Here is a 229,466-nt window from a genome sequence, read left to right as displayed (position 1 = left end):
ATCGACCTGATGAAGGACACCAACGTCGTGAACGTCTCGGCCGACGACGTCTATGTCAGCGTCACCATCGAGGAGAAGCAGGCGCTGGTCGGCACCAGCCGGCTGCTCCTGATGTTCGGCGCCAAGGACGGTCAACTCAAGCAGTGGACCGTCACCGATCCGCAGGGCTACGACACCACGATCGCGGTCTACAATCTGGATTCGAGCAAGAAGCTCGACCCCAGCATGTTCAAGATCGATTTCACCAACTACGGCCCGTCGCCGGGCTGACGGTGCGCAGGTGGCAAAGGCGCGTTTGCGCCGTGCCCACCACCTTTTCTCCTCACGCCGGCACGTGGGCACGCTTCGCTTTGCCCACCCTACGATTCCGCGCCTGTGGACAAGCGTTTCGTCCGCAACAATCCATGCTAAGACGCATTCCCCATGCGTCTTTCCCTGACAACCTGGAACATCAATTCGGTGCGGCTGCGCATCGACCTGGTCGCGAAATTCCTCAAGAGCGCGCGGCCGGAGGTGCTGTGCCTGCAGGAGACCAAGTGCATCGACGACGCCTTTCCGATGAAGCGCTTCAAGCGGCTTGGGTACGAGCACGTCGCGCTGAACGGTCAGAAGGGCTATCACGGCGTCGCCATAGTCTCGAAGATTCCGTTCGAGTCGAAGGATATCCGCACCTTCTGCGACAAGGTAGACTCGCGCCACATCTCGGTCTCGTTCGGCGAGAAGGCGGGCATCGCAAGGCCGCTGGTGCTGCATAATTTCTACGTGCCCGCGGGCGGCGACATTCCCGATCCGGTAGTGAACGAGAAGTTCGATCACAAGCTGCGCTTCCTCGACGAGATGACGGCGTGCGAGCCGCTGCATCCGCGCGGTGAGGACCGCCACGTCCTGGTCGGCGATCTCAACGTCGCCCCGCACGAGAACGACGTCTGGTCGCACAAGCAGCTTCTGAAAGTCGTCTCGCATACGCCCGTCGAAACCGAGAAGCTGAAGGCGGCACTCGCCGCCGGCGAATGGGTCGACGTCGCGCGCGAGCGCATCCCGATGTCGGAGAAGGTCTATACGTGGTGGAGCTACCGCTCCGCCGACTGGACCGTCGGCGACCGCGGCCGCAGGCTCGATCACATCTGGGTCTCGCGCGCGCTGAAGGACGCGGTCAGCGATTTCAAGATTCTGCGCGACGCCCGCAGCTGGGAGCGTCCGTCGGACCACGTGCCTGTCACGGTGACGCTAGAGGTGTGAGGTCCCGCGGTCATTCCGGGCTCGCGACTTCGTCGCGCCCCGGAACGACGAGCGGGGAGAGCTACGACGTCAGCTTCGCGCCCGCCATCAGGATATCGCTGGCGATCTGGCTGGAACGCACCGCGAATTCGTCGCGCAGGCGCACGGCGGCGGCGGGATCGCTTTCGAGCACGCGCTGGAACAGGCTGCGTGCGACGCGGATGACGGAGGAATGCTCCAGCGCGATCGCGCTCGACGGCCGCTTCATCGGCACCACCAGCGCGAGCTCGCCGATCAGCGCGCCGGGACCTGCGATCATCTCGGCACCGGCGCCGTCCTCGACCCGGAAGGCGCCGCGCTGGACCACGAAGCCGGCATCGGCTTCATCGCCGAGATTGAACAGGACGTCGCCGCAGACGAAGTCACGCTGCTCGGAGCCGATCGCCAGCATGCGCAACGAGGCGTCTCCCAACAGGCGCAGTGTCGGGACACGCTCGAGAAGCGCTACGTCGTCGTCGATTGACATTCAGGTCCGAGGCTCGAGGGCACGCCATCTAAAACGATTCGCGCGCCCCTGAAGCGTATCACGGCACCAGCTTGTAGCCACCGGCTTCCGTGACCAGGATTTCCGGGTTCGCCGCATCCTTCTCGATCTTCTGGCGAAGGCGATAGATGTGGGTTTCCAGCGTGTGGGTGGTGACGCCGGAATTATAGCCCCAGACCTCCTGGAGCAGGGTCTCGCGCGACACTGGCATCTGGCCGGCGCGGTAGAGGAAGCGGAGGATGGCGGTTTCCTTCTCGGTGAGGCGGACCTTGCGCGCATTGGCGGCGGTCAGCATCTTCGAGCCTGGGCGGAAGGAGTAGGGGCCGACCGAGAACACCGCATCCTCGCTGGCCTCGTGCTGGCGAAGCTGGGCGCGGATGCGGGCCAGCAGAACGGCGAACCGGAACGGCTTTGCCACATAGTCGTTGGCGCCGGATTCCAGGCCCAAGATCGTGTCGGAATCGGTGTCATGCCCGGTCAGCATGATGATCGGCGCCTTGAAGCCGCCCTTCCGCAAGGAGCGGACGACCTCGCGGCCGTCAGTGTCGGGCAGGCCGACATCCATCAGGACCAGATCGGGGGAATTGGCTTTTGCGGCGCTCGCGCCCTTGGCGCCGGTATCGACGGCCGAGGCCTCGAATTCTTCGTGTAGCGATAATTGCTCCACCAACGTATCGCGCAGATCGGTATCGTCATCCACGATCAGGATCTTGCGGGCATTGGCCATGGGGGGTCATCCTTTTAGGGTCCGGCTCGGCGCGCATCCATGCCGCACCCAGCCGCGAGGGAAAGTTTAGGGTCGCCGTTATTATTGTTGTTCGTGTTGAAGTAGTGGGCTGTTACCGATTCACAAGCCAGAAGCACTCTAACTCAGAATAACAGGGCGTTTTGATGAATGTCCTGTAATGAATCCGACATTGCACGTTCACATGAAAAATAAAGCAGCTTCAGTTGGTTACGCCAGGAATCGAAGCGCCAGGCCGCTCTCCGCGATCCGCGTTAGGCCTGCTGCCGGTAATCCGCGCCGGGGTTGGCTGACGGCCGGAGCACTGACCATCCCGGTGGCGCTGGGGCGGGGCGGCATTCTGGCCAACAAGCGCGAGGGCGACGGCGGCACCCCCAGGGGCAGCTTCCGCCCCAGGCGGTTGTGGTGGCGGGGTGACCGGCACAGCCGCCCCCAGACGTTCTTGCCGACCCGTATGATCACCGGCGTGGACGCCTGGTGCGAGGATCCACGGGATCGTCATTACAACCAGAGCATCCGGCTCGGCGAGGGGCAGGGCGGTGACCGGCTCAAGCGGGCAGACCATCTCTACGACTTCATCATCGAGATCGACCACAACACGCGACCACGCATCGCTGGCCGCGGCAGCGCGGTGTTCCTGCACCTCGCCCGCGACAATTTCGGCCCGACCGCGGGCTGCGTCTCCATGACGAAATCCGCGATGCTGCAATTGCTGCGGCGCTTGGGCCCGCGGACAAAAATCATCATCGGGTGAGGGGGCATGCTCAACAAGGATCAGATCGCCGCCGCTTCGCAGGTCCTGGTGAAGCACTGGCGAGACGGCACCAAGCTGGACGCACTGGAGGCACGGCTGCGGCCACAGAGTCGCGCCGAGGGCTACGCCATCCAGGCCGCACTCGAACGACAATCGAGCGCGACATTGTTCGGCTGGAAGATCGCGGCCACGAGCGAGGCCGGGCAGAAGCACATCAATGTCGAAGGCCCCATGGCCGGCCGCGTCATGAGCGACACCGTGATCGCTGACGGGGGCACCGCGTCGATGAAGGGCAACAAGATGCGCGTCGGCGAACCGGAATTCGCCTTCCGCATGGGCCGCGATCTGCCGCCGCGCGCGACGCCGTACACCGTCGAGGAGGTCCTCGCCGCGGTCGGGACCCTGCATCCCGCGATCGAGATTCCCGATTCGCGCTTTGTCGATTTCGCCGGCGCGGGCGAGGCGCAGCTGATCGCCGACAATGCCTGCGCGCATCTGTTCGTGCTGGGCGCGTCGACGTCGGCGGATTGGCGCGCGATCGATCTCGTCGCGGAACGGCCGCAGATCACGCTGCGCGGCGAGCGCTACATCGGCCACGGCAGGAACGTGCTCGGCGATCCCCGCGCAGCGCTCGCCTGGCTTGCCAACGAGCTGCGCGAGCTCGGCATCACCTTGCGGGCAGGGGAGGTCGTGACCACAGGCACATGCCATCCGCCGCTGCCGATCCAGGCCGGTGATCATTTGGCAGTGGATTTTGGCGTGCTGGGGAAGGTGTCGGTGGGGTTCGCGTAGGTGCCGCCCGCTCCGCTGTCATTGCGAGCGCAGCGAAGCAAATCCAGACTGCCGCTGCGGAGAGACTCTGGATTGCTTCGCTGCGCTCGCAATGACGAACTTGAAGGCTATTGTCGGAGCGTGAGCTTCGCCGACGGCTCTCACCGATGCCCGAAAATCGCACTCCCCACGCGCACATGCGTGGCACCGAGCATGATCGCCGTGGCGAAATCGGCGCTCATGCCCATCGAGAGATTCCTCAAGCCGTTGCGCGCGGCGATCTTTGCGGTCAGCGCAAAATGCGCCGCCGGCGGCTCGTCGACCGGCGGGATGCACATCAGTCCGGAGATCGTCAGCCCGTAAGTGTCGCGGCAGCTCGCAAGGAACGCATCGGCCTCGCCGGGCGCGACGCCGGCCTTCTGTGGCTCCTCGCCGGTGTTGATCTGGACGAAGAGCTGCGGGTGCTTGTTCTGGGATTCGATTTCCTTGGCTAACGCTTGGCAAATGCTCGGGCGATCGACCGAATGGATGGCATCGAACAGCGCGACGGCCTCTTTCGCCTTGTTGGATTGCAGCGGCCCGATCAGGTGCAGCGCGATATCGGGGTAAACAGAAGTTAACGCCGGCCACTTGCCTTTGGCCTCCTGCACCCGATTCTCGCCGAATACGCGCTGTCCGGCGGCGATAACCGGGGTAATTGCATCCGCCGCGAAAGTCTTGGACACCGCGATCAGCGTCACGGAGGCGCGATCACGCCGCGCGTCCTTGCAGGCGCGTGCAATTTCGGCTTCGACCGCGGCAAGCGCGTTTGGTGAATGGCCGGTTACCGGCGCGGCGTTTGCTTCTGTCATGACGTCTCTTGGCTGTGATCGTAGCCCGAGTTAAGTCCAATTTTACCGAGTTCAAGAAACAGTTTTTTGAACCCTTCGCTCTACCTTGGCCCACGGGGTGGTAGCGAAGATGGCAAGCGTCAGTCTCAACCGCAAACGAGCGAAACTCAAGCAGGTTCTCGGAATCCGGGCGCGGCTCGCGTTGCTAGCGGTAATTCTGGTTGCGCCGTTGATGCTCGAGCGCATCCGTTCACTCGAAGACACGCGCGCGCGGCAGATCGCGCAAGCTGCGGCTGAATTCACCACGGTGGCGAGGCACAGCGCCGATGCGCAGCGTGAGGTGATCTCGTCGGTCGAGACTATTCTGAAATCGGAAGCCTTCATCCGCGCCGCCGCCGGCGGCATCAGCAAGAGCTGCGACGTGCTGCGCGCAAGTCTGCCGTCGAACCTTCCTTGGATCCGCACGCTTCTAATCGCCGGCGAGGACGGGCGCATCCAATGCGCCACCAACAACATGTATGTCGGCCTCGATCTCAGTGATCGGCCGTACTTCCAGCAGGCACAGGAAACCGGGCGCTTCATACTGAGCGATTTCATCATGTCGCGGCCGGTGCCGTCGCCGACGGTAATGGCGGTTTATCCGGTCTCCGCCTTCAGCGGGGTACCCGATGCCGTCGTGCTCGCCACCGTCAATCTCGACTGGATGTCGAAGGTCATGAGCAATCTGGGCGGTCGCGCCGGCATCACCGCGGTGCTGGTCGACAGCGCGGGCACCGTGCTGGCGGCCCCGGCCGATCAGCACAGCGCAGTCGGTCGTCCGCTCGACAACATGCCGCTGATGTCCGCGATCGCCGACAAGGCGCTGCGGTCCGATCAGGATGAGGGTTCACTGTCTTTCCTCGCCGCCGACGGCTCCCGCCGTGCGGTCAGCTATATCCGCATCGCCGGCACCAATGCCCGCCTGATCGCCAGCATCGACGAAGACAAGGTGTCCGCAGCGGTCAGCCGCGACATCCGCACCGCGTATCTGCAGCTCGCTTTCGTCGTCATGTTCGTCCTGCTCGGCGCGCTGATCGCCGCCGAGAAACTGGTGATCAAGCCGATCGAGATGCTCGCCGACATGGCCAAGCGTCTCGGCGAGGGCGACCTGTCGGCCCGCGCGGCACGTGGTCGGCTGCCGGCCGAGTTCGTGCCTCTGGCCCGCGCGTTCAACGCGATGGCTGCGCAGCTGAGTCAGCGCGAGCGCGAGCTGATCGCAAGCAACGACCGCCTGACGGTGATGGCTTCAATCGACATGCTGTCCGGTCTCGCCAATCGTCGCGGCTTCCAGAGCCGGCTCGATTTCGAGTGGATGCGCGCGCAGCAATATGGCAGCGACCTCGCGCTTCTGATGATCGACGTCGACCATTTCAAGCTGTTCAACGACACCTATGGCCATCTCGAAGGCGATTCCTGCCTGACGCGACTCGGCGAATCGCTGTCCGGCATCGCCGCCGACACAATGGGCTTTGCGGCGCGCTATGGCGGCGAGGAATTCTGTCTGCTGCTGCCGAACACCGATGTGACGCGTGCCGTTGAAATCGGCGAGCAGGTGCGCGCGGCCGTGCTGAAGCTCTGCCTACCGCACATCACCTCGAACCACATGATCGTGACGGTCTCGATCGGCGTCGCCGCGACAAAGCCGAATGAGACCCTGCGTCCCGGCGACCTGATCGAAGCCGCCGACGCCGCGCTCTACACCGCCAAGCATCGCGGCCGCAACAATGTCGTCGAGCACGGTGTGCAGGCGATCGAGATCGGCGCGGCTGGGATGATGATGGCGGCCAACGCCTAACCCGCAGCTCCGGCCCGCTCGAGCTCGATCTCCGTCACCACGCGATTGCGGCCGCCGCCCTTGGCGAGATAGAGCGCGCGGTCGCAACGCTCGATCAGATCGGTGATCGCCTCGCCCGTCCGGTACTGCGCCACGCCGATCGACACGCTGATGTTGGGCAGGATCTCGCCGGTCGAGCGGCGCGTGATCGTACATTCGGCGATCGCGCGCCTGATGCGTTCGGCGATCTCGGTGCAAGTGGCGAGATCGGCGTTCGGCAGCACCGCGATCAGCTCCTCTCCGCCATAGCGGGCCGGCAGATCTTGCGCGCGAACCTTTTCGCGCAGCACCTTGGCCATCAGGCGCAACACCTGGTCGCCGACACCGTGGCCGAAATTGTCGTTGAAGGATTTGAAGTGGTCGATGTCGAGCAAGAGCACGCTGAGCGGCTCGCCCCATTCCGCAGTCGCCTGCGCCTTGCGCAGGAACTCATCGAGCGCCCGCCGGTTCGCCAGCCCCGTCAGCATGTCGGTCCGGGCGCGCTGCTCGGATCTCGACAGCGAATCGCGGATCACGTCGAGCTCGCGGGTCTTTTCCGCAAAGCCTGCCTCCAGCCGTGTCGCCCTTGTGGCGGCCCGCGCCAGCTCGTTCATGAGCTGGGCGACCAGCAGCTTTGGATCGACGCCGGCCCTGCCCTGGTCGGCCACCTCGCTGATGACCTGCATCTGCGAGTGATTATCGGCGATCGCAGTCGCCAGAAACTCCTTCGCCGCGCCCATGAGCGCCTGCAGCCGCTCGGAGGTGTCGACCACGATGGCACTCACCTGAGGCGCGACATAGGTCTCAAACAGATCCTGATTGGTGCGGGCGTCGAAGGTACGATTGTGGTCGATCAGAAGATCGATCGCGTTGCGCAGATCGTCGTGGCTGCCGGCGAAATACTGGAACCAAACGGCAAAGTTAGCTGGGGTCGGTGCAATCTGCTGTTCGGCCATGCTCCGCATGGCCCGTCCGGCGATGGACGCGGCATAGTCGTAATCGGGATCGTCGAAGCTGGAATCCATCGCGCTCATGGGTCTTGTCGGGCCGCAAATTGGCATTGACCTCTTAATCACACCCCAACGGCCGTCTCGGTATTTCTGCGGAGCAGCTCAAAAGGTTCCCAAGCTGCGGCAACCCATTGACCCCTTGCGGACTTCTATGGCCTAGTCCGCCGTCTTTAGCCGGCCGAACCCAAGAAAACCCAACGATTCCATGACCTCCGAACGCTATAACGCCCGCGACGCCGAACCGCGCTGGCAACGCCTCTGGGACGAGCAGGCGATCTTCGTCTCCAAGAACGACGATCCGCGGCCGAAATACTATGTGCTCGAGATGTTCCCCTACCCGTCCGGGCGCATCCATATCGGCCATGTTCGGAACTACACGCTCGGCGACGTGCTGGCCCGCTTCATGCGCGCCAAGGGGTTCAACGTGCTGCATCCGATGGGTTGGGATGCCTTCGGTCTGCCGGCCGAGAACGCCGCGATCGAGCGCAAGGTCGCGCCCAAGGCCTGGACCTACGACAACATCGCCGCGATGAAGAAGCAGCTCCGCTCAATCGGGCTGTCGCTGGACTGGTCCAGGGAGATCGCGACCTGCGATCCCAGCTATTACAAGCACCAGCAAAAGATGTTTCTGGACTTCCTGCGCGCAGGCCTCGCCGAACGCGAGAAGCGCAAGGTGAACTGGGACCCCGTCGACATGACCGTGCTCGCCAACGAGCAGGTGATCGACGGCCGCGGCTGGCGTTCGGGTGCCGTGGTCGAACAGCGCGAGATGAACCAGTGGGTCTTCAAGATCACGAAGTACTCGCAGGAGCTGCTGAGCGCGCTGGACGGGCTGGACCGCTGGCCCGACAAGGTGCGGCTGATGCAGCGCAATTGGATCGGCCGCTCCGAAGGTCTCTTGATCCGCTTCGCGCTGGATGCGGCGACGACGCCGGCCGGCGAGAGCGAGCTGAAGATTTTCACCACGCGCCCGGACACGCTGTTCGGTGCGAAGTTCATGGCGATCTCGGCGGACCATCCGCTGGCGCAGGCAGCCGCCGCGAAGAACCCAAAACTTGCGGAGTTCATCGCCGAGATCAAGAAGATCGGCACCGCGCAGGAGATCATCGACACCGCGGAGAAGCAGGGTTTTGACACCGGCATCCGCGCGGTGCACCCGTTCGATTCAACCTGGAAGCTGCCGGTCTATGTCGCGAACTTCGTGCTGATGGAATACGGCACCGGCGCGATCTTCGGCTGCCCCGCGCACGATCAGCGCGACCTCGACTTCGTCAACAAGTACAATCTCGGCAACACGCCGGTGGTTTGCCCCGAAGGCCAGGATCCGAAGACGTTCGTCATCACCGACACCGCCTATGACGGTGACGGCCGCATGATCAATTCGCGCTTCCTCGACGGCATGACCATCGAGCAGGCCAAGGAAGAGGTGGCGAAGCGCCTCGAGACGGAGCTGCGTGGCAATGCGCCGGTCGGCGAGCGCCAAATCAATTTCCGCCTGCGCGACTGGGGCATCTCGCGCCAGCGCTATTGGGGCTGTCCGATCCCTGTCATCCATTGCCCGACATGCGATGTGGTGCCGGTGCCGGATGGCGATCTGCCAGTGAAGCTGCCCGACGATGCGACCTTCGACAGGCCGGGCAACGCGCTCGATCATCATCCGACCTGGAAGCACGTCACCTGCCCCAAATGCGGAGGCAAGGCTCAGCGCGAAACCGACACCATGGACACCTTCGTGGATTCGTCCTGGTATTTCGCGCGCTTCACCGATCCCTGGAATAAGGCCGCGCCGACGACACCTGCGGTCGCGAACCGGATGCTGCCGGTCGACCAATATATCGGCGGCGTCGAGCACGCGATTCTGCACCTGCTCTACAGCCGCTTCTTCACCCGCGCGATGAAGGCGACCGGGCACATTGCGCTGGACGAGCCGTTCGCCGGCATGTTCACGCAAGGCATGGTGGTGCACGAGACCTACCAGAAGGCCGACGGCACCTATGTACAGCCGGCCGAGGTCAAGGTCGAGGTCGGCGGCAATGGCCGCCGCGCCACGCTGCTTGCGACTGGCGAAGACATCACGATCGGCCCGATCGAGAAGATGTCGAAGTCGAAGAAGAACACGGTCGACCCCGACGACATCATCGAGACCTACGGCGCCGACGTCGCGCGCTGGTTCATGCTGTCGGACTCCCCGCCCGACCGCGACGTGATCTGGAGCGACGAGCGCGTCCAGGGTGCCTCGCGCTTCGTGCAGCGGCTGTGGCGGCTGGTCAACGATTCCGTCGAACTCGGCAAGGGTGCGCCGGCGGACCGGCCCGCCAGCTTCGGCCCTGACGCCACCGCTCTGCGCAAGGCCGCCCACGGCGCGCTGGACAAGGTCACCACCGGCATCGAGCGGCTGCACTTCAATGTCTGCCTCGCCCATATCCGCGAATTCACCAATGCGTTCTCGGAGGTGCTCCAGCGCCCCGGCCAGCCCCCGGCCGATCTCGCCTGGGCGATCCGGGAAGCCAGCCAGATCCTGGTCCAGCTGTTCTCGCCGATGATGCCGCATCTGGCCGAGGAGTGCTGGCAGGTTCTGGGGCACAAGGGACTGGTTTCGGAGGCCAACTGGCCCCAAATCGAACGCGATTTGCTGGTTGAAGACAGCGTGACCCTGGTGGTCCAGGTCAACGGCAAGAAGCGGGGTGAGGTCACAGTTGCAACAGCGGCCCAGAATCCGGAAATCGAGGCTGCCGTTTTGACCCTCGATGCGGTAAAGCTGGCCCTGGACGGCAAGCCCGTCCGCAAGGTGATCATCGTTCCCAAGAGGATCGTAAATGTTGTCGGCTAGGATCCGTATCGCAGCCCGCTTGCTGGCAGTGGCCGCGCTGGCGGCGCTGACGGCCGGCTGCTTCCAGCCGATGTATGCCGAACGCACCGACGGCACCCCGGGCCTGCGCGAGAAGCTGATGGGGGTCGAGCTGCCCCCGATCAACAAGCCCAATGCATCCCGCGAGGCCCGCGTCGGCGTCGAAATCCGCAATGCGCTGGCCTTCAAGCTTTACGGCACGGCGACGGGCATGCCGCCGACCCACCGGCTGGACATCCGCTTCACCACCAGCCGCTCCTCACTGATCGTCAGCGCCGCGACGGGACTGCCGACCAGCGAAAATCTCGGCATCGACGCCCAGTACAATCTGATCGAGGTCGCGACCGGCAAGTCGGTCATGACCGGCTCGACCTTCTCGCGCGTGTCCTATGACATGCCGGGATCCTATCAGCGCTTCTCGCGCACCCGCGCCGTGCGCGATGCTGAGGATCGCGCCGCCAACGAGATCGCCGAGAACATCAGCACCCGGCTCGCCTCGTTCTTCACCGCGGGCACGTAGTTCATTTCCGTCATTCCGGGGCGCCCGAAGGGCGAACCCGGCATCCAGAGATTGTTGATCGAGATTCCGGGTTCGCGCTTCGCGCCCCCCGGTGACAGTTGGGCCCGATGGTCGCGCTCCGCGGAAAAGAGATCGACGCTTTCCTCGCCCGCCCCGATGCGGGCCGCCCGATCATCCTGCTCTATGGTCCCGATGCCGGCCTCGTGCGCGAGCGCGCCGATGCGTTGATCGCCTCCGCTGTCGACGATCCCAATGATCCGTTCTCGCTGGTCAAGCTCGACGGCGACGAACTTTCCGCCGAGCCTTCGCGTCTCGTCGACGAAGCCATGACCGTGCCGCTGTTCGGCGGCCGCCGCGCCATCCGCGTTCGTGCCGGCTCGCGCAGCTTTGCTGGCGGAATCGACACGCTGGCCGAGATGAGCGTGAAGGATTGCCGCATCGTGATCGAGGCCGGCGAGCTGCGTCCGGAATCGCCGCTGCGCAAGGCTTGCGAGCGCGCCAAGACGGCGGTCGCGATCGGCTGTTATCCCGACACCGAGCGCGACCTTGCCAAGCTGATGGAGGACGAGCTCCGCATCGCGAATCTGCGCATTGCGCAGGACGCCCGTGCGGCGCTGATGTCGTTCCTCGGCGGCGACCGCCAGGCTTCGCGCAACGAGCTGCGCAAGCTGACGCTCTACGCCCACGGCAAAGGCGAGGTCACGCTGGATGACGTGATGGCCGTGGTTGCGGACGCGTCGGAGCTGAAACTCGACCCGATCGTCGATGGCGCCTTTGCCGGTCGGCCTGACATCGTCGAGACCGAATTCGCCAAGGCTATGATCGCCGGCACCTACCCCGGCGTGATCATCTCCGCCGCGCAGCGGCAGGCTGCGTGGCTGCACAAGTCCGCGCTGGCAATCGCGGACGGCCAGCCTGCATCAGCCGTGCTCGATGGTGGCTATCCGCGCCTGCATTTTTCGCGAAAGCCCGCGGTCGAAACCGCGCTGCGCAATTTCAGCCCGGCGCGGCTTGCCGCCATCATCGAGCAGCTCGCGACCGCCGCGCTCGACACCCGCAAGCAATCGACGCTAGCCGCCGCCATCGCCCAGCGTACGCTGATGGCGATCGCGGCAAATGCGAAGCGGCGGAGTTAGGCCTCCGCTCCATCCACATCATTGCGAGCGCAGCTCTCACCACCGTCATTGCGAGGAGCACTTGCGACGAAGCAATCCAGAATCCCTCCGTGGAAAGATTCTGGATCGCCTCCGCCTTCGCCAAGGCTTCGGCGGACAAGTCGCTACGCTCGCAATGACGTGTGGAAGCAGACGCGCCGAAACTCTCGACCTCAGGACTCCGAATGGAGCGAAGCCGGAATGAGACCGTCGCGCCTACAGCGCGCCCTTCGCCAGCCGTTTCATCACCTCGTCGAGCTGGTCGAGGTTGCGGTAGCTGATCTGCACGGAGCCGCCGGGATCGCGGTGATTGACGGTGACCTTGAGACCGAGCGCGTCGCTGACACGCTTTTCGAGATCGATCGTATCGGGGTCTTTTTCCTTGCCCCCGGTGGCGCGCGCCTTCTGCGGCTTGCGTTTCGGCACGCCTTCCTCGTGCGCGAGCGCCTCGGCCTGACGGACGTTGAGGCCTTCCTCGACGATGCGCTTGGCGGCGGCGAGCGGATCGGGCACGCCGATCAGCGCGCGGGCGTGGCCGGCCGTCAATTCGCCGGTTGCGATGAAGGCCTGCACCTCGGCCGGCAGCTTCGTCAGCCGCATCATGTTGGCGACATGGCTGCGGCTCTTGCCGACGGCCTTTGCGATCTCGTCCTGGCTGCGTTTGAATTCGTTGGCGAGCGCGTGATAGCCCTGCGCCTCCTCCATCGGGTTGAGATCTTCGCGCTGCACGTTCTCGACGATGGCGAACTCCAGCGCGTCGCTGTCGCTGATGTCGACCGGCACGATCGGCACTTCGTGCAGGCCGGCCATCTGCGAGGCGCGCCAGCGCCGTTCGCCGGCGATGATCTCGTAGCGGTCCTGCGCGCCCTTCACCGGACGCACCACGATCGGCTGGATCACGCCATGCTGCTTGATGGAGTCAGAGAGCTCCTTCAGCTCCGCGTCGGAAAAGGTGCGGCGTGGATTGCGCGGATTGGCCTTGATGAATTCGATCGGCACCTTGCGCTGCGCGCGCGGACGATCGACCTGCTGCGCCTCGCCGCCGACGTCACCGATCAGACTTGCAAGACCCCGGCCCAGTCGCGAACGCGCTTCGTCGGCCATCGCCAGCTCCCTTGGATTCACGGTGCAGCACTCCAGAACTGAATTTCACACTCTCGATCGTAGGGTGGGCAAAGGCGCGTCTTCGCGCCGTGCCCACCATCTTTCAATCGAATGATTTGGTGGGCACGCTTCGCTTTGCCCACCCAACGGAATCCTCAATGCGTCGTGCGCAGCTCGCGCTCGCGCTGGATCACTTCGGTGGCGAGACGCAAGTACGCTTCGCTGCCGACGCATTTGAGATCGTAGACCAGCACCGGCTTGCCGTAGGACGGCGCCTCGGAGATGCGCACGTTGCGCGGGATCATGGTCTTGTAGACCTTCTCGCCCATGAACTGGCGGACGTCGGCGACGACCTGGTTTGAGAGATTGTTGCGCGAGTCGAACATGGTCAGCACGATGCCGTGAATCGACAGGTTCGGATTGAGCGTCGAGCGCACCTGCTCCACCGTCTGCAAGAGTTGCGACAGACCTTCGAGCGCGAAGAACTCACATTGCAGCGGCACCAGGATCGCGTCCGACGCCGCCATCGCATTCACCGTCAGCAGGTTGAGCGAGGGCGGGCAGTCGATCAGCACATAGGTGTAGTCGGCGTCCGGCGAGACGTTGTTATTGAGTGCGGCGATGGCATCGCGCAGCTTGAAGGCGCGGCCGGACGTGGTGCCGAGCTCGAGCTCGAGGCCGGAGAGGTCCATAGTCGACGGCGCGATGTGCAGCCGCGGCACCGCGGTCGAGACCACCGCTTCGCGCAAGGCCGCTTCGCCGACCAGCACATCATAGGTCGAGCAGGAGCGGTTGCGGCGGTCGATGCCGAGGCCGGTCGAAGCGTTGCCCTGCGGATCGAGATCGACGATCAGGACGCGCTCGCCGATCGCCGCGAGCGCCGTGCCGAGGTTGATCGCTGTGGTTGTTTTTCCCACGCCGCCCTTTTGGTTCGCCAGCGCTAGGATGCGCGGGTGGCCATGCGGCACCTCCGCAGGCTGCTCTTGGGAAGTCCCTTCTTGCTGCGGCTCGTCAGTCACGCTCATCGAAATTCCCCACTCACCCCAGAACGCCTCACCCGCGCCGTTCGGCGGAAGTCAGCTCGACGATCCAACCGTCCCCTGTACGGCTTGGGTGGAGTCGGGGCTGAATATTCCAATATTTAGCGGCTTCGGTCAATTCACCCTCTACATCTTGACCCTTAAGAAATAACGCCTTTGCGCCTTGGCGCATCAGCGGCTCCGCAAAGCCGATGAGTTGATGTAGCGGAGCCAGTGCACGCGCGGTGACGCAATCGACGGGGCCGGTGATTCTATCCACATTATCCCCGATCTCAGCGAGATGTACGACTCCGGGCGATGTGGTGACGCGAATCGCTTCGCGCAGGAACGCGGCCTTCTTGGCGATTCGCTCGACGAGGTGGACGCTCGCGTCCGGCGTCCCCGCCATGACGCAGGCCAACACGACGCCGGGAAACCCGCCGCCGCTGCCGAGATCGGCCCAGCGTTTTGCCGCCGGTGCGAGATCGACGAGCTGAAGCGAATCGGCGATGTGCCGGGTCCAAAGGTGCGGCAGCGTGGAGGGCGCGACGAGATTGGTCTTGGCCTGCCACTGCCGGAGCAAGGCGATGTAGCGATCAAGCCGAACTTCCGTTTCATGTGAAACGGGCGCGAGCTTGAGGGCCGCGATCTTGTCGGCGGCGATGACAGCGTCGAGTGATTGATCGCTGGCGCTGGCCTTGTCGATCTTCGGTTTACCCAGTACCGGTTCGGATCGCCGGCCCGCGCCCTCACCCGCTCGGGGTCGTCGCGATAGCGGTCTGTCATCGCCCGGTCCGCGCTGTTTCACGTGAAACGCCTATGCGATTGCCTTGGAGTTCTTCCGGGCCTCGCGCCGCAGATAGGCCGCGAGGATGCCGAGCGCCGCCGGTGTCATGCCGTCGATCCGGCCGGCTTGGCCGACGGTGAACGGCCGGGCCTTCTCCAGCTTGGCCCGGACCTCGTTGGAGAGACCAGGGACCTGCTGGTAGTCGACCTCCGACAGCACCATCCCCTCGTCTCGCCTGAAGGCTTCAACGTCGGCACTCTGGCGCTCCAGATAGACGTCGTACTTCGCGTCGGTCTCAAGATGGGTGGCGATGACGGGATCGATGGCGGACAGCTCCGGCCAGATCGCGCGGATCTGGCTCCAGCCGATGTCCGGATAGGCCATCAGCTCGAAGGCCGACCGCCGCTGGCCATCCCGGTTCAGCGAAAGTCCGTGCTTGATCGCCTCGTTCGGGGTGATGGTCAGCGACTTCGAGAGCGTCCGGGCCGCGCTCAGGGCGCTCATCTTAGTGCGATGATGCCGGGTCCGGGCACTGCCGACACATCCGAGCGCGATGCCCTTCTCGGTCAGACGCTGATCGGCATTGTCCGCCCGCAGCGTCAGCCGGTATTCGGCCCTGGAGGTGAACATCCGATAGGGCTCGCTGATGCCGCGGGTGACGAGGTCGTCGATCATCACGCCGAGGTAGCCGTCGGCACGGTCGAATACCGTCAGTGCGGCACCGCTGGCGGAGAGCGCGGCGTTGAGGCCGGCTACGATGCCCTGCCCGGCGGCCTCTTCGTATCCGGTGGTGCCGTTGATCTGCCCGGCCAGGAACAAGCCACGCAGACGCTTGGTCTGCAGGGTCGGGTCAAGCTCGCGCGGATCGATGTGGTCGTATTCGATGGCGTAGCCCGGCCTTACCATCCTCACCCGCTCCAAGCCCGGAATGCTGGCGAGGATGGCGAGCTGGACCTCCTCCGGCAGCGAGGTCGAGATGCCGTTGGGATAGACGGTCGTATCGTCGAGCCCTTCCGGCTCCAGGAAGATCTGGTGGCCGTCGCGGTCGCCAAAGCGGACGATCTTGTCCTCGATGGAGGGGCAATAGCGCGGTCCGGAGCTCTTGATCTGGCCGGAATACATCGGGGAGCGATGCACATTGGCCCGGATCACCTCATGAGTCGCGGCCGTGGTCCGGGTGATCCCGCACTGGATCTGCGGTGTCGTGATCCGCTCCGTCATGACCGAGAACGGCTCCGGCGGCTCGTCGCCAGGCTGCATCTCAACCGCGGACCAGTCGATCGTGGTGCCGTCCAGGCGCGGCGGAGTCCCGGTCTTGAGGCGTCCGAGGGTGAATCCGGCGCGCTCGAAGGAGCTGGAAAGGCCCATCGCAGGCGCCTCGCCGACGCGACCGGCGGGCCAATTCTTCTCGCCGAGATGGATCAGACCACGCAAGAAGGTCCCGGTGGTGACGACGACCGCCCCTGCCCGCAGCTCCCGACCGTCCGCTAGGCGGAGCCCGGTCACCCGTCCCTCGACCACGATGAGCTCATCGGCCTCGCCTTCGATGACGGAGAGGCCCGCAGTGTCCCGGATCGCGGCCTGCATGGCGGCCGCATAGAGCTTTCGGTCCGCCTGGGCCCGAGGTCCCCGGACGGCGGGTCCCTTGCGGCGATTGAGGAGGCGAAATTGGATGCCTCCGGCATCCGCCACCCGGCCCATCAGACCATCAAGAGCGTCGACTTCGCGAACCAGATGACCTTTGCCAAGTCCGCCGATGGCCGGATTGCAGGACATCGCGCCGATGGTGGAGAAACGATGCGTCACCAGCCCCGTCGCCGCCCCCATCCGCGCAGCAGCAGCCGCGGCCTCACAGCCGGCGTGGCCGCCGCCAATCACGATGACGTCGAAACTCTCTCGCTCTGTTCGCATGGGCGGACTTCTATCCCAGAGCGGAAAAAGCCGGAAGTGGAAACTCGAAGAGGTGGTGTTCCACGTGAAACAACAGGGCTTGCGTTAAAGCGAATTCGCGAAAACAACCCCATGCACAGTAGGGAGCGTCTTGTCTCGGCTCCGTGTTTCACGTGAAACGAAATCGCAGACTTCCGGCCGACAAGGACGGTTGAATGCGTCTCACTAAGCCCACCGGAGGAGCCGATCAGATGCGAAACGGTCGCGTCGCACTCCTTTCATTGCGAGCGAAGCGAGGCAAATCCAGAATCCCTCCCCAGAGACAGTCTGGACTTGCTTCGCCGCAAGGGCTCCTCGCAATGACGAGATTGGAGCCGGCCAGCGACCCCTAATGCTCACTCCTCGTGAAGCGATATTTGGATCACGGAACCGGCCGATGATACTAGCGGAGCAATGGGGCTGCTGTTTCACGTGAAACAACCGGCCACAGGCGGCACGTTAGTCGGCAGGAACTCCAACTGTTTCACGTGAGACACAAGGAGGCGGAACAAGTGCTAGTTCTATAATGAAGAACTAGCACTACTTTCCGATACAGAATTTCTGAAAAATGGCCCCAAGGACGTCCTCGACGTCGACCCGACCCAACAGCCGACCCAGGGCGAAGGCGGCGGCACGCAGCTCTTCGGCCGCGAGCTCCTCGCCCTCTTCTACAAGCTCCAGACTCCGGCGCAAGCTGTCCGACGCTTGGCGCAGCAGATCGCGCTGGCGAGCCCGCGTCACCAAAGCACCCTCGCCCGTTCCGAAGAAGTCAGTGGCGAATTTCACGAGGGCATCGACCAGTTCCGGAATGCCGTCGCCGCGGCTTGCCGAGATCCCGAACTCACCTTGTGGCCTGACAGTCCCGTCCCGGCCCAGATCAATCTTGTTGCGGATGATCCAGACCGAACCGCCAGACCAAGCAACACCGTCGCCGGATTTCCAGAGCGACCGCATCGCCTCCGGGTCGACAGCCTGCCCGCCCTCGACCAGCCACAACACCAGGTCAGCGTCCTCGGCTCGCGCCCGCGCCCGGCGTACGCCTTCCTGCTCGACGGGATCATCGGTCTCACGGATGCCGGCGGTGTCGATGACAGTCACGGGATAACCGTCGAGATCGAGCTGCACCTCGATGACGTCGCGCGTGGTGCCGGCATGCGGCGAGACGATCGCGACCTCGCGGCGTGCGAGTTGATTCATCAGCGTCGATTTACCGACGTTGGGCTCTCCTGCAATCGCAACCACCAGGCCGTCGCGCAGGCGTTCAGAATGTCCCTGCGCCGCAAGTACTTTTGCGATTTCGTCGCGCAGCGCTTTGATCGCTTTCACCGCCTGCGCCCTCAGCTCCGCCGGCACATCGCCTTCATCGGAAAAATCGATGCCGGCCTCGATCAGCGCCGAGGCCTCGATGATGCGCTCACGCCAGTCGCGCGCGCGATCACCCAACAGGCCCCGCAACTGGCGCAGCGCCTGACGTCGCTGCCGGTCGGTGTCGGCGTGAATGAGATCGTCGAGGCCTTCGGCCTCGGTGAGGTCGAGCTTGCCATTCTCAAAAGCGCGCTGGGTGAACTCTCCGGGCTCGGCGACTCGAATATTCGGAATTACAGAAATAGCCAAGAAGAGCGCCGCCAGCACGGCTCGGCCGCCATGGACGTGAAATTCGGCGATGTCCTCGCCGGTCGCACTGGCTGGTCCCGGAAACCAGAGCACAACCGCGTCGTCGATCGGCTGGCCGGCGCCATCCCGGAGCAGCCGGCGGCTCGCCTGTCGCGGCGCCGGCAGCCTGCCCGCGAGCGTCGTCAGCACCAGTCCGGCTTGCGATCCAGACACCCGCACCACGGCGATCGCGCTCGGCGCCCGGCCGGACGACAACGCAAAAATGGTCTGGTCTTGCGGGTGCATGGCCTATTTGTCCGGCTCCCGACGAAAACGCAAACATCCGTTTCGGCCGCTTAGCGGCAGGATTTTGCTGTACCAAATCTCGCAGCAACGATCATATTGCATCGCAATATAGCCGCAGCGCCTTTTGTTGCAGAAGTGGCACCTCGCACGAAGGCTAGACCGAGCAAAATTCAAGTATTATTTGGAAATATCAATATATTAGAGGAAATCGAAGCGGGGCGGCTGCCGCCCCCCTTATGCTGCACCTTCGCCGCAGCAAAGCCGCACAACGAAAGGGCGCCCGAAGGCGCCCTGAATTATTATTGCAGTGCACTCAGGTATTCATGGACTCGAAGAACTCCGAATTGCTCTTGGTCGAGCGCAGCTTGTCGAGCAGGAAGTCGATTGCGTCCATCGTACCCATCGGATTGAGGATGCGGCGGAGCACATACATCTTCTTGAGCACCTGCGGATCGGTGATGAGTTCCTCCTTGCGGGTGCCGGAGCGAGAGATGTCGATCGCCGGGAAGGTGCGCTTGTCCGAGACCTTGCGGTCCAGGATCAGCTCCGAGTTACCGGTACCCTTGAACTCTTCGAAAATGACTTCGTCCATGCGGCTGCCGGTATCGACCAGCGCGGTCGCGATGATCGTCAGCGAGCCGCCCTCCTCGATGTTGCGGGCGGCGCCGAAGAAGCGTTTTGGCCGCTGGAGAGCGTTGGCGTCGACACCGCCGGTCAGCACCTTGCCGGATGACGGCACGACGGTGTTGTAGGCGCGGCCGAGGCGGGTGATCGAATCGAGCAGGATCACGACATCGCGGCCATGCTCGACCAGGCGCTTGGCTTTTTCGATCACCATCTCGGCGACCTGGACGTGGCGCACCGCCGGCTCGTCGAAGGTCGAGGAGACGACCTCGCCCTTCACCGAGCGCTGCATGTCCGTGACTTCTTCCGGACGCTCGTCGATCAGAAGCACGATCAGATAGCATTCGGGATGATTGTGCGTGATCGAATGCGCGATGTTCTGCATCAGCACGGTTTTACCGGTGCGCGGCGGCGCCACGATCAAGGCGCGCTGGCCCTTGCCGATGGGAGCAACGATGTCGATCACGCGCGCAGACAGGTCTTTCCGCGTCGGATCGTCGATTTCCATACGGAAGCGCTGGTTCGGAAACAGCGGCGTGAGGTTGTCGAAATTGACCTTGTGCTTGGCCTTTTCCGGGTCCTCGAAATTGAGCGTGTTGACCTTCAACAGCGCAAAATAGCGCTCGCCCTCTTTCGGGCTACGAATGTGGCCTTCGATGGTGTCACCGGTGCGCAGGCCGAAACGGCGGATCTGCGAGGGCGAAACGTAGATGTCGTCCGGGCCCGGCAGATAGTTCGCATCGGGCGAGCGGAGGAAGCCGAAGCCGTCGGAGAGCACTTCGACAACGCCCTCGCCGACGATGTCGGTCTCGGCGAGCGAGAGCTGCTTGAGGATGGCGAACAACAGCTCCTGCTTGCGCATGGTGCTGGCGTTCTCGACCCCGTTTTCTTCCGCGAACGAGACGAGCTCGGCCGGGGTTTTCGACTTGAGGTCCTGGAGTTTGATTTCCCGCATTGGGGTGGTCCTGTGGGGTAACCTGAAAAAGAGGGGGTGCGAGGAGGCTCTGAAATGCGGACGCGAGCAGGTGCAGGTAAGGTCCGCAGGTCTAGCAAGGTGAGTGCCGGTGAGGCTTCAAACCTGATGCGGTGTCCGGCCTCTGGAAAGCTCGGACACAACCACATCCGCCTGCGTTGGGTGGGATATCGATAATATAGAAAATCGGCCCCCGCTCCGCAAGCTGAAGCGCTGAGCTAATCGTCGTGTGGTTAGCCTAGAACGGCTTCATGATCACCATGATGACGATGAAAATCATCAGGACGGTCGGCACCTCATTGATAATCCGATAGAATTTCTGGCTACGGGGGCGCCGGTCGGCTGCGAAATCCTTGTACCAGCGGGAAAAAAATCCGTGGACCGCGGACAGCACCAGGACCAGTGCCAGTTTTACGTGCAGCCAGCCGAACGTGAACCAATGGCCGAACCAGGCGAGATAGAGCCCGGCGAGCCAAGTGACCATCATGGCGGGGTTGATGATCGCCTTGAGCAGCCGACGCTCCATGACCTTGAACGTCTCCGACTGCTTCGAGCCGATTTCGGCCTCGCAATGATAGACGAACAGCCGTGGCAAATAGAGCATGCCGGCCATCCAGGAGATGACCGCGATTACGTGCAGCGCCTTGATCCAGAGATAGACGTCTTCGAACATTTCGCGGTCCGGATTCCTGCCAGCTGAGAACGCTGGGGATAGTAAGAACTCGTTAAGGTCTTACCCCGCACACATATCCGTCCGTAGCGCCTTCCTCAAATCTAGAATCTTAGATTCTTAAGGTTTGAGTCTTTGTGACCGTGGATTGGACTCACGCAATTCCGTCCGCGAGTTCACGCGCGCTTGTTCACAGCCATCCACATATCCCGGATGGCCACTGACGATTTCCGATAAGTCAGTCGGCTTCAAAGGCTTGCGCGCGTCTATCGGCAGCTTATCAAGGGGGTTGTCCGCGCAATCCCGTTTCCGTCTCGGCGGGGTGCCGGACTTGTTCTGATGGGCAGCGGTGTGAAGAAAATCGGCACTTGTCCCGCCCCTGGTGTCGCACATCCCTTTCCGAGAGGTTAAGCTCCACAGAAATCCACAAACCGCCCCACCGAAATTCAAAGAGTTTTTGTGCCGACCTCGAACAATTATTTCCATCTGCACCTGGTCTCGGACTCCACGGGTGAGACGCTCATCACGGTGGCGCGCGCGGTCGCGGCCCAATACGCCAACGTGACGCCGGTCGAGCACGTCTATCCGCTGGTGCGCAGCCAGAAGCAGCTCGACCGCGTGCTCGACGAGATCGAGGAAGCGCCGGGAATCGTGCTGTTCACGCTGCTCGAGAAGGATCTGGTCGCGAGACTCGAAGACAAGTGCAAGGAGATCAACGTTCCGAGCCTGTCGATCATCGGTCCGGTGATGCAGCTGTTCGAAGCCTATCTTGGCGCTGCGACCACAGGCCGCGTCGGCGCTCAGCACGTCCTCAACGCGGAATATTTCAAGCGCATCGACGCCTTGAACTACACGATGATCCACGACGACGGCCAGCATGTCGAAGGTCTCGACGAGGCCGACGTGGTCCTGGTCGGCGTGTCCCGCACCTCGAAGACGCCGACATCGATCTATCTCGCCAATCGCGGCATCCGCACGGCCAACGTGCCGCTGGTTCCGGGCATTCCGGTGCCCTCGCAATTGGAGAAGCTGACGCGGCCGCTGGTTGTCAGCCTGCACGCGACGCCGGAACGCCTGATCCAGATCCGCCAGAACCGCCTGCTCTCCATGGGCGCCGAGTCTGGCAGCGACACCTATACCGACAAGCAGTCGGTCACCGAGGAGGTCGCGTTTGCGCGCAAGCTGAGCGCCAAGCATGACTGGCCGCTGCTGGACGTCACGCGCCGCTCGATCGAGGAAACCGCGGCGGCGATCATGAAGCTCTATAGTGATCGCCAGCGCAACCGGCCCTCGGAGTAGTTTCCGCCATGGCTCTGTGGCGCGGCACATCCCCCTTGATCCTGGCCTCGCAAAGCAGCGCGCGCAAAATGCTGCTGGCCAATGCCGGGCTCGAATTCGAGGCCGTGACGGCCGATATCGACGAGCGCGGCATCCAGGCGAGTTCCAATCTCAGCAATCCGCGCGAGATCGCTCTGCTCCTGGCCCGCGAAAAGGCCAAGGCGGTCTCTGCCGATCGTTCCGGAAGTCATGTGATCGGCGCCGACCAGACGCTGGCCCTCGGCAGCCGTCTCTTCAACAAGCCGGCCGGCCGCGCACAGGCTCTGGCGCAACTGCGCGATCTCTCCGGCAAGACGCACGAGCTGAATTCCGCGGTGGCCGTAGCGCGGGACGGCAAGATCGTTTTCGAGGATGTCTCGGTCGCCCGCATGACCATGCGGCCAATGAGCGAGGCTGAACTCTCGACTTATCTCGACGCTGCCGGCGATGCCGTCACGACCAGCGTCGGCGCCTATCAGCTCGAGGGCCTTGGTATCCACCTGTTCGAGCGCATCGAGGGCGACCATTTCACCATTCTCGGCCTGCCGTTGCTGCCGCTGCTTGCGTTCCTGCGGAGCGAACAGCTAATTGCGGTGTAGATGCTAGAGAAGGCTGGGCGTTGATGCGGATCCTCGGACTGACCGGCTCGATCGGGATGGGCAAATCCACCACTGCGAAGCTGTTCGCGGAGGCCGGTGTTCCCGTCTACGATGCCGACGCTGCCGTGCATCAGCTCTATGAGGGTGAAGCAGCCCCGGCGATCGAGGCGGCTTTCCCCGGCACCACCGTGAACGGCAAGGTCGACCGGCAAAAACTGTCGGCGCGCGTCGTGCACGATCCTGCCGCGATCAAGCAGCTCGAGCAGATCGTTCATCCGATGCTCGGCGCCTCCCGGCAGAAATTCTTTGCTGACGCCGAGGCCGTCAAGGCGCCGGTGGTCGTGCTGGACATTCCGCTGCTGTTCGAGACCGGCGGCGAGAAGCGGGTCGACGCCGTCGTCGTGGTCTCGACCTCACCCGAACTTCAGCGCCAGCGGGTGCTGGAGCGCGGCACGATGGACGAGGCCAAGCTCGACGCCATCATCGCCAAGCAGACGCCAGATGCCGAGAAGCGCAAGCGAGCCGATTTCGTGGTGGATACCTCACACGGACTTGACCCGGTGCGCGCCCAAATCAAGCACATCCTGGCCGAGGTCGTTAAGATGCCGCAGCGGCGAGCCTGATTCGCCCGTCTCACACGGCTTCTTGAAGACATGCGCGAAATCGTCCTCGACACCGAAACCACCGGCCTCGATCCGCTCCGCGGCGACCGACTGGTCGAAATCGGCTGCGTCGAAATCTTCAACCGCATGCCGACGGGACAGAGCTTTCACGTCTACATCAACCCCGAACGGGACATGCCGGCGGAAGCGTTCGCCGTGCACGGACTGTCGTCCGAATTCCTGGCGACGAAGCCATTGTTCCACGAGATCGCCGACGAGTTTCTGGCTTTCATCGGCGACGCGCCGCTGGTGATCCACAACGCCTCATTCGACATCGGCTTCATCAATGCCGAGCTCGACCGCATCAAGCGCGCTGCGATCCCGCGCGAGCGGCTGGTGGATACGCTGCTGCTGGCGCGTCGCAAGCATCCCGGCGTGTCCAACCGGCTCGACGATCTCTGCTCGCGTTACGCGATCGACAATTCACACCGCACCAAGCACGGCGCGCTGCTGGACGCCGAGCTGCTGGCTGAGGTCTATGTCGATTTGGTCGGGGCGCGGCAGTCGCAGCTGCTGCTGGCTTCGGACGCCCAGGAGATTCGCGTCAGTGTGGCCGGCGATGCGCCGCGGCGGCAGCGCTTGGAGCCGCTTGCGCCGCGGATTTCGGAGGCCGAGCGCGAGGCCCATCGGGCCTTCATCGCAACGATGGGCGACAAGGCGATCTGGAACGAGTACTTGCCCGCTCCAGCCGCCGTGGCGGCCGCTCAGGCCTGACCGGCTTGCCCCTGAGCGGCCATTTGCCGCTCCATGTTCTGGCGATAGAGACCGACGAAGTCGACCGGATCCAGCATCAGCGGCGGGAACCCACCGTCGCGCACGGCCGTTGCGATGATCTCGCGGGCGAACGGGAACAGCAAACGCGGGCACTCGATCATGACCAGCGGATGCAGGTTCTCCTTGGGCACATTGGCGATGCGGAACACGCCGGCATAGGCGAGCTCGAACGAGAACATCACCTTGCTCGCGGCCTCGGCCTTGCCCTCGACCGACAACGTCACCTCGAATTCCTGTTCGCTGAGGTTGTTGGCGCTGACGTTGATCTGGATGTTGATCTGCGGCGGCTGGCTCTGCTGCTGCAGCGAGCTCGGCGCGTTCGGATTTTCGAACGAGAGGTCCTTGGTATATTGCGCCAGCACGTTAAGCTGGGGAGCCTGGGCCGCCTCGGGAGGGGTGCCGTTACCGTTGGTCATGAAAGTCTCTCCTTACCCGATTTGGGCTGAATTTCGCGGCGGTTGGCTAACATAGGGCCGCCTCGTTCCACAAGGACGAACGGTCCCGGATCGGGAATTCGGGCCGCGCCCGGAGCTTTGACATTCATCCTGCCTTTTCCGCGAAATTGCGCCTTAAACGATTGAAGATGCGCGATTTCCGGGCAGGATCGGGTTTCCCCTTAAGCATAAAACGCGCTACACTTGGTGCTGTGCCAAAAGGCGCCATTGGCCGGGCAAGATTTCGTGCCTACATCCCGAGGACCTGATGTGGATCCAAAATGGTGATGTAGACTTGCCGTTTCCGCAAGGAACGGTCTACTGGCCGGATTGATTTTCCCGGCAACGACCCCTGAAAAGACCAGAAAGCGAATACGACGTGGACATCTACACCATCATATTCCTGGCGCTGGCAGTCTTCATCTTCCTGAGACTGCGTAGCGTGCTGGGGCAGCGCACGGGCAACGAGCGGCCGCCGTTCGATCGCACCGCCGCCCGCAATGCGCTGGGGGGTGCTCAGGACAACAACGTCGTGACCATGCCGGGCAAGGTGATCGACCAGGCCCCGCTGGCGCCGACGGCCGAGCCGACCGCGCCCTCCGATCGCTGGAAGGAGCTGGCAGAACCGGGCACTGCGCTGGCGCAGGGCCTCGACGCTATCGTCGAGAAGGATTCTAGCTTCGACCCGCGGCATTTCCTCTCGGGCGCCCGCGGCGCCTACGAGATGATCGTGCTGGCCTTCGCCAATGGCGACCGCCGCGCGCTGCGCGACCTGTTGTCGTCGGAGGTCTATGAGAGCTTCGACGCCGCGATCAGGGAACGCGAGAAGAACGAGCAGAAGACCGAGACGCGGTTCGTCTCGATCGACAAGGCCGAGCTCGTCGGCGCCGAGCTGCGCGACCGCACTGCCCAGCTCACCGTGCGCTTCGTTTCGCAGATGATCTCGGCCACCCGCGACAAGGCCGGCAACATCGTCGACGGCAGCGCCGACACGGTCGCCGACATTACCGATATCTGGACTTTCGCCCGCGACATCTCCTCTCGCGATCCGAACTGGAAGCTGGTTGGCACCGGAAGCGCGAATTAAGACTTTCCTGAAGATCGGCGCGACGGCGCTTTGCGCAGGTGCCGTCGTGCTGTCGTCGTTTTCGCTCGGCGCCGAGGCGGCGCGGCGCCACCATCGCAACCATCACCGTCATCTGCCGCAAGTGCCTGCCGCTCCGCCGCGGGCCTTGCCCTATCCGCAGCTCTCGCTGCCGCTCGAAATTCCCGGCGCGCAATATCTGCCGCTGGCCTGGGCGGACGTAAAGGGTTGGGGCGACGACAATCATCTCGCCGCCTACAAGACCTTCCGCGCCAGCTGCCGGTCGATCAATGCGCAGAACGGCGCGGCCGAACCCAAGGCTTTGGGTGCCTCGCTGGGCGAGCCTTGCCGGGCTGCCAAAACGCTCGATCTCACCGACGATGCCAAAGCGAAGACTTTCTTCGAGGAGAATTTCGCGCCGCTGCGGATCTCGCGCCTCGGCGAGCCCGACGGTTTTGTCACCGGCTATTACGAGCCGGTGCTGGAGGGATCGCGCACGCAGACCGACGTCTACAACGTGCCGGTCTATCGCCGTCCCTCGAACCTGTTCGTGCGCGGCTACAAGCAGGATTCGATCAGCCTGCCCAACAAGGGCCCGGTATATCGCAAGATCGGCCGCCGCAAGCTGGTGCCCTATTACGACCGCGGCGAGATCGAGGACGGCAAGATCGCCGGCCGCGGGCTGGAGATCGCCTGGCTGAAGGACCCGACCGATCTGTTGTTCGCCCAGATCCAGGGCTCGGCGCGGATCAAGTTCGAGGACGGCAGCACGGTTCGGCTCAATTACGACGCCTATAACGGCTACCCCTACACGGCCGTCGGTCGCATCCTGATCGAGCGCGGCATCATCCCGAAAGAGGAGATGTCGATGCAGAAGATCAGGGAGTGGATGGCGCAGAACCCCGACGGCGCCAAGGAGCTGCGCCGCCAGAATCGCGCCTACATCTTCTTCCGCGAGGTCAACCTCTCCGACAAGGATGAGGCGGTGGGCGCGCAGGGCATTCCGCTGACCGCGGGACGCTCGATCGCGGTCGACAAATCGCTGCATGTCTACGGCACGCCGTTCTTCATCGAGGGCGAGCTGCCGATCGAATCCGAACGCGCCAAGACGCCGTTCCATCGGCTGATGATTGCGCAGGACACCGGTTCGGCCATCATCGGGCCCGCGCGCGCCGATCTGTTTTTCGGCGCGGGCCAGGAGGCAGGCCGTATCTCCGGGCGGCTGCGCCACCCCATGCATTTCGTGATGCTGGTGCCGAAGAGCCTCGATCCCGCCCCACGCGCCGCGAAGCTGCCGATACCGGACCCCAGGCCCTCGGAGAAGATCGCAAAACTGTTTCCGCAAACCGACCCGGCGAAGACGGGCACGCCTTCCGCCGCCGCGGCGCAAGGCAAGAACGAAACGGTTGCCATCGCCGGCCCCGTTCCGCTACCGGTGCCGCGTCCCGCGATCGAGCCTGCCTCTGAACCGCGTCGACCGGTGAAGAATCGTCCTCATCGACAGCAATGAAACGATCGTCCCGTCCGCCCGTGCTGGAGTCCCGCCCCTCGCCGCGCCGCCGCGCGCTGAGCGAGGAGGAGCGCGAGCTGTGGGATATGGTCTCAAGACAGGTCAAGCCGCTGCTCAAGCATCGCGTGCCAAAGGCGCATATCGCGCCGCGCGCTGAGTCGACACCCGCGGGTCCTGCCATGCGATCCGCGTCATCGCCGCGGCCCGTTCCCGCTGCGACGTCGCCGCGCGTGACGAAGCCGACCGTTCCGCCCCTGGCGCCGCTCGGCAAGCGCGAGCGGACAAAGCTCTCGCGCGGCCGCAGCGAGATCGAGGCGCGGCTCGATCTGCACGGCATGACCCAGACGCGCGCCCATCGCGCGCTGGCCGGTTTCCTGCACCGCGCCCACCAGGACGGCCTGACCTTCGTGCTCATCATCACCGGCAAGGGCCGCAGCGGTGGCGAGAGCGGCGTGCTCCGCCGCCAGGTGCCGGAATGGCTGAGCCTGCCCGAATTCCGTGCCTTCGTCGTCGGATTCGAGACCGCGCATATCGGCCACGGCGGCGAGGGCGCGCTGTATGTGCGGATCAGGCGAGCGAGAGGTTAGCAGTCTCGACGCATGCGGCTTCTCTTGCCTCTCCCGCTTGCGGGAGAGGGTTCTCTCCTCTTGGGGGTTCTCGATCGCAGAGAAAGCCCTCTCCCCAGCCCTCCCCCGCAAGCGGGGGAGGGAGCGCACCTCCGATGCGGCCCAGGCAGTGCTCTAAAACGGCCGGATAATTCCGACGCGCGGGATCAGTGTGAGGACTAGTCCGAAGATACTCGTCTTCCGATCCTCCGCCGGGATCAGCGCAGCGTCGTGCTTAGCCGGCAGCATCTTCACCGCATGCAGGATCAGGAACATGCACACCGCCCAGTTCGAGATCCAGCGCGAATAGTCGAACACCATCGCGAACATCACGAGATAAGCGAGGCTGATGCCGATCAGCGCCGCGACCATGAGGCGGCGGTGCATCTCGCTCGCGAGAGCGCCGATCAGGTTCGCAAGATAGCGCCACAGCGGCGTATGCAGCCAGATCAAGAGTGCGAACACGGGCACGCCGAGGATGTTGTGTGGCAGGCGGCCCCAGGTGTCGGCAACCTCCTTCGCCAGCGGCTGGTACCAGATGTAGGCGAATTGCAAGAGGTCAGTGCGCGATGGATCGGCCATCCGGCTCTTCAGATACCCGACGAAATCCGCTTCGGGGATCGGCATCGTTCCCAGAAATTGCGCCGCAAAGAACAATGCGGAGACGGCGGCGAGGGCGACGCTACCGAAAGCAATGTTGGTGCGATTGTAGCCATGGGTCAGGTAGTGCCTGATCACGACGATGGTGATGATCGTCGGTACATACATTAAGAGATGAATGTGATGGATCAGCACGAGAATGATCGAGAACAGCGCGGCCGTGGCAACGAACAGCAACGAACCCGCCGGCATCAGCAAGAGGACGATCGCCAGCGCGCAGCCATAAATGTCGAAATGGCCGAGCGTGTGCATGAAGTTCTTCAGGAAGAACGGCGAGCCTGCGGTGAAGACGAACAGCGGCAGCGTCTTCGCGTTGAAACCGAACGTCTTCTGGAACAGTTTTGCGTACAGCCCCAGCGTCGCCAGCCACGTCACGCCGCCGAGCGCGAACACCAGCCATACCGGTACCTTGTTCGTGAACAGCGCGACAATCGCCCCGATCAGCGCGCGCTTGATGAAGCCGAAGTGGTAGTCGACGAGGAGATGGATATAGGGAACGTAAGGCGGCAGCTGGATCTTGTGGATGAAGACGCCGGCGATGATCGCGGCGTTGATCGCGAGCAGGAGCCGCCAGGGATTTTGCAGGATGCGTACGGTCACGCCGCATCAATAGCGTGACCGCCCCAAATTACAAAATGAACCGGCTCAGATCCGCGTTCTTGGCGAGGTCGCCGATGTGCTTTTGCACGTAATCCGCGTCGAGCCGGATGGTCTCGCCGTTGCGATCCGGGGCGGTGAAGGAGATCTCGTCCAGCACCCGCTCCATCACGGTCTGCAGCCGCCGCGCGCCGATGTTCTCGACGGTGGAATTGACGGCCACCGCAATGTCGGCCAGCGCATCGATGGCGCTGTCGGTGACGTCGAGCGTCACGCCCTCGGTCTGCATCAGGGCGACATATTGCTTGATCAGCGAGGCCTCGGGCTCGGTCAGGATGCGGCGCATGTCGTCGCGGGTCAGGGCCTGCAATTCGACGCGGATCGGCAGGCGGCCCTGCAATTCCGGCAACAGGTCGGACGGCTTGGCGACGTGGAAGGCTCCGGAGGCGATGAACAGGATGTGGTCGGTCTTCACTGCGCCGTGCTTGGTCGAGACCGTGGTGCCTTCGATCAGCGGCAGGAGATCGCGCTGCACGCCCTCGCGCGAGACGTCGCCGCCGACGCGGCCTTCGCGGGCGCAGATCTTGTCGATCTCGTCCAGGAACACGATGCCGTTGTTCTCGACCGCGCTGATCGCTTCCAGCGTCAGCTGCTCGGTGTCCAAGAGCTTGTCGGATTCCTCGTTGACGAGGATCTCGTGCGAGCCTTCCACCGTCAGCCGCCGCGTCTTGCTGCGGCCCCCGAGCTTGCCGAAAATGTCGCCGATCGAGATCGCGCCCATCTGCGCGCCCGGCATGCCCGGGATCTCGAACATTGGCAGGCCGCCGCCGGACGACTGCGTCTCGATCTCGATTTCCTTGTCGTTGAGCTCGCCGGCGCGCAGCTTCTTGCGGAACGATTCCCGCGTCGCCGAACTGGAATTGGCGCCGACCAGTGCGTCGAGCACGCGCTCCTCGGCGGCGAGCTGGGCGCGCGCCTGCACGTCCTTGCGCTTCCTCTCGCGCACCTGCGCGATCGCAACCTCGACGAGATCGCGCACGATCTGCTCGACGTCGCGGCCGACATAGCCGACTTCGGTGAACTTTGTGGCTTCCACCTTCAGGAACGGCGCATTGGCAAGCTTGGCGAGCCGCCGCGCGATTTCAGTCTTGCCGACGCCGGTGGGGCCGATCATCAAGATGTTCTTCGGCAGCACCTCTTCGCGCAAGGAGCCTTCGAGCTGTTGCCGGCGCCAGCGGTTGCGCAGCGCGATCGAGACGGCGCGCTTGGCGTCGCCCTGGCCGACGATGAAACGGTCGAGTTCGGAAACGATTTCGCGGGGGGAGAAGTCTGTCATGTCTGCTTAGCTAGGGCGGGAGGCGGCCAAGGACAAGCCGCATTTTAGGTCAGATGATCGGCGGGCCAGATTGCCATTGTTTCACGGCCTCGAGCGGACGGATCAGCATCAGGATATTGAGCGTCAGATTGTCGCGAATGTGGAGCGCCAGCATGATTTCGAAGGCAAGCCCGAGCAGCACGGTCGCGGTGACAGGTAGCATGCGAGCGGCAAGGAACCCCAGGATCATGGCCAGATTGTCCGAGACCGAATTGACGACGCTATCGCCGTAGTAATCCAGCGAGATCGTGCCCGCGCGGTAGCGCTCGATGATGAAGGGCGAGTTCTCGACGATCTCCCAGGCGCCTTCGATCAGCATGGCGATGATCAGCCGCGCCGGCCAGGACAAAGGCAGGAGCGGCAGCTGTGCGAACAGCAGCCAGGTCAAGCCGTAGAACAGGAAGCCGTGCAGCACGTGCGAAAAGCTGTACCAGTCGGCGATCTGCTGCGAATTCTCCGAGCTGTTCACCACGCCGTGCCAGAGCTTGATGGTGCCGCAGGTGCAGATCGGGACCCGCCCCATCGCAAGCAGGATCGAAGCCTGCAGCGCCAGCAGCAACAGCGCGAGGCCGACCCAGGCGAGCGGTGCGACCGCGACCTTGCTCTCGCTCGTCTGCACCAGCGTCACGGTTCGCGAACCATCAGCAGCGCCGGACCGTCCGGCGTCTCGACCATGCGGTCGCGGATGAATCCTGCCCTCTCGTAAGCGCGTATCGCGCGCAGGTTCAGCGGGTCCGGATCGGTGACTATGCGCGGCAGACCATGTCGAAAACGTTCATCAACGAATTGGCGGATGAACGCCGAGCCGTGGCCGCGCGCGATCATGTCCCCGTCGCCGATGAACTGGTCGATGCCACGCGTGCCCTCCGGTTGCGGCCCGAAGCCCGTATTCCAGGCGGTCAGGCGGTAGCACTGAAGATAGCCGAATGGCTTGTCGCCGGCCAACACGATGAACTGGTCCATCGCGGGCTCATCGAGATCGCCGCTGACCAGTGCAAACTGCTCATCCGGATCGCCCCACCATTCCCGCACATGGGTTTCGCCCAGCCAGCACCGGATCAGCGGCAAATCGGCCGCGCTCATCGGGCAGAAGGTGTAAGCGGTTGCCATCTGTGTCGGTTCTGGCCGTGCTGCGCTCCCTCTCCCGCAAGCGGGAGAGGTGCACCGAGCGTGCGGATAGTTCGAGTCCGCCAAAAGAATTTCCTTGCCCTAGCCGCTCGCCAGGCTCTCGATGGTCACATTCCGGTTGGTGTAGACGCAGATGTCGGCGGCAATGTCGAGGGAGCGGCGGACGATGGTCTCGGCGTCCTTGTCGGTGTCGAGCAGGGCCCGCGCCGCCGCCAGCGCGTAATTGCCGCCGGAGCCGATCGCCATCACCCCGGCCTCGGGCTCGAGCACGTCGCCGGTGCCTGTCAGCACCAGGGAGACGTCCTTGTCGGCCACGATCATCATGGCCTCCAGGCGCCGCAGATAGCGGTCAGTGCGCCAGTCCTTGGCGAGCTCCACGGCCGCTCGGGTCAGCTGCCCCGGATATTGCTCGAGCTTGGATTCCAGCCGCTCGAACAGCGTGAAGGCGTCGGCGGTGGCGCCAGCGAAGCCGCCGATCACGTCGCCCTTGCCGAGCTTGCGGACCTTCTTGGCGTTCGACTTGATCACGGTCTGGCCGATCGAGACCTGGCCGTCACCGCCGACCACCACCTTGCCGCCCTTACGGACTGTCAAAATCGTGGTGCCGTGCCAGTGAGGTGAGCTGTTCGGGGAGTCCTGCATGAAATACCTCGTTGTTCGGGCTGATTTAGGCGGTCAGAGCTGAGGGCACAACGGGGCCGCTCCGGGCCCAATTTCGCTCACCATAGGCAGAAGTAGAGCCCCGGCCGGCCGTTCCCGCAGTAGCGAAGGCGTCATTTGGCTGTTAAAAGACCGCCGTTTTCGGCCTGAACCCTAGCGAAAGCTTTCAATGCGCACCGCGACGATCAAGCGCAAGACCAAGGAAACCGACATCGAGGTCTCCGTGAACCTCGATGGCACCGGCGTGGCCAATATCGCGACCGGCATCGGCTTTTTCGACCATATGCTCGATCTCCTCGCCCGCCATTCCCGCATCGACCTCACGGTCAAGGCGGTGGGCGATCTGCACATTGATTATCACCATACCACCGAAGACACCGGCATTGCGCTTGGCCAGGCGGTCAAGCAGGCGCTCGGCAACATGGCGGGCATCACCCGCTATGCCGGCGTGCACATGCCCATGGACGAGACGCTGACACGCGTGGTCATCGACATCTCGGGCCGCCCGTTCCTGGTGTTCAAGGCCGATTTCCCGCGCGACAAGATCGGTGAGTTCGACACCGAGCTGGTGCGCGAGTGGTTCCAGGCCTTCGCCATCAACGCCGGCGTGACTCTCCACGTCGAGACCCTATATGGCGATAACAGCCATCATATCGCCGAGTCCTGCTTCAAGGGTCTGGCGCGGGCGCTGCGCACCGCCGTTGCGATCGATCCGAAGGCCGCGGGTGAAATCCCGTCCACCAAGGGCTCGCTCGGCGGCTGACATCTCCGTCTCGCGGCCAACGCCGCCGGCGGCATCACTGAATTTAGCGAACGGGGCATCACCATGCCTGTCTACACAGTTCACGCTCCCTCCCCCGGCGGAGCCGATCTGCGCGCGATCGACAAGGTCGTCTTCGTGCGCGACGGCTTCCATTTCTGGGCGATGATCTTCGGCCCGTTCTGGCTGCTGTGGAATCGGCTGTGGCTGGTGCTGATCGGCTGGCTGATCTTCATGGCGGCATTCCATGCCGGCCTCTCCAGCCTGAGTCTCGGCCGCAGCTCGATCTTCTTTGCCGATATCATTATCGCGCTGCTGACGGGCCTCGAGGCCTCCAGCCTGCGGCGCTGGACGCTGTCGCGCGGCAAGTGGCGGCAGCTCGACATCGTCGTCGCCGACGACCGGGACACGGCTGAGCGTCGTTTCTTCGAGCGCTGGAGCCAGAAGCTGCACGGCATCGTCAACGATCAATGGGCCGTCGATCGCGGTGGCCCGCCGCCGACCCGGGGCGTGCCGGGTCAGCAATTCTCGAACCCGCCGCCGCTTCCGGCCGGCGGCATCATTGGATTGTTTCCAGAACCGGGAGGGTCAAGATGAGCGTCGCCATCATCGATTACGGTTCCGGCAATCTGCATTCCGCCGCCAAGGCGTTCGAACGCGCCGCGCGCAGCCTCGAGGATCCGCAAAAGGTCTTCGTCACCAGCGATCCCGACCAGGCCTATAGCGCCGACCGCCTGGTGCTCCCGGGCGTCGGCGCCTTCGCCGATTGCCGGCGCGGGCTCGACGCCGTCAACGGCATGGTCGAGGCGATCACCGAATCCGTCCGCGTCAAGGCGCGGCCGTTCTTCGGCATCTGCGTCGGCATGCAATTGATGGCGAGCCGCGGCAAGGAGCACGTCATCACCGAAGGTCTGAACTGGATCGGCGGCGACGTCGAGAAGATCACGCCGCGCGATGAAAGTCTGAAGATCCCGCACATGGGCTGGAATACGCTCGAGGTGCTCAGGGAGCATCCGGTGCTGAGCAAGCTGCCGCTCGGCCCCAAAGGCCAGCACGCTTATTTTGTGCACTCCTACCACCTCAACGCCGCCAATGAGGCGGACGTGCTCGCGCGCGCTGATTACGGCGGGCCTGTCACCGCGATCGTCGCGAAGGACACCGCCATCGGTACGCAGTTTCACCCCGAGAAGAGCCAGCGTTTTGGTTTGGCCCTGATCTCGAACTTTTTGCGATGGAAGCCGTGATCCTCTTTCCTGCCATCGACCTCAAGAACGGCCAATGCGTGCGCCTCGAGCAAGGCGACATGGCGCGCGCGACCGTTTTCAATCTCAATCCCGCAGCCCAGGCGCAGAGCTTTGCCGAGCAGGGCTTTGAGTATCTCCACGTCGTCGACCTCGACGGTGCCTTCGCCGGCAAGCCGGTGAACGCGCAAGCCGTCGAGGCGATGCTGAAGACGATCAAGATCCCGGTGCAGCTCGGCGGCGGCATCCGCGATCTCGCCACCGTCGAGGCTTGGCTCGACAAGGGCATCAGCCGCGTCATCATCGGCACCGCCGCGGTGCGCGATCCCGAGCTGGTGAAATCTGCTGCGAAGAAATTCCCCGGCCGCGTGGCCGTCGGGCTCGATGCCCGCGACGGCAAGGTCGCGGTCGAAGGCTGGGCCGAGACCTCGCAGGTGACCGTGCTCGACATCGCCAAGCGTTTCGAGGATGCCGGGGTCGCCGCCATCATCTTCACCGACATCGCGCGTGACGGCTTGCTCAAGGGCCTGAACCTCGACGCGACCGTCGCGCTGGCCGATGCCATCTCGATCCCCGTGATCGCCTCCGGTGGTCTCGCCTCGATCGAGGACGTCAGAGCGATGCTGACGCCGCGCGCCAGGAAGCTCGCCGGCGCGATCGCCGGCCGTGCGCTCTATGACGGCCGGCTCGATCCCGCCGCCGCCCTCACCTTGATCCGCAACGCGCGCGCATAGGAGCTGACCCATGTTCAAGGTGCGCGTGATCCCCTGCCTCGACGTCAAGGACGGCCGCGTCGTCAAGGGCGTCAACTTCGTCGATCTGCGCGATGCCGGTGATCCCGTCGAGGCCGCGATCGCCTATGACGCGGCCGGCGCCGACGAGCTCACCTTCCTCGACATCACCGCGACCCATGAGAACCGCGGCATCATGCTGGACGTGGTCCGGCGCACGGCGGAGGCCTGCTTCATGCCTGTCACCGTCGGTGGCGGCGTGCGCGAGGTCAACGACATCAAGACGCTGCTGCGCGCTGGCGCCGACAAGGTCTCGATCAACAGCGCCGCGGTGGCGCGGCGGGAGTTCGTCAAGGAAGCCGCCGAAAAATTCGGCGAACAGTGCGTGGTGGTTGCGATTGATGCCAAGCGCGTCAAGCGCCCAGGTGGCGACCGCTGGGAGATCTTCACTCATGGCGGCCGCAACTCCACCGGCATCGATGCCATCGAATATGCCCAGGAAGTGGTCGCGCTCGGCGCCGGTGAAATCCTGCTCACCTCGATGGACCGCGACGGCACCAGGCAAGGTTTCGACATTCCGCTGACCCGCGCGATCGCCGACAGCGTTCCCGTTCCCGTGATCGCCTCGGGCGGCGTCGGCAATCTCGACCATCTCGTCGACGGTATCCGCGACGGGCACGCCACCGCCGTGCTGGCTGCCTCGATCTTCCATTTCGGGGAATTCACCATTCGCGAAGCCAAGGAGCACATGGCGCGGCGCGGGCTGCCGATGCGCCTGGATGCCTGACGACTCCGGTTCATAACAATGCTACATTGGCGGACGGGAATGGCCGTCCGCGGCCAAACGTATTGCCAAGCGTGTTTCTGAGTAAGTCCGATGCCGCGTTTCACGATCCATGATCTGGCCGAGACCATCGACGCCCGCGCGGCTTCGGGCGGCGAAGCGTCCTATACCCGCAAGCTCCTCGACAAGGGCGCCGAGCATTGCGCCAAGAAGTTCGGCGAGGAAGCAGTCGAAACCGTAATCGCTGCAGTCGAAAACGATCGCGCGCATCTGATCGCCGAGAGTGCCGACCTGCTCTATCATTTCCTTGTCTTGCTCAAGGCCCGCGGCGTAAAGCTGGAGGAGGTCGAAGCCGCGCTGGACAAGCGGACGAACATGTCAGGATTGGAAGAGAAGGCGTCGCGCAAGGGCGGCTAGGCAAGGGCGAATAGATCGCAACGGGAAGACGACGTCATGGACATCCGCGCACCCGAGCAGCAGTATAATCCGTACCGCGTCTATACGCGCGAGCAGTGGGCGCGCCTGCGCGACGATACGCCGATGACGCTGGAGCCGGGCGAGTTCGACCGGCTGCGCTCGCTGCACGATCGCCTCGACCTGCAGGAGGTCGAGGACATTTATCTTCCGCTGTCGCGCCTGTTGTCGATCTACGTCGATGCGACGCAGCGGCTGTATTACGCGGAACGCCAGTTCCTCAACATCCGCGATCGCAAGGTGCCCTATATCATCGGCGTTGCCGGCTCGGTGGCGGTCGGGAAATCCACCACGGCACGTGTGCTCCAGGCGCTGCTGGCGCGCTGGTCGCCGCGGCCGAAGGTCGAGCTGATCACCACTGACGGATTTCTCTACCCGAAGGCCCTGCTCGAACAACAGGGCATCCTGCAGAAGAAGGGTTTTCCGGAGAGCTACGATCTGCCGCTGCTGCTGAGCTTCCTCTCCGATATCAAGTCCGGCCGCCGCCATGTGCGTTCGCCTGTCTATTCGCATCTGACCTATGACATCGTGCCGAATGAATGGGCCGAGATCGATCAGCCCGATATCCTGATCGTCGAGGGTGTCAACGTGCTGCAAACCGGCAAGCTGCCGCGCGACGGCAAGGCGGTCCCGGTGGTTTCCGACTTCTTCGATTTCTCGGTCTATATCGACGCCGACGAAGCGGCGCTGCGGCAATGGTACATCAAGCGCTTCCTGGCGCTGCGCGACACCGCATTCACCGATCCAAAGTCCTATTTCCACCGCTACGCGCTGTTGTCGGACGAGGAAGCCACGGCTACTGCCACTGCGATCTGGGAGCGCACCAACCTCGCCAATCTCGAAGACAACATTTTGCCGACGCGACCCCGTGCGACGCTCATCCTGAAGAAGGGTGCCGATCATGCGGTGGAGAGTGTGGCGCTCAGGCGGCTGTAAGCGCGCCGGTGGTCGTGGCCTTAGGCGAATTTTCACGCTGAGGGTCTTTTGTTGCAGACCAACGAGGGGTATTCGGTTATGGCCTTCGAAAACGCGAGGGGCCATGGTTGATCGTCTCAGAAGCGCCGCGGAGCAGCTGGAAGCACCGATCTGCCCGGACTGCCATATCGAGATGAAGTGGTTCCGCTCGGAACTGCTCGCAGAGGAGCCGACCCCGATCATCGCGCATCTCTTCGTGTGCCCGCATTGCAAGCGCGCGGCAAAGACGGAAACCATATTCAAGAGCACTTCGGGGCCGCCGGATAAGCTCTCCGCGCCGCGCTTTGTTGCTCACGCTGCCTAGACCATGACGCCGTTGGGTTCGGCGAACCGAGCCCTGCGCAGGCATCGATTCAAGCAAAGCTCATTCCGCCTAGTCAGGCGGGGCCGCCGGCTCGATCTGAATGCCGGCGGCGCGCGGCTCACTTGCCAGGCTTGGCGGTCCAATCCGCAGGCCTGATGCGCCCCGCGAAAGATCAGGTTCCCGTGAAATGCGAGACTGCCAGATGCCGCGCGGTCGCCAGCCCAGCCAGCGCCTCTTCCAGTTTTTCGCGGTCGAGCGGTTTGATGAGAAACCCGTTCATGCCCGCCTCGAAGCAGGCATAGCGATCCTCCACCAGCGTGTTGGCGGTGAGCGCCAGGATCGGCGTGTGGTGCCTGCCCGTGGCGGCCTCTTGCGCGCGGATGCGCTTCGTCGCCTCGATGCCGTCGAGCTGCGGCATCTGGATGTCCATCAGCACGAGATCGTAGGGCGTGCCGGCGGATGAGGCGGCAAGCCAGGATTCCAGCGCGGCCTCGCCATGGCCGGCGATGACGACGCGATGGCCGAGTTTTGTTAGCAGCGAGCGCATCAATAGTGCGTTAATCTCATTGTCTTCGGCGACGAGGATCGACAGGCCTTTTGCCGGTGCTGTGCCGGTGGATGCAGCCGCCGGCTCCGGCGCGAGATCGGGGGAAGCGACCTCCGGCGTCAGGGCCAGGCGCGCGGCGAGCGAGGCCGCGCGCAGAGGCTTCACCAGAAAGCCCGTGAAGGCCGGCGACAGCTTCTCGTGCCGCGAGCTCGACGTCAGCAGCACGAGACGCTGCAATGCATGCGCGCGGGCGGCATCACCCAGATGGTCGGCAACGGCAGGACCCATGGCACGATCGATCAGCACTGCGTGCCATGAGCGTTCCGGCAGCAATGCTTCGGCGACGGCCGCGTCCGCAACCATGCAGATCTGGCCGCCCCAGCGCTCGAGGCGCCGCGCGATCAGCGAGGCCTCGATGCCGTCGGCGACAAGGAGCATCGACTTGCCGGTGAGATCGGGACTCGGAAATTGCGTCTGTCCGGCGCCGGCTTGCGACGGCGGAAGCGGCACCGCGACCTCGAAAGTTGAGCCCTTGCCCGGCTCGCTCGTGAGCGTGATCCGGCCGCCCATGCGCTTGACGATGCGTTCGCTGATGGCAAGGCCGAGCCCGGTGCCGCCATAGGTGCGGGCGACCCGCTCGTCGGCCTGCTCGAACTCGCGGAAGATGCGCTGCTGTGCTTCGGCTGCAATGCCGATGCCGGTATCGCGGACCAGGAAGCTGATCTCGTTCGGCCAGATGCCGGGCTCCACGATCAGCGCGACGCCGCCGTTGCTTGTGAACTTGATGGCGTTGCCGGCGAGGTTGAGCAGCACCTGGCGCAGCCGCGCGGCGTCGCCGACCACTTCGAGCGGCAGGCGCTCGTCGACATAGGCGGCGATCTCGAGCGCCTTCGCCTGCGCGCGCGGCGCGAGCAGCTCGGTGATCTCCTCGATCAGGGTGGAGAGCGCGAAGGGACGCTGATCGAGGTCGAGCTTGCCGGCCTCGATCTTGGAATAGTCGAGCAGTTCCTCGATCAGCGCCATCAAGGCTTCGCCCGAGGTTTTCACCGCCCTGGCATAGGTTGCCTGCTCCGGCGTCAGCGTGGTGTCGAGCAACAGGCCGCCCATGCCGATGATGCCGTTCAGCGGCGTGCGGATCTCGTGCGAGGCCATCGCGAGGAAGCGCGATTTGGCGCGGTTGGCGGCATCGGCCTGATCGCGCGCGTCGGAGAGGGCGCGTTCGGTCTCGGTGCGATCGGTGACGTCGCGGCCCACGCTCTGCAATTCGGCGGGCTGTCCGGCATCGACGCGGACATAGCCTTCGCGCCAGGCGATCCAGCGCGCGCCGAGCGGGGTTGCGATCCTCTGGTCGTGGATGCGCGTGCCGTTGCTCTCGCGGGCGCTGTCGCCTTGCTCCAGCACGTCGAAGTCGAAGCGCGTGCCGACCAGCGCGCTGCGCGTCTGTCCTGCGAGTGCGCAATAGGCCTCGTTGGCAAAGGTGATGCGGCCGCTTGTGTCGCGCAGCACGATGAGGTCGCCCTGCTGCTCGAATAGGCTGCGGGCGCGTTCTTCCGCTTCCTTCAGCTCCCAATTGCGGTCGATCAGCGCTTCGTTGTGGGCGGCGAGCGTCCGCAGCCGCTTGTTGACGAAACGCAGGCGCATGCTCAGCGTCGCAAGGCCGAGGCAGGCGAGCGCGAACAGGAAGCTCGCGCCGATCGCAAAGGCATGCGGATCATAGCCGGAATTCTCGGCCCGGCTGCCGGTCACGAAACCATAGGCGCCACCGAAGGTCGCCGAGAAGATCATGAAAGAGCGGATCGCGAAGGCTACCCTGGGATGCTGCCGCCTGAAGCGGCGCATGCGCACCTTGATCCGGAACGTCCGACCCATCGCCACCGACCCTTGCCTGAAACCCCGCTGCCGCGTGCGACGATGGCCCGCCGACCTTGCGAACAGCTTGAGGCTTTGGCGCTCCCTCCAAACAGGGTTGACGGAATCTTAACGGTTCAGAGCGAGGCAGCCTGGAGAGGGCGCTGGCCGCCGCGGGCACCGACGATCAGCGCCGCCGCCTCGCGCTGCGAGAACGTCTTTGAGCGCACATAGATGCGGTAATCCACCGGTCCTTCGCTGGAGAGATAGATCACCTGGCCGCCATCGACCGGCTGCGCCGCAATCGAGACAAGGCGCGTCGCCGGATTGGCCTGGCAGGAATCCGGCTCGGAGCCGAGGCCATCGTCGACCACGGCGAAGTCCGCAGCGCCCGCATCGTCGATGATCTGGACCCGCACCGTGGCCCGCGCGGGATCGTCGGTGAAGGCGACATGCACGCCGGCGGTCCAGAACAGGGAGGTGAGCTCGACCGATGTTTCGCCCAGCGCGATGCAGGGATGCGAAACCGATCCGATCTCGGCGCGGGCGAACACCGCAGCCGCCAAAACGGGAACAACCGAGGCCAGGACCTTGAAACGCAACATGACGCTCTACTCGCCAAGCCCGTGGGAGAACTCGTTGGGCCTTATGGTTTGCAGAGCGTAAAGGAAACTCGTTACCGCGGGGTTGATGCGCGACGCGCTTAAGCTATCTGGCGCACATCCTCCGCGAGTGCGCGGTAGGACAGCGCTTCGGCGAGATGCAGCCGGCCGATCTTGTCGGCATGATCGAGGTCGGCCAGCGTGCGCGCCACCCGCAGCACGCGGTGGTAGCCGCGCGCGGACAGCCGCATGGTCTCGGCGGCATCGCGCAGCAGCTTGGCGCCTTGCGCGTCAGGCTTTGCGATCTCCTCCAATACGGAAGCGGGCGCCTCTGCATTGGTGCGAATGTGGAGCAAGCCTGCATCCGCATAGCGCGCGAGCTGGATGTCGCGCGCTGCCGCAACGCGCGCGGCGACCTCGGCCGAGCCCTCCGCCGGCGGTGGCAGGATCAGATCGGCGGCGGTCACCGCCGGCACCTCGATGCGCAGATCGATGCGGTCCATCAGGGGACCGGAGATGCGCGCCTGGTAATCGCCGGTGCAGCGGTCGATGCGGCCGCGCTTGCAGGCATAGCCGGGCTCGAACGCGTTGCCGCAGCGGCAGGGATTCATCGCGGCGACCAGCATGAAGCGGGCAGGGTAGGTGACGCGGTGATTGGCGCGCGACACCGCGACCTCGCCGTTCTCCAGCGGCTGACGCAGCGAATCCAGCACGCGCGGATCGAACTCCGGCAGCTCGTCGAGGAACAGCACGCCCTGATGCGGCGAGCGGAACGGTCGCCGCGCCGTCAGCGCGCCGCCTTCGATCTCGCCGGCGACGGAGGCGATCATCGAGACCTCGAGCAGCTCGCTTGGCGAGAGCGGCGGCAGGATCGAGGGCAGGCGCGCGGCCAACATCGATTTGCCGGCGCCGGGCGCGCCGATCATGAGCAGATGATGCCCGCCGGCGGCCGCGATCTCCAGCGCGCGCTTGGCGCTCTCCTGGCCCTTGATGTCGCGCAGGTCGAGCGTCGAGGCGGCGGCTTCGTGCACTTTCGGCGAGGGCCGCGACAGCACTTGCGTGCCCTTGAAATGGTTGGCGATCTGGATCAGCGAGCTTGCGGCGATGATCTGGATGTCCGGGCTCGCCCACGCCGCTTCGGAGCCGCAAGACGCCGGACAGATCAGCCCTTCCTCGCGCATATTGGCGCCGATCGCGGCGGGAAGAACGCCGGCCACCGGCGCGATCGAGCCGTCGAGGCCGAGCTCGCCGAGCACGGTGAAGCCGGCGAGCGCATCCGGCGGGATCGCCCCGATCGCGGCCATCAGCCCGAGCGCGATCGGCAGGTCGTAATGGCTGCCTTCCTTCGGGACGTCGGCCGGTGCCAGATTGACGGTGATCCGCCGCGCCGGCAGCGCCAGCCCCGAGGCGAGCAGCGCCGAACGCACCCGCTCGCGCGCCTCCGACACCGCCTTGTCGGGCAGGCCGACGATGGCGAAGGCCGGCAGGCCGGGCGCCACCTGCACCTGCACGTCGACCGCGCGGGCCTCGATCCCCTCGAAGGCGACGGTAGAAACCCGTTGAACCATGCTCGAACCAGCCTGCCCTTTTCCACAATTACGGGTAGCAGAGCGCGGCGGTTTTCGCAAGAACAATACGGGAACAATGCTCTGGGCCCGTGCAAGTCCTAACCAGTCGTAAACGCGACGCAAAGACTACGTCTCGAATGCAAGTCGCTCTCCTCAGCACATCCCAACGAATGTCCGCTACTCCTGGGCCTGCGGGATGGACCGTGGTCTAACGGGTGAAAAGTAAATGCTTGCAAATCGCCGGAGAAGCGAACGTCGGGTGTGCAGCCGTCTCGCCAAGATCCATTTTGGCGCGGGCTCGCTGCCGCGGGATTGCACGATCACGGATATTTCGGATGGCGGCGTGAAAGTGGTGGCGGAATTTTTGGAAGTGCCACCGCAATTCACCATCATCTTTGCGCCCGACTATTCCCGCCAATGCCGCCTGCGCTGGCGCATCGGCTGCGAGTTCGGCGCCGAATTCGTCGATTAGGCTGCTGCGGGGCGCCTCCTTAACGGGACTTTAGCGTTAATCGGTCAGCATCCCTGATCAGTCGCCGAGTGATCAGAGTATGTCCAAGCGTCCGTCCCCCGCCCTGCCTCCGGCGAAATTCCTGCTTCCCGCGTTCATGGTGCTGGTCCTCGGCGGCTGCCAGACCAATGGCATCGAGGATGTGACCGGCGCGCTCGGCGTCAAATCTGAAGCCCCGGTCACGGCCGACGCCAAGCCCGACATGGACGCGTTGCGCGAGCGCTATCGCGCCAAGCCAAGCGATCCCTCCGTTGCACTCGCCTACGGCAAGGCGCTGCGCGAGACCGGCCAGCGCGCGCAGGCGGTCGCGGTGCTGGAGCAGGCCGTGCTCGGCCATCCCAGCAACAAGGCGCTGCTCGCCGGCTATGGCCGCGCGCTCGCCGACAACGGCAATTTCCAGCAGGCCTTCGATGTCCTGAGCCGCGCCCATACACCGGAAGATCCAGATTGGCGCATCCTGTCGGCGCAGGGCGCGGCGCTGGATCAGCTCGGCCGCAATGAGGAGGCGCAGCAATATTACGCGAGCGCCTTGAAGATCGTGCCCGACGAGCCGCAGGTGCTGTCCAATCTCGGCCTGTCCTACATGCTCCAGAACAATCTGCCGCGGGCCGAGGAAACGATGCGGCGCGCGCATGAGCGCAATCCCGGAGATCCCCGCGTACGCGCCAATCTCGCGCTCGTGCTGGGGCTGGAAGGAAAGCAGGCCGAAGCCGAATCCATCGTAAGGGCCGATCTGCCGCCCGACCAGGCGGCGGCCAAAGTCACCGCGCTGCGGCAGCTGCTGGCGAAGAAGCAGCAACGGGCGGACAGATAGCCCGCACTTTCCTGCGGCCCGACGAAGCGAGCACCGCTATCCTACGAAGCCTTGCGATGCGGGGCCGAGCCGCGCCCTGACCTGCCCTTCAGCTTCTTCAAGAGCGGCTCGAGCAGCGAGCGCTTCGGCTTTTTCACCTCGCCGCGGCCGGCGAGGCGGTTCGCCATGTTCTGGAACAGGAGGGTGGTGCGGTGGGTCTTGGAGACCTCCGCGATCATCTGACCGTTGTTGGCCGCGGTCGAGAACAATTTCGAATCGAACGGGATCACCGCGATCGGCTGGCTCTCCATGGTCTTGGCGAAGGCCTTGACCTCGATCTCTGCGCGCTTGTGCATGCCGACCTGGTTGAGGCAGTACAGCGGCGGCCGGTCGTTCGGCCGCGCTGTCTTCAGCACGCTCAGCATGTTCTTGGTGTTGCGCAAGTTGGCGAGATCGGGCTCGGCCACGATGACGATATCGTCGGCGTTCACCAGCGCGCGTCGCGTCCAGCCCGACCATTGATGGGGAACGTCGAGCACGATGCAGGGCGTGGTCATGCGCAGCGTGTCGAACACCGCGTCAAAGGCTTCGGCACCGAAATCGTAGACGCGGTCGAGCGTGGCGGGCGCCGCCAGCAGACTGAGGCGATCGGTGCATTTGGCGAGCAGGCGCTCCATCAGCGCCGTGTCCGGCCGGTCCTGCGACAGCACCGCATTGGCGATGCCCTGCACCGGGTCCTGGTTGTAGTCGAGGCCCGCCGTGCCGAAGGCGAGGTCGAGATCGATCACGACGGAATCGAGCGCAAGGTCTCGCGCGATGGTCCAGGCCAGATTATGTGCGACGGTGGACGCGCCGACGCCGCCCTTGGCGCCGACCACCGCGATGACGCGGCCGGTGATGATGGCCTCGGACGCCGAGAACAGGCTGCAGATCGAGCGGACCACGTCGAGGGTTTCGACCGGTCCGACCACATAGTCGTTGACGCCGCGGCGCACCAGCTCCCGATAGGGCGCGGTGTCATTGGGGCTGCCGATCACGACCACGCGGGTGCCGGGATCGCAGACGCCGGCGAGGTCGTCGAGCCCCTCCAGGATGTCGCGCGTGCCATCGGACTCGATGACGATCACGTTCGGTGTCGGCCTCGATTCATAGGCTTCGATCGCTGCGGCGAGGCCACCGTCCTTGGCGGTGAGGTGGGCCTTGGCGAGCCGGCGATCCTGGCCCGCCGCGGTCACCGCCTGGAGCGTCTGCTCGGTCTCGCAAAAGGCTTGCACCGAAATGCGAGGAACCGGCGCGATATGTTCGTCGGGGTGCAGCGGATCGTCTGCGTCCGCGTCTTCGTCGTGAAGCCGTGTCATTTGCCGGTATCGCTGAGTTTGGCCTTGTCGGAATCGGGGGAGGGCGTCGCGATCGGCGTGCCCTTGCGGTAACGGTCGAAGGCGATGTCGCGCCGGGCGGTATAGGCGGGCGTCTCGGCACGCGGCTGCTCGAGGTCGGCCGGGTTGTCGATCATCGCCGCGAGATTGCGCTGGCTGGCGCAGCCCAGATTGAAATAGGGCCGGTTCTCGTTATAGCCGGGGTCGAGGATAGAGGGGCCGACGTCTTCCGGCCACAGCCCGCACGGCCCGGCGATGGCCGCGATCTTCGAATAACTCAGGCGGATGGTCGGCAGCAGCCCGGGATCCTCAGGACGATAGGGATGCTGGACGATGGCACGCGACGGCACGCCGCCGGACGTGAGCACGGAGCGGATCTCCTGATAGGTCGCAGCAGCCGCGCGCGAATTGGCGGTGTCGACAGGCACGTCGACGACGACGGAGCCGGTGCCTTCGCGCACCCAGTCCCGCGCGATGCCCGCGACGTCGGATTGCTGCGCGTCCGAGAGGCCGCCGCGCGCCTTGCCGACGAAGATCACGATCGACTTCTTGCCTTCCTGCACCGCGATCGGGTGGCGCTGGCGATAATCGGTCGGCACCGTCTGGGTGACGATGTCGCCGGTGGTGTTGCAGGCGCCGAGCATGACGGAGAGCCCCGTCAGCGCCAGCGCGATACTTAAGCCGCGACGTCGATCGGCTGTCCTGTTCGTCATCGCTTGATCCCCTCTTGCCCCGTTCCCCAAGCCGTGCGGTCGCCTCAGTCGATGATGAAGCCGAAATCGCCGGGCGTGCCGTTGACCGGGTCGACGCGCCGCGCGATGCCGTAAAGCCGGTTCATGCGGCCGAGCAGAGCCGTCTGCGCGTCCGAGGCCGGCGCGAAGCCGTCGTCCGGCCGCGACAATTCCTTCTGGGCGACCGCGCGCACCACATAGGGCGTCACGATCACCATCAGCTCGGTCTCGTTGTTGACGAAATCCTGGCTGCGGAACAGCGCGCCGATGATCGGCACCTGGTCGACACCGGGCAGGCCGTTGATCGCCTGCTTGGTCTGCTGCTGGATCAGGCCGGCCATTGCCATCGAGCCGCCCGAGGGAATTTCCAGCGTGGTCTCGGCGCGGCGGGTCTGGATCGACGGGATGGTGATCGAACTGGTCTGGCCCGCGGACACCGCCTGCGTCACGGAGATGGCGTTCTGATTCGACAGCTCCGAGACTTCGGTCATCACGCGCAGGCTGATACGTCCCTCGCTGAGCACGACCGGCGTGAAGTTCAGGGAGATGCCGAACTTCTTGTAGGTGATCTGGGTGGTACAGACGTGGGTGACCGGATCGCAGGAATAGCCCGCAGGGATCGGGAATTCGCCGCCGGCGATGAAAGTGGCGGACTCGCCGGAGATCGCCGTTAGGCTCGGTTCGGCCAGCGTCCGCATCACGCCAGCGCTTTCCATCGCGCGCATCGTGGCGTTGACCGTGGCCACGCCTTTTGCGAGTCCGGTGACACCGAGCCCGTTGCTGGTGACGAGCGGGCCGCCGGAGACCGAGAACGGGTTGGAGTTGTTGAAATTCACGACCGCGGTGCCGGCGTTCAGGCTGGCGCTGAGATCGACGCCGAGCTGCTTGACGATGTCGCGGCGCACTTCGCCGACGACGACCTTGAGCATGACCTGGTCGCGGCCGCGCACGACGATGTTGTTGACCACCTTGTCCGAGCCGCCGACGAGCTTTGCGGCGACATCGCCGGCCTGCTGGGCTTCGACCGGGCTCGACACCGAGCCCGTCAGCATCACGCTGTCGCCGACGCCTTCGATCTGCACGCCGGGCAGCGACTGGCGCAGGGCGGCGCGCATGCCGTTGAGGTCGCGCTTCACCGCGATGTCGTAGGAGGCGACCTGCTGGCCGTCGGCGGCGAAGAACACGACGTTGGTCTGGCCGACCTGACCGCCGATGATATAGGCGCGCTGGGCCGAGCGGATCACCGCATTGGCGATCTTGGGGTCGGCCACCAGCACGTCCTTGACCTCGCGCGGCAGGTCGATGACGACAGATTTGCCCACGCCAAGCGAGAGAAAACGCGTTCTCGCCGGTGCTATCGTCGCGACCGGCGACACGCCAAGATCGGACGCTTGCATCGGCGCCTGGTCGCCGACCGGTGCATCCGCAGCGCTGACGACGCCGGGGGCCGCGAGCAGCCCCAGCATCAGCATCGTCCCCGCCAAGAACGAGCGCGCGCGCTTCCCCCGAATGCGCAGGCCCGTCCGATCACCCCCGTAGTTCATGCTGTCCCCATCACCTCTGTGACGTCAGTTGCCGTGCCGGCACGCCGTAACGGATCACGTTCACGCCGCCCGGGCGCTTGATCGCCTGGTCCTCGGGCGTGCCGTCGACTGCGTTGGCATCGACGATGCTGCGCAACGCGAGCGTCAGGGTGCCGCCCTGGCGTGCGGCCGAGAGCGTGGCGACCTGGTCGGGCCGGAGCTCGAGCGTGACGGTCTTGCCGATCACGGCGTTCTGGCCGTCCTTCTCCTTCGGCGCCTGGTCGATCGCGAGCACGCGGATGTTGGTGAGAATGACCTCGGACAGGACGAGGTCGTTGCCGCCGGTCGGACCGTTGGTGTTGCCGCCGTCGGGATTCTTCAGGCGGCGGGTCAGGACGATGTCGACGCGGTCATTCGGAAGGATGAAGCCGCCGGCCCCGGTTTCGGCTGAAATCTCGGTGGAGACGGCGCGCATTCCAGAGGGCAGGATCGCGGCCATGAAGCCGGAGCCTTCGGCCTTGACCAGCTTCTGCTCACGGATCGGCTCGCCCTGCATCAACGGCACGCGCGCGATCGAGCCGGCGATCTGGGTCTGCGCCTCGGGCCTGCTGTCGCGGCGGATGAAGGCGCTGCTCGCGGTCGCCGCCGGCCAGGCCTGCCATTGCAGGTCCTCGGGCTTGACGGCTTGGCCGAGTTGGATGTCGTTCTTCGCGACAAGGACCTCGACCGTCGGCAGCTTCTCGGCGGCCGGCAGGACAGGTGCGGGTGCATTCTGATAGCCGCTCGCCAGATACGCAGCGACGCCGCCGGCGCCGAGAGCGATGACGAGAACGACGATGCGTGCGGTATTCATACGCTTCTACTCTTACGCGGGGCACTCGAACCGCACCTGGCGTGTTCCCCCGCGTCGATGAGTAGGGAGTAAAAGTATAAGGGGTGTTGCGAGGCAGAACGCGATCGCCGGCCAGCGATGCTGGTTTTCGGCAGATGGTGAACGTCGCGTTATCCGGTCGGCCAGCGCCCCCGTAGATTCACGTAATGCGAAGGGCGTACGCGAGGGGGCCGGGGCGTGATGGTGAATGGATGGTTAGTGACGGGAGAGGCTCGAAGTCGCACTGCTATCGCAGTGTGCGCCGCGATGCGCTAGCGATCCGTCGTCCTTCGAGGCCCGTCCTGCTATGCAGGACGAGCGCCTCAGGATGACGGTGATAAATTGAGGCCTGCGCAGCCCGAAGCTATTTCTTCCGCTTCTGCTCGATCACGTCCCAGATCTTCGCTGCGACATCAGGGCCGCCGAGCCGCGAGATGGCGCGGATGCCGGTGGGCGAGGTGACGTTGATCTCGGTGAGGTTGCCGTTGATCACGTCGATGCCGACGAACAAAAGGCCGCGCTCGCGCAGCGCCGGGCCGACGGTGGCGCAGATCTCGCGCTCGCGCGGGGTGAGCTCGGTCTCCTGCGCCGCGCCGCCGCGCACCATGTTGGAGCGCAGGTCATCGGTGGCCGGCACGCGGTTCACCGCACCGGCGAACTCGCCGTTGACGAGAATGATGCGCTTGTCGCCGTGCTTCACCTCGGGGATGAACTGCTGGATCACCCAAGGCTCCTTGAAAGTGACCGAGAACATGTCGAACAGCGAGCCGAAATTCATGTCCTGCGGCATCACGCGGAACACCGCCGCGCCGCCATGGCCATGCAGCGGCTTCATGACGACGGCGCCGTGCTTGTCGCGAAACGCGTTGATCTCATCCAGGTCGCGCGAGATCAGCGTCGGCGGCATCAGCTGCGGAAAATTCATCACGAACAGCTTTTCCGGCGCGTTGCGCACGGAGGCGGGATCGTTGACGACCAGCGTCTTCGGATGGATGCGCTCCAGGAAATGCGTCGAGGTGATGTAGGCGAGATCGAACGGCGGATCCTGGCGCAGCAGCACCACGTCGAAGCCGTTCAGCGCCTCGCGCTTGGGCTCGCCCAAGGTGAAGTGGTTGCCGGGCTCGTCGCGCACGGTCAGGAGCTGAACCGGCGCGATCAGCTCTTCGCCGACCATCGAGAGCTTGTCGGGCGTGTAGTAGGATAGGCCATGGCCGCGCCTCTGCGCCTCCAGCAGCAGCGCAAAGGTGGAATCGCCATTGATGTTGATGCGGGCGATGGGATCCATCTGGACGGCGACGTTCAGTTTCATGGTCTGCCTTTCAGGTCGAGGCGTCGAATGCCGCCAACACATGGCGCGGAAGCGAGCGCGGCGCAATCAGCATGGCGTCGAATCGCAATTCGAATTCGGCATGCTCGGGATGCGCTACGAGCCAGCCTTGCGCCGCATCGATGATGCGCTGCTGCTGGCGCGGCGTCACGGCGAAAGCAGCATCATCCAGGCTCGCCCGCGCCTTGACCTCGACGAAAGCGATCAAATTGCGGCGGCGCGCCACGATGTCGATCTCGCCATGCGGGGTGCGGTAGCGTTTGGCAAGGATGCGATAGCCCTTGGCCATGAGGTATGCCGCGGCGCGGCTCTCCGCGGAGATGCCGGTGCGGAACGCGGCGACGCGCTCGGGCGAGGCGACTTTCGGTTCCGCCGAGGGGTCAGTCTTCGCCATCGCCGCCTCGCAAGTCCTTGGCGAGCTCGAGCGCGCGGGCATAGACCTCGCGGCGCGGCCGACCCGACAGTGCGACCGCATGCGCCACGGCGTCCTTCACGCTGTTGGCGGCAAGCTGCTCGCGCAAGAGATCGTCGAGCGCATCCGATGCCAGCACGTCGGCGTCGGCTGCAGGCGGACCAATCACCAGAACGAATTCGCCGCGCGTCTCCGGCGCGTCGGCTTGCCGCGCGAACTCGGCGAGGGGCGCACGCCTGACCTCCTCGTGCAACTTGGTCAGCTCGCGGCAGACCGCGGCCTCTCTTTCACCCATGATCTCGGCGAGATCGGTCAATGTGGCCTGCATGCGATTGCCCGATTCGAACATCACCAGCGTCGCGTCGATGCGTGCAAGCTCGGCCAGACGTGCGCGGCGCGCTGCCGATTTCGCTGGCAAAAAACCCTCGAAGAAGAAGCGGTCGGTCGGCAATGCAGCGACCGACAGAGCTGCCAGCACCGAGGACGGGCCGGGCAGCGCATACACCGGATGGCCCGCAGCGCAGACTTCGCGCACCAGCTTGAAGCCGGGGTCGGAGATCAATGGCGTGCCGGCATCCGACACCAGTGCGACCGAGCCGCCTTGCGCCAGCACTTCCAGAATCTTCGGGCGCGCCGCTTCCGCATTGTGCTCGTGATAGGGCTTGAGCTGCGCCGCAATCGCATAGCGTTCGGTCAGGCGGCGTGTGATGCGGGTGTCCTCGCAGGCGATGACATCGACGCCGGCGAGCGTCTGCAGCGCCCGAAGGGTGATGTCGCCGAGATTGCCAATCGGTGTCGCCACCAGATACAGGCCCGGCGCGGCCTTCGGCGCCGCGAGCCGATGGGCATCGATGGAGAAGCCGCGCACGGCGGCGCCTTGAGCTTCAGGCGTATTTATCGGGGCCGGCTTTGCGCGCATAATGAGATCAACTTAGGCACGATCCGCAGGGCTGGGAACCGGCTGGTCGAAAAAGATCGTGCCGAGGTGAGGCGCGAGGAACGGACGGGAATGTGATCGATCCAGGATCACGTCGAGAGGAAATGAGGGCGCTTGCGCCATATTCACGACGGAAACGCCGCCTTGATGCTGAATGAGTGACGGCGAACAGCTGCCGGGACGGGGAGGCGACTGCGTTAAGATGTTGTTATCCTTTTGTTTCGGTTAACTATTTGCCGACAATATGCCTGAATCCGCGGGTTTGTGCCGCGGAAGGAATGTCATGACCGGCCGGCGACGGCCGATCAGAAGAGAAGCTGCCATGGTGGGCCCGCGTCATTCAAAGTCTCCCGTTCCGGGGTCCCGATCGTCCGGGGCGACCCGCCGGAGTGCGCTCGGCCTGTTGCTCGGTGCGCCCGTGCTGTCGGCCTGCGCCGGCGTGCAGCAAAGTCTCAGCCAATTCTCCAACCCGTTCTCGAGCTCCACACCGCCGGCCCAGCCGGCAGGTCCCCAGCAACAGGCGACGACCGCCGGCACCGGCGGCGTGAAAGTCGGACTGATTTTGCCGCTCTCGGCCGCCGGCAATGCGGGCCTCGCCGCGCAATCCATGCGCAACGCCGCCGAGATGGCGCTGGCCGAGTTCCAGAACCCGAACATCCAGCTTCTCATCAAGGACGACAATGGCAGCCCGCAAGGCGCGCAAGCCGGCGCGCAGCAGGCGGTCGATGAGGGCGCCGAGATCATCCTTGGACCGCTATTCGCGCAATCGGTGCCGGCGGTGGCGCAGGTCGCGCGCACGCGCGGCATTTCGGTCATCGCGTTCTCGACCGATTCCAGCATCGCCGGACGCGGCGTCTATCTGCTCTCGTTCCTGCCGGAGTCCGACGTCAACCGCATCGTCGAATATTCCGCCAGCATCGGAAAGCGCTCCGTTGCCGTGCTGGTGCCCGACAATGCCTATGGCAATGTCGTCGAGGCCGCGGTGAAGGCGGCCGTGCCGCGGCGTGGCGGGCGCATCGTTGCGTTCGAGAAATACGGCGCCGATCGCGCCACGCCGGCGCGCACCGTGGCGCAGCAGCTCGGCAGCGCGGATGCGCTGTTCATTGCCGATGACGGCGATGCCGTCGTGTCGGTGGCAGATGCCATGACCGCCGCGGGCGCGAACCTGCGCAACATCCAGCTGCTCGGCACCGGTCTGTGGGACAATCCGCGCGTCTATGCCAGCTCGAACTTGCAAGGCGGTCTCTACGCCGCGCCCGACCCGGCCGGCTTTCGCGCCTTCTCGGGCCGCTACCGCACCAAATATGGCGGCGAGCCGGTGCGAACCGCCACGCTCGCCTATGATGCGGTCGCCCTCGTCGCCGCGCTCGCGCGCACCCAAGGCACCACGCGCTTCTCCTCTGATGTGCTCACGAATCCCTCTGGCTTCGCCGGCATCGACGGCCTGTTCCGCTTCCGCCCCGACGGCACGAATGAACGTGGGCTTGCCGTGATGAAGGTGACGACCGGCGGCGGCGTTGCGGTCGCGGGCTCGCCGAAGAGTTTTGGGGCGTAGCTCTTCACCTCTCCCGCTTAAGGGGAAGGTCGGCGCGTAGCGCTGGGTGAGGGTTCTTTCCTCTTGGGGACTGTCTCGTTGCGGAGACACCCTCTCCCCAAACCCTCTCTCCCGCAAGCGAGCGAGGGAGCGCCCCGCCAATTTGGCTGAGACTTACGCTGCGAGATCCGCGACCACCGCATCCAGCACCGGAAATCCGCTGCTGGTCACGCGCAGCCGTCCCGTCGCATCGACCGTGATGGCGCCTTCCTCGCGGAGAAGCGCGATGCGGCGGGGATCGAGCGGGCGGCCCGAGATGGCCTTGTAACGCTCGGGGTCGATGCCTTCGGCGAGACGCAATCCCATCAGCAGGAATTCGTCGGCGCGCTCCTCGCTGTTGAGGAGCTCGTCGGTGACTACGCCGTCGCCGTTGGTCTCGACCCGCAGCAGCCAGGCCTCGGGGCGCTTCTCGGTGGCGGTAGCGTGCCTGATACCGTCGATGTCGAGGCGGCCATGTGCGCCGGGGCCGATGCCGGCATATTCCTCGCCGCGCCAGTACACCAGATTGTGCCGGCACTCGGCGCCGCGCCGCGCGTGATTGGAGATCTCGTAGGCGGGCAGGCCGAGCTTGTCACAGGTCTCCTGCGTGACGTCGTAGAGCGCGCGTGCGACGGCTTCATCCGGCGTCTTCAATTTGCCGGCCTGGTGCAGGCCAAAGAACGGCGTGCCTTCCTCGATCGTCAATTGATAGAGCGACAGATGCTCAGCCGCTTCATCAATGGCGTGCCGCAGCTCGTCGGCCCACATCGCCGGCGTCTGATCGGGGCGGGCGTAGATCAGGTCGAACGAATAGCGGTCGAACGAGCGGCGTGCGATGGCGACGGCATCGAGCGCCTCCCGCGCGCTGTGCATGCGGCCGAGCGCCTTCAGCGAAGCGTCATCGAGCGCCTGCACGCCGAGCGAGACGCGGTTGACGCCGGCGCTGCGATAGCCGGCAAAGCGCGTGGCTTCGACGCTGGTCGGATTCGCTTCCAGCGTCACTTCGACATCGCCGGCGACGGCCCAGTGCTTGCCGATCGAATCGAGCACCGCGCCGACGGTTGCAGGCTGCATCAGGGATGGCGTGCCGCCGCCCAGGAAAATCGAGGTGACCTCGCGGCCCGGCGCACGCTGTGCGGTCGTTTCGATCTCACGCGCGAAGGCGGAGGCGAAGCGCGCCTCGTCGATCGCGGCGTGGCGGACATGGCTGTTGAAGTCACAATAGGGACACTTCGACAGGCAGAATGGCCAGTGCACGTAGACGCCAAAGGCTTCCTTAGCGCGGCTCAAGGCAGATCTCCGCCAGTTTCACGAAGGCGCGGGCGCGGTGCGACAGGCCGAGCCCAATCGGCGGCAGACCATGTTTCTCGATGCTGGTCATCTCGCCAAAGGTGCGCCTGTGTCCGTCAGGCAAAAACATGGGATCGTAACCGAAGCCGGCATTCCCGCGCGGTGGCCACACCAGCGTGCCGTCGACGCGCGCCTCGACCTGTTCGAGATGACCGTCGGGCCAGGCAACGCAGAGCGCGGAGACGAAATGCGCTGTTCGGCGATCGGGCGTGGTGGCGCCGCGTTCCTGCAACAGCCGCTCGATCTGCGCCATCGCCGCGTTGAAATCCTTGGTCGGACCAGCCCAGCGCGCGCTGTAGATGCCCGGTGCGCCGTCGAGTGCGTCGACCACGATCCCGGAATCGTCGGCGAAGGACGGAAGCTTGGTCGCCTTCGCCGCCGCGGTCGCCTTGATCGCGGCATTGCTGCGGAAGTCGTTTCCCGTTTCCTCGGGTTCGTCCAGGCCGAGCTCACCGGCCGACACCGCCTCGATCCCGTACGGCGCAAGCAGCTCCCGCATCTCGGCGAGCTTGCCGGGATTATGGGTGGCGATGACGAGCTTGTCCGTGATTCGGCGGTGCATGGCCTAATTGACTACGCCACAGCCAGTTTCTGCAAGTCCACCAGACGCGCGACGCCCTTGCGGGCCAGCGCCATCAACGCCAGGAACTCGGCTTCCGTGAACGGCTCGCGTTCCGCGGTGCCCTGGACCTCGATGAGGCGGCCATCGCCGGTCATGACGAAATTGGCGTCGGTCTCGGCCTCGGAATCCTCGGCATAGTCGAGATCGAGCACCGGCGTACCGTTGTAGATGCCGCAGGAGATCGCAGCGACGTTGTCGCGCAGCACGTTGGCTTTCACCATGTTGCGCGCCTTCATCCAATTGACGCAATCGGCGAGCGCGACCCAGGCGCCGGTGATCGAGGCCGTGCGCGTGCCGCCGTCGGCCTGGAGCACGTCGCAATCGACCGTGATCTGGCGTTCACCGAGCGCTTCGAGATTGATGATGGTGCGAAGCGAGCGGCCGATCAGGCGCTGGATCTCGACGGTGCGGCCGCTCTGCTTTCCGGCCGAGGCCTCGCGGCGGGTGCGTTCGGAGGTTGCGCGCGGCAGCATGCCGTATTCGGCGGTGACCCAGCCGCGGCCCTGGCCCTTCAGCCACGGCGGCAGGCGGTCTTCCAGCGTGGCGGTGACCAGCACATGGGTGTCGCCGAATTTCACCAGGCAGGAGCCTTCCGCATATTTGACCACGCCACGCTCCAGCGTCACGGGGCGCAATTCGTCGGGCGCACGGCGGCTTGGCCGCATGGGAAATCCTCCAAAACTCACGGGAAAAGGCTGTTCGCGGTGCTTGTAGGTGGGGCAGGGGTGGGGGGCAAGGTTTTTTCACCCCTCGATTTCGAGGCCGCAAGCGCCCCGCTTGTCAGAACCGCCCTGGATGGACAAATTATGAGCATCTGAGAGGAGTTACCGTCTGTGGCCCATCACGATCCGATCCATCTGATCGCGCCGCGCGCAGGCCTTGCACAGCTCAACGAGCGTTCCCGCGACATCTTTCGTCAAATTGTCGAAAGCTATCTCGCGACCGGTGAGCCGGTGGGCTCGCGCAATATCTCGCGCCTGATCGCGATGCCGCTGTCGCCGGCTTCGGTCCGCAACGTCATGGCCGATCTGGAACAGCTCGGCCTGATCTATGCCCCGCATACCTCGGCGGGCCGGCTGCCGACGGAACTAGGCTTACGCTTCTTCGTCGATGCCCTGATGCAGGTCGGCGACCTCAACGAGGCCGAACGGCAGTCGATCCAGAGCCAGCTCTCCTCCGTCGGCGAGGCGCAGTCGGTCGAGGCGGCGCTGGACCAGGCCCTGATGCGGCTCTCCGGCCTGACCCGCGCCGCCGCGGTCGTGTTGACACCAAAATCCAATGCGCGGCTCAAGCACATCGAATTCGTCCGCTTGGAACCGGAGAAGGCTCTGGTGATCCTGGTCGGCGAGGACGGCCAGGTCGAGAACCGCGTGCTGACGCTGCCGCCTGGAGTTCCATCCTCGGCGCTCACCGAAGCTGGCAATTTCCTCAACGCGCGCATTCGCGGCCGCACGCTGGCCGAGGCGCGGCTCGAGCTTGAGACGGCGCTCGCCGAGGCCCGTGCCGAGCTCGATCAGCTCACGCAAAAGGTGATCTCGGCCGGCATCGCCAGCTGGTCCGGCGGCGAGCACGAGGACCGCCAGCTCATCGTTCGCGGCCATGCCAATCTACTCGAAGATCTGCATGCGCTGGAGGATCTGGAGCGGGTGCGCCTGCTGTTTGACGATCTCGAGACCAAGCGCGGCGTGATCGACCTGCTCGGCCGGGCCGAGACCGCCGAGGGCGTGCGCATCTTCATCGGCAGTGAAAACAAGCTGTTTTCGTTGTCGGGGTCCTCCACCATCATCTCGCCCTATCGGGATGCCGCCGGCCACATCGTCGGCGTTCTCGGCGTGATTGGCCCGACGCGGCTGAATTATGCCCGCGTGATCCCGACCGTGGACTATGCCGCCCGCATCGTCAGCCGCCTGCTGGGGGGCTGACCGGCGTTTCCGCAGATCACGGGCGCTTGATTTTCGTGGGCTCAGGCACGATATCCGGGCCAACAATCCCTGGAACCGAGTTCGAGAAATAGAGCCGATGACCGAGCAAGACCGGCAACCCGAAGACACGACTGCAGCGACCGGCGAGCCGGTGGTGTCAAAACCCTACATCATGCCCGACGATCCCGAGCCCGGCACGGTCGAGACGTTGCAGAAGGAAGCCGCCGAAGCGCGCGACCGCATGCTGCGGACGCTGGCCGAGATGGAGAATCTGCGCAAGCGGACCACCAAGGAGGTCGCTGACTCCCGCCTCTACGGCATCACCGGCTTCGCCCGCGACGTGCTCGACATCGCCGACAATCTCCAGCGCGCGCTCGATGCCGTTCCGGCCGAAGCCCGTGCCGCGGCCGATCCCGGCCTGATCTCGCTGATCGAGGGCGTCGAGCTGACCGAGCGCTCGCTGCTCAACGCGCTGGAAAAGCATGGCGTGAAGAAGTTTGATCCGCAGGGCCAGAAGTTCGACCCGAACTTCCAGCAGGCGATGTTCGAAGTGCCCGATGCGTCGGTGCCGTCGGGCACCGTGGTGCAGGTCGTGCAGGCCGGCTACACCATCGGCGAGCGCGTGCTGCGTCCGGCGCTGGTCGGTGTCGCCAAGGGCGGCGCGAAGGCGGCGTCGGCAGCGAACAACAATGAGTCGAGCGGCGCGGCGAACTAAGTCGATCCTTATGGTGAGGAGGCGCGTCAGCGCCGTCTCGAACCATGCAGGCCCGGCCGTTGCAGCTCGGCCTTCATCCGTCGAGACGCGCGCGAAGAAGCGCGCTCCTCAGGATGAGGGTCCGGCAGATCTTCGCGCCTACGCGCTCACCGCGATATCTGCAGACTGAATCCGCTTCACGCCGGCCTTGGCCATGTCGGCCCAGGCTTTCGCCAGCGAGCCCTGGGTGTCGATGCCGCGGCAGGCGTCTTCCACCACGTAAGTTTCGAAGCCCGCCTTGCGCGCGTCGAGCGCGGTCCAGGCGACGCAGAAATCCGTCGCGAGCCCTGCAACGAAGACGCGCTTGATCTTGCGTCCCTTCAGGTAGCCGGCAAGCCCCGTCGAGGTCTTGCCGTCGGCTTCGAGGAAGGCCGAGTAGCTGTCGACATCCTTGTGAAAACCCTTGCGGATGATGAGCTCGGCATGCGGGATCGCAAGATCCTTCGACAGCGAAGCGCCATCGGTGCCCTGCACGCAATGGTCGGGCCACAGCACCTGCTTGCCATAGGGCAGGTCGATGGTCTCGAACGGCTTCTTGCCGGAGTGGACCGACGCAAACGAAATGTGGCCGGGCGTGTGCCAGTCCTGCGTCATCACCACGTTGGAAAACGCCTTCGCGATTCTGTTGATGACGGGCACCACCTGCTCGCCTTCCTTCACGGCGAGGCTGCCGCCGGGCAGGAAGCAGTTCTGCACGTCGATCACGAGCAGGGCTGATGCATCGTCCGGCTTGATCGATGCGGCCGCGAACAGCGCGGTTGGCGCGAGAGTCGCCAGCGCCGTCGTTCCAAGCATTGCCAAGAGGTGTCGCCGATCCAGCATCGTTCGCCTCCCCTTAGGATGATCCAACGGAGGGGAGCCTAGTTCCGTTCGTATACGAACAGAAGCCCGAAAATGCAGCCGGGTTTGATGAGTAATCGAGCTTGAGCCGCGGGCGCTCTTAACCTCTCCCGCCAGCGGGAGGCGCGAAGCGCCGGGTGAGGGCTTTCTCCTCTGGGGGAGTCTTCGTCGCTGACGCACCCTTCCCCAACCCTCCCCCGCAAGCGGGGAGGGAGCGCATCTCGCGCGTGGATCAGCTACCCCTTCGGCTGAATCCCGTCGCGCACCGCGCGGAAGCGGGTGAAGGCGGCTTGCCATTTGTCGCGCGGGGCGCTGGCGATGATGCGCAATGATGCGCCGCCAGTCGAGAAGCGGATCCACTGCACCACGGTCACCGGGACCTTGTCCTTGCCGCTGACGCCGTCGATCCGGGTCTCGAAACCCTGCTGGCCGTTGATGCGGATCGGCTCGGACATGGTGATGCGCGACTCGCGCACGCCGGGAATCTGGAGTGCCGCCTCCTGGGCGAAGCGGGCGCGGTCGTCGGCCTGCTGCGGGGTGGCGCCGATCAGGCCCAGGATCATGAACGGCCGCGACTCGTAGCCCGTGCTCTCATCGCCGTCGGCCAGGATGATGCTCGAGCCCGGCGCCAGCGTGCGGATGTCCTTGAAGTCGGCGAGATCGGTGATCTTGAACGGCATCAGCGCGATCTGCTCTTCGGCCGAGACCTGCCTGCGGGTGGTGGCGCTCGCAAACATCTGCCGCACGGCTTCATCGGTGTAGATTTTGGTCGCATTCTCCGGGATCTGCACCGCGACATAGCCGGAGAAGCCGGCACCGGGCACGATCATCGAATAGCGCTTCACCGGGGTATCGCCTGCCTTGCCGCTTTCGGTGGTGAAATAGGCAAGGCCCGCCGGGGTCTCGATCTTGTCCTGCTTGACGCCATTGGCGCCGGCGGGATTGGAATTGAATGCGCTCACGACCTCACCATAGGCCGCCGGCGGCAGCTCGGTGATCAGTACCTTGACGCTGCCGTCCTCGCTCTCGAAGCCCGGAAAGGTTTTCGCCGTGCTGAGGCCGACCAGCGGCACCATGCCGAGGCGCAAGCCAGGTGGGAAAACGGCGTCGGCGGCGAAGGCCGGAAACGCGGAGGCGGCGAGGAGGGCGAGCGCGGCGAGGGGGCGGATCAGCATCATGGGCACTCTGATTGGTTCACATTGAGGCCGTTCGATGGTCGGCCACCGGGCGCTTTGTCGCGCGAAGCAGCTGCGCCGGCTGTCCGGCCGGTCCGCCTTTTAGCGGGTTTGGCCTTGCCGCAACAGGGCGGGGTCGACTGCGGTAGCGGGGCTTGCCGAAGGGCGGACCTGTTAATAATTCCTCACCCGCATGGGCGGTGAAGCCCGGACATGATCTTCCAAAACCCAATGTTTTCGCGGCAGAAACGTAGCTTCGGTCCTTGCGGGCCCCTCCCCCCCTCCTATATGAGCCTCAATCATCGCAATATCGCGGATGTTTGATCTTAGGGGGTTCGGTTCGGGTGCCTTCTGGGCCCAGCCAACCTGCCGCAAAAAGAAGGATATCAGGACCATGGGAAAGGTCATTGGGATCGACCTCGGCACCACGAACTCGTGCGTCGCCGTGATGGATGGCAAAAACGCCAAAGTCATCGAGAATTCCGAAGGCATGCGCACGACGCCTTCGATCGTCGCCCTTACGGACGACGGTGAGCGCCTCGTCGGCCAGCCGGCCAAGCGCCAGGCCGTCACCAATCCCGAGCGTACCTTCTTCGCAGTGAAGCGCCTCATCGGCCGCCGCTACGACGACCCGATGGTCGAGAAGGACAAGAAGCTCGTCCCGTACAAGATCGTGAAGGCCTCCAACGGCGACGCCTGGGTCGAGGCCGACGGTCAGACCTACTCGCCCTCGCAGGTCTCGGCGTTCATCTTGCAGAAGATGAAGGAGACCGCAGAAGCCCATCTCGGCCAGAAGGTCGACCAGGCCGTCATCACCGTTCCCGCCTACTTCAATGACGCCCAGCGCCAGGCGACTAAGGATGCCGGCAAGATCGCGGGCCTCGAAGTGCTGCGCATCATCAACGAGCCGACCGCGGCCGCGCTCGCCTATGGCCTCGACAAGACCAAGGCCGGCACCATCGCGGTGTACGATCTCGGCGGCGGCACCTTCGATATCTCCATTCTCGAGATCGGTGACGGCGTATTCGAGGTGAAGTCGACCAATGGCGACACCTTCCTCGGCGGCGAAGACTTCGACATGCGCCTGGTCGGCTATCTCGCCGACGAGTTCCAGAAGGAGCAGGGCATTAACCTGCGCAACGACAAGCTCGCTTTGCAGCGCCTGAAGGAAGCCGCTGAAAAGGCCAAGATCGAGCTTTCCTCGACGACGCAGACCGAGATCAACCTACCCTTCATCACCGCGGACCAGACCGGCCCGAAGCATCTGACCATGAAGCTCACCCGCGCCAAGTTCGAGGCGCTGGTCGATGACCTCGTGCAGAAGACCATCGAGCCCTGTCGCAAGGCGCTGAAGGATGCCGGCGTCACCGCCGGTGAGATCGGCGAAGTGGTGCTGGTTGGCGGCATGACCCGCATGCCGAAGGTCCAGGAGGTGGTGAAGCAGCTGTTCGGCAAGGAGCCGCACAAGGGCGTCAACCCGGACGAAGTCGTGGCGATCGGCGCTGCGATCCAGGCCGGCGTGCTCCAGGGCGACGTCAAGGACGTGCTGCTGCTCGACGTGACCCCGCTGTCGCTGGGCATCGAGACGCTGGGCGGCGTGTTCACCCGCATCATCGACCGCAACACCACGATCCCGACCAAGAAGAGCCAGGTGTTCTCGACGGCTGAAGACAATCAGAATGCCGTCACCATCCGCGTCTTCCAGGGCGAGCGTGAAATGGCGGCCGACAACAAGATGCTCGGCCAGTTCGACCTGATGGGCATTCCGCCGGCTCCGCGCGGCATGCCGCAGATCGAGGTGACCTTCGACATCGACGCCAACGGCATCGTCAACGTCTCGGCCAAGGACAAGGCGACCGGTAAGGAGCAGCAGATCCGCATCCAGGCCTCGGGCGGCCTGTCGGAAGCCGACATCCAGAAGATGGTCAAGGACGCCGAGGCCAATGCCGAGGCGGACAAGAAGCGCCGCGAGGCCGTGACCGCCAAGAACGAGGCCGATGGCCTGGTGCATTCGACCGAGAAGGCCCTGGCCGAGCACGGTTCGAAGGTTTCCGATAGCGAGCGCCGTGCCATCGAGGATGCCGTCAGCGACCTCAAGGAAGCGCTGAAGGGCGACGATGCCGAGGCGATCAAGGCCAAGACCCAGACGCTGGCCCAGGCTTCGATGAAGCTCGGCGAGGCCATGTACAAGCAGCAGGCCGAGGCCGACGCCAAGAAGGATGCGGCCAAGGACGACGTCGTCGACGCGGAATTCACCGAGGTCGACGACGACAAGAACAACAAGAAGTCCGCATAAGCCCGAGAGGGTGACGATGCGGACGGCTTGCACCCCACACGCGCTACCGGCCTCCTCCCTCGCGGGGGAGGCCGTCGTGTCGGGCAGAACGGGCAAGGCGCCCGTTACCATCGATCAATTCCCAGCCGATATTCTCAGCGCTGCCAGGCTGCCCTCTGCCGCGAGGCGGAAGGGCGCTTATATTGCTGCGTGGCAAGCTGTTTCGCCCCCACTTGAATCGCGATTGGATAGACCGAGCTGAACATGTCCACGTCCACCAAGCGCTGCTACTACGAGACCCTCGAAGTCGATCGCGACGCCGACGAATCCAAGCTGAAATCGTCGTTCCGCAAACTGGCGATGAAATTCCATCCCGACCGCAATCCCGGGGACCAGACCAGCGAAGTCAAATTCAAAGAGATCAACGAGGCCTATGAGGTCCTGAAGGACAAGGACAAGCGCGCCGCGTATGACCGCTACGGCCACGCCGCGTTCGAGCAGGGCGGCGGCTTTGGCGGCGGCGCCGGTTTCGGCGCGGGCTTCGCCTCCTCTTTCTCCGACATTTTCGAAGACCTGTTCGGCATGGCCGGACAGCGCGGCCGCGGCGGCCGCGAGCGGGGCGCCGATCTGCGCTACAACATGGAGATCACGCTCGAGGAAGCCTTTGGCGGCAAGACTGCGCAGATCGAGATCCCGGTCTCGGTCACCTGCGAGGCTTGCTCGGGCATCGGCGCCAAGGCCGGTACCAAGCCGAAGACCTGCTCGACCTGCGGCGGCGCCGGCCGTGTGCGGCAGTCGCAGGGCTTCTTCACGCTCGAGCGCACCTGTCCCGGCTGCCAGGGCCGCGGGCAGATGATCGAGGACGCCTGTCCGTCCTGCGCGGGCCAGGGCCGCGTCACGCGCGAGCGCACGCTGTCGGTCAACATTCCGCAAGGCGTCGAGGATGGCACACGGATCAGGCTCGCCGGCGAGGGCGAGGCCGGGGTCCGCGGTGGCCCGCCCGGCGACCTCTACATCTTCCTGTCGCTGGCCCAGCACCAGTTCTTCCAGCGCGATGGCGCCGATCTGCACTGCCGCGTGCCGATCTCGATGGTGACGGCTGCGCTCGGTGGCGAATTCGAGGTGCCGACCATCGACAAGGCCAAGACCAAGGTGAAGGTGCCGGCCGGAACCCAGTCCGGCCGCCGATTCCGCATTGCATCAAAGGGCATGCCGGTGCTGCGGTCGCGTCAGATGGGTGACATGTATGTCCAGGTCGTAGTCGAGACCCCACAGAACCTCACCAAGAAGCAGCAGGAATTGCTGGCCGAGTTCGACAAGCTTTCCTCCGGCAACACCCAGCCGGAATCGGAGGGTTTCTTCGCCAAGGTCAAGGACTTCTTCGGTAATCGGGCGAATTGACTCGTCTTGACCGTGCCGTCTTCGGCCTATACGTCTTTATGACCATTTTCTGACACGCCGCGGTCCCGCGGTCCCGTCCGGTCCCGACATGCCATTGCCATCGTCCGCGCGTGCGTTGAAGAAGCCTCGTCTCGACGACGAGGTGCGCTTTCTCAGGTCGTGGATCGAGAAGCCGCTGCATATGGGCGCGGTGATGCCGTCGGGCAAGCTCTTGGCCCGGACCATGGCTCATTATGTCGATCCCGATTCCGATGCACCGGTGGTGGAGCTCGGGCCCGGTACCGGCGCGATCACTTCCGCGCTGATCGAGCGCGGTGTCGACCAGAAGCGTCTCGTGCTCGTCGAATACAATCCCGGATTCTGCGCGCTGCTGCGCGACCGCTACCCGCAAGCCAAGGTGGTGCAGGGCGATGCCTATCGCCTGCGCGACACGCTCTGGAACGCCCTGAGCGCGCCGGCTGGCGCCGTCGTCTCGGGCCTGCCGCTGGTGACGAAACCGATGCTAACGCGGCTGCGGCTCATTCGCGATGTCTTCACAGCGCTCGCGCCCGGCGCCCCCTTCATCCAGTTCACCTATGCGGTGGTGCCGCCGATCCCGAAATCGCTGCCCGGCGTGTCCACAGAGGCTTCGGAACGGATCTGGATGAACCTTCCGCCGGCCCGCGTCTGGGTGTATCGCAAGGACTAATTCCGCCGGCTCTTCCTTTTGCGCGGCGGGCTCGTTTCGCCGAACGCATGGGATTGGATGTCAGCTCCCAAGATCCTGATCATTCCCGGCTCGCTGCGCACCGGCTCCCACAATGTGAAGCTGGCGGCGCTGGCGGCCTATGAATTCGCTCAGGCCGGCGTGGACGTCACCCGCATCTCGCTCGCCGATTTTCCGCTGCCGATCTACGACGGCGATCTCCAGGCCAAGTCCGGCGTGCCCAAGCACGCCATCAATCTCAAGCGCATGATCGGCGCCCATCACGGCGTCCTGATCGTCTCGCCCGAATACAACGCCTCGGTGCCGCCGCTTCTCAAGAACGCGATCGACTGGGTCAGCCGCGTGCATGAGCTGCACGAGGCGCGCGGCGAGGTGTTCCGCAACCGCGTCTTCGCGCTCGCCGGCGCCTCGCAGAGCCGGCTTGGTGCCGCCCGCGCGCTCCAGGCCTTGCGGCTGATCCTCTCCTCCTGCCACGCCAATGTGATTGCCAGCCAGCTCACGCTCGCCTTTGCCGACCAGGCCTATGACGATATGGACAGGCTGAAGCACGAGGGCGATATCGCCGCGTTGAAAGAGCTGGTAGCGCAGTTGATCGACGTTTCCCAACGCATGATGTGAGGTGACATGACGCCAGCCGAGATCGCCCCGAAAGACCGCCTGATCGTTGCGCTCGATCTGCCGGGCGTTGATGCCGCGGAGGCGATGATCGCGAAACTCGGCGACAGCGTCTCGTTCTACAAGATCGGCTACCAGCTCGCTTATGCCGGCGGCCTGCCGTTGATCGGAAAGCTCGCCGACAGGGGCAAAAAGGTCTTTGCCGATCTGAAGATGCACGACATCGGCAATACGGTGACGCGTGGTGTGGAGAGCGTCGCCAAGCTGGGTGCGACGTTCGTCACCGTCCACGCCTATCCGCAGACCATGAAGGGCGCCGTCGAAGGCCGCGGCAGTGCCGGCCTGAAGATCCTCGCCGTCACGGTGCTGACTTCCTACGATGACGACGATTTGCATGCGGCTGGCTATCGGCTCAGCGTGTCGGAATTAGTTGAGGCACGCGCGCAGCAGGCGCAGGTGATCGGCGTCGACGGCCTGGTGTCCTCGCCGGAGGAAGTCGGTGCGTTGCGCAAGATCGTCGGCCACCAGATGAGCCTGGTCACCCCCGGCATTCGTCCGGCGGGCGCCGCCAGCGGTGACCAGAAGCGCATCATGACGCCGGGCCGTGCGATTACCGCGGGCGCGGATTATCTCGTTGTCGGGCGCCCGGTGGTGGAAGCCGCCGATCCGAAGGCTGTCGCCGACGCTATCCACGCTGAGATCGCGCAAGCGCTCGGCTAACCACCAACAATAGGGAGAACAAGAATGGCAAAAGGCTACTGGATCGGGCGTGTCGACGTGAGCAATGACGAGGGCTACAAGCCCTACGCCGTCGCCAACGGTCCGATCTTCAAGAAATGGGGCGGCCGTTTCGTCGTCCGCGCCGGCAAGTTCACCACCGTGGAAGGCGCCAGCCGCAACCGCAACGTCGTGATCGAATTCCCGGACTACGAAACCGCGCTCGCCTGCTACAACTCACCGGAATATCAGGCCAACATCAAGGTGCGCCAGCCGCACTCGATCGCCGATCTCATCATCATCGAGGGCTATGACGGCCCACAGCCGCAGGACGGCTGAGGCGCACCGTCACTCCGGGGCGATGCGCCGCATCGAACTATGGTGCGCAATTGCGCCCCTGAGAATCTCGAGATTCCGGGTCTGGTCCTTCGGACCATCCCGGAATGACGGCCTATGATCCCATCGGTTGCCGGAACTGCATCCCCCCGCTACAACGGCTCCGAAGAGGATCACACCATGTCCGACATGCGCTTGATTGTAGCTGGGGCCGGCGGCCGGATGGGCCGCGCGCTGGTACGGGCGATTGCCGAGAGCAAAGGCGCGGTGCTGGCGGGCGCGCTGGAGGCGCCGGGCTCCGATCTGCTCGGCAAGGATGCCGGCGTGCTCGCAGGCCTGCCGGCCAACGGCATCACGCTCTCTGCCGATCTCTGGGCGATGTCGAAGGATGCCGATGGCATCCTCGATTTCACCGTGCCGGCGGCGACCATCGCCAATGTCGCGATCGCCGCCCAGCGCGGCATCGTCCATGTCATCGGCACCACCGGCTTGTCCGGCTCCGACAATGCCGTGATCAAGAGCGTCACCAATCGCGCGGTGGTGGTGCAGTCAGGCAATATGAGCCTGGGCGTCAATCTGCTCGCCGCCGTGGTCAAGCGCGTCGCCAAGGCGCTCGACCAGACCTTTGACATCGAGATCGTCGAAACCCATCACCGCATGAAGGTCGATGCGCCATCCGGCACTGCTCTGATGCTGGGCCAGGCCGCGGCGAGCGGTCGCGGCGTCACTCTCGATGACCATTCCGAGCGTGGACGTGACGGCATCACCGGCGCACGCCGGCCCGGCAATATCGGTTTCGCCTCGTTGCGCGGCGGCACCGTGGCCGGCGACCACAGCGTGACCTTCCTCGGCCCGTTCGAGCGCTTGACGCTGTCGCATCAGGCCGAGGACCGCATGCTGTTCGCCCATGGTGCGCTCAAGGCGGCGCTGTGGGCGCATGGCAAGGCGCCGGGCCACTACTCCATGGCCGACGTGCTCGGGCTTGCCGATCTCTGATGATCGCTCGTGGTAACCGCAAGCTCCCTTCACCTCTCCCCAACGGGGAGAGGTCGATTTGCGTAGCAAATCGGGTGAGGGGCTCAGGTCTCTCGAGGGACCGCTCCCCTCACCCGGCGCTACGCGCCGACCTCTCCCTATGGGAGAGGTTTGGCACCGCCGATGCCGAAATCTCAGTTCAGTATGGAAAGTAAAATGAGCGAACGTCTTCTCGTGCTCGTGCGCCACGGCCAGAGCGAATGGAATCTGAAGAACCTGTTCACGGGCTGGAAGGATCCTGACCTCACCGAGCTTGGCGTGACGGAGGCCAGGGAAGCCGGCCGCAAGCTGAAGGCACAGGGTCTCGTATTCGACGTCGCCTTTACCTCGGTCCTGAAGCGCGCGCAGCACACGCTCGATCTCATCCTCGGCGAGCTTGACCAGAAGGGCTTGCCGACGTCGAAGAACCTCGCACTCAACGAGCGCGACTACGGCGATCTCTCCGGCCTCAACAAGGACGATGCGCGCAAGAAATGGGGCGAGGAGCAGGTGCATGTCTGGCGCCGCTCCTATGACGTGTCGCCGCCCGGCGGCGAAAGCCTGAAGGACACGCTGGCGCGTGCACTGCCGTATTACGTGCAGGAGATCCTGCCCGGCGTGCTCAATGGCAAGCGCACGCTGGTTGCCGCTCACGGCAACTCGCTGCGCGCGCTGATAATGGTGCTGGAGAAGCTCTCGCCCGAAGGCATCCTGAAGCGCGAGCTCGCCACTGGCGTGCCGATCATCTACCGGCTCAATGCGGATTCGACAGTGGCCTCGAAGCTGGACCTGGCGGGATAGTGCGGTCCCTTAGGGTGGGCAAAGGGCGTAGCGCCGTGCCCACCATTCTTCCGCAGTCACTGATGCATGGTGGGGACGCTTCGCTTTGCTCACCCTACGGCATCTCGCCTACTGCGTCCCCAGCTGCCCGGCTTCCCAGCCCAGCATCGCCTGTTTGCGGGTGATGCCCCAATGATAGCCGGTGAGCGTGCCGCTCTTGCCGAGCGCGCGGTGGCACGGCACGACGAAGGAGACCGGGTTCTTGCCGACCGCAGCACCGACGGCGCGTGAGGCCTTCGGATTGTTGATGTTGCAGGCGATGTCGGAATAGGACACCGCGCGTCCCATCGGAATCTTCAGCAGCGTCTCCCACACCCGCACCTCGAAATCGGTGCCGATCAGGACCACGCGCAGCGGCTGATCCGGCCGCCACAGCTTTGGGTCGAAGATGCGCGCTGCGAGCGGCGCGGTGCCTTCGTGATCTTCCACATAAGTGGCGTTCGGCCAGCGCCGCGTCATGTCGGCGAGTGCGATCTTCTCCTCGCCGTGATCGGCGAAGGCAAGTCCGGACAAGCCGCGATCGGTGGCGATCACGATCGCGGTGCCGAACGGGGAGGGATGGAAGCCGTAGCGCAGGGTGAGGCCGGCACCGCCATTCTTCCACTCGCCCGGCGACATCGCTTCGTGGGTGACGAAGAGATCGTGCAGCCGGCCCGGCCCCGACAGGCCGGAGTCGAGCGCGGCATCGAGGATGCTCGCGGAGTCCCGCAGCAGATTCTTGGCATGGTCTAGAGTTAGCGCCTGCATAAAGGCCTTCGGCGTGATCGAGGCCCAGCGGCGGAACAAATGGTGCAACTCATCGGGCGTGACGCCGGCGGCATCCGCCATCGCCTCGATGGTCGGCTGCGCGCGCCAGTTCGCCGAGATGAAGGCGATCGCCCGCCGCACCGAATCATAGTCGCGCAACGCGGCGTTCTGGGTGCCCGGCTTGGCCAGGCGCTGGTCATGTATCGCGAGGGTCATCATGACCGGAAATGTAGGAGAGGGGCGGGTCTGAAACCACCCGATTTCCGACTGGAATCAGCTGGTCGGATTGTAGGTCGGTCCACGCCTGGCGGCGTTCAGTGCCTCAACCAAGCCTTTGTAAAAACTTGCCTTTTCCTCAGGGCCTAAAAACCTCGCGATCTGGATCTGATGGCCGCGCGAGATCAGATAGAGATGCTCGATGCCGAAGTCCTCGTCGACTTCCATGTCGAGGCGGACCCAGAGCGGATTGAAGGTCCATTCGGCGACCTGGCCGCGATGGCTGATGCGCCTCACGCGCAGTTCGGAGGTCGTGACGGTGATCTCCTCGCGCGCCTGGGCGGTGCCGAAATTGACTTTGAAGGCCCACCAGACCACGAGCACGTCGAGACCAAAGAAGCCGAACACCGGCCAGGCGCCCATCATCAGGAAAGCCAGGCCCGTGACGAAGCTGACAACGCTCAGGAACAGCATCACGGCGAGGAAGCCGGTGCGGTTCAGGGAGCGGTGCGGCGTCAGCAGCGCGGAGAAGATCTGCACCTCGCTCTCGCGCTCAATTTCGTTGCCTGTGCTCATCGTCCCTCAGTATATCCCGATCATGGCGAAAATCACCCGCAAGCCGGTCCCCCGCAAAGCGGCCGTGCCGAAGAAAAAGGCAAAGCCGGTTGCGGCCAAACCGAAATCCTCCGCGAAAAAACTCAAGGCCACGAAACCCTGGACGCCGGCCGAGATCCGCGAGGTCTTCAGCCGTTTCCGCAAGGCCAATCCGGAGCCGAAAGGCGAGCTCGAGCACGTCAATCCGTTCACGCTGCTGGTCGCCGTGGTGCTGTCGGCGCAGGCGACCGATGCCGGCGTCAACAAGGCGACGCGCGCATTGTTCGAGGTCGCGGACACCCCGCAGAAGATGCTCGATCTCGGCGAGGAGTCCTTGCGCGAGTACATCAAGACGATCGGACTCTACCGCACCAAGGCCAAGAACGTGATCGCGCTGTCGGCCAAGCTGCTCAGCGAATTCGGCGGCCAGGTGCCGCGCACGCGCGCCGAGATCGAGTCGTTGCCCGGCGCCGGGCGCAAGACTGCCAATGTCGTGCTCAACATGGCCTTCGGCGAGCATACCATGGCGGTCGATACGCATGTCTTCCGCGTCGGCAACCGCACCGGACTTGCGCCGGGCAAGACGCCGCTGGAGGTCGAGCTCGGTCTCGAAAAGGTGATCCCGGCCGAGTTCATGCTGCATGCCCATCATTGGTTGATCCTGCACGGCCGCTATACTTGCCTCGCCCGCAAGCCGCGCTGCGAGGTCTGCCTGATCAACGATCTCTGCCGGTGGCCGGAGAAGACGGTGTGAGATAGGAGCTCAGTCATTCCGGGGCGCCTCGAAGAGGCGAACCCGGAATCTCAAGATTCCGGGTCTGGTCCTGCGGACCATCCCGGAATGACTGCGGTTAGATTCGCGTTCGAACAAGTAGGTTTGGGGTCATCGGTGAGTCAACAAGAACGAGTTCCGTCGTCGCCGGCCCCCGCGGCGACTGCCCCATCACCGAAGCCAACACAGCGGCCGGCCACACCGCTGTGGAGCCGGCTCGCGATCCCGCTGTTCGCGGTCATCGTCGCGCTCGCGTTCGTCGCGCTGGCGACGCTGCGCTTCGACGAATGGGTCGGCAATGCGGTGATCCAGACCACCAATGACGCCTATGTGCGCGCGGAGCTGACGCGGCTTTCGAGCCGCGTCTCGGGCGAAGTGCTCGCCGTAGGCGTCGCCGATTTCCAGCGCGTCAAGGCCGGCGACCTCCTGATCCAGATCGATCCCGCCGACTACGAGGCGCAGGTCGCACAGGCCGAAGCCAATGTCGCCGCTGCGCAGGCCACCCTCGACAATCTCGCCAATCAGATCGAGCTGCAATATGCCACGATTGCCCAGGCGCAGGCCGCGCGGCTGTCCGCGGAGGCCATGGAGGTGGAGGCGCGGCAGGAGCAGGAGCGCCAGCAGTCGCTGTCGCAGACCGATGCCGGCACGCGCCAGCGGCTCGAGCAGGCGGTGGCCGCTTACGCCAAGGCGCAGGCCGACGTGCGTGCGAGCCGCGCCGTGATCGCAGCCCAGCAGCACCAGCTCGAGGTCCTGCAAGGCACCAGGAAGCAGCGCGCCGCCGATGTCGAGGCGGCCAAGGCGACGCTGGCGGGTGCGAAGCTCAAGCTGGGTTACACGAAGATCACGGCGCCGTTTGACGGCGTTGTCGGCGAGCGCCAGGTGCAGCCCGGCGATTACGTCAATATCGGTACCAACCTCATCAATATGGTGCCGTTGCCAAAAGTGTACGTGATCGCGAACTACAAGGAGACCCAGCTCACGCACGTGGCACCGGGCCAGCCGGTCGAGATCACCGTCGACAGTTTCCCGCGTGAGAGGCTGCACGGCAAGGTCGAGCGCATTGCTCCGGCGACAGGTGCACAGGTGGCGCTGCTGCCGCCCGACAACGCAACGGGCAACTTCACAAAGGTGGTTCAGCGCATTCCCGTGCGCATTCAGTTCGATGACAACCAACCGCTGCTGGCGCGGCTGGTGCCGGGCATGTCGGTGGTCACCAGCATCAATACTGCAGCTGCCAATGGCCGAAAATGACACTGCCAGTCGCGAGCCGGTCTCGCGCGGCGGCGTCGCGCCGCAGCCGCTGTTCGCCGTCGCGGCGGTGCTGCTCGGCTCGTTCCTCGCCAATTTCGACAGCCGGCTGACCACGGTCAGCCTGCCCGATCTTCGCGGCGCGTTCTCACTCGGCTTCGACGAGGGCGCCTGGCTCTCCACCGCGGGCATCGGCTCGCAGATCTTCATCGCGCCTGCGGTGGCCTGGCTTGCCACGGTGTTCGGCCTGCGCCGCGTGCTCGGCATCCCCAGCATTATCTATGCGGCCGTCTCATTCATCATTCCGTTCGTACACGACTATCCGACATTGCTTGCGCTCAGCGTCGTGCATGGCCTGTTGCTCGGCACCTTCGTGCCGGCGACGCTGATGATCGTGTTCCGCAATCTGCCGATCCGCTGGTGGCTGCCGGCGATCTCGATCTATGCGATCCGCGTCGGCTTCGCCTTGGACACTTCGACCTCGCTGGTCGGCTTCTATGTCGATCATCTCGGCTGGCAATGGCTGTATTGGCAGGGCGTGGTGATCGCGCCTTTGATGGGCCTGATGGTCTATTTGGGCACGCCGAACGAGCCCGTGAACCGTGCGCTCCTGCGCGACGCCGATTGGGGCGGCATGCTGCTGCTCGGCGCCTCAGTCTCGATGATCTATGCCGGGCTCGACCAGGGCAACCGGCTGGACTGGCTTGGCTCCGGCACGGTGATGGCGCTGCTCGCCAGTGGCGCTGTGCTGTTTCTGGCCTTCCTCGTCAACGAGTCGCTGGTGCGGCAGCCCTGGGCACATGTGAATGTGCTGTTCTCGCGCAACATCGGTTTAGGGCTGGTCCTGATCCTGCTCTACACACTGACGAGCCTGTCCAACGCGTCGCTGGTGCCGAATTTCCTCGCCGCCATCGCGCTGCTCAGGCCCGAGCAGAGCGGCCTTTTGCTGCTCACCTATGGCGCGTTGCCGATGTTCGTGCTGGTGCCGGTCTCGATCTGGCTGCTCAGGCATTTCGATACGCGGACGGTGGTGGTCGTGGGCTTTGCCTGCTTCGCCGCGGCGAATCTCTGGGGCACGCAGCTCACCCATGTCTGGGCGCGCGAGGATTTCATCGGCATCGTGCTGTTGCAGGCGATCGGGCAGTCGCTGACCCTGCTGCCGCTGATCATCACGCTGCTCTCCAACTCCGATCCGAGCCGCGCCACCTCCTTTGCCGCCTATATCCAGATCATGCGGCTCGGCGGCGCCGAGATCGGCGTGGCGTTGATGGGCACCTGGCTGCGCGTCCGCGAGCAGGTCCATTCGTTCTATCTCGGCCAGAACCTTGCGGTCGGCGATGTCGATGTGGTGCAGAGACTGAAGCAGCTCGCCGATCATTTCGCCGCCCATGGCACGGGATCGGCGCAGGCGCGCGCGGTCGGCACGCTCGCGGGCATCGTGCAGCGCGAGGCCAACGTGCTCGCCTATATCGACGGCTTCTGGCTGTGCTTCTGGCTCGCGATGGCCGCACTCGGCGTCGTCGCGCTGGTCACCCGCGCGCCGACGGGACCATTCACGCCGGCGCCGTTTGGTTTCGCCAAGACGGTGCTGCGCAAGTGCGGGGTGCAGGTGACGTGAATGCGATAGAGATTGGCTCGTTCGATCGCGCCGCGGAGTCGGTCACCTCTCCCGCTTGCGGGAGAGGTCGGCGCGAAGCGCCGGGTGAGGGCTCTGCCCCCTAGGGGATTGTCCCATTGCGGAGGCAACCCTCACCCCGACCCTCTCCCGCAAGCGGGAGAGGGAGCGCACCATGTTCACGGCTCGTGACCAAATCCGATCATATCCGCCGACGTTCACCGCACCTGCCGGGCCGACTCGATCAGCTCGGGCCGCGGGCCTGACAGGCGCTTGTGCATGTGGACCATGAACGCCATGCCGAAGATCGGCGTCGCCAGGTTAACGATCGGGATCGAGACGAAGGCGGCGATGAACAGGCCGGCGGTGAAGACGGTCGCGGCATTGTCGCGCCGCATCGCCTTGGCTTCCTCCGGCGGGCGGAAGCGCATCGCCGCGAGCTCGAAATACTCACGGCCCAGCAGCCAGGCGGCGGCGAGGAAGAAGATCAGGAAACCGGCGCCGGCGAACAGCACCAGCGGTAGCGCGGCGAGATAAACCACGATGGCCAGCAGCGCGGTCTTGATGCCCTCGAACATCGCCTGGCTGAACGGCAGCGCCACCCCGGGCCGCTCGGCGGGGTAATGCTCACGCTCGACGATGTCGGCGACGTCGTCGACGAACAGGCTCGCAACCAGCGAGGTGATCGCAGGCATCAGGAAAATGCCGCCGAACACGACACCGAGGCCCGCCGCGATCGAGACGATCCAGGACAGGATTTCGAGCGATGAATGCCAGCCCGGTCCGAGCAGGCCTTCCAGCCACACCTCGCCAGAGGTCGCAAACCAGCTGAGGAGCCGCTGCAAGCCAACCGCCAGCACGGTGATCAGCACCAACGCCAGCCCGATCGACCGCCACAGGATCGAGCGCATCGGCGGCGAGATCATTTGCGACAGCGCCTTGATGGCGGCATCCAGCATGGGGCACCCTTTCACGAGACAACCCGCGAGAGGTAGAGATGCAGGGCCGCTTCGGCAAGGGAGGCTGGCCTGTTGTGGCCCGCGGCTTAACGGTCTCGTGTCCCGGACGCAGCGCGGCATGCAATGACGTGCTGCTGAGCCGGGACCCAGGAGCTTGCACTTGCGGTGAGATGGGCCCCGGCTCTGCAGCGCACCGCCGAAGAAGCGCTGCGCTGCGTCGGGGGCACGCAAGCCGCCGGCCTACTCATGCCGATGGCCGTGCCCATGCTTCCTTGCCCTCGTCTGCTTCCCTTCCCCGGTCGGGATCATCACCACGCGGCCGTAGCGCACGCCGCGTTCGGCGATGATGTGGTCGGCGAAATGCCTGACCTCGGAGGCCGCGCCGCGCAGCGCCGTCATCTCCATGCAATTGTTGTCGTCGAGATGGACGTGCAGCGTCGCCAGGGCAAGATCATGGTGACCATGGAATTCCTGCACCAGCCGCTTTGACAGATCGCGCGCGGCGTGGTCGTAGACATAGACAAGGCCGGCAACGCATTGGCCGGTTTGGGCGGTATCCTCCGTGCTCTGCTGCAGGCCGGCGCGGGCGAGATCGCGGATGATCTCGGAGCGGTTCTGGTAGCCGCGCGCTTCCGCTGCGGCATCGATCTCCGCCAGGAGGTCGTCCTCGATCGTGATCGTTATCCGCTGCATGAGATCCTCTCCGTGCGTCTCGTTCGATACGGGCTCCGCAATTAACTCGCTTCGCTCACAGCCGCGTTGCACGGAGCCGCAGCGCATTGCCGACCACGCTCACCGAGGACAGCGCCATTGCCGCTGCCGCGATGATCGGGGAGAGCAACAGACCGAACGCCGGATAGAGGATGCCGGCTGCGATCGGAATGCCGGCGGCATTGTAGATGAAGGCGAAGAACAGGTTCTGGCGGATGTTGCTCATCGTCGCTTGCGACAGTTTTCGGGCGCGCACGATACCGACGAGGTCACCCTTGAGCAGGGTGACGCCGGCACTCTCCATCGCCACATCGGTGCCGGTGCCCATGGCGATGCCGACTTCGGCCGCGGCCAGCGCCGGGGCGTCGTTGACGCCGTCGCCGGCCATCGCGACGCTGCGGCCGGCCTTTTGCAGCTTTGTCACCACCGCGCTCTTCTGGTCCGGCAGCACCTCGGCCTCGACCTCGGCGATGCCGAGCCGGCGCGCCACGGCCTCTGCCGTCGTGCGGTTGTCGCCGGTCAGCATGATCACCTTGATGCCTTCCTCGGCTAGCGCCTTCAGTGCCTCCGGCGTCGAGGCCTTAACCGGATCGGCGATCGCGAACAGGCCGGCCAGCCGGCCATCAACGGCCATGTTGATCACGGTCGCGCCGTCGCCGCGCAGCCGTTCGGCCTCAGTGTCGAGCGTTGTGGTGTCGATGCCGATCGACGTCAGATATCTGGCATTGCCGAGCACGACGGTCTTGCCGTCGACCTCACCGGTCGCGCCCTTGCCGGTCGGCGAGTCGAACTGCTCGACCTGGCCGAGGGCGAGCTGCTTCTCCTTGGCGGCGCGCACAATGGCGTCGGCCAAAGGATGCTCGCTGGCACGTTCGACGCTGGCTGCCAGCCGGAGGATGTCGGCCTCCGCTAAGCCGGACGCCGGCACGATCGCGACCACCTTGGGCTTACCCTCGGTCAGCGTGCCGGTTTTGTCGACCACCAGCGTGTCGATCTTCTCCATCCGCTCCAGCGCCTCGGCGTTCTTGATCAGCACGCCGCCTTGCGCACCGCGGCCGACGCCGACCATGATCGACATCGGGGTTGCCAGGCCCAGCGCACAGGGGCAGGCGATGATCAGCACGCTGACGGCGGCGACGAGGCCGAAGGCGAGCCGTGGCTCCGGTCCGAACCACGCCCAGGCGGCAAAGGCGGCGACGGCGACGACGATCACGGCGGGCACGAACCAGCCTGCGACCTGGTCGGCCAGGCGCTGGATCGGTGCGCGCGAGCGCTGCGCGTCCGCGACCATCTGCACGATCTGCGACAGCAGCGTCTCGCGCCCGACCTTGTCGGCACGCATGACGAAGCTGCCGGACTGATTCAACGTGCCGGCAATGACCTTGGCGCCGGTTTCCTTGGTGACCGGCATCGATTCGCCAGTGACGAGGGACTCATCGAGCGAGGAGCGCCCCTCCAGGATGATGCCGTCCACCGGCACCTTCTCGCCGGGACGAACGCGCAAGCGGTCGCCGGCATGGAGCGTGTCGATCTCGACCTCATGCTCGCTGCCATCGGCGTCGACGCGTCGCGCGGTCTTGGGCGCAAGCTGGAGCAGCGCCTTGATCGCGCCCGACGTCGCATCGCGGGCGCGCAGCTCCAGTACCTGGCCGAGCAGCACCAGCACGGTGATGACGGCGGCGGCCTCGAAATAGACTGCGACCGCGCCCTCATGGCCGCGGAAGGTAGCGGGGAAGATCTGCGGCGTGACGGTGCCAAGGATGCTGTAGACATAGGCAACGCCGGTGCCCATTGCAATCAGCGTGAACATGTTGAGGTTGCGCGTCAGCAGTGATTGCCAGCCGCGAACGAAGAACGGCCAGCCCGCCCACAGCACCACGGGTGTGGCGAAGACGAGCTGGATCCAATTCGACAGCGTCGGATCGATCCAGTTGTGCGGGCCTGCGAGATGGCCGCCCATCTCCAGCACCACCGCCGGCAGCGACAGCACGCCGCCGATCCAGAACCGACGCGTCATGTCGGCGAGCTCCGGATTGGGGCCGGTCTCCAGGCTTGCGACCTCCGGCTCCAGCGCCATGCCGCAGATCGGGCACGTGCCCGGGCCGACCTGACGGATTTCCGGGTGCATCGGACAGGTGTAGATCGTGCCTGCTGGCATCTCGGGCTCGGGCGCCCTCTCCTTTGCAAGATACTTGGCGGGATCGGCGGCGAATTTTGTGCGACAGCCGGCGGAGCAGAAATGGAAGGTCTCGCCGTGATGCTCGAAGCGATGCTTCGAGGTCGCAGGATCTACCGTCATTCCGCAGACGGGATCTTTCAGCTTGGTCGCGGCATCACCGTGATGATGGGCATGGCCGGCATGATCGTCGTGGCCGCCACAGCAAGAGGAGGCTCCGGCCTTGGCCGCCGGCGGCGCAGCCTTCGTGGAACAGCCGCATCCGGAATGCGTTTCCGCGTCGTGACGATGCCCGTGTTCGTTGTTGTTCATTGCCATGCTCCGGCCTTGTGCCCGGTCTTGTACTTGGTCTTGCAACCAATACCCGGTAGGGGTATATAGACCTCATGCGCAAAGACATCAAGACATCCGTCGGAAAACGTCTCGGCCGGATCGAGGGCCAGGTTCGTGGCCTCTCGAAAATGGTAGAGGAAGACCGCTACTGCATCGATATCGTCACGCAAATCTCGGCCGTGCGTGCCGCGCTGCGCCGGGTCGAGGAAGAGATCCTGAAGGATCATGTCGCCCATTGCGTCGAGCACGCCATTGCGAGCGGCGACAAGGCCGATCAGCGCGAGAAGATCGCGGAGCTGATGGCGGTGATCGGACGGGCGGAGCGGTAGGTCTCTACTTCCGTCATTGCGAGGAGCTCTTGCGACGAAGCAATCCAAACTGCCGCGGCGGAGATAGTCTGGATTGCTTCGGTGCGCTCGCAATGACAGTGGAGAGGCGAGCTCGCGCTACATTTACGGCTGTCCTCTGCTTTCGCAGGGACGACAGCGGGGCTTATGCCGCTCTCTCGCGTGCGCGACCTCACCGCCGCGGGCTGTACATCGCGAGCCTCAGCAATGGGACCTGGTCGGAGATGGCTGTATTTGCGGACACATCGACCACGGTCACTTCTTCAGCCGAAATCTCAGCCGGCGTCTCTTCGTCAATCGCTTCAGGAGCAAGCGGCGGCGCACGGAGCGTTTCTGGAAACACACTGAACGTGCCCGCTACCTCCTCGAGCGGCTTCTGCTTGTCGGCCCAGTGCAGGGCGGTGTAGTCGAACCCGTGCACGATGGTGGGTTTGACGACTTCGAAATAGGGCGAGATGTCGAAGTCGCGGGGCATGTAGAGCGAGGAATCGCGGATGTGCAGGATCTCGCGGCGGGCGGCGCGGCTGCCGGCCTTGGTGATCTTCGGCAGGATTGGATAGCGCACGGCGTCGAAGGCCTGCGCGATCAGCGCCGAGCAGATGATCTTGGTCGGATCGCCCGAGCCGATCGCGATCATGCGCCGGCGCCAACGCTGCGGTATCGGCAGCGGGAACAGGTAGCGCATGAGGTCAACGATGTTCTTGGTGTCGTAGCCGAAGCCGATGCGGTTGATGGCATAGCGGCAGACCGTGGTGCGGTCCTCATAGGACAGCCCGACCGGGCGGCAGACGCGGGTGTGATAGGGGAAATATTTCGACAGCGGCGCGGAGGTGACGCCTTCGCCGATATTGGCCTCGATCAGCACATGCGGCTCGCCGTTGGGCTCCGCTGCCCCCTCGATCGGGCCGACATAGAGCGCGGCATGCGACCAGGTCGACTGCGTCAGATATTTGATGATGCCGGAGATGCGGTTGTTGCCCTCGACAAGCAGCACGTCGCCGGGCTCGATGACGCCGCGCAGATGCTCCGGATCGCTCGGCGTGAACGGCTCATAGCCCGGCACCTCCTTCGAGAGGTACGCGGCAATCAGCTTGCCGACTGAATCCAGGACCGTCCCCATGCCGAACTCCCCCACGGCCTTTTCCGGCCGTCTTTTTCCCTTCTCTATCATGATCGAAACGTGTTGCAATTCGGTTCATCACTCTGTGAGCTCAAGCACGATTGATTCACCATGATGGTTGCCGTGCAACATCAGATACGGCAAGGTTCGCAGGCTGTTCCCGTTCGTCGCAAGTCCCCGGAAACCATGACATGACAATCACGCGCCGCGGTTTCCTTTCGGCGTCGGCGGCTTTCGCGGCGATGCCGGTCCTGCGCGCAACCGCCGCACCCCTGCCACGCGAGGTCGACATCGTCGTGATCGGTGCGGGGGCTGCGGGAATTGCCGCGGCGCGGCGCATCATCGCGATGGGCCGTAAGGTCGTCGTGGTGGAAGCGGCAACGCAAGTCGGCGGCCGCTGCATCACGGATAGCACGACCTTCGACATGCCGTTCGACCGCGGCGCGCGCTGGATGCACAATCCCGACACCAACCCGATGATCCGGCTGGCGCGCAGCGTCGGGCTCGACGTGCTGCCGGCGCCATCGGGACAGAAGATGCGTATCGGCCGCCGCAATGCGCGCGCGGGCGAGACCGAGCAGTTCCTGGCGGCGCTGGTGCGCGCCAACCGCGCCATCGACGAGGCCGCGCGCGGCAAGCTGGATACATCCTGCGCGTCCGTGCTGCCCAAGGATCTCGGCGATTGGGCCGGCGCGGCCGAGTTCGTGCTGGGCGCAAGCTTCGCGGGCAAGGACCTGAAGGAGCTGTCCGCGATTGACAAGGGACGCGCGCAGGACCGCAACGCGGCGATCGCCTGCCGCCAGGGCCTCGGCACGCTGATCACCAAACTCGCCGAGCAGGCGCCGGTGGCGCTGTCGACGCCGGCGAGCCGCATCGCCTGGAGCAACCGCGACGTCAGTGTGGAGACGCAAGCCGGCAAGATCGCCGCGCGCGCCGCCATCGTCACGGTCTCGACCAATGTGCTGACATCGGGCGCGATCAAGTTCGCACCCGATATCCCCAAGCGGACGTTGGACGCGGCATCCAAGCTTAGCCTCGGAAGCTACGATCGCATCGTGCTGCAATTGCCGGGCAATCCGCTCGGCCTGTCGCGCGACGACATCCTGATCGAGCAGAGCGATTCGACGCGCACGGCGCTGATGTACGCCAATATCGGCGGCTCGTCGCTGTGCTCGATCGATGTCGGTGGCTCGTTCGGCCGCGATCTCACAGAGCGGGGCGAGAAGGCCATGGTCGCCTTCGCCAAGGAGTGGATCACAAAACTGTTCGGCAGCGAGGCCGCTGCCGCCGTGCAGAAGACCAGCGCGACGCGCTGGAACGCCTCGCCCTTTGTGCTGGGCGCGATGTCGGCGGCTTCGCCGGGCGGTCAGCTCTCGCGAAAAATCCTGAGCGAGCCGATCGGCAACATGTTCCTGGCCGGCGAAGCCACGCACGACACGCTGTGGGGCACCGTCGACGGCGCCTGGGAAAGCGGCGAGCGCGCGGCAGACGCAGCCTTGCGCAAGATCGGCGCGCTGAAGGACGAGCCCGCCGACGTGCCGACGCAGTCGACGAGGAAGCGCAGGGCGCCGCGGCAGTAGGGCAATCAAGCGGCGACACATTCCGCTGTCGTCCCGGACAAGCGCGCCCTAAGGCGCGCAGATCCGGGACCCATAACCACAGGGCTGGTTTGGCGAAGACACGGATTTACCACCTTGCCCGATAACTTCTCCCTGGAGTTATGGGTCCCCGCGTTCGCGGGAACGACCCGTGGAGAGTGTTACCGCAATACCCCGTCCAGCGCTGGCAGCCCCGCAATCACCGCCAGCGCGATCAGCGCATAGCAGATTCCGCGAAATACCTTTTCGCTTGCGCGCCCGAACAGCGAAGCACCGAACGCGACCCCGAGCGCGTAGACGGGGCCGACGATCAGCGAGAGCACCAGCGATTCGCGACTGATCAAACCCGTTGTCGCATAGCTGACCATCGAGAAGAAATCGGACGCGCCGAAGAACAGTACGATGTTGGCGCGCGCGACGATCGGGGCGATCGGACGGCCGAGCCAGTAGCCGATGATCGGCGGGCCGCCGGTCTGCGCGAGGCCGCTGCAGAAGCCGGAGAGGCCGCCGATGCCGACCGAAAGCCAGGCGTGGTCCTTGCCGCGATAGCGCCAGCCCGACAGCAGCAGAAGCAACAGCGCTGCGACGAAGCAGGAGATGATCCAGCGCGTGGTGACGGGCTCGAGCACACTGAGGAAGTATGTGCCGGCGGGCACGCCGATCAGGGCGCCCAGCACGATCACGGCCGTGGCCTTACGGTCCGCCTTGCGCCATGCGTCAGGCAGCAGCGGCGCGGCCGCGACGAAATCGATCACGAGCAGCAAGGCGGCAACGAGCCGCGGCGCCGCGATGCTGCTCGCCAGCGGCATGAAGATCAGCGCCGAGCCGAAGCCGGAGAAGCCGCGGGCAGTGCCCGAAACGAAAGCGACGGCGCAGAGCGCCATCGCAATGGTGAGGCTGACGTCCTTCGGGAGAAAGTCGGCGAGACTCATCCCCGCAAGGTGCCGCCGGTCTTCTTCGTGACCTCGGCCACGATCTTGGCGCCGACGGCCTCGATCTCCTGGTCCGTCAGCGTCTTCTCACGCGGCTGGAGCGTCACCGCGATCGCGATCGACTTCTTGCCGTCATCGATGCCCTTGCCCTCGTAGACGTCGAAGACGTTGACACCGGTGATCAGCTTCTTGTCGACGCCTTGCGCGGCACGGACGATGTCGCCGGCCTTCACCGTGCGCTCAACGATGAAGGCGAAGTCGCGCGTAACAGGCTGGAACGCCGAGAGCTCGATCAGTGGCTTGGCGCGGGTCGGCTTCTTCTTCGCCTCCGGGATGCGGTCGAGGATCACCTCGAACACCATCAACGGACCGTCGGCGCCGAGCGCCTCGAGCGCACGGGGATGTACCTCGCCGAAATAGCCGAGCACGTTCTGCGGCCCGATCTGGATTGTGCCGGAGCGCCCCGGATGCAGCCAGCCGGGACTGCCGGAAACGATCTGCAGCGCCTGCATCGGCGCGCCGGCCGCAGCCAGCACCGCCAGCGCATCGGCCTTGGCGTCGAACACGTCAGCCTGCGCCGAACCGGACCAGTGCCGTCCGAGACCTTCGGACGAGGCAAAGCCGCGGCGCACGCCGCTCGCCGCCATGAATTGATCCTGCGGGCGATCACCCTTGAACACCTGACCGACCTCGAACAGTGCGACATCGCCGAAGCCGCGATCGGCATTGGCCTGCGCGGCCGCGATCAGGCCCGCGAGCAGGGTCGGGCGCATGTCGGAGAGATCAGAGGCGATCGGGTTGGCGACTTCGAGCTCGCGCTGTCCGCCGCCGAACAATGTTGCCGCGGGTTTTGCGATGAACGACCACGTCACGGCCTCGACCATGCCGCGGCTCGCCAGCGCACGCCGGGCGCGGCGGGTGCGCAGCTGCAGCGGGGTCAACACGGACTTGCGCGCGTCCTCGCCGCGCTCGAATGGCGTCTCCGGCACCTTGTCCACGCCGAAGATGCGCACGATCTCCTCGACGATATCGGCCTTGCCGTGCACGTCGGTGCGCCAGGAGGGGACTGCGACCTTCACCACCGGACCCGGGCCGGCCATCATGAAGCCAAGATGGGTCAGGATGCGCTTCATCTCCGGCTGCGGCACCTCGATGCCGGAGAGCCGCTTGACCTCGGTGACCGGGAATTCGATCACGCGATCGTCGCCGAAGGATTTGCCGACCACGACGGTTTCGGACGGCGTGCCGCCGCAGATCTCCATCACCAGCTTGGTCGCGAGCTCGAGGCCGGGCACCATGAAGGCAGGATCGACGCCGCGCTCGAAGCGGTAGCGCGCATCGGAATTGATGCCGAGCTTGCGGCCGGTCTGGGCGATGTTGATCTCGTTCCACAGCGCCGATTCGATCAGCACGTCGGTGGTGTTCTCGTCGCAGCCCGAAGCCTCGCCGCCCATGATGCCGGCGAGCGATTCGACGCCGTGCTCGTCCGCGATCACGCAGATATTGGGATCGAGATTGTAGGTGCGGCCGTCGAGCGCCAGCAGGCTCTCGCCGTCGCGGGCGCGGCGCACGACGAGATTGCCCCTCACCTTCTTGGCGTCGAACACGTGCAGCGGCCGCGCGCGGTCGAAGGTCATGAAGTTGGTGATGTCGACCAGCGCGTTGATCGGGCGCAGCCCGATCGCGGTCAGCCGCTTCTGCAGCCATTCCGGCGAAGGCCCGTTCTTGACGCCGCGCACGAGGCGCAGTGCGAAGCCTGGACACAGCGTGGAATCCTCGACAGTGACCTTCACCGGGCACGGGAATTCGCCCTTGATCGGCTTGATCGTCGGGTCCTTGAACTTGCCCATGTCGGCGGCGGCGAGATCGCGCGCGATGCCGTGCACGCCGGTGCAGTCCTGGCGGTTCGGCGTCAAATTGATCTCGACCACGGGATCGCCGAGGCCGGCCCATTCGGCGTAAGCCGCGCCGATCGGTGCATCCGCCGGCAATTCCATGATGCCGTCATGGTCGTTGGAGATCTGCAGCTCAGCCGCCGAGCACAGCATCCCGCGGCTCTCGACGCCGCGGATGGTGCCGACGCCGAGCGTGATGTCCTTGCCGGGAATGTAGGTGCCGGGCGGCGAGAACACGCTGACGAGCCCAGCCCGCGCATTCGGCGCGCCGCACACGACCTGCACCGGCGCACCACCGTCGCCGGTGTCGACCATGCAGACCCGCAGGCGATCCGCATTCGGATGCTGCTCGGCCGAGATCACCTTTGCAATGGTGAACGGCTTGAGCGCCTTCGCCTTGTCCTTGATGTTCTCGACCTCGAGCCCGATCATGGTGAGCTTGTCGGCGAGCTTTTCGAGCGGCTCGTCGGTGTCGAGATGGTCCTTCAGCCAGGAGAGGGTGAATTTCACGAGCTCAGCCCTCCGGCAAGCGTTGGCACTTCGAGCGGCTTGAAGCCGTAATGGGACAGCCAGCGGACGTCGCTGTCGAACAGCTGGCGCAGGTCGGCGATGCCGTATTTCAGCATGGCGATGCGGTCGATGCCCATGCCCCAGGCAAAACCCTGGTACTCGTCGGGATCGATGCCGCAGGCGCGCAACACGTTCGGATGCACCATGCCGCAGCCGAGGATCTCGAGCCAGTCCTCGCCCTCGCCGAAGCGGATCTCGCCCTTGTCGCGGCGGCACTGGATATCGACTTCCAGCGACGGCTCGGTGAACGGGAAGAACGACGGGCGGAAGCGCATGTTGATGTGGTCGACCTCGAAGAACGCCTTGCAGAACTCGTGCAGGATCCATTTGAGGTGGCCGAGATGCGAGGTCTTGTCGATGACGAGGCCTTCGACCTGGTGGAATTGCGGCGTGTGGGTCGCGTCCGAATCGATGCGATAGGTGCGGCCCGGGCAGATCACCCGGATCGGCGGCTTTTGGCTCAGCATGGTGCGCACCTGCACCGGTGAGGTGTGAGTTCTGAGCAGCATGCGCGAGCCGTCCTCCTTCGGATGGAAGAAGAACGTGTCGTGCATCTCGCGCGCCGGATGGCCTTCCGGGAAATTCAGTTTTGTGAAGTTGTAATCATCGGTCTCGATGTCAGGGCCTTCGGCCACCGAGAATCCCATGTCGGCGAAGATGGTGGTCAGCTCGTCCCAGACCTGGCTCAGCGGATGGATGCGGCCGGCCTCCGCTGCGGCGTCGCGCAGCGGCAGCGTGACATCGACGGTCTCGGAGGCGAGCCGGGCCTCGAGCGCCGCCGACTTCAGCACGTCGCGTCGCGCGGCAAGCGCCTGGCCGACTTCGTCCTTGGCCTGGTTGATCGCGGCGCCTTGCGTCTTGCGCTCGTCCGGCGACATCTTGCCGAGGGTGGCGAGGAGCGCCGAGATCGAGCCCTTCTTGCCGAGGGCTGCAACACGCACGGCTTCCAACGCGGCCTCGTCTGAGGCGGCGGCGATGTCGGCGATGATCTGGGCTTGGAGCTGGACAAGATCGGTCATGGCAATCCCTTTTGGCCAGGATGCTGAGCCGATGATCCTAGCCCGTCACGCCCGGCATTGTGCCGGACATCCACGTCGGAGAAGTGTATTGGCGCGACAGGTGACGGCCGGGGCCGTAAAGCGCGAGACGCGCCCCTGCCCGGGCCATCACAAGCTGAATGCTGCGCAGAGCACAGTGGAAGACGGCTTACGCCGCCAGCGCGGCCTTGGCCTTCTCGGCGATCGCCTGGAACGCGGCGGGCTCGCGGATCGCGAGATCCGACAGCACCTTGCGGTCCACGGTGATGCCCGACTTGGCAAGGCCGTCGATAAATCGGCTGTAGGTCAGGCCGAACGGACGGACGGCAGCGTTGAGGCGCTGGATCCAGAGCGCGCGGAAAGTGCGCTTGCGACGCTTGCGGTCGCGGAAGGCGTATTGCTGGGCCTTCTCCACGGCCGGCTTGGCGGCGCGGATGGTGTTCTTGCGGCGGCCGTAGAAACCCTTGGCGGCCTTGTAGACCTTCTTGTGCTTGGCGTGGGCGGTCACACCGCGTTTGACGCGAGACATGACGAAATCCTTCAGAGATGACTTTGGTTATCGGATTGCCGCGGGATGCGCGGCGCGGCTGGCAGTGATCGTGGACGCGATCAAGCGTTCGGCAAGAAGTACTTCTTGACGTTGTCGCCGTCGGTCTTGAACAGCACGCGGGTGCCGCGGAGCTGACGGATCTGTTTCTTCGTCCGCTTGATCATGCCGTGGCGCTTGCCGCGCTGGGCGTGCATCACTTTGCCGGTGGCAGTCACCTTGAAGCGCTTTTTAGCGCCCGATTTGGTCTTCAGCTTGGGCATTTGGCTCTCCTAATGGCCATAGAGATCCGCCCGCGAAGGCGGCTGGCCGTCAAAAATGCTCGTTAGAGCGTTGATTGTGCTCAGGTTTTACGAACAAGCGCGAAACCCGCACGAAACACCGCCACGGCAGCCCTTAATCAGCCGGGCGATGAAGGCTGGGCTTATGACAGAGGACAAGCCAATTGGCAACGATGAACCACCGAAACCTGCCCGCCGACTATTGGAGGTTGCCACCCCTCGTGTCCAAGCCTTGTGCCTGAAGCAGGACCAAAATGGCCCATTTCCCGCAATTTCTCTCTTCGCTGGTGAATTTCGCCCGCCCGCGCCATCTGGCGCTGTTCGCCGTGCTCGCCACGGCTGCGCTGCCACAGACCGCCGACGCCCGCGCTGGCGGCTATGACGGCATCTGGAACGTCACCTTCGCCACCACCCGCGGCAATTGCAGCTCGGGCTACAGCGTTCCCTTCACCGTGACCGGCAACCGCGTCTCGTCCGCCGGCGGCGGCCGGGTCTCGGGCCGGGTCAACCGCTCCGGCGCGGTTGCGGTCCAGGTTTCGGTCGGTGCCTCCCATGCCAGCGGCGGCGGCCGGCTCGCCGGCCTGAACGGCGCCGGTTCATGGAAGGGCATCATCTCCGGCGACCAGTGCAGCGGCACCTGGCAGGCGACGCGGACCTGACACACAAACGGCCCGCCGGAGATCCGGACGGGCCGTTGAATTCTCAGTCCCAAAGCGCTTCGCGTCAGCGCGGCGCCAGCACCATGACGACTTGGCGACCTTCGAACCGCGCGTCCTGCTCGACCTTGGCGAGCTCGGCGACGTCGGTCTTGATCTTGTCCAAAAGCTTGGTGCCGATCTCCTGGTGCGCCATTTCGCGGCCACGATAGCGCAGCGTGATCTTGACCTTGTCGCCCTCTTCGAAGAACCGCTGCATTGCGCGCATCTTCACGTCGTAATCGTGGTCGTCGATCATCGGGCGGAGCTTGATCTCCTTGATCTCGACGGTCTTCTGCCGCTTACGGGCTTCCGCGGCTTTCTTCTGCGCGGAATACTTGTACTTCCCGTAGTCCATGATCTTGCAGACGGGAGGGCTGGTGTTCGGCGAAATCTCGACCAGATCCATGCCGACTTCCTGAGCCATCCGGATGGCGACGACGGTCTCGACCGTGCCTTTGTTCTCACCGGTTTGGTCGATCAGCTGGATCTGCGCATTGCGGATATCATCATTGATGCGTGGCCCGTCTTTGCTGGCAGCGGGCGGAGCTTTATTAGGACGGCGAATGGGTGGTTCTCCAAAGTTGTGAAGGAAGCGGCTATTTTGAAGGAAGATGCGTTTGCCGGCAAGCAAGTCGCTCGTGCGAAACGCGAAAAACCCTCAAATGCGAGGCATTTTGGTCACGCCTGGGCACGCTGACGACATAGACACCTTGCTTCTGTTCCGCAAGCGTCCCAAAGGGCCAATGCCGCCACCGAATTGAGCTGCGGGACGCGTCCAAACAGCTCAAACCGCACAGCCAGAGTAAACGTTCCATGACCGATATAATTCCTGATGCCATGCTCGACTTCATCGATGTGGGCGAGGGCCTGTCCGCACGCAGCATCGCGGTCCGCAGTCGGCGTGGACAGGGACCCGGACTGGTCTGGCTCGGCGGATTCAAATCGGACATGCAGGGCAGCAAGGCCTTGGCGCTGGACGCCTGGGCGCGGGATCACGGCCGCGCAATGGTCCGGTTCGACTATTCCGGCCACGGCGAATCCGGCGGCGACTTCGCCGACGGAACCATCGGACGGTGGCTGGATGAAAGCGTCGCGGTGTTCGAGCGGTTTTGCGACGGCCCGCAAGTTCTGATCGGCTCGTCCATGGGCGGCTGGATGGCGCTGCTGCTCGCGCGCGAGATCAAGAAGCGTCCTGGCAAGGCGTCGCTGGCCGGGCTCGTGCTGATCGCGCCCGCGCCCGACTTCACCGAGGAGCTGATGTGGAAGAATTTCTCGCCCGCGGTGAAGAAGGAGATCGAGACCAAAGGCGTCTGGCTTCGACCATCCGAGTATGGCGACGGCTCACCCTATCCGATCACGCGGAACCTGATCGAGGAGGGGCGCAATCACCTCGTGCTCGGCAGCGCCATCGATCTCGGATGCCCCGTCCGCATTCTGCAAGGCGCGCAGGATCCTGACGTGCCGTGGCAGCACGCGTTTGCGCTGACGCATCGCCTTCCGGCCGACGACGTCGTGCTTACCATGATCCAGGACGGCGATCATCGCTTGTCGCGCCCGCAGGACATCGCGCGCATTCTTGCCGCGGTCGCCGAGATCGGGTGAGATTGTTCTTCTTCCTTCTCCCCTTGTGGGCCTGTTGCGTAATTCGCCAGTTGTGATTCCCTAGGGCAGAGCCTTGGGGGAAATGAAATGGCGGTTAAACGGACGGGGCAGCCGAGCTTTGTGGATGCGCTGATGCCGAAGGGGCCGGCGCCAATGCGGCGCTGGATCGGCTGGCTGGCCTCGTCAAATGGTACCGGTTCGAGAAGCTGATCGGCCATTTGCGGGATGAAGGGGGGCCCGGTCGTCCAGGCTATCCGGTGCTCGTACTGTTTCGCGCGGTGCTGTTGCAGTCGCTCTATGGTCTTTCGGAACGCGAACTCGAGGAAGCGCTGGCCGACCGGTTGTCGTTCAAGCGCTTTGTCGGTTTGAGCCTTGAGGATGCGACGCCCGATCATACGGTCCTGAACCGCTTCCGGAACCAGCTCGTTGAACAAGGCTTGTTGGAGAAGCTGTTTGGCGAACTGGATCGCCAGCTTGAGAATGCTGGCGTCATCCTCAAGCGCGGCACGATGCTGGATGCGACCTTGATCCAGGCGGTGTCAGCCCCTCCGAAGGAGGATCGTCCCTCAAACGATCCTGACGCCCGCTTCACCAAGCGGCAGGGCAAGAGCGGCTCGACCTTCGGGTACAAGGCGCACATGGGCGTCGATGAAGGCTCCGGCCTGATCCGCACGGTGCTGACCACGCCTGCCAACGTCAACGACACGACACCGGCAGACACCTTGATCCGCGGCGATGAAGCCGCGGTGTGGGCCGATGCGGCCTATGACACCCATGCCCGACGGGCCCGGTTGAAGGCGGAGGGCAAGAAGCCCCGCATCGCCCGTCGTCCTAACAGGCATCATCCGGAACTGCCGCCTCGGCTCAAACGCTACAACCTCCTCATCGCGCGCCGACGAGCCCAGGTCGAGACCACCTTCGCCACTCTCAAGCGCCGCATGCGACTGACCTGCATCCGCTACGTCGGCCTGATGAAGGCAAGCGGGCAGATCCTGCTCGCCTCGATCGCCTTCAACATGAGGCGGTGGGCCACGATCGCGGCCTGAGCCGCCCGCCGAGGCGACAACGACAGATTTGGCCGGCAATTGCCGTGACCGCAGCGTCTCTCCTGACGTCCTCAGCCTCGAAAGCCGATAACGCAACAGGCCCCTTGTGGGAGAAGGTGGGAAGCGCCGGATGAGGGGTTCTCTCCTTGCGTCCGAATGAGAGTTGGACTCGCGGAAGCAACCCCGCACCCGTGTGAACGCGTGTCCACGAGCGGAGCTGCCCTCTGCCACGAGGGAGAGGGCACAACATCCGGAGGCAACTCCAATGACCACCACCGCCATGCTGCGCGCCTTCTGCGACGCGGTCGAGCAGCGCAACGGCCGCACCTTCGCCGAGCTGTTCACCGAGGACGGTGTTTATCACGACGTGTTCTACGGCGCCTTTGCCGGTCGCGAGAACATCGCTGCGATGATCGACGACTGGTTCTATCGCACGGCGACCGATTTCCGCTGGGACATGCACGACCCCGTCACCGACGGCACCACGCTCTATGCGCGCTACACCTTCAGCTACAAATCAACCCTGCCGGAAGCGAACGGCGCGCGGGCGATGTTCGAGGGCGTTGCCATCATGACGCTGCGTGACGGCAAGATCGCGAGCTATCACGAGGTTGCCAATACTGCGCCGGCGTTCGTCGATTTGAAGTTCGCACCGGAAAGAATTGCGAAGATCGTCGCCAAACAGGGCGCCGAGCTGAAGGCGCGGCCGGAGATGCGGCGGCATCTGGCGTAGAACTACCGCTTCGACGGATTCACCATCGGCTTGCGCTGCGCCAGCGCCGCGACTGTCGCGGTGCCGATCGGGCCCTGCTCGTCATAGAGCCAGCATTCGCCGATCGCGACGCCGTCGGTGGCCTGGTGGTTCACCACCTCGAAGCCGATCCACTGCGTCACCGGCAGGCGGTGCAGATAGATCGTGACGTCGCTGTTGATGTAGCCGAGCCCTTTGTCGCCCGCGTTGGCAAACGGGCTGGCGAAATCGGCCCCAACGGCGACATGGACGAACGGCGTCATCGTAACGCCCGCGACGAGCTCGCGCACCTCGCTCATCCACAGCCGGCGCGGACCGAGCGAGCCCATATGGCCGACAATGGGGCGCGTGGTCCATTTGCCGTTCATGCCGAGCCGGGGATCGGTCGGTTTCGGAATGTCTGATGGCTTCGGCACGTCCCAGTTCGGCGGCGACCAGACATTGCCATCCGGATTCTGCGTCTTGCGCAGCAACTGGCACGAGGCGCGCGCCATGCTGACGCTGCCGGAAAAGAACTCCGCTTCGACCACGCGGATGCGCATTCCGTCGCGCACGAGCCGCGTCGTCACCTCGATCGGCTTGTCGATGGTCGGCAGCCGAAACATGTCGACGGTGAGCCGCGCCGGCACGAAGTCGGGGCCGGAATGGCGCTCCTCGATGGCGAAGCCGAGCAGGCCGACGATGACACGACCGTGCAGCGATGTCGGATCCCATGGACCATTGGCCACTTCCGTCGGATGGAATGTATCGCCGTCGCGCGTGAAGAAAGGCATGTTTGTCATGACGGGCGAGATTGAAGAAACTCGTGGGGAAATCAAGATGCCCGATACTCATGCTGATGAGGTGCGTTGGTCAGGGGCGGAGTACGTATCTCCACACTCCGCATCGCCCGACTTAAATCGGACGATCCAGTATTCCAGAGGCCGCCGTGCTCGAGCCGAGAAGCCGCGGCGTACTGGATGCCCCGGTCAAGCCGGGGGCATGACAGCGGTAGGTTAGGAGGCGAGCTGCCACTCCTCACGCACGCTCTCGTCGTGTTCGTGCGCGATCGCGCTCGTTCTGATCGCGTCAAACTCCTCCCGCGACACCAACTGCGCCAGCGCCCACACCGCAGCTCCGCGCACCAGCGGGTTTGCATCATCCAGCAATCGCCGCGCCTCTTCCGCCAGGACCATCTCGCCCGAGTTGCCAATCGCAATCAGCACGTTGCGCAGGAACCGGTCGCGACCGATGCGCTTGACCGGTGATTTCGTGAACAGCGCACGGAATGCGGCATCGTCGAGCCGCGCGAGTTCGGCGAGCCCAGGCGCGCGCAATTCGTCGCGCGCGGCGAGCTTTGCCTCACGCCCCTCCTGCGCAAACTTGTTCCACGGACAGGCCGCGAGGCAATCATCGCAGCCATAGATGCGATTACCGATCGCCTTGCGGAATTCCTGCGGGATCGGCCCCTTGTTCTCGATGGTGAGATAGGAGATGCAGCGCCGCGCATCGAGCTTGTAGGGCGCGGGGAACGCCGCCGTCGGACAGATGTCGAGACAGGCCCGGCACGAGCCGCAATGATCGATCTCCGCATCGTCGCGCGGGAGCTCAAGCGTGGTGTAGATCGCGCCGAGAAACAGCCACGAGCCGAACTCGCGCGAGACCAGATTGGTGTGCTTGCCCTGCCAGCCGAGATGCGCGGCCTGCGCCAGCGGCTTTTCCATCACCGCCGCGGTGTCGACGAACACCTTCACCTCGCTCGGGGCGGTCGCGACCAGCCAGCGTGCCAGCGCCTTCAGCCGCTTCTTGATGAGATCGTGATAGTCGTCGCCCTGCGCATAGACCGAGATCGCCGCGCGCGTGCGCTGCTTCAGGATCGCCAGCGGATCCTGGTCGGGGCCGTAATTGACGCCGAGCATGATCACGCTGCGAACGTCCTGCCACAGCCCGCGCGGATCGACTCGGCGCTCAGGGCTTGCGGCGAGCCAGTCCATGTCGCCATGGCCGCCTGAGGCGATGAATTCGAGGAAGTGTTTCCCGGCGCTCTCGATCGTGCCCGGCGCGGTGATGCCGATGCAGTCGAAGCCGAGCGCGCGCGCCTCGCGTTCGAGCGCCGCCTTCAGTTCAGTCGGATCGGAGTTCAGAAATCCAGGTCCACGTAGGTCCGCGACGCCGGCACGCCGGCCAGCCATTCGCTCAGCAGCGGACGGAACGACGGGCGGGATTTCACCCGCGCGTACCACGCCTTTGCTGCGTCGTCCTCGCTCCATGGCACGTCGCCCAGATAGTCGATCGCCGAAAGATGCGCCGCGGCGGCGAGATCCGCGTAAGTGAGCCGGTCGCCGGCGAGGAAATTGCGCGTCTGCGCCAGCCAGCCGATATAGGCCAGATGATAGCGCACATTGGCTTTCGCTGCGCGCATCACGTCGGCCGAAGGCGGGCCGCCGCCGTTCTCCTCGCTCATGAAACGCTTGTAGATGCGTTCGGTGACGAGAGGGTGCGAGACCTCCTCGAAGAACTTCTCGTTGAACCAAGCCATCAGCCGGCGCACCTCGACGCGCTCGAAGGTCGTCTCCGGCATCAGCCGCTTGGGTCCCATCCCGGCGCCATAGGCCTCGTCGACATATTCGGCGATGATGGCCGCGCCCGGGATCGGCGGCTGCTCCTCGTCCACCAGAACGGGCGTCGTGCCCGCCGCATTGAGCAGCAGAAACGCCTCGCGCCGTTCCCAGCTGCGCTCTTCGACCAGCTTGAGGTCGAGCCCGTATTCGCCCGCGATCAGGCGGATGAAGCGCGAATGCGGACAGAACGGATGATGAAACAGCGTAAACATGAAGCCTGACTATTTGATGGTGCTTAAGAATCCATCAATGTTTGTGCGGCGCCACACTAGTCCTTCAAAACCGCGAAGCAAGGGCGTGATGTCGCATTTTGCGATTGCAGCATTGGGGGGAATAGGCGAGAAGAGCCCCGCTTTTCCAGCCGAAATGGACCGTAAATATGTCAGACGCAATACGGGCAGTGATCCTCGGCATCATCGAGGGTGTGACCGAGTTCCTTCCCGTATCCTCGACCGGCCACCTCTTGCTCGCCGAGCGCTTCTTCCATCTCGGCGAAGGCGCGTTCTGGGATTCGTTTACGGTTCTGATCCAGCTGGGTGCGATCCTCGCGATCGTCGGGCTGTATTTCAGAAAGCTCTGGGACGTCGCGATCGGGATGTTCACGGGCGATGCCTATGCGCGCCGTTTCGTGATCGGCGTGCTGGTGGCGTTCCTCCCGGCCGTGATCGTCGGCCTGGTCGCCGGCAAGTACATCAAGAGCCTGCTGTTCAATCCCTGGGTCGTCTGCTTCACGCTGATCGTCGGCGGCGCCATCCTGCTCTGGGTCGACAGGCTCGAGCTCAAGCCGCGCGAGTATGACGCCACCAAATTTCCGCTGCTGATGTATCTCTATATCGGCATCGCGCAGTGCGTGGCGATGATCCCGGGCGTGTCGCGCTCCGGCGCCAGCATCGTCGCTGCGATGCTCCTGGGGGCCGACAAGCGCGCGGCGGCGGAGTTCTCGTTCTTTCTCGCCATCCCCACCATGATCGGCGCGTTCGCCTACGACTTCTACAAAAACCGCGCCGAGATGACGATGGACCACATGAACATCGTCGCGATCGGCTTCGTGGTCTCGTTCATCACCGCGGTCATCGTGGTGAAGACGTTTTTGACATACGTCACCCGCCACGGCTTCACGCTGTTCGCCTGGTGGCGCGTCATCGTCGGCACGCTCGGTCTGATCGCGCTGGCGCTTGGCCGTTAAGTTTTAGGGCCCTGGCCTTCAACGCAATATAAGCTTTTGGCCGTTACTCAGTTTCCGATGCCGGACGGCGCGCGTCCGGCACAGGAGCTGAACCATGACCCTCGTCAGCGGCTGGGGGCGCTTCCCGGTCGTCGATACCGAGATGCTGCGGCCGCGCTCGTTCGCGACGGTTGCTGATGCCATCGTGTCCGGCACCGTGGCGCGCGGCAATGGCCGCGCCTATGGCGATGCCGCGATCGGTGCCGTCAGGACCGTGACGATGACGGGGTTCGACCGGGTCAGGTCGTTCGATCCGGCGACCGGGCGCATCCGTCTCGAGGCCGGCATGCTGCTCTCGGACTTGATCGATACATTCGGACCGCGCGGCTTCCTGCCCTTCGTCGTGCCCGGCACGCGTTTCGTTTCGATCGGCGGCGCCATCGCGGCCGACGTGCACGGCAAGAACCATCATTGCGAAGGCGGCTTCGGCCGCTATGTCGACAGCATCCTGCTGCGCACGGGCCGGGGCGAGACCATTGAGGTCTCGCGCGCGCAGAATTCCGATGCGTTCTTTGCGACCGTCGGCGGCATGGGCCTGACCGGGGTAATCCTCGAAGCGACCTTGCGGCTGCGCAAGGTCGAAACAGGGTGGATCCGCGAGCGCGTGATCTCGGCATCCGATCTCGACGCCGCGATGCGCGCGCTCGATGCGGGCGATGCCGCGACCTATTCGGTGGCGTGGATCGATTGTATCGCGCGCGGCAAGGATCTCGGCCGTTCGCTGATCTATCTCGGCGAGCACGCACGCAGAGACGAACTCGCCGGCGGCGCCGCTGCATTTCCGGCCGGCAAGGATCCCGGCCTCCGCGTACCCATCGATCTGCCCTCGATGACGCTGAACCGCTTCAGCATCCGCGCCTTCAACGAGCTGTACTACCGCATGGGCGCGCGCCGCGCCGGCGGCAGTCATGTGGTCTCGCTCTATCCCTATTTCTTTCCGCTCGACAGCCTCGCGGATTGGAATCGCATCTATGGCAAGCGCGGTTTCCTGCAGCACCAATGCGTGATCCCGGAAAACGGTGCGCGCGACGTGCTCGGCGACATCCTCGATCGCGTCGCAAAGCGTGGCGATGCCTCCTTCCTCGCGGTGCTCAAGAAGCTCGGGCAGGGCGACGGCCTCCTGTCGTTTCCGCTGCCAGGTTACACGCTGGCGCTGGATTTCCCCGTGAAGGGCGACATCCTGAGCTTCCTCGACGAGATCGACCGTCTGGTCGTCGCTGCCGGCGGCCGGCTTTATCTTGCCAAGGACGCGCGCCAGTCGCGCGCAACGTTCGAGGCGGGTTATCCTGCTCTGTCGCGCTTCAACGCGATCCGCAAATCGCTCGATCCTGCAGGCAACATCCGCTCGAAGCTTTCACAACGTCTGTTTGATGAGGTCTAGGCCGTGACGTCGCGCAAGACAGTTTTGGTGCTGGGTGGCTCCTCCGATATCGGCCGCGCCGCCGCGCGTGCCTTTGCCAAGGCCGGATACGATGTCGGCCTCGCCGGCCGGGACCTTGGCGTGCTCGAGCCTGATGCCGCCGATCTGCGCGCGCGCTACAATGTCGAGGTCGGTCTCCATAAATTCGACGTGCTCGACACCGGCTCGTTCGATGGCTTCGTCGCCAGCCTTGCCACGCTGCCCGACGTCGTCATCTCGATCGTCGGCCTGCTCGGTGTGCAGCAAAATGCCGAGAGCGATCTCGCCCACGCCACCGCGATCATGCGCTCCAACTACGAGGGACCGTCACTGATCCTCGGCCTGTTCGCGGAAAAGTTTCTAGACCGCGGCAGCGGCACGCTCGTCGGCGTGTCGTCGGTTGCCGGCGATCGCGGCCGTGCCTCGAACTATGTCTACGGCTCAGCCAAGGCCGGCTTCTCCGCCTTCCTGTCGGGCTTGCGCGCTCGCGCCAGCAGCAGTGGCGTTCACGTCGTCACGGTGAAGCCCGGCTTTGTCCGCACCAAGATGACGGAAGGCATGAAGCTCATCGGCCCGCTCACCGTCGAGGCGAGCGTGGTGGGCGACGCGATCTTTCAGGCGGTCGAGAGGAGCACCGATGTCGTCTATGTCAGCGGCAAATGGCGCCTCGTGATGCTCATCATCAAGACGCTGCCGGAAGCGGTGTTCAAGAAGCTGAAGTTTTGACGCCGTTGCCGCACGTTCGGTGCGCTCCCTCTCCCGCAAGCGGGAGTGGTGAGAACCTCACACGCTCATGCGCTGGAACTGTCCTGCGGCGCGGAAGCGCCAAAGATATTGCGGGGCGATCGCTTCCAGCGAATCGGGCGTGATGCCGAGGCCTTCCAGTGTCAGCCCGGCTGCCTTCGCCGCCTCCGACACGACATTGTCGCGCTCGAGCAGCGTGACCTGGTCCGGCGTCAGCTTGAACGCGCCCGGCGCGAATTGCAGGAAGTTGGCCTGGAAGCGGGCGAGGCCGAACGGCAGCGGCACCAGCATCCGCTTGCGGTCGGTGATGGCGAGGATGGTCTCGATGATCTCGCGCATGCTCAGCACTTCCGGCCCGCCGAGCTCGTAAATCGCGCCCGCCTTGGCCTTGCCGTCGGCCGCATCCGCGATCGCGCTGGCGACATCGCCGACATAGACCGGCTGCATCTTCGTCTCGCCGCCGATCAGGGGCAGCACCGGCGACATCCGGGCCAGTGCGGCAAAGCGGTTGGTGAACTGGTCCTCGGGGCCGAACATCACGGAGGGGCGGAAGATCGTGGCGGAGGGAACCGCGGCCAGGACCGCGGCTTCGCCGGCCGCCTTGGCCCTGGCATAGCGCGAGGGCGACTGCGCATCAGCCCCGATCGCCGAGACATGCACCAGCTGGGCCCCGGCGGAAGCTGCTGCCTTGGCGACGGTCTCGGCGCCCTTGGTCTGGACGGCGTCAAACGTCTGCGCGCCGCTCTCAGTGAGCACGCCGACGAGGTTGATCACGACATGCGAATCACGCAGCGCCGCCTCGACCGAGGCCGGATAGCGCAGATTCGCCTGCACGGTGTGGACCTGCCCGACCCGGCCGAGCGGCTGGAGGTATCCGGCGAGTTCCGGCCGCCGCACCGCGACGCGGACCCGGTAATCCCGCTTGCACAGGGCGCGGACGACGCTGCGGCCCAAAAACCCCGATCCGCCGAAAACCGTGACGAGCGTGTCCAGATTATTCGATGCCATGGGAGCCGTTCCTGCGGAAAAGGGTGCGTCGTGTCAGGCTTGTATCGGGCCGGTTTGCGATGCGCAATCGGCATCCCGAGCCCGACCTCACGCATGAATTGACAACGGCGTCACCGAACCGTAGTAACCGCCTCCGTGCCCCAAACGGCATGCCCAGGTGGTGGAATTGGTAGACGCGCTGGCTTCAGGTGCCAGTGGCTTAACGGCCGTGAAGGTTCGAGTCCTTTCCTGGGCACCATCGCTCCGCGATGTGGTTGATTTCGCTGAAGTCCCTGATACTGAAGGGTGATCGACCGTCTCAACTGGTACACAGAGACGGTACACATGCTTCTGCGAATGGCCTCTCCTATCCGCCGCGACGGCTCCTCCGTTCATTACCTCCGAAAGCGCGTTCCCGCTGACCTGACCGATAAGGCAGTGGGCTTGGTGCTGCGCGTCCCGGTGGGGGATGAAACGGCGACGGTGAAGGTCGGTGGTACCGGAACGATCAAGGTGTCGCTGCGCACCCTGATCCTCGGGAGGCCAAGGCACGGCAGGCCAAGGCACTTGCCTACCTTGATGATGTCTGGCGCTCGATGCGCGAGGCCCCTCGCCGCCTTACTCACCGAGAGGTCATTGCGCTGGCGGGCGAAGGCTACCGCCATGCCAAGAAGATTTGGGAGAACGATCCCGGTCGGGCAACGCTCTGGAACATGCTCCACCAAGCCGCCCTCAAGTGGGATGCTGACACGGCGCGACGTGAGATGGCTCCCTATGTTGCCGAGTTGCTCCAGCGGAAGGCCCTGCAGATCGACGATGACAGTTGGGCCCGGTTGGCCGTCGCCCTGCACGAGGCATTCAAGGACGCAACGGCACTGTTGGAGCGCAGGGGCAGAGGCGACTACGGACCAGATCTCGTCGAGGCGCGATTCCCAGAATGGAAGCCAGTCGAACCTCTTGGTAACGTCCCGCTGACTGTCGGCATCATCGCTCTCTGGGCAGACTGGGCTAAGGAAGCGCGACTAGACAGAGCCAAAGAGGCCGGAAGGCCTATCGTTATAATCACAGACGACGTGAAAGAAGATTGGTGGCAGGAATTTAGAGGCGAGAAAATTGGGCCTAGGCCGGAACTCGTAGAAGAAATGAAGCAATACGCCAATCAGCAATTTTACTTGTACACTTTAAGTCAGTTCCTCGACTATGCCGAAACGTTCCTGAATCGAAAAATCGACGCTGCAGCAATCGACGAGATCAAGTCTGACGAAAAACAACTGAGGGAAGTTGCTCGCCGTACCGTCGTGAGACAGAGTTCAGAAAACAAGGAATTGAGAAATTATCTGTGGCGGCCCAGGACCGCAAAAGTACGAGAGCTACTAAGCAAGAAAAACGTGCTTCAAGCCCATGCCTCAATCCTCGAAGGGGATCTTGATACCATTTTATCGAGGGATGGTTGGGACGGGGAAGATGCAGGGACGGTGCGCCAACTCCTGAAGCAGAAGCGCGAGGTGTCGACTGCTATCGCGGAGATAAACGAGGCGATCCGATCGGAACGAGCTAGCGACTCCGCACGGGTTGTGATCGTATCGCCTGATCAGAAAAGGGGAAGTTTTTACTTTCGCTCGGCGCTTAAGGACGTGAGCTCCGAGAACGAGGAAAAAGACGACGGGGATAAATTGGAAGACGACGAATGATTCTATCCGACCAATGACACTGACGCAGTGCGGGGATTCTGCCGGTCGGTTCTGTGAGCTTATCTTCCTTAGGCCTACCTGACATCCGGGGAGGGGGAAAATTGAGATTCTGCCACGACAGGTGACCTCTCACATTTATACCCCTCAACAGATTATAGACCGGTCCAAGAGGTCGGGAGGGGCCTAAGGTCCCCTTCTTCGTTTTCTGCGGCCAGTGCAACAACCCTGTGTAACAACGCCTCGACAAGAATCAAAAAACGCTATAATTGTCAAAGTGATAGGAATTGGGCCAACGAATCCTTTCCTGGGCACCATCGCTCTGCTCAAGCGTTTGAAATCGCGCGGTCCACGATACCGAAGCACAGCGCTCGTGGCGCGCCGAATGGCCGTCGTCGCCACGTCGGAAGATGCCGGCAAGGCCGGTGACCCCGAGCCCCCCTAGGAGGCCTCAGTGCTCGTTGACCGCAGCGCCGAGCTTGATCAGGCTCAGTGAGCGGTTCGCGGTCTCGCGCAGGCGGCAGTAGCTCGCGCCGCCCCGGTACATGCCGGGGTCGACGTTGTCGAAGACCGCGCAGAGGCGATCACGCGACGCGGCGAAAATTTTCTGCGAGTCATTGACCGCCTTGATCGCGTCGCCGAACCCGCCGGCCTGAACCTTCTTCAGAGCCTCACTGGTTTTCTGCGTCCAGACGGCGAGTTCGCGCGCCGCGCAGGCCTTCCATCTGGCGACATCGTCATTCGCGCCCTCTGCCGCCTTGATGCAGGGGTCGGCGACGAGCCCGACGCAGGCGCCGCCGAAACCGCCGGTTTTCTCCACTTTTTTAGGCAGGCATCGATCACGGCAAGGTCGGCTGGCGCGGTGCTTTGGGTGGTGTCTTGGGCGAAAGCCATCGATGCCAGCGGGAGGCCTGCGGCGAGGATCGCGGCGGCAAGTTTGAATTTCACTGGAGATCTCCGTTCGGCGCATCGATGCAACCTTGGTCACCGAAGGCCCGGCGTGGGTTCACCCGATTTGGAGCAGGAGCCGCTCCCTCACGCCACCCTCTTCCCCGCCCGCTCCGCCACCGCCTCCTGCACGAAATACATCATCACCAGCGTGACGATCGTCGTGGCCACGACGACGTAGCCGATCCGGTCGAAATGCAGCAGCGCGCCATCGGGTGCTTGCGCGATGATCGCGCCGGCGAGCACCGAGCCGAGCCCGCCGGAGAGCTGCTGCAGCGAGGCGCTGACCGCGCTGAATGAGCCGCGCTGATCGGGAGCGGGAATCGCCGACATCAGCGCCTGCGACGGGATCATCCGCGAGAAGATGCCGACGAACATCAGCACGTTGACGAGGATCGCGGTCGCGAGCGAGACGTGGCCGAGATTTGTGTAGATCAGCACCATGAGCACGGTCATCGCGCAGCCGAACACGAAGGTCGGATACTTGCCGAACGCGTCGCTCGCCCTGCCGACCAGCGGCCCCGTGACGATGCTGAACAGGCCGGAGACGAGATAGATCGTTGGCAGATGCGTGATGTCGATGCCGAGATTGTGCACGGTGTAGGCGCTGGAGAACGGCATCAGCATGTAACCGCCGGTCGCCAGCAGCGTCGTGACGGCGAAGGCGAGCGTATAACGCGGCTCTGCGAGCGTCGCGACCAGATGATGGAACGGGTTTCTGTCCTGCTTCAGCTTCAGATGTGCGTCGACCGGCTCCATGGCGAAGGCGATGATCGCGATTGCCGCGATCGACAGGATGACGATCGCGACGAAGCAGACATGCCAGTTCCAGTGATTGGCGAGGAACAGCCCGGCGGGAATGCCGAGCACCTGGCTCGCGGCGAACGCGGTCTGAATGAAGCCCATCACGCGGCCGCGCATCTGCAGCGGAAACAGGTCGGTGATGATGGCGAGCACGACCGAGCCGATCACGCCGCCGAACAATCCGGTCACGATCCGGCCGAGCAGCAGGACGTGATAATCCCGCGCGGCGGCGCAGAGCAGGGTGCCGAGCGTGAAGCCGACATAGAAGAACAGCAGCAGGCGCTTGCGATCGAAGCGATCGGCAAAGCCGGCGGCGAGGATGCCCGACACGCCCGCACTGAATGCGTAGGCCGACACCGCGATGCCGAACTGCCCCGCCGTGATGTTGAGCGAGGGCATCAGGATGGCGCCGAGCGGCGACATGATGATGAAGTCGAGGATGATCGTGAACTGCGTGAATGCGAGCAGCGCGATGAGGAGCGCCTGGTAGCGCGAGAAGCCGCGCTGGCGTTCCCGTTGGTCGTCGATCGGCGCAGCGAGCGTCTGTTCGGTCATTGGCACCTGATTCAGGCTGGGCCCCGCGGGGAGGGAAACTGGCAGATAGGGTGGGCCGGGACGATGTCCATGGCGCGCAAGGCAAACTTCTGCCGGAACAGGAAGCTCGCGCTGGGTTGTGGGATCCGGGCAACAGCGCCTCGAGCGCGAGCCGTCCGCGCCTTTCCAGGCGAATTAAGCCGCCTTTAGCGAATGCTCGCATAGGGTCGGCCATCCATTTCCCTGCTCCCCGGTCCTTGGGGCCCTCAACTCGCGGCAAGTAAGAGCGTTTTCGGATGGAGCAGCCTGCCTGGCAGCATGATCCTGGCCTGTCCGAGCCGTCGGCAACCCCGGCGGCGGCGCGGACGCTTGTGATCGATCTCGAAGGCGCGCTGTTGCGCTCCGAGCTGCTGATGGAGGCGCTGTTCTCCAGCCCCGGCCGCATGCTGGCCCGCTTCGGCGCGGGCGGACATGCGGGCATGGCGGCGCTCACGGAGATCCTGGCGCGAGCCGCAATCGACTACGCCCATCTGCCCTATGATTCCGACGTGATGACCCGGGCGCTGGCGGCGCGGGCGCGGGGTGAGAAGATCTATCTCGTCGCGGGGCGCTTCGCCGATCATGCTACTGCCATCGCGGCGCATCTCGGCTTCGATGGCGTCGTCACACCGGCCGACATCGCTGCGGGCAGCCTGCCGTTCGATCGTGCCTCGATCGAGCGCATCAAAAATCGCGACGTCCGCAGGGCCAGTCTCAAGACCTGGGCCAAGGCGCTGCGCGTCTACCAATACGCCAAGAACACGCTGGTGTTCGTGCCTGTGATCACTGCGCATCAGCTGAACCTTCCGACGCTGAGCTATGCGCTGCTCGCGTTTCTGGCGTTCTCGGCCTGCGCGTCGGGCGCCTATCTGATGAACGATCTGCTCGATCTTGCCGCGGACCGGCAGCATCCGACCAAGCGTCACCGCGCGCTCGCGGCCGGCGATTTGCCGATCTCGTCGGCGCTATCGGCGATCCCGGTGTTGTGGTTGTTCGCGGTCGCGGCCAGCCTCTGCATCTCGCCCCTGTTCCTCGGCGTGCTCGGCGTCTATCTCGCCACCACGATCGCCTATTCTCTCGTGCTCAAGCGCAAGATGCTGGTCGACATCGTCACGCTCGCCGGCCTCTACACGCTTCGCATCGTCGCCGGCGCGGCTGGTGTCGGCGTGGTGCTGTCGGAATGGCTGTTGATCTTCTCGCTGTTCGTGTTCACCTCGCTGGCGCTGATCAAGCGCTTCAGCGAACTCAGCATGCGCGAGAGCGCAGGGCTCGCCGATCCCTCCAACCGCGACTACAGGATCACCGACCTGCACGTCATCGCCGCGATGGCGGCGGCAAGCGCGATGAACGCGGTGACCGTATTCTCGCTCTACGTCTCTTCCTCGGCGGTGACGCCGCTCTACAGCCGTCCCTGGATGCTGTGGCTGCTCACTCCGCTGCTGCTGTACTGGTTCGGCCGCGCGTTGATGATGGCGCATCGCCGCGAGATGCCGGACGATCCGATTCTGTACGCTTTCCGCGACGGCCCCAGCCGTATCACGGTCGCGGCGATGATCTGCATCATGCTTGCCGCGATCTGACCGGCCCGTAAGGTCACGGCCGCCGCTTGCGTGAGCTGTCGCCAGTGGCTACATCGCGATCCATCCAATTAGCCTATGATATCGACGCACCGATTCGACCCGAGGTTTTGACCCGCCATGACCGTACGCCTGCACCGCGGCGACCTGCCCGACCTGTCCCGCTACACCGGAGCGGTGGCGATCGATACCGAGACCATGGGGCTGAACCCGCACCGCGATCGGCTCTGCGTGGTGCAGCTCTCGCCCGGCGATGGCAGCGCCGACGTGGTGCAGATCCCCAAGGGGCACACCGACGCGCCGAACCTGAAGGCGCTTCTGGCCAATCCGGCGGTCACGAAAATCTTCCACTTCGCGCGGTTCGATATCGCGGTGCTGTACCAGACCTTCGGCGTCATGACCGGGCCGATTTATTGCACCAAGATTGCCTCCCGCTTGACCCGCACCTACACCGATCGCCACGGCCTGAAGGACCTCGTGCGCGAGGTGCTCAACATCGATCTCTCCAAGCAGCAGCAGTCCAGCGACTGGGGTTCCGACAGCCTCAGCGAGCCGCAGCTCGCCTACGCCGCCTCCGACGTGCTGCATCTGCATGCCTTGCGCGAGCGGCTCGACGCCATGCTGGTGCGTGAAGGCCGCAGCCAGCTGGCGCAGGCCTGTTTCGATTTCCTGCCGACTCGCGCTCTTCTCGACCTCCAGGGCTGGGCGGAAGAGGACATTTTCGCGCATTCCTAAAGGCTCTGCGCGGCGATTAGCCAGAGGTTGCCGCCCCGTTTCGGACACTTTCGTAACGGCCTGTCGCCGGCTGCATATTTGGGCGGCGCCGGATAGAATGGGGCCGCCCCTCAGCCGGACCAGGCGAGCGATAGTTCAGGAGCGCAAGGTAAGTAGGAGCCCAGGTGAATTCGGCCCAGAATCCCACCTACGACGCCGCACTTGCGGCGAAGTTCGCCAGCGCGGCGCGCCACAGCCGCCTGGTGCGGATTCTGCGCATTGCGGTGCCAGGTGCGGTGCTGCTGTCCATGGCCGCCATCGTCGGCGTCTCGATCTTCAATCCGTTCCGCATGCTGATGCCGAAGCTGCCGCTCGATTCCGGAAATATGGTGGTGTCCGGCACCAGGATCACGATGGAGACGCCGCACCTCGCCGGTTACACGCCGGACCAGCGGCCTTACGAGCTCTGGGCCAAGACCGCGACGCAGGACATCACCGACCCCGATCATGTCGATCTGTCGGATTTGCGCGCGAAGGTGCTGATGGAGGATCAATCGACGCTGTTCCTCGACGCTCGCACCGGCCGCTTCGACAACAAGCAGCAGCAGCTCGATCTGCACAAGGACATCTTCCTGCGCACCTCGACCGGCTATGAGGCGCGGCTGAACTCGGCCTTCGTCGACATGGGCAAGGGCACGGTCACCTCGGACGAGCGCGTCGACGTCAAGCTGACCAACGGCACGCTGAGCGCGGATCGCCTGCGAATTACCGAAGGCGGTGACGTCATCCGCTTCGAGGGCAATGTGGTGATGCATCTGGACAAGCTGGACGAGCCCGCCGCCAACCAGCCCGCACCACCCGAGCCCGCGCCGCCAGCGAAGACACGCACGCCTCAGAACAAGTCTGCCAATTCAAAGTGATTTTCATGATGAACTGTTTTTCGCGCAACGCTGTTGTCGGCAACGCCGCGCTCGCCGTCGGCCTCGCGCTGCTCGTCACGGGTGCCGCCGTCGCGCAGGGCGCGATGCAAGGCGTGCCCAACGCGATGCAGGGCTTTACGCAGAACCGCGATCAGCCGATCCAGATCGAGGCTGCGTCGCTCGAGATGCGCGACAAGAAAAAGGAGGCGACCTTCGCCGGCAATGTAAAGGTCGTGCAGGGCGACACCATCATGACTTCGAAGACGCTGGTGGTGTTTTACGAATCGGGCGGCGACAAGCCGGCCACGCCGCAGCCCGCGCCTGCGAAGGGTACGAAATCGGCGCCGATGCAGTCGGCGACGCCAGGGCCGAGCGGCAGCTCCTCGATCAAGCGGCTGGAGGCGCGCGGCAATGTCGTGGTCACCCAGAAGGACCAGGTGGTAACAGGCGAGACCGCTATCTTCGACACCCGGACCAATCTCATCACCATGCTCGGCGGCTCGGGCCAGGTGGTCCTGACGCAGTGCAAGAACGTCATGCGCGGCGACCGCCTCACCGTCGATATGACCACCGGCGTGTCGCGCGTGGAATCCGACAGCGGCCGGGGAGTCCAGGTCCTGATGCCGCAGGGCGGCAGCAATGATTGCGGTCAGGGCGGCAAACCCGGCGCGGCGCCGCCCTTGCAGCTGCCCGGCGCAAGTAAACAAAAGTAAATTCAATCGCTTGTCTCGGGTACTCCCGATCCGAGGTTGAAGCCTGCGCGGCGAGACTGTATCTAGCGCGCAGGGCTTTCGAAGCGGGGTTCGCCGCTTTTCGGGCGTGTTTCACTGGGCATGAGACATCCCTTCACTCATGCTGCGTCAGCGAATCGGTCTGGCTGGCGCGGCAGATCGCGCGAATTTTCGCGCAAGAAACGCGCAAGGCTAGAAGACGGGGATGGTCGATCTCTTCAGCATGTTCCGTCGGCGCCCCGCCAAACGTGGCCGGCCTGGATTTGCGCGTCAGGACATCACCGCGCTCGGTGACAGCGTCGGAGGCCTCGTGGCCAGTCCTGTCAGAGACGCGCCGCCGATCACCCGGGAGCAGCCGCTGCGTGCGCCCGACCAGTTCCAAGGGAACTATCAGCCTGACTACCAGGCCGACTATCAAGTCGAGCCGCCGCGTCCGCAGCCGGTCCACCCGGTCAGGGCCGCCGGCAAATCCAACGGCGCGGGCGGGCCGCAGCTGCTGAAGCGGCCCGGCTTCCTGGCTGTGCATAATGTGGAAAAAGCCTTCGGCAGCCGCCAGGTGGTGCGCGGCGTCAGCATTTATGTGCGCCGCGGCGAAGCGGTTGGCCTGCTCGGCCCGAACGGCGCCGGCAAGACCACCGTGTTCTACATGATCACCGGCCTGATCAAGGCCGACCGCGGCGCGATCGAGCTCGATGGCCATGATGTGACGAAGCTGCCGATGTATCAGCGCGCGCGGCTCGGCATCGGCTACCTACCGCAGGAAGCCTCGATCTTCCGCGGCCTCACCGTCGAGCAGAACATCCGCGCCGTGCTCGAGGTGGTCGAGCCCTCGCGCAAGAAGCGCGAGCAGCAGCTCGATTCGTTGCTCGACGAGTTCAACATCACGCGCCTGCGCAAATCGCCGTCGATCGCGCTATCGGGCGGCGAGCGCCGCCGCGTCGAGATCGCGCGCGCGCTGGCGACGCGGCCGAACTACATGCTGCTCGACGAGCCCTTCGCCGGCATCGACCCGATCGCGGTCGGCGACATCCAGGATCTCGTCCGCCATCTCACCAATCGCGGCATCGGCGTGCTCATCACCGACCACAATGTGCGCGAGACGCTCGGTCTCACCGATCGCGCCTACATCGTCTATGCCGGGGAAATCTTGACCGAGGGAACCCCGGATGAGATCGTTGCTGATCCGGACGTGCGCCGCCTTTACCTTGGCGAGGAGTTCCGCCTCTAGCCCTTTTTTCCAATCCGTCAAGGCGTGTACATCGGGCTCGGACTAGGATAAGCAAAAATCGGACCAAATTTTGGGAACGGTTCTTGCTTCATGGCGCTCACGCAGAGATTAGAGTTCCGGCAATCGCAGTCGCTGGTCATGACGCCGCAGCTGATGCAGGCGATCAAGCTGCTGCAATTGTCCAATCTCGATCTCACCACCTTCGTGGAAGAGGAGCTTGAGCGTAACCCCCTCCTGGAGCGGGCCAATGACGAGGCCCCCGCGGGCGAGGCCGGCCAGTACGGCGATGGCGACGAGTCCGGTGGTCAAGGCGACAGTCTTGGCGACGACGGCTTCGGCGGCAGCGGCGAGGCCTTCGAGCCGGGCCAGGAAGAATGGATGAGCAAGGATCTCGGCACCCGCGCCGAGATCGAGCAGACCCTGGACACCGGCCTCGACAACGTCTTCTCCGAGGAGCCGGCCGAGGCCGCGGCGCGCAACGCCCAGGATGCCGTGCCGACCACCTATACCGAATGGGGCGGCGGCGCCTCGGGTGACGAAGACTACAATCTCGAAGCTTTCGTCGCGGCCGAGACAACGTTGTCGGATCATCTCGCCGAGCAGCTCTCGGTCGCCTTCACCGCACCCGCCCAGCGCATGATCGGCCAGTACCTGATCGATCTCGTCGACGAGGCCGGCTATCTGCCGCCCGATCTCGGCCAGGCCGCCGAGCGTCTTGGCGCATCGCAGCGGGAGGTCGAGGACGTCCTTGCCGTGCTGCAAAAATTCGACCCGCCCGGCGTCTGCGCGCGGTCCCTGAGTGAATGCCTGGCGATCCAGCTGCGCGAGCTCGACCGCTACGACCCCGCGATGCAGGCCCTGGTCGAGCATCTCGATCTGCTGGCCAAGCGCGACATCGTTGCCTTGCGCAAGATCTGCGGCGTCGACGACGAGGACATCGCCGACATGATCGGCGAGATCCGCCGCCTCAATCCCAAGCCGGGCATGAAGTTCGGCTCGGCGCGCCTGCAGACCATGGTGCCTGATGTCTATGTCCGTCCGGGCCCCGACGGCGGCTGGCATGTCGAGCTCAATAGCGACACCTTGCCGCGCGTGCTGGTCAATCAGACCTACTATTCCGAGCTGTCGAAGAAGATCGGCAAAGACGGCGACAAATCGTATTTCACCGACGCGCTGCAGAACGCGACCTGGCTCGTGCGCGCGCTCGACCAGCGCGCCCGCACCATCCTGAAGGTTGCAACCGAGATCGTGCGCCAGCAGGACGGCTTCTTCACCCATGGCGTCGCGCACCTGCGGCCGCTCAATCTGAAGGCCGTCGCCGATGCCATCCAGATGCATGAATCCACGGTGTCGCGCGTCACCGCCAACAAATATATGGCGACCAACCGCGGCACGTTCGAGCTGAAATATTTCTTCACGGCCTCGATCGCCTCGGCCGACGGCGGCGAGGCGCATTCGGCGGAAGCCGTGCGTCACCACATCAAGCAGCTGATCGATTCGGAGGAGCCCTCCGCGATCCTGTCGGATGACACCATCGTGGAACGCTTGCGCGCCTCGGGCATTGATATTGCCCGCCGCACGGTCGCGAAGTACCGCGAAGCCATGCGCATACCCTCCTCGGTGCAACGCCGCCGCGACAAGCAGAGTGCTCTTGGTAACGTCCTCTCCACCGCCTTGTCCGATCGCTCCCGCAACCCCGAGCCGGCCTGATTGCGCTGGAGCGAAATCGCGCTACTCTCGATTTCCCATCGAGACCGATCCAAGCTGGGCACCAACCAAGCGAGGCATCACATGACTCTCAGAATCTCGGGAAAGAGCATCAGCGTGGGCGAGGCCCTGCGCGGTCGCGTTGCCGACCGCACCGACGAGGTGCTGCGCAAGTATTTCGACGGCAACTATTCCGGCCATATCACGCTGAGCAAGGACGGCTTCGGCTTTCGCACCGATTGCGCCCTGCATCTCGATTCGGGAATTACGCTGGAGGCCGATTCGAACGCGCCGGATGCCTATGCCAGCGCCGACCAGGCACTGCTGATGATCGAGAAGCGGCTGCGTCGCTATAAAAACCGGCTCAAGGACCGCTCCGCCCGCAAGGCCCATGCCGCCACCGAGGCGATGGCCGCGCTCAATGCCACGAGCTATGTGCTCGAGGCGCCCGAGGGCGAGGACGAGGTCTCCGGCTACAGCCCCGTCATCATCGCGGAGCAAACCACCTCGCTCAAGTCGCTGTCGGTCAGCGAGGCCGTCATGGAACTCGACCTGAGCGGGGCGCCTTGCCTGGTCTTCCAGCACGGCTCCTCGGGCCGGGTGAACATCATTTACCGCCGGGCGGACGGCAATGTGGGCTGGATTGACCCGCCGGGGGCGAATGTGGACGGCCAGTCGGACGGTTAGGTCCGGGACCCGGGCCCGTACCATCCCGGCCCTTAACAATGACGGGGGCAAAGCCGCATGCGGGAGTTGGCACCGGGATTGCGTTGGAGTAGAAGCCCCCCACATCTGGACCGGGGCTAAGTCCGCCTCCTGCTTCATGTTATTGACGCCGGCTCAGCTTGGTCTATCAAGCTGGCCAATTCGGAACCTGACGGTTTAATTCACCTCGGAAACCCTCCATGCCGATTACCGATCTGGTCGCACCCGAGGCGATTCTCCCGGCATTGAAGGTCAACAGCAAGAAGCAGGCCCTGCAGGAGCTGGCGGCCAAGGCCGCCGAGCTGACCGGGCAGAACGAGCGCTCGGTGTTCGAGGTGCTGCTGCAGCGGGAGAAGCTCGGCACCACCGCGGTCGGCTATGGCGTCGCCATTCCCCACGGCAAGCTGCCCAAGCTGGAAAAGATCTTTGGCCTGTTCGCGCGGCTCGATCGCCCGATCGATTTCGAGGCGATGGACGGCCAGCCGGTCGATCTCGTCTTCCTGCTGCTCGCGCCCGAAGGCGCCGGCGCCGATCACCTCAAGGCGCTCGCCCGCATCGCCCGCCTGTTGCGCGATCAGGACATCGCCAAGAAGCTTCGCGCCTCGCGCGATGCGCAGGCGATCTATTCGGTGCTGGCGCTGCCGCCCGCGACTGCGGCCTAGAGCCAATCGTCGATATTGCTCGGTGACTGCACCTTTGCTCGAAGTGATTCACGAGCAAAGCTAATGCCTGCGAGCCGCGGCTCGCGAGATTTGCATCGATAAGACCTCCAGCCCCGGGAACGCGGACTGCGCGAAGGCAGTCGCGATGCAACCTAAGGGAAATATTAACCGTGCTTTCGGAAGGTCGGCTCATGGCCAGCCTGCACACCGTAGCGGATTCCGAGGTATACGACAGCGCGATCTGGAAAGCGCCCGGCATCGGCGTGGAAACGCTTGCCAAAAACGTGATCCGCATCTCGATCACCGTCAACGTGATCGCGTCGATGGGCGTTTTCCACCCCGCGTTGCTCCCCGCAGAGTGGAGCTATGTGCAGCAGGCCATCGCGCTCTTGATGTGGATCATCCTGATCTACGCCAGTGCCTTCGTACGTCCGCGCGTGAGAGTGCAGCCCAATCCCGATCTCATCGCGCTGGTCGCATTCTATGCTCTCGCCGCCGTTTCCGTTCTCTGGACCAGCCTCGCCACCGCTGCGATCATGAAGAGCGCGGCACTTGTGGTGACGACCTTCGGTGCATACTGCCTCATCACGCGTATCGGCATCGACGAGATCGTCGGATCGACCGCGCTGGGGCTCTTCATACTGGTCGCCGCCTCGGCCCTGTGTGCGGTCTTCGTGCCCGAGATCGGCGTAGACCAGAGCTGGATGCACAATGGCCAGTGGCAAGGAATATATGAATCGAAGCAGACGCTCGGCTTCATCAGCGCATATCTGATGTTCTTTGCCTGCTATCAGAAGATGACGGGCCAGGGGTGGATCGCTTTTCTCTCGACCTTTCTCCTGGCATCGATCTGCGTCATCGCCTCGGGATCTCGTGGTGCCGGTGCCGTTGCGCTTGCCGCGGGCGGACTGCTCGTGACCTCGATTTGGTCGGTCCGCTGCATGAGAGTCTACGCGGTGCTGCCGTTCATCATGTGCATCCTGGCCGCCCTGCTGATGCTGTATTTCTATGTGACGGGGTACGATTCCATCCATATCGGCGAATCGACCATCGATTTCACCGAGCGGACCTTCATTTGGCAGTACGCCATCAGCCACTTCAACGATGCGCCGCTGCTGGGCTTTGGCATCAACGGATTCTGGACGCGGCCTTCGATTTACGACTATTTCAACCAGAACCATGGCTGGGTGCTCGACAATTATCATAGTGGTTACGTCGCGGTGGCGATTGAAGCCGGATTTCTGGGATACGTGCTGTTCGTTGCGAGCGTCTATCTGTTCTCGGAGAAGGTCCTGTATTTGATCGCCACTCGCTCGATCAATCGTTGCCACTGCGCGCTCATCATCGGATTCGTCGTCCTGAGCTTTCAATCGAATTTCACGGAGACGATGTTCCTTCGCTCGACGATGTTCACGTCGGTGCTGCTCGTCGCATTCTTCTTCGCGGTATGCAGGCCGGTACCCCAGCAACCCCTGCAGCAATGATGGGCAGGCAAGGATGAATGCCATCTGCGCCCGCTGGTTGGTAACTCTAGGTCTCGCCTTGGCAATATCCGTGCTCGGGATCTGCTGCCACGCCGGGGCAGCCGGGCAAGGCACCGCGCCCGCTCCGCCAAAATTGGGGCGCGGCATCAACATCCTTGGCTATGACGGCATCTGGGAGGGCGGCCGGAACGCGCCATTTCGTCTCGACAACCTCACCGCGATCGGGCGCGCCGGGTTCTCGCACGTGCGGATCAATTTCTTCGGCTTCAAGTTCATGAACTCGGGGAATTCGCTGGACGAAGTCGTCTTGAGGCGGCTTGATGCCGTGATCGAGGAGGTGCTCGCCCGAAATCTCATCCCCATCCTGGACGAGCACGACACCCATGTTTGTCAGCGCGACGTCTCCGAGTGCGCCGAGAAGCTGAAAGCGTTCTGGACGCAAATCGCCGAGCGCTATGCCGGAAAATATCCGAGGCTTGTCTTCGAGGTCCTCAATGAGCCGGGCGGGCAGATGACGTCCACCATCTGGAACGCGCTTCTGAACGAGTGTCTCGGCATCATTCGCACCACCAACCCGCGGCGGACGGTCATTGCTGCCTTTCTCAACGTCGATGACATGCCGATCGAGGCACTCGCCCTGCCATCAGATGACAGAAACCTCATCGTGACGTTTCACTATTACGCGCCGATCCGTTTCACCCATCAGGGGGCGCCGTGGTCCCAAACGTTTTCGCGAGTAGGGCCACTTGATTGGGGCAGCCCGGAGGACGAACGGAAGGCTTTCGCCGATTTCGAGAAGGTGCGTATTTGGTCCGAGCGGGAAAAGCGCCCGATCTATCTCGGCGAGTTCGGAGTGTACGAGCGTGCTCCAGCCGAAGCTCGGACGAGATATCTATCGTTCGTAGCGCGAAGTGCGGAGCGGCTTGGCTGGGCATGGGCCTACTGGCAGTTCGACCATGATTTCGCTGCCTTCGACAGCGCGCGCCAAACCTGGAAGCCAGACATCATGCGGGCGCTGATCCCGGCGGTGCGTTGAAGCGGGGGTGCGACCTGAACTCTGCGGCGCCGGCGTGAAGCCCATCCGACGACGGATCGGAGAGCAGGTTAAGCTCGCGGACGATGCGATCGTGCCCCGGACGCAGCGCAGCGCCCCCGGCGATGCGAAGCATCGTCCGGTGCGGTGCGCTGCAGAGCCGGGGCCCATGCCGCAGCACGTGTCGTGGCTTCCTGGGTCCCGGCTCTGCGCCGCAACGCCAAGAGCGTTGCAGCGCGTCCGGGACATGGGAGAGACGCGCGCCATCGTCACGCACGCCGTCATTGCAATGACGATAGGAAGCTTCTTCGTTCCGAATGAAAACAGGCACGCCTTCATGTGAAGGCATGCCCGTTTGAAACTCTATTCGAATGCGCGTGCTCAGTGCACGCTCACCGCTTGCAGCTCGTTGCTCCAGGCGTTGGCGATTGCGGCTTCGCGGCTGTCGGTCAACATGATCGGCGTGCCGTCGGCGGCGTGGAGCGCGAACAGCTTGAGGCCCGGTGCAATCTTGGGTGCCTCGGGGAACAGGTCCGGCACGTCCTCGGAGCGGATCTGCTTCACATAGGCGATATGGCCTTCGCCCAGGGTCGCCAGCGTCTCCGGAGAGACGTTCTTGGCTTCGTATTCGAACGCAACGTGACCTTCACTCATGGTCTCGACTCCTCTGGAACACTAAGCGGTCGAGTCCGCTACTCGCTCCATTATTCGTGCTCATTGATAGCGATTGTCTTAACGATCCTCTCCGGTTCAGGCCGGGCCAGATCGATCGACAACAGCCCGTTCTTCAGATCCGCCCCCAGCACCAGCATCCCCTCCGCCAGCACGAAGGTGCGCTGGAAGTGGCGCGCGGCGATGCCGCGATGGATGTATTGCCGGGTCTTGTCGTCCTGCTGCCGCCCGCGGATCACGAGCTGGTTTTCCTCAATGGTTACATCGAGTTGGTCGCGCGTGAATCCGGCAACCGCCAGCGTGATGCGCAAACGCTCGGGCTGGCCGTCCGCGCGGTCGCACCTCTCGATATTGTAGGGAGGGTAACCGTCGGCGCCTTTGACGACGCGGTCGAGCACGCGCTCGATCTCGTCGAAGCCCAGCAGGAAGGGACTGGAGAGCGTTGGAACACGAGACATAGTTTACAAAGTCCTCGCAGAAGCGACTTTGGTGTTTCAGGGCCCGTCAAGGCACCCCTTGGTCAGCAATATGGGCATATCCCCGTGTGGGTTCAAGGACGTAGCCGGGGCTGTGGATAGGGCATTGCACTGCCAGATGGTTTCTGGATCGTCATGCCCGGCTTGTCCCGGCCATGACGAAGTTGCGGGCAAATTAGCCTAACGAAAACAAAGCCCCTTCTACTGTGCATGGGGTTGTTTTCGCACTTTTTGATCGAGCGCCTCCCGGAACCCGTCAGGCCTCGATCCGCTTCCGCCCGTCACCGCTGAACAAATGCAGCTTAGCCCGCGCCGCCGCGACGCGGATTTTCGCGCCGATAACGGGGGCTTCGGTGCCGGGAATGCGGACGATGACCTCGCCGGGTGGCAGCTCGCCGGGCGTGGCGGCGACGCGTTGGTCCTCCTGAGCCCGCGAGCCGTAGACGAAGGTTTCGGCGCCGACCCGCTCGATCGCCTCCACGGTGAGCGGCAGCGAGACGCCGCCGGCCGGCGTCTGATCGGTGATGACGAAGTCTTCCGGGCGGATGCCGAGAATGCCGGCGTCTGCCGCCGCGCTGCCGGCGAGCTGCGACCGGATCTCCTCTGGCCGTGTCGACATCAGATTCATCGGCGGCGCGCCGATGAAGGAGGCGACGAAGGTCGTCGCCGGCTTTTCGTAGATCGCCAGCGGATTGCCGACCTGCTCGACCTGGCCGCCATTCATCACGACGAGAATGTCGGCCAGCGTCATCGCTTCGAGCTGGTCGTGGGTGACGTAGATCGAGGTGACATTGAGCCGGCGCTGCAATTTGCGGATCTCGACGCGCATCGCGATGCGCAGCTTGGCATCGAGATTGGAGAGCGGCTCGTCGAACAGAAACACTTTCGGCTGGCGCACGATGGCGCGGCCCATGGCGACGCGCTGGCGCTGGCCGCCGGAGAGCTGGCGCGGCTTGCGCTCCAGCATGGCGGAGAGCTCGAGCACGCGCGCGGCTTCCTCGACGCGGGTCTTGATCTCGGCCTCCGCCATGCCGCGATTGCGCAGGCCATAGGCCATGTTGTTGTAGACGCTCATATGCGGATAGAGCGCGTAGTTCTGGAACACCATCGCGATGTCGCGATCGGCGGGCTCGATCTGGTTGACGACGCGGCCACCGATGTCGATCTCGCCGCCGGTGACCGTTTCGAGTCCCGCGACCATGCGCAGCAGCGTGGACTTGCCGCAGCCGGAAGGACCGACCAGCACGCAGAACTGCCCGTCGGCGACATCGACGTCGACGCCTTTGATGGCCTCGAAGCCGCCGGTGTAGGTCTTGCGGACATTACGCAGGGTGACGTTAGCCATGAAAACTCACTTCTTACTTTTCCGTCTCGACCAGTCCGCGCACGAACAATTTCTGCATCACGACGACAACAAAGACCGGCGGTAACATGGCCAGCACGGCGGTTGCCATCACGAGCGGCCATTCGGTCAGTGCGTCGCTGGTGGTGATCATCTTGCGGATGCCGATCTGGATCGTCTGCATGTCATCGCGCGTGGTGATCAGCAGCGGCCAGAGATATTGATTCCAGCCGAGGATGAACAGGATCACGAACAGCGCCGCCATGTTGGTGCGCGACAGCGGCAGCAGCGTATCCCAGAAGAAGCGGAAGGGACCGGCGCCGTCGATGCGTGACGCCTCCAGCAGTTCGTCCGGCACGGTCATGAAGAACTGTCGGAACAAGAGCGTCGCGGTGGCGGATGCGATCAGCGGCAGCGACAGGCCGGCATAGCTGTCCAGCATGTGCAGATCGGCGACGATCTTGTAGGTCGGATAGATGCGCACCTCGACCGGCAGCATCAGCGTGATGAAGATGAGCCAGAAGATCGGCATCCGGAACGGAAAGCGGAAATATACGATCGCATAGGCCGAGATGATCGAGATCGCGATCTTGCCGACGGCGATCAGCAGCGCCGTTATCAGCGAGTTCAGCATCATGTTGCCGACCGGCTCGCGGGTCGATCCGCTCGTGCCGACGAAGATGGTCTGATAGTAAGTCTCGAAGAAGTGGCCGCCGGGCAGCAGCGACATCTGCCCGTTCGCGATCAGCGCGTTGTCCTGGGTCGAGGCGACGATCGCGATGTAGACGGGGAAGGCGACGATCGCGATCCCGATCCAGAGGATGATGTGCGCGACGTACCGCCGAAAGCCTTCTTCCTCGACCATCAGTAGGTCACCTTGCGTTCGACGAAGCGGAACTGAATCCCCGTCAGCACGATCACCATGATCATCAGGATCACCGATTGCGCCGCCGAGCTGCCGAGATTGCCGCCGAGCAGGCCGTCGGAATAGACCTTGTAGACCAGCGTTTCCGTCGACTTGCCCGGACCGCCGCGGGTCATGGTGTCGATGATGCCGAAGGTGTCGAAGAAGGCGTAGACGATGTTGACGACCAGGAGGAAGAAGATGGTCGGCGACAGCAGCGGGAAGGTCACGGTCCAGAATCGGCGCATCGGGCGCGCGCCGTCGATCGCGGCTGCCTCGAGCACGCTTTTCGGGATGCTCTGCAGGCCGGCGAGGAAGAACAGGAAGTTGTAGGAGATCTGCTTCCAGGCGGCGGCGAGGATGATCAGCATTGCGGCCTGGTCGCCGTCGAGCAGCGGATTCCAGTCGACGCCGAGGGCGCGCAAGTACCGCGAGAGCACGCCGAGCGAGGGATGCAGCATGAAGATCCAGAGCACGCCGACGACCGGCGGCGCCACCGCATAGGGCCAGATCAGCAGCGTGCGGTAGAGCATCGAGCCGCGCAGCGGCTTGTCCGCCATCACGGCGAGCAGCAGCGCAAACGACAGCGACGATATTGCGATCGCGAACGAGAAGAAGAAGGTGCGCAGGATCGCCTCGAAATAGGCGCGTTCCTTGAACAGCTCGAGATAGTTGTCGAACCAGACGAAGCTGATCGACAGGCCGAAGGCGTCCTGGAGCAGGAAGGACTGGATCACCGCCTGCAAGGCCGGCCAGTAGAAGAAAATCAGGACGATCGCGAGCTGCGGTGCAACCAGCGCGTACGGCAATAGCTTCGACTGGAAAATGGCTTGCTTTTGCATGATGCCCGCGGGGGCGGCAGGCCGGTTGACCGGCCCGCCGCTCGTCGCCTTACTTCACCGCGGTCTTTTCGAACTGGCGCAGCATGGTGTTGCCGCGCTCGACGGCCGCGTCCAACGCCTGCTTGGCGGTCTTCTTGCCGGCCAGCGCCTGCTCGATCTCCTCCGCCCAGACGTCACGGAGCTGCACCATGTTGCCGAGGCGCAGGCCGCGCGAATTCTCGGTCGGCTCCTTGTTGGTCAGCTCGAGCAGCGGCGTCTCCAGATACGGCTGGTCCTTGTAGAAGCCTTCTGCCTTGGCCTTCTCATACGCCGCCTTGGTGATCGGCAGATAGCCGGAGGCCTTGTGGATATAGACCTGGCGATCGGTGTCCGAGAGGAAGGTCAGGAATTTTGCGACGCCCTTGTATTCGTCGGCCGACTTGCCGCCCATCACCCAGAGCGAGGCACCGCCGATGATCGAGTTCTGCGGTGCGCCCTTGACGTCCGGATAATAAGGCATCGGCACCGCGGTGAAGGCGAACTTGGCCTGCGCCTTGACGTTGCCGAAGAACGCCGACGAGGTCAGGTAGAGCGGGCATTCGCCCGACGTGAAGCGACCTTCGCCGGTGTTGGTGCGGCCGGCATAGTCGTAGGTCTTGTCCTTCTGGAGCTCGATGAGGTTTTCGAGATGCTTGACCTGGAGCGGTCCGTTGAACGAGAGCACGGTGTCGAAGCCGTCGAGGCCGTTGGCCTTCGTCGACAGCGGCACGTTGTGCCAGGCGGAGAGCTGCTCGAGATTGACCCAGGTGACCCAGGAGTTGGAAAATCCGCAGGTGGCGTGGCCCGCCGCCTTCAGCTTCTTGGCGGCGTCGAACACCTCAGGCCAGGTCTTCGGGATATCGACATTGGCCTTCTTCAGCTCGTCGAGGTTGACCCACATCACGGTCGACGACGAGTTGAAGGGGAAGGACAGCATCTCGCCCTTCGAGGTCGAATAGTAGCCGGTGATTGCGGGCAGGTAGGCCTTCGGATCGAACTTCTCGCCGGTCTCGGCCATCAGCTTGTAAACCGGCTTCACCGCGCCGGTCGCGGCCATCATGGTGGCGGTGCCGACCTCGAACACCTGCATGATGTGCGGCGCGTTGCCGGCGCGGAACGCGGCGATGCCGGCGTTCATCGTGTCGGCGTAGTTGCCCTTGTAGGTCGGGATCACCTTGTAGTCGCTCTGCGCGGCGTTGAAATCGTTGGCGAGCTTGACGATGACGTCGTTGTTGGCGCCCGTCATCGCGTGCCACCACTGGATTTCGGTCACCGCGAGCGCCGGCGAGGCGCCGAGACCAATCGTGAGTGCAACAGCAGCAGCCGCGCCAAAATGTCGAAGAGCCATCAAGAAAACCTCCCTTGCCCGTCACTAAAGAAGCGCTTGCGCTAGCAGCGCCCTATGACGTTCACATGACTGTGTAAGCGGCCGAAACGAAAGCGGCAAGCGCTGGAAAAGGAAAGCCGGAAAATAGGCGAAGACGTGCGCGGACAGCCAAATCCGCTCGCGCTGCACATGCGCGCGCGCGCCGCAGTGCGGCAATTAGTTGGGTGAGGAGGTCGGGCCTTTAGCGTTTCCGCTCGGGACCGCAGACGGTGCCCTTCTCGACCATCGCGTCGATCTCGGCCTTGGAGTAGCCGAACTCACCCAGCACCTCCGCGGCGTGCTGGCTGAATTTCGGCGGCACGCGCCGCAGGCTCGGCTTGCTGCGATCGAGCCGGATCGGCGAGGCCACGCCCTTGTACCAGTCCTTCTCGATAATATCGCCGCGGTAGATCGTGTGCGGGTTCGTCAACGCCTGGTCGATCTTCTGCACCGGACCTGCGGGCAGGCCGGCGGCGAGCAGGCGATTGCACAGCGGTTCAGCCTCGTGCTGGCTGAACACCCCGGCAAGCTCGGCGCGCAGCGCCTCGCGATTGGCGATGCGGTCCTTGTTGCGGGCAAAGCGCGGGTCGGTGCCGAGCTCGGGTTTGCCGATCTCTTTCGCCAGCTTGCGGAAGGTGCCGTCATTGCCGACGCCGATGAAGATGTTGTCGGTCTTGGTCGGGAAGATCGCGTAAGGCACGAGATTGGGATGCTCGTTGCCGGTGAGGCCCGGCGGCTTGCCATGCATGAAATAATTCGCGGTGTGCGGATGCATGATGGCAAGGCCCGTCTCGTACAGCGTCGTCTCCAGGAACTGGCCCTTGCCGGAGCGCTGCCGCTCCGACAGCGCCATCAGGATGCCGATCGCCGCATAAAGGCCGGTGGTGATGTCGACCAGCGGCACGCCGATCCGCATCGGTCCGCTCTCGGGCGATCCGGTCGCTGCGATCATGCCGGTCATGGCCTGGATGATGGCGTCATAGCCGGGATTGCCGCCACGCGGGCCGTCGGCGCCGAAGCCGCAGATCCTGCAATGCACGAGGAGCGGGAATCTCTTGCTAAGGACTTCGTTTCCGATGCCCCATTTCTCCAGCGTGCCCGGCTTGAAATTCTCGATCAGGACGTCGGCCGTCTCCAGCATCTTCAGCAGCACGACGCGGCCGCCCTCGGAGGCGAGGTCGAGGCCGATCGAGCGCTTGTTGCGGTTGATGCCGACGAAATAGGCCGCGTCCTCCTCGTGGAAGGGAGGCCCCCATTCGCGCACCTCGTCGCCAGCGGGCGGCTCGACCTTGATCACGTCGGCGCCATGGTCGGCGAGGATCTGGGTGCAGTAGGGACCGCCGAGCACGCGCGTGAGATCGATGACGCGCAGTCCGCTCATGGCCCCCAGAACGGCTTCAGAACCCGCGGCTTCAGAACTCATGCCTTCGCTTCTCCTGTGTCGAGATTTGATCACAGGCCTAGCGAGGTTTTTTTGCGCCAGCAATGGCGCCGCACGTAGGGCCGCATGCGCCGCCGCCGCGCAATCCCGCGATGTGGGAAATCAACGGAAGCGGCCGGCCCGAGGGGGATCCCGGGCCAGCCCATCCGCCCTTTCGATCAGACGACCGTCAGGCGAACGTCGACATTGCCGCGCGTGGCATTGGAGTACGGGCACACCTGGTGCGCCTTCGCGACCAGCGCCTCGGCCTCCGCGCGGGCAAGGCCCGGCAGTGAGACGGCGAGATCGATGTCGAGGCCGAAGCCGCCTTCGGAACGCGGGCCGATGCCGACGGTCGAGGTGACTGAGGCCTCGGCCGGAACCTTGGGGCCGCCCTGCGAGGCCACGAACTTCATCGCGCCGATGAAGCAGGCGGCATAGCCGGCCGCGAAGAGTTGCTCGGGATTGTTGCCGGCGCCGCCGCCACCGCCGAGCTCCTTCGGCGTGGTGAGCTTGACGTCGAGTGCGCCGTCGAGGGTCGCGGCATGGCCGTCGCGGCCGCCGGTGGCCTTGGCGCTGGTCTTGTAGAGGACGTTCACAGACATTGTGGTCTCCTGGGTCAGGGGGTGGGGCGCGATCTTTATTGCAGGCAATTAGATAGTGCGCAATCGAAATTGCGGGGTCTCACATTTAATTGTTCGCAATTGAATGTCGGGTCGCGCGGTCCCACAATGGGGCAAACCTTGTGAGATTCCCCATGGCCCGGAAACCATCGGCAGCGGATGCGCCGCTGCGGCTCGACAACCAGATCTGCTTCGCGGTCTATTCCGCCGCGCACGCCTTCAACCGCGTCTACAAGCCGCTGCTCGACCGGCTCGGCCTGACCTATCCGCAATATCTGGTGATGCTGGTGCTGTGGGAGCGCGACGACGTGCCGGTCAAGGAGATCGGCGAGAAGCTGTTCCTGGATTCGGGCACGCTGACGCCGCTGCTCAAGCGGCTCGAGGCCGCCCATCTCGTCAAGCGCACCCGCTCGAGCGAGGACGAGCGTCAGGTGCTGATCGCACTGACGCCGCAGGGCCATGCGCTGAAGGACAAGGCACGCAGCGTGCCGCAATCGATCCTGGCGGCGACGGACTGCTCGGTGTCGGAGCTGATCGCCATGAAAGACGAGATCGTCGCACTGCGCGATCGGCTGAATGCGGTGATTGGGGAGTAGGGAAGTTCGTCCAAGCCCGGCTTTGCCCTTCGGGCTACGCCGCGGCAGCCTTCGCTACGAAAGGGCTTGCCGAGCCGAAGCTGGCGAAGCCAGCGAAGGCTGGTGGAGCCAGGCGGGATCGAACCGCCGACCTCTTGCATGCCATGCAAGCGCTCTCCCAGCTGAGCTATGGCCCCTTAGTCCTTAACCGGGTGAACCTGGTTGATCACCCGGACCGGCGAGTCCTTGGCGACTCGCGCGGTGCACCCTTTTTCACAGATCAGGGCTGATCTCAAGTCTCTTCATCACCTCCCACATCACCAATGATGTCGGTCACGTCCTCATCGCCCTCTTCCTCGTCGGCAATGAAGGTCGAATCATCGTCATCGTCGTCGTCGAGGGTCTCGTCGACCTCGATATCGTCCTCGGATTCGGGCACGACGGCCTTGACCTTGCCGGTGTTCTCTTCGGCATCGGCCTCCTCGAGCGACACCAACTCTTCGGCCTCCGCCGGCTCCGGCGCGGTGTCCTCGGCCATGTTGCGGGCCTCGGCGGCCCGGCCGCGCGCGGGCGCGATGGGAGCGATCGGCACCACCTCGCCGGTATAGGGCGAGATCACCGGATTCTTGTTGAGGTCATAGAATTTCTTGCCCGTGGTCGGGCAAATACGTTTGGTTCCGAGTTCGGACTTGGCCACGGCAGGAATCCTGGGAATGTCTGAAAAGCGGTGCTTCACTTGGCTAGTTGGCGGCCCGCTGTCAATAGCGCATTACGAGAGAAAGACATGCCCGTGACGGGGCGCGGACCATGTGGTACGTGCGCCCAGCCCACAGGGCCTATCCAAGGACACAATCTTGACCCATTCCGACCAACCGAGGCCGCTCCAGTCTCGCGCCAGCGGTGCCCTGACCGGGAAAGTACGGGTGCCCGGGGACAAGTCGATCTCCCACCGCGCTCTGATCCTGGGCGCCCTTGCGGTCGGCGAGACCAGGATTTCGGGCCTGCTGGAGGGCGAGGACGTCCTCAACACCGCCAAATCCATGCAGGCGCTCGGCGCCAGGGTCGAGCGGATCGGTGATTTCGCCTGGAAGGTGCAGGGGGTGGGGGTCGGAGGCTTTGCCCAGCCCAGGGCGCCGCTGGATTTCGGCAACTCCGGCACTGGCTGCCGTCTCGTCATGGGAGCCGTTGCCGGCTGCCCGATCTCGGCGGTGTTCGACGGCGACGCCTCGCTGCGCAGCCGCCCCATGCGCCGGATCCTCGATCCGCTCGAAAGGATGGGCGCGAAGGTCATCTCCGGCAGCGAGGGCGGGCGTCTGCCGCTGACCCTCCAGGGCGCGCGCGATCCGCTTCCGATCACCTACAAGACCCCGGTCGCGTCGGCCCAGATCAAATCGGCCGTGTTGCTCGCCGGTCTTGCCGCGCCGGGCACCACGACGGTGATCGAGACCGAGGCCAGCCGCGACCACACCGAGCTGATGCTGAAGCATTTTGGCGCCGACATTACTTCGGTGCAGGAAGGTCAGCACGGCCGCCGCATCACACTGGTGGGCCAGCCCGAGTTGCATGGCGCCAATGTTGTGGTGCCCGCTGATCCATCCTCGGCGGCCTTCCCGGTCGTCGCGGCGCTGATCGCCGAGGGTTCCGACGTCATCCTATCGGATGTCATGACCAATCCGCTGCGCACCGGTCTGTTTACGACGCTGCGCGAAATGGGCGCTTCGATCGAGGAGAGCGAAGTGCGGGGCGATGCCGGCGAGCCGATGGCCCAGCTTCGCGTGCGCGCGTCAAAGCTGCGCGGCGTCGAGGTGCCGCCGGAGCGCGCGCCGTCGATGATCGACGAATATCTGGTGCTGGCGGTGGCGGCGTCCTTCGCCGAAGGCACCACCATCATGCGTGGCCTGCAGGAGCTGCGCGTCAAGGAATCCGACCGGCTTGAAGCCACCGCCGCCATGCTCCGCGTCAATGGCGTCAAGGTCGAGGTATCCGGCGACGATCTCATCGTCGAGGGCCGCGGCCATGTCCCCGGCGGCGGCACTGTCGCCACCCACATGGACCATCGCATCGCGATGTCCGCGCTGGTGATGGGCTGTGCCTCCGACCAGTCCGTGACCGTCGACGACACCGCCTTTATCGCCACCAGTTTCCCGGACTTCATTCCGATGATGCGTTCGCTAGGGGCCGAGTTTTCATGATCATCGCCATCGACGGGCCCGCCGCCTCGGGCAAGGGGACGCTCGGCAAGCGCCTCGCCCACCATTACGGCTATCGTCATCTCGATACCGGGGTCATCTATCGCGCTGTGGCTTACGAGCTGATGCAGTCCGGTCACGATCTTCGCGATGAAACGGCGGCGGTGGCGGCAGCGCTGGAGCTCGATCCCGAAAAGTTCGGCAATCCCGTCCTGAAGACCCAGAAGGTCGGCGAGGGCGCCTCCATCGTCTCGGCGATCTCGCGGGTCCGCGAGGTCCTGGTCAATTTCCAGCGGCAATTTGCCGCCGATCCGCCGGGCGCCGTGCTCGACGGCCGGGATATTGGAACCGTGATCTGCCCCCATGCCGATGTCAAAATCTTCGTCGTCGCGGACCCCAAGGTCCGTGCGCATCGCCGGACCATCGAGGCCAGGGCGAGGGGAGAAGAGGCTGACGAGGCGGCCGTGCTCGCCGACATCATCCAGCGCGACGAACGCGACAAGAACCGGCCGGTTGCGCCTTTAAAACCGGCCCCGGATGCTTACTTGCTAGATAACTCCCAACTCGATATAGAAGGCGGCGTCCGGGCCGCCATCGACATTATCGAGGCCGTCCGAGCGGGCCGGTCGCGGGGTTAAGCCGCAGCCGTCATTGGAGGAAGCGCCCGCTCCCGCCTCTTTGATGTCGACATCTTCGGTCCCCTCGTTTCGGGGCCGGTGCGATCCAGGCTCCGGACATCAGATTTCCACGTATCGAACGCGCGGGCCTCTGCCGGCCCGCTTCCGCTGTTCTGCTGCAAAGCCGGAGCAGCGAGCGGTCGCTCGAAGGTTTTGCGGACCTTCCGACACTGCGTGTGCGATGCGCCCATGAACCCAACGGCCGGCAAGACATCCGCAACTGGAGAACAAATGGCTTCGACATCTGCTGATACCTATAGCCCCTCGCGCGACGATTTCGCCGCGATGCTCGACGAGTCCTTCGCAGGCGGCAACCTGCAGGAAAGCTCCGTCGTCAAGGGCAAGGTGGTTGCAATTGAAAAGGACATGGCCGTCATCGACGTCGGCCTGAAGACCGAGGGCCGCGTTGCCCTTCGCGAATTTTCCGGCCCCGGTCGTGAGAGCGACCTCAAGGTCGGCGACGAGGTGGAAGTGTTCCTCGATCGCATCGAGAACGCCCTCGGCGAAGCCGTGCTGTCGCGCGACAAGGCGCGCCGCGAAGAGAGCTGGGGCAAGCTGGAGAAGGCGTTCCAGAACAACGAGAAGGTCAACGGCGTCATCTTCAACCAGGTCAAGGGCGGCTTCACCGTCGACCTCGACGGTGCCGTGGCGTTCCTGCCGCGCTCGCAGGTCGACATCCGTCCGATCCGCGACGTTGCGCCGCTGATGAACAACTCGCAGCCGTTCCAGATCCTCAAGATGGACCGCCGCCGCGGCAACATCGTCGTGTCCCGCCGCACGGTGCTGGAAGAGACCCGCGCCGAGCAGCGCCAGGAGCTGGTGCAGAACCTCGAAGAGGGTCAGGTCATCGACGGCGTGGTCAAGAACATCACCGATTACGGTGCGTTCGTTGACCTCGGCGGTATCGACGGCCTGCTGCACGTCACCGACATCGCGTGGCGCCGCGTCAATCACCCGACCGAGGTGCTCTCGATCGGCCAGACCGTGAAGGTCAAGATCATCAAGATCAACCACGAGACGCACCGCATCTCGCTGGGCATGAAGCAGCTGCTGGACGATCCGTGGCAGGGCATCGAAGCCAAGTACCCGCTGGGTGCCCGCTTCACCGGCCGCGTCACCAACATCACCGACTACGGTGCGTTCGTCGAGCTTGAGCCGGGCATCGAAGGCCTGATCCACGTCTCCGAGATGTCGTGGACCAAGAAGAATATGCACCCCGGCAAGATCGTGTCGACTTCGCAGGAAGTCGACGTGCAGGTGCTGGAAGTCGATTCCGTCAAGCGCCGCATCTCGCTCGGCCTCAAGCAGACCATGCGCAACCCCTGGGAGGTCTTCGTCGAAGGTCACCCGACCGGTTCGGTGGTCGAGGGCGAGGTCAAGAACAAGACCGAGTTCGGCCTGTTCCTGGGCCTTGAGGGCGACGTCGACGGCATGGTCCACCTCTCCGACCTCGACTGGAAGCTTCCGGGCGAACAGGTGATCGACAACTACAAGAAGGGCGACATGGTGAAGGCCGTGGTGCTCGATGTGGACGTCGAGAAGGAGCGCATCTCGCTCGGCATCAAGCAGCTCGAAGGCGACCCCTTCGCCGAGCCGGGCGATGTCAAGAAGGGCGCGGTCGTGACCTGCGAAGTGCTCGAAGTGAAGGAGAGCGGTATCGAGGTGAAGATCGCCGGTACCGACTTCACCACCTTCATCAAGCGCTCGGAGCTCGCCCGTGACCGCAACGACCAGCGCGCCGAACGCTTTGCCGTCGGCGAGAAGGTCGATGCCCGCGTGATCCAGTTCGACAAGAAGGCCCGCAAGGTCCAGGTGTCGATCAAGGCGCTCGAAGTCGCCGAAGAAAAGGAAGCCATCGCGCAGTACGGCTCCTCAGATTCGGGTGCGACGCTCGGCGACATCCTGGGCACCGCGCTCAAGAACCGCGACAACAAGTAAGCGAAACGTTCGTTTCGCTGCATCGAAGCCCCGGCGCGAGCCGGGGCTTTTTTGTGTGTGCCGAGTATGAACGACAGCTTGGAGGTGGAAGTCCTCTATCCAGCCTGATGACGGCGAAGGATTAGCGAAGCGCAAGGGCGTCATCGCGAGATGGGGTCTGAAGACAGCGCGGGGCAAAGCCGCGACCCGATGGACAAGAACCGGATAATGAGGCCTACCCGGCCGGACGAGCAAGCACATGATTGCGAAGTCCATGGTCATCAAAGGTCGGGGTGGTAAATCCGGCGGGCGTGCGGTGAAGGCGGTCGGTCTTACCTCGGGAGGTCTGCGCTGTGTCCCGGTAACGGGACTGAGGCGGCCGTAAGGCGGCCTGACCGCAGCGCAGAAGTCAGCCGAGGGCATAGTAGGCGGCGGCGCGCCGCCGAAGGCCCGAACGGTGGAAGTGGTTAGTAGAGCAGTCCATCTCGCGCGAGCCATGCGACAGAAAAGTCAGGTCGAACTGAACTCGGGCACCGGCGCGGAGGGTGAAGCCCAAAGCGCCGCCGCCCGAGAGATCGAAGCAAGCGCGGCGAAGACCAGTCTTGAACGCCCGGCGGTCGCAGGGCCGACGATGGAAGCAGTGGTCGAGCGTGAGAATCTGAAGAATGCGTTGGCGCAAGTGACGCGCAACAAGGGGACGGCGGGCGTCGACGGGATGACTGTCGGCGAGTTGCCGGCCCACCTGAAGGAGCACTGGCTCGCGATCCGCGCCCAGTTGCTTGACGGGACCTACAAGCCACAACCGGTGCGGCGGGTGGAGATACCGAAGGCGTCGGGTGGCCTGCGGCCGCTCGGCATCCCGACGGTGCTCGACCGCTTCATCCAGCAAGCGGTGCTGCAGGTGCTGCAGGCGGATTGGGACGGGACGTTCTCCGAGGCGAGCTTCGGCTTCCGGCCGAGCCGCTCGGCACATCAGGCGGTGGAACGGGCGCAGGCGTATATCGCGTCCGGGCACGCCGTTGTCGTGGACATCGATCTGGAGAAGTTCTTCGACCGGGTCAACCACGACATCCTGATGGGGCTGGTCGCGAAGCGGGTCACTGACAAGCGCCTCCTGAAGCTCATCCGCGCGTTCCTGAATGCGGGTGTGATGGAAGGAGGGCTGGTCAGTTCGACGGACGAGGGCACGCCGCAGGGCGGCCCGCTCTCGCCGCTATTGTCGAATCTGATGCTGGATGTACTGGACAAGGAACTGGAGAAGCGCGGCCATCGCTTCGGACGCTACGCCGACGACTGCAACATCTATGTGCGCAGTCAGAAGGCGGGCGAGCGGGTGTTGGCGGGCATCGAGAAGTTCCTGGAAAAGCGCCTCAAGCTCAAGATCAACAAGGCCAAGAGCGCGGTTGCCAAACCGAGCGTTCGCAAGTTCCTGGGCTTCAGCTTCACCGGCGGGACAGAGCCGCGGCGGCGCATCGCGCCCCAGGCACTCACCCGCTTCAAAGCGAAAGTCCGGGAGCTGACGCGGCGCACGTGCGGCCGAAGCCTCGCGCAGATCGTCAAAGAGCTGTCGGTCTATCTCAAGGGATGGCGCGGCTACTTTGGCTTCTGCCAAACGCCGTCGGTGTTGCAGGCACTTGATGAGTGGACTAGGCGGCGGTTGCGCGCCATCGCCTGGAAGCAATGGAAGCGTGGGAGCACCCGCTTCGCCGAGTTGCGACGTCGCGGCGTCGGCCGGAATCTGGCGGCACAAACCGTCGGCAACCCACATGGCCCCTGGCGGCTCGCGAACAGCCCCGCGCTCACCATCGCCATGCCAATCGCGTTCTTCAGGGCACTCGGCTTGGCTTCCGTCGCGGCACAGCAACCAGCATAATCTACCGAACCGCCGGATACGGACCCGTATGTCCGGTGGTGTGGGAGGGGAGAAGCCGCGAGGCTTCCCCCTATCCCGCTTGCGGCCTCATTCGGCTGTCGTCCCTGACAAGCGCAGCTCTAAACAACGCGCAGCGTCGTCTAGGGCTGCGCGCAGATCAGGGGACCCATAACCACAGGCAGTGGTTTGGCGAAAACTCGGAGTTACCAGTCTCTGCGACAACTTTTCCTTGTGGTTATGGGGCCCCGCGTTCGCGGGGACGACACCGAATGTGTGGCGCCTCTTGCCCGGCCCAGCCTTGTTTTCTTCAAATTACGCCGCAATTGATGTATCCAGATAGGCCGATGGTCACGCTGTGACGGCACAACGCGCCAGCCTTTCATTTGGAGATATTCCGATGTCGCTCGATTCAGACATCATCGTCGATCGCCGCAGGATCCGCCGCAAGCTGACGTTCTGGCGCGTGATGGCCGCATTGATAGCGATCGCGGCGATTGCGAGCGTTGCGCTGATTGCGACACCCGGAGCGCGCGGCACCTTCGCATCCGCCGGTTCGATCGCGCGCGTTCATATCGAGGGATTGATCCGCAGCGATTCCGATCGCACGCAGGCGCTGGAGCGGCTTGAGAATTCGCAGGCGGCTGCCGTCGTCGTTCATATCAACTCACCGGGCGGCACCACCGCCGGCTCCGAGCAGCTCTATGACTCGCTCGTGCGGCTGAAGGCGAAGAAGCCGCTTGTCGTCGTGGTCGAGGGCCTCGCCGCCTCCGGGGGCTACATCACGGCGATCGCGAGCGATCATATCGTCGCCCAGCAGAGCTCGCTGATCGGCTCGATCGGCGTGCTGTTCCAGTATCCGAACGTCACCGAGCTGTTGAAGACCATCGGCGTCAAGGTCGAGGAGGTGAAGTCGTCGCCGCTCAAGGCCGCGCCGAATGGTTTCGAGCCGACAAGTCCCGAAGCACGCGCGGCGCTCGATGCGCTGGTGAAGGACTCCTACGCCTGGTTCAAGGGCCTCGTGAAGGAGCGGCGTGGCATGGATGACACGCAGCTCGAAAAAGTCGCCGATGGCCGCGTCTTCACCGGCCGCCAGGCGATCGATCTCAAGCTGATCGACCAGATCGGCGACGAGAAGACGGCCGTGACCTGGCTGGTCGAGCACAAGGGCGTCAAGAAGGGGCTTCCCGTGCGCGATTACAAGCTCCAGCCGCGCTTTGGCGATCTGTCGTTCCTCAAGTCAGCTGCCGCCGTGACGCTGGAAGCGCTCGGTTTGGGCTCGATTGCGCATCAGATCGGGCAAACCGGCGTCGCGCAGGCGGTCGATCGCCTCGGAATGGATGGAATGCTGGCGTTGTGGCAGCCGGCGGCGTCAAACTGACCGGAGACAGGCGAGTTCCGAAAGCTTTTCCCGTCTGGCGCGTGCCGGCGCAGCCTGCTTTTTCGGCATTTGTCACGCTTTTTCACGACGCTCAGCCTTGATTTAGCGTCTTGACAGATCACGGTATTTTCACGGAAATGGTCATCCGCACGCTTCCGGGTCCTATCTCTCGATGATCAAATCCGAACTTGTTCAGCGTATCGCCGAGCACAACCCGCATCTGTACCAGCGGGATGTCGAGAACATTGTGAATGCGATTCTCGAAGAGATCGTAGCGGCGCTTGCACGCGGCGATCGCGTCGAGCTGCGCGGCTTCGGTGCCTTCTCGGTCAAGCATCGCCCTGCGCGCGCAGGGCGCAATCCACGCACCGGCGCCCATGTGCCCGTCGATCAGAAGAGCGTTCCGTTCTTCAAGACCGGCAAGGAAATGCGCGAGCGGTTGAACCGCGACCATCCGGATCCCGGCGCGGCAGACTAAGGCCGGCGCTAGGGTTTGCCGCGGTCGCGAGCAATGCGGCCGGAAGCTTGATTCAGGCGAGCGAAGCGAGATGCGAAAGTTCCTGACCGCGCTGATCGTGATTCCGCTGGGCCTGATCCTGGTGACCTTCGCGGTGGCCAACCGGCATTTCGTCACCGTCTCCTTCGATCCCTTCATCTCCGAAGACCCCTCATTCTCGGCCACGATGCCGCTGTTCCTCCTCCTGATCCTGGTGGCTGCCCTGGGTGTCGTGGCGGGTGGCTGCGCGGTCTGGTTCGGCCAGCGGCGCTGGCGGCGGGCCGCGCGCCGGCACGAGGCCGACGCCAGGGCTGCGAGGGGCGAATTGACCGATCTGCGGGCCCATGTGGCCGCAGCAAGGCCCGAGACGCAGCGCCTCCCCGTTGCCTCGGGGGTAGGCCTTTACGGGCCCATCGGGCGAGACAAGCAGCGCGCGACGTTGTAGAAGCGGCCCCGACCGAAAACCCCGTTTTCCGGCCGCACCTTTGTGGCCGCTACCCGCTTTGAGACCATGTCCCTGCTCGTCAAGATCTGCGGCCTGTCCACGCGCGAGACGCTTCAAGCAGCGCTCGATGCCGGCGCCGACATGGTGGGGTTCGTGTTCTTTCCGCCGTCGCCGCGGCATCTCTCGCTGGAGCTCGGCCGGGACCTTGGCCGCCAGGTGAAGCAGCGCGCGCTGAAAGTGGCGCTCACGGTCGACGCCGACGACGCCACGCTCGACAACATCATGGATGCGCTGTCGCCGGACATTTTCCAGCTCCACGGCAAGGAGAGCGTCGCCCGGCTGCGCGACATCAAGCAGAAGTTCGGCCGTCCCGTGATGAAGGCGGTGCCGGTCGCGACAGCGGCCGATCTCGCCGTTCTGCCCGGCTACGCCGCGGTCGCCGACCGCATCCTGTTCGATGCACGTGCGCCGAAGGACGCGACGCGGCCCGGTGGCCTGGGCGCGCCGTTCGACTGGCACCTGCTGGAAAATCTCGATCTGAAGCGGCCCTACATGGTCTCGGGCGGGCTGCACGCCGATAACCTGGCCGAAGCCCTCCGTGTCACCCGCGCCGGCGGCGTCGATGTGTCCTCGGGTGTCGAGAGCGCCCCCGGCGTCAAGGATCCCGAGATGATCCAGGCCTTCATTCGCGCCGCGCGCGCCAGCCAAGAGTTGAGTGTTCGATGAACATCGCCAAACCCAATTCCTACCGCAGCGGCCCCGACGAGCGCGGCCATTTCGGCATTTTCGGCGGCCGCTTCGTCGCCGAAACCCTGATGCCGCTGATCCTCGATCTGGAGAAGGCCTACACCGCCGCCAAGGCCGACCCGGCGTTCCAGGCCGAGATGAACGGCTATCTCAAGAACTATGTCGGCCGGCCTTCGCCGCTGTATTTCGCCGAACGTCTCACCGAGCATCTCGGCGGCGCGAAGATTTACCTGAAGCGCGAAGAGCTCAACCACACCGGCTCGCATAAGGTGAACAACGTGCTCGGCCAGATCATGCTGGCACGGCGCATGGGCAAGAAGCGCATCATCGCTGAGACCGGCGCGGGCCAGCACGGCGTTGCCACCGCGACGCTGTGCGCGCGCTTTGGCCTGGAATGCGTGGTCTATATGGGTGCCGTCGACGTCGAGCGGCAGCAGCCCAACGTGATCCGCATGGAGATGCTGGGCGCAAAAGTGTTTCCGGTGCAGTCGGGCACGCGCACGCTGAAGGACGCCATGAACGAGGCGCTGCGCGACTGGGTCACCAACGTGCACAACACGTTCTACTGCATCGGCACGGTGGCGGGTCCGCATCCCTATCCGACCTTGGTGCGCGACTTCCAGTCGGTCATCGGCAACGAGACCAAGGCGCAGATGCAGGAGATCGAAGGCCGCCTGCCGGATTCGCTGGTCGCCTGCATCGGCGGCGGCTCGAACGCGATGGGCCTGTTCCACCCGTTCCTCGATGATCCCTCCGTCGAGATCTTCGGCGTCGAAGCCGCCGGCCATGGCCTCACGCAGCTGCATGCGGCCTCGATCGCGGGCGGCCGTCCCGGCGTGCTGCACGGCAACCGCACCTATCTGCTGATGGATGCGGACGGTCAGATCCAGGACGCGCATTCGATCTCGGCCGGCCTCGATTATCCCGGCATCGGCCCCGAGCATTCCTGGCTGCACGAGGTCGGGCGCGTAAACTATCTCTCCGCGACCGACGATGAGGCGCTCGCCGCGTTCCAGCTGCTGTCAAAGCTCGAAGGCATCATCCCCGCGCTCGAGCCGGCGCACGCCATCGCCAAGGTGATGGAGCTCGCGCCGAAACGGCCGAAAGACCACTTGATGGTCGTCAATCTCTCCGGCCGCGGCGACAAGGACGTCCCGCAGGTCGGCGACATCCTGAGGGGCAAGAAGTGACCACGCGTATCGACACCCGTTTTGCCGAGCTTGCGAAGCAGGGCCGCTCGGCCTTCGTCACCTTCCTGATGGCCGGCGACCCCGATCCGGCGACGTCGCTCGAGATCATCAAGGCGTTGCCGAGGTCCGGCGCCGACGTGATCGAGATCGGCATGCCTTTCACCGATCCGATGGCCGACGGGCCCTCGATCCAGGCCGCAGGGCTTCGCGCGCTCAAGGCCGGCATGACGCTGAAGAAGACGCTGGAGCTGGTGCGCGGCTTCCGCAAGAATGACGACGCGACGCCGATCGTGCTGATGGGCTATTACAATCCGATCTACATCTACGGCGTCGACAAGTTTCTCGCGGACGCGAAGAGCGTCGGCGTCGACGGCCTCATCATTGTCGACCTGCCGCCGGAGGAAGACGACGAGCTCTGCCTGCCCGCGATGAAGGCCGGCCTCAACTTCATCCGCCTAGCGACGCCGACGACCGACGACAAGCGTCTGCCGGCCGTGCTCGCCAATACCTCGGGCTTCGTCTATTACGTCTCGATCACCGGCATCACCGGTGCAGCCGCCGCGGACTCCACGGCCGTGAGCGAGGCGGTCACCCGCATCAAGCGGCATACAAAACTGCCGGTCTGCGTCGGCTTCGGCATCCGCACGCCCGAGACGGCGCGCGCCATTGCCTCGCATGCCAATGGTGCGGTCGTCGGCACGGCGCTGGTGGATGCGCTCAAGAACAGCCTCGATGCCGAGGGGCGGGCGACCGCCCAAACCGTCAACGCCGTCGCCGAATTGACGGCGGCCCTGGCCCAGGGCGTCAAGGGCGCACAGCAGGCGGCGGAATAGGCCATAATTCCGCTTCCGGGGCGGGCGACACGGCGGCTTGCCGGGGCAAGGTCCGGCGGCCATATATCCTTTCAGGCGATCCCCAGCGGGATCGCACATCGGAGCAAACCATGAACTGGCTTACCAATGTGGTCCGGCCGAAGATCCGTAACATGCTGCGGCGGGAGACGCCGGAGAATCTTTGGATCAAGTGCCCGGATTCGGGACAGCTCGTGTTCTACAAGGACGTCGAGGCCAACCAGTTCGTCATCCCCGGCTCGAACTACCACATGCGCATGGGCGCGGTGGCCCGGTTGAAGTCGATCTTCGACAACGAGACCTGGTTTGATGTCGCCTTGCCCGAGGTCACGCCCGACCCGCTCAAGTTCCGCGATGAAAAGAAATACGTCGACCGCGTCAAGGATGCCCGTGCGCGGACTAATCTGAATGACGCGGTCAAGGTCGGCTACGGCAAGCTCGAAGGCGCCGCCGTCGTGGTTGCCGTGCAGGATTTCGACTTCATGGGTGGCTCGCTCGGCATGGCCGCAGGCGAAGCCATCGTGCGCGGAATGGAGCTCGCGGTCGAGAAGAAGTCGCCGTTCATCGTGTTCGCGGCATCAGGCGGTGCCCGCATGCAGGAAGGCATCCTGTCGCTGATGCAGATGCCGCGCACCACCGTGGCGGTGCAGATGCTGCGCGAGGCAAAGCTGCCTTACATCGTCGTGCTGACCAACCCGACCACCGGTGGCGTCACCGCCTCCTATGCGATGCTCGGCGACGTGCAGATCGCCGAGCCCGGCGCGTTGATCGGCTTTGCCGGCGCGCGCGTGATCGAGCAGACCATCCGCGAGAAGCTGCCCGAGGGTTTCCAGCGCGCCGAGTACCTCAAGGAACACGGCATGGTCGACATGGTCGTGCACCGCCACGAGCTGCGCCCGACGCTCGCCCGGCTCTGCCGCCTGCTGACCAAGGCGCCGGCGCAGGAAGGCGCTTCGAAGCCGGCGCAGCCGGTGACGAGTCCGGCGCAGATCGTATCGGCCGCCGAGACGGCGCCGGCCGCGCCGCACGCGTGAACGCCTCCCCTGACACTGCAAAGACACCGCTCGGTGAATTGATCGGGCGGCTGTCGGCCCTGCATCAGAAGCGCATCGATCTCGGGCTGGAGCGGATGCACCGCCTGCTCGAACGGCTCGGTCATCCTGAACGCAAGCTGCCGCCGGTGATCCACATCGCCGGCACCAACGGCAAGGGCTCGACGCTCGCTTATCTGCGCGCGACGCTGGAAGCTGCGGGCTTGCGGGTTCACGCCTATACTTCGCCCTATCTCGTCCGCATCAACGAATGCTTCCGGCTCGGCCGCGTGGGTGGCGGCGTGCTCGTCGGTGACGACGAGCTGCGTGCCGCGCTTGAAGAGGTCGAGCGCGTCAATGCTGGCGAGGCCGCGACATTGTTCGAGCTGAAGACCGCCGCCGGTTTCCTGCTGTTCGCGCAGAACCCGGCCGATGTCGTACTGCTCGAAGTCGGCCTCGGCGGCCGGCTCGATTCGACCAACGTGATCGATGCGCCGGCGGCCTGCGTGATCACGCCGGTCAGCATGGATCACATGGATTTTCTTGGGTCGACCCTCGCCTCGATCGCCGGCGAGAAGGCCGCAATCATCAAGCGCGGCGTGCCCGTGATTTGCGCCGAGCAAATGCCGGAGGCGATGGCCGTGATCGAGGCGCAGGCGAGGCGCATCCGTGCGCCGCTGTTTGCCGCGAACGAGAGCTGGCACGTCAATGTCGAGCGCGGCCGCCTGGTCTATTCCGACGATCGCGGCTTGATGGATCTGCCGGCGCCGCGTCTGTTTGGCCGCCACCAATTCGCCAACGCCGGGCTCGCGATCGCGGCGCTGCGCGCGATTCCAACCATGAAGGTCAATCACGCCGCGTTCGAGGCTGGCATCGTCGGCGCGGAATGGCCGGCACGAATGCAGCGCATCACCTCGGGCGAGCTGCTGTCCTGGGGTCCGCAGGGCTCGGACATCTGGCTCGACGGCGGGCACAATGCCGAGGGCGGGCGCGTCGCGGCGGCTGCGCTCGGCGATCTCGAAGAGCGGGTGTCGCGGCCGCTGGTCGTCATCGCCGGCATGATGGCCAACAAGGACGCGCAGGGTTTTCTCGCCAATTTCGCCGGCCTCACCCGTCACATCATCGCAGTGCCGATCCCCGATACCGAGAACGCGATGCCGGTCGATCGCCTGGCCGACGCCGCGCGCAGCCTCGGCATGCGCGTCGAGCCCGCGCCCGGCATCGAGGCCGCGCTGCGCGCCTTGGCGAAGCTCGCCTACGAGGTGCCGCCGCGCATCCTGATCACCGGCTCGCTGTATCTGGCCGGCCACGTGCTGGCGATCAACGGCACGCCTCCTGCATGAGAGTTGCGTAGCCCGGATGGAGCGAAGCGCAATCCGGGAAGCGCGCCATGAGCGAGGAAGATCGCGGATTACGCTTCGCTCCATCCGGCTACAGGAAGTGCCAATGCGTTTTGCCGCCATCGCCGACGTCCACGGAAACTACCTCGCGCTGGAAGCTGTCCTCGCCGACATCCGCGCGCTGGGGATCACCGACATCGTCAATCTCGGCGACATGCTGAGCGGTCCGCTCGATGCGCGCCGAACGATCGAGATTTTGATGACGCTCGATGCCGTGCACGTGCGCGGCAATCACGACCGCTATCTGCTCGACCGTCCACCCGAGAAGATGGGCTCGTGGGATCGCCCGGCTCATGCGCAGCTCAATGCCGCACAACTCGACTGGCTGCGCGCGCAACCGATGACGCGCGTGTTCCGTGACAAGGTCTTTCTTTGTCACGCCACGCCCGGCAGCGACGAGGTGTACTGGCTCGATACCGTGCATCCCGACGGCGCGGTGGCGCTGTCGCCGCTGGACCGGATCGAGCAATTCGCGGGAGGCATCACGCAATCGCTGATCCTCTGCGCCCACACCCATCTCGCCCGTGCCGTGCGCTTGCGCGACGGCCGGCTGATCGTCAATCCCGGCAGCGTCGGCAGCCCTGGTTTTCGCGACAAGCATCCATTTCCGCATGTCGTCGAAGCCGGCACGCCGCATGCGCGCTATGCGATTCTCGAGTTAGTGAGCGGTGCTTGGCAGGTCACGTTCCGCCACATCGCGTATGATCACGAAGCCATGGCCGCGCTGGCGCGGCGCAACGGTCAGCCGGAGCTGGCGAACGCGCTGGCGACGGGATGGATCAAGTAAAACTCTCGTGTCCCGGACGCGGCGCGGCGCAAAGCGCTGCTCCGCAGAGCCGGGACCCAGAATGCCGCGACATGGACCCCGGCTCCGCAGCGCATCGCCGAAGAAGCGCTGCGCTGCGTCCGGGGCACGAGCGCGGATTACCCCAACAGCTTCATCGGATCGGCCGCCTTCTGCTTCAACTGCTCGAATGTGCATTGCCGCGGCGCCTTGTCCGGGCGCCAGCGCAGGATCGAGGTGCCGTGGCGAAAACGCTCGCCGCTGAAATGGTCGTAGCAGACCTCGATCACTAGCTTCGGCTTTAGCGGGCACCATTTGGCCGAGCGCTCGGTCGACCAGCGGCTCGGTCCGCCCGGCGCATTGCCGGTGAAGCCCGGCTCGCCAATCAATGCTTCGAGCCGATCGGTCAACGCCGGCTTCTCCTCTGCCTTGATCGCCGAGGTGAAGCCGACATGGTGCAGCAAGCCCTTATCGTCGTAGAGACCGAGCAGCAGCGAGCCGACGACTTTCCGGCCGGCGATCTTGTTGGTGGCGTAACGGAAACCGCCAACCACGCAATCGGCGCTGCGGAATTTCTTGATCTTCTGCATGCCGTCGCGATTTCCGGCCTGATAGGGCAGGTCGATGCGCTTGGCGATGACGCCGTCTGAACCGCCGCCGGATTGCGCCAGCCATTTTTTGGCCGTGGCGTAACTCGACGTGGCCGGTGAGAGACGGAAGATGCTGCCCTTGAGGTTGGCTTTCGCGAACGCATCCAGCGCCGGCCGGCGCTCGTGCAGCGTCTTCTCGGCCAGGTCTTTCTGCCGGGACGCCGCGAGCAAATCGAAAACAAGATAGAGCGCAGGTGTTTCTTCCGAGAGCTTCTTCACGCGGCTCGCAGCCGGATGAATGCGCTGCAGGAGCGCGTCGAAGGAAAAGCTCTTACCGTGCGGCACGACAATCTCGCCGTCGAGCGTGAAGCGATCCGCCTTCAGCCTCAAGGCGGCGGCCACGATCTCCGGGAAATAGCGCGCGAGGTCCTCACCGGACTTCGAGCGCAGGTCGACGCTGCTGCCGTCGCGCGAGAGCAGGCAGCGGAAGCCATCCCATTTCGGCTCGTATTGCCATTCCTTTCCGCGCGGGATCTCGTCAACCGAACGTGCCTCCATCGCGACGAGAGGGCTCGATTTTCGGGCGCGCTTTGTGGGAGGGGCTGGCAAGGGCGGGACTCGTCACACGCGGAACATGTCCCATCAACGCAAACGGCCGGCATTTCGCCGGCCGTGTCGAAAATAAATGGATGCAGCGCGGATCAGACCGCGGAGGTGATCCACTGCTGCAGCTTCGCCTTCGGCGCGGCGCCGACCTGGCGGGAGGCCATCTCGCCGCCCTTGAAGATCATCAGGGTCGGGATCGACATCACACCGTACTTCGACGCGGTCTTCGGGCTCTCGTCGACATTGAGCTTCACGATCTTGACCTTGTCGCCCATCGCACCGGCGATCTCGTCGAGGGCGGGCGCGATCATGCGGCAGGGGCCGCACCATTCGGCCCAGAAATCGACGACCACGGGGCCGTTCGCCTTGAGCACTTCGGTTTCGAAATCGGCGTCGGAAACCTTGCTAACGGCCATTGGGAATACCTCACTCGGTTGAAAGAGAATCGGCGCGACCTGGAATCGCGGCCGGGATCATGCGGTCAACCTATGAACGGCTCCTTGCCGGGTCAAGGACGCTCACACTGAGATGAAGGGATGCCAGCGCCGCATCCAGCGCGGGGGCCGAAATCTCCATATATTCAAGGGCCTCGGTCCAGAGCAGCACGGCGCGGATGGGCTTTTGGGGATAAAGCCGCGCCAGCACCGCCCGGTACAGCGCAAGCTGCCGGACATAGGCCGCCGGGGCCTCTGCGGCGCTCTTGGGAGCCGCCTGGTTGGTCTTGAAGTCGACGATCAGGACCTCATCGGGGCCAACGACCAGCCGGTCGATTTGCCCCGACACCAGGGCCGGGGTGCGGCCCGGCCGCTCCAGCCGGCCAGCGATGGCGATCTCCGCCCGGCTGCCGGCGGCAAACACAGGGGCGAAACGCGGGTCAGTGATCAAGGCGAGCACCTTGTCGGCCAGTGCGGTGCGGTCGGCCTCCGGCCAGTCCGAGGCGTTGCGCGCCATGAAACCGAGCGCGGCCTCGCGCCGGCGCTCAATGGCGATGTCGGGCAGGGATTGCAGCAGACGGTGCACCAGCGTGCCGCGCTGCAGCGCCAGCGCGCGCGACTGAATTGATTCGCCTGATCGTACGCTGCGGCCCTCCTCGGCAGACTGGCCCGAGGGACGCACGGGATCATCATCAACGATCTCGCGCGGAGCCGGGGTCCGCAGCCAGTCCGGCAACGCGATGGTCTGGTGCACTGACGTCGCGGGCGTGCCCAGCGCCGCGATATCCTCCGGCCGGGCGAATCGCGTCACCTTGCCGAGCGGCGTCTCGATCACCTGCCTGTCGAGGCCTGAGCCGGCGAGCCCGGTGTCGATGAGGTCGTACCAGCTCAGCTTGCGCACGGTCTTCATGTTGCCGGGCATGCAGCCGCCGACGATCAGCCGGTCCGCCGCGCGCGTCATCGCGACATAGAGCAGGCGGCGGTATTCGTCCTCGGTCTCCTCGATCATGGCCTTGCGCGCTTCGGCCACCGGCTTCGGATCATCCGCCTTGCGGCCGGCCCAGACCACGACCTCACCGCCATTGCCGCGCGGCACCTGGATCAGCCGCAGGCGCTGCGAGTCCGCGGGCGAGGACGTGGTGTCGACCATGAACACGACCGAGGCCTCCAGGCCCTTGGCGCCGTGCACGGTCATCACGCGCACCTCGTCGCGCGAGATCTCCATGTCGCGCTTCACCTCGGTGTCGGCCGAGCGCAGCCAGGCCATGAAGCCCTGCAGCGAGGCCGGCGCCTTGCGCTCGTAGTTCAGCGCCAGCTCCAGGAATTCGTCGAGCGCGTCATTGGCCTCATGGCCGAGCCGGCGCAGGATGCGGGCACGGCCGCCGTCGCCCCCTAACAGCCAGGCGTAGAAGGCGAACGGTGTCTCCTCACGGGCGCGGATCTCGCAGATTTCCAGGCGTCGCAGCGCGGCAGCGAACTTATCGCTTGTGCCTGCATGCTCGCCGAGCGCGCGGCGCAGCGATCCCTTGCGGTCATGGGCAAGCTCGAACAAATCGTCGTCATCAAGCCCGAATAGCGGGCTCTTCAGCGCCACCGCGAGTGCGAGATCGTCCTGCGGCAGCAGCAGCGCATCTGCAAGGTTCATCAGGTCGATGATCGCGATGTGCTCGGTCAGCTTGAGCCGGTCGGCGCCGGCGACCGGAATGCCGGCGTGCTTCAGCGCCTGGATCACAGCGTCGAACGCGTTGCCGCGTCGGCGCACCAGGATCAGCATGTCGCCATAACGCAGGGGGCGACGTTCACCCTCGTGCCCCGTCAGCGTGCCGCTCTCAACCAGCCGCTTGATCTCGGCCTGGATGCGGCGAGCAAGCTTGACCTCGGGGCTGGTCACGGCGACGCCATCAAATGGCGCGCGCCAGCCTTCGATTTCCTGCCTGTCGTCGGCTTCAGCGAGATCCCACAATTCGATCACGCTCGGGCCGGCATCGGCGAGCGCATTGTGCAGGGGATGGCCGATCTCGACCGAATGAATGCTCTTGTAGATCGCGGGCTCTCGGAAGACGTGATCGACCGAATGCAAGATCGCGGCGCCTGAGCGGAACGAATACGTGAAGGCGACCGGATCGAACTTCAGCCCGGCCGCGGTGAACTTGCGGTGCAGCTCGCGCCGGCGCGCGTCGAACTCGTGCGGAGCGGCCCCCTGAAACGAGAAGATCGACTGCTTCTCGTCGCCGACGGCAAAGATGGTGCGGTTCAGCCCCTCGCGCGCGCCTTCGCCGGCGGTGAACTCGGAGATGATGTGGGCGACGATGTCCCATTGCCGCGGACTGGTGTCCTGCGCCTCGTCGATCAGCACGTGATCGACGCCGCGGTCGAGCTTGTAATGCACCCAGCCCGAAGAGACCCGGTCCAGCATCGCCAGCGTCTTATCGATGAGATCATCGTAGTCGAGCAGGCCGCGCTCCTGCTTCTCGCGACGATAGTTCGCGGCAGCGGCGGTCGCGATATGCAGCAGGGCCGCCGTGCGGTCGCGAACCGTCACGGCGCGACGCTTTTCGATCAACCCACCGAGCCGCTGCGCCTCGTTCTCAAACAGACGGGCAACGGACGGATTCTGGTCGCAGAACTTCTTGGTCAGAACCGCCTTGCGCGGCAGCTTGTCGTCGGTGAGGAAGACGCAGAGATACGCATCGACCTGCGCGCTGCCGGAAAACACCTTGGCCTCGCGCAGCCGGCCTGCCTGGTCGTTGTCGGACTTGCTGCCGTCTTCCAGCGCGAATGCGATGTCGTCCCAGCGCGATCGCGGCAGGAACGGGCCATCCAGAATTTCAGTCTCGACGTCCTCGATGCGGTCGCTGACGTCAACGCCCAGCACCGCAGCCATCTGCGCCGCAGCGGCTTCCGCGCTACCGGCCCCGTCGGTCCAGGCCATGAAGTGATCGCGGCTGAGACACGCCTCGCGCACGACCTCCTTGAAGGTGACATCGGCGGCGCTCGCCATCGCGGTCAGCAGCGCGCGCCCGGTGACGCTGTCGGGATCGCGCGCGGCGTCCAGCAGCACCTTCAGATTGGCGCGCTCCATCATGTCGGTCTGGTCGCGCTCGTCGATCACGGCGAAGCGCGCCGGCACGTTGGCCTCGAACGGAAATTGCTGGAGCAGGCGCGTGCACAGCGCGTGGATGGTCTGCACCTTCAGCCCGCCCGGCGTCTCCAGCGCGCAGGCGAACAGTTTTCGCGCGTCGCGGCGCAGTTTTGCGCCGGGGTGCGGGATGCCCACGGCGCGGATCGCCGCGTCGAGCGCATCATCATCCAGCGTCACCCAATGCCCGAGCGTGGTGAACACGCGCTCGGCCATGTTGGCCGCAGCGGCTTTGGTGAAGGTGATGCAGAGAATCTTTTCCGGCGGCACGCCTGACAGCAGCAGGCGGATCACGCGCTGCACCAGCACGTGGGTCTTGCCCGAGCCGGCATTCGCCGACACAAACGCCGACGCGGTCGGATCGGACGCGCGCGCCTGTCTGGCGCGCACCTCGTCGGGGATGGGACGTGGCATTTTCACCATTCCTCGATTCCCAAGCCGCCGGCCGCGGACCATTCCTTGATCCGGGCGAGGTCGTCATAGGTGCCGTAGCGGTTCGCCCACATCGGCAGGTTCAGTGAGGTGTAGGGCTGGTTCTCGTCCTCGAAGGCGCGGATCAGGGCCTCGAGCTTGGCCCGCGCCTCGGCGGCTGCGGTGTCCGGCGGCTGCGGCTCGTCGCTCTGCTTGTACTTGAGCTCGAGGATGCGCTCCTCGCCCGGCGGATTGTTGCCGCTGAGCCGGACATAGACGAGCTGGCTCACGGAGGAGCCGGCGTCGATATCAGGGAAACCGCCCTCGCGCAGGATCGCGGCTTCCAGCGTGAGCTGCGGCGACAGGCCCATGCGAACCTGCTTGCCGGTCGGCGGCTGCCCAGTCTTGTAGTCGAGAATGGCATAGCTGCCGCCCTGGCGCCGCTCGATACGGTCGGCGCGGGCGGAGAGGCGGAAGCTGCGCTGATGATCGAGCATGATCGAGATCTCGCCATGGGTCTCCGCGACGATCGCCTCGATTGCGTCGCGACGCGCCGTCTCCCATTCGCCGAACCAGCGTGCGATGCGCTGGAAGCGCGGCCACCACAGCGCCCGCGCCTCGGGGCGCTCCATGAGCGGCGCAAAATGCTTTTCCCCGATCGCACGCAGCACGCGCGCGGGATCGTCGGGCAGACGCGTCGCATAGCTTTCGGTGAATTCGCCGATCGCGTCGTGAATCGCCGAGCCGCGGTCTGCGGCCGACAGCGGCATGTCGACGGGATCGAGCGCATCGAGCCGCAGAATGTACCTAGCATAGATCGTGTAGGGATCGCGCAGCCAGTCCTCGATCGCGGTGACGGACATTTTCAACGGCCGCGTCGCGCGCGGCGGCCGCGGCTCCGGCTGCTTGATCGGCCTGACCTCGTCGGGCTGGTCCAGCGCGGCTGCGAACTCCACATATTTCTCGCCGGCGCGAATGGCCGTCTTCCAGAGCTCGTCGCCCGCCACCGCCTCCAACCGGTGCAGGAAGCGCGAGGCCACCGCCGGCGCGCCGCCGGCCTTGGCCGAATGGGCGAGTATCACCTCCTCGCCGCCGAGCAGCTGCGCGAAGTCATGGGCGGAGAGGCCGATGCGGCGCTCCGGCAGATCGAGCCCAAGCTCGTGCCGCATCGGCCGGCTGAGCCAGGGATCGATGCGCGGGGCCGGCGGCCAGACGCCCTCGATCAGGCCGCCGATGATGATGCGGTCGGCCTGCATCAGGCGCGATTCCAGTGGGCCGTAAATCTGCAAGCGCGCGCCCGGTCTGTCGCGACGCCGCACCGGGCGGTCGCCGAAGGCGGTCTGGAACACGTCTGGATAGTCAGGCAGTGGCACCATCAATCCGCTGGTCGTGCCGCCGCGCAGGAGATCGTCGAGGGCGCTGGCGAGCGCGAGGCCTTCGCGCTCCTCGAAGGCAAGTGGGATGCCCAGCTCGTCGCGCGACAGCTCGATCATGATCTCGCGATGTCGGTGCGCGAGCTCGGCGAAGTCATATGGCTTCGACGGCGGAAGGCTCTCGATCGGCGCCAGTGCCTTCTGCAAGGCATTGATCAGCGCCTGGATGCGATCGAGATCCTCGGCCTTGAGACGTGCACGGGGCTCGGATTTATGGAGCGCGGAGACCTCGCTGCGCCACAGCTTTGCCAGCTCGTCGCGAAAGCGGTTGAATTCGCGCAAGAGGCCCGCGGTGCCGGCAGGCGGACGTGTGCCGCGCAACACGGCAAGCTCGAGGCCTTCGATCGCCGCTTTCCACGCGCCAGGCGCACGGCCGAGCCGGCACAGCGGATGCTTCAGCGTGGCCAACAGCGTCGGCGGCTCCAGGCCCTTGGTCGCTGCCTCTGCCGCAAGGCGCGCAAAAACGCCGGCGGACGTTTCCATCAGGACGTCGCCGCCGGAATCGTCGAAGGCGAGATCCCATCGCGTCAGTGCCGCCATCACCCGCCGCGCCAAAGCGCGATCCGGTGTCACCAGCGCCGCCGATTTATCGAGATGCCGCGCCTCGCGCATCGCAATCGCGATCGCGAGCGCTTCCATTTCAGGATTGGGAGCCTCGACGACCGCGAGATTCCTCATGCCGCCCGCGATCTTTGCGGCGACTTCGGGTTGCTTCAGCCGGTCGTGCCAAACTTCCGTCTTGGCCGATGGCCGCATCGACTCCGACGCGAGCAGGTCGCGGCCGCCTTCCGCCGGCAGCTGAAGGATCTCGACATCGCTGCGCTTGATGCCGAAGCGCTGCAGCAGGGCGTGCATGGCATATTGCGGATGGTTCGAGGCCGGATGCTCGGCGAACTTGCCTAGCGAATCGCGCACGCCGCCGATGCTGCGCCAGGCGTCGTCGTCGAGATCGGTATCAAGGCCCGGCAGCACCACCGCTCCATGCGGCAGCGCGGCGACTGCATGGAGGAATTTCGCGGTAGCCGGCATCGAGCCGGTCGAGCCGGCCGCGATCACCGGGCCGCTCGGATGCGCGGTCAAGCGCCTCGCTTCCGCAGCGATCAGGAGATCGCGGCGTGCCGCGGGCTCGATGCGGTTGATCTCGGCGAGATGATTGGGCCAGGCGATGCGCGCGATGCGCAAAAATTCGAGCGAGTGCCGCCAGTAACGGTCGAGGTTATCAGGCACGAGGCCGTCGAGCGCGCTCCAGTCGACGCCGCGCGTCACCATGTCGTCGATCAGGCGGGCGAGGTCGCCGGCAAGAGCAAGCGTCGAAGCGGGCCCGCCGACCACCAGCGGCGCCAGCACCGGGCCCTTGGCCCAGGCCGCGACGAGCTGTGCCAGCGTCAGCCGCCGCTCCAGCTCGCCGAGCCGTGGCGGAATGTCGAGCGGAGCTTGGCCTGAGAACTGCTCGCCCTCGTCGGCGAATGCGAGCTCGTCCTCGTCGATGTCGCCGAGCGCGACGATGCGCGGCAGCACCACCGCATCTGCCTTCATCTCGTCGAGGAAGATCTCGCGCACGACGCGCATGGCGCGCCTGGTCGGCAGATAGAGCGTGGCATCGGCCAGCCGCGCCGGTTCCTTGCGCGCCTCGAATCCCTCGACCAGCCTACCATCGAGCAGGGCCGTGACGACCGTGCGCAGGAACGGAACTGAGATCGGAACGCTGAAAACGCGCATGAGCTGCCTGATTCGGAGGATCAGGCAATATAGGCAGCCGGGCCCGAATGGTCATGGGCTGGGCGGGAGTCGTCCCCGCTGTTCGCGGGACCTCAGCTCTCATGCCCCGGACGCAGCGCAGCACGTAGTGATGCGATGCTGAGCCGGGGCCCAGATGACTTCGTTCCGCAAGTGAGGATAGGCTGGGTCCCGGCTCTGCGGAGCGGCACTTTGCGCCGCACCGCGTCCGGGACAAGGGGATGTCGTAGGGTGGGCAAAGGCGCGCTTGCGCCGTGCCCACCATGTTCGTCACTCGGAGTTGGCTTGAGCTGGTGGGCACGCTTCGCTTTGCCCACCCTACAGCACCGTGTTCGAGGCTGGCCCTACGCCACGCTCTCCAGGAACGCCTCTTCCGCGGCATGCACGGCGTCGGGCGTGCCGACATGCATCCAGACGCCGTCGAGGCGGAGGCCGAACAGCCGCTCCTGCTCGTTGGCGCGGTCGAACATTTTTGTCAGCGAGAACTCGCCCTTGGGCGCATCGGCGAAGATCGACGGCGACATGATCGCCGCGCCGGCATAGACGAACGGAACGACTTCTTTTTCCTTGCGCTTGCGCAGGGCGCCATCAGGCAGCATGCCGTAATCGCCGCGACCGCTATAGCCGATGCTGGTCGCGGTCGGCGCCATCAGGAGCAGGATGTCCATCCGCGCGGGATCGAAGTTTTCGGCAAGCCGCGTCAGATTGGAGCGCACGCCATCGATCCACAGCGTGTCGGAATTGACGTGGAAGAACGGCGCCTCGCCGAGCAGCGGCAGCGCCTTGACGACGCCGCCGCCGGTGCCGAGCACCTGGTCGCGCTCGTCGGAGATGATCACGCGCGGAGATTGGCGCGATGCGGTGTGGTTGATGATCTGGTCCGGTAGGTAGTGCACGTTGACCACTGCTTCGGTCACGCCGGCCCGCCCGAGCTTGTCGAGCACGTGGTCGAGCAGCGGCTGGCCTGCCACCGGCACCATCGGCTTGGGCATCTTGTCCGTCAGGGGGCGCATGCGCAGGCCGAACCCTGCGGCGAGCACCATGGCTTTGGTCGGTTTGACGGACATCCTGCGCTTTCTCAGACCTCTCGCGTTCGCGGCAAATCCTAGCACGAGGCTCGATCAGCCGCACCGCGTCTGAACCGCCTTAACCACCCGCCGTGACGGTTGTACGACGGGTGTTGCCGTTACGCCCCAACGGTCGCGGAACGAGCCTTTTTCTTTTTGTCGCCGACCTTGAGGAAATTGACGCCGATCTGGTCGCCATTGACCCAGGCGAGTTCGCAGCGCCGGTACGCCAAGCCGGTAGACGACAGCAGGAGAAAGAATTCCTTCAGGTGCAGGCCTTCGACCGAACCGTCGATGGTCAGCTTGGCGCCGCTCTCGGAAACGTCCTCCATGGTGCAGTCGCGCCGCCAGGTGCCGTCGATTCCCATCATCTGGGCCGGTATCCCGCGTTCGAAAACAACCCGGTTGTTGACGCGCTGATCCGCTTTCGCCGCCATCTGCCCTTGCTCCGGCCTCGTATCTATCCGGCTGTCACGCCGCCAGAATAGCGGAGTCTTGGCTAACATGCGGTAAATCGGGCCCGAATCAGGCTTGTGGTGGCGTTTGGGGTGGCGGCACGTTGGCGAGATACCAGTCGCGCAAATGGCCGAGCGTAGGATGCGCCAGCGAGCGCTGGAGATAGGTCCAGATCCGCGGCTGGTGGCGCAGATAATGCGGCTTGCCATCGCGGCGGTTGAGCCGGGCGAAGGTGCCGAGCAGTCGTGTGTTCCGCTGCGCCGACATGATGGCGTAGAGCTCGGCGAAGCCGGCGGCGTCGAAGCTCGTGTCCTGCGCACGCCGTGCCCTGATGTAGCGCGACAGCAGCGTCAGTTCGAGACTTTCGGGCACGTCGATGCGGGCATCCTGGAGCAGCGACACTACGTCGTAGGATTGCGGCCCGAGCACGGCGTCCTGGAAGTCGATCACGCCGACGCGTTCGATGCCGCTGCGATTCCCGAGCCAGATCAGGTTCGGCGAGTGATAGTCGCGGATGATCCACGTCCGCGGCGCCGCCAGCGGTTTTTTGAGCAGTTCGCGCCACATCGCGAAAAACTCGGTGCGCGCCGCCTCGCTCAGCGGCGCGTTGCGATCAGGCAGATACCATTCCGGCATCAGGCCGATCTCGATCAGCAGCGCCTCGATGTCGAAGAGGGGGATCTCGTAGGTCTGCCCGTCCAGCGGCAGCGTCTCCGGCAACGCTCTGCCGTGCAGCATCGCCAGCACATCGGTGGCGGTCTCGTAGCGCTCGGCAATCGGGCGCGGCGGATCGCCTTCGATCACGCCTTCGCTGCCGAAGTCTTCGGTGATCAGGAAGCCGTGGTCGAGATCGGAATGATGGATCGCGGGCGCGGAGATTCCCTGCGCGCGCAGACCCTCGTCGATGGCGACGAACGGTCTTACATTTTCGGCGAGATGCACCGCGGCACTGTAGGACTTTCCGTTGTAGAGAGCCGCGCCGTCGGGCCGCTGCGGGAAATTCATGAGGATGACGATCTCGTCATCGCGCAGCAGCCGCGCATAGGAGCGCGTCGAGGCGTCGCCGTTCATGCGCCGTCGCGTCGCGTCGATATAGCCGGATGCATCGAGGAATTCGCGTAGCGCCCTCAGCCGCGCGACCTGCCCGGCGCCCTTGCCGTAACCGGTGATGTCGGCCGCGCGCGCATTCGAGCCCAGCGCGGGGCGATGCGTCAATGCGATGTCGATGCGATCCGCGGGCATGGCCGACGGCGCGCGCTCCGGCCACTCGATCAGCACCAGCGTGGCATCGGGAAGCGGTGACAACCCGATCTCCTCGAGCTCGCTCTCGTCCTCGACGCGGTAGAGATCGGCATGCATCACCGGGAAGGGCGGCAGCTCGTAGCCCTGCACCAGCGTGAAGGTCGGGCTCGGTACTTCCAGCGTCTCATCGCCGGCGAGGTAGCGGATCAGCGCGCGCGCAGCCGCAGTCTTGCCGGCGCCGAGGTCGCCGGTGAGGGTGATGACATCGCCGGGTCCGACCAGCAGCGCGAGATCGGCCATCAGCTGCGCAGTGGCCGTCTCGTTGTGAAGCGCGACGGAGAATGTGGTGGGCGCTGTCATTCGGCGGCGTCGCGATGCGCCGCCTGGTCGGTCGGGAAGTCGCAGATCACGACCGTACCCCGGCCGACGATCGAATCCACCCGCACCTTGCCGCCATGCAGCTCGACGAAGGAGCGCACCAGCGACAGGCCGAGCCCGGCGCCGCGGTGACGCGAGCCCTGCGAGCGGCTTTCGAACCAGTTGAACACCTTGTCCTTCATGTCGGCAGGTATTCCAGGTCCGGAATCTGTCACGGTGAAGACCACGCTGCGTTCAGTGCGCCGGGCGCTGATGCCGACGGTGGAATCCTGTGGAGAAAACCCGACGGCGTTGGCGAGGAGGTTATAGAGCACCTGCACCACGCGCTTCTCGTCGCCGATGAAGCTGCCGACATCGGGCGCGATCTCGACCTTGAGGCGGATGCGGTCGGTGGCGAGCCGGTCCTGGATGCCCTCGGCGGCGAGCTCGATGGCCTTGCTGACATCGACCTGCCCGAGTTCCAGCTTCATCGCGCCGGCGTCGATGGTGGCGAGATCCAGGATATTATTGGTGAGCGCGAGCAGTGCGTTGGTCGACTTGGTGACGTAGTCGAGATATTCGGCCTGCTTCGGCGTCAGCGGCCCGGTCGAGGGATCGCTGAGGAAATGCGCGAAGCCGATGATGGTGGTGAGCGGCGAGCGCAGCTCGTAGGAGACGTGGTGGACGAAATCCACCTTCATCTGGTCGGCGGCCTCCAGCGCCTCGTTACGCTCGCGCAGCGCGCGCTCGACATTCTCGGTGTCGGTGATGTCCTGGAAGGTCAGCATGGTGGCGCCGTCGGGCAGGGGCCGGATCATGCCGTCGAGCACGCTGCCGTCCTTCCGCTCCAGCTTCAGCGGCACGTCGGCGCGGTTCTCGATCGAGGTGATGGCCTCGCGGATCTGGCGCCAGACTACGGGGTCATCGAATAGCTGATGGCACCAGCCTTCCACCGTCTGGATATGCGGCTCGTCGCGCATGGCATCGCTGGAGAGTTTCCACATCCGGACGAAGGCCGGGTTGAACAGCTGCGCCTTGCCGTTGCTGCCGAACACCGCAACGCCCTCGGCGAGACTGTCCAGCGTCTCGCGCTGGACGCGGATCAGGCCGTCGAAGCGGCGGGCGAGGTCGAGGCTCTCGGTGACGTCGTCGAACAGATAGGTGACGCCGCCTTCCGGGTTCGGCGTGGTGACGACCGAGAGCGCGCGGCCGTCAGGCAGGAACCAGGTGTCCTTGGCGGTTTCGACCGCGCGATAGGCTTCGTGCAGCTTGGCTTTCCAGGCGCGGAAGTCCGGCTGCTCCGGCAATTTGCGCGCGGCGCGGAGCTGGTCGAGTATGCTGGAATCGTCGGGGTTGGCGTCGAGGAAGTTGCGGTCGAGGTCCCACAGCCGCCGATAGGAATCGTTGTAAAAGGCAAGGCGCCGGTGGCCGTCGAACACGGCAACGCCGGAGGAAAGCTGGTCCAGCGTGCGGCGATGCGCCTCGGCCATGCGCACCAGCGCCGAGCTCAGCGCATCCGCCTCGCTGGCATCGATGGCGACGCCGACGCTGCCGCTGCCGACATTGACTGCCCGCACGTCGTAGATGCGCCGCTCGCCGCCGATCACGATCGGCAGCCGCGAAGTGAACCTGGCCGTGTCCTTCAGCCCCCGCTCCATCGCACTGCGGTCGGCGCTGTCGAGCAGCTCAAGCTTGCGCTCCTGGGCATCGATGACGCTGGTTGCCTCGGTGGCACGGACATAAGCCGGATTGGCGTAGGTCAGCGCGCCGTTCTCGCCCTTGGCCCAGATCGGCCAGGGTGCGGCGGCGGCAAAGCCGCGCAGCATCTCGGTCTCATAGGAGAGCGCATTGTAGCGCAGATTGGTCTCGGCCAGTTCGCGCCGCAGTCCGGAGAGTTCACGGATTCGGACAATGGCCTGGCCGCCAATGGCACGGCCGATAGCCTCCAGCGTGTGGCCATGCGCCGTTGTCAGCGTCAGCTGGAACCCGTCGCCGCGGTCGCGCAGCGCGTCGACCGCGTGGTCCATCTGCAGCGCGGGTTCCGGCGGTAGCCAGGTTCCGAACGCCAGCACGCGCTGCGGCGAGGAGTCGCGCGGCAGCACCATGGAGATGTCGCCGGAAATCTGGGCGCGATTATCGCCGGCCGGCCAGGAGATCAGGATCTGCGGCTCGGCGAACAGCAGCGCGCCGAAGCGGTCGGCCTGGAGCTGCAGTTCTCTGATCCGGGCGCGCAGCCGCGCCTCGTTCGTCGCCGTGCGCACCCGCGTGCGCATCAACAAGATCGCGGCCACCACGGAGAAGCCGAGCAAGGCCAGCGCGGTGGCGAGCACCGCGAGTTCCTGCCGGTTGAAATCCAGCATGATGGAGAGGGTGTCGACGAGGTCGGCGGCCTTGGCCGGCGCAGCCGGCAACAGCGCTGCGAAAGCGCCTCCCACCAAGCCGTTGCGCGCCAGCGATGTGCACGACAACAGCGTCCGACGCATCGACACGATCACGCCTGACATAGTTGCCCCAAGACGCGGAAGTTCAAGACCGCACGAATCTACGCGCGGCGACCCCCGTCGCGCGCGAATCAAAAGACAATACCCTCACCGCGACTCCGCCGGTAAGAGTCCAGATCGTGAACGCAAAGGCGGGTCCCAAAAAAGTGGCGCCGCGCGGTTCCGGAGCCACGTAATTCTTCGGGTGATTCGGCTGAAGCTGCCGTGCGTTAGCGGCAATGAAGATTTGGGCGAGATCGCCACACGAGCAGGTGCGCCCGCTTGCGGGGGAGGACTGGGGAGAGGGTGTCTCCTCAACGGGTCCCCAGAGGAGAGAGCCCTCACCCGCGCCTTCGGCGCGACCTCTCCCGCATCCGCTTTCGCCAAGGCTTCGTCGGATAAGGGCGGGAGAGGTAAGAAGCTAGCGGCCGGTGGAACCAAAACCGCCGGCGCCGCGATCGGTCGCCGACAAGGTGGCCACGGGAACCAGCGCGGCCTGCACCACGGGCGCGATCACCATCTGGGCGACGCGCTCGCCGCGCTTGATCACGAAGGGCGCCGCGCCGTGATTGATCAGGATCACCTTGATCTCGCCGCGGTAGTCCGCATCGATCGTGCCCGGTGAGTTCAGCACGGTGATGCCGTGCTTGGCGGCGAGCCCCGAGCGCGGTCGCACCTGCGCCTCGTGCCCGGGCGGCAAGGCGATGGCGAGCCCCGTCGGCACCAGCGCGTATTGACCGGGCGCGAGCGTCAGCGGCTCGGCGTCCGTCACCGCGGCCATCAGGTCGAGGCCGGCGGCCTCCGCCGTCTGATAGACCGGCAGCGGCAGGCCTTCGGCATGGGCGAGGCGTTGCAGTTCGACGGTGACCTTCGTGCTCAAGATGCCGGCTCCCGGGATTTATCGGTCACGCTTCTGGTGATGTGCGCGACCAGTTCGATGGCGACCTGTTCCTTGGTCATCACCGGCCAGGAATCAACTGCAATCTCGCCGTCCTTCGCACCATTCTTGCGGCTGAGGAGGTGGACCGTGTTGCGGTCGCCGCCCATCACGCCGGTTGCGGGCGAGACGTCGTTGGCGACGATCCAGTCGCAGCCCTTGCGCGCGAATTTTGCTTTGGCGTTCTCGATGAGATGCTCGGTCTCGGCGGCAAAGCCGATCACCAGCGGCGGACGCTTGTCGGCCAGCTTCGAGATCGTGGCGAGGATGTCGGGGTTCTCGACCAGTTGAAGCGGCGGCATGCCGGCCGCGGTCTTTTTCAGCTTCTGCTCGCCCTCATTGGCGACGCGCCAGTCGGCGACCGCAGCGGCGAAGATCGCGACGTCGGCCGGAAGCGCGGCCTGCACCTGCTCCAGCATTTGCCGCGCCGATTCCACATGCTTCACCGTGACACCAGCGGGATCATCGAGATCGACCGGGCCGCTGACCAGAATCACGTCAGCGCCCGCGGCCTGTGCGGCGGCGGCGATGGCAAAGCCCTGCTTGCCGGAGGAACGGTTGGCGATGTAGCGCACCGGGTCGATCGGCTCGTGCGTGGGACCTGCGGTGATCAGCACGCGCTTGCCGGCGAGCGGCTTCGGCACGAGCGGTCGCAGCAGCCGTTCGGCGGCGTTGGCGATCTCGATGGCTTCCGACATGCGACCGACACCGGCTTCGCCGGATTCGGCCATCTCGCCCGAGTTCGGGCCGATCAGCGCCACGCCGTCGCGCTGGAGCTGCGCGACATTGCGGCGCGTCGCCGCGTTGCCCCACATCAGCGGATTCATCGCCGGCGCGAGCAGCACCTTGCGGTTGGTCGCGAGCAGGATGGCGCTGGCGAGATCGTCGGCGTGACCATTGGCCATCTTCGCCAGCAGGTCGGCGGTCGCAGGCGCCACCACGATCAGGTCGCAGTCGCGCGCCAGGCGAATGTGCCCGGCGTCGAACTCGCTCTGCGGATCAAACAGGTCGGTATAGACGCGCTCATGGGAGAGTGCGCTCACCGCCAGCGGCGTCACGAATTGCTGCGCCGCCTTGGTCAGTACGCAGCGGACCTCGATGCGACGCTCCTTCAGCCTGCGGATCAGGTCGAGCGACTTATAGGCCGCGATCCCGCCGCCGATGATCAGGGTGACGCTGGCCTCAGGGAGGGCGCTGGTGCGCTGGGGCGTTGGGGCGGTGGATGGAGCTAGCGGCGCCGAAAACGGCGTCAGCGGCTCCTCGCGGCCCTCGATCAGCTCCCTCAGGATGACCCGGACCTCTTCCTCGACCGACCTGTGGTTCTTGGCCGAGCGCAGCCGCAAATAGGTTTTGACGGCGTCGTCGAGCTTGCGGATGGTCAGGCTTGCCATGACGCCCTCCAGCACGGAATGATGGCGATGCTATCATTCACGTGATTGCAGTGCAATCACAGATTCCGGACGGCGATCAGGATCCCGATGAAAGTCGCGGCGATGATCCAGAGCGCCACGGTGCGCCAGCGGTTCTTGCGGCCCGCGCTGCGCCCCATGGCTGCGATGCTCTCCGGCGACAGGCTTATGCCCTCCCGCGTCATGGCCTCGAGCTGTTCGAGCACCTTCACCGATCGCTCCGCGATCTCCGGCAGGCGCATCAGCACGCGCGCGACGTCGCCGGTTCCGGCAACTGCGCCCTGCACCCGGCCTAGGGGGCCGAGATTGCGCTCGATCCATTCGCGCACCACGGGGTCGGCGATCTTCCAGATGTCGAGCTTGGGATCGAAGCCGCGTGCCACGCCCTCGACCACCACCATGGTCTTCTGCAGCAGGATCAGCTCGGGCCGCGTCCTCATGTCGAACAGGCCGGTGACCTCGAGCAGCAGGGTCAGCAGCCGCGCCATCGAGATCTCCTCGGCGGTGCGGTTGTGAATTGGTTCACCGATAGCGCGAATGGCTTGGGCGAAATTCTCGACCGAATGGTGCGCGGGCACATAGCCCGCTTCGAAATGCACCTCGGCGACGCGGCGGTAGTCGCGGGTGATGAAGCCGAGCAGGATCTCGGCAAGGAAGCGCCGCTCCTTCATGCCGAGCCGGCCCATTATGCCGAAATCGACCGCGACGAGACGACCGGTATCGTCCAGGAACAGATTGCCCGGATGCATGTCAGCGTGGAAGAAGCCGTCGCGCAGCGCGTGCCGCAAAAAGCTCTGGATCACCTTGCGGCCGAGATCCGGCAAATCGACCTGTGCCTCTGCGAGGCGCTTGTGGTCGTTCAGCGCGATGCCGTCGATCCACTCCATCGTCAGCACGTTGTGCGTGGTGCGATCCCAGTCGACGGTCGGCACGCGGAAATCAGGATCGCCCTGCGTGTTCTCTGCCATTTCGGACAGCGCGGCTGCTTCCAGCCGCAGGTCCATCTCCATCGCGACCGAGCGCGACATGGTGTTGATGACCTCGACGAGGCGCAGCCGCCGCGCCTCGGCCGAATAGGTCTCGGCCCTGTGCGCAACGAAGAAGAAATCCGAGAGGTCGCGGCGGAAGCGCGCTGCGACGTTGGGCCTGAGCACCTTGATCGCGACCGGCTTGCGGGAGCCGTCACGCAACACCTCGCCGCGATGCACCTGCGCGATCGAGGCGGCCGCGACCGGTGGGCCGAAGCTCGCGAACACATCGCTCAGCGGTCGTTCCAGCGACGTCGTGATCGCCGCTTCTGCTTCCGCTTGCGAGAACGGCGGCAGGCGATCCTGGAGACTTTCGAGGTCGCGCGCCATGACGACGCCGACCACGTCGGGGCGCGTTGCCAGGAATTGCCCGAGCTTGAGATAGGCCGGGCCCATCCGCGTCAGCGCGCGAGAGATCCGCGGCCCGTGCTTGGCGCTGCGGCGCTCCACGATGCGCGCGAGCTTCAGCGCGAGCTGGCCGGGGGGCGGCACCAGGCTCGGATCGACCGAGCCGAACACGCCCTCGCGCGCAAACACGAACGCGGCGCGGATCAGGCGCACAATGTGGGTGATGGCAGAGATCACAAACGCCAGCCCGAATGCAGTGCGACGATGCCGCCGGAGAGTGTCTGCCAGCTCACGCGGGAAAAGCCGGCCTCGCGGATCATGTCGGCGAAGGCGGCAGGCTTCGGAAACTTGCGGATCGATTCGACGAGATATTGGTAGGATTCGGCGTCGCCCGTGACCATGCGGCCGAGCGGCGGAATCACCTTGAACGAGAACAAGTCATAAAGCTTGTCGAGCCCTGGCATCTCGACGGTGGAGAATTCCAGGCACAGGAAGCGGCTGCCGGGCCTCAGCACGCGATAGGCCTCGCGCAGCGCAAGGTCGATCCGCGGCACGTTGCGAATGCCGAAAGCGATCGTATAGGCATCGAAGCTGCGGTCGGCGAAGCCAAGCGATTCGGCATTGCCTTCGACGAAATCGACCTGGGTCTCGAGATGCTGCTTGGCGGCGCGTTCGCGGCCCACGGCCAGCATATCGGTGTTGATGTCGCAGACCGTGGCATGGAAGCCGGTGCCCGCCGCCTTGGCGGCGCGGAACGAGATATCGCCGGTGCCGCCGGCGACATCGAGCAGCGCGAACGGCCGGTCGCCCCTCGGCGGGTCGAGCGCGGTGATCATGATGTCCTTCCAGACCCGGTGCAGGCCACCGGACATCAGGTCGTTCATCAAATCATAACGCGACGCCACGCTGTGAAATACGTCGTTCACCAGCGTCTGCTTGTCCCCGAGGGGAACGTCCCTGAAGCCAAAATGCGTGGTTTCGCCCGGCCGATCCATTACTCTACTCCACGAGGCGGACCATAGCGCGGCCGCCGCAATGGCGCTATCACACCGCCCTCATAAGGTGAATGCCTGACCATGCCCGAATTGCCCGAAGTCGAGACCGTCCGGCGCGGCCTTCAGCCCGTCATGGAGGGTGCGAAAATCCTCAATGCGGAGGCCCGCCGGCCAGATTTGCGCTTTCCGTTCCAGCCGGACTTCGTGGCCCGGCTCAAGGGGCAGGTCGTCACGGGCCTCGGCCGCCGTGCAAAATATCTCATGGCCGATCTCGCCTCGGGCGACGTGCTGCTGATGCATCTCGGCATGTCGGGTTCGTTCCGTGTCGTCAAACCGGACAACGACGTGCAGCCTGGCGCGTTTCACTATCCGAAGGCCAAGGATTCCGCGCACGATCACGTGCTGTTTCGGATGTCCTCAGGCGCCGACATCGTGTTCAACGATCCGCGCCGCTTCGGTTACATGAAAGTGATTGCGCGCAATGCGCTTGAAGACGAGCCGCTGCTGCGGGGGCTCGGACCCGAGCCGCTCGGGAACGAATTCGATGCCGCGATGCTGGCGCGCTCCTGCGAAGGCAAGACCACCAGCCTGAAGGCCGCGCTGCTTGATCAGCGCGTGGTGGCGGGACTCGGCAACATCTATGTCTGCGAGGCGCTGCACCGTTCGCATCTGTCGCCGCGCCGGATCGCCGCGACGCTATCGACCAAGAAGGGCGAGCCGACCGATCATGCCAAGCGATTGGTCGGCGCGATCCACACCGTGCTGAATGACGCGATCAAGGCCGGCGGCTCCAGCTTGCGCGATCACCGCCAGACCTCGGGCGAGCTCGGCTATTTCCAGCACTCGTTCAAGGTCTACGACCGCGAAGGCGAGACATGCACCACGCCTCGTTGTGGCGGCACGATCAAGCGGTTCACGCAGAATGGTCGGTCGACCTTCTGGTGTCCGAAATGTCAGAAGTGACCATCAGGCTTGTTGCCGAGAGGCCGTGACACTTGGTTAGGGCGACGAGCTCGCCACGCCCCTCATTGCGAGCGCAGCGAAGCAATCCGGCCGGGCTGGTGGCCGGACTGCTTCGTGGCTGGGCTCTTTCACCGGATAGCGAAGAGCCCGCCTGGCGTCCGAGCGATCGCCCGCTCAGGACGCCAGTGTCGTGGTCTCGTCTGTCGCAAGCTCGGCGGCGACGTTCAGCATGCCATGCGCGGCCGACGTCACGTCGATCAGGGCATTGTTCGGGGCTTCGAGCTCGAGCCGGGTCTCGATCCAGCGCCAGAGGCCGCGGATCTCGTCAGCCGACTTGCCGTGCGGCGCGAATTCACTCACCGCGAGACCATTCGCGAGCGAATCCTGGTGATCGTTGCGCATCACGATCAGCGGACGCGCGAGCACCTCGGCGAGGTCGAGCGCGGCTTCTTCGGCGAGGGTGTTGGCGGCGTTGTCGATGCGCTGGCCGCGGATCGGGGTCTGGTTCAGCACGAAGCTGTACGGCCGCTTCCAGGCGCGCGCGACGCTCAGCGTCGAGACGCTCGCTTCGATGTCGGCGACGCTCGGACGGGCCGGGATCAGGCAGAGGTCGGAATGGCGGATCGCGGCGGTGGTCGCGGCGCTGAGACCGGCTGCGGTGTCGACGATCGCGAGCTGGAGGCCGCTATCGGCCAGCATCTTCAGGCGCGGGGCGATGTCGGCGGTGTGGTAGATCGGCTCGACGACGAGATCATCGGTGGTGCGGCGGCGCTGCCAGTTGGACAGGGTGCCCTGCGGGTCGGTCTCGATCAGGCGGACGGTGAAGCCGGCCTGCTTGGCCGCCAGCGCGAGGCCGATGGCGAGCGTGCTCTTGCCGCTGCCGCCTTTTTGGGTGGCCAGTACGATCGTGTGCATTGAAGATCAATCCTTTGGAGTGCTTGGGTCAGGGATACGCCACGCGAACGTGCATCGATCTCGATGCTGAGCTCTTCTGGCTCAGGACGTGCCGGCCCGATCCAAAAGGGATCGCGGAGGTCCGAATCAACGGCAATGATGATGGCGGAATAGCGAATGCCAGCGAATCCGTACCATTACCGGACCCGTAGTCGTACGTAAGACGCACGTGCAACCGTGCGCCGGACAAAGCGCATAGCGATGGGCTGCAGAGCCGGGGCCCAGAAAGCCACAAGCGCGACCGTTGGTGACATGGGTTCCGGCTCAGCGGCGCGGCGTTTTACGCCGCACCGCGTCCAGGACATGAGAGCGCGCTGTTCTTGGCGAGCCTACTTCCGTACGCAGATCACGCGCACGACGGCGGCTTTCGCATCCATTGATGTGCCATTCGCAGTGACGCCATTCGCCTTCAGGAATCCGCGCACCGTCTCCGCGGAGACCATCACCGCCTGTGACGCCGGCACCGACGTCGCAGGTCCTGCAACCATTGCCGGCTTCAGCAGCGCAATGCCGGCGAACTTGCCGTCGGCGTCGATGGCCGGGCTGCCGGAAAATCCCACCGACGGTGGCGGCGACAGTGCGGAGTCGCTCGCGGTCACCGGCGCCAGCGCCGCCTTCACGCTCGATACGCTGGCGCTGCCGCCCTGACTCTGTGGGTCTGCGATGCCGATCACGTCGACATTCGTCTTCGCGGCGCCGCTCGCGACGCTGAGCGGCCTCAGGCCGCGCGCGCCGTAGATGTGCAGCAGCGCGAGACCGTGCTCCTTGTCCTCGGCGAGGCGGTCGGCGCTGCCGTAGCCAGCGATCGTGATCGCGAGGCAGCCATCGGTGACGAGGCGGTCTGCGACGATCGCGCCATCGTCGCTGACGACGATGCCGGTGCCGTATTCGACGGTCTTGCGCGGCGGCGGCCCGGCCAGCGATCCCGACGGGAATGCATTGAAGGCGCTCGACATCGCGATCACGACCGGATCGACCGTGTTCTCGGTCGCCTGGTCGTAGAGGATCGTCATGGTGCGCACCTCGTCGCCTTTGAAGGTGCCGCGAACGTAAAACTTCTTCAGGCCCTGCAATCCCGACAGTACGAAGAAGTCAGGCTTCACCGCGGTGTAGTCGACCTTGCGCCCGGACGGCTCCTTCTCCAGGTCGGCGAGCTTTGCCGACGTCGGGTTCACCTCCTTGCGGCGGCTAAGCAGCACCTGAACCGTGCCGGTCGGCGAGGTCCATTTCGAGCCGTTGGCGTCGGTTGCCTGCTGGGGCACCAGTTTCGAGGGAATACCGAGCCGCGCGCCGCTGGTCGGCTCCGTCACGATCTTCCAGCCGACGCTCTCTTGTTTCTTTCGTGCCATCTCGGCGAGCGCGGCGCGCTCCTGCGGATTGAGCACGCCGGTCGGCTTGCCGCCCTTGACCTTCTGGTACTCCTTGATGGCGCTGACCATGCGCTCACTGACATCGCCGGTGATGGCCCCGTTATATTGGCCGACCCAGGCGAGGTCGGACTGGAGCGCCAGCCGCTCAGCTCTTGCCATGGCATCCGCCGTGGCCGACGGCGTCTGCATTGCGGGAGGCTGGATCGGCACGGTCTGGACCGTTTTCGGCTTGGCGCCGGCGACTTGCGATGTCGTCATCTGGGCGTGCGCACCTGTGGCGGCCGCAAACATCAGTGTTGCCGCGAGCATCGATCTCATGACAAATCCAGCCAGCCCATTGAACGCCAAAACATTGAGAAATGCATGCCATTGAAAAGCATGCCATTGAAGCACATCTCGTTGGTCGCGAACAATGTTGGGGTGGTTCAGGTGGTTTAGAGGCCCACGAACCGAGGTCCTCATCCTGAGGAGCGGCCCGAAGGCCGCGTCTCGAAGGATGACCAAAGGCGAGATCGGGGCGTTCATGGTTCGCCCGGCGATGCGGAGCATCGTCCGGAGAGCGCGTTCTGCGCTCCTCACCATGAGGATCGAGAGCGAGTGCGTAGTAGGAGAGGCGTACGACGATGCTGAGCCCGGACGAACTCGAACGCTATGCCCGCCATATCGTGCTGCGCGATGTCGGCGGTCCCGGCCAGGCCGCGCTGAAGCGGGCTTCCGTGCTGGTGATCGGCGCCGGCGGGCTCGGTGCGCCCGCTCTGATGTATCTGGCCGCTGCCGGCGTCGGCACGCTCGGCGTGGTCGATGACGACGTGGTGTCGCTGTCCAACCTGCAGCGCCAGGTGATCCATACGACGCCCGATATCGGCCGCCACAAGGTCGAGAGCGCCGCCGAGCGGATCGCCGCGCTCAATCCGCATGTCCGCTTCGTCGGCCACGCCACCTGGCTCAAAGCCGACAATGCGCTCAGCCTGATCGGCGACTACGACCTCGTGCTCGACGGCTCCGACAATTTCTCGACGCGTTACCTCGTCTCCGACGCCTGCTTCTTCGCCAAGCGGCCGCTGATCACGGCGGCGCTCGGGACCTTCGACGGCTCGCTTACCACCATCCGTGCGCATGAGACGAACGAGCAGGGCGAGTTCAATCCGACCTACCGCTGCCTGTTTCCGGAAGCGCCGCCGCCTGGAACCGTGCCGGCCTGCGCCGAGGCCGGCGTCATGGGCGCGCTGGCGGGCGTGCTCGGCTCGATGATGGCGCTGGAAGCGATCCGGGAGATCGTCGGCTTCGGCGACGGCCTCGTCGGCCGCCTGCTGATGATCGATGCGCGCGCGATGCGCTTCGAGACGCTACACTATGCGCGCGATCCCGCCAATCCGCTCAATGGCGACGGGCCTGTGTTCGAGGATCTGAGCATCCATCGCGAGTAGGCGCGTGGTACGACACAGGCGATGACCAGGGATCAGGACGGGCCCAAATAGACACTTGCCACTGTCTCTCTTCGTGATTGAATTCGCACCGCCGCAAGGCAAATGGAAATTTCAGATTGGAGATTGCTATGAAGTACATCTCGAGCTGGAAATTGCCGCCGAATTTGATCGACTCTGCAATCGAGAAATTCCTGAAGACAGGGGGAGCACCGCCGGAAGGCGTGAAGATGCTCGGCCGCTGGCACGGAATGAATGGGACGGGCTTTGCAATTTCGGAGAGCAACGATCCGAAGGCCATGTATCAATGGTATGCCCAATGGGCCAACGTGATGGAGATCACTGTTACTCCATGCGTGGAAGACGCCGAAGCCGGCCCAATCCTGGCCGCCTTGGCGAAGCAGTGATTGCGCGGAGCGGCCGTAGTACGCCGCGGCCGCTCCGTTCAAGTCTGCGAGCCAAATCTGCGAGTCTTGGCGAGCAGCGCCTTACAGCATGCTCGGCAGCACGCGATCCGGCGGCTTGTGGGCGTCGAGGAAGGTGCGGATGTTGATGATCACCTTCTCGCCCATCTCGACTCGGCCCTCGATTGTGGCCGAGCCCATATGCGGCAGCAGCGTCACCTTGCCGGCCTTGGCGAGCCGCACCAGCTTCGGATTGACCGCGGGCTCGTGCTCGTAGACGTCGAGGCCGGCGCCGCCGATCTCGCCGCTCTCGATCAGCTTGATCAGTGTGTCCTCGTCAGTGACCTCGCCGCGCGCGGTGTTGACGATATAGGCGTCTTTCCGGATCAGCTTCAGCCGTCGCGCCGAAAGCAGGTGATAGGTCGCCGGCGTGTGCGGACAGTTCACCGAGATGATGTCCATCCGCGCCAGCATCTGATCCAGGCTTTCCCAATAGGTCGCGCCCAGCTCTTCGGCGATGACGGGCGCGACGGGACGGCGGTTGTGATAGTGGATCTGCAGGCCGAACGCGCGGGCGCGGCGCGCCACCGCCTGGCCGATGCGGCCCATGCCGATGATGCCGAGACGTTTTCCCCCGATGCGGTGGCCGAGCATCCAGGTTGGCGACCAGCCTGCCCAGGGCTTTCCTTCGGTCAGGATCGAGGCGCCTTCGATCATTCGCCTGGGCACGGCGAGGATCAGCGCCATGGTCATGTCGGCGGTATCTTCGGTCAGAACCTTCGGCGTATTGGTGACGGTGATGCCGCGGGCATGGGCGGCTGCGACGTCGATATTGTCGACGCCGTTGCCGAAATTGGCGATCAGGCGGAGCTTGCAGTCGGGCTGGTTCACGACATCGGCGCTGATGTGATCGGTCACGGTCGGAACCAGCACGTCGGCGGTGCGCGCGGCTTCAGCGATCTGATCGGCCGACATCGGCGTGTCATCGAGATTGATCCGCGCATCGAACAGCTCGCGCATTCGCGTTTCGATCGAATCCGGCAGCTTGCGCGTCACCACGACGAGGGGCTTTTTCTTCACCGACATGTCCTGCTCTCATGAGGCACAGCAAGCCGCCTCTGTCGCCAAAGGGCGGTCGTTGAGGCCTCATTAACCCGGTTGTTCGACACTGCCCTTGCCGTGTCCGTCCCCGGCGTTTCCTCCAAGCTCTCCCGACATTTCCGGCCGGAAAATCGGGGCAAACTGGTTGTTCAAGTGCTCGTCCTCTCTAGCAGAAGGCCGGGCCAAGACAAGAACCACGGGCCAAGGGTTGGAACCCGCGTGGGGCGGGGAAGCAGGGGCAGATGCGGCAGGGTTTTGGAATTTGGGGTGAGGATCCGGCTTGGCCGGGTCTTCGATAGGAGACGGGTTGATGGCGTTGGGGCGTTTTTGTTCGGTGATGGCGCTCGTTTGCACCTGGTTGAGCGCCTCGGTCGGCCCCTCGCATTCGGCGAAGGATAATACTCCGCAGACCGCCAGCGGGTTGCCGGTACCGCGCTATGTCAGCCTCAAATCGGATCACGTGAACGTCCGCGCCGGCCCGACCAAGGACAATGATGTCGCCTGGGTCTACACCCGCGCCGGCCTGCCGGTCGAAATCACCGCCGAATTCGAGAACTGGCGCCGGGTGCGTGATTCCGAAGGCGCCGAGGGTTGGGTCTATCACTCGCTGCTGTCGGGCCGCCGCACCGCGGTGGTCACCATGAAGCACAAGGACGACCTCGCCCCGATCTATGACCGGCCCGATCCCGATAGCGCGGTTGCGGCAAGGCTCCAGGCTGGCGTCGTCACGCAGGTCAAGAAGTGCGCTGCAAGCTGGTGCCGCGTCATCGGCAACGGCTTTGACGGCTGGATCCAGCAGGAGCGCCTCTGGGGCGTCTACGCAGACGAACAGGTGAATTGACGCCGACAGGCGTCATCCCGGAGCGATGCGCAGCATCGAATCCGGGATCTCGAGATTCTCAGGTGCGCAGCGCGCACCATAGTTCGGTGCTCCGCACCGCCCCGGAATGACGGGAAAAAAGAGAAAAAAGAAATGGCCGGGACAAGCCCGGCCATGACGACGATCTCAGCAGTTTAAGACGATCTCAGCGCTTCTTGCGCAGGCGCACGACCATGTCGATGCGGGAGATCTCGTAGCCCTCGGGCACCTCCGGCATCTTCGACAGCGCCAGATGCGGATCCTCGATGTCGACCAGCTCGTGGCTGTTCTCGAGATAGTAGTGATGGTGGGTGGTGACGTTGGTGTCGAAATAGGTCTTGGTGCCGTCGACGCTGACCTGGCGGAGCAGGCCGGCATCGGTGAGCTGATTCAGCGTGTTGTAGACGGTCGCCAGCGACACCGGGACCTTGGCCAGCGTGGCTTCCTCGTAGAGCATTTCAGCCGTGAGGTGGCGTGCGCCTTTGCCGAACAGGAGCCAGCCGAGCGCCATGCGCTGGCGCGTCGGACGCAGCCCCGCGGACTGGAGCATTTCGTTAACGTCGTGCCAGGGACAGCCGGTCAAGGCCGGCTGGCGGCCGGACAGCAGGGCCGCGGCATGGACGTCATCGTCGTGATGGGGCGCGGTATTCTCGCTCATTTCCAGATTTCGGGCACGCGTGAACAATATCTCTCTGTAATATAAGAACAGAAAGATGCAGATGCAAGTTTCTCGCAACTAGAGAGGTTCTAATCAGGCTTGGAACCGCCTGGGGAGCGCGTCATTTTACCTTCATGGATGCGCTTTGCCACCCGAAATAGCCTGTGTTAGAGAGCGCGCGGTTCCGCTTAGCCGATTTTGGCGCGGCCGGGCATGAAAGCTTGGGGCGCAGTCCATTCCGGACTCGGGTGAGTCGCGGCCGGCGGTGGCAATTGGCGTTGCTCTCCGATCGAGACGGGCCCATTTCGCCAGAAAAACGCCGCTCAACCGGGATTTGAACAGAGGCTCGTGAATGCTGAACAGGCGCAACGGTTACGAATACGAAGATCTGCTGGCCTGTGCCCGCGGCGAGATGTTCGGCCCGGGCAATGCCCAGCTGCCGCTGCCGCCGATGCTGATGTTCGACCGCATCACGGAAATCAACGACAATGGCGGTGAGTTCGGCAAGGGTCTCGTGCGCGCCGAACTCGACGTGAAACCCGACCTCTGGTTCTTCGGTTGCCACTTCAAGAATGACCCGGTGATGCCCGGGTGCCTTGGCCTGGATGCGCTGTGGCAAATGGTTGGCTTTTACCTCGGCTGGATCGGCGGCGAAGGCAGGGGCCGCGCGCTCGGTCTGAGCGAGCTGAAGTTCGGCGGCCAGGTGCTGACCGACGCCCGCAAGGTTGTGTACAACGTCGATATCAAACGCGTGATGCGTTCAAAGCTCGTGCTCGGGATTGCCGACGGGTGGCTTTCGGTCGATGACCAGATTATTTATCGCGCCAAGGATCTGAAGGTCGGCCTGTTCAAGCAGGGCACGAGCCTGGGCTGAGCGCATTATCCAAGAAGGCAACGATGAGGCGAGGCTGACATGAGGCGGGTTGTGGTCACCGGAATGGGCATCGTCTCGTCCATCGGAAACAACACCCAGGAAGTGCTTGCGAGCCTTCACGAGGCGAAATCGGGCATTTCGCGGGCTGAGAAATATGCCGAGCTCGGCTTCCGTTCGCAGGTGCAAGGTGAGCCGACGCTCGATCCCTCGACGGTGGTCGACCGCCGCGCGATGCGTTTCCTCGGCCAGGGTGCGGCGTGGAATCACATCGCGATGGAGCAGGCGATCCAGGATTCCGGCCTGTCGCCTGATGAAGTCTCGAACATCCGCACCGGCATCATCATGGGTTCCGGCGGTCCCTCGGCGCGCACCATCGTCGAAGCCGCCGACATCACCCGTTCCAAGGGGCCGAAGCGCGTCGGCCCGTTTGCGGTGCCGAAGGCGATGTCCTCCACGGCCTCCGCGACGCTTGCGACCTGGTTCAAGATCAAGGGCGTGAACTATTCGATCTCCTCGGCCTGCGCGACGTCGAACCATTGCGTCGGCAATGCCTATGAGACGATCCAGATCGGCAAGCAGGACGTCATCTTCGCCGGCGGCTGCGAGGAGCTGGACTGGTCGCTGTCGGTCCTGTTCGACGCCATGGGCGCGATGTCCTCGAAGTACAACGACACGCCGGCCACGGCCTCACGTCCCTACGACCTCAATCGCGATGGTTTCGTCATCGCCGGCGGCGCCGGCGTGCTGGTGCTGGAAGAGCTCGAGCATGCCAAGGCGCGCGGCGCGCGCATCTATGGCGAGGTCGTCGGCTACGGTGCGACCTCCGACGGCTACGACATGGTCGCGCCATCAGGTGAAGGCGCCGAGCGCTGCATGCGCATGGCGATGTCGACGGTGAAGACCAAGGTCGACTACATCAATCCGCACGCGACCTCGACACCGGCCGGCGATCCGCCGGAGATCGAGGCGATCCGCAAAGTCTTTGGCGTCGGCGAGAAGTGCCCGCCGATCTCCGCGACCAAGGCGCTGACCGGCCACTCGTTGGGCGCCACCGGCGTGCAGGAGGCGATCTATTCGCTGCTGATGATGAACAACGGCTTCGTCTGCGAGAGCGCGCACATCCAGGAGCTCGATCCCGTGTTCGCCGACATGCCGATCGTGCGCAAGCGCATCGACAACGCCAAGATCGGCACCGTGCTGTCGAACTCGTTCGGCTTCGGCGGCACCAACGCCACGCTGGTGTTCAGCCGGCTGGATGCGTAGTTGTTTAATTTGGTCGTGCCTCGCGAAGGCGGGGCATCCAGTACACCGCGGCCTCTCGATCTAACACGACCGCCTCTGGAATACTGGATCGCCCGCCTGCGCGGGCGATGACATCGAAGTTGTGGAGCCATGATGCAGGAATTGATGAAAGGCAAGCGCGGTCTGATCATGGGCATCGCCAATGATCATTCGATCGCCTGGGGCATGGCAAGGACGCTGCATGCCCACGGCGCCGAGCTCGCCTTCACCTTCCAGGGCGAGGCTCTCGGCAAGCGCGTCAAGCCGCTCGCCGAGCAGCTTGGCGTGGATCTGGTGCTGCCTTGCGACGTCGAGGATATCGCCAGCGTCGACGCCACTTTCGCGGTGCTCCGCGAGAAATGGGGCCGGCTCGACTTCGTGATCCACGCGATCGGCTTCGCCGACAAGAACGAGCTCAAGGGCCGCTACGCCGACACCAGCCGCGAGAATTTTTCGCGCACCATGGTGATCTCCTGCTTCTCGTTCACGGAAGTCGCAAAACGCGCCGCCGAGCTGATGACGGAAGGCGGCAGCATGATCACCCTGACGTTCGGCGCATCGGAGCGCGCGATGCCGAATTACAACGTGATGGGCGTGGCCAAGGCGGCGCTGGAAGCCTCCGTGCGCTATCTCGCCGCCGATTTCGGGCCGCGCGGTATCCGCGTCAATGCGATCTCGGCAGGTCCCATCCGTACGCTCGCCGGCTCCGGCATTGGCGAGGCGCGCGCGATGTTCGCTTTCATGCAGAAGCATTCGCCGCTCCGCCGCGGCGTCACGCTCGACGACCTCGGTGGCTCGGCGCTGTATCTGTTGTCGGATCTCTCCGGCGGCGTGACCGGCGAGATCCATTATGTGGATTCCGGCTACAACGTGATCCTGATGCCGAGGCCGGACGACTTGAAGCCGCCGGACTAGCCCGCCGCGATCTTCTCAGCGCGCTGGAACGCTGGCCGCGCCATGCAGCGGGCGAGATAGGCATCGAAGGCCGGGCGTGACGGCACCATCTTGAACAGGCGCACCGCGAAATTCAGGCCGGCGCCGACCGTGATGTCGGCGGCCGAAAATTCCTCGCCGAGAATCCACGGCCCCTTGGCGAGCGCAGCTTCCAGCACGTCGAACACCTGCGTGGCGCTGCCCCAGGCCGCGGTCGAGGTCGGGATCTCGATCTTGGTGAAGATCTGGATGATGGCGGGCTCGATGCAGCCCGGCGAGAAGAACAGCCATTGCAGATAGCGTGCGCGACGCGGGTCGGTCACAGCGGGCGCGAGCTTGGTCTCGGGATAGCGATCGGCAATGTAAGCGCAGATCGCGGCGGCTTCGCCGAGCGCGGCATCGCCGTCGGTCAGTGCCGGCACCTTGCCCATCGGATTGATCTTGAGGAAGTCCGGCGCCTTCTGCGCGCCGCTCGAAATATCGGTCAGCACGCGCTCATAGGGCAGGCCGCTCTCTTCCATCAGCCAAAGCGTCGTGAACGAGCGCGAGCGGGGCGACCAATAGACCTTGATCATGGTAAGGGGCCTTATTGCTGGAGCAGTCGCGGTAATGTCCGGTCGAGGCTTGTCGTCAATAAGGCACGGACACCGTCGCGCAGCTTTGCATTAGCCGCCACCTCGGCGGGAGCCGATGGAAAGGCCGCCTCATCCAACTCCTTGTTGGGACCACTGATGGGATTGATCCCGATCAGGCGGGACATCATCGGCTCGTCGTCCAGGCTTGCGGCCCCCTTGCTGATCGCCTCGAATGACTGCCCGTCGTACACGGTGATGTAGGTCAATGCGAACAGGAACGTCCGACGCTTGATGGGATTGCCCCATTTGACGATGCCAAAGCCTTCGACGGACTGGTTGGTATTGCTGAAGCGGTTCTGGTATCGCTCGACGAGCACATAGCGTTGACACCTGGTGGTGGCAGCGCTCTGCTGAACGAACTCCTGTCGTTCCGGGTTTCGACGCAGCATCGGTGATCCCGATTCCACGGCATGCGCAAAAGCTGTGGGCGAATACGCAATTCGCCTGACCGACTTTCCGGCTGCGGCGGCACGAAGCCGCGACAGGATGAGATCGTCCAGGCCCCAATTGTCGACCGGGACGGGTGTGTACTCGTTGCCGAACATGGTGAAGCCGACCTGCTGAACGCCGAAACGATTCGCCGCCGCGGCCAAGAGGCCGATCTCGCATGGGCCAGCGTCTACAGCGCCCGCCTGCTTGGGATTCGGTGCGCCTTTCGGAGTTGCGCCCTTGGCTGGGCGCGTCGTTGGCGTCGCCGATGGCGGTGCAGGCTGCGCCGCGGCGATACTGATGAGGCCAAACAGGGAGATCGCGGTCAAACAGATGCGAAACATGGAATCGGCAGGGGGGATCACGAGCTTGGAGATGTCCGATGAGGACTTGGAGATAAGTCTTAGAGCGAGCCGATGACAACCGCAAGGTGAGGGCCTCGCCGCGCTACGCGTCGATGGTCCTTCGCCTCCACCGGTAATACTTCATCATGAACCCGTTCGACGGCTCGATCTCTTCCTTCTCGAACACAAAGCCTTCGCGCTCGTACCAGCGCCAGGCCTTTTCGTTCTCGCGCACACAGCGCAGATACATCTCGTCAGGCATTTGCGTACGCGTGAAGGCGAGCAGCTGCCGGCCGAGCGATTGGCCCTGATAGGCGGGCGCGACGAAGAGCATGTCGAGATAGAGCTTCGGCAGATGCAGCGCTAGCATCGCAGCGATCGTGCCGCGATCGTCGGCGACGAACAGGCTCCAGCCGTCTTCGATCTCGCGCCTGATGCGCGCGCGCAAATTGGCGAGGAGGAAGTCGCTTGCTTCGGCAAGCCCGGTCGAGACCCAGCTCTCCATCCAGACACGGCCGATCTCGTCATACTCCTCTGGGCGGGCGAGGCGGATGATCGGATGCGACATGCTCCACTCAAGCCCGCTGGCTGCGCACGGATTGCTGCGCCCGCTCCTTGCCGGCCGACAGGCACACCACCTCGGAAATCTGCAGCAGCTGCCGCGCCAGCGGGCTGGTCTTGCGCCAGACCATGCCGATGGTGCGCGACGGCTCGGGGTCGCGGAAGCGCGCCAGCGAGACCGAGGCCGACCGCGTCTCCACCGGCACCGCCATCTCCGGGATCAAGGTGACGCCGATGCCGGCGCTGACCATCTGCACCAGTGTCGAGAGTGAATTGGCATCCAGCATCTCGCGCGGCGGCGCCGATTGCATGTTGCAGAAGGAGAGCGCCTGGTCGCGGAAGCAGTGCCCCTCCTCGAGCAGCAGGAGCCGCATCTCGCGCATCATCTCGCGCGACGGCACCGGTGTGCCTTCATCCGCGCCCGGCCGCACCAGCAAGAATTTCTCCTCGAACAGGGCGACCTCGGTGAGCGAGGGCTCGGATACCGGCAACGCCACGATGGCGGTGTCGAGCCGGCCTTCCACCAGTTCCTGGATCAGCCGCGGCGTCATGGTCTCGCGCACGCGGATGTCGAGCTCCGGATGCATGCGCGTGAGATTCTTGGTGATCTTGGGCAGCAGGTAAGGTGCGATGGTCGGGATCATGCCGATGCGCAGGCGGCCGGCGAAGCGGTCCTGCGACGCCCGCGCGAAATCGCCGAGCTCATCAACCGAGCGCAGGATGTCGCGGACCCGCTGAGCGAGCTCCTCGCCAAACCGGGTCAGCGCGACCTGACGCGCACTCCGCTCCAGCAGCAGGCCGCCGAGCGTCTCCTCCAGCTCCTTGATCTGCATCGACAGTGCCGGTTGCGAGATCGAGCAGGATTCGGCCGCACGGCCGAAATGGCCGTGGCGCGCCAGCGCGTCGAAATACCGGAGCTGGCGCAGCGTCAGATTTATCATCAGAAAATCCTATCGCAGCGATCATTAAAGTCAACTTCACCTGATAGGAGGCGCCCCTTAGAGTGGTTCTACCTGGTCAATGGCGCCGTCGGACGCCACCAGAGGAGGTAATCATGGATGACACTTCGAAGTGCCCGTTTTCGGGCGGAAAACCCACGCGCGTGAACCGCGACTGGTGGCCAACCCAGCTCAGCATCGAGATGCTGCACAAGAATTCCGACCTGTCCGACCCGATGGGCAAGGAGTTCGACTATGCCAAGGAATTCAAGTCGCTCGACCTGAACGCGGTCATCAAGGACCTGACCGCTTTGATGACGGATTCGCAGGAATGGTGGCCGGCCGACTTCGGCCACTATGGCGGCCTCATGATCCGCATGGCCTGGCACAGCGCGGGCACCTACCGCATCACTGACGGCCGCGGTGGCGCCGGCGCCGGTCAGCAGCGCTTCGCGCCGCTCAACAGCTGGCCCGACAACGCCAACCTCGACAAGGCCCGCCGTCTGCTCTGGCCGATCAAGCAGAAATACGGCCGCAAGATTTCCTGGGCCGATTTGATGGTGCTCGCCGGCAACGTCGCGCTGGAATCGATGGGCTTCAAGACCTTCGGTTTTGCCGGCGGCCGCGCCGACGTCTGGGAGCCGGAAGAGCTCTATTGGGGTCCCGAAGGCACCTGGCTCGGCGATGAGCGCTACAGCGGTGAGCGCCAGCTCGCCGAGCCGCTCGGCGCGGTGCAGATGGGTCTCATCTACGTCAATCCGGAAGGCCCGAACGGCAAGCCGGATCCGCTTGCCGCGGCCAAGGACATCCGCGAGACCTTCTTCCGCATGGCGATGAACGACGAGGAAACCGTCGCGCTGATCGCCGGCGGCCACACCTTCGGCAAGACCCATGGAGCCGGCGATCCGTCGCTGGTCGGGCCGGAGCCGGAAGCGGGCGCACTCGAGGATCAGGGCCTCGGCTGGAAGAGCAAGCACGCGTCGGGCATCGCGGGTGATTCCATCACCAGCGGTCTCGAGGTGACCTGGACGACGACGCCGACGAAGTGGAGCAACAACTTCTTCGAGAACCTGTTCAAGTACGAATGGGAGCTGACGAAGAGTCCGGGCGGTGCGAACCAGTGGACGGCCAAGGGCGCCGAAGCGATCATTCCCGACCCCTTCGACAAGTCGAAGAAGCATCGGCCGACCATGCTGACGACCGATCTCTCGCTGCGCTTTGATCCCGCCTACGAGAAGATCTCGCGGCGTTTCATGGAGAACCCGGATCAGTTCGCGGACGCCTTCGCCCGCGCCTGGTTCAAGCTGACCCATCGCGACATGGGTCCGATCCAGCGTTATCTCGGCCCGCTGGTGCCGAAGGAGACGCTGATCTGGCAGGATCCGATTCCGGCCGTGAATCACGAGCTGGTCGGCGAGCAGGATATCGCCTCGCTGAAGAGCAAGATCCTGGCTTCGGGTCTCTCGGTCTCCGAGCTGGTCTCGACCGCCTGGGCGTCGGCCTCGACGTTCCGCGGCTCGGACAAGCGCGGCGGCGCCAACGGCGCGCGCATCCGCCTTGCCCCGCAGAAGGACTGGGAAGTGAACCAGCCCGCTCAGCTCGCCAAGGTGCTCGGCAAGCTCGAAGCGATCCAGAAGGACTTCAATGCGTCATCTGGCGCGAAGAAGGTCTCGCTGGCGGACCTAATCGTGCTCGGCGGCACCGCCGCGGTCGAGAAGGCTGCCAAGGATGCCGGCGTCGACGTCAAGGTCGGCTTCACGCCTGGCCGCATGGATGCCTCGCAGGAGCAGACGGATGCGGCCTCCTTCGCACCGCTGGAACCGCGCGCCGATGGTTTCCGCAACTATGTCGGCAAGCGGCACCAGTTCCTGCAGCAGGAAGAAGCCCTGGTCGATCGCGCGCAGCTGCTCAAGCTGACCGGCCCCGAGATGACGGTGCTGGTCGGCGGCCTGCGTGTGCTCGGTGCCAACGCGAACGGTTCGAAGCACGGTGTGCTCACCGCGAAGGTGGGAACGCTGAGCAACGACTTCTTCGTCAACTTGCTCGACATGAGCGTGCAGTGGACGCCGGTTGCTGACGGCAGCTACGAGGCACGCGACCGCAAGACCAATGCGGTGAAGTGGACCGGCACGCGCGTCGATCTCATCTTCGGCGCACACTCGCAGCTCCGCGCCTTCGCCGAGGTCTATGCCACCTCGGACTCCAAGGAGAAGTTCGTCAAGGACTTCGCCAAGGCCTGGACCAAGGTGATGAACCTCGACCGCTACGACATCGCGGCGTGAGTTGCTTCACCTCTCCCATAGGGAGAGGTCGGCGCGAAGAAGCGCCGGGTGAGGGGTTACACTCCCTCGTGGGACCAAACCCCCTCACCCGATTTGCTTCGCAAATCGACCTCTCCCCGCTGGGGAGAGGTGAAGGTCAGCGCGCTGATAGATCGACCACAAACAAAAAGGGCGGCCTTTCGGCCGCCCTTCGTTTTTCTGGACTGCGCGAGCCTTACTCGCCGGCCGCTTCGCGCGGGGCTTTCTCGCCCTCGGCGGCCTTGTCCTTCTCGAGGTCCTCACCGGTGGTCTGATCCACCACCTTCATCGACAGGCGGGTCTTGCCGCGGTCATCGAAGCCGAGCAGCTTGACCTTGACCTTGTCGCCTTCCTTGACGACGTCGGAGGTCTTCTGCACGCGGTTGGCCGCGAGCTGGCTGATGTGGACGAGGCCGTCCTTGGAGCCGAAGAAGTTCACGAAGGCGCCGAACTCCATCACCTTGACGACGGTGCCGTCATAGATCTGGCCGACTTCCGGCTCGGACGCGATCGACTTGATCCACTTGATCGCGGCCTTCATCGCCTCGCCATCGCTGGAGGCGACCTTCACGGTGCCGTCGTCCTCGATGTTGACCTTGGCGCCGGTCTTCTCGACGATCTCGCGGATCACCTTGCCGCCGGTGCCGATCACTTCGCGGATCTTGTCGGTCGGGATCTTGAAGGTCTCGATGCGCGGCGCGTATTCGCCGAGCTCGGCGCGGGCCGCGGTGAGGGCCTTGGCCATCTCGCCGAGGATGTGGATGCGGCCTTCCTTGGCCTGGCCGAGGGCGACGCGCATGATCTCTTCGGTGATGCCCTCGATCTTGATGTCCATCTGGAGCGAGGTGATGCCCTGTTCGGTGCCGGCCACCTTGAAGTCCATATCGCCGAGATGGTCCTCGTCACCGAGAATGTCGGAGAGAACCGCAAAGCGCTTGTCTTCGAGGATCAGGCCCATCGCGATGCCCGCGGTCGGCCGCTTCAACGGCACGCCCGCATCCATCAACGCCAGCGAGGCGCCGCAGACCGAGGCCATCGACGAGGAGCCGTTGGATTCGGTGATCTCCGAGACCACGCGCACCGTGTAGGGGAATTCATGGTGCGGCGGCAGCACCGGATGGATCGCGCGCCAGGCCAGCTTGCCGTGGCCGATCTCGCGCCGCTTGGTGCCGCCGAGGCGGCCGGTCTCGCCGACCGAGAAGGGCGGGAAGTTGTAGTGCAGCAGGAACGTCTCCTTGTACGTCCCCGACAGTGCGTCGATATACTGCTCGTCCTCGCCGGTGCCGAGCGTGGTCACGACCATCGCCTGGGTCTCACCGCGGGTGAACAGCGCCGAGCCGTGGGCGCGGGGCAGCACGCCAACTTCCGCGACGATGTTGCGCACGGTCTTGACGTCGCGGCCGTCGATGCGCTTGCCGGTGTCGAGGATGTTCCAGCGAACGATCTTGGCTTCCAGCTCCTTGAACACGCCGGCGACACGGAGCTTGTCGTATTTCGGCTCCTGGCCCTCCGGGAAGTAGTGGGCCATCACCTTTTCCTTGGCGACCCCGACGGCAGCATAACGCTCCTGCTTGATCGCAATCGCGTAGGCGGCGCGCAGCTCCTGCTCGATCAGGCCGAGCATTTCCTTTTCGAGCGCCGAATTGTCGATCGCGGTGACTTCGCGCGGCTCCTTCGCGGCCTTTTCGGCGAGCTCGATGATCGCGTTGATGACCGGCTGGAAGTGGCGGTGACCGAACATCACGGCGCCGAGCATCACGTCTTCATTGAGCTCCTTGGCCTCCGATTCGACCATCAGCACGGCGTCGGCGGTGCCGGCGACGACGAGGTCGAGCTGGGTGTCGACCATCTCGTCGAGCGTCGGGTTGAGGACGAATTCGTCATTGGCGAAGCCGACACGGGCCGCGCCGATCGGACCCTTGAAGGGCACGCCGGACAGCGTCAGGGCGGCGGAGGCCGCAACCATCGCTACCACATCAGGATCGTTCTCCATGTCATGCGAGAGCACGGTGACGATCACCTGGGTCTCGTTGCGCCAGCCGTCGACGAAGAGCGGGCGGATCGGACGGTCGATCAGGCGGGAGACCAGCGTCTCCTTCTCGGTCGGACGGCCCTCGCGCTTGAAATAGCCGCCGGGAATGCGTCCCGCAGCGTAGGCCTTCTCCTGGTAGTCGACGGTCAGCGGCAGGAAGTCGACGCCTTCGCGCGGCGCCTTGGCCGCAACGACGGTGGCGAGGACCACGGTCTCGCCATAGGTGGCGATGACGGCGCCGTCGGCCTGGCGGGCGATCTTGCCGGTTTCGAGCTTGAGTGGGCGTCCGCCCCAGTCGATCTCGACTGAATGCTTATTGAACATGGAGGTCTTCTTTCATGGGTTCTCGAAAGAAGGGACGGCTCTCGAAAAACAAAAACCATGCGCAAGATTGCGGGGCGCTGATCGGAGCGGATTATCAGCGTCCTGCGATCCTGCCATGGTTTTTGGATGTCGGATGGCGTCCATCCTTTCGGGTCATACGGGCGCCTTGCCCGTCGTGCCCAGCCGCCGGATTGCTGCTGGACTGTCAGTCGGCACGAACGCGAACACCGAACCGCGGCCTTCGCTCTTCATGCCCGGATGCGAATCCTCAACGACCCGCATCCGACGCGCACGCAGCCTCGATCAAAAAGCTTTAAGGAAGCGCTTTCGCTCGAAACCACGCGCAAAAACGCGCGCCGGTGGCGCGCGCAGGAACTGTTAACGACGAATGTTGTGCTTCTCGAGCAGCGCCTTGTACCGCGCCTCGTCCTTCTTCTTCAGGTAGTCGAGGAGCGAGCGGCGGGTCGAGACCAGCTTCAAGAGGCCGCGACGCGAATGGTTGTCCTTCACATGGGTCTTGAAATGGTTGGTGAGGTTGTTGATGCGTTCCGACAGGATCGCGACCTGAACCTCGGGCGAGCCGGTGTCGCCGGCCTTGGTGGCATTCGTCTTGATGACTTCCGCTTTGCGTTCCGCGGCAATCGACATCGTCAATTTCTCTCGTTGCGACCGGGGCTGGCAGTCAGGCCGGTCAGGTTGAACACACGCTTGGGGATGATTTCGCCATTGCCGACTTCGGCAAGCGCCAAAAGACGGCCTGCCACCGTGACATAGACTGTGCCGCTACAAGTGGGCGCATCCCGTCCGCGCAACAAAACGGCCTGGCCCCGATGGAGCCTTGCCGCATCAGCCCGAGTGACGGCCAGTGCCGGGATGTCGTCCAGCGCGGTCTCAACGGGCAAAAGCGCGTCGGCGAGGCTGCCCTCGCCGGACGCGGCTCTATCGCACAAAGCCTGCAACTGATCCAGCGGAATCATGTCGTTTTCGCCAAATGGGCCGACCAGGGTCCGCCGCAGCGCGCAGATATGGCCATAAGTGCCGAGAATCCGGCCCATATCGCGGGCCAACGCCCGGACATAGGTGCCCTTGCCGCATTCGGCCTCAAACACGGCCCGGTCGTTATCCGGTTGATCCACAAGGGTTAAATGGTGAATCTCGACCGGACGGGGGGCCAGCTCCACGACCTCGCCGTCGCGGGCGAGGTCATAGGCGCGCTCGCCCTGGACCTTGATCGCGGAATAGCGCGGCGGGATCTGCTCGATCACCCCGGTGAAGCGGGGCAGGAGGGCCAGGATCGCCTCCCGGGTCGGGCGCTGGTCGGAGGTCGCGGTGACCCGGCCCTCGATGTCGTCGGTGTCGCGCTCCTCGCCCCAGCAGACGGTGAACTGGTAGCGCTTGCGACCGTCCATGACGAAGGGAACGGTCTTGGTGGCCTCCCCGAGCGCGATCGGCAGCCCGCCCGAGGCGAGTGGATCGAGCGTGCCGGCATGTCCGGCGCGCTTGGCGTTGAACAGCCGCTTGAGCACGGCAACCGCCTGCGTCGAGGTCATGCCGATCGGCTTGTCGAGCACGACCCAGCCATGGACGTCGCGCCGATCGCGGCGAACCTGGTTGCCCTTCTGCTTGGCGCGCGGATCGTTGTTGACGCGGCGCGGCTCCTGATGCGGCCGGGCATCGCTTTCCAAATCCGCAAAATTATTTTTCTGCACGTCGCGTTGATCGGCGTCGTTGCCGCCGATCGTGCCGTGAGCCGGGTCCATCGTCATTGCTCTTCTTCCCGATCCGAATGCGGATCCTGTTCCAGGTCCTTCTGCACCGCAGGTGTTCGCAAAAGCTTCTCGATCCGTTCCGCTTCGTCGAATTGCTCATCGACGCGGAAGCGAATGTCAGGTGCAAATTTCAGGTTAACGCGTCGCGCGACTTCGCCGCGCAGGAATTTCTTGTTGCGCTCGAGCGCCGCGATCACGATCTCGGTGTCGCGGCCACCGAGCGGCATCACGTAGACCGTCGCGAGCTTCAGGTCGGGCGACATCCGCACCTCCGGCACGGTGATGATGTGACCTTCGAGATCCGCATCATGCACATTGCCTTGCGCCAGAATATCGGCCATCGCGTGGCGAACCTGCTCGCCGACGCGCAACTGACGCTGCGAGCCGCCGGGCGCGGAACTCTTCTTCTGATGATGCCGTGGCATTCTGGGAAATCACCTCGTCATGCCCGTATCTTCGACATGGGCACTGTCATTTGTCCTGTTGAAACGAAGAGGGGCGGATGGCCGGAAAAATCCGGCCATCGCACTCCCGCTTTCAGTTCAAAAAGATCCGAACGCTTCGGTAAGATTTGGACTTACAGGGAGCGCTGGATCGTCTCCACGCGATAGCACTCGATGACATCGCCTGCGCGCATGTCGTGGTAGTTCTCGAAGGCCATGCCGCATTCCTGACCGGACTGGACTTCCTTCACTTCGTCCTTGAAGCGTTTCAGCGTCGACAGCTTGCCTTCATGCACGACGACGTTGTCGCGGATCAGGCGCACATTGGCGCCGCGTTCCACGGTGCCGTCGGTGACGCGGCAGCCGGCGACCTTGCCGACCTTGGAGATGTTGAAGATCTCCAGGATCTCGGCATTGCCCAGCATGGTTTCGCGCAAGGTCGGCGCGAGCAGGCCGCTCATCGCCTTCTTCACGTCGTCCACGAGGTCGTAGATGATGTTGTAGTAGCGGATCTCGATGCCGTTGCGCTTGGCGGCCGCAGCGGCTTCCTTGTTGGCACGAACCGAGAAGCCGATGATCGCGGCGTTGAAGCCTTCCGCGAGCGTCACGTCCGACTCCGAGATGCCGCCGACGCCGGCATGCAGGATGCGGGCGGCGACCTCGTCGGTACCGAGCTTCTCCAGCGAGCCGAGGATCGCTTCCAGCGAGCCCTGCACGTCGGCCTTGACGATCAGCGGGAATTCCTTGCGGCCCGCCGTCTTCAATTGCGACATCATCTGCTCGAGCGAGCCGCGCATGCCGGAGATCGAGGCTGCCGCGTTCTCGCGCTTCTGGTGCGCGCGGTAGCTGGTGACCTGGCGGGCGCGGGCTTCGTTCTCGACCACCGCGAGACGGTCGCCGGCCTCCGGCGGACCGTTGAAGCCGAGCACTTCGACCGGCACCGAGGGACCGGCCTCCTGCACTGTCTCGCCCTGATCGGAGATAAGCGCGCGGACGCGGCCCATTTCGGCACCGGCGACGATGATGTCGCCGACACGGAGCGTGCCGCGCTGGACCAGCACGGTGGCGACCGGACCACGGCCGCGATCGAGCTTGGCCTCGATCACGGTGCCCTCGGCCGGACGCTGCGAATTGGTCTTCAGGTCGAGGATTTCGGCCTGCAGCGCGATCATCTCGAGCAGCTTGTCGAGATTGGTCTTGTTCTTGGCGGACACCTCGACGTCGACGACTTCGCCACCGAAGGACTCCACCTGCACCTCGTGCTGGAGCAGTTCGGTGCGCACGCGCTCGGGCTTGGCGTCGGGCTTGTCGATCTTGTTGATGGCAACGATGATCGGCACCCGCGCCGCCTTGGCGTGGTTGATGGCTTCGACCGTCTGCGGCATGACGCCGTCATCGGCCGCGACCACCAGCACGACGATGTCGGTGACCTTGGCGCCGCGGGCGCGCATCGCGGTGAACGCGGCGTGGCCGGGCGTGTCGATGAAGGTGATCTTCTTGCCGCTTTCGGGCGACACCACCTGATAGGCGCCGATGTGCTGGGTGATGCCGCCGGCCTCGCCGGAGACGACGTTGGCGTGGCGGAGCGCATCGAGCAGCGACGTCTTGCCGTGATCGACGTGACCCATCACGGTCACGACCGGCGAGCGCGTCTCGGTATCGGTGGAATCGTCGACGGTGTCGAACAGGCCTTCCTCGACGTCCGATGCGGCGACGCGCTTGACAGTGTGGCCGAGCTCTTCGGCGATCAGCTGCGCGGTGTCGGCGTCGATCACGTCGGTGATCTTGTGCATCGCGCCCTGCTTCATCAGCATGCGGATGACGTCGACCGCGCGTTCGGACATGCGGTTGGCGAGTTCCTGGATGGTGATCGCTTCCGGGATCGTCACCTCGCGGACCAGCTTTTCCTTCGGCTCGTTCGAGGCATGACCCTTCAGGCGCTGGGTGCGGCGGCGGAACGATGCGATCGAGCGCTCGCGCACGTCATCGGCATTGAGCGCGGTGACGACGGTGAGACGGCCGCGTTCCTTCTGCGGGCCAGGCTTGTGTGTGGTCTTCGGGGCTGCCGCGGGACGCATCGCGCCGCCGGGGCCACGACGAACCTGGCGCGGAGCCTCGTCGTCATCAGGCTCGGCCGCAACAGCGGGGCCGCGACCGGGGCCAGCCGGACGCTGCGCGGTCGTCGTTGCAGGCCGCGCCGGCGTTGTTCCCGGGCGTGCCGTCGTGGTACCGGGCCGCGGCGCAGGCGTGGTCGGCGCGGCGGTTGCGGGACGCGCGGCAGCCGGCTGCTCGCCTTCCCCAAAACGCTTCTTGGCCTCGGTCTCGGCCTTCCGCTTGGCTTCGTCCTCATGGCGATGGCGCTCTTCCTCGGCCTTGCGACGGGCTTCGGCGGCTTCGCGCTCGGCGCGTTCGGCGGCCTCGCGGGCGGCGCGGCGCTGGGCCTCTTCCTCGGCCTGGCGGCGTTCCTCGACCTCACGCAGCTTGGCATCGGCCAGTGCGCTGGCGCGGGCCGAACGCTCGTCCTCGGTCAGGGTGCGCAGCACCACGCCGGAACCGGCGTTGCGAGGCGGGGCGGGCGGAGCCGGACGCGACGGCGCGGCGGGTGCGGCCGCCGGAGCCGGCTTTGCAGTCACCTCGGGCGCGTGCGGCTCGGGGCCGTCGCCCATGCGGCGCTTGCCGCGCTTCTCGACCACGACCTGCTTGCTGCGGCCATGGCTGAAGCTCTGGCGCACGGTGCCCGTTTCGACGCGCGGCTTGAGCGATAGCGTCTTGCTCGGAACGCTCAGCTTCTTGTCGCCAGGGGTCTTGGTATCAACCATTCAGCAGTCCTAATCCTGATTTGTCAGTGTTGTGCGTTGCCGCACCGTCCTATCGGGTCGTCGTTGTCTCTCAGAAATCCTGGCCGGGCTTTTCGGCAGTCTTGTCATCGTCCGCCATCCGGTATCGGACCAGCATCTGGCTACGTGACAGGAATGACTTGCTCGCCGGGCCCGCGAGCAGGGCAGCATGTATCACATTTGACCGGGTCAGTGCCAAATCCAATTCTACTGATTTCAGTGCGGTGACGACGGGAATCTGCGACTTGGCGCCGCGATTTCCGGCATTTTGACGCGCCAGCATGTCCAATTTGCGGATTCCGTCTGCGGCCCCGTCGCTGGCATGGATCAGGACCTCGACCGTTCCTTCTCGAAGGGCGCTCTCGACCTTGCCGAAGCCGGCCACGACCTGGCCCGCCTTGGCGGCGATCCCAAGGGCTTCCGTCACGCTCCGAACCAGGAGCGCCTCGATGTCAGTGGGAAGCGTCTGAGGGACGCGCAGATCGCGCTTGAAGGCCTTGCTGAATTGGTGACGCCGCACGGCTTCCGCAACCACCTTGCGTGAGGCGGTGACCCACATGCCGCGTCCGGGCAGCTTGCGCTTGAGATCGGGAACCACGTCGCCTTGCGGCGAGACGACGAAGCGGATCAGCTCGTCGATCGGCCGGACCTCGCGACTGACCGCGCACATGCGCATGGTCGCGGATCTTTCGGTCCGCGGCCCATGGTCGAGTTCGCTGTCAGTGTTGGCGAGCATCCGGGCGACATCCTCCTTCGCCTTCTTAAGCTGGCTGGTCTTCGGTCGCCTCGGCCTCTTCGGCCGGCTTGGCGAGATCGGCCTCGGTGATCCAGCCGGCCTTGACGCGGGCCTGCATGATCATCGCTTCGGCATCGTCACGGGAGATCTCGATGCCGTCGAGCGCACCGCCGTGCTTGGTCGGCTCGCCGCCTTCCTTGCGCTCGGTCCAGCCGACCAGATCGTCGGTGGCGCAGCCGGCGAGGTCGTCGACGGTCTTGATGTCGTTCTCGCCGAACTTCACCAGCATCTTCGAGGTCACGCCGGGCACGTCCTTGAGCGCGTCCTCGACGCCGAGCTCCTTGCGCCTGGCCTCGAGCTCGGCCTCCTGCTGCTCCAGATATTCGCGGGCGCGGTTCTGCAGCTCCTGCGCGGTCTCCTCGTCAAAACCCTCGATGCTGGCGAGTTCCTTGACGTCCACCATCGCGAGTTCCTCGACCGAGGTGAAGCCTTCGGACGCCAGCAGCTGCCCGACCACTTCGTCAACGTTGAGCGATTCCATGAAGACCCGGGTGGAGTTCTCGAAGTCGGCCTGGCGGCGCTCCGATTCCTCCTGCTCGGTCAGGATGTCGATGTCCCAGCCGGTGAGCTGCGAGGCCAGGCGGACGTTCTGGCCGCGGCGGCCAATCGCCAGCGAGAGCTGGTTGTTGGTGTCGGGCACCACGACCTCAATGCGCTCGCGGTCCTCGTCGATCACGACCTTGGAGACCTCGGCCGGCGCCAGCGCGTTGACCACGAAGGTCGCGATGTCGGGCGACCAGGGAATGATGTCGATCTTCTCGCCTTGCAGTTCGTTCACCACCGCCTGCACGCGCGAGCCGCGCATGCCGACGCAGGCGCCGACCGGATCGACCGAGGAATCGCGGGAAATCACGCCGATCTTCGCGCGCGAGCCGGGATCGCGGGCCACCGCCTTGATCTCGACGATGCCGTCATAGATCTCCGGCACCTCCTGCGCGAACAGCTTCGCCATGAACTGCGGATGGGTGCGGGAGAGGAAGATCTGCGGGCCGCGCGTCTCGCGGCGGACGTCGAAGATGTAGGCGCGGACGCGGTCGCCGTTGCGGAACACCTCGCGCGGCAGCATCTCGTCGCGGCGGATGATGGCTTCGCCACGGCCGAGATCGACGATCACGCTGCCATATTCAACGCGCTTGACGACGCCGTTGACGATATCGCCGATGCGGTCCTTGAATTCCTGGTATTGCCGGTCGCGCTCGGCCTCGCGCACCTTCTGCACGATCACCTGCTTGGCCGATTGCGCGGCGATGCGGCCATATTCCAGCGGCGGCAGGGTGTCGGCGATGGTGTCGCCGACCTGGGCGCCGGGGTTGGCGCGCTGCGCGTCGACCAGCGAGATCTGGTTGGCATGGTTCTCGACCTTGTCGACCACCAGCATGTGGCGCGACAGCCGCAGCTCACCCTTCTTCGGGTCGATCTCGGCATGAACGTCAGTCTCGCTGCCGTAACGGGCCCTGGCGGCCTTGGCGATGGCGTCTTCCATCGCCGCGATGACGATGCCGCGGTCGATCGATTTCTCGCGTGCGACGGCGTCCGCGATCTGAAGCAATTCAAGTCGGTTGGCGCTGACTGCCATGGCTAGTCTCCTTGGTCAGGATCGATCTCGCCGCGCCGCGCGCGTTCGGCGGCAAGGCGATGTTTCTTCGTGTTGGTCGGGGCCGGCTTCTTCTTCGGCTTGGTGTTCTTGGTGGTCTTCTCGCTGATCTTGGCGTGCGGCGCCTGCGGCGGCTCGAGGCCGAGATTGCGGCGCATCTCGCGCGCCTCGGCCTTGCCGCGGCGCATGGAGTCGGCGATCAGCGCGTCGGTCAGCACGAGGCGTGCCTCGCCGATATCCTCCATGGTCAGGAGAACGTCGGCATCGTCGCCCGCCTTGGCGTCGTCGCGATGCAGATGCACCCGGTCGCCTTCGACCGCGCCGAGCGTGCCGCGGAAGCGCTTGCGCCCCTCATGCGCGACCGCCATCTCGATCTTCACCAGATGGCCGGAATAGCGCTCGAAATCGGAACGGCGCACCAGCGGGCGGTCGATGCCCGGCGAGGAGATCTCGAGGCGATAGGCGCGATCGATGGGATCGGCGACGTCGAGCACGGGCGACAGGGCCCGCGAGATCGCCTCGCAATCCTCGATCTGCATCGAGCCGTCCGGCCGCTCGGCCATGATCTGCACGGTGCAGCCCGCCTCTCCGGAAATGCGGATCCGCACCAGGCGGTAGCCCATGCCCTGGAGCACAGGCGTCGCCACCGCCGACACCCGTGCCGCGACGCCCGGCTCGACCACGAGCCGCGGCTCGGCCAGCAATTCGGCATCCGTGGAACCAGGCTTCGGTTCGATCATGTCCAGGGTCAGGGCGCTCAATGGTTAAGGCTTGGTTACGACGTCAAAGCCCGTTTCGGAACTTTCCCGACAGCACGTCGGGCTGCATCTCCCGCCAAGCCGCGTTCAGGTAATAAAAAAGAGCGGGTCCTTGCGGGCCCACTCTCACTACGCGGATCGTATGAGAAGATGAATTGGCGCTGATATAGCGCTTTCCCTGCTCCCGGACAAGGCCCATTGCAGCGGGAACGGGCCTTTTTGCGCCGATCCGCGGACCCCGCGCAACGCTTCCTTCATCAAGCAGGCCTAGATTGCCGGATTGTGGGGCGGCTTGAACCAAGGGCGCACCCGCGGCGTGCCCCGTTCGAGTTGCGTTTTCATGACCGTTGCCACGTCGCTCATTCCTGGACTGGACGATATCGTCAAGCGCGGCGATCCGCGGCGACGCGGCGAGATCGCGCGCGCCATCGCGCAGCTGTTCTTCCAGGACGCGGACAAGCTCCGCCCCGAGCTGATCGATCTCTTCGACAATCTCCTCATCGATCTCGTCCCGCATGCCGAGCTCGCCTCGCGCATCGATCTCGCCGAGCGCTTCTCGCGCCTGAACAATGCGCCGCCGCACCTCGTCAATCAGCTCGCGCGCGAAAACGAGATCATGGTGGCCGGTCCCGTGCTGCGCCGCTCGCCCGTGCTCGACGATGCGGCTCTGGTCGAGATCGCGCGCTTGAAAGGCCAGGGCCATCTCCTGGCGATGACGGAGCGCCCCGCTCTGTCGCCCGTCGTCACCGACGTGCTGGTCGAGCGCGGCGATCGCGACGTGGTGCGCCGCGCCGCAGCCAATGCCGGTGCGGTGTTCTCGCCAAACAGCTATTCCGAGCTGATCAAGCGCGCGGCGCAGGACGGCGTGCTGACGCTCAAGATCGGCCAGCGCACCGATCTTTCGGGTGAGAACCTGAAGCGGCTTCTCGACGGCACGCTCGACGTCATCCGCCGCCGCCTCTCCACCGTGGTCAATCCCGCGCGCCAGGTCGAGATCAAGCGCGCCATGGCTGCGATCGAGGAAGCCGCGCTGCCGCCGGGACCGCGGCGCGATTTCTCGGCAGCCCAGCGTACGGTGCTCACCTTGCATCGCGAGGGCCATCTCGGCGAGAGCGCACTGCTCGGTTTCGCCAAGGCGAACAAATACGAGGAAACGATCGTCGCGCTCTCGGCGATGTCAGGCGTTCGCCTCCAGGTCCTCGATCGCCTGATTGCAGGCGATCGCTATGATCCGCTTCTGATCTTGGGTCGCGTGCTGAACCTGGGCTGGCCCACTGTGCGCGCGCTCATTCTGCTCTGGTACGGCCCGCACCGCACGCCTGCCGATGCCGACATCGAGGCCGCGCGTGTGAACTTCACGCGCCTGATGCCGACGACTGCCGAGCGCGTTGTGAACTTCTGGCGCAACCGACAGACGATTTAGCTCCTGGCTTCGTCATTGCGAGCGGAGCGAAGATTCCATGGGGAGTGGATAGCGACCGGGTCTGAGGCCAGACTGAGGTTGCTGAAGAACTCAACCTGGAGACAACGATGTTGCTCGATCATCTTTCCGACGGACTGGCCGCTATCCGGACGCAGATTGGCGCAATTTTTGTGTCATTGGAACTGAGCCGTTCGACATGGCTGGTTACATCGCTGTCGCCCGGCAAGGGCGAGAAGATGTCCAAACACAGCGTGAAGGCCGGCGCTATTGCGGAGCTTTTGAAGCTCTTTGCAGCGCTGAAGCGTAAGGCCCAGGCGCGAACGGGCGAGAGTTATCCGATCATCACCATCCAGGAGGCGGGGCTGGATGGGTTCTGGCTTCACCGCACTCTGCAGTCGGAGGGCGTCGAGAGCTACGTGGTCGATCCGGCCTCGATCGCGACGCCGCGCCGGCGCCGGCGGGCCAAGACGGACCGGTTGGACGGTGAGACGCTGTTGCGGTCGCTTCTGGCCTACAAGCGCGGCGAGCCACGGGTCTGCGCGATGGTCGTTGCCCCCTCTCCGGAAGAAGAGGACCGCCGCAGGCTTTGCCGGAGCGGCGGACCTTGATCGCGGAGCGGATCGTGCATGTGAACCGGATCAAGGGTGTTCTGTTTGCGCAAGGGATATTCGACTACGTGCCGCTGCGGCGCGATCGACGGACGCGGCTCGAGGCCTTGCGCACGGGGACGGGCGGCTGCTGCCGGCGCATTTGAAGGCGCAGATCAGCCGCGAGCTCGACCGGCTCGAACTTCTGCTCGACCAGATCGCGGCGGTAGAGCGCGAGCAGGATGCATTGCTGGCTGCAAGCCGACCAGCAGGCGAGAAGGCTGCATCGAACCCGGTCGCGATGCTGCTCGACTTGAAGGGCCTGGGCCCGAACTTTGCTGCCATTCTCTGGTCGGAGGCCTTCCACCGTCAGTTCACCAACCGCCGCCAGGTTGCGTCCTATGCCGGTCTTGCGGCCACGCCATGGCGCAGTGGCGGCATTGAGCGTGAGCAGGGCGTGTCGAAGGCCGGCAATCCGCGCCTGAGAACCACGATGATCCAGCTCGCCTGGCTGTGGATACGTCACCAGCCTCAATCGGCTCTGACCCAGTGGTTCAAGGCCAACAGCCAGCGCGGCCGCAAGCGCACAATCGTGGCGCTGGCGCGCAAGCTGCTCGTGGCCCTGTGGAAATACGTGACCGCCGGCGTCGTGATCGAGGGAGCCGTGGTGAAGCCCGGCGCCTGACACCACGCCTCTCAGCCTCAAAACCAATCCGCCGAGGTTGATCAGCCTCGGCCGATCCGGGTGGACGAACCGATGGATTGCATGGCTTCAAACGCCGTAACGAAGAAGGGTCTCGTCCTCTCGAGCCTGCCCGCCGCAAGCGGAATGTTGGTGCAGTCGCCACCGCGCAACGACCGAATGTGAGTTTGATCTGGCATGCAAACCAGATTGCCAAAACCGGCTCGACCCTTGGATCGCCAACCATAGGAGTAGTTCACGCCGCACTTCCCGACCCAACGAGCCTGAAGGCGTGCTCGCTCAGGTCAAGACCAAGCCGCTTCGCGGCGGCCCTCACGGGCCGGTCTTGACCTGATCTGCGCGCGCCATCCGAAAAGTTCCGCGGTCGGGACGAAGAGCTGGCCTGCAATCGAACAAAGAGCTGACCATAAACCTTGACACATCAAATCCCCATGTGAGCAATCCAGAAATCTCTCGGGGAGGCAGGGATTGCTTCGTCGCTTCGCTCCTCGCAATGACGGCTAATCGACCCGCCTGAACCGCAAATAAGCCGCCTTGCGTCCTTCTCGCGCGGCCTTCCGGCCGTAGCGCGTCATGGTGTAGCCCGGCCATGGCTGTCGGAAATCGTCGGCGCGTTCGGCGAGCCAGACGAAGTCCTGCGAGCGCGCAAGATGCGACAGCGTCCAGGCGACGTAATCGTCGATGTCGCAGACGAAACGGAATTCGCCGCCGCTCCTGAGCACGCGAGCCATCGCGGCTATGGTCCGGTCCTGGACGAAGCGGCGCTTCCAGTGTCGCCGCTTCGGCCAGGGATCGGGATGGATCAGGTCGATCCGCGACAGCGAAGCCTTCGGCAGCCAGGCCAGCAGCTCGGCGGCATCGCCCGCGAACAGGCGGATGTTGCCGATATTGGCGGCCTCGATCTGCGCGAGGATCTTTGCCATGCCGTTGACATAGGGCTCGCAGCCGATGAAGCCGGTCGCGGGGAAGGTCTTCGCTTCGGCCGCAAGATGCTCACCGCCGCCGAAGCCGATCTCGAGTCTGACATCTTCGGCTGCGGGGTCGAAGATCGCGCGGGCGTCCGCCGGCGCCTCACCGGCGATGTCGAGCGCAAGATGCGGCAGCAGCTGCTCGATCAACCCGGCCTGGTGTTGCCTGAGCTTGTGGCCCTTGCGGCGTCCGAAGAAGGCGCGCTCGCTGTCCTCGCGATCGGGGTCTGATTTACGTTCGCTCATCGCAGCGTCTGATACAGGCGATGGAGCAGCCGCGCGCGCGGCGCGAGCGACGAGACATAGAGTTGCTCATAATGGGTGTGTGCGCCCTTGCCGTCGACGCCGAGCCCGTCGAGCGTCGCGGTGTGCGCGGCGGTGAAATTGCCGTCCGAGCCGCCGCCGGTGTGGGTGTCGGTCAGCTCGAAGCCGATCTCGCTGGCGAGCGCCTTCGCATGCTCGTACAGCGAGGCGCCTGCATTGCTCTTCTCGTAAGGCGGTCGATTGAGCTCGCCGGTGACTTCAACGGTAACGCCGTCGGTCTTCGATCTCAGAGAGAGAATCTTGCCGACGAACTCGTCTGCGTCCTTGAGGCTCACGACGCGCAGATCGACTTCGGCATAGGCCGTTTCCGGCGTGACGTTGGGGCGCGTGCCGCCGCGCACCACGCCGACATTGACGGTGACGCCGCGCGTCGGATCGTTCATCCCTTCCAGCGCCAGGATCACATTGGCGAGCTCGCGGACGGCACTGCGGCCGTCCTCCGGACGCGTGCCGGCATGTGCGGGCACGCCTGTGATGAACACCTGGAAGCGTCCGACGCCCTTGCGTCCGGTGACGATCCTGCCGCCGTCACGCGCCGGCTCGGTCACCAGTACATATTTGGCCTTGCGTCCCTCTCGCTCGATCAGCGCGCGCGAGGTGGGGCTGCCGATCTCCTCGTCGGAGGTGAACATGTGGGTGATGCCGAGCGGCGAGCGGTCGCCGGTGGCGCAGAGTGCGCGAAAGGCGTCATGGGCGATGTAGGCGCCGCCCTTCATGTCGTAGATGCCAGGACCGAACGCGACGTCGCCTTCGACCTTGAACGGCAGGCGCTCGATGAATCCGATGGGATGAACGGTATCGAGGTGGCTCAGCACCAGGACGCCTGGCCGATCCTGCCCCCAGTTCGTGCGCACCACGAGATGATCGCCGCAGCCATCCACGCCGGCGATGCGCTCGAGCGTGACCGGCAGGTCGCGGTATTGCTCCGCGACCAGGGAGACCAGCTTGTTGACCTGTTCAGGCGCTTCCGTCGGCGTCTCGATCTCCACCCAGCGGCGGATGCCATCGAGAATAGTTTGTGAATCGAACCAATTGGAGCCAGTCATGGACGCATCTGTGCCTGTGAATCGCATCATCGAAGCGGACGCGCATCAAAGCGCGGTCATAAATGACGACATAGGCCAGATTTGACGCAGTCTCAAACCGCCATGGAGATGGCGCCTCAGCGCTTGTCGGGGCCTTCGCGGGCCGCAATCTGCTCGACGAGATCGACGATCGAACGGCGCATCTTCGAATCGGTGATTCGCGTGAAGGCCTTGGTCAGGGCGAGCCCTTCGGAGGTCGCGAGAAAGTCCGAGACGTAAGAGGGCGAGGCGCCTTCGCTGAAGCCCTCCGGACCCGGCACGCCGCTCGGGCCGCCCTCGAACAGGAACGACACCGGCACCTGCAGAATCTCGGCGATCTGCTGGATGCGGCTCGCGCCGACACGGTTGGTGCCCTTCTCGTATTTCTGGATCTGCTGGAAAGTCAGGCCCAAAGCTTCACCGAGCTTTTCCTGGCTCATGCCCAACATGATGCGGCGCATGCGCACGCGACTGCCGACATATTTGTCAACAGGGTTGGGCGCTTTCGACATTTCCTCAGCCCTCCAAACATCACCTTCGGCGCAATCATCAAGCATGCCTCGGGTGCCAGCACCGTCAAAATCAAACCCTCTTATTGGGAAACATTGCGGAGAAATTTAGCAACGTACCGCTGTCTTTCGCAGCCGGTGCAGAATGAGGAGCCCACCTGCAGTCTGTCAACCGTGGGACTACGGTTGTCAAAGGATTCCGGCGGCGTCGGCGGCGAGGCGATCAGGGGTACCCTTTGGCGACGCGCCGGCGCACCGCCACAATCACGGCGAGCGCGACGAGCATGGCTGCGGGCACGTCGCCCACCCGCGCATAGACGGTCGGCGGGATCGCGGCGGGCAGGTTTGCGTCCAAAATGCCTTCGATTCCGAGGCCGAGGCTCGCGACCGTGCGCCCGACCGGATCGATCACTGCGGAGACGCCGGTATTGGCGGAGCGGACCAGCGGCAATCCGAGCTCGATCGCGCGCATCCGCGACTGCTCCAGATGCTGATAGGGGCCGGTCGAGATACCGAACCAGCCGTCGTTGGTGAGGTTCACGATCCAGCCCGGACGTTCGTTGCGCCCAGCCACTTCGCCGGGAAAGATGGCTTCGTAGCAGATCAGCGGCAGCGCAGGCGGTGCGCTGGGGACCGGCAGCGCATGCCGCACGGTGCCGGGAATGAAGCCGCCGCGCACGCGCGTCAATTGCTCGAAACCGAGCTTCTCCATCAGCGCCTGGTAGGGGAGAAATTCTCCGAACGGGACCAGATGCAGCTTGTCGTACACTGCGAGCACGCTGCCGTCGTGATCGATCACGTAGATCGAATTATAGGCGCGCGTGATCGGCGCGCCCCGCGGCAGGTCGGGCGCGCGGACCGATCCCGTGATCAGCACGGTGCCCTTCGGCAGCAGGTCCGCGATTTGCGCCATCGCGTCGGCTTCGCGGGTTAGGAAGAACGGAAAGGCGGATTCCGGCCAGATCAGGATGCTGGCATCGCGCACGCCGGTCGATTGCGGGCCGGAGGCGCGGTCCGACAGCGCGAGATACGTCTTCATCACCTCCGCCTTGGCGGCGTAGTTGAATTTCGCGTCCTGCCGCAGGTTCGGCTGCATCAGGCGCAGCTTGGCGCCGGATACCATCGTGGTCGGATGCAGCGAGAGGCGGATTGCGCCGAAGATGCCCATGGCAATCAGAAGCGCGACGGCGGCCGCCGGCATGCGCCATTGCAGGCGGCGATCGGCCGTGCGGTCGATCAGCGTCGCGGGACTTGCGAAGATCGCAACCGTCAGGAACGTCATGCCCCACAGGCCGATCAGCGAGGCCGTCTGCGCCAGCGGCAGTGGCTCGGAGAGTGCATAGCCGAACGCGTTCCAGGGAAAGCCGGTCAGCGCATGACCGCGCAGCCATTCGCTGATGGTGAGGCTTGCCGCGAGCGCAAGCACGCGCGTGGCGTTCTTGGTCCACAGCAGGCGCGCCAGCGCAAAGCCGATCGCCGTGAAAATCGACAGATAGGCCGGCAGCCCCAGCACGGCGAACGGCGTCAGCCAGGCGAACGTGTCGGCATCGACGAAGAAGGCGTAGCCGATCCAGTAGAGGCCGGGCACGAAATAGCCGAGCCCGAACCAGTAGCCGGTCAGTGCCGCGGCAGGAGCGCCGCCATAGCGTCCGCCGCCGGCGCCGTCGATCAGCCAGACCAGCACCGGGAAGGTGACGAACAGCACCGGGAACAGGTTGAACGGCGCCAGCGCCAGCACCGATAGTGCCCCGGCCGCCATGGCGATGACGGCGCGCCGCCATCCCCAGGTGAGGATGATGGCGAGCGCGATCTGCCGAAGTCGCTGCGATGGACTCACTGCGGGCCGGCCCCGTCGCTCGGCGGCGGCGTGGGGGTGTCGCTGGCCGGCGGTTGTCCGCTCTCCGGCGTGGCCTCGCGGCGCCGGCTCTCGCGCTGGGTACGCGGCGCCGGACGCTCCTTCCGTGTCGAGATGCGCAGCCGCTTGACACGGCGCGGATCGGCATCGAGGACCTCGACCTCGTAGGTGCCGGGACCCGAGATCACCTCGCCGCGCACCGGCAGGCGTCCGACGAAGCTGACGAGATAGCCGCCCAGCGTTTCCACCTCCTCGCCGGCCTCGCCGGTGACGAAGTCTTCGCCGATCACCGAGCGGACGTCGTCGAGGCTGGCGCGGGCGTCGGCGATGAAGGCGTTGTCGGGCAGGCGCACGATCGAAGGCGGCTCGTCGCTGTCGTGTTCGTCGTCGATCTCGCCGACGATCTGCTCGACGATGTCCTCGATCGAGACCAGCCCGTCGCTGCCGCCATATTCGTCGACCACCAGTGCCAGATGGATGCGCGAGGCCTGCATCTGCGCGAGCAGGTCGATCGCCCGCATGGACGGCGGCACGTAGAGCAGCTTGCGGATGATGTGCGCGTCATGAAGCGGCAGCGCGAGATCGACGGCGCGCAGGTCGAGCCCGGCCGGCAGCGGCTTCTTGCGCTTGGTCTTGGTGGCTTCCGATACGCGGGCGCGCGCGGTCATGAATGCGAGCAGGTCGCGGATGTGGACGATGCCGACGGGATCGTCGAGCGTCTCGTTGAAGACCACGAGGCGGGAATGGCCGGCGCTCTCGAAGCGGTCCATCAGTTCCCCGAGCGGGATGTCGCGCTTCACTGCGACGATGTCGGCGCGATGCACCATGACGTCGGCGATACGGCGCTCGTGCAGGCCGAGGATGTTGCGCAGCATGGTGCGCTCGACGGCGGAAAAGCCGGTGTCGTCGGGTGTCGTCGCGTCCAGCACGACCTGCAGGTCGTCGCGGACCGATCCCGCCTTCCAGCCGAACAGCGTCCGGATGGCGCGCAGCAGCCAGTTGTCCGCCGTTGGGCGCATCACCTCGCCTTGCGTCACCACGGCCGGCAAATTGGCCGTGTTGCGCGGATTGTCTTGGATCGGATCGGAATCCGGCATCTCAATGCGTCCCCGGGCGGTCTGCATAGGGATCGGGTATGCCGAGATGAGCCAGGATCTCACGTTCGAGCGCTTCCATCTCCTCGGCGTCGCTGTCGTTCTCGTGGTCGTAACCGATCAGGTGCAGGAATCCATGCACGGCGAGATGGCTCAAATGGTGGTCGAACGGCTTTTGTTCCTCGTCCGCCTCGCGCCGCATGGTTTCATAGGCGATCGCGATGTCGCCGAGCATGCGCGGCGCATCGCCAGGTTTCCATTCGCCCTCCGGCTGGAGCGCGGGGAACGAGAGCACGTTGGTGGGCTTGTCGATACCGCGCCAGTTGCTGTTGAGGGCACGGATGCCGGCGTCATCGGTCAGCATCACAGCCACTTCCGCGTCGGCAACGTCGTCTTCGACGCTCTCGGCGGCGGCCGCCACGGCGCGCTGGATCACGGCTTCGGAATCAGGCTCACGCTGCCAGCAATCGGCGACGACGAGGACCTCGGTCATGGGAAGGTTGGGATGGGACATTGTGTTGTCTGGGACGAAGGGCGCCGTGTTCGCGCCCTCTGGGTCCGGTGTTGCCTCGTCAGGATTGACCGGTGGCCGGCCGCTGCGGCGGCCCTTCGTAGGCGGCGACGATCCGCGCCACCAGTTCGTGGCGGATCACGTCCTCGGCCTTGAAATGAACCTGGGCAATTCCCTCGACGCCGTTCAAGAGGCGTGTGGCCTCGGCCAGGCCCGAGGTCTGGCCGTTCGGCAGGTCGATCTGCGAGGGATCGCCTGTCACGATCATCCGGCTGTTCTCGCCGAGACGCGTCAGGAACATCTTCATCTGCATCGACGTGGTGTTCTGGGCCTCGTCCAGGATGATGGCGGCGTTGGTCAGCGTACGGCCGCGCATGAAGGCGAGCGGCGCGATCTCGATCTCTCCGGTCTGCAGCGCGCGCTCGACGATGCGCGCATCCATGAGGTCGTAGAGCGCATCATAGATCGGCCGCAGATAAGGATCGACCTTCTCGCGGAGATCGCCGGGCAGGAAGCCGAGCCGCTCGCCGGCTTCCACCGCCGGACGCGACAGGATGATGCGATCGACCTCCTTGCGCTCGAACAGCTGCGCGGCATGGGCGACGGCGAGCCAGGTTTTGCCGGTGCCGGCGGGACCGATGCCGAACACCAGCTCGTGCCGTTTCAGGGCACGGATGTAGGAGTCCTGCGCGGCCGTGCGCGCGCGCACCGGGCGCTTGCGCAGGTTGATGCTGTCGAAGGTCGATTTGGCCGATTTGGCGTCGAACTCGAACAATGAGCCCTGCGCGATCACGGCGCGGATGGCGCCTTCGACCTCGCCCTGGTCGAGATCCTGCCCTTTCACCGCTTGCGTGTAGAGCATTTCCAGCACGCGGCGCGCGGCGTCGCAGCCGTCGCGGGTGCCGCCGATGGTGATGTGGTTGCCCTTGGAATCGACGATCACGCCGAGCCGCCGCTCGATCTGCGCCAGATGCTGGCCGTACGGGCCGACCAGCGCGGAAGCGGCGCGATTGTCGTCGAAGTCGATGACGACCTGGGTTTCGGGCGGAACTTGCATGTCGCGGTCAAATTTGCGGCTGGGAGCGAACGAAGACGAATCCGATGCGCTTTTTGGCAAGGGTTCAGGCTCCAGTGGCTTGCGATAAAGCGGGCTCGCGCGCGCCATGCGGCGTCACGAGCTCGCCGAGAAAACTGTAGCGCTCGAGGCTGTCGATGCGGACCGGCAGGATTTGTCCGATGATGTCGGACGAGGCCATCACATGGGCGGGCTGCAGGTAGGCGGTACGGCCCACGATCTGGCCCTCCTTGCGCGCCGGACGCTCGAACAGCACGTCGACCGTTGAGCCAATCGCGGCCTTGTTGAAGGCCGATTGCTGGCTGTCGATCAGTTCCTGGAGCCGCTCCAATCGCTGGTCCATCTCGGCGGGGGACACCGTCTCCTGCATGTCCGCGGCCGGCGTTCCCGGCCGGGCGGAGTATTTGAACGAATAGGCCGCAGCGTAGCCGATTTGCGTGACAAGCGCGAGAGTGGCGCGAAAATCTTGCTCGCTCTCGCCAGGGAAGCCGACGATGAAATCTGATGAAAAAGCAATGTCTTGGCGTGCACTGCGGAAACGGTCGATGACGCGGCGGTAATCATCGGCGGTATGTTTGCGGTTCATGGCCGCCAGAATCCGGTCCGAGCCCGATTGCACCGGCAGGTGCACGAACGGCATCAGGGCACCGAGATCGCGATGGGCCGCAATCAGGCTGTCGTCGACGTCGCGGGGATGGCTGGTCGAATAGCGCAGTCGCGCGATACCGGGAATCGCCGCCAGATGTTCGAGCAACCGGCCGAGCGGCCAGATTTTTCTATCCGGCCCCTCGCCGTGATAGGCGTTGACGTTCTGCCCGATCAAGGTGAGCTCGCGCACGCCGTTGTCGGCGAGCCGCTTCACGTCCTCGACGATCTTCGCCACGGGGCGCGAGACTTCGGCGCCGCGCGTGTAGGGCACGACGCAGAAGGTGCAGAACTTGTCGCAGCCTTCCTGCACCGTGACGAAGGCGGAAATGCCGCGCGCGCGGATCGCATCGGGCTTCGGCTGGGCCAGGAAGCCGAACTTGTCGGCCGCGGGAAACTCGGTCTCGATCGCACGGCCCTCGTCGCCGGCGCGTTTCAAGAGCTCCGGCAGATGATGATAGCTCTGCGGTCCCACCACGACATCGACGACAGGCGCCCGGCGCACGATCTCCTCGCCCTCGGCCTGCGCCACGCAGCCCGCGACCGCGATTTGCATCGTCCGGCCTCCGCGCGCGGCCTCGTCCTTGGCGAGGCGCAGCCGGCCGAGCTCGGAATAGACCTTCTCCGAGGCCTTCTCGCGGATGTGGCAGGTGTTGAGGATGACGAGGTCGGCATCCTCTGCGCTCGCCGTCTCCACGAATCCTTCCGGCGCCAGCGTATCCACCATGCGCTGGGCATCGTAGACGTTCATCTGGCAGCCATATGATTTGATGTGCAGCTTGCGCGGCGGCGTCATGGAACCCGAAAATGGCGGTGGAGGACGGCCCTCAGATATAGGCTGGAGGGGCGAAAATCCAGCGAATGGGGTATTTGTTGGCTGTCATTCCGGGGCGCGACGCCGTCGCGAACCCGGAATCCAGAGCTTTTGGCGCGAGATTCCGGGTTCGCCTCTTCGAGGCGCCCTGGAATGACGGCAACCATCAGCCCGCCAGGGCGTCCGTCTCGACCCGCCGGACCAGCTCCGGCAGTTGATGCATGTCGGCAAAGGTCAGGTTGGCGCCGGCTTGGCGCAGGCGTTCGGCATGGCCGTCCCCGCAATGGCTGCCGCCGCAGAAGCCGAACACGATCATACCGGCTGCCCGCGCCCCGGAGATGCCGGCCAGGCTATCCTCGATGACGACGCAGCGCTCGGGCGGTACGCGCATTTCCTTGGCCGCGAACAGGAATAGGTCCGGCGCCGGCTTGCCGTTCGCAACCTGCGAGGACGAGAAGATGTTCGGCGCAAGGCGTTCATAGACTCCCGTGCTTCCGAGACTCACCTGCATACGCGAATGCGAACCGCTCGAGGCGACGCACACGGCTTGCGTGACCACATCGAGCACGTCGTGGATGCCGCGAATGGCTTCGAGGTCGGCTTCGAATGCGCGAAACAGCTCGTCCTGCAGATCGCCATGATAAGCCTCGGGCAGCTTCCGGCCGAGTTCGGTTTCGATCTCGAGGTTGGCCTGTTTTGTCGAGCGGCCAAGGAAGCGCTCGGACACCTGCTCCGACGTGATCGGATAGCCGTGCCGCGTCAGCACATCCGCATGCGCGCGACAGGAGATCACCTCGCTGTCCACGAGCACGCCGTCGCAATCGAAGATGATGAGATCGATGGGCACTAAATCAATTCGTCGGCTTGTCATCGTCGAGCGGGACGCAATAGAGCTCGAGCCGGTGATCGACCAGCTTGTAGCCGAGCTTGCGGGCGATCTCCGCCTGAAGCTTCTCGATCTCGTCGGAGGTGAACTCGATCACCTTGCCGTCGCGTAGATTGATGAGGTGGTCGTGATGGCTGTCGCGCATCTGCTCGTAGCGCGCGCGGCCCTCGCGGAAATCGTGGCGCTCGATGATGCCGGCATCCTCGAACAGCTTCACGGTGCGATAGACGGTCGAGATCGAGATCTTGTCGTCGACCGCAACGCAGCGCCGGTACAGTTCCTCGACATCGGGATGATCGATCGCTTCCGCGAGCACGCGAGCGATGACGCGGCGTTGCTCGGTCATGCGCATACCCGTGGCGGCACAGCGCGACTCGATATCGGACGCCTTGGATGCAGAGGAAGATTTTAGTGTGGTCATAGCGTTGTCTGCCTGGCGGGGCTTTCTGCCACCAATGTTACGACAAGTCACGTCGCATCAGAAGGGCGTTCAATTGTTCCCCGTTGGGCTGCTTATAGTAGCGATCGCGGCGTCCGACCACCACGAATCCGCACCCGACGTAGAGCCGCCGCGCCGGCTGGTTATTTTCCTCGACTTCGAGAAATATTGTGCGCACGCCGCGCCCGGCGAGGTGGCCGAGATGGGTCATCAGCAGCGTGCGGGAGAGACCGCGGCCGCGATACGCCCCGTCCACCGCAATCGAGAGAATTTCCGCTTCGTCCGCGCCGATCCGCGACACCGCAAAGCCGATCGTCTTGCGGCCGAGACGCAAGCGATGCACCAGCGTGTTGCGCTCGCTGATCATGCTCTCGAACTCGCCCTCGCCCCAGCCGTGCGCAAAGGAGGCGCCGTGCAGCTGCGCCAGCCGCACGGCGTCGCGCACGGAAGCCGGCTCGACGGCGGCCGTGCCGCCGCGCCACCATTCCGACAGCCATCTCATCATGAGCTCGCGGCTTGGGCGAGCGGCGGAGTTGCGGCCGGCTTTGCGTCGGGCGCCTTCAGATAGAACGGCCGCGCCGGGTTCGTCTCGGGATCGGCTGCGGCTCCGAGCCATGCGACCCAGCCGATGTCGGGCGCAGGCTGCGCGTCGACCGCGACCGGCTGCGGTCCGTCCTTCGGCCAGCGATCGGCGAGGATCTTGGCGGCATTGCCGACCAGATGCGGTTGACCGAATTGCGAGGCCGCAATCGCCTCGTCGATGGGCGCGACGCCCGGCCGCACCAGCTGGCTGCCGTCGCCGGCGACGATCTGGAAATAGACGTGATCGTGCCGTGCATCGATTGCAGAGATCACAGGTGCCGATTTGCGCTGGCAGACGATGGCGGCCGCATAGGCCGACAATGTCGTCAGCCCCACGGCCGGCTTGCCGGCTGCGAGCGCAAGGCCGCGCGCCGCGGAAATGCCGACGCGCAAGCCGGTGAAGCTACCGGGGCCGACGGTGGCCGCAATGCGGTCGAGCGAGGTGAAGGCGAGATCGGCAGATTGCATTACGCGCGCGATCATCGGCATCAACGCCTCGGCATGGCCGCGCTTCATGAGCTGCTGCTCCTGCGCGAGGAACTCGCCGGCATCGGTGTCCAGCACGGCCGCCGCGCAAGCTTCCAGCGCAGTATCGATGGCAAGGATCAGCATGAAAAAGCGAATGGCGAGTGGCGAATGGAGAGCAGTCTAGCGAACCAAGCGCCTATCCGCCATTTGTCATTCACTATTCGTAGCCCCTGATAGCGCCGTATCTCGTAGGGTGGGCAAAGGGCTCTCGCACCGTGCCCACCACTTTTGTCGCCGAAAGCAAAGGTGGGCACGCTTTGCTTTGCCCACCCTACGACAGTTCGCCTACATCGGCCGGACTTCGACCACGTCGGGCACGAAGTGCTTGAGCAGGTTCTGAATGCCGTGCTGGAGCGTCGCGGTCGATGACGGGCAGCCGGAGCAGGCGCCCTTCATGTTGAGATAGACGATGCCGTCCTTGAAGCCGCGGAACGTGATGTCGCCGCCGTCATTGGCGACCGCAGGCCGCACCCGGGTCTCGATCAGGTCCTTGATCATGTCGACCGTCTCGGCGTCGGCCTCGTCGAAGAACTCGTGTTCGTCGTCGAAATCGGCATCGCTGTGCGCTTCGCCTCCGGCGAGCAGCGGCGCGCCCGACATGTAGTGCTCCATGATGGCCCCGAGGATCGCGGGCTTGAGCTGCTGCCATTCACCGCTCGCCTTGGTCACGGTGATGAAGTCAGATCCGTAGAACACGCCGGTGACGCCGGGCACGTCGAACAGCTTTTCGGCGAGCGGCGAACGGCCAGCGGCTTCGCGGCTCGAAAACTCCACTGGGGTGCCGTCGACCACGACGCGGCCGGGAATGAACTTCAGCGTGGCGGGATTGGGGGTGGCTTCGGTTTGAATGAACATGGTTTTCTCCAGACGTCACCGGTTCAAGGCCGGCGCGTGCTCCATCCCCTAGCAGATGGCGACGACGAACGCACGATCAAGGGGGCGACGGGATATTAGTTCATAAAAATCAGATGGTTGTCCTCAGCCGACCCTCCCCTGGAGGGGGAGGGTCGATCGCGCGTAGCGCGAGCGGGGGTGATCTCTCAACACGGGCACTGTTGGATGAGGAGAGACCGTCACCCCACCCCGTCTCATGCCTCGCTCCGCTCGACATGAGCCGACCCTCCCCCTCCAGGGGAGGGTAAGAAGCAGCGCTGCTACGACAGCGAATCCACGCTCTGGTCGCTCAGAGCGCCCGAGATGATCGTCACCGGCACCGGGAAGGTGCCGAGCGCATGCGCGAGCAGCGTGACCAAAGGTCCCGGGCCTTCCGCGCCGGGATTGGCGGCGAGCACCAGCATGGCGATCTCGGGGTCCTCATCGATCACCGCGAGCAGCTGCTCCAACGCTTCGCCTTCGCGGATCACCCGCTCCGGCGTGATCGCAGCGATGCCGTTGGCTCTCCCGGCGGCACGGTCGAGCGCGGCTTCGGCGGCTTCCTGCGCCTCGGCGCGCATGATGTCGGCGACACCAAGCCATTCCTGGCTCTGCTGCTCCGGCTCGATGATGCGCAGCAGCACCACCTCGCCGCCGGCGCGAATCGCCCAGCGGCTGGCGTAATAGACCGCGCGGTCCCATTCGGCGCTGTCGTCGACGATGACGAGGCATTTGGGCTTGTGACCCGGCTCGTAGCAAAGTCGCTTGCTGGTCATGCATGTCCCGGCGTGTGCACGGGGAGCATGCTGCCACACTCCCTCCCGCTTGGGGAGAGGAGACGCGGCCGCCGGCCCCCTGACGCCTATCGACAGCGGATGAAGCCGACGATGTCCTTGGACAGCTTCATGGTCTCGTCGGCGATCGCGCGCGCCCGGTCGGATCCCTCGTTCAGGATCGCGTCGATATGGCCGGGGTCGGCGACGAGGCGCTTCATCTCGCCGGCGATCGGCGCGAGTTTTGTCACGCACAGCTCCGCCAGCGCGTTCTTGAAGCTGGAGAACTGGCCGTTGCCGAACTCGCGCAGCACGTCGGCCTTGGAGCGGCCGGACAGCGCGGCGAAGATGCCGACGAGATTGTCGGCCTCGGGCCGCGCTTCCAGGCCCTTTTCCTCCGTCGGCAGCGGCTCCGGATCGGTCTTCGCCTTGCGGATCTTCTGCGCGATGGTGTCGGCATCGTCGGTGAGATTGATACGCGAATTGTCGGAGGCATCCGACTTCGACATCTTCTTGGTGCCGTCGCGCAAGCTCATCACGCGCGTCGCCGGGCCGGTGATCAGCGGTTCCGGCAGCGGGAAGAACAGGCCGTCATTGTGACCCTGCGCGCGAATGGAATCGCCGAAATCGTTGTTGAACTTCTGCGCGATGTCGCGCGAGAGCTCGAGATGCTGTTTCTGGTCCTCGCCGACCGGCACGTGCGTGGCGCGATACAGCAGGATGTCCGCCGCCATCAGCACGGGATAATCGAACAGCCCGACCGATGCGTTCTCGCGGTCCTTGCCGGCCTTTTCCTTGAACTGGGTCATGCGGCCGAGCCAGCCCATGCGCGCGACACAGTTGAAGATCCAGGCGAGCTCGGCATGGCCCGAGACCTGGCTCTGGTTGAACACGATGTGCTTCTTGGGATCGATGCCGGCCGCGATGAACGCGGCGGTCACCTCGCGGGTGTTGCGCGCGAGCTCGACCGGTCCGCCCCAGACGTCCACCCCTTGCGTGATCGCGTGCATGTCGACGACGCAATAGATGCAATTGTGGGTTTCCTGCATCTTCACGAAGTTGACGATCGCGCCGAGGTAATTGCCGAGATGCAGATTGCCCGTCGGCTGGACGCCCGAAAAGACCCGTTCAACGAATGCCATGGTCGCCTTCCTGGAAGGTATTCGGGCCGTCGTTTCCAACAGCGGCGCTGCCCCGTCAAGGGTATTTCGCTGGGTTCGTGGTTCAGCTGGGTCGTTTCAGCGCGTTAACCGCCTCGCGCCAGGAGGCGGCACCGAGGATCTGCAGCAGCAGGCCGTAGACGGCAATTCCGGCCGCGATCTGCACACCCAGCACGACGAATTTGATCAAACCATGAGTCTCGGCCGGCACCAGTCCCGCGGTCAGCCAGAGCAGGGCGCCCATGGCGATCGCGGCCAGCACGATCCGCGGCAATCGCGTGCGGGCGCTGGCGTCGACCGAGAAGCCGAACTCGGCCCTACCTTTGTGCAGCAGCGAGAGCGCGCTGCTCCAGGCGCCGGCCGCGATGCTCGCCGCGATCCCGTTGGCCCCGAAGACATGGCCGAGCAGGATGGCCAGCACGACAGCGACCACGAAACCTATCGCGGTTGCGAGCAGCGGCGTCATCGTGTCGCTGCGGGCGTAGAAGGCCGGCGATAGCGCCTTGATCAGCACATGCGCCGGCAGGCCCAGCGCCAGCCACATCAACGCATGTGCGGTGGCCGCGCTGTCCTCCGCGCCGAACGCACCATGCTCGAACAACAGCCGCACGATCGGCTCGGCGAGCACGACCAGGCCGAGCGTCGCCGGCAGCGCCAGCCCGGCCGCAAGCTCCAGCGCGCGGGATTCGGCGTGGGCCACCGCGTCGCGATCGCCGCTGCTCACGGCGCGCGTCAGCTCCGGCACCAGCACGGTGCCCATGGCGACGCCGACAATGCCGAGCGGAAGCTCGATCAAGCGGTTGGCGAAATAGAGCCAGGACACCGCGGACGGCGTCGCGGACGCGATGATCGCACCGGCCACCATCAGCCATTGCGGCCCCGAGCTTGCGATCATGCCGGGGATCGCCTTGGCGAAGAAGCCACGCATCTCCTTGTCGAAACTGGCGCGCAGCGGCGTCGCAAGGCGCGCGCTTCGCTGCGACAGCAGCATCAGCAGCTGCAGCAGGCCGGCGATGCCGACGGTGGCCGCCAAGATCCACGCAGCGAAACTGGCGTCAGCATGCCGGACGAGCAGCACCGCGATCGCGGCGATCAGCGCGATATTGAACAGCAGCGGCGAGAACGCCGTCAGCGCGAAGCGGCCCTGCGCATTGAGCAGCCCCATCAGCACAGTGACGGGACCGGCGAAGGCGAGATAAGGCAGCATCAGCCGCGCGTTCTCAACCGCGCGATCGAGCGTGCCGCTGCCAAGGAATCCCGGCGCGATAACCGCGATGATCAGCGGCATCAGAAGCGCAATGACGATCGAGATCACGATCAGAGCCGCGCTGACCGTGCCGAGCACGCGTCCGGCGAACGCCGCTGCGGCCGCCGCCCCGTCGCGATCCCGGGCACGCAACCAGGCCGGGATCAGCGCCGCGTTCAGCGCGCCCTCGCTGAGCAGCCGGCGCACCACGTTGACGAGCTGAAACGCCGCCAGAAACGCGTCCGCCACGGCGCCGGTGCCGAGCAGCGCCGCGATCAGGGAATCGCGGGCAAAACCCAGCAGCCGCGAGGCCAATGTTCCCGTCGAGACGGTGAGAAAGGAGCGGATCATGCCCTCGAGAATACCGTTGCTTGCCCGCAAAGGCCCGGTCGTGATAGGCCGCGAGCTTGGATTTCAGGCCGACAGGAAGCGGATTTCCGTAAGGATCGCAATCCGGCAAACAGGATCAAGGTGAATGGCTGACGTGAAATATGACGTTCTCGGCATCGGCAACGCGCTGTTCGACGTGCTGGTTCGGACCGACGAGGCCTTTCTGGCGAAGCATGGCATGGCCAAGGGCAGCATGTCGCTGATCGACGAGGCGCGCGCGGCCGCTATCTACAAGGACATGGGTCCGGCGACCGAGGTCTCGGGCGGCTCGGCCGCCAACACCATCGTCGGCATCGGCAGCCTGGGGGCACGCGCCGCTTACGTCGGAAAGGTCAAGGACGACCAGATCGGTAAGCTTTACGTTCACGATATCCGCGCCGCCGGCGTTGCCTTCAACACGCCCGCCGCCAAGGACGGCCCCGCCACCGGCTGCTCCTACATCCTGGTCACCGGCGACGGCGAGCGCACCATGAACACCTATCTCGGCGCGGCGCAGGACCTGTCGCCCGCCGACATCGACCCGGCCGAGATCGCCGGCGCTGCAATCGTCTATCTCGAAGGCTATCTCTGGGACCCCAAGAACGCCAAGGACGCCTTCGTCAAGGCCGCCAAGATCGCACATGATGCCAAGCGCAAGGTGGCGCTGACGCTGTCGGATTCCTTCTGCGTCGACCGCTATCGCGACGAGTTTCTCTCGTTGATGCGCAATGGCACCGTCGACATCGTCTTCGCCAACGAGTCCGAGCTGCATTCGCTCTACATGACTTCGGATTTCGACACCGCGCTGAAGCAGCTGCGCGACGACGTCAATCTCGGCGTCGTCACCCGCAGCGAGAAGGGCTGCATGGTGGTGTCGTCGGAAGACGCCATCGCGGCTCCAGCGTTCCCGGTCGACAAGGTGGTCGACACCACCGGCGCCGGCGATCTCTTCGCTGCAGGCTTCCTGTACGGCCTGGCGCGCAATTTCGGCTACAAGCAGTGCGGCGAGCTCGGCGCGCTCGCGGCTGCCGAAGTGATCCAGCACATCGGCGCGCGTCCGCTCGTGTCGCTGAAGGAGCTCGCGCAGCAGCGCGGGCTGACGGGGTAGACCAAAGCTCCCTCCCGTCATTGCGAGCGAAGCGAAGCAATCCAGAATCTTCCCGTTGAGGCAGACTGGATTGCTTCGCTGCGCTCGCAATGACGATGTTGGATGCAGGCGCGGTCCTCACCGATCGTCGTCATGCCTGGGCATAGCCGGCCGAAGGACGGCGCGCTTCGCGCGCCTATGTCCCGGGCATCCACGTTCTAGTTCACGCGTGGTTTTCGTGGATGGCCGGGACAAGCCCGGCCATGACGCGTGTGGCGAGAACTTAGCCCCTCACGCCGCCTTCTGCCCGCTTCCAGCAGCATCCAGCCCGGTATAGACCCCGCGCTCGAATGCCGCGAACGCCTCCAAACACTTCGCGTCGACGAATGGCAACACCTGCATTAGGATCACGCCGGAAACATCGCGCGCCGGGTCGATCCAGAAATAGGTGTTGGCGAGACCAGCCCAGGCGAGGCTGCCGGCACTGCGGCCCTCCGGCGTTTTGGCGGTATTGATCAGGAAGGACAGCCCCCATTTCTTCACGATGTCAGGGAAGAGATCGACATCGTTGGTGTACATGGGTGCAACCGTCGTCATTTTGTCAACGGTGAGATCGCCGATGTGGTTCTGGCCCATCAGCGCGACCGTCTCGGGCTTCAGCACCTGGTTGCCGTTGCCTCGGCCCTTGTTCAGGATCATCTGGGTGAAATTGATGTAGTCGCCGGCCGTGCTGTAGAGGCCGCCGCCGCCCATGTGGAATTCCGGATTCTGTTCGATCTCGAACGGAATCGGCGCCAGCGATCCATCCTCGCCGCGTGCGTGCGTGGCGACCAGGCGCTGGCGCATGTCGTCGGTGATCTTGAAGGCGGTGTCGTTCATGCCGAGCGGTGTGAACATGTTATCGCGCAAGTAAGCATCGAGACGCTTGCCGCTCACGGCTTCCACCGCCTTACCGACGAAGTCGATGTTGATGCCATATTCCCAGCGCGTGCCCGGATCGGACATGATCGGCGTCTTCAGCGCAACGTTCTGGCAGGAGAAGATGTTCGGCGTTCCGGTCTTCTCCAGATATTGCGCGCAATCGCCGTTCCACACGTTGTAGGCAAAACCGGCAGTGTGGGTCATGAGATGGCGCAGCGTGATCGCGCCCTTCGCCGGCCGCAGTTTTGGTTCGCCATTGGCATCAAAGCCTTCGAGCACCTGCGGATTGGCGAGATCGGGCAACACATCGCCGATCGGCGCATCCAGCGACAGCTTGCCCTGCTCGACCAGCTGCATCGCGCCCGCTGATGTCACCGCCTTCGTCATCGACGCGATCCAGAACACGCTGTCGATTGTCATCGCATCAGGCTTGGACAGGTCGCGCTTGCCGAATGCGCCCTGATACAGCACATCGCTGCCGCTGGCGGCGATGGCGACGATGCCCGGAATCTCCTTGGTCTCGCTCTTCTGACGCAGAATCTCATCGATCTGTGCTTGGCTTTGCATGGGGTTTCCTCGGATTTGATTATTGTTGGAAGTGATCGATTGTCCTCCCGCATGCCCGGCGCGGCAAGCGCATCTATGGTCCTGCGCTAGTCGCGATGTCGTGACTTGACGGTCTTGATCTCACGCAGGACGACAACGGGGCAGAACGGTGACGCTCCCTCACAATCTGTGGTGGATTGCCGGAATTCGCTCTCACCTGAGACGGGCTGCAGGCGATATGTTTCGTGAGTTTTCGGACACCTGAAACATTTCGTGAGCTGCCGCGTTCAGCGCCCGGTCCGATCCATGGGCCGATTAAGACTTGATGCAAATGTTGCCGGCCGTGGATGGGCGGCGAGGGGGACCTCAGATGATTTCGACCTGGAGCGAATGGAAGCGCTATCCCCGTCCGGGACGCGGCGAGAACCTGGAGGCGCCGATTTCGCCCGGCATTTACGAGGTCCGCATTGCCGGCACCGGCGCACTCTATTCTTTCGGCGCCGTCGACAATCTGGCGCAGGCGCTGGCGCTGCTGCCGGTCGGCTCAAAATCCTGGTTCGGCCGTCGGGATACCTCTCACGTCCCTGATCTCGAATACCGGACGTGCGCGACGTCCACGAAGGCGGACGCCAAGGCCGCGGCCGAGCGCATGATCGGCCGCCGCGAGACCTATATCAGCGGCGCGGCCTGAGGCGGGCTTCAATTTAGTGGAAGGCTGATGTGCGTTGCGGGCGGTGCATTGCGCACCGTCTATCCCTATATTCCGGGCCGATCCGATCGCCTCAGGGAGAACGCCATGACCCCGACCGCCGCCGCCCGCACCACGCAAGCCACTGCCACCCTGCGTGACCGGTTGAAGGACCCATCGCTGCTGAAGGAGGCCTGTTACATCGACGGCGCCTGGGTCGGTACGCCGGTCTTTGCCGTCAACAATCCCGCCACCGGCGTCGAGCTCGCAAAGGTTCCGCAGCTTGGTGCTGACGATACCACCAAGGCGGTCGAAGCCGCCCAGCGTGCCTTTCCGGGCTGGGCCAAGCACACCGCCAAGCAGCGCTCCAACATCTTGCGCAAATGGTTCGAGCTGATCGTCGCCAACCGCGAGGATCTCGCGCTGATCCTCACCTCCGAGCAGGGCAAGCCGCTCTCCGAGGCGCTCGGCGAGGTCGATATCGGCGCCGCCTATATCGAGTTCTTCGCCGAGGAAGCTCGCCGCGTCTATGGCGAGACTATCCCGACGCAGCGGCCCGATGCGCGCCTGCTCGCGATCAAGCAGCCGATCGGCGTCTGCGGCGCGATCACGCCGTGGAATTTCCCGAACTCCATGATCACCCGAAAGGTCTCGCCGGCGCTGGCGGCAGGCTGCACCGTGGTGCTCAAGCCCGCCAACGAGACGCCGCTGTCGGCGCTGGCGCTCGCCGTGCTCGCCGAGAAGGCCGGCATCCCCAAGGGCGTGCTCAACATCATCACCGGTGACGCGCCGCCGATCGGCAAGGTGCTGTGCGAGCATCCGGCCGTTCGCTTCGTCGGCTTCACCGGCTCGACCGCCGTCGGCAAGATCCTCTATCAGCAGGCCTCGGTCGGCGTGAAGCGGCTCGGCCTCGAGCTCGGCGGCAACGCGCCGTTCATCGTGTTCGACGACGCCGACGTCGATGCCGCGGTCGAAGGCGCGATCGTCTCGAAGTATCGCAACATGGGCCAGACCTGCGTCTGCGCCAACCGCATCTACGCCCAGGACGGGATCTACGACGAGTTCGTGCAGAAACTGTCGAAGAAGGTCGCGGCGATGAAGATCGGCGACGGCACCGAGAGCGGCGTCACGCAAGGACCTCTGATCAACATGAAGGCGGTCGACAAGGTCGAACGTCACATCGCCGACGCCATCAAGCGCGGCGCCAAGGTCGTCACCGGCGGCAAGCGCAGCGAGCTCGGCCGCTCGTTCTTCGAGCCGACGGTGCTCGCCGACGTCAAGCCGGATTCGCTGGTGTCGCAGGAAGAAACCTTCGGCCCGCTCGCACCGGTGATCTGCTTCAAGGACGAGGCTGACGTCATCGCGATGTGCAACGCCTCGCCGTTCGGCCTCGCCTCCTACTTCTACTCCCGCGATCTCGGCCGCGTCTGGCGTGTCGCCGAAGCGCTGGAATCAGGCATGGTCGGCGTCAACACCGGCCTCATCACCACCGAGGTCGCGCCCTTCGGCGGTGTCAAGGAAAGCGGCCTGGGGCGCGAAGGGTCGCATCACGGCATGGACGAATATGTCGAGATCAAATACGTGATGATGGCGGGGGTGTGAGGCCTTCGCTTATCCCTCCACGTCATTGCGAGCGACCCGAAGCAATCCAGAGCCACGGAGGCAGCCGGGATTGCTTCGTCGCAAGAGCTCCTCGCAATGACGACGCTTGCTTCGTAGGGCAGTAGCCCGGATGGAGCGAAGCGTAATCCGGGGCCTCCGCCCCATGTGGTACATCCCGGATTGCGCTGCGCTCCCTCCAGGCTACGAACTACCGCCTCAGCACCGCGATCGTTCGGTTCGCAAATGTCAGCCGCTCGGCCATGACCGACACGAAGTACGTCAGCAGCTTGTGGCTCAGCGCGGGATCCTCGGCTTTGATCGCGTCGAACTGGTGCGTGTTGAGCACGTAGAGCACGCTGTCGACTTCGGCCTGGATGGTCGCGCTGCGCGGGGCGTGTGACACGAGGCCCATCTCGCCGATGGTGGTGTAACGGCCGAGGCTGCGCACGCGCGTCGTGCGGTCGTCCTCAGCGGGGACCATGATGCCGACGCGGCCATCGAGAATGAAGTGCATGGAATCGGCGGGGTCCCCGGCCTGCACGATGACCTCGCCGGCAGTGACCTCGATGCGCTGGCAGCGGCGGATCAGCGCGTCGGCGTCGTCCTCGCTGTCGAGAATCCCCGCGAACCAGTCGCGCAGGCTGGCTTCTTCCTGCGCCAGCCCCTGATGCTGCGAGATGATCTCGTTCTCGCACCATTCCAGCGCGTGATCGAGCTCGGGAACGATGGTGACGCCCTCGCCGATGAAATCGCTGGAGCGCAGCACCTTCTCGGCCGCGGCCGACAGATGCACCAGGATCAGCTCGACGCCGAGATCGGCGGCGCTGCGCTTGATCTGGGCAAAGCTGTAGGCGGCCGACGAGTCGACGCCGGTGACGAGCTTGAAGTCGAACAGCAGATAGCGGCACTCCGGGCGCTCCTGGAGCAGCCGCTTGACGTGCTGATAGAGTCGATTGGCGGAGCCGAAGAACAGGTAGCTCTGCAGGTTCAGACCCTGGATCTTGCCGCCATGGGCCTGAAGCACCTCCTGGTCGTCGCGCGAGCGATCGAGGGAGCTACGATACTCCGAGCCGTCGAAGCTGTATTTGATCGACTCGACCCGCGCGGCGCTGAACGCAAAGGTCGCGCAGCCGATGATCACGCCGATGAGGATGCCCGGGACGAAGCCCCAGACCACGATGATCGCGATGATGGCGATCAGCGAGAGATATTCCAGCTTCGAAAGCCGCTTGCGCGATTCGATGATCCATTTGTGCAGCTGGTCGGCGCCGAGATAGAGCAGCAGGCCGCCGAGCACGAATTTCGGGATGAAGCCGAGCAGCTCCGGCGCGATCGCGAGCATCAGCAGCGACATCGCCGCGACGGTGAGCCCGGACAGGCGGCCGCGGCCGCCGCTGCTGAAATTGAGCACCGAACGGCTGACTGAGATGCAGCCGGCATACCCGCCGAGCACGCCGGTCAGCATGTTGGCGGTGCCCGTGACGTTGAGCTCCCGCTCGAGATTGGCCTCGCGATGCACGGCCACCTCGATTCCCGTCGTGTTGAACAGCGTACTGGACGCGGTGACGAAGATGACGGCGACGAGATTGCCGAGCAGGTCCGGCACGGCGAACCAGGGGTAGTGGATCAGGCCGTCGGCGTGCCAAGGCACCATGAAGGCGGCCTGCGGCGGCGGCTGGAAGGTCCAGCCCAGGGCGCGGGCCTCGGCGAGCGGGAGGCCCGTGATCCAGAACGCCAGATGCGCCGTGAGCACGCCGCCGACCAGGATGACCGGCAGCCCGAACGGGCTGCGCGAGCGGTGCCAGGTCAGGTACAGCACCAGCGCCATGGCGCAGGCGGCGCCCAGCTCCGACAGCGCGATGCCGCTCGCGAGGCGCGTCAGCGTCGCGAACTGCACGGGATGATCGGTGATCACCCGGATCGCGCCCAAGACGATGAGAAGGCCGGTCGCGCCGAGGAAGCCGCCGACCACGGGATAGGGCACGTAGCGGATGGCGCGGCCCATCCGCGTCAGGCCCAATCCGCACAGCACGACGCCAGTCAGCACCGTCGACAGGCCGAGCGTGATCAGGACCGGCGAGAGCAGGGGCGCCGACGGATCGGCCGCCACGATCCGTTCGACCAGCGAGGCAGCCAGAATGCCCGTCACCGCGGCGGTCGAGCTGTCGGGCGCCGCAATCGCGAAGGGCAGGGAGCTGCCGAGCGCGATGACCGCCGCAAGCACCGCAGAGCTGATGAAGGTCGCCGCAATTCCGTAGGACAAATAGGGCGACAGGGGACCTGCGAAGATCAGCAGCGAATAGGACAGCCCGAAAGTGACGGTCAGGACGCTGGCGGCACTTCCGCCCAATATATCGTTCAGCGCACGCTTGACGGCCGGACTGAAACGATGAGCCGGATTGAAAATAATTGCTGGATCGGTCACGCCGCCGCGCTCGCCCCTGAAAAGTCCGTCGTAGACGACTACGGTCTTCACGCAACCTAAATCTTCAGCTCTTTCCCCGTCACGCGCCGATACGCTTCCAGATACCGCTTGCTGGTCGCCTCGACCACGCTCGCGGGCAGCGGCGGCGGGGGGGCGTCGCCGTTCCAGCGGCCGGCGCGGCGTTCGACGTCGAGATAGTCGCGCAAGGGCTGCTTGTCGAAGCTCGCCTGCGGCTGGCCGGGCTTGTAGGCATCGACCGCCCAGAATCGCGAGGAATCCGGGGTCATGACTTCGTCGATCAGGATGATGCGGCCGTCCTTGTCGCGGCCGAACTCGAACTTGGTGTCGGCGATGATGATGCCCTGCTCGCGGGCGAGTTCCTCGCCGAGCGTGTAGATCGCGCGCGTCATGCTCTCCAGCGTGTAGGCGACCTCGTCGCCGACCACCGAGCGCATCTCCGCGATCGTGATGTTCTCGTCATGGCCGCTCTCGGCCTTGGTTGCCGGGCTGAAGATCGCAGGCTTGAGCTTCTCGCTTTCGACCAGGTCCGCCTTCAGCTTCTCGCCCGCCAGCGTGCCGCTCGCGGCATATTCCTTCCAGGCGGAGCCCGAGAGATAGCCGCGGATCACGCACTCGATCGGGAACACGGTGGTCCGCTTGCACAGCATGGCGCGGCCGAGGATCTCGGCGCGATGCGGTCTCAACGCCGGCACGGCCGCAACGATCTCGTCGGTATCGGCGCTGATCATGTGATGCGGCACCACGCCCTCGAGCTCATTGAACCAGAACGCGCTGATTTGCGTCAGCACCGCGCCCTTCATCGGGATGGTCTCGCCCATGACGACGTCGAAGGCGCTGATGCGGTCGGTGGTGACGAGCAACAGGCGGTCGTCGTCGACGGCGTAAATATCGCGCACCTTGCCGCGTCCGATCTTGGGCAGGGGCAGGTCGCTGGAGAGCATGGTGGTCATCGGCAAAGCTTTCGCAGGCAGGCCTTCAGGCAAGAATTCCGGCCGCCCCGGATGGCACGGCCGGAAACCGGGATAGCCTATTCCGGCAGCGGAATGAACTCATGTTCCTGCGGAACTGCGGCGAAGCGGCCGGTTTTCCAGTCCTGCTTGGCCTGCTCGATCCGCTCCTTGCTGGAGGAGACGAAATTCCACCAGATGTGGCGCGGGCCCTCCAGCGCATCGCCGCCGAGAAACATCATCCGTGTCGCCTTGAGCGTCTTCACGGTGATGCGATCGCCGGGACGGAAGATCAGGAGCCGCGGCCCCTCGTAACGTTCGTTCGCGATCTCGACCTCGCCGTCAACCAGGTAGATCGCGCGCTCCTCATGATCGGGGTCGAGCGGCACGCTCGCGCCGGCGACGGCTGTGACCTCGGTATAGAACCAGGGCGAGACCATCGTGACCGGCGAGGTGATGCCGAACGAGGATCCCGCGATCACCCGCGCGGTGAAATCGCGCTCGGAGATCATCGGCAGGTCGCCCGCCGCATAATGCTGGAACGACGGCGCGATCTCTTCCGATCCGGCCGGCAGTGCGATCCAGCTTTGCAGGCCCAGCATCTTCTGGCCCGAGGCGCGCTGCGCGTCCGGCGTGCGCTCGGAATGGGCGATGCCGCGCCCGGCGGTCATGAGGTTCATCGCGCCGGGCTGGATCTCCTGGACGTTGCCTTCGCTGTCGCGATGCATGATCGCGCCGTCGAACAGATAGGTGACGGTGGCAAGCCCGATATGCGGATGCGGCCGCACGTCCATGCCTTTGCCGGAGACGAACTGGACGGGGCCGAAATGGTCGAAAAAGATGAACGGCCCGACCATCTGCCGCCTGCCGTGCGGCAGCGCGCGCCGTACCGCGAATCCATCACCGAGGTCGCGCGTGCGCGGCACGATGACGAGATCGAGCGCATCGCAGGACTTGGGATCGCCGAGCACTGGATCGTTGGAGGGCTGCCAGCTCATGGTGGGCTCCTTCTGCATTTTAGCGATCCTAATGGTAGCAGGATTTTGTAGTGTCGTCGCGAAGGCCGGCTACATACTCCGCTGTCATCGCCGGCCAAGGCGCGCTAACGCTCGCATGCGGATGGTCCTTGAAAAAGCCGGCTCAACAAACGATGTTCGGTTGATTTCAACCGCGACCGATCGCATCGCCCGATGACCCTTGCCGCAACCGAACTTGCCTTTCGTGCCGCCAGCGTCGCGCTGCTGCTGGTGCTGGCGGCGTCATTGTTGCACGACTACCGCAACGTGCTGGCAGCCCGCCTCGGCGTAGCCTTTGCGCTGGGCTCGGCCGCGCATGCGGTGAGCTATTCGGTGGATGTCACGTCGCCGATCCCGCTCTGGCATGCACCGCTGATCGCATTGTCGACCGGCGACATCGTGGTGTTCTGGCTGTTCGCACGCTCCCTGTTCGACGATGAATTTTGCCTGCGCTGGTGGCACGGATTGATCTGGGCGCTGGTGACGGCCTTCAGCTTCGCAGGCTGCGTCTGGATTGCACCCAGCGGCCATGTGCGGTTCTCGGTGACGGTGGTCAATCTGATCGTGCTCGGTTTCATCGCGCTTGCGGTCGGGCAGACGATCGCCTCCTGGCCGGCCGACCTGGTCGAGCGCCGCCGCCGCGCTCGTGTCTTCGTCGTCTGCGCAACCGCGCTCTATGGCGGGCTGAACGCGGTGCTGCAGATCGCGGTCGCCGGCCACCACGTCAGCGACGGCGCCGAAACCATCAATGCCGGCGTGCTCGCCTGCACCGTCGCGGCGATCGTCTATGCCATGATGCGCGTTGATGGCGCCGATCTGTTTCCGGCCGTGGCGGAGCCCGCACCGCCTGACGTTTTCACTCGGCCTGCGGCCGATGACGCCGCCGATCGAAAACTCATCGACGCTTTAATGAGGCTGATGGCGGACGAGCGGATCTACCGCCAGGAGAACATCACCATCGGCGTGCTGGCGGGCCGGCTGAAAATTCCGGAATACCGGCTGCGCCGGTTGATCAACCAGCGGCTCGGCTATCGCAATTTCAATGTGTTCCTGAACAATCACCGCATCGAGGAAGCCAAGGCCGCGCTGGCGGATCCCGCCCAGGTCGAGGTTCCCGTCATCACCATCGCGATGGATTCCGGCTTCCAGTCGCTGGGTCCGTTCAACCGAGCCTTCAAGGCGGTGACGGGCGTGACGCCGACGGAGTACCGACGGCTCAAGGCCGATGCAGCCTAGGTGTTAGATCTTTGAAATCACGTGAGAATTCCGAAATCGACTAGTCCCGATCAGTTTCGACGAGGTCGTTTTTCAAATCCGGCAAGCGCGTATCGCCCGCGTCTGGCCTGCTCTCCCGCACTCGCCCCGCAGCCGGAGAAAGCCCGTGACCCGTCGCCGTAAGATCGTCCTCCTCACCACCGCCATCGCCTGCGCCGGCCTCGCGCTCGGCGCGGCGCGGGCGCGTGACGTGCCCAAGGTTGCCGCCGGCTTCATCGCCGACACGCTCTGCTCCGAGACGTTCGTCTCCGGCCTCGATCCCAAGCGCGACCTTGCCGAGACCGCCGATGCGATGCCGGGTGCGGGTCTGTTGACCTGGGCGATGAATCTTCAGGTCGATCGTGTGCGCAAGGACGTTACGGTGACACTGTTCGGGATCGGCCGCAGCCACGCCGTCTATCGCGAAGGGCTCGGCTGCGCGCTCGACCATGGCCAGGGGATCGCTGACGTCGCGCTGCCCGCCGACGACAAGCAGCCCGCGGCTCTCCCGGATATTGCCGGCCCTGCGATCGTGCCGCCGCAAAGCGAGGGCCTGGCAGCCGCGCTCGACCGCGCCTTTGCCGAGCCCGCGCAGCCGCCCTATCGCCACACCCGTGCGATCGTCGTCATGAAGGCCGGCCGCATCATTGCCGAGCGCTATGCCGATGGCATCGGCCCGGAGACGCAGCTGCTCGGCTTCTCCATGACGAAGTCGGTGACCTCGGCGCTGACAGGCATTCTGGTGCGCCAGGGCAAGTTGAGGCTGCACGGGCCCGCGCCCATCGCCGCCTGGCAAGATCCTGATGATCCGCGTCACGCCATCACCGTCGACCAGTTGCTGCGTCACACCGCCGGCATCGCGCTTGGGAGCTCATTGCAGGCCTCGCTCGGCTCCACGCTCGAGCCGGTCAACACCATGAAATACGTGGAAGACGACATGGCGACCTTTGCCGAGCGCGCGCCGCCCGCGACCGCGCCCGGCACGATGTGGAATTATCACGACGGCAATTTTCTCATCCTCGCGCATCTGATCCGCAACGCCGTCGGCGGTAAGCCTGCCGATGCGCTCCGCTTCGCGCGCCGCGAATTGTTCGCGCCGCTCGGCATGGCCAACGTCACGCTTCAGCTCGACGGTGCCGGCACGATCGAGGGCTCCGGCGAAATGCTCGCATCCGCGCGCGACTGGGCGCGCTTCGGCCAGCTCTACCTCAATGACGGCGTCGCCGGCGGCAAGCGCATCCTGCCGGAGGGCTGGGTGAACTACTCGGCCACGGCGACACCGAATGCCTGGGTCGGCATCGGCGCCGGCTTCTGGACCAATCAAGGCGACAGCTTCGGCGCGAAGTTTCGTGTCGCGCACGGCTGGCCGCGCGATGCCTTCTTCGCCAAGGGCACGATCGGGCAATACACCATCGTGATTCCTTCGGAGCGCCTGGTCATCGTGCGAATGGGCCGCTCGCCGAACTGGCCGCCGGAAGCAGACGGCGTGTTCGATCTGGTGCGGGATGTGGTGGCCGCAACGCGCGAGAAGGGGAAGCTGGCGGGGGCGAAGTGAGCTGCGTCTTACCCTGCCCCTGGAGGGGGAGGGTCGATCGCGCAAAGCGCGAGCGGGGTGGGGTGACAGTCTCTCCGCGACGAACACTGCCGAGTGGAGAGATCACCCCACCCCGTCACGCAATCTCGCTTTGCTCGATCGCGTGCCGATCCTCCCCTCCATGGGAGGGTGGGCAGCGCGGACGCTCGCTCGAGCTATTGCCGCCCCAGCTCGGTTGCCTGCGCCACGCGGTCGAATCGCTCCAGCGTCATGATCGCATCGGCGAATTTCTCCGCACGGGCGTTCAGCACCGGGCGGGCCAGCGTCAGGAATTTCTGCTGCATCGCCTGCGTGTCCGGGAACGAGGTCGGCTCTCCCGAGGGATCAGCATAGAGCCGCTCATGCACGCCGTCGTCGGTGGTGATGCTCACGCGCGCGCCGAACGGATGGGTGCGGCCGATCTCGAGGCGGTCGTCCTGCACCACGTCGAACTTGTCGGCGAGCGCGTCGATCGCGGCATCGCCGAGGCGGTTGTAATCGTCCCAGCCGAACGAGCCCTGGTCGAGCGCGAGCGCGCCGGTGAAGAACATCGAGAACTGGCCGCCGACGATCGAGCGCGGATGGCGCTTCGTGGCGGCATCGCCGGTCAGCGTGATGCCGTTGCGGTGCAGGCCGATCTCGACGCGCTTGACCTGGTCGGGCGTCAGATTGTGCTCGCGCCGCATCGCGATCAGCGCATCGATGGCGGCATGGGTATAGCGGCAGCTCGGATAGGGCTTGACGCCGATCTTCATCGTCTCATAGGTCTTGCCAAGCTCGGCCACCGCCTTGTCCGGATGCGCATCGTCGGTATAGCCGGCAAGCAGGCCGTGCTTGCCCTCGACCGATTCCGTTGCGCCGACGAAATCGTTGCGCGCCAGCGTCGCGGCGATCACGCCGTTCATCGCGGCCGCGCCGACCTGGTAGCGCTTGTTCCAGGCACCGTTGACCAGAAACTGCAGCGAGCCCGCGGCCTGGCTGCCGGAGACGCCGAAGGCGGCGATGAGCTGTGGCTCGGAGAGGCCGAACAGCTTGCCGGCCGCGGCGGCCGCGCCATAGGTGCCGGCGGTCGCGGTTGGATGGAAGCCGCGCGCATAATGCGAGGTCGGGTCGAGCGCATTGCCGAGCCGGCAGCAGACCTCATAGCCCGCAACGATCGCGGTCAGCACCTCGCGCCCGGAGGCACCCACCATCTCGCCGACGGCGAAGGCGGCCGGCACCACCGGTGCGCTCGGATGCAGTGAGGAATCGGCGTGGGTGTCGTCGAAATCGAGCGAATGTCCCAGCGCGCCGTTGAGCAGCGCCGCCACTGCCGGCGTCCAGGTCTTGGCATCGCCGAACACGGTGGATTCGCCCTTGGCGTCGAGCGCGAGCGCCTCCAGCATCCTTAGCATCGACGGGGTCGATTCCGCCTCTCGCCGTGCCCGGATCGCGCTGCCGAGGAAGTCCAGCGTCAGCACCTTGGCGCGCTCCAGCACCTCCGCCGGAATATCCTGGTATTTCAGATTGAAGACGTAGGCGGCGAGCGTTGCGGTTTCGTGGGCCATCGTGTTTCCTCGTTTTGGCGGGCAAGTTAGGCGGGCTGATTTGGCCTTTCAAGCGGCCTTGCGGCGGCGGGCATCAGCTATGCTTTTGCTTTGGCGCTTGAGGATCGGGATAGTCGAGCATGGCATTCGCAGGGAAGGTGTTCGACCGGATCCGGTCGCGTCGCACGCAGCTGGGGCTCGCGATCCGGGTCACGGTGGCCGCGACCGCGGCCTATGCGATCGCGACCGCCCTGCATCTGTTGCTGCCGCTCTGGGCGGTGCTGACCTCGCTGATCGTGACCCAGATGAGCGTTGGCCGCTCGCTGAAGGCGACGCGCGACTACATGCTCGGCACCATCGGCGGCGCCGTCTATGGCGGCGCCATTGCGATCCTGATCCCCTATTCCAGCGAAGCCGGCCTTCTCGGCCTGCTCGTGCTGTCGGTCGCTCCGCTCGCCTTCATCGCTGCGATCAATCCGAGCCTCAGCGCGGCCACGGTCACCGCCGTGATCGTGCTCCTGGTTCCGACCATGCATCACTCCGATCCCATGACCTCGGCGATCGATCGGGTCAGCGAGGTCGCGGTCGGCGCCGTCACGGGTCTGCTGGTCTCGTTCCTGGTGCTGCCCTCGCGGGCGGTGCGGCAGATCCGCGCCAGCGCGGCGACGCTGCTCGAATTGATCGCCGATGCCTTCACCGAGCTGCTCGCGGGCCTGACGCGCGGCCGCGACAACGACGCGCTGCACCGGATCCAGGACGGCATCGGCACGGCCATGGTCAGCCTCAATGCGATCGGCTCCGAAGCCGAGCGCGAGCGCGCCGCGCGCCTGTCGAGCGGCCCGGACACCGGCCCGTTGCTGCGAACGATCCTGCGGCTGCGCCATGACGTCGTGATGATTGGCCGGGCGACCGTCGTGCCACTGCCGATCGAGGTGCAGACGCGACTATCGGGCCCGCTGACGGAAGTCTCGATCGTGATCGCGCGTTTCCTGCGTTCGGCCGCCGCGGCCTTGCGCGAAGGCGCCGGCGCGCCGCCGATCCATCCCGTCCACGTCGCGCTCCAGCATTACGCCGAGGCGGTTGCCGCCGTCCGCCAGGACGGCCTGATTCGCGGCCAGCCCGGCGACACCGCCGAGCGCTTCTTCGCGCTCGGCTTCTCCCTGGAGCAGATGCACCAGAATCTGTGCGACCTCGACCGCGTCGTCGGCGAATGGTCGGAGGCGTCGAGCAACAAGTCCGCGCGGGTGGCGGAGTAAGCTACCGCTTCGTCAGCCCCTTGCCCTGCATGCGCCAGAGCAGCAGATCGATACGGTCCTGGCCGAAGAACGGCTCGTGAATGCGAGCGAGCGTCCCTCGAGCTGCGCCATCGCGCCCAGCCGGGTCAGGCGATGAATGTAAGGCTGCTCGGCCGCGACATCGAACGTCGTCTTGTCCTGCACGATCGGATCGGGTCTCGGAAAGCGGAACGGAATGCCCTCGTGCTGCGCCACGCGCGTGCTGTCGAGCACCACGTAGCGAATGAAGTTCGGGCTGGCCTTCTTGAAGAATCCGGGCACGCGGACGGCGAGCGGGTAGACCGGCCGCAAATTCACCGCGAGGTCGTACTCTTCGACGAGCTTCAGCGTCTTGGGCAGTGCCAGATAGCTGAACGGACTGCGGTAGGAGTAGAAGAGGTCGACGGACAGCGTCATCGGGCCGGCTCCGTTCCCATCTGCGACCGAGTGGAAAGCCTCAGGCAGCCAGTTTGCGCGCCAGCATTCGGAAGCGTAAGATCAGCAGGGCGGCATAGACGAACGAGCCGATCGAGAATCCGATCCAGACGCCGATCGCGCCCAGCTCTGCGTGGAACGCGAGCATCCAGCCTATGGGAAAGGCAACGCCCCAATAGCCGATCGCCGCGAACAGCAGTGTCATCCTGGTGTCGTTGATGCCGCGCAGCGCGCCGCCCATGATGGTCTGCAGGCCGTCGGCGATGAAGAAGGTGGCGCCGATCAGGAGCAGCGTCCCCGTCAGTTCGACGGTGGCCGCACTTTCGCTGCTGTCGCCGAAAAACAGCCGGCCGAGCTGGTAGCGACCGATGACGATGGCGATCGTCAGCGCGGAGACCAGCGCGACACCGAGCACGGCTGCGGCGAGCCCTGCGCGCTTCACCGCCGCCGGATCACGGCGGCCGAAGGCATGACCGACCCGCACCGTCGCAGCCATGCCGATGCCGAGCGGCACCATGAACAGCACGGCGGTGACCTGGAGCGCGATCTGATGCGCGGCAATCGCGGTGGTCGAGATCAAGCCCATCAGCAGCGCCGCCGATGAGAACAGGCCGTATTCCAGCAACAGAGAGAACGAAATCGGCGCGCCGACCGCGACGAGCTGACGCATCAGCGGCCAGTCGATCCGCCAGAGATGGGCGAGCGGATGATAGGTCGCGAACGGCTTTCGCCATGCGGCGATAGCGAGTGCGGCGACGAAGGTGCCGAGGTTGACCAGCGTGGTCCCAAGCCCGGCGCCGAACAGGCCGAGCTCCGGCAGGCCGAACAGGCCGTGGATCAGGGCGTAGACCAGCGCGGCATTCACCGGGATCGCCGCCAGCGTGATCCACAGTGGCGCCTGCGGCCGGTTCACCGCGCTCATCATGCCGCGCAGCGCGATGAAGCCGAGCGCAGGTGCAATGCCCCAAGCGAGGCCGTTCAGGTAGCGCTGCGCCAGCGCGGCGGCTTGTGGCACTTGTCCGAGCGCCAGCAGGATCTGCTCGCCATAGAGCGGCGAGGCCATCATCGGCAGCGATATCAAGAGCGCGGCCCATAGCCCGACGCGCAGGGAGCGGCGGATGCGTCTGACGTCGCCGGCGCCGAACGCCTGCGCGGCCAGCGGCGACACCGCGGACATCAGTCCGAGCCCGAAGGTGAAACTGACGAAATAGACCGTATGCGCCAGCGCCGCCGCGGCCACTGCGCTCTCGCCGAGGTGGCCGATCATCGCGAGATCGGTCGTGATCATCGCGATCTGCCCGAGTTGCGTCAGCATCATCGGCACGGCGAGGCGCAGCGTCTCAACAAACTCGTCAGCGAGACGGCTTTGCGGCACGCCGGCTTGCGGCTGCGCATGATGTTGGACGGTGTCGAGCATGGCGGCTCATTAGCACAGCCACACGTCGAAAACATGGCCTCGCTCTCGTGTCCCGGACGCGCGAAGCGCGAGCCGGGATCCAGAAGCCACAGGCGTAGCTCGTAGCCAGATGGGCCCCGGCTCAGCGGCGCAGCGCTGAAGAAGCGCTGCGCCGCGTCCGGGGCACGAGACAGTGCGCGAAGTGCGACGCTGCATCTTCTCTCTCTCCCCGTTCTTACGGGGAGAGCGTTGGGGTGAGGGGTTTCCGCAGAAATGCTGGCAGCTCGAAATCGTAGGGTGGGCAAAGGCGCGCTTGCGCCGTGCCCACCATCTCTCACTGAAATCGAAGAAGACGTGGGCACGCTTCCGCTTTGCCCACCCTACGAGACTGCATACCTCTCGCCGCAAGCGGGGAGAGGCGAAGATCAGCCCTTCCGCTCCGGCACGCGCTTGATCTTCGCGCCCAGTGCGTTCAGCCGTTCCTCGATGCGCTCGTAGCCGCGCTCGATCTGGTCGGCGTTGTTGATGGTGGAGGTGCCTTCGGCGCAAACGGCGGCGAGCAGCATCGCCATGCCGGCGCGGATGTCGGGCGAGGTCATGGGCGCGCCGCGCAGGCGGCTGGAGCCGGCGATGATGGCGCGGTGCGGGTCGCACAGCACGATGCGCGCGCCCATCGCGATCAGCTTGTCGACGAAGAACATCCGCGATTCGAACATCTTCTCGAACATCAGTATCACGCCCTCGCATTGCGTGGCGGTGACGATCGCGATCGACATCAGGTCGGCCGGGAAGGCCGGCCAGGGCTGGTCCTCCAGCTTGGGCACATGGCCGCCGAAATCGTCCTGGATCTTCAATGTTTGATTGGAGGGCACGATGAGATCATCGCCCTCGATTCGGCAGACGATGCCGAGCCGCTCGAAACCCATGCGGATCGAGCGCAGATGCTCGACACCGGCGCGCGTGATGCGCAGCGGCGAGCGTGTCACGGCGGCAAGGCCGATCAGCGAGCCGACCTCGATGTGGTCCGGCTGGATCCTGTAGGCCGCCTCGCCCAGCGTCGCCGCGCCATGGATGATCATGGCGTTGGTGCCGATGCCCTCGATCTTGGCGCCGAGCGCGACCAGAAAATTGGCGAGGTCCTGCACATGCGGCTCGGAGGCCGCGTTGCGCAAATGGGTGACGCCGGCGGCGGCGACCGCCGCAACCAGCGCATTCTCGGTGGCGGTGACGCTCGGCTCGTCCAAAAACACGTCCGCGCCGGCGAGTTTTGGCGCGCGGAATTCGAGCCGGTCGGTCGCGGTGACCTTGGCCCCCAGCTGCTCCAGGGCCAGCACGTGCGTGTCCAGACGGCGGCGGCCGATAACGTCGCCGCCCGGTGGCGGCAGCATCACCTCGCCGCAGCGCGCGAGCAGGGGCCCCGCGAGCAGGATCGAGGCACGGATGCGCACGCACAGATCGGGATCGAGATCGGCGGCGCGGATGCTCTTGGCATGGATGTGAAGCGTGTTGCGGGCAGTCCATTCCGCCGATGCGCCGACCGAGCGGATCAGCTCGACCAGCGTTTCGGTGTCGCGGATGCGCGGCACGTTCTCCAGCGTGACCGGATGCTCGGTGAGCAGGGCGGCGGCGATGATCGGCAGCGCCGAGTTCTTGTTGCCGGACGGCTCGATCGAGCCCGAGAGCCGGTGACCGCCCTCGACGATATATTGGATGGGCGCCAAGTGAATTCTCGCTGTCCTGATTGGGGGTGGGGCGGGCTGGTTTCGGGCGGAAACTACAGAGATTTGAGCGCGGTAGCAATTGCGCTGAGCCCGCTTCGGGGCTCATCGGGCACCCTCGGCGCGGCTTCAGAACAGCCCGATGATATTCCCCACGACGTAAAGGATCGCGATCAGGATCAGTGCGCCGATCATGACAAAGGAGATTTCGATCGCGATGGCGCCGGTGCCGAGCGTGGCGGCCACGGCGGCAAGGAGCCGTTCTTCCCGGAAGATCAGCGAAAGCACCGAGAGCAGAATGGCAAGCAGGCCGAGCGAGATCGCGGTCGCTGACGCAGTTTCGCTCCAGCTTCGCGCCGCGAATCGTAGGGTGGGCAAAGGCGCGCTTGCGCCGTGCCCACCATCTCTCACTGAAATCGAAGAAGACGTGGGCACGCTTCCGCTTTGCCCACCCTACGAGACTGCATACCTCTCGCCGCAAGCGGGGAGAGGCGAAGATCAGCCCTTCCGCTCCGGCACGCGCTTGATCTTCGCGCCCAGTGCGTTCAGCCGTTCCTCGATGCGCTCGTAGCCGCGCTCGATCTGGTCGGCGTTGTTGATGGTGGAGGTGCCTTCGGCGCAAACGGCGGCGAGCAGCATCGCCATGCCGGCGCGGATGTCGGGCGAGGTCATGGGCGCGCCGCGCAGGCGGCTGGAGCCGGCGATGATGGCGCGGTGCGGGTCGCACAGCACGATGCGCGCGCCCATCGCGATCAGCTTGTCGACGAAGAACATCCGCGATTCGAACATCTTCTCGAACATCAGTATCACGCCCTCGCATTGCGTGGCGGTGACGATCGCGATCGACATCAGGTCGGCCGGGAAGGCCGGCCAGGGCTGGTCCTCCAGCTTGGGCACATGGCCGCCGAAATCGTCCTGGATCTTCAATGTTTGATTGGAGGGCACGATGAGATCATCGCCCTCGATTCGGCAGACGATGCCGAGCCGCTCGAAACCCATGCGGATCGAGCGCAGATGCTCGACACCGGCGCGCGTGATGCGCAGCGGCGAGCGTGTCACGGCGGCAAGGCCGATCAGCGAGCCGACCTCGATGTGGTCCGGCTGGATCCTGTAGGCCGCCTCGCCCAGCGTCGCCGCGCCATGGATGATCATGGCGTTGGTGCCGATGCCCTCGATCTTGGCGCCGAGCGCGACCAGAAAATTGGCGAGGTCCTGCACATGCGGCTCGGAGGCCGCGTTGCGCAAATGGGTGACGCCGGCGGCGGCGACCGCCGCAACCAGCGCATTCTCGGTGGCGGTGACGCTCGGCTCGTCCAAAAACACGTCCGCGCCGGCGAGTTTTGGCGCGCGGAATTCGAGCCGGTCGGTCGCGGTGACCTTGGCCCCCAGCTGCTCCAGGGCCAGCACGTGCGTGTCCAGACGGCGGCGGCCGATAACGTCGCCGCCCGGTGGCGGCAGCATCACCTCGCCGCAGCGCGCGAGCAGGGGCCCCGCGAGCAGGATCGAGGCACGGATGCGCACGCACAGATCGGGATCGAGATCGGCGGCGCGGATGCTCTTGGCATGGATGTGAAGCGTGTTGCGGGCAGTCCATTCCGCCGATGCGCCGACCGAGCGGATCAGCTCGACCAGCGTTTCGGTGTCGCGGATGCGCGGCACGTTCTCCAGCGTGACCGGATGCTCGGTGAGCAGGGCGGCGGCGATGATCGGCAGCGCCGAGTTCTTGTTGCCGGACGGCTCGATCGAGCCCGAGAGCCGGTGACCGCCCTCGACGATATATTGGATGGGCGCCAAGTGAATTCTCGCTGTCCTGATTGGGGGTGGGGCGGGCTGGTTTCGGGCGGAAACTACAGAGATTTGAGCGCGGTAGCAATTGCGCTGAGCCCGCTTCGGGGCTCATCGGGCACCCTCGGCGCGGCTTCAGAACAGCCCGATGATATTCCCCACGACGTAAAGGATCGCGATCAGGATCAGTGCGCCGATCATGACAAAGGAGATTTCGATCGCGATGGCGCCGGTGCCGAGCGTGGCGGCCACGGCGGCAAGGAGCCGTTCTTCCCGGAAGATCAGCGAAAGCACCGAGAGCAGAATGGCAAGCAGGCCGAGCGAGATCGCGGTCGCTGACGCAGTTTCGCTCCAGCTTCGCGCCGCGGATTTTTCGACCTTCGGCGCCTGATATTCGACGCCCTTCACGCGTGCGATCAGGCGGTCCTTGATGCGGTGCCCGGTGTCGACGATCACCTTGTCAGCCGGCGGCGGCGGAAACACCATCGGCACCACCCAATGCGGCAGCACCGCCGCCATCAGCGCCAGCACGCCGACGATGCTGCCGATGATGCCGAGCCGGCGTGAGGGCGCGGCGGAACTGGTCGTTGCAGAGGCGATCATGACGTGACGCTTCCCGGCCGAAATTGGCCAACGGGTCCATGCCACTTCGTCGCGATCGCGGAGCGTGAGGTTCAGGGGGCGAGGACGGGTGGGAATAGGGATGCGATTGCTGGCGCGTGAGCAGTGCGCTCCCTCTCCCGCTTGCGGGAGAGGGTTGGGGAGAGGGTGTCTCCGCAACGGGACAATTTCCCAGAGGAGAGAGCCCTCACCCGGCGCTACGCGCCGACCTCTCCCGCGAGCGGGAGAGGTGCAGCGAGCCCGCGGCCCAACTTCCTCAAATATCGATCGTCGCGCTCAGCGAATGTTCCTGGATGAAGTCGCGGCGCGGCTCGACCACGTCGCCCATCAGCTTGGTGAAGATGTCGTCGGCCTCGTCGACCTCCTTGACCTTCACCTGCAAGAGCGAGCGCGCCTCGGTGTCCAGCGTGGTCTCCCAGAGCTGCTCAGGGTTCATCTCGCCGAGGCCTTTGTAGCGCTGCAGCGTAATGCCTTTGCGGCCCGCGTCGGTCACGGCTTCGAACAGGTCGACCGGACCGTGGACCACGTGCTCATTGTCCTTGCGCCGCAGCTTGCCGGAGCGGGCGTAAACGTCCTGAAGCTTGGTCGTGTATTCGTCGAGCTTGCGGGCCTCGGCCGAGCCGAGCAGCGCATCGTCGATCACAGCCGCTTCCTTGACGCCGCGCACGGTGCGCTCGAACAGGAATCCCTGGCCCTCGATGAATTGTCCCACCCAGCCGCGCTCGACCTCCTCGGCCTGGTTGTCGAGCCGGCTCGCGATGTATTGCGCGGCCGCAGCGGCCTTCTCGGGATCGCCGTAGATTTCCTTGTTCAACACGCCGGTGATGGCGGCCTGCTCGACCACCTTGCGGTTATAGCGGCCATGAAGGTTGCGCAGGATGCTGCGGACGACGCGGGCGTCGTCGACCAGCGCGCGCAAATCGCGCCCGGAACGGTCGCCGCCGGTACCGGGGATGTACACGCAGTCATCGAGACCGGCGTCGATCAGATAATCTTCCAGCGCCCGCTCGTCCTTCAGGTACTGCTCGGACTTGCCGCGTGAGACCTTATAGAGCGGCGGCTGGGCGATATAGAGATAGCCGCCGTCGATGATGTCGCGCATCTGCCGGTAGAAGAAGGTGAGCAGCAGCGTGCGGATGTGAGCGCCGTCGACGTCGGCGTCCGTCATCACGATGATCTTGTGATAGCGCAGCTTCTCGACCGAGAACTCGTCGCTGATGCCGGTGCCGAGCGCGGTGATCAGCGTGCCGATCTGCTCCGACGACAGCATCTTGTCGGGACGGACCCGTTCCACGTTGAGGATCTTGCCGCGCAGCGGCAGCACCGCCTGGAACTCGCGGTTGCGGCCCTGCTTGGCGCTGCCGCCTGCCGAGTCACCCTCGACGATGAAGAGTTCTGACTTGGCCGGATCCTTTTCCTGGCAGTCGGCGAGCTTGCCGGGCAGCGAGGAGACCGAGAGCGGACTCTTGCGCGTCAGCTCGCGCGCCTTTCGCGCAGCTTCACGGGCCGCCGCGGCCTGGATCACCTTGCCCACGATCATCTTGGCTTCGGAGGGGTGCTCCTCGAACCAGGCCTGGAGCGCCTCGTTGAGCACGTTCTCGACCACGGGACGCACTTCCGAGGACACCAGCTTGTCCTTGGTCTGCGACGAGAATTTCGGATCGGGCACCTTCACCGACAAAACGGCGGTGAGACCTTCGCGGCAGTCGTCGCCGGTCAGCGCGATCTTTTCCTTCTTGGCATTGGCCTCGGCATAGCCGTTGACCTGGCGCGTCAGCGCGCCGCGGAAACCGGCGAGATGGGTGCCGCCGTCACGCTGCGGGATGTTGTTGGTGAAGCACAGCACGTTCTCGTGGTAGCTGTCGTTCCACCACAGTGCGGCCTCGACGCCGATGCCATTGGCTTCCGAGCGCACCATGATCGGCGTCGGCACCAGTGCCTTCTTGTTGCGGTCGAGATATTTGACGAATTCCTCGACGCCGCCGGAATAGTACATCTCCTCGCGCTTCTCGACCGCGTGGCGCATGTCGGAGAGGGCGATGTGAACGCCGGAATTGAGGAAGGCGAGCTCGCGCAGGCGGTGCTCGAGGGTGGCGAAATCGTATTCGATGTTCTTGAAAGTCTCGGTCGAGGCGAGGAACGTCACCTCGGTGCCGCGCTTGCCCGGTGCATCGCCGATCACCTTCAGCGGCGCGACGGCATCGCCATGGGCGAACTCGATATAGTGCTCCTTGTTGTCGCGCCAGATGCGAAGCATCAGCTTGCTCGACAGCGCGTTGACGACGGAGACGCCGACGCCGTGCAGGCCGCCGGAGACCTTGTAAGAGTTCTGGTCGAACTTACCGCCGGCATGCAGCTGGGTCATGATGACCTCAGCCGCCGAGATGCCTTCGCCCTTGTGGATGTCGACGGGAATGCCGCGGCCGTCGTCGCGCACGGTGACGGAATTATCGGCGTTCAGGATCACGTCGACGCGCGTGGCATGGCCCGCGAGCGCCTCGTCGATCGCGTTGTCGACGACCTCGTACACCATGTGATGCAGGCCCGAGCCGTCGTCGGTGTCGCCGATATACATGCCCGGGCGCTTGCGGACGGCGTCGAGACCCTTGAGCACGCGGATCGATTCCGCGCCGTATTCGCTCGGATTGGAGAGCTCGTTTTCGGCAGCTTGCTGCCGAGCAGGTTCTGTCATGAGAGGCCTTCGAGATGTCGCCCGAATCAGCGGCGCAAAAGGCGCTGATTTGCGGGGCTATTTGTGCCATGAAAGACCGCTTGCGCCTAGCGCAAAGTATCTCCCGGCAACCCTTTGAGTAGATAGGGTTTTTGGGCCGGCTTTCAAGGCTTTTGGAGACCGATTTCCGGCGCTGCAAAACGCGCGATTCGAGGGGCCGTTTTGGGGCGCGAAAAGCGCGGATTTTGCGGTGTCGGGAAGAGTGGTTCCGAGGCTTCCGAAATCTTGTCGTTCAAGTCTATGGTCTTGGTTGAATCCGCGGTCGCCCAGGGCTCGGTGCGACCTCTCCCGCTTGCGGGAGAGGTCGGCGCGAAGCGCCGGGTGAGGGCTTTTTCCTCTTGGGGATTGTCCCATCGCGGAAAGACCTCTCCCCAATCTCTCCCGCAAGCGGGAGTGCGAGTGCACCGGCCTCGTGGAAGCTCAATACATCTGCAACGGCAGCACGTCTCCGTTCGGGCCGACCAGGAGACCCCAGGCCTCGCCGGCGGCAACGGTCAGGGTCTCGGTGCGAGCCGGCCGTCCGGGCAGGCGCAGCGCGTACTGGTACTTGCCGGGCGACAGGTCGAGCATCGGGCCTTTCGGCGATTGCGGGCCGCCGGCGCCGGCCGCGATCTTCACGGTCTGATTGTTGATCGTGAGCGAGGCTTCTTTCGGTCCGATATTGCCGAGCATGAGCCTCGCCTGTCCCGGCTTCGGCATGATGTCGGCCTTGGTCGCGGCATCCGAATTCTTCTGCGCCAGATTGACCGTGGTCTCGCCCTTGGCGCGGCCGAGCTTGAGCACGGCCGGGCCTTGTGGCGAGGTAAAGTCGATCTGCGCGCGTTCTGCGGACACCGTCGCGCCGTCGGTCTTTTCCTGCCAGCCGAGCTTGGACAGCTCCGCGCGGTAGAAGGCGAGGACCTCGGCGAGCGAAGCGGGGATGCTGGCCTCCAGCTCGCGGCGGAACGGCGCCTCGCCGCCCGGCATCTTGGTGGTGGCGAGCGATTTCGACGAACGCTGGGTCGGCACCGGCAGCTGGGATTCGGGATCGGGCTTGAGCGGCTCGGAGGATTTGGCCTGCACTTCAGGGCTGGCAGCGGGCTTGGCCGCTTCCATCACGAGGCCCGATCCGTTGGCCCGGACATTCACCTTCGGGCCCATCTGCATCACCGTCATCGAGATCGACTTGCCACCTTTCGAGAATGCCATCACCGCCATGTTGGGCTGGTTGATGACTGAGGGCTGCTCCTTCCAGCCTGCATTCTTCAGTGTGGTGCGGTAGAACGTGCTGAGCGCCTTCACGCTGGAGGTGGACGAGAATTCGAGCCGGCCATCGCTACCTTCGAATGTCACGTCTTGCGCGGTCTCGGGCAGCGGCACCGGCGTCTTGCTGTCGGCGAGCGCATTGAGCGGCGCATCGGACAGGGAGGCGGCTTGCGCCTTGCGCCGGGCCTCATCAGCGGCGATGAGCTGCTGAGCCGCGCCTAACGCGTCACCTAGGAACTTCTCGTCGGCCTCCTTCTTCGCCTTGGCGCGGGCGGCCAGCGCCGATTCCTTCACCTGGGCGGTCAGGCTGATCATGGTGAAATCATATTTGCGGCCGAGCCGCAGCACGCCGGTTTCCTCCGCCGAAGAAATCCTGATCGCGACCTCGTCGCCGGGTGCGAGCGGTGCGCTGCCATCCTCCTGCCAGCCGCGCGCGGCGAGCTCGCGATGATAGAAGGCGCGCACGGCAGGCAGCTCGGCCATCGCGGCGGCCGAGATCTCGCGCTTGTTGGAGCTTGCGCTGCCAAGGCTCCGCGCAGATTTGGTCGGCTTGGGCCGCGGCAGGCCGGCCATGTCGTCGTCGGCCTCGAGCACCTCCGGCAGTGCAAACGGCGCCACCCGGATCTCGACATTGGTCCTTCCGTCGTCGCGGCGCGTCAAGGTGAGCATCACCGGCTTCTGCTTGTAGAATTGCGTCGTGTCGCCTTCGGGATGGTCGTAGAAGACGCGCACGCCGTTCGGCACGGTCTCGCCGAGATCGGCATTCGGCCAGCGCGCCGCCGTCTCGGGCGTGAGCTTGCGCCATCCCATCGCCGCCATCTCCTTGGTAAAGAACTCCGAGGTGGCATCGAGCGCGCCCGGGGCGACGCAGCCGAGATAGGGCCGCGTTTCGTCGAACGCGAGCTCGGTCGCACCGTTCGGAAAAGGCACGTTGGAATAGATCCGGTTCGGCGTGTAGGACACGGCGGACTGGTCGGGCCGGCCGCGCGCCTGCGTGAAGGAGACGCGCAGTCCCTGCCGTCCTTTCTTGAAAGTCAGCGCAGTGCTCTTCTCGTCCAGCGGATACACATAAGGCACCCAGCCGTCCGCGCTCAGCAACTTTTTCGTAGTCTCCGACGCGGCGGCAACCGCGGTCGGCACGGTGTAGGTCACACGGTAATTGTCGGGACGCGAGGTGTCCTCCACCGCGCCGTCCAGCCGCGGCAAGGTATGGACGTCGACGATGCCCTCGTCGGTTGCGCTCGCGGGACGTGGGGCGCTCATGATTGCGAGAACGCCACAGGCGAGCAGCAGCCATCTTGCCGGGACTTGCGCCCCGCGCCGGATCATCGGCATCGTCAAAACTCCCGGATTTTGGCGCGTCGTCATGCCCGCGCAATTGCAGGCTGCGACCCCATCGGCGCGGCCTCAGACGAGAAGTCGCGGCAGCAACGGGCCAGGTTCAACAAGCCGAGCAGCGGCGGCGCGGTAGGCGGACAGCAGGCCGGGTCAATATAGCTGGAGCGGTGGCCACGGCTCTCCGTTGCGCCCGACTGTGAGCTCCCAGCTGTCGCCAGCTGCGACGGTGAGCATGTTCGTGGTGGCCGGACGGCCCGGCACGCTCAGCCCGTAGGCGTATTTGCCGGGCACGAGGTCCAGCGCGACGGCGTTCGCGCCGGCAGGGCGCGGGATGGTCCGCTCGTTGATCGTGAGCACGGCTTCGTTCTCGCCGATGTTGCTGAACACCAGCTTGGCCTAGCCGGGTTCAGGCAGGACGTTCGCGCGCCTCGCGACATCCGAATTCCTTTGCACGAGATGCACCGAGGTGCTGCCGCCATTGCGGTCGAGCTCGAGCGCTGCCGGCCCGATCGGGGAGAGGAAGGCGAGGCGCGCGTGATCGGCGGTGACCACCGCGTCATCCTGCTGTTCCTGCCAACCGAGCTTTCGAAGCTCGGTACGATAGAAGGCGAGGACGTCACCGAGCGCTGCGGGTACGCGGGCTTCGAGCCTGGTCCGGAGCGGAGCCTCAAAGCCGGACACCACGGTGGTGTGGATTCCTCGATAGCTGTAGCGGGTTGGCGCAGGCAGCTTGGCATCTGGATCCAGCGTGAGCGCGGCCGAGAACAGCGGCGGCAAATTCGACACGAAGGCGCCGGCGCTTGCCGCCAGCAGGCAACTCGCGAGGAGAGCGAAGCCGCACGCAACAAGTTGCCATCGTGCCGGAGCTTGCGCTCCACGCCCCACCGTCGCCATGCTCATGCTCCAAGGATATCGCGCCAGTCTGAAATCCTGCGCGATGGCCGCCTCTTGCAGCCTCAAGCAGCTAGTCGCGGCCGCAAACAAGCGGGTTCAACGCGGCGGCCTAGCTTCGGGCCGAGATTCGTCCGCTCTCGACGTCAAAGATTTCGCCGCCTGCGCCGATCTCGGCGAAGGCGGCCGGATCCGCGCCGGTCAGCCACACCTGCGCGCCGAGCTTGTTCAGCTCCTCGAACAGCGCCGCACGGCGGTTCGGATCGAGATGTGCAACCACCTCGTCGAGCAGCAGCAGCGGCACGATGCCGGTCATCTCGGCGACCAGCGTCGCATGCGCGAGCACCAGGCCGATCAGAAGCGCCTTCTGCTCGCCCGTCGAAGCGTCGCGCGCCGGCATGCTCTTGGGCGCATAGACGACCTGCAGATCGGTCAGATGCGGGCCGTCTGTGGTGCGGCCGGCAATCGCGTCGCGCGGGCGGTTGTCGCGCAGGATCTGGCGGTAGCGGTCCTCGACCGATGTCGCGGTCTCCTGGAGCAGCGCGTTCTCCATCCAGCCGTCGAGCGCGATCTGCGCCGACGGGAATGCGGATTCTTGCGCGCGTGCATTGAGCATGCCGGTGAGTCTTGCTGCGGTCTGGCCGCGCGTTGCCGCGACCGCGACTGCAAGCTCCGCCGTCTCGCGCTCGATCGCGTCGCACCAATGGTCGTCGTAATTGCGCGTTTCCAGCAGGCGGTTGCGCGAACGTAAGGAACGCTCGAGTGCGTTGATCCGGCTGGAATGCTCGCTATCGATGGCGAGCACCAGGCGGTCGAAGAAGCGCCGGCGCTCGGACGCAGCCCCCATGAACAGCCCGTCCATCGCCGGCGTCAGCCACACCATGCGGATGTGGTCGCCGAAGGCGCTGGCCGAACCCACCGGCTCGCGGTCGATGCGGCAGCGCCGGCTGACTGGGCTGTCCGGGCGCGGCGCGTCGATGCCGGTGCCGAGCGTGGCGAGCCCCAGCGCGCCCTCGACCTGCGCCGACACCGCCCAGGAGCCGTCGCCCTGGTTGTCGGCGACGTCCTCCAGCGTCGCGCGGCGCAGGCCCCGTCCCGGGGACAGGAACGAGATCGCCTCGATGCAATTGGTCTTGCCCGCCCCGTTCGGCCCGACCAGCGCCACCATGTCAGCCGCCGTCTCGAGCCCCGCCGCCCGATAATTGCGAAAATGCGTCAACGTCAGGCGATGAATGCGGGAGGGGGTCATGGGTTGTTCGTCGTGAACGCGATTCTTCCCCTCCCCCCTTGTGGGGGAGGGTGGCGCCTCACGCAGTGAGGCGACGGGTGAGGGGTATCTTACCGCCCGGCAAGCTTTGCAAGAACGTCTTCCAGTACGGCCACGGATTGCTGCAAAACGTCGTTGTTCCAATAGCGCGCTATAGCAAAGCCCTCAGCGCAGAGAGTCGCGTCGCGCGCTGCGTCGCGTTGCGATTCTGCGTGCTGGCTCCCGTCGATCTCGATCACAAGACGCTTCTCGAAGCAGACGAAATCGAGAATGTAATTCTTGAACGGGACTTGCCGGCGGAACTTGAACGCGGACAGCCGGCGATCCTTCAGCAAACGCCACATCGCAGCTTCCGCATCCGTCGGCTCGTGCCGCATATTCTTCGCGAATTGGCGGAGATGTTTGGAAACCGGCCGATGGGAGGGATCCTGCGGCACTAACCCCTCACCCGACCGAGTCTGCGTCCTCCGGCGGAGCTGCCCTCTCCCACAGGGGGAGAGGGCACAGCAATGTGCACCGCGCTCGTGCCGTGAGAAGCAGTCGCTGCTTCACCCTCTCCCCTTGTTGGCGAGGGTGGCTTCGCGCAGCGAAGCCGGGTGAGGGGTTGCCTCTGCAGCGAAGGTGTCACAAGAGGCCCCCTCTCCGCTGACGCGGGAGCACGCGCCTCACACCCGCATCGGCATCAGCACGTACAGCGCGCTCTTGTCGTCGCGGTCTTGCACCAAAGTCGGGGAGCCGGGGTCGGCGAGGCGGAGCGTTGCGACGTCGCCTTCGATCTGGGCGGCGATGTCGAGCAAATAGCGTGAGTTGAAGCCGATATCGAGGGCGTCGGAGGCGTATTCGACCTCGAGCTCTTCGGTCGCGCTGCCGGAATCCGGATTGGTCACCGACAGCACCAGCTTGCCCGCCGACAGCGACAGCTTCACCGCGCGGCCACGTTCGCTCGAGATCGTCGAGACGCGGTCGACCGCGTTCTCAAAGTCCTTCTTGTCGACGACGAGCTCCTTGTCGTTGTTCTGCGGGATGACGCGGCCGTAATCGGGGAAGGTGCCGTCGATCAGTTTTGAGGTCAGCACCACATTGCCGATGGTGAAGCGAATCTTGGCCTGCGACAGCTCGATCGTCATCTCGGCGTCGGTGTCCTCGATCAGGCGCTGCACCTCGCCGACGGTCTTGCGCGGCACGATCACGCCGGGCATGCCATCGGCGCCCTTGGGCTGCACCAGGTCGAGCTGGGCGAGGCGGTGGCCGTCGGTGGCGACGCCGCGCAGGGTGGCCGCCTTGGCCGTGCCGGCCGCGTGCAGATAGATGCCGTTGAGGTAATAGCGCGTCTCTTCGGTGGAGATCGCGAACTGGGTGCGGTCGATCAGCCGCTTGACGTCCTTGGCGGGAAGCGAGAACGAGTGCGACATGTCGCCGGCGGCGAGATCCGGGAAGTCGTTCTCCGGTAGCGTCTGCAGCGTGAAGCGCGAGCGGCCGGCGCGGATCGCGAGCACCGCGCGGTCGCCGTCGGCCTCCAGCACGATCTGCGAGCCATCCGGCAGCTTGCGCACGATGTCGTAGAACATGTGCGCCGGCACGGTGGTGGAGCCCGCGGTCGCGGTTTCCGCCGGCAGCGTCTCCGTCACCTCGAGGTCGAGATCGGTCGCCTTCAGCGACAATTTGGCGTTTTCGGCGCGGACCAGCACGTTGCCGAGGATCGGGATCGTGTTGCGGCGCTCGACCACGCGGTGGACATGGCCCAGCGATTTCAGGAGTTGCGCGCGTTCGACCGTAACCTTCATTGCACTACTCGCCCGATCCCCAAGGAAAACACAGCGTTGAGAAGGCCGGGCGGCGGGACGCGCGCCACGGCACCGAAGACCCCGGAAAGCCGGATCATCCAGCCGATATGACCAAAGCTGTCAGGGTCGCGCAAGGTGGCGCGGATGGGCCCCGGATTCAAGGGATCGGGGGCAGTTCCCCACGATTTACCGCCTAAAACGAAGGCCGCCACCCAGGCATATGTATGCTCCCTCGCCCCGCGCTCGTCCGCCGAAGCCTTGGCGAAGGCGGATGCGGGGCCGCGACGAGCTTCGCTCGCGCTGAGAGGGTTGGGGTGAGGGGAATCTCCGCGGGCGAGGTAAGAGCTGGACTCGTGGAGGGGCCCCCTCACCCGGATTGCATCGCAGATGCAATCCGGCCTCTCCCCGCGCGGGGAGAGGCGAAGATAGGCCTTTATTCCTGAAGCTGGCGCTTCAGCGACTCCACTTCCTCCAACAGTGCGGTGTCCTTGGAGACCAGCGCCTCAATCTTGCGTACCGCGTGCAGCACCGTGGTGTGGTCGCGTCCGCCGAAGCGGCGGCCGATCTCGGGCAGCGAGCGCAGGGTCAGCGTCTTGGCGAGATACATCGCCACCTGGCGCGGACGGACCACATTGGCGGTGCGGCGCGAGGACAACAGGTCGGAGCGGCTGACATTGTACTGCCGCGCCACCACGCGCTGGATGTCCTCGATCTTGATCCGCTTGGGCTCCTGCGGCCGCACCAGGTCGCGCACCTCGTGCTCCGCCATCTCCAGCGTCACCGGCCGGTTGTTGAGCTTGGAATGCGCGAGCAGGCGGTTGATCGCGCCTTCGAGATCGCGGCCATTATGGGTGATGGTGCGCGCCAGATAATGCAGCACCTCCTCGGGCACCTCGAACGTCGCATGATGGGCGCGGGCCGCGGCGACGCGCGACTTGAGGATACCGTGGCGCAGCTCCTCGCCGAGCGAGCCCATCTCGACCACGAGCCCGCCGGCGAGCCGCGAGCGCACGCGGTCATCGAGGCTTTCTAGATCGGACGGCGGCCGGTCGGCCGCGATCACGACCTGGCGGCCGGCGTCGATCAGCGCGTTCAGCGTGTGACAGAACTCGGCCTGTGTCGACTTGCCCTGCAGGAATTGCAGATCGTCGATCACGAGCACGTCGATGCCGCGTAGCGCTTCCTTGAAGGCCAGCGCCGTCTGCGTCTTCAGCGCGGCGACGAAGCCGTACATGAATTTTTCCGCCGTGAGATACAGCACCTTGCGCTCGTTGCCGGAATTGCCGGCCCAGGTCACCGCCTGCAAGAGATGCGTCTTGCCGAGGCCGACGCCGGCATGGATGTAGAGCGGGTTGAACATGACGGGATCGCCGCGACGCCCTTCGGCGACCTGGCGCGCGGCGGCATGTGCCAGCGTGTTGGAACGCCCGACGACGAAGCTCGCGAAGGTCAAGCGCGGATCGAGCGGCGAGCCGCCGAGCGCGTCGTGATTGGCCGAGACCGGCGCGGTCGCAGTCGAGCGCAGCTCCGGTGTCGGAGCGCGGCGCGCCTCGACCGGCGCGGGCGCTTCCTTCGGCTGCGCGGCCGGGCGCACGGCGGAGCGGACGGTGAGGTCGATGCGATGCACTTCCGGCATCTCGGCCTGCCAGCACGACAGCACGCGCTCGGCATAATGGGCCTGGATCCAGCTCTTCAGGAACCGCGTTGGCACCGAGAGCCGCACGCTCTCATCCTGCACGCCTTCCAGATCCATGCGTGCAAACCAGCTCGTGTAAACGTCCTCGCCAACGCTCGAGCGCAGCCGACCCTTCACGCGTGACCAGCGATCCTGTTCCATTGTCAT

At 64.8% G+C, this 229,466-nt stretch carries 207 protein-coding genes, 2 tRNA genes and 4 pseudogenes (1 of these 213 running past the window's edge); 91 read left to right on the top strand and 122 right to left on the bottom strand.

Features of this window, described 5'->3' with window-relative positions; all coding sequences use genetic code 11:
- Positions 1-270 carry the 3' portion of an outer membrane lipoprotein carrier protein LolA gene (locus P6U29_RS01065; RefSeq protein ID WP_407119575.1) on the top strand. 486 nt of this gene lie to the left of the window's left edge, so only the last 270 of its 756 coding nucleotides appear in the window; its start codon lies beyond the left edge, outside the window; its stop codon occupies positions 268-270.
- 153 nt (positions 271-423) lie between these two features.
- Entirely contained in the window at positions 424-1,239 is an 816-nt protein-coding gene (locus P6U29_RS01060; protein ID WP_407115932.1) for an exodeoxyribonuclease III, read from the top strand.
- Positions 1,240-1,300: 61 nt separating this feature from the next.
- On the opposite strand, the gene P6U29_RS01055 is transcribed toward P6U29_RS01060, so the two are convergent.
- Both P6U29_RS01055 and P6U29_RS01050 read right to left on the bottom strand, forming a co-directional pair.
- On the bottom strand, positions 1,301-1,744 hold the full coding sequence (locus tag P6U29_RS01055) for a cyclic nucleotide-binding domain-containing protein (RefSeq protein ID WP_407115931.1): 444 nt from the start codon (positions 1,742-1,744) through the stop codon (positions 1,301-1,303).
- Positions 1,745-1,802: 58 nt separating this feature from the next.
- A complete protein-coding gene (locus tag P6U29_RS01050; RefSeq protein ID WP_008142830.1) occupies positions 1,803-2,489 on the bottom strand; it encodes a response regulator transcription factor in 687 nt (228 codons plus the stop codon).
- 202 nt (positions 2,490-2,691) lie between these two features.
- Between P6U29_RS01050 and P6U29_RS01045 the strand changes: the two genes are divergently transcribed.
- Both P6U29_RS01045 and P6U29_RS01040 read left to right on the top strand, forming a co-directional pair.
- Positions 2,692-3,261: a L,D-transpeptidase gene (locus P6U29_RS01045; protein ID WP_407115930.1), complete on the top strand. Its 570-nt coding sequence runs from the start codon at positions 2,692-2,694 to the stop codon at positions 3,259-3,261.
- A 6-nt stretch (positions 3,262-3,267) separates the two neighbouring features.
- On the top strand, positions 3,268-4,053 hold the full coding sequence (locus P6U29_RS01040; RefSeq protein ID WP_407115929.1) for a 2-keto-4-pentenoate hydratase: 786 nt from the start codon (positions 3,268-3,270) through the stop codon (positions 4,051-4,053).
- Positions 4,054-4,193: 140 nt separating this feature from the next.
- On the opposite strand, the gene P6U29_RS01035 is transcribed toward P6U29_RS01040, so the two are convergent.
- The gene (locus P6U29_RS01035) at positions 4,194-4,883 is read right to left on the bottom strand and encodes a YggS family pyridoxal phosphate-dependent enzyme (protein ID WP_407115928.1); all 690 of its coding nucleotides are present in this window, start codon (positions 4,881-4,883) and stop codon (positions 4,194-4,196) included.
- Between the two features lie 109 nt (positions 4,884-4,992).
- Between P6U29_RS01035 and P6U29_RS01030 the strand changes: the two genes are divergently transcribed.
- Positions 4,993-6,696 carry a diguanylate cyclase domain-containing protein gene (locus P6U29_RS01030; protein WP_407115927.1) on the top strand — a complete coding sequence of 568 codons (1,704 nt, stop codon included), beginning with the start codon at positions 4,993-4,995 and terminating at the stop codon, positions 6,694-6,696.
- Here P6U29_RS01030 and P6U29_RS01025 read toward each other — a convergent pair.
- Positions 6,693-7,739 (bottom strand): GGDEF domain-containing protein, encoded by a 1,047-nt coding sequence (locus P6U29_RS01025; RefSeq protein WP_407119574.1) that lies wholly within the window; start codon positions 7,737-7,739, stop codon positions 6,693-6,695. The genes P6U29_RS01030 and P6U29_RS01025 overlap by 4 nt on opposite strands.
- Positions 7,740-7,929: 190 nt before the next feature.
- Between P6U29_RS01025 and leuS the strand changes: the two genes are divergently transcribed.
- The 3 genes from leuS to holA all read left to right on the top strand — a co-directional run bounded on the left by leuS (position 7,930) and on the right by holA (position 12,228).
- Entirely contained in the window at positions 7,930-10,554 is a 2,625-nt protein-coding gene (leuS, locus tag P6U29_RS01020) for a leucine--tRNA ligase (RefSeq protein ID WP_407115926.1), read from the top strand.
- Positions 10,541-11,092: an LPS assembly lipoprotein LptE gene (lptE, locus tag P6U29_RS01015; protein ID WP_407115925.1), complete on the top strand. Its 552-nt coding sequence runs from the start codon at positions 10,541-10,543 to the stop codon at positions 11,090-11,092. The genes leuS and lptE overlap by 14 nt, the downstream gene beginning before the upstream one ends.
- 107 nt (positions 11,093-11,199) lie before the next feature.
- Positions 11,200-12,228, top strand: a complete 1,029-nt coding sequence (gene holA / locus P6U29_RS01010; RefSeq protein ID WP_407115924.1) for a DNA polymerase III subunit delta — start codon at positions 11,200-11,202, stop codon at positions 12,226-12,228.
- A 234-nt stretch (positions 12,229-12,462) separates the two neighbouring features.
- Here the strand turns inward: holA and P6U29_RS01005 are convergent, their stop codons facing one another.
- The 7 genes from P6U29_RS01005 to hemJ form a co-directional block, all read right to left on the bottom strand.
- Positions 12,463-13,350 carry a ParB/RepB/Spo0J family partition protein gene (locus P6U29_RS01005; protein ID WP_407115923.1) on the bottom strand — a complete coding sequence of 296 codons (888 nt, stop codon included), beginning with the start codon at positions 13,348-13,350 and terminating at the stop codon, positions 12,463-12,465.
- 155 nt (positions 13,351-13,505) lie between these two features.
- Complete coding sequence (locus P6U29_RS01000) at positions 13,506-14,375, bottom strand: ParA family protein (RefSeq protein ID WP_407115922.1); 870 nt, start codon at positions 14,373-14,375, stop codon at positions 13,506-13,508.
- 28 nt (positions 14,376-14,403) lie between these two features.
- Positions 14,404-15,177, bottom strand: coding sequence for a 16S rRNA (guanine(527)-N(7))-methyltransferase RsmG (gene rsmG / locus P6U29_RS00995; protein ID WP_407115921.1), 774 nt, complete (start codon positions 15,175-15,177; stop codon positions 14,404-14,406).
- 9 nt (positions 15,178-15,186) lie between these two features.
- Positions 15,187-17,067 (bottom strand): tRNA uridine-5-carboxymethylaminomethyl(34) synthesis enzyme MnmG, encoded by a 1,881-nt coding sequence (mnmG, locus tag P6U29_RS00990; RefSeq protein WP_407115920.1) that lies wholly within the window; start codon positions 17,065-17,067, stop codon positions 15,187-15,189.
- A 558-nt stretch (positions 17,068-17,625) separates the two neighbouring features.
- A complete protein-coding gene (mnmE, locus tag P6U29_RS00985) occupies positions 17,626-18,984 on the bottom strand; it encodes a tRNA uridine-5-carboxymethylaminomethyl(34) synthesis GTPase MnmE (protein WP_407115919.1) in 1,359 nt (452 codons plus the stop codon).
- Between the two features lie 313 nt (positions 18,985-19,297).
- A complete protein-coding gene (gene rho / locus P6U29_RS00980; protein ID WP_061023673.1) occupies positions 19,298-20,563 on the bottom strand; it encodes a transcription termination factor Rho in 1,266 nt (421 codons plus the stop codon).
- A 256-nt stretch (positions 20,564-20,819) separates the two neighbouring features.
- Positions 20,820-21,254, bottom strand: coding sequence for a protoporphyrinogen oxidase HemJ (gene hemJ / locus P6U29_RS00975; RefSeq protein ID WP_407115918.1), 435 nt, complete (start codon positions 21,252-21,254; stop codon positions 20,820-20,822).
- Between the two features lie 456 nt (positions 21,255-21,710).
- On the opposite strand from hemJ, the gene P6U29_RS00970 reads away from it, so the two are divergent.
- From P6U29_RS00970 to dnaQ, 4 genes are read left to right on the top strand one after another with little or no spacing between them, the layout of a single operon-like run.
- Complete coding sequence (locus tag P6U29_RS00970; protein WP_407115917.1) at positions 21,711-22,550, top strand: pyruvate, water dikinase regulatory protein; 840 nt, start codon at positions 21,711-21,713, stop codon at positions 22,548-22,550.
- A gap of 8 nt (positions 22,551-22,558) precedes the next feature.
- Positions 22,559-23,167 (top strand): Maf family nucleotide pyrophosphatase, encoded by a 609-nt coding sequence (locus tag P6U29_RS00965; RefSeq protein WP_407115916.1) that lies wholly within the window; start codon positions 22,559-22,561, stop codon positions 23,165-23,167.
- Between the two features lie 23 nt (positions 23,168-23,190).
- Positions 23,191-23,790, top strand: a complete 600-nt coding sequence (gene coaE / locus P6U29_RS00960) for a dephospho-CoA kinase (RefSeq protein WP_407119573.1) — start codon at positions 23,191-23,193, stop codon at positions 23,788-23,790.
- Between the two features lie 30 nt (positions 23,791-23,820).
- Positions 23,821-24,543 carry a DNA polymerase III subunit epsilon gene (gene dnaQ / locus P6U29_RS00955; RefSeq protein WP_407115915.1) on the top strand — a complete coding sequence of 241 codons (723 nt, stop codon included), beginning with the start codon at positions 23,821-23,823 and terminating at the stop codon, positions 24,541-24,543.
- Here the strand turns inward: dnaQ and secB are convergent.
- Positions 24,534-25,019: a protein-export chaperone SecB gene (secB, locus tag P6U29_RS00950; protein WP_091882589.1), complete on the bottom strand. Its 486-nt coding sequence runs from the start codon at positions 25,017-25,019 to the stop codon at positions 24,534-24,536. The two genes, dnaQ and secB, sit on opposite strands and share 10 nt — an antisense overlap.
- Positions 25,020-25,416: 397 nt before the next feature.
- Here secB and P6U29_RS00945 point away from each other — a divergent pair, with 397 nt between their 5' ends.
- The 3 genes from P6U29_RS00945 to P6U29_RS00935 are packed head-to-tail and all read left to right on the top strand — an operon-like array spanning position 25,417 to position 28,218.
- On the top strand, positions 25,417-26,124 hold the full coding sequence (locus tag P6U29_RS00945; RefSeq protein WP_407115914.1) for a Tim44/TimA family putative adaptor protein: 708 nt from the start codon (positions 25,417-25,419) through the stop codon (positions 26,122-26,124).
- On the top strand, positions 26,102-27,631 hold the full coding sequence (locus P6U29_RS00940; protein WP_407115913.1) for a murein transglycosylase A: 1,530 nt from the start codon (positions 26,102-26,104) through the stop codon (positions 27,629-27,631). The genes P6U29_RS00945 and P6U29_RS00940 overlap by 23 nt, the downstream gene beginning before the upstream one ends.
- Positions 27,628-28,218, top strand: a complete 591-nt coding sequence (locus P6U29_RS00935) for a Smr/MutS family protein (RefSeq protein ID WP_407115912.1) — start codon at positions 27,628-27,630, stop codon at positions 28,216-28,218. Before P6U29_RS00940 ends, P6U29_RS00935 begins: the two co-directional genes overlap by 4 nt.
- A gap of 153 nt (positions 28,219-28,371) precedes the next feature.
- Here the strand turns inward: P6U29_RS00935 and P6U29_RS00930 are convergent, their stop codons facing one another.
- The 5 genes from P6U29_RS00930 to hslV form a co-directional block, all read right to left on the bottom strand.
- Positions 28,372-29,496 carry a hypothetical protein gene (locus tag P6U29_RS00930; protein ID WP_407115911.1) on the bottom strand — a complete coding sequence of 375 codons (1,125 nt, stop codon included), beginning with the start codon at positions 29,494-29,496 and terminating at the stop codon, positions 28,372-28,374.
- Positions 29,497-29,524: 28 nt separating this feature from the next.
- Complete coding sequence (gene hslU, locus P6U29_RS00925) at positions 29,525-30,829, bottom strand: ATP-dependent protease ATPase subunit HslU (protein ID WP_407115910.1); 1,305 nt, start codon at positions 30,827-30,829, stop codon at positions 29,525-29,527.
- A 49-nt stretch (positions 30,830-30,878) separates the two neighbouring features.
- Entirely contained in the window at positions 30,879-31,496 is a 618-nt protein-coding gene (locus P6U29_RS00920) for a DUF2585 domain-containing protein (protein ID WP_407115909.1), read from the bottom strand.
- Positions 31,493-31,978, bottom strand: a complete 486-nt coding sequence (locus P6U29_RS00915; protein ID WP_407115908.1) for a GNAT family N-acetyltransferase — start codon at positions 31,976-31,978, stop codon at positions 31,493-31,495. Before P6U29_RS00915 ends, P6U29_RS00920 begins: the two co-directional genes overlap by 4 nt.
- 99 nt (positions 31,979-32,077) lie before the next feature.
- Positions 32,078-32,638 (bottom strand): ATP-dependent protease subunit HslV, encoded by a 561-nt coding sequence (hslV, locus tag P6U29_RS00910; RefSeq protein WP_407115907.1) that lies wholly within the window; start codon positions 32,636-32,638, stop codon positions 32,078-32,080.
- 187 nt (positions 32,639-32,825) lie between these two features.
- On the opposite strand from hslV, the gene hisB reads away from it, so the two are divergent.
- The 8 genes from hisB (at position 32,826) to P6U29_RS00870 (ending at position 37,925) form a co-directional block, all read left to right on the top strand.
- On the top strand, positions 32,826-33,419 hold the full coding sequence (gene hisB / locus P6U29_RS00905; RefSeq protein WP_128963223.1) for an imidazoleglycerol-phosphate dehydratase HisB: 594 nt from the start codon (positions 32,826-32,828) through the stop codon (positions 33,417-33,419).
- Between the two features lie 63 nt (positions 33,420-33,482).
- Positions 33,483-34,013 carry a DUF2628 domain-containing protein gene (locus P6U29_RS00900; protein ID WP_407115906.1) on the top strand — a complete coding sequence of 177 codons (531 nt, stop codon included), beginning with the start codon at positions 33,483-33,485 and terminating at the stop codon, positions 34,011-34,013.
- Positions 34,010-34,660: an imidazole glycerol phosphate synthase subunit HisH gene (gene hisH / locus P6U29_RS00895; protein ID WP_407115905.1), complete on the top strand. Its 651-nt coding sequence runs from the start codon at positions 34,010-34,012 to the stop codon at positions 34,658-34,660. The genes P6U29_RS00900 and hisH overlap by 4 nt, the downstream gene beginning before the upstream one ends.
- Positions 34,657-35,391: a 1-(5-phosphoribosyl)-5-[(5-phosphoribosylamino)methylideneamino]imidazole-4-carboxamide isomerase gene (gene hisA / locus P6U29_RS00890; RefSeq protein WP_407115904.1), complete on the top strand. Its 735-nt coding sequence runs from the start codon at positions 34,657-34,659 to the stop codon at positions 35,389-35,391. Before hisH ends, hisA begins: the two co-directional genes overlap by 4 nt.
- A gap of 10 nt (positions 35,392-35,401) precedes the next feature.
- Positions 35,402-36,175 carry an imidazole glycerol phosphate synthase subunit HisF gene (gene hisF / locus P6U29_RS00885; protein ID WP_100233257.1) on the top strand — a complete coding sequence of 258 codons (774 nt, stop codon included), beginning with the start codon at positions 35,402-35,404 and terminating at the stop codon, positions 36,173-36,175.
- A 90-nt stretch (positions 36,176-36,265) separates the two neighbouring features.
- On the top strand, positions 36,266-36,589 hold the full coding sequence (locus P6U29_RS00880) for a phosphoribosyl-ATP diphosphatase (protein ID WP_027577145.1): 324 nt from the start codon (positions 36,266-36,268) through the stop codon (positions 36,587-36,589).
- Positions 36,590-36,625: 36 nt separating this feature from the next.
- Positions 36,626-37,582: a type I pantothenate kinase gene (coaA, locus tag P6U29_RS00875; protein WP_407115903.1), complete on the top strand. Its 957-nt coding sequence runs from the start codon at positions 36,626-36,628 to the stop codon at positions 37,580-37,582.
- A 103-nt stretch (positions 37,583-37,685) separates the two neighbouring features.
- The gene (locus tag P6U29_RS00870) at positions 37,686-37,925 is read left to right on the top strand and encodes a hypothetical protein (RefSeq protein WP_407115902.1); all 240 of its coding nucleotides are present in this window, start codon (positions 37,686-37,688) and stop codon (positions 37,923-37,925) included.
- Positions 37,926-38,097: 172 nt separating this feature from the next.
- Here the strand turns inward: P6U29_RS00870 and P6U29_RS00865 are convergent, their stop codons facing one another.
- The 3 genes from P6U29_RS00865 to P6U29_RS00855 all read right to left on the bottom strand — a co-directional run bounded on the left by P6U29_RS00865 (position 38,098) and on the right by P6U29_RS00855 (position 42,490).
- The gene (locus P6U29_RS00865) at positions 38,098-40,341 is read right to left on the bottom strand and encodes an ATP-binding protein (protein ID WP_407115901.1); all 2,244 of its coding nucleotides are present in this window, start codon (positions 40,339-40,341) and stop codon (positions 38,098-38,100) included.
- A 116-nt stretch (positions 40,342-40,457) separates the two neighbouring features.
- Positions 40,458-40,925, bottom strand: coding sequence for a hypothetical protein (locus P6U29_RS00860; RefSeq protein ID WP_407115900.1), 468 nt, complete (start codon positions 40,923-40,925; stop codon positions 40,458-40,460).
- Between the two features lie 98 nt (positions 40,926-41,023).
- Positions 41,024-42,490 (bottom strand): YifB family Mg chelatase-like AAA ATPase, encoded by a 1,467-nt coding sequence (locus P6U29_RS00855; RefSeq protein WP_407115899.1) that lies wholly within the window; start codon positions 42,488-42,490, stop codon positions 41,024-41,026.
- Positions 42,491-42,716: 226 nt separating this feature from the next.
- On the opposite strand from P6U29_RS00855, the gene P6U29_RS00850 reads away from it, so the two are divergent.
- Positions 42,717-42,962 (top strand): PilZ domain-containing protein, encoded by a 246-nt coding sequence (locus P6U29_RS00850; RefSeq protein WP_018644993.1) that lies wholly within the window; start codon positions 42,717-42,719, stop codon positions 42,960-42,962.
- A 79-nt stretch (positions 42,963-43,041) separates the two neighbouring features.
- A complete protein-coding gene (locus P6U29_RS00845; RefSeq protein WP_407115898.1) occupies positions 43,042-43,815 on the top strand; it encodes a tetratricopeptide repeat protein in 774 nt (257 codons plus the stop codon).
- Between the two features lie 41 nt (positions 43,816-43,856).
- Here P6U29_RS00845 and P6U29_RS00840 read toward each other — a convergent pair whose 3' ends face one another.
- The 7 genes from P6U29_RS00840 to rsmI form a co-directional block, all read right to left on the bottom strand.
- Positions 43,857-45,152 carry a CpaE family protein gene (locus tag P6U29_RS00840; RefSeq protein ID WP_407115897.1) on the bottom strand — a complete coding sequence of 432 codons (1,296 nt, stop codon included), beginning with the start codon at positions 45,150-45,152 and terminating at the stop codon, positions 43,857-43,859.
- Complete coding sequence (locus P6U29_RS00835) at positions 45,149-45,883, bottom strand: CpaD family pilus assembly protein (protein ID WP_407115896.1); 735 nt, start codon at positions 45,881-45,883, stop codon at positions 45,149-45,151. Before P6U29_RS00835 ends, P6U29_RS00840 begins: the two co-directional genes overlap by 4 nt.
- A 44-nt stretch (positions 45,884-45,927) precedes the next feature.
- A complete protein-coding gene (locus P6U29_RS00830) occupies positions 45,928-47,445 on the bottom strand; it encodes a type II and III secretion system protein family protein (RefSeq protein ID WP_407115895.1) in 1,518 nt (505 codons plus the stop codon).
- A gap of 10 nt (positions 47,446-47,455) precedes the next feature.
- A complete protein-coding gene (gene cpaB, locus P6U29_RS00825; RefSeq protein ID WP_407115894.1) occupies positions 47,456-48,277 on the bottom strand; it encodes a Flp pilus assembly protein CpaB in 822 nt (273 codons plus the stop codon).
- A 382-nt stretch (positions 48,278-48,659) separates the two neighbouring features.
- The gene (gene gshB, locus P6U29_RS00820; RefSeq protein WP_407115893.1) at positions 48,660-49,604 is read right to left on the bottom strand and encodes a glutathione synthase; all 945 of its coding nucleotides are present in this window, start codon (positions 49,602-49,604) and stop codon (positions 48,660-48,662) included.
- Positions 49,605-49,614: 10 nt separating this feature from the next.
- Positions 49,615-50,016 (bottom strand): YraN family protein, encoded by a 402-nt coding sequence (locus tag P6U29_RS00815; RefSeq protein WP_407115892.1) that lies wholly within the window; start codon positions 50,014-50,016, stop codon positions 49,615-49,617.
- Positions 50,003-50,953, bottom strand: coding sequence for a 16S rRNA (cytidine(1402)-2'-O)-methyltransferase (gene rsmI / locus P6U29_RS00810; protein WP_407115891.1), 951 nt, complete (start codon positions 50,951-50,953; stop codon positions 50,003-50,005). The genes P6U29_RS00815 and rsmI overlap by 14 nt, the downstream gene beginning before the upstream one ends.
- Before the next feature lie 340 nt (positions 50,954-51,293).
- Between rsmI and P6U29_RS00805 the strand changes: the two genes are divergently transcribed.
- Positions 51,294-52,526 (top strand): penicillin-binding protein activator, encoded by a 1,233-nt coding sequence (locus P6U29_RS00805; protein ID WP_407115890.1) that lies wholly within the window; start codon positions 51,294-51,296, stop codon positions 52,524-52,526.
- Positions 52,527-52,679: 153 nt separating this feature from the next.
- On the opposite strand, the gene hemW is transcribed toward P6U29_RS00805, so the two are convergent.
- From hemW to rph, 3 genes are read right to left on the bottom strand one after another with little or no spacing between them, the layout of a single operon-like run.
- On the bottom strand, positions 52,680-53,834 hold the full coding sequence (gene hemW / locus P6U29_RS00800; RefSeq protein ID WP_407115889.1) for a radical SAM family heme chaperone HemW: 1,155 nt from the start codon (positions 53,832-53,834) through the stop codon (positions 52,680-52,682).
- On the bottom strand, positions 53,821-54,456 hold the full coding sequence (rdgB, locus tag P6U29_RS00795; RefSeq protein WP_407115888.1) for an RdgB/HAM1 family non-canonical purine NTP pyrophosphatase: 636 nt from the start codon (positions 54,454-54,456) through the stop codon (positions 53,821-53,823). The genes hemW and rdgB overlap by 14 nt, the downstream gene beginning before the upstream one ends.
- A gap of 11 nt (positions 54,457-54,467) precedes the next feature.
- Positions 54,468-55,181 carry a ribonuclease PH gene (gene rph / locus P6U29_RS00790; protein WP_407115887.1) on the bottom strand — a complete coding sequence of 238 codons (714 nt, stop codon included), beginning with the start codon at positions 55,179-55,181 and terminating at the stop codon, positions 54,468-54,470.
- Between the two features lie 168 nt (positions 55,182-55,349).
- Between rph and hrcA the strand changes: the two genes are divergently transcribed.
- Positions 55,350-56,438: a heat-inducible transcriptional repressor HrcA gene (gene hrcA / locus P6U29_RS00785; RefSeq protein WP_407115886.1), complete on the top strand. Its 1,089-nt coding sequence runs from the start codon at positions 55,350-55,352 to the stop codon at positions 56,436-56,438.
- Positions 56,439-56,535: 97 nt separating this feature from the next.
- Positions 56,536-57,153, top strand: a complete 618-nt coding sequence (grpE, locus tag P6U29_RS00780; RefSeq protein ID WP_407115885.1) for a nucleotide exchange factor GrpE — start codon at positions 56,536-56,538, stop codon at positions 57,151-57,153.
- A 138-nt stretch (positions 57,154-57,291) separates the two neighbouring features.
- Here grpE and pncA read toward each other — a convergent pair whose 3' ends face one another.
- Together pncA and P6U29_RS00770 are read right to left on the bottom strand one after the other, a co-directional pair.
- Entirely contained in the window at positions 57,292-58,014 is a 723-nt protein-coding gene (gene pncA / locus P6U29_RS00775) for a bifunctional nicotinamidase/pyrazinamidase (RefSeq protein ID WP_407115884.1), read from the bottom strand.
- Between the two features lie 254 nt (positions 58,015-58,268).
- Positions 58,269-59,210, bottom strand: coding sequence for a hypothetical protein (locus tag P6U29_RS00770; protein WP_407115883.1), 942 nt, complete (start codon positions 59,208-59,210; stop codon positions 58,269-58,271).
- Between the two features lie 391 nt (positions 59,211-59,601).
- Between P6U29_RS00770 and dnaK the strand changes: the two genes are divergently transcribed.
- The 8 genes from dnaK to P6U29_RS00730 all read left to right on the top strand — a co-directional run bounded on the left by dnaK (position 59,602) and on the right by P6U29_RS00730 (position 67,072).
- Positions 59,602-61,503, top strand: coding sequence for a molecular chaperone DnaK (gene dnaK / locus P6U29_RS00765; protein ID WP_407115882.1), 1,902 nt, complete (start codon positions 59,602-59,604; stop codon positions 61,501-61,503).
- A 243-nt stretch (positions 61,504-61,746) separates the two neighbouring features.
- A complete protein-coding gene (gene dnaJ / locus P6U29_RS00760; protein ID WP_407115881.1) occupies positions 61,747-62,883 on the top strand; it encodes a molecular chaperone DnaJ in 1,137 nt (378 codons plus the stop codon).
- Between the two features lie 88 nt (positions 62,884-62,971).
- Positions 62,972-63,571 (top strand): class I SAM-dependent methyltransferase, encoded by a 600-nt coding sequence (locus P6U29_RS00755; protein WP_407115880.1) that lies wholly within the window; start codon positions 62,972-62,974, stop codon positions 63,569-63,571.
- A 57-nt stretch (positions 63,572-63,628) separates the two neighbouring features.
- Positions 63,629-64,207, top strand: coding sequence for an NADPH-dependent FMN reductase (locus P6U29_RS00750; RefSeq protein ID WP_407115879.1), 579 nt, complete (start codon positions 63,629-63,631; stop codon positions 64,205-64,207).
- A 6-nt stretch (positions 64,208-64,213) separates the two neighbouring features.
- Positions 64,214-64,924, top strand: coding sequence for an orotidine-5'-phosphate decarboxylase (gene pyrF, locus P6U29_RS00745; RefSeq protein ID WP_407115878.1), 711 nt, complete (start codon positions 64,214-64,216; stop codon positions 64,922-64,924).
- A 24-nt stretch (positions 64,925-64,948) separates the two neighbouring features.
- Complete coding sequence (locus tag P6U29_RS00740) at positions 64,949-65,260, top strand: DUF1330 domain-containing protein (RefSeq protein ID WP_122400217.1); 312 nt, start codon at positions 64,949-64,951, stop codon at positions 65,258-65,260.
- 177 nt (positions 65,261-65,437) lie between these two features.
- Complete coding sequence (gene dapB / locus P6U29_RS00735; protein ID WP_407115877.1) at positions 65,438-66,253, top strand: 4-hydroxy-tetrahydrodipicolinate reductase; 816 nt, start codon at positions 65,438-65,440, stop codon at positions 66,251-66,253.
- 195 nt (positions 66,254-66,448) lie between these two features.
- Positions 66,449-67,072, top strand: a complete 624-nt coding sequence (locus P6U29_RS00730; RefSeq protein WP_407115876.1) for a 2,3-bisphosphoglycerate-dependent phosphoglycerate mutase — start codon at positions 66,449-66,451, stop codon at positions 67,070-67,072.
- 108 nt (positions 67,073-67,180) lie between these two features.
- On the opposite strand, the gene P6U29_RS00725 is transcribed toward P6U29_RS00730, so the two are convergent.
- Both P6U29_RS00725 and P6U29_RS00720 read right to left on the bottom strand, forming a co-directional pair.
- A complete protein-coding gene (locus P6U29_RS00725; RefSeq protein WP_407115875.1) occupies positions 67,181-68,077 on the bottom strand; it encodes a methylated-DNA--[protein]-cysteine S-methyltransferase in 897 nt (298 codons plus the stop codon).
- 54 nt (positions 68,078-68,131) lie between these two features.
- Positions 68,132-68,650, bottom strand: coding sequence for a DUF2244 domain-containing protein (locus P6U29_RS00720; protein WP_407115874.1), 519 nt, complete (start codon positions 68,648-68,650; stop codon positions 68,132-68,134).
- A 22-nt stretch (positions 68,651-68,672) separates the two neighbouring features.
- On the opposite strand from P6U29_RS00720, the gene nth reads away from it, so the two are divergent.
- The 3 genes from nth to P6U29_RS00705 all read left to right on the top strand — a co-directional run bounded on the left by nth (position 68,673) and on the right by P6U29_RS00705 (position 72,309).
- Positions 68,673-69,422 carry an endonuclease III gene (nth, locus tag P6U29_RS00715; protein WP_407115873.1) on the top strand — a complete coding sequence of 250 codons (750 nt, stop codon included), beginning with the start codon at positions 68,673-68,675 and terminating at the stop codon, positions 69,420-69,422.
- Positions 69,423-69,557: 135 nt separating this feature from the next.
- Complete coding sequence (locus P6U29_RS00710; protein ID WP_407115872.1) at positions 69,558-70,694, top strand: HlyD family secretion protein; 1,137 nt, start codon at positions 69,558-69,560, stop codon at positions 70,692-70,694.
- Entirely contained in the window at positions 70,681-72,309 is a 1,629-nt protein-coding gene (locus P6U29_RS00705) for an MFS transporter (RefSeq protein ID WP_407115871.1), read from the top strand. The genes P6U29_RS00710 and P6U29_RS00705 overlap by 14 nt, the downstream gene beginning before the upstream one ends.
- 215 nt (positions 72,310-72,524) lie before the next feature.
- Here P6U29_RS00705 and P6U29_RS00700 read toward each other — a convergent pair whose 3' ends face one another.
- The 3 genes from P6U29_RS00700 to P6U29_RS00690 form a co-directional block, all read right to left on the bottom strand.
- Entirely contained in the window at positions 72,525-73,265 is a 741-nt protein-coding gene (locus P6U29_RS00700; RefSeq protein ID WP_407115870.1) for a sulfate transporter family protein, read from the bottom strand.
- Between the two features lie 240 nt (positions 73,266-73,505).
- Complete coding sequence (nikR, locus tag P6U29_RS00695) at positions 73,506-73,958, bottom strand: nickel-responsive transcriptional regulator NikR (RefSeq protein WP_407115869.1); 453 nt, start codon at positions 73,956-73,958, stop codon at positions 73,506-73,508.
- Positions 73,959-74,013: 55 nt separating this feature from the next.
- Positions 74,014-76,464, bottom strand: a complete 2,451-nt coding sequence (locus P6U29_RS00690; RefSeq protein WP_407115868.1) for a heavy metal translocating P-type ATPase — start codon at positions 76,462-76,464, stop codon at positions 74,014-74,016.
- A 74-nt stretch (positions 76,465-76,538) separates the two neighbouring features.
- Between P6U29_RS00690 and P6U29_RS00685 the strand changes: the two genes are divergently transcribed.
- Positions 76,539-76,814 carry a metal-sensitive transcriptional regulator gene (locus tag P6U29_RS00685; RefSeq protein WP_122400208.1) on the top strand — a complete coding sequence of 92 codons (276 nt, stop codon included), beginning with the start codon at positions 76,539-76,541 and terminating at the stop codon, positions 76,812-76,814.
- Positions 76,815-77,004: 190 nt separating this feature from the next.
- Here P6U29_RS00685 and P6U29_RS00680 read toward each other — a convergent pair whose 3' ends face one another.
- Entirely contained in the window at positions 77,005-77,952 is a 948-nt protein-coding gene (locus P6U29_RS00680) for a YiiX/YebB-like N1pC/P60 family cysteine hydrolase (RefSeq protein ID WP_407115867.1), read from the bottom strand.
- Between the two features lie 191 nt (positions 77,953-78,143).
- On the opposite strand from P6U29_RS00680, the gene P6U29_RS00675 reads away from it, so the two are divergent.
- Positions 78,144-79,532, top strand: a complete 1,389-nt coding sequence (locus P6U29_RS00675) for a flavin monoamine oxidase family protein (protein ID WP_407115866.1) — start codon at positions 78,144-78,146, stop codon at positions 79,530-79,532.
- A gap of 179 nt (positions 79,533-79,711) precedes the next feature.
- Here the strand turns inward: P6U29_RS00675 and P6U29_RS00670 are convergent, their stop codons facing one another.
- The 5 genes from P6U29_RS00670 to rpmI form a co-directional block, all read right to left on the bottom strand.
- Complete coding sequence (locus P6U29_RS00670; protein WP_407115865.1) at positions 79,712-80,482, bottom strand: sulfite exporter TauE/SafE family protein; 771 nt, start codon at positions 80,480-80,482, stop codon at positions 79,712-79,714.
- A complete protein-coding gene (gene pheT / locus P6U29_RS00665; RefSeq protein WP_407115864.1) occupies positions 80,479-82,887 on the bottom strand; it encodes a phenylalanine--tRNA ligase subunit beta in 2,409 nt (802 codons plus the stop codon). The genes P6U29_RS00670 and pheT overlap by 4 nt, the downstream gene beginning before the upstream one ends.
- Positions 82,884-83,966, bottom strand: coding sequence for a phenylalanine--tRNA ligase subunit alpha (gene pheS / locus P6U29_RS00660; protein WP_407115863.1), 1,083 nt, complete (start codon positions 83,964-83,966; stop codon positions 82,884-82,886). The genes pheT and pheS overlap by 4 nt, the downstream gene beginning before the upstream one ends.
- A gap of 187 nt (positions 83,967-84,153) precedes the next feature.
- A complete protein-coding gene (rplT, locus tag P6U29_RS00655; RefSeq protein WP_027550107.1) occupies positions 84,154-84,513 on the bottom strand; it encodes a 50S ribosomal protein L20 in 360 nt (119 codons plus the stop codon).
- Positions 84,514-84,593: 80 nt separating this feature from the next.
- Positions 84,594-84,794, bottom strand: coding sequence for a 50S ribosomal protein L35 (gene rpmI / locus P6U29_RS00650; protein ID WP_008539890.1), 201 nt, complete (start codon positions 84,792-84,794; stop codon positions 84,594-84,596).
- A 272-nt stretch (positions 84,795-85,066) separates the two neighbouring features.
- Here rpmI and P6U29_RS00645 point away from each other — a divergent pair, with 272 nt between their 5' ends.
- Positions 85,067-85,471 carry a hypothetical protein gene (locus tag P6U29_RS00645; protein ID WP_407115862.1) on the top strand — a complete coding sequence of 135 codons (405 nt, stop codon included), beginning with the start codon at positions 85,067-85,069 and terminating at the stop codon, positions 85,469-85,471.
- A gap of 64 nt (positions 85,472-85,535) precedes the next feature.
- Here P6U29_RS00645 and infC read toward each other — a convergent pair whose 3' ends face one another.
- On the bottom strand, positions 85,536-86,075 hold the full coding sequence (infC, locus tag P6U29_RS00640) for a translation initiation factor IF-3 (protein WP_027574769.1): 540 nt from the start codon (positions 86,073-86,075) through the stop codon (positions 85,536-85,538).
- Here infC and P6U29_RS00635 point away from each other — a divergent pair.
- From P6U29_RS00635 to P6U29_RS00620, 4 genes and pseudogenes are all read left to right on the top strand, one after another.
- Positions 85,980-86,207, top strand: a complete 228-nt coding sequence (locus tag P6U29_RS00635; RefSeq protein ID WP_407119620.1) for a hypothetical protein — start codon at positions 85,980-85,982, stop codon at positions 86,205-86,207. The two genes, infC and P6U29_RS00635, sit on opposite strands and share 96 nt — an antisense overlap.
- Positions 86,208-86,323: 116 nt before the next feature.
- Complete coding sequence (locus tag P6U29_RS00630; RefSeq protein WP_407115861.1) at positions 86,324-87,112, top strand: alpha/beta hydrolase; 789 nt, start codon at positions 86,324-86,326, stop codon at positions 87,110-87,112.
- A gap of 87 nt (positions 87,113-87,199) precedes the next feature.
- A pseudogene (locus P6U29_RS00625) lies at positions 87,200-88,158 on the top strand (IS5 family transposase).
- A gap of 265 nt (positions 88,159-88,423) precedes the next feature.
- On the top strand, positions 88,424-88,891 hold the full coding sequence (locus P6U29_RS00620) for a nuclear transport factor 2 family protein (protein WP_407115860.1): 468 nt from the start codon (positions 88,424-88,426) through the stop codon (positions 88,889-88,891).
- 2 nt (positions 88,892-88,893) lie between these two features.
- On the opposite strand, the gene P6U29_RS00615 is transcribed toward P6U29_RS00620, so the two are convergent.
- From P6U29_RS00615 to P6U29_RS00605, 3 genes are all read right to left on the bottom strand, one after another.
- The gene (locus tag P6U29_RS00615; RefSeq protein ID WP_407115859.1) at positions 88,894-89,691 is read right to left on the bottom strand and encodes an acyl-CoA thioesterase domain-containing protein; all 798 of its coding nucleotides are present in this window, start codon (positions 89,689-89,691) and stop codon (positions 88,894-88,896) included.
- A 213-nt stretch (positions 89,692-89,904) separates the two neighbouring features.
- Positions 89,905-91,080 carry a tRNA epoxyqueuosine(34) reductase QueG gene (queG, locus tag P6U29_RS00610; RefSeq protein ID WP_407115858.1) on the bottom strand — a complete coding sequence of 392 codons (1,176 nt, stop codon included), beginning with the start codon at positions 91,078-91,080 and terminating at the stop codon, positions 89,905-89,907.
- Positions 91,029-91,721 carry a glutathione S-transferase family protein gene (locus P6U29_RS00605; RefSeq protein WP_122400198.1) on the bottom strand — a complete coding sequence of 231 codons (693 nt, stop codon included), beginning with the start codon at positions 91,719-91,721 and terminating at the stop codon, positions 91,029-91,031. Before P6U29_RS00605 ends, queG begins: the two co-directional genes overlap by 52 nt.
- Before the next feature lie 167 nt (positions 91,722-91,888).
- Here P6U29_RS00605 and P6U29_RS00600 point away from each other — a divergent pair, with 167 nt between their 5' ends.
- The 3 genes from P6U29_RS00600 to P6U29_RS00590 all read left to right on the top strand — a co-directional run bounded on the left by P6U29_RS00600 (position 91,889) and on the right by P6U29_RS00590 (position 94,859).
- On the top strand, positions 91,889-92,695 hold the full coding sequence (locus tag P6U29_RS00600; protein WP_407115857.1) for an undecaprenyl-diphosphate phosphatase: 807 nt from the start codon (positions 91,889-91,891) through the stop codon (positions 92,693-92,695).
- Positions 92,696-92,789: 94 nt separating this feature from the next.
- The gene (locus P6U29_RS00595) at positions 92,790-94,115 is read left to right on the top strand and encodes an FAD-binding oxidoreductase (RefSeq protein WP_407115856.1); all 1,326 of its coding nucleotides are present in this window, start codon (positions 92,790-92,792) and stop codon (positions 94,113-94,115) included.
- Between the two features lie 3 nt (positions 94,116-94,118).
- A complete protein-coding gene (locus P6U29_RS00590; protein WP_407115855.1) occupies positions 94,119-94,859 on the top strand; it encodes an SDR family oxidoreductase in 741 nt (246 codons plus the stop codon).
- Between the two features lie 57 nt (positions 94,860-94,916).
- Here P6U29_RS00590 and P6U29_RS00585 read toward each other — a convergent pair whose 3' ends face one another.
- Positions 94,917-95,885: a complex I NDUFA9 subunit family protein gene (locus tag P6U29_RS00585; protein WP_407115854.1), complete on the bottom strand. Its 969-nt coding sequence runs from the start codon at positions 95,883-95,885 to the stop codon at positions 94,917-94,919.
- Between the two features lie 151 nt (positions 95,886-96,036).
- On the opposite strand from P6U29_RS00585, the gene P6U29_RS00580 reads away from it, so the two are divergent.
- A tRNA-Leu gene (locus P6U29_RS00580) sits at positions 96,037-96,123 on the top strand.
- A gap of 337 nt (positions 96,124-96,460) precedes the next feature.
- A complete protein-coding gene (locus tag P6U29_RS00575; RefSeq protein WP_407115853.1) occupies positions 96,461-97,555 on the top strand; it encodes a PIN-like domain-containing protein in 1,095 nt (364 codons plus the stop codon).
- A gap of 448 nt (positions 97,556-98,003) precedes the next feature.
- On the opposite strand, the gene P6U29_RS00570 is transcribed toward P6U29_RS00575, so the two are convergent.
- Both P6U29_RS00570 and P6U29_RS00565 read right to left on the bottom strand, forming a co-directional pair.
- Positions 98,004-98,372 (bottom strand): lysozyme inhibitor LprI family protein, encoded by a 369-nt coding sequence (locus P6U29_RS00570; RefSeq protein ID WP_407115852.1) that lies wholly within the window; start codon positions 98,370-98,372, stop codon positions 98,004-98,006.
- A 215-nt stretch (positions 98,373-98,587) separates the two neighbouring features.
- Positions 98,588-99,859 carry an MFS transporter gene (locus P6U29_RS00565; protein ID WP_407115851.1) on the bottom strand — a complete coding sequence of 424 codons (1,272 nt, stop codon included), beginning with the start codon at positions 99,857-99,859 and terminating at the stop codon, positions 98,588-98,590.
- A 275-nt stretch (positions 99,860-100,134) separates the two neighbouring features.
- Between P6U29_RS00565 and P6U29_RS00560 the strand changes: the two genes are divergently transcribed.
- The 10 genes from P6U29_RS00560 to P6U29_RS00515 all read left to right on the top strand — a co-directional run bounded on the left by P6U29_RS00560 (position 100,135) and on the right by P6U29_RS00515 (position 110,641).
- A complete protein-coding gene (locus P6U29_RS00560) occupies positions 100,135-101,457 on the top strand; it encodes a UbiA family prenyltransferase (protein WP_407115850.1) in 1,323 nt (440 codons plus the stop codon).
- Positions 101,458-101,574: 117 nt separating this feature from the next.
- Positions 101,575-102,189 (top strand): ribonuclease D, encoded by a 615-nt coding sequence (locus P6U29_RS00555; protein ID WP_271543393.1) that lies wholly within the window; start codon positions 101,575-101,577, stop codon positions 102,187-102,189.
- A gap of 164 nt (positions 102,190-102,353) precedes the next feature.
- Entirely contained in the window at positions 102,354-103,088 is a 735-nt protein-coding gene (lptC, locus tag P6U29_RS00550; protein ID WP_407115849.1) for an LPS export ABC transporter periplasmic protein LptC, read from the top strand.
- A 5-nt stretch (positions 103,089-103,093) separates the two neighbouring features.
- Positions 103,094-103,801: an LptA/OstA family protein gene (locus P6U29_RS00545; RefSeq protein ID WP_407115848.1), complete on the top strand. Its 708-nt coding sequence runs from the start codon at positions 103,094-103,096 to the stop codon at positions 103,799-103,801.
- A gap of 223 nt (positions 103,802-104,024) precedes the next feature.
- On the top strand, positions 104,025-105,047 hold the full coding sequence (gene lptB / locus P6U29_RS00540; RefSeq protein WP_407115847.1) for an LPS export ABC transporter ATP-binding protein: 1,023 nt from the start codon (positions 104,025-104,027) through the stop codon (positions 105,045-105,047).
- A 90-nt stretch (positions 105,048-105,137) separates the two neighbouring features.
- On the top strand, positions 105,138-106,757 hold the full coding sequence (gene rpoN / locus P6U29_RS00535; RefSeq protein ID WP_407115846.1) for an RNA polymerase factor sigma-54: 1,620 nt from the start codon (positions 105,138-105,140) through the stop codon (positions 106,755-106,757).
- Positions 106,758-106,838: 81 nt separating this feature from the next.
- Positions 106,839-107,441, top strand: coding sequence for a ribosome hibernation-promoting factor, HPF/YfiA family (gene hpf / locus P6U29_RS00530; protein ID WP_027576904.1), 603 nt, complete (start codon positions 106,839-106,841; stop codon positions 107,439-107,441).
- Between the two features lie 218 nt (positions 107,442-107,659).
- Entirely contained in the window at positions 107,660-108,121 is a 462-nt protein-coding gene (ptsN, locus tag P6U29_RS00525; RefSeq protein ID WP_008141251.1) for a PTS IIA-like nitrogen regulatory protein PtsN, read from the top strand.
- 191 nt (positions 108,122-108,312) lie between these two features.
- Positions 108,313-109,605 carry an O-antigen ligase family protein gene (locus P6U29_RS00520; RefSeq protein ID WP_407115845.1) on the top strand — a complete coding sequence of 431 codons (1,293 nt, stop codon included), beginning with the start codon at positions 108,313-108,315 and terminating at the stop codon, positions 109,603-109,605.
- Between the two features lie 13 nt (positions 109,606-109,618).
- Entirely contained in the window at positions 109,619-110,641 is a 1,023-nt protein-coding gene (locus P6U29_RS00515; protein WP_407115844.1) for a glycoside hydrolase family 5 protein, read from the top strand.
- A gap of 378 nt (positions 110,642-111,019) precedes the next feature.
- Here P6U29_RS00515 and P6U29_RS00510 read toward each other — a convergent pair whose 3' ends face one another.
- From P6U29_RS00510 to P6U29_RS00475, 8 genes are all read right to left on the bottom strand, one after another.
- Positions 111,020-111,292, bottom strand: a complete 273-nt coding sequence (locus tag P6U29_RS00510) for a DUF1150 domain-containing protein (RefSeq protein ID WP_035704148.1) — start codon at positions 111,290-111,292, stop codon at positions 111,020-111,022.
- Positions 111,293-111,342: 50 nt separating this feature from the next.
- A complete protein-coding gene (locus P6U29_RS00505; RefSeq protein ID WP_407115843.1) occupies positions 111,343-111,768 on the bottom strand; it encodes an Hsp20 family protein in 426 nt (141 codons plus the stop codon).
- Positions 111,769-112,042: 274 nt separating this feature from the next.
- A complete protein-coding gene (locus P6U29_RS00500) occupies positions 112,043-113,131 on the bottom strand; it encodes a sn-glycerol-3-phosphate import ATP-binding protein UgpC (RefSeq protein ID WP_407115842.1) in 1,089 nt (362 codons plus the stop codon).
- A gap of 13 nt (positions 113,132-113,144) precedes the next feature.
- Positions 113,145-113,993 (bottom strand): sn-glycerol-3-phosphate ABC transporter permease UgpE, encoded by an 849-nt coding sequence (gene ugpE / locus P6U29_RS00495; RefSeq protein WP_407115841.1) that lies wholly within the window; start codon positions 113,991-113,993, stop codon positions 113,145-113,147.
- A complete protein-coding gene (gene ugpA, locus P6U29_RS00490) occupies positions 113,993-114,874 on the bottom strand; it encodes a sn-glycerol-3-phosphate ABC transporter permease UgpA (protein ID WP_407115840.1) in 882 nt (293 codons plus the stop codon). The genes ugpE and ugpA overlap by 1 nt, the downstream gene beginning before the upstream one ends.
- Before the next feature lie 49 nt (positions 114,875-114,923).
- Positions 114,924-116,240: a sn-glycerol-3-phosphate ABC transporter substrate-binding protein UgpB gene (ugpB, locus tag P6U29_RS00485; RefSeq protein ID WP_407115839.1), complete on the bottom strand. Its 1,317-nt coding sequence runs from the start codon at positions 116,238-116,240 to the stop codon at positions 114,924-114,926.
- Positions 116,241-116,460: 220 nt separating this feature from the next.
- The gene (locus P6U29_RS00480; protein WP_407115838.1) at positions 116,461-117,681 is read right to left on the bottom strand and encodes a CaiB/BaiF CoA transferase family protein; all 1,221 of its coding nucleotides are present in this window, start codon (positions 117,679-117,681) and stop codon (positions 116,461-116,463) included.
- Positions 117,682-117,857: 176 nt separating this feature from the next.
- Positions 117,858-118,283, bottom strand: coding sequence for an organic hydroperoxide resistance protein (locus P6U29_RS00475; RefSeq protein ID WP_407115837.1), 426 nt, complete (start codon positions 118,281-118,283; stop codon positions 117,858-117,860).
- 152 nt (positions 118,284-118,435) lie between these two features.
- Between P6U29_RS00475 and P6U29_RS00470 the strand changes: the two genes are divergently transcribed.
- Positions 118,436-118,897 (top strand): MarR family winged helix-turn-helix transcriptional regulator, encoded by a 462-nt coding sequence (locus P6U29_RS00470; RefSeq protein ID WP_407115836.1) that lies wholly within the window; start codon positions 118,436-118,438, stop codon positions 118,895-118,897.
- A 100-nt stretch (positions 118,898-118,997) separates the two neighbouring features.
- On the opposite strand, the gene P6U29_RS00465 is transcribed toward P6U29_RS00470, so the two are convergent.
- Positions 118,998-119,073 (bottom strand) — tRNA-Ala (locus tag P6U29_RS00465).
- Positions 119,074-119,168: 95 nt separating this feature from the next.
- Positions 119,169-119,573: a TIGR02300 family protein gene (locus P6U29_RS00460; protein ID WP_407115835.1), complete on the bottom strand. Its 405-nt coding sequence runs from the start codon at positions 119,571-119,573 to the stop codon at positions 119,169-119,171.
- Between the two features lie 157 nt (positions 119,574-119,730).
- On the opposite strand from P6U29_RS00460, the gene aroA reads away from it, so the two are divergent.
- From aroA to P6U29_RS00395, 13 genes are all read left to right on the top strand, one after another.
- Positions 119,731-121,068 (top strand): 3-phosphoshikimate 1-carboxyvinyltransferase, encoded by a 1,338-nt coding sequence (gene aroA / locus P6U29_RS00455; RefSeq protein WP_407115834.1) that lies wholly within the window; start codon positions 119,731-119,733, stop codon positions 121,066-121,068.
- Positions 121,065-121,703, top strand: a complete 639-nt coding sequence (gene cmk, locus P6U29_RS00450) for a (d)CMP kinase (RefSeq protein WP_407115833.1) — start codon at positions 121,065-121,067, stop codon at positions 121,701-121,703. The genes aroA and cmk overlap by 4 nt, the downstream gene beginning before the upstream one ends.
- Positions 121,704-121,973: 270 nt before the next feature.
- Positions 121,974-123,680, top strand: a complete 1,707-nt coding sequence (gene rpsA / locus P6U29_RS00445; RefSeq protein WP_407115832.1) for a 30S ribosomal protein S1 — start codon at positions 121,974-121,976, stop codon at positions 123,678-123,680.
- Positions 123,681-124,155: 475 nt separating this feature from the next.
- Positions 124,156-125,532 (top strand): group II intron reverse transcriptase/maturase, encoded by a 1,377-nt coding sequence (ltrA, locus tag P6U29_RS00440; RefSeq protein ID WP_407115831.1) that lies wholly within the window; start codon positions 124,156-124,158, stop codon positions 125,530-125,532.
- A 397-nt stretch (positions 125,533-125,929) separates the two neighbouring features.
- Entirely contained in the window at positions 125,930-126,910 is a 981-nt protein-coding gene (gene sppA, locus P6U29_RS00435) for a signal peptide peptidase SppA (RefSeq protein WP_407115830.1), read from the top strand.
- Between the two features lie 172 nt (positions 126,911-127,082).
- Positions 127,083-127,388 carry an integration host factor subunit beta gene (locus P6U29_RS00430; RefSeq protein ID WP_008539997.1) on the top strand — a complete coding sequence of 102 codons (306 nt, stop codon included), beginning with the start codon at positions 127,083-127,085 and terminating at the stop codon, positions 127,386-127,388.
- Between the two features lie 70 nt (positions 127,389-127,458).
- Positions 127,459-127,851 (top strand): lipopolysaccharide assembly protein LapA domain-containing protein, encoded by a 393-nt coding sequence (locus P6U29_RS00425; RefSeq protein ID WP_407115829.1) that lies wholly within the window; start codon positions 127,459-127,461, stop codon positions 127,849-127,851.
- A 66-nt stretch (positions 127,852-127,917) separates the two neighbouring features.
- Positions 127,918-128,577, top strand: a complete 660-nt coding sequence (locus tag P6U29_RS00420; RefSeq protein ID WP_407115828.1) for a phosphoribosylanthranilate isomerase — start codon at positions 127,918-127,920, stop codon at positions 128,575-128,577.
- A complete protein-coding gene (trpB, locus tag P6U29_RS00415) occupies positions 128,574-129,788 on the top strand; it encodes a tryptophan synthase subunit beta (RefSeq protein WP_129142367.1) in 1,215 nt (404 codons plus the stop codon). The genes P6U29_RS00420 and trpB overlap by 4 nt, the downstream gene beginning before the upstream one ends.
- The gene (gene trpA, locus P6U29_RS00410; RefSeq protein ID WP_407115827.1) at positions 129,785-130,621 is read left to right on the top strand and encodes a tryptophan synthase subunit alpha; all 837 of its coding nucleotides are present in this window, start codon (positions 129,785-129,787) and stop codon (positions 130,619-130,621) included. Before trpB ends, trpA begins: the two co-directional genes overlap by 4 nt.
- Positions 130,622-130,731: 110 nt before the next feature.
- On the top strand, positions 130,732-131,673 hold the full coding sequence (gene accD, locus P6U29_RS00405; protein ID WP_407115826.1) for an acetyl-CoA carboxylase, carboxyltransferase subunit beta: 942 nt from the start codon (positions 130,732-130,734) through the stop codon (positions 131,671-131,673).
- A complete protein-coding gene (locus P6U29_RS00400; protein ID WP_407115825.1) occupies positions 131,670-133,013 on the top strand; it encodes a bifunctional folylpolyglutamate synthase/dihydrofolate synthase in 1,344 nt (447 codons plus the stop codon). The genes accD and P6U29_RS00400 overlap by 4 nt, the downstream gene beginning before the upstream one ends.
- Before the next feature lie 103 nt (positions 133,014-133,116).
- Entirely contained in the window at positions 133,117-133,857 is a 741-nt protein-coding gene (locus P6U29_RS00395) for a metallophosphoesterase family protein (RefSeq protein ID WP_407115824.1), read from the top strand.
- A gap of 137 nt (positions 133,858-133,994) precedes the next feature.
- On the opposite strand, the gene P6U29_RS00390 is transcribed toward P6U29_RS00395, so the two are convergent.
- The 12 genes from P6U29_RS00390 to ubiE all read right to left on the bottom strand — a co-directional run bounded on the left by P6U29_RS00390 (position 133,995) and on the right by ubiE (position 152,523).
- Positions 133,995-135,053, bottom strand: coding sequence for an ATP-dependent DNA ligase (locus P6U29_RS00390; RefSeq protein ID WP_407115823.1), 1,059 nt, complete (start codon positions 135,051-135,053; stop codon positions 133,995-133,997).
- A gap of 92 nt (positions 135,054-135,145) precedes the next feature.
- Positions 135,146-135,466 carry a thioredoxin gene (gene trxA / locus P6U29_RS00385; protein WP_074121876.1) on the bottom strand — a complete coding sequence of 107 codons (321 nt, stop codon included), beginning with the start codon at positions 135,464-135,466 and terminating at the stop codon, positions 135,146-135,148.
- A gap of 70 nt (positions 135,467-135,536) precedes the next feature.
- Positions 135,537-139,046, bottom strand: coding sequence for a double-strand break repair helicase AddA (gene addA / locus P6U29_RS00380; RefSeq protein WP_407115822.1), 3,510 nt, complete (start codon positions 139,044-139,046; stop codon positions 135,537-135,539).
- The gene (gene addB, locus P6U29_RS00375) at positions 139,040-142,186 is read right to left on the bottom strand and encodes a double-strand break repair protein AddB (protein ID WP_407115821.1); all 3,147 of its coding nucleotides are present in this window, start codon (positions 142,184-142,186) and stop codon (positions 139,040-139,042) included. The genes addA and addB overlap by 7 nt, the downstream gene beginning before the upstream one ends.
- 362 nt (positions 142,187-142,548) lie before the next feature.
- Complete coding sequence (locus P6U29_RS00370; protein ID WP_407115820.1) at positions 142,549-143,271, bottom strand: nucleotidyltransferase family protein; 723 nt, start codon at positions 143,269-143,271, stop codon at positions 142,549-142,551.
- Between the two features lie 119 nt (positions 143,272-143,390).
- The gene (locus P6U29_RS00365; protein ID WP_407115819.1) at positions 143,391-143,708 is read right to left on the bottom strand and encodes a PilZ domain-containing protein; all 318 of its coding nucleotides are present in this window, start codon (positions 143,706-143,708) and stop codon (positions 143,391-143,393) included.
- Positions 143,709-143,796: 88 nt separating this feature from the next.
- Positions 143,797-145,329: a tRNA (adenosine(37)-N6)-threonylcarbamoyltransferase complex ATPase subunit type 1 TsaE gene (tsaE, locus tag P6U29_RS00360; protein WP_407115818.1), complete on the bottom strand. Its 1,533-nt coding sequence runs from the start codon at positions 145,327-145,329 to the stop codon at positions 143,797-143,799.
- Entirely contained in the window at positions 145,326-147,830 is a 2,505-nt protein-coding gene (locus P6U29_RS00355; RefSeq protein WP_407115817.1) for an ATP-binding protein, read from the bottom strand. The genes tsaE and P6U29_RS00355 overlap by 4 nt, the downstream gene beginning before the upstream one ends.
- A 397-nt stretch (positions 147,831-148,227) precedes the next feature.
- Positions 148,228-148,686 carry a dUTP diphosphatase gene (gene dut / locus P6U29_RS00350; protein WP_407115816.1) on the bottom strand — a complete coding sequence of 153 codons (459 nt, stop codon included), beginning with the start codon at positions 148,684-148,686 and terminating at the stop codon, positions 148,228-148,230.
- Complete coding sequence (gene coaBC, locus P6U29_RS00345; RefSeq protein ID WP_407115815.1) at positions 148,683-150,134, bottom strand: bifunctional phosphopantothenoylcysteine decarboxylase/phosphopantothenate--cysteine ligase CoaBC; 1,452 nt, start codon at positions 150,132-150,134, stop codon at positions 148,683-148,685. The genes dut and coaBC overlap by 4 nt, the downstream gene beginning before the upstream one ends.
- 56 nt (positions 150,135-150,190) lie before the next feature.
- Positions 150,191-151,765, bottom strand: coding sequence for a 2-polyprenylphenol 6-hydroxylase (ubiB, locus tag P6U29_RS00340; protein ID WP_407115814.1), 1,575 nt, complete (start codon positions 151,763-151,765; stop codon positions 150,191-150,193).
- Complete coding sequence (gene ubiE / locus P6U29_RS00335; RefSeq protein WP_407115813.1) at positions 151,762-152,523, bottom strand: bifunctional demethylmenaquinone methyltransferase/2-methoxy-6-polyprenyl-1,4-benzoquinol methylase UbiE; 762 nt, start codon at positions 152,521-152,523, stop codon at positions 151,762-151,764. Before ubiE ends, ubiB begins: the two co-directional genes overlap by 4 nt.
- An 81-nt stretch (positions 152,524-152,604) precedes the next feature.
- Between ubiE and mutM the strand changes: the two genes are divergently transcribed.
- Complete coding sequence (gene mutM, locus P6U29_RS00330) at positions 152,605-153,486, top strand: bifunctional DNA-formamidopyrimidine glycosylase/DNA-(apurinic or apyrimidinic site) lyase (protein ID WP_407115812.1); 882 nt, start codon at positions 152,605-152,607, stop codon at positions 153,484-153,486.
- Positions 153,487-153,660: 174 nt separating this feature from the next.
- Here the strand turns inward: mutM and P6U29_RS00325 are convergent, their stop codons facing one another.
- Both P6U29_RS00325 and P6U29_RS00320 read right to left on the bottom strand, forming a co-directional pair.
- A complete protein-coding gene (locus tag P6U29_RS00325) occupies positions 153,661-154,401 on the bottom strand; it encodes an AAA family ATPase (protein WP_407115811.1) in 741 nt (246 codons plus the stop codon).
- Between the two features lie 368 nt (positions 154,402-154,769).
- Positions 154,770-156,128, bottom strand: a complete 1,359-nt coding sequence (locus tag P6U29_RS00320) for a serine protease (RefSeq protein ID WP_407115810.1) — start codon at positions 156,126-156,128, stop codon at positions 154,770-154,772.
- 305 nt (positions 156,129-156,433) lie between these two features.
- Between P6U29_RS00320 and P6U29_RS00315 the strand changes: the two genes are divergently transcribed.
- Together P6U29_RS00315 and P6U29_RS00310 are read left to right on the top strand one after the other, a co-directional pair.
- Positions 156,434-157,237 (top strand): HesA/MoeB/ThiF family protein, encoded by an 804-nt coding sequence (locus P6U29_RS00315; protein WP_407115809.1) that lies wholly within the window; start codon positions 156,434-156,436, stop codon positions 157,235-157,237.
- A gap of 128 nt (positions 157,238-157,365) precedes the next feature.
- Positions 157,366-157,641, top strand: a complete 276-nt coding sequence (locus P6U29_RS00310; RefSeq protein WP_027572360.1) for a DUF3303 domain-containing protein — start codon at positions 157,366-157,368, stop codon at positions 157,639-157,641.
- 81 nt (positions 157,642-157,722) lie between these two features.
- Here the strand turns inward: P6U29_RS00310 and P6U29_RS00305 are convergent, their stop codons facing one another.
- Positions 157,723-158,724: a 2-hydroxyacid dehydrogenase gene (locus tag P6U29_RS00305; protein WP_407115808.1), complete on the bottom strand. Its 1,002-nt coding sequence runs from the start codon at positions 158,722-158,724 to the stop codon at positions 157,723-157,725.
- 325 nt (positions 158,725-159,049) lie between these two features.
- On the opposite strand from P6U29_RS00305, the gene P6U29_RS00300 reads away from it, so the two are divergent.
- A complete protein-coding gene (locus P6U29_RS00300) occupies positions 159,050-159,580 on the top strand; it encodes an SH3 domain-containing protein (RefSeq protein WP_122400148.1) in 531 nt (176 codons plus the stop codon).
- Between the two features lie 184 nt (positions 159,581-159,764).
- Here P6U29_RS00300 and irrA read toward each other — a convergent pair whose 3' ends face one another.
- Entirely contained in the window at positions 159,765-160,256 is a 492-nt protein-coding gene (gene irrA, locus P6U29_RS00295) for an iron response transcriptional regulator IrrA (protein WP_027546833.1), read from the bottom strand.
- Between the two features lie 352 nt (positions 160,257-160,608).
- On the opposite strand from irrA, the gene fabA reads away from it, so the two are divergent.
- From fabA to fabI, 3 genes are all read left to right on the top strand, one after another.
- A complete protein-coding gene (fabA, locus tag P6U29_RS00290; protein WP_122400146.1) occupies positions 160,609-161,130 on the top strand; it encodes a 3-hydroxyacyl-[acyl-carrier-protein] dehydratase FabA in 522 nt (173 codons plus the stop codon).
- Between the two features lie 39 nt (positions 161,131-161,169).
- Entirely contained in the window at positions 161,170-162,393 is a 1,224-nt protein-coding gene (fabB, locus tag P6U29_RS00285; RefSeq protein ID WP_407115807.1) for a beta-ketoacyl-ACP synthase I, read from the top strand.
- Positions 162,394-162,525: 132 nt separating this feature from the next.
- Entirely contained in the window at positions 162,526-163,326 is an 801-nt protein-coding gene (gene fabI, locus P6U29_RS00280) for an enoyl-ACP reductase FabI (RefSeq protein ID WP_407119572.1), read from the top strand.
- On the opposite strand, the gene P6U29_RS00275 is transcribed toward fabI, so the two are convergent.
- The 4 genes from P6U29_RS00275 to P6U29_RS00260 all read right to left on the bottom strand — a co-directional run bounded on the left by P6U29_RS00275 (position 163,323) and on the right by P6U29_RS00260 (position 166,254).
- Complete coding sequence (locus P6U29_RS00275; RefSeq protein ID WP_407115806.1) at positions 163,323-163,919, bottom strand: glutathione S-transferase family protein; 597 nt, start codon at positions 163,917-163,919, stop codon at positions 163,323-163,325. The genes fabI and P6U29_RS00275 overlap by 4 nt on opposite strands.
- An 11-nt stretch (positions 163,920-163,930) precedes the next feature.
- Complete coding sequence (locus tag P6U29_RS00270) at positions 163,931-164,773, bottom strand: hypothetical protein (protein ID WP_407115805.1); 843 nt, start codon at positions 164,771-164,773, stop codon at positions 163,931-163,933.
- 82 nt (positions 164,774-164,855) lie between these two features.
- Positions 164,856-165,320 carry a GNAT family N-acetyltransferase gene (locus P6U29_RS00265; protein ID WP_407115804.1) on the bottom strand — a complete coding sequence of 155 codons (465 nt, stop codon included), beginning with the start codon at positions 165,318-165,320 and terminating at the stop codon, positions 164,856-164,858.
- 7 nt (positions 165,321-165,327) lie between these two features.
- On the bottom strand, positions 165,328-166,254 hold the full coding sequence (locus P6U29_RS00260) for a hydrogen peroxide-inducible genes activator (protein WP_027572369.1): 927 nt from the start codon (positions 166,252-166,254) through the stop codon (positions 165,328-165,330).
- 113 nt (positions 166,255-166,367) lie between these two features.
- Between P6U29_RS00260 and katG the strand changes: the two genes are divergently transcribed.
- Positions 166,368-168,533 (top strand): catalase/peroxidase HPI, encoded by a 2,166-nt coding sequence (katG, locus tag P6U29_RS00255; RefSeq protein ID WP_407115803.1) that lies wholly within the window; start codon positions 166,368-166,370, stop codon positions 168,531-168,533.
- Between the two features lie 214 nt (positions 168,534-168,747).
- On the opposite strand, the gene pnp is transcribed toward katG, so the two are convergent.
- The 8 genes from pnp to rimP all read right to left on the bottom strand — a co-directional run bounded on the left by pnp (position 168,748) and on the right by rimP (position 179,086).
- Positions 168,748-170,907, bottom strand: coding sequence for a polyribonucleotide nucleotidyltransferase (gene pnp, locus P6U29_RS00250; protein WP_407115802.1), 2,160 nt, complete (start codon positions 170,905-170,907; stop codon positions 168,748-168,750).
- 378 nt (positions 170,908-171,285) lie between these two features.
- Entirely contained in the window at positions 171,286-171,555 is a 270-nt protein-coding gene (rpsO, locus tag P6U29_RS00245) for a 30S ribosomal protein S15 (RefSeq protein WP_008540131.1), read from the bottom strand.
- Positions 171,556-171,557: 2 nt separating this feature from the next.
- Positions 171,558-172,673 (bottom strand): tRNA pseudouridine(55) synthase TruB, encoded by a 1,116-nt coding sequence (gene truB, locus P6U29_RS00240; protein WP_407115801.1) that lies wholly within the window; start codon positions 172,671-172,673, stop codon positions 171,558-171,560.
- Positions 172,670-173,101, bottom strand: coding sequence for a 30S ribosome-binding factor RbfA (rbfA, locus tag P6U29_RS00235; RefSeq protein ID WP_407115800.1), 432 nt, complete (start codon positions 173,099-173,101; stop codon positions 172,670-172,672). Before rbfA ends, truB begins: the two co-directional genes overlap by 4 nt.
- 152 nt (positions 173,102-173,253) lie before the next feature.
- Positions 173,254-175,938: a translation initiation factor IF-2 gene (gene infB / locus P6U29_RS00230; protein ID WP_407115799.1), complete on the bottom strand. Its 2,685-nt coding sequence runs from the start codon at positions 175,936-175,938 to the stop codon at positions 173,254-173,256.
- A 70-nt stretch (positions 175,939-176,008) separates the two neighbouring features.
- On the bottom strand, positions 176,009-176,692 hold the full coding sequence (locus P6U29_RS00225) for an RNA-binding protein (protein WP_407115798.1): 684 nt from the start codon (positions 176,690-176,692) through the stop codon (positions 176,009-176,011).
- Between the two features lie 25 nt (positions 176,693-176,717).
- A complete protein-coding gene (gene nusA, locus P6U29_RS00220) occupies positions 176,718-178,328 on the bottom strand; it encodes a transcription termination factor NusA (protein ID WP_407115797.1) in 1,611 nt (536 codons plus the stop codon).
- A gap of 2 nt (positions 178,329-178,330) precedes the next feature.
- Positions 178,331-179,086 carry a ribosome maturation factor RimP gene (gene rimP / locus P6U29_RS00215; protein WP_407115796.1) on the bottom strand — a complete coding sequence of 252 codons (756 nt, stop codon included), beginning with the start codon at positions 179,084-179,086 and terminating at the stop codon, positions 178,331-178,333.
- Positions 179,087-179,444: 358 nt separating this feature from the next.
- Between rimP and P6U29_RS00210 the strand changes: the two genes are divergently transcribed.
- Together P6U29_RS00210 and P6U29_RS00205 are read left to right on the top strand one after the other, a co-directional pair.
- Positions 179,445-180,527 carry a DUF2336 domain-containing protein gene (locus P6U29_RS00210; RefSeq protein WP_407115795.1) on the top strand — a complete coding sequence of 361 codons (1,083 nt, stop codon included), beginning with the start codon at positions 179,445-179,447 and terminating at the stop codon, positions 180,525-180,527.
- A gap of 107 nt (positions 180,528-180,634) precedes the next feature.
- Positions 180,635-181,799, top strand: a pseudogene (locus P6U29_RS00205) (IS110 family transposase).
- 518 nt (positions 181,800-182,317) lie between these two features.
- Here the strand turns inward: P6U29_RS00205 and trmB are convergent.
- The 16 genes from trmB to murJ form a co-directional block, all read right to left on the bottom strand.
- On the bottom strand, positions 182,318-183,031 hold the full coding sequence (gene trmB, locus P6U29_RS00200) for a tRNA (guanosine(46)-N7)-methyltransferase TrmB (RefSeq protein WP_407115794.1): 714 nt from the start codon (positions 183,029-183,031) through the stop codon (positions 182,318-182,320).
- The gene (locus P6U29_RS00195; RefSeq protein ID WP_407115793.1) at positions 183,028-184,185 is read right to left on the bottom strand and encodes a M20 family metallopeptidase; all 1,158 of its coding nucleotides are present in this window, start codon (positions 184,183-184,185) and stop codon (positions 183,028-183,030) included. The genes trmB and P6U29_RS00195 overlap by 4 nt, the downstream gene beginning before the upstream one ends.
- Positions 184,186-184,271: 86 nt before the next feature.
- On the bottom strand, positions 184,272-184,685 hold the full coding sequence (locus tag P6U29_RS00190) for a helix-turn-helix domain-containing protein (protein WP_024338547.1): 414 nt from the start codon (positions 184,683-184,685) through the stop codon (positions 184,272-184,274).
- A 220-nt stretch (positions 184,686-184,905) separates the two neighbouring features.
- Positions 184,906-186,519, bottom strand: coding sequence for an apolipoprotein N-acyltransferase (gene lnt / locus P6U29_RS00185; protein WP_407115792.1), 1,614 nt, complete (start codon positions 186,517-186,519; stop codon positions 184,906-184,908).
- Positions 186,516-187,634, bottom strand: coding sequence for a hemolysin family protein (locus P6U29_RS00180; protein WP_407115791.1), 1,119 nt, complete (start codon positions 187,632-187,634; stop codon positions 186,516-186,518). The genes lnt and P6U29_RS00180 overlap by 4 nt, the downstream gene beginning before the upstream one ends.
- A gap of 1 nt (position 187,635) precedes the next feature.
- On the bottom strand, positions 187,636-188,145 hold the full coding sequence (gene ybeY / locus P6U29_RS00175; RefSeq protein WP_407115790.1) for an rRNA maturation RNase YbeY: 510 nt from the start codon (positions 188,143-188,145) through the stop codon (positions 187,636-187,638).
- A 58-nt stretch (positions 188,146-188,203) separates the two neighbouring features.
- Entirely contained in the window at positions 188,204-189,199 is a 996-nt protein-coding gene (locus P6U29_RS00170; protein ID WP_100235264.1) for a PhoH family protein, read from the bottom strand.
- 64 nt (positions 189,200-189,263) lie between these two features.
- Positions 189,264-190,658 (bottom strand): tRNA (N6-isopentenyl adenosine(37)-C2)-methylthiotransferase MiaB, encoded by a 1,395-nt coding sequence (gene miaB, locus P6U29_RS00165; protein WP_407115789.1) that lies wholly within the window; start codon positions 190,656-190,658, stop codon positions 189,264-189,266.
- A 184-nt stretch (positions 190,659-190,842) separates the two neighbouring features.
- Entirely contained in the window at positions 190,843-191,523 is a 681-nt protein-coding gene (locus P6U29_RS00160) for an HAD family hydrolase (protein ID WP_407115788.1), read from the bottom strand.
- Between the two features lie 4 nt (positions 191,524-191,527).
- On the bottom strand, positions 191,528-191,983 hold the full coding sequence (locus P6U29_RS00155) for a Fur family transcriptional regulator (RefSeq protein WP_027572387.1): 456 nt from the start codon (positions 191,981-191,983) through the stop codon (positions 191,528-191,530).
- Between the two features lie 37 nt (positions 191,984-192,020).
- Positions 192,021-192,506, bottom strand: a complete 486-nt coding sequence (gene rimI, locus P6U29_RS00150) for a ribosomal protein S18-alanine N-acetyltransferase (protein ID WP_407115787.1) — start codon at positions 192,504-192,506, stop codon at positions 192,021-192,023.
- A complete protein-coding gene (gene tsaB, locus P6U29_RS00145; protein ID WP_407115786.1) occupies positions 192,503-193,195 on the bottom strand; it encodes a tRNA (adenosine(37)-N6)-threonylcarbamoyltransferase complex dimerization subunit type 1 TsaB in 693 nt (230 codons plus the stop codon). Before tsaB ends, rimI begins: the two co-directional genes overlap by 4 nt.
- Positions 193,196-193,396: 201 nt before the next feature.
- On the bottom strand, positions 193,397-193,966 hold the full coding sequence (locus tag P6U29_RS00140; protein WP_407115785.1) for a NifU family protein: 570 nt from the start codon (positions 193,964-193,966) through the stop codon (positions 193,397-193,399).
- A 299-nt stretch (positions 193,967-194,265) separates the two neighbouring features.
- Complete coding sequence (locus P6U29_RS00135) at positions 194,266-194,760, bottom strand: universal stress protein (protein ID WP_407115784.1); 495 nt, start codon at positions 194,758-194,760, stop codon at positions 194,266-194,268.
- Positions 194,761-194,846: 86 nt separating this feature from the next.
- Positions 194,847-195,899, bottom strand: a complete 1,053-nt coding sequence (gene trpS / locus P6U29_RS00130) for a tryptophan--tRNA ligase (protein WP_407115783.1) — start codon at positions 195,897-195,899, stop codon at positions 194,847-194,849.
- Positions 195,900-195,981: 82 nt separating this feature from the next.
- The gene (murJ, locus tag P6U29_RS00125) at positions 195,982-197,514 is read right to left on the bottom strand and encodes a murein biosynthesis integral membrane protein MurJ (RefSeq protein WP_407119571.1); all 1,533 of its coding nucleotides are present in this window, start codon (positions 197,512-197,514) and stop codon (positions 195,982-195,984) included.
- Positions 197,515-197,638: 124 nt separating this feature from the next.
- Here murJ and P6U29_RS00120 point away from each other — a divergent pair, with 124 nt between their 5' ends.
- Entirely contained in the window at positions 197,639-198,640 is a 1,002-nt protein-coding gene (locus tag P6U29_RS00120; RefSeq protein ID WP_407115782.1) for an adenosine kinase, read from the top strand.
- Positions 198,641-198,910: 270 nt separating this feature from the next.
- Here the strand turns inward: P6U29_RS00120 and P6U29_RS00115 are convergent, their stop codons facing one another.
- Entirely contained in the window at positions 198,911-200,107 is a 1,197-nt protein-coding gene (locus P6U29_RS00115; RefSeq protein ID WP_407115781.1) for a serine hydrolase domain-containing protein, read from the bottom strand.
- 349 nt (positions 200,108-200,456) lie between these two features.
- Here P6U29_RS00115 and P6U29_RS00110 point away from each other — a divergent pair, with 349 nt between their 5' ends.
- A complete protein-coding gene (locus P6U29_RS00110; protein ID WP_122400121.1) occupies positions 200,457-200,777 on the top strand; it encodes a hypothetical protein in 321 nt (106 codons plus the stop codon).
- Positions 200,778-200,882: 105 nt separating this feature from the next.
- The gene (locus P6U29_RS00105; protein WP_407115780.1) at positions 200,883-202,376 is read left to right on the top strand and encodes an NAD-dependent succinate-semialdehyde dehydrogenase; all 1,494 of its coding nucleotides are present in this window, start codon (positions 200,883-200,885) and stop codon (positions 202,374-202,376) included.
- Positions 202,377-202,584: 208 nt separating this feature from the next.
- Here P6U29_RS00105 and P6U29_RS00100 read toward each other — a convergent pair whose 3' ends face one another.
- The 3 genes from P6U29_RS00100 to P6U29_RS00090 form a co-directional block, all read right to left on the bottom strand.
- Positions 202,585-204,801, bottom strand: coding sequence for a SulP family inorganic anion transporter (locus tag P6U29_RS00100; protein ID WP_407119570.1), 2,217 nt, complete (start codon positions 204,799-204,801; stop codon positions 202,585-202,587).
- Between the two features lie 56 nt (positions 204,802-204,857).
- Positions 204,858-205,772, bottom strand: coding sequence for a phosphoribosylaminoimidazolesuccinocarboxamide synthase (locus P6U29_RS00095; protein ID WP_407115779.1), 915 nt, complete (start codon positions 205,770-205,772; stop codon positions 204,858-204,860).
- Between the two features lie 77 nt (positions 205,773-205,849).
- Positions 205,850-206,767 (bottom strand): pirin family protein, encoded by a 918-nt coding sequence (locus tag P6U29_RS00090; RefSeq protein ID WP_407119569.1) that lies wholly within the window; start codon positions 206,765-206,767, stop codon positions 205,850-205,852.
- Positions 206,768-206,959: 192 nt separating this feature from the next.
- Between P6U29_RS00090 and P6U29_RS00085 the strand changes: the two genes are divergently transcribed.
- On the top strand, positions 206,960-208,021 hold the full coding sequence (locus P6U29_RS00085; protein WP_407115778.1) for a helix-turn-helix domain-containing protein: 1,062 nt from the start codon (positions 206,960-206,962) through the stop codon (positions 208,019-208,021).
- Positions 208,022-208,166: 145 nt separating this feature from the next.
- Positions 208,167-209,594, top strand: a complete 1,428-nt coding sequence (locus P6U29_RS00080; protein WP_407115777.1) for a serine hydrolase domain-containing protein — start codon at positions 208,167-208,169, stop codon at positions 209,592-209,594.
- A 194-nt stretch (positions 209,595-209,788) separates the two neighbouring features.
- Here the strand turns inward: P6U29_RS00080 and P6U29_RS00075 are convergent, their stop codons facing one another.
- Entirely contained in the window at positions 209,789-211,159 is a 1,371-nt protein-coding gene (locus tag P6U29_RS00075) for an MmgE/PrpD family protein (protein ID WP_407115776.1), read from the bottom strand.
- 119 nt (positions 211,160-211,278) lie between these two features.
- On the opposite strand from P6U29_RS00075, the gene P6U29_RS00070 reads away from it, so the two are divergent.
- Positions 211,279-212,394 carry an FUSC family protein gene (locus tag P6U29_RS00070; RefSeq protein ID WP_407115775.1) on the top strand — a complete coding sequence of 372 codons (1,116 nt, stop codon included), beginning with the start codon at positions 211,279-211,281 and terminating at the stop codon, positions 212,392-212,394.
- A gap of 1 nt (position 212,395) precedes the next feature.
- Here the strand turns inward: P6U29_RS00070 and P6U29_RS00065 are convergent.
- The 13 genes and pseudogenes from P6U29_RS00065 to dnaA form a co-directional block, all read right to left on the bottom strand.
- A pseudogene (locus P6U29_RS00065) lies at positions 212,396-212,829 on the bottom strand (DsbA family protein).
- Positions 212,830-212,869: 40 nt separating this feature from the next.
- Complete coding sequence (locus tag P6U29_RS00060) at positions 212,870-214,264, bottom strand: MATE family efflux transporter (RefSeq protein ID WP_407115774.1); 1,395 nt, start codon at positions 214,262-214,264, stop codon at positions 212,870-212,872.
- 404 nt (positions 214,265-214,668) lie between these two features.
- On the bottom strand, positions 214,669-215,964 hold the full coding sequence (gene murA / locus P6U29_RS00055) for a UDP-N-acetylglucosamine 1-carboxyvinyltransferase (protein ID WP_407115772.1): 1,296 nt from the start codon (positions 215,962-215,964) through the stop codon (positions 214,669-214,671).
- A 126-nt stretch (positions 215,965-216,090) separates the two neighbouring features.
- On the bottom strand, positions 216,091-216,339 hold the full coding sequence (locus P6U29_RS00050; RefSeq protein WP_407115773.1) for a hypothetical protein: 249 nt from the start codon (positions 216,337-216,339) through the stop codon (positions 216,091-216,093).
- A gap of 120 nt (positions 216,340-216,459) precedes the next feature.
- The gene (gene murA, locus P6U29_RS00045; RefSeq protein ID WP_407115772.1) at positions 216,460-217,755 is read right to left on the bottom strand and encodes a UDP-N-acetylglucosamine 1-carboxyvinyltransferase; all 1,296 of its coding nucleotides are present in this window, start codon (positions 217,753-217,755) and stop codon (positions 216,460-216,462) included.
- A 126-nt stretch (positions 217,756-217,881) separates the two neighbouring features.
- On the bottom strand, positions 217,882-218,349 hold the full coding sequence (locus P6U29_RS00040; protein WP_407115771.1) for a hypothetical protein: 468 nt from the start codon (positions 218,347-218,349) through the stop codon (positions 217,882-217,884).
- A 274-nt stretch (positions 218,350-218,623) separates the two neighbouring features.
- Positions 218,624-221,059 (bottom strand): DNA topoisomerase (ATP-hydrolyzing) subunit B, encoded by a 2,436-nt coding sequence (gene gyrB / locus P6U29_RS00035; protein ID WP_407115770.1) that lies wholly within the window; start codon positions 221,057-221,059, stop codon positions 218,624-218,626.
- A gap of 459 nt (positions 221,060-221,518) precedes the next feature.
- A complete protein-coding gene (locus P6U29_RS00030; protein ID WP_407115769.1) occupies positions 221,519-223,678 on the bottom strand; it encodes a hypothetical protein in 2,160 nt (719 codons plus the stop codon).
- 153 nt (positions 223,679-223,831) lie between these two features.
- Positions 223,832-224,575, bottom strand: a pseudogene (locus P6U29_RS00025) (hypothetical protein).
- A 109-nt stretch (positions 224,576-224,684) separates the two neighbouring features.
- Entirely contained in the window at positions 224,685-225,821 is a 1,137-nt protein-coding gene (gene recF / locus P6U29_RS00020; RefSeq protein ID WP_407115768.1) for a DNA replication/repair protein RecF, read from the bottom strand.
- Positions 225,822-225,910: 89 nt separating this feature from the next.
- Positions 225,911-226,276, bottom strand: a complete 366-nt coding sequence (locus P6U29_RS00015) for an endonuclease domain-containing protein (RefSeq protein ID WP_407115767.1) — start codon at positions 226,274-226,276, stop codon at positions 225,911-225,913.
- 228 nt (positions 226,277-226,504) lie between these two features.
- Positions 226,505-227,623 carry a DNA polymerase III subunit beta gene (dnaN, locus tag P6U29_RS00010; protein WP_407115766.1) on the bottom strand — a complete coding sequence of 373 codons (1,119 nt, stop codon included), beginning with the start codon at positions 227,621-227,623 and terminating at the stop codon, positions 226,505-226,507.
- A gap of 433 nt (positions 227,624-228,056) precedes the next feature.
- Entirely contained in the window at positions 228,057-229,466 is a 1,410-nt protein-coding gene (gene dnaA, locus P6U29_RS00005) for a chromosomal replication initiator protein DnaA (RefSeq protein ID WP_407115765.1), read from the bottom strand.

It is taken from the genome of Bradyrhizobium sp. LMG 9283, assembly GCF_045571415.1.
Taxonomy (GTDB): Bacteria; Pseudomonadota; Alphaproteobacteria; order Rhizobiales; family Xanthobacteraceae; genus Bradyrhizobium.
Note: the sequence above shows the minus strand (reverse complement) of the source record. Positions and strands in the feature narration are given on the sequence as shown.

Bases quoted from the DNA above. Each gene is read 5' to 3' on its own strand.
- P6U29_RS00105 (WP_407115780.1), top strand. From the start codon at position 200,883: ATGACCCCGACCGCCGCCGCCCGCACCACGCAAGCCACTGCCACCCTG.
- P6U29_RS00170 (WP_100235264.1), bottom strand. From the start codon at position 189,199: ATGCAAGTTCCGCCCGAAACCCAGGTCGTCATCGACTTCGACGACAAT.
- recF (WP_407115768.1), bottom strand. From the start codon at position 225,821: ATGACCCCCTCCCGCATTCATCGCCTGACGTTGACGCATTTTCGCAAT.
- P6U29_RS00315 (WP_407115809.1), top strand. From the start codon at position 156,434: ATGCTGAGCCCGGACGAACTCGAACGCTATGCCCGCCATATCGTGCTG.
- P6U29_RS01035 (WP_407115928.1), bottom strand. From the start codon at position 4,883: ATGACAGAAGCAAACGCCGCGCCGGTAACCGGCCATTCACCAAACGCG.
- P6U29_RS00730 (WP_407115876.1), top strand. From the start codon at position 66,449: ATGAGCGAACGTCTTCTCGTGCTCGTGCGCCACGGCCAGAGCGAATGG.
- fabA (WP_122400146.1), top strand. From the start codon at position 160,609: ATGCTGAACAGGCGCAACGGTTACGAATACGAAGATCTGCTGGCCTGT.
- P6U29_RS00850 (WP_018644993.1), top strand. From the start codon at position 42,717: ATGCTTGCAAATCGCCGGAGAAGCGAACGTCGGGTGTGCAGCCGTCTC.
- hslU (WP_407115910.1), bottom strand. From the start codon at position 30,829: ATGACAGACTTCTCCCCCCGCGAAATCGTTTCCGAACTCGACCGTTTC.
- P6U29_RS00575 (WP_407115853.1), top strand. From the start codon at position 96,461: ATGCGCGAGGCCCCTCGCCGCCTTACTCACCGAGAGGTCATTGCGCTG.
- mnmG (WP_407115920.1), bottom strand. From the start codon at position 17,067: ATGCGAACAGAGCGAGAGAGTTTCGACGTCATCGTGATTGGCGGCGGC.
- pyrF (WP_407115878.1), top strand. From the start codon at position 64,214: ATGACGCCAGCCGAGATCGCCCCGAAAGACCGCCTGATCGTTGCGCTC.
- P6U29_RS00515 (WP_407115844.1), top strand. From the start codon at position 109,619: ATGAATGCCATCTGCGCCCGCTGGTTGGTAACTCTAGGTCTCGCCTTG.
- fabB (WP_407115807.1), top strand. From the start codon at position 161,170: ATGAGGCGGGTTGTGGTCACCGGAATGGGCATCGTCTCGTCCATCGGA.
- miaB (WP_407115789.1), bottom strand. From the start codon at position 190,658: ATGACGCCGCCGCGCAAGCTGCACATCAAATCATATGGCTGCCAGATG.
- P6U29_RS00700 (WP_407115870.1), bottom strand. From the start codon at position 73,265: ATGCTGGATGCCGCCATCAAGGCGCTGTCGCAAATGATCTCGCCGCCG.
- truB (WP_407115801.1), bottom strand. From the start codon at position 172,673: ATGACGATGGACCCGGCTCACGGCACGATCGGCGGCAACGACGCCGAT.
- P6U29_RS00500 (WP_407115842.1), bottom strand. From the start codon at position 113,131: ATGGCTAACGTCACCCTGCGTAATGTCCGCAAGACCTACACCGGCGGC.
- ugpE (WP_407115841.1), bottom strand. From the start codon at position 113,993: ATGGTCGAGGAAGAAGGCTTTCGGCGGTACGTCGCGCACATCATCCTC.
- P6U29_RS00115 (WP_407115781.1), bottom strand. From the start codon at position 200,107: ATGCAAAGCCAAGCACAGATCGATGAGATTCTGCGTCAGAAGAGCGAG.
- P6U29_RS00140 (WP_407115785.1), bottom strand. From the start codon at position 193,966: ATGTTCATTCAAACCGAAGCCACCCCCAATCCCGCCACGCTGAAGTTC.
- P6U29_RS00915 (WP_407115908.1), bottom strand. From the start codon at position 31,978: ATGGCAACCGCTTACACCTTCTGCCCGATGAGCGCGGCCGATTTGCCG.
- P6U29_RS00275 (WP_407115806.1), bottom strand. From the start codon at position 163,919: ATGATCAAGGTCTATTGGTCGCCCCGCTCGCGCTCGTTCACGACGCTT.
- rph (WP_407115887.1), bottom strand. From the start codon at position 55,181: ATGCGGCCAAGCCGCCGTGCGCCCGACGAATTGCGCCCCGTGACGCTG.
- rplT (WP_027550107.1), bottom strand. From the start codon at position 84,513: ATGTCTCGCGTCAAACGCGGTGTGACCGCCCACGCCAAGCACAAGAAG.
- addB (WP_407115821.1), bottom strand. From the start codon at position 142,186: ATGCGCGTTTTCAGCGTTCCGATCTCAGTTCCGTTCCTGCGCACGGTC.
- P6U29_RS00470 (WP_407115836.1), top strand. From the start codon at position 118,436: ATGGCCCGGAAACCATCGGCAGCGGATGCGCCGCTGCGGCTCGACAAC.
- P6U29_RS00740 (WP_122400217.1), top strand. From the start codon at position 64,949: ATGGCAAAAGGCTACTGGATCGGGCGTGTCGACGTGAGCAATGACGAG.
- nusA (WP_407115797.1), bottom strand. From the start codon at position 178,328: ATGGCAGTCAGCGCCAACCGACTTGAATTGCTTCAGATCGCGGACGCC.
- hslV (WP_407115907.1), bottom strand. From the start codon at position 32,638: ATGCAGGACTCCCCGAACAGCTCACCTCACTGGCACGGCACCACGATT.
- pnp (WP_407115802.1), bottom strand. From the start codon at position 170,907: ATGTTCAATAAGCATTCAGTCGAGATCGACTGGGGCGGACGCCCACTC.
- dapB (WP_407115877.1), top strand. From the start codon at position 65,438: ATGTCCGACATGCGCTTGATTGTAGCTGGGGCCGGCGGCCGGATGGGC.
- ugpB (WP_407115839.1), bottom strand. From the start codon at position 116,240: ATGGCTCTTCGACATTTTGGCGCGGCTGCTGCTGTTGCACTCACGATT.
- P6U29_RS00195 (WP_407115793.1), bottom strand. From the start codon at position 184,185: ATGATGCGATTCACAGGCACAGATGCGTCCATGACTGGCTCCAATTGG.
- P6U29_RS00750 (WP_407115879.1), top strand. From the start codon at position 63,629: ATGTCAGCTCCCAAGATCCTGATCATTCCCGGCTCGCTGCGCACCGGC.
- hisB (WP_128963223.1), top strand. From the start codon at position 32,826: ATGCGCACCGCGACGATCAAGCGCAAGACCAAGGAAACCGACATCGAG.
- P6U29_RS00565 (WP_407115851.1), bottom strand. From the start codon at position 99,859: ATGACCGAACAGACGCTCGCTGCGCCGATCGACGACCAACGGGAACGC.
- P6U29_RS00555 (WP_271543393.1), top strand. From the start codon at position 101,575: ATGACCGTACGCCTGCACCGCGGCGACCTGCCCGACCTGTCCCGCTAC.
- P6U29_RS00070 (WP_407115775.1), top strand. From the start codon at position 211,279: ATGGCATTCGCAGGGAAGGTGTTCGACCGGATCCGGTCGCGTCGCACG.
- P6U29_RS00805 (WP_407115890.1), top strand. From the start codon at position 51,294: ATGGTGGGCCCGCGTCATTCAAAGTCTCCCGTTCCGGGGTCCCGATCG.
- pheS (WP_407115863.1), bottom strand. From the start codon at position 83,966: ATGACCGATCTTGTCCAGCTCCAAGCCCAGATCATCGCCGACATCGCC.
- P6U29_RS00845 (WP_407115898.1), top strand. From the start codon at position 43,042: ATGTCCAAGCGTCCGTCCCCCGCCCTGCCTCCGGCGAAATTCCTGCTT.
- P6U29_RS00155 (WP_027572387.1), bottom strand. From the start codon at position 191,983: ATGACCACACTAAAATCTTCCTCTGCATCCAAGGCGTCCGATATCGAG.
- P6U29_RS00865 (WP_407115901.1), bottom strand. From the start codon at position 40,341: ATGGGTCGGACGTTCCGGATCAAGGTGCGCATGCGCCGCTTCAGGCGG.
- trpS (WP_407115783.1), bottom strand. From the start codon at position 195,899: ATGGCATTCGTTGAACGGGTCTTTTCGGGCGTCCAGCCGACGGGCAAT.
- rsmI (WP_407115891.1), bottom strand. From the start codon at position 50,953: ATGCGCGCAAAGCCGGCCCCGATAAATACGCCTGAAGCTCAAGGCGCC.
- P6U29_RS00630 (WP_407115861.1), top strand. From the start codon at position 86,324: ATGACCGATATAATTCCTGATGCCATGCTCGACTTCATCGATGTGGGC.
- dnaQ (WP_407115915.1), top strand. From the start codon at position 23,821: ATGCGCGAAATCGTCCTCGACACCGAAACCACCGGCCTCGATCCGCTC.
- gshB (WP_407115893.1), bottom strand. From the start codon at position 49,604: ATGAAACTGAACGTCGCCGTCCAGATGGATCCCATCGCCCGCATCAAC.
- P6U29_RS00830 (WP_407115895.1), bottom strand. From the start codon at position 47,445: ATGAACTACGGGGGTGATCGGACGGGCCTGCGCATTCGGGGGAAGCGC.
- coaE (WP_407119573.1), top strand. From the start codon at position 23,191: ATGCGGATCCTCGGACTGACCGGCTCGATCGGGATGGGCAAATCCACC.
- P6U29_RS00325 (WP_407115811.1), bottom strand. From the start codon at position 154,401: ATGCACACGATCGTACTGGCCACCCAAAAAGGCGGCAGCGGCAAGAGC.
- P6U29_RS00190 (WP_024338547.1), bottom strand. From the start codon at position 184,685: ATGTCGAAAGCGCCCAACCCTGTTGACAAATATGTCGGCAGTCGCGTG.
- P6U29_RS00355 (WP_407115817.1), bottom strand. From the start codon at position 147,830: ATGTCAGGCGTGATCGTGTCGATGCGTCGGACGCTGTTGTCGTGCACA.
- P6U29_RS00310 (WP_027572360.1), top strand. From the start codon at position 157,366: ATGAAGTACATCTCGAGCTGGAAATTGCCGCCGAATTTGATCGACTCT.
- P6U29_RS00095 (WP_407115779.1), bottom strand. From the start codon at position 205,772: ATGACCACCATGCTCTCCAGCGACCTGCCCCTGCCCAAGATCGGACGC.
- coaBC (WP_407115815.1), bottom strand. From the start codon at position 150,134: ATGGCAAGCCTGACCATCCGCAAGCTCGACGACGCCGTCAAAACCTAT.
- mutM (WP_407115812.1), top strand. From the start codon at position 152,605: ATGCCCGAATTGCCCGAAGTCGAGACCGTCCGGCGCGGCCTTCAGCCC.
- hpf (WP_027576904.1), top strand. From the start codon at position 106,839: ATGACTCTCAGAATCTCGGGAAAGAGCATCAGCGTGGGCGAGGCCCTG.
- P6U29_RS00300 (WP_122400148.1), top strand. From the start codon at position 159,050: ATGGCGTTGGGGCGTTTTTGTTCGGTGATGGCGCTCGTTTGCACCTGG.
- P6U29_RS01050 (WP_008142830.1), bottom strand. From the start codon at position 2,489: ATGGCCAATGCCCGCAAGATCCTGATCGTGGATGACGATACCGATCTG.
- gyrB (WP_407115770.1), bottom strand. From the start codon at position 221,059: ATGACAGAACCTGCTCGGCAGCAAGCTGCCGAAAACGAGCTCTCCAAT.
- P6U29_RS00040 (WP_407115771.1), bottom strand. From the start codon at position 218,349: ATGATCGCCTCTGCAACGACCAGTTCCGCCGCGCCCTCACGCCGGCTC.
- rdgB (WP_407115888.1), bottom strand. From the start codon at position 54,456: ATGCACCGCCGAATCACGGACAAGCTCGTCATCGCCACCCATAATCCC.
- rpoN (WP_407115846.1), top strand. From the start codon at position 105,138: ATGGCGCTCACGCAGAGATTAGAGTTCCGGCAATCGCAGTCGCTGGTC.
- P6U29_RS00620 (WP_407115860.1), top strand. From the start codon at position 88,424: ATGACCACCACCGCCATGCTGCGCGCCTTCTGCGACGCGGTCGAGCAG.
- P6U29_RS00060 (WP_407115774.1), bottom strand. From the start codon at position 214,264: ATGCTCGACACCGTCCAACATCATGCGCAGCCGCAAGCCGGCGTGCCG.
- lptB (WP_407115847.1), top strand. From the start codon at position 104,025: ATGGTCGATCTCTTCAGCATGTTCCGTCGGCGCCCCGCCAAACGTGGC.
- accD (WP_407115826.1), top strand. From the start codon at position 130,732: ATGAACTGGCTTACCAATGTGGTCCGGCCGAAGATCCGTAACATGCTG.
- P6U29_RS00320 (WP_407115810.1), bottom strand. From the start codon at position 156,128: ATGAGATCGATGCTCGCGGCAACACTGATGTTTGCGGCCGCCACAGGT.
- hisF (WP_100233257.1), top strand. From the start codon at position 35,402: ATGTTCAAGGTGCGCGTGATCCCCTGCCTCGACGTCAAGGACGGCCGC.
- P6U29_RS00680 (WP_407115867.1), bottom strand. From the start codon at position 77,952: ATGGGGACGGTCCTGGATTCAGTCGGCAAGCTGATTGCCGCGTACCTC.
- rimP (WP_407115796.1), bottom strand. From the start codon at position 179,086: ATGATCGAACCGAAGCCTGGTTCCACGGATGCCGAATTGCTGGCCGAG.
- P6U29_RS00510 (WP_035704148.1), bottom strand. From the start codon at position 111,292: ATGAGTGAAGGTCACGTTGCGTTCGAATACGAAGCCAAGAACGTCTCT.
- P6U29_RS00305 (WP_407115808.1), bottom strand. From the start codon at position 158,724: ATGTCGGTGAAGAAAAAGCCCCTCGTCGTGGTGACGCGCAAGCTGCCG.
- P6U29_RS01000 (WP_407115922.1), bottom strand. From the start codon at position 14,375: ATGAGCGTGACTGACGAGCCGCAGCAAGAAGGGACTTCCCAAGAGCAG.
- grpE (WP_407115885.1), top strand. From the start codon at position 56,536: ATGACCGAGCAAGACCGGCAACCCGAAGACACGACTGCAGCGACCGGC.
- P6U29_RS01030 (WP_407115927.1), top strand. From the start codon at position 4,993: ATGGCAAGCGTCAGTCTCAACCGCAAACGAGCGAAACTCAAGCAGGTT.
- P6U29_RS00840 (WP_407115897.1), bottom strand. From the start codon at position 45,152: ATGACACGGCTTCACGACGAAGACGCGGACGCAGACGATCCGCTGCAC.
- katG (WP_407115803.1), top strand. From the start codon at position 166,368: ATGGATGACACTTCGAAGTGCCCGTTTTCGGGCGGAAAACCCACGCGC.
- ubiE (WP_407115813.1), bottom strand. From the start codon at position 152,523: ATGGATCGGCCGGGCGAAACCACGCATTTTGGCTTCAGGGACGTTCCC.
- P6U29_RS00670 (WP_407115865.1), bottom strand. From the start codon at position 80,482: ATGAGTCTCGCCGACTTTCTCCCGAAGGACGTCAGCCTCACCATTGCG.
- ugpA (WP_407115840.1), bottom strand. From the start codon at position 114,874: ATGCAAAAGCAAGCCATTTTCCAGTCGAAGCTATTGCCGTACGCGCTG.
- cmk (WP_407115833.1), top strand. From the start codon at position 121,065: ATGATCATCGCCATCGACGGGCCCGCCGCCTCGGGCAAGGGGACGCTC.
- coaA (WP_407115903.1), top strand. From the start codon at position 36,626: ATGGACATCCGCGCACCCGAGCAGCAGTATAATCCGTACCGCGTCTAT.
- P6U29_RS00110 (WP_122400121.1), top strand. From the start codon at position 200,457: ATGATTTCGACCTGGAGCGAATGGAAGCGCTATCCCCGTCCGGGACGC.
- trmB (WP_407115794.1), bottom strand. From the start codon at position 183,031: ATGAGCGAACGTAAATCAGACCCCGATCGCGAGGACAGCGAGCGCGCC.
- murJ (WP_407119571.1), bottom strand. From the start codon at position 197,514: ATGATCCGCTCCTTTCTCACCGTCTCGACGGGAACATTGGCCTCGCGG.
- P6U29_RS00030 (WP_407115769.1), bottom strand. From the start codon at position 223,678: ATGCCGATGATCCGGCGCGGGGCGCAAGTCCCGGCAAGATGGCTGCTG.
- P6U29_RS00545 (WP_407115848.1), top strand. From the start codon at position 103,094: ATGATGAACTGTTTTTCGCGCAACGCTGTTGTCGGCAACGCCGCGCTC.
- P6U29_RS00685 (WP_122400208.1), top strand. From the start codon at position 76,539: ATGCGCAAAGACATCAAGACATCCGTCGGAAAACGTCTCGGCCGGATC.
- P6U29_RS00090 (WP_407119569.1), bottom strand. From the start codon at position 206,767: ATGAGCTGGCAGCCCTCCAACGATCCAGTGCTCGGCGATCCCAAGTCC.
- P6U29_RS00815 (WP_407115892.1), bottom strand. From the start codon at position 50,016: ATGGCGAAGACTGACCCCTCGGCGGAACCGAAAGTCGCCTCGCCCGAG.
- P6U29_RS00180 (WP_407115791.1), bottom strand. From the start codon at position 187,634: ATGCCGGATTCCGATCCGATCCAAGACAATCCGCGCAACACGGCCAAT.
- P6U29_RS00720 (WP_407115874.1), bottom strand. From the start codon at position 68,650: ATGAGCACAGGCAACGAAATTGAGCGCGAGAGCGAGGTGCAGATCTTC.
- P6U29_RS00835 (WP_407115896.1), bottom strand. From the start codon at position 45,883: ATGACGAACAGGACAGCCGATCGACGTCGCGGCTTAAGTATCGCGCTG.
- ptsN (WP_008141251.1), top strand. From the start codon at position 107,660: ATGCCGATTACCGATCTGGTCGCACCCGAGGCGATTCTCCCGGCATTG.
- dnaA (WP_407115765.1), bottom strand. From the start codon at position 229,466: ATGACAATGGAACAGGATCGCTGGTCACGCGTGAAGGGTCGGCTGCGC.
- P6U29_RS00690 (WP_407115868.1), bottom strand. From the start codon at position 76,464: ATGAACAACAACGAACACGGGCATCGTCACGACGCGGAAACGCATTCC.
- P6U29_RS00965 (WP_407115916.1), top strand. From the start codon at position 22,559: ATGGCTCTGTGGCGCGGCACATCCCCCTTGATCCTGGCCTCGCAAAGC.
- P6U29_RS00085 (WP_407115778.1), top strand. From the start codon at position 206,960: ATGACCCTTGCCGCAACCGAACTTGCCTTTCGTGCCGCCAGCGTCGCG.
- tsaB (WP_407115786.1), bottom strand. From the start codon at position 193,195: ATGCTGATCCTTGCCATCGATACTGCGCTGGAAGCTTGCGCGGCGGCC.
- P6U29_RS00880 (WP_027577145.1), top strand. From the start codon at position 36,266: ATGCCGCGTTTCACGATCCATGATCTGGCCGAGACCATCGACGCCCGC.
- P6U29_RS01060 (WP_407115932.1), top strand. From the start codon at position 424: ATGCGTCTTTCCCTGACAACCTGGAACATCAATTCGGTGCGGCTGCGC.
- rpsA (WP_407115832.1), top strand. From the start codon at position 121,974: ATGGCTTCGACATCTGCTGATACCTATAGCCCCTCGCGCGACGATTTC.
- dnaJ (WP_407115881.1), top strand. From the start codon at position 61,747: ATGTCCACGTCCACCAAGCGCTGCTACTACGAGACCCTCGAAGTCGAT.
- P6U29_RS01005 (WP_407115923.1), bottom strand. From the start codon at position 13,350: ATGGCCGACGAAGCGCGTTCGCGACTGGGCCGGGGTCTTGCAAGTCTG.
- P6U29_RS00605 (WP_122400198.1), bottom strand. From the start codon at position 91,721: ATGTTTACGCTGTTTCATCATCCGTTCTGTCCGCATTCGCGCTTCATC.
- P6U29_RS00265 (WP_407115804.1), bottom strand. From the start codon at position 165,320: ATGTCGCATCCGATCATCCGCCTCGCCCGCCCAGAGGAGTATGACGAG.
- P6U29_RS01040 (WP_407115929.1), top strand. From the start codon at position 3,268: ATGCTCAACAAGGATCAGATCGCCGCCGCTTCGCAGGTCCTGGTGAAG.
- P6U29_RS00480 (WP_407115838.1), bottom strand. From the start codon at position 117,681: ATGAGTTCTGAAGCCGCGGGTTCTGAAGCCGTTCTGGGGGCCATGAGC.
- ybeY (WP_407115790.1), bottom strand. From the start codon at position 188,145: ATGTCCCATCCCAACCTTCCCATGACCGAGGTCCTCGTCGTCGCCGAT.
- P6U29_RS00755 (WP_407115880.1), top strand. From the start codon at position 62,972: ATGCCATTGCCATCGTCCGCGCGTGCGTTGAAGAAGCCTCGTCTCGAC.
- P6U29_RS00870 (WP_407115902.1), top strand. From the start codon at position 37,686: ATGGTTGATCGTCTCAGAAGCGCCGCGGAGCAGCTGGAAGCACCGATC.
- P6U29_RS00075 (WP_407115776.1), bottom strand. From the start codon at position 211,159: ATGGCCCACGAAACCGCAACGCTCGCCGCCTACGTCTTCAATCTGAAA.
- P6U29_RS00585 (WP_407115854.1), bottom strand. From the start codon at position 95,885: ATGGCATCGAATAATCTGGACACGCTCGTCACGGTTTTCGGCGGATCG.
- P6U29_RS00395 (WP_407115824.1), top strand. From the start codon at position 133,117: ATGCGTTTTGCCGCCATCGCCGACGTCCACGGAAACTACCTCGCGCTG.
- fabI (WP_407119572.1), top strand. From the start codon at position 162,526: ATGCAGGAATTGATGAAAGGCAAGCGCGGTCTGATCATGGGCATCGCC.
- P6U29_RS00260 (WP_027572369.1), bottom strand. From the start codon at position 166,254: ATGATAAATCTGACGCTGCGCCAGCTCCGGTATTTCGACGCGCTGGCG.
- dnaK (WP_407115882.1), top strand. From the start codon at position 59,602: ATGGGAAAGGTCATTGGGATCGACCTCGGCACCACGAACTCGTGCGTC.
- irrA (WP_027546833.1), bottom strand. From the start codon at position 160,256: ATGAGCGAGAATACCGCGCCCCATCACGACGATGACGTCCATGCCGCG.
- P6U29_RS00900 (WP_407115906.1), top strand. From the start codon at position 33,483: ATGCCTGTCTACACAGTTCACGCTCCCTCCCCCGGCGGAGCCGATCTG.
- rimI (WP_407115787.1), bottom strand. From the start codon at position 192,506: ATGATGAGATGGCTGTCGGAATGGTGGCGCGGCGGCACGGCCGCCGTC.
- P6U29_RS01045 (WP_407115930.1), top strand. From the start codon at position 2,692: ATGAAAAATAAAGCAGCTTCAGTTGGTTACGCCAGGAATCGAAGCGCC.
- pncA (WP_407115884.1), bottom strand. From the start codon at position 58,014: ATGCTGGATCGGCGACACCTCTTGGCAATGCTTGGAACGACGGCGCTG.
- lptE (WP_407115925.1), top strand. From the start codon at position 10,541: ATGTTGTCGGCTAGGATCCGTATCGCAGCCCGCTTGCTGGCAGTGGCC.
- P6U29_RS00120 (WP_407115782.1), top strand. From the start codon at position 197,639: ATGGCTGACGTGAAATATGACGTTCTCGGCATCGGCAACGCGCTGTTC.
- rpsO (WP_008540131.1), bottom strand. From the start codon at position 171,555: ATGTCGATTGCCGCGGAACGCAAAGCGGAAGTCATCAAGACGAATGCC.
- infB (WP_407115799.1), bottom strand. From the start codon at position 175,938: ATGGTTGATACCAAGACCCCTGGCGACAAGAAGCTGAGCGTTCCGAGC.
- P6U29_RS00560 (WP_407115850.1), top strand. From the start codon at position 100,135: ATGGAGCAGCCTGCCTGGCAGCATGATCCTGGCCTGTCCGAGCCGTCG.
- trxA (WP_074121876.1), bottom strand. From the start codon at position 135,466: ATGGCCGTTAGCAAGGTTTCCGACGCCGATTTCGAAACCGAAGTGCTC.
- rpmI (WP_008539890.1), bottom strand. From the start codon at position 84,794: ATGCCCAAGCTGAAGACCAAATCGGGCGCTAAAAAGCGCTTCAAGGTG.
- P6U29_RS00365 (WP_407115819.1), bottom strand. From the start codon at position 143,708: ATGGCGGCGAAAGCGGATCAGCGCGTCAACAACCGGGTTGTTTTCGAA.
- P6U29_RS00430 (WP_008539997.1), top strand. From the start codon at position 127,083: ATGATCAAATCCGAACTTGTTCAGCGTATCGCCGAGCACAACCCGCAT.
- hemJ (WP_407115918.1), bottom strand. From the start codon at position 21,254: ATGTTCGAAGACGTCTATCTCTGGATCAAGGCGCTGCACGTAATCGCG.
- nikR (WP_407115869.1), bottom strand. From the start codon at position 73,958: ATGCAGCGGATAACGATCACGATCGAGGACGACCTCCTGGCGGAGATC.
- P6U29_RS00210 (WP_407115795.1), top strand. From the start codon at position 179,445: ATGACCGTTGCCACGTCGCTCATTCCTGGACTGGACGATATCGTCAAG.
- P6U29_RS01025 (WP_407119574.1), bottom strand. From the start codon at position 7,739: ATGGATTCCAGCTTCGACGATCCCGATTACGACTATGCCGCGTCCATC.
- rbfA (WP_407115800.1), bottom strand. From the start codon at position 173,101: ATGCCACGGCATCATCAGAAGAAGAGTTCCGCGCCCGGCGGCTCGCAG.
- P6U29_RS00225 (WP_407115798.1), bottom strand. From the start codon at position 176,692: ATGCTCGCCAACACTGACAGCGAACTCGACCATGGGCCGCGGACCGAA.
- queG (WP_407115858.1), bottom strand. From the start codon at position 91,080: ATGGCTGGCCGGCGTGCCGGCGTCGCGGACCTACGTGGACCTGGATTT.
- ltrA (WP_407115831.1), top strand. From the start codon at position 124,156: ATGCGACAGAAAAGTCAGGTCGAACTGAACTCGGGCACCGGCGCGGAG.
- P6U29_RS00855 (WP_407115899.1), bottom strand. From the start codon at position 42,490: ATGGTTCAACGGGTTTCTACCGTCGCCTTCGAGGGGATCGAGGCCCGC.
- secB (WP_091882589.1), bottom strand. From the start codon at position 25,019: ATGACCAACGGTAACGGCACCCCTCCCGAGGCGGCCCAGGCTCCCCAG.
- trpB (WP_129142367.1), top strand. From the start codon at position 128,574: ATGAACATCGCCAAACCCAATTCCTACCGCAGCGGCCCCGACGAGCGC.
- leuS (WP_407115926.1), top strand. From the start codon at position 7,930: ATGACCTCCGAACGCTATAACGCCCGCGACGCCGAACCGCGCTGGCAA.
- P6U29_RS01055 (WP_407115931.1), bottom strand. From the start codon at position 1,744: ATGTCAATCGACGACGACGTAGCGCTTCTCGAGCGTGTCCCGACACTG.
- P6U29_RS00675 (WP_407115866.1), top strand. From the start codon at position 78,144: ATGACAATCACGCGCCGCGGTTTCCTTTCGGCGTCGGCGGCTTTCGCG.
- P6U29_RS00860 (WP_407115900.1), bottom strand. From the start codon at position 40,925: ATGTTGCGTTTCAAGGTCCTGGCCTCGGTTGTTCCCGTTTTGGCGGCT.
- tsaE (WP_407115818.1), bottom strand. From the start codon at position 145,329: ATGACAGCGCCCACCACATTCTCCGTCGCGCTTCACAACGAGACGGCC.
- rho (WP_061023673.1), bottom strand. From the start codon at position 20,563: ATGCGGGAAATCAAACTCCAGGACCTCAAGTCGAAAACCCCGGCCGAG.
- P6U29_RS00645 (WP_407115862.1), top strand. From the start codon at position 85,067: ATGGCCCATTTCCCGCAATTTCTCTCTTCGCTGGTGAATTTCGCCCGC.
- P6U29_RS00370 (WP_407115820.1), bottom strand. From the start codon at position 143,271: ATGTCCGTCAAACCGACCAAAGCCATGGTGCTCGCCGCAGGGTTCGGC.
- nth (WP_407115873.1), top strand. From the start codon at position 68,673: ATGGCGAAAATCACCCGCAAGCCGGTCCCCCGCAAAGCGGCCGTGCCG.
- P6U29_RS00770 (WP_407115883.1), bottom strand. From the start codon at position 59,210: ATGATGCTGATCCGCCCCCTCGCCGCGCTCGCCCTCCTCGCCGCCTCC.
- mnmE (WP_407115919.1), bottom strand. From the start codon at position 18,984: ATGCACCCGCAAGACCAGACCATTTTTGCGTTGTCGTCCGGCCGGGCG.
- P6U29_RS00705 (WP_407115871.1), top strand. From the start codon at position 70,681: ATGGCCGAAAATGACACTGCCAGTCGCGAGCCGGTCTCGCGCGGCGGC.
- P6U29_RS00475 (WP_407115837.1), bottom strand. From the start codon at position 118,283: ATGTCTGTGAACGTCCTCTACAAGACCAGCGCCAAGGCCACCGGCGGC.
- sppA (WP_407115830.1), top strand. From the start codon at position 125,930: ATGTCGCTCGATTCAGACATCATCGTCGATCGCCGCAGGATCCGCCGC.
- P6U29_RS00135 (WP_407115784.1), bottom strand. From the start codon at position 194,760: ATGACCAGCAAGCGACTTTGCTACGAGCCGGGTCACAAGCCCAAATGC.
- P6U29_RS00425 (WP_407115829.1), top strand. From the start codon at position 127,459: ATGCGAAAGTTCCTGACCGCGCTGATCGTGATTCCGCTGGGCCTGATC.
- P6U29_RS00520 (WP_407115845.1), top strand. From the start codon at position 108,313: ATGGCCAGCCTGCACACCGTAGCGGATTCCGAGGTATACGACAGCGCG.
- P6U29_RS00505 (WP_407115843.1), bottom strand. From the start codon at position 111,768: ATGTCTCGTGTTCCAACGCTCTCCAGTCCCTTCCTGCTGGGCTTCGAC.
- dnaN (WP_407115766.1), bottom strand. From the start codon at position 227,623: ATGAAGGTTACGGTCGAACGCGCGCAACTCCTGAAATCGCTGGGCCAT.
- P6U29_RS00935 (WP_407115912.1), top strand. From the start codon at position 27,628: ATGAAACGATCGTCCCGTCCGCCCGTGCTGGAGTCCCGCCCCTCGCCG.
- P6U29_RS00600 (WP_407115857.1), top strand. From the start codon at position 91,889: ATGTCAGACGCAATACGGGCAGTGATCCTCGGCATCATCGAGGGTGTG.
- P6U29_RS00420 (WP_407115828.1), top strand. From the start codon at position 127,918: ATGTCCCTGCTCGTCAAGATCTGCGGCCTGTCCACGCGCGAGACGCTT.
- cpaB (WP_407115894.1), bottom strand. From the start codon at position 48,277: ATGAATACCGCACGCATCGTCGTTCTCGTCATCGCTCTCGGCGCCGGC.
- P6U29_RS00595 (WP_407115856.1), top strand. From the start codon at position 92,790: ATGACCCTCGTCAGCGGCTGGGGGCGCTTCCCGGTCGTCGATACCGAG.
- P6U29_RS00615 (WP_407115859.1), bottom strand. From the start codon at position 89,691: ATGACAAACATGCCTTTCTTCACGCGCGACGGCGATACATTCCATCCG.
- P6U29_RS00725 (WP_407115875.1), bottom strand. From the start codon at position 68,077: ATGATGACCCTCGCGATACATGACCAGCGCCTGGCCAAGCCGGGCACC.
- holA (WP_407115924.1), top strand. From the start codon at position 11,200: ATGGTCGCGCTCCGCGGAAAAGAGATCGACGCTTTCCTCGCCCGCCCC.
- addA (WP_407115822.1), bottom strand. From the start codon at position 139,046: ATGGTGAAAATGCCACGTCCCATCCCCGACGAGGTGCGCGCCAGACAG.
- hisH (WP_407115905.1), top strand. From the start codon at position 34,010: ATGAGCGTCGCCATCATCGATTACGGTTCCGGCAATCTGCATTCCGCC.